The following is a 180,071-nucleotide window of genomic DNA, read 5'->3' as shown; positions in this document are numbered from 1 at the left end:
TTCTCAAGGTGCGGACGCTTCCTTTGTACTCACCCTCGCGGGCTTTCCTCCGGGCGCTTCCTTCGTTCTTGCGTTTCCGACTCTATCAGATCTTTTCGATCCGATTTCCTCGGTGCTTTCCGGTCCCTTTCGCTTTCGCTCCGGGCCCTTCCGGCGTGTCCACTACTTTAGCGGATTTCCCTGGCGACTCATAATCGAGCCATTTGGAACAGATTTCGGCATGCCGAAATAGGCCCCGTTGGGATCGCTGTCAGTAGTGTGGTTGGCCGCCTCCAGGAGGCTTCGGTGAGCACTTCCCGTCTCAAGCGGCTCGGGCTACATTACGCACCCCTGTGACCCGAGTCAAGCCGAGCGCTTGCGTGGCGCGTGGGCGCGGTACGGGCTCACGGTGTGGTCTCCGTCGATCCAGAAGCGCCAGGGGTGCGGGGCGCCTTCGCCGCCCACTCCCGTGCGGGGACCGGTGCGGACCAGTTCGGGTGCGGGCGGGGTGCCGGTGAGCACCGCGAGCGGGGCGTCGGGGCCTGCGCAGGCGTCGGTGCCGTTCATCGTGCGGGCCACGTCCAGGGCCGTGGCGAGGCGGGCGGGCCCCTTGGCGAGCTCGGAGTCGTAGCGGGCGGAGAGCCGGCGCTTTCGGGCCTGCTCGGCTCCCGTGAGGATCTCCCCCGCTCGGAGCAGCACTCCGCTCGCCTCGCCCTCGGGGCCGCACACCAGGTTGAGGCAGTGCCACATGCCGTAGGTGAAGTAGACGTACGCGTGTCCGGGCGGTCCGAACATGACGGCGTTCCTGGGGGTGCGACCGCGGAAGGCGTGGGAGCCCGGGTCGATCGCGCCGGCGTACGCCTCCACCTCCGTGAGGCGGAGCTCCATACGGCCGTCCGGGGAGTTCCGTACGAGCGTGCGGCCCAGCAGATCGGGGGCGACCTCCAGGACGGGGCGGTCGAAGAAGCTCCGCGGGAGCGGCGTACGGTCGGGGCTCTCGCTCATGGCGTCCGAGCGTACCGGGGGTCCTTCGGGGGACGGTCAGGAACCGGTTACGGTCGTCACGCGTATGTAGGGGTCAGGACAGCGCAGGACTGTAAGGAGTCGTCGATGGGGTTCAAGAAGCTGCTCGCGAGCCTGGGTGCGGGCGGGGCGTCGGTGGAGACCGTGCTCACCGAGGAGAACGTCGTCCCGGGTGGTGTCGTCCAGGGCGAGGTGCGGATCCAGGGCGGTTCGGTCGCCCAGCAGATCGAGGGTCTGTCCGTCGGGCTGCAGGCCCGGGTCGAGGTCGAGGGCAACGACCAGGAGTACAAGCAGGACATCGAGTTCGTGAAGGTGCGCCTCGGCGGGGCCTTCGAGGTGCAGGCCGGTGCGGTGCACGTGGTGCCGTTCGGTCTGGAGATCCCGTGGGAGACGCCGGTCACCGCGATCGGGGGCCAGCAGCTGCGGGGGATGCACATCGGTGTGACCACGGAGCTGGAGATCGCCCGTGCGGTGGACTCGGGCGACCTGGACCCGGTGAACGTGCACCCGCTGCCGGCGCAGCAGGCCATCCTCGACGCCTTCATCCAGCTGGGCTTCCGGTTCAAGAACGCGGACATGGAGCGCGGCCACATCCGGGGCACGCGGCAGAAGCTGCCGTTCTACCAGGAGATCGAGTTCTTCGCGCCGCCGCAGTACCGGGGTCTTAACCAGGTCGAGGTCAGCTTCGTCGCGGACGACCAGGAGATGGACGTCGTCCTGGAGATGGACAAGAAGCCGGGTCTGTTCGTCGAGGGCAGCGACTCGTACCGCGCGTTCAAGGTGGGGCTGCGCGACTTCCACACGACCGACTGGGCGGCGTATCTGAACCAGTGGCTCGCCGAGGTCGGCGGCCGTCGCAACTGGCTCTAGGCTCGGTCCGTAAGGCCGGTCAGCGACAGGGAGGTTCAGACGTGGCCGAGGGCAAGAGGGCACCGCTTCCTCATGACTTCCACCCGCCGGTGGCGTCGTTCACGGTGGTGAGCGACGACGTCGTCGAGGGCGGGGTGCTGAAGGACGCGCAGGTGTACGCGGCGGGGAACACCTCGCCGCAGCTGCGCTGGGAGGGGTTCCCGGCGGAAACGAAGAGCTTCGCCGTGACGTGCTTCGACCCGGACGCCCCGACCGGCAGCGGGTTCTGGCACTGGGTGCTGTTCGACATCCCGGCGTCGGTGACCGAGCTGCCCGTGGGTGCGGGGTCGGGCTCGTTCGAGGGACTGCCGGCGGGTGCCGTGCACGCGCGCAACGACTACGGGTCGAAGGACTTCGGCGGGGCCGCTCCGCCGAAGGGGGACGGGCCGCACCGTTACGTGTTCACGGTGTACGCGGTGGACCAGGAGAAGCTGGGTCCGGACGCGGACACCTCGCCCGCGGCGGTCGGCTTCAACCTGCGCTTCCACACGCTGGGGCGTGCTCAGCTGGTGGCGGAGTACGAGGACCCCGCGTAAGGCTGATCGTTCGCTTGTTGTTTGCCCGCTTCTGGTCTTGGAGAGATCAGAAGCGGGCATCTTTCTTTACGCGGATATTGCGTTGTCCTACCCGGCGCGCCCGGCCAGAGTTGATCCAAGCCCGCCACGGGGGTGGGCCGGCACACGGGAGGTGGGCAACATGCGGGACACGCTGGTACTGAACGCGAGCTTCGAGCCGCTTTCGACGGTCACACTCAACCGTGCGGTGGTGCTTGTCCTGCAGGACAAGGCCGTCGTGGAGCAGGAACACCCCGGTCTTCGCGTGCGTGCCGCGGCCGTGGACATGCCGGTGCCGAGGGTGATCAGGCTGTGCAGGTACGTACGGGTGCCGTTCCGAAGACAGGCTCCGTGGTCGAGGCGGGGTGTGCTGGTGCGGGACCAGCACCGGTGCGCGTACTGCGGGAAGCGCGCCACGACCGTGGATCACGTGGTGCCGCGGGCGCAGGGAGGCGGGGACCACTGGCTGAACACGGTGGCCTCGTGCGCTGAGGACAACCACCGCAAGGCGGACCGGACGCCGGAGCAGGCGGGTATGCCGCTGCTGCACCAGCCGTTCGTTCCGACGCCGCAGGACGCGATGCTGCTGGCGCTGAAGGCGGCCGAGCGGTCGGAGCTGCCGGACTGGCTGGCCGGGCAGGCCGCGTAGGTCTCCGGGTCGCGGCGTGAGGCCCGCCCCCTTTCCGGGGGGGCGGGCCCTTCGTCATGGTGTCGCCGTCAGTTCAGGGTGAGTTGGAGGATGGCGACGATGCCGACGGCGATGATCACTCCGCGCAGGACGGTGGGCGGGAGGCGCTTGCCGACCCTGGCGCCGATCTGGCCGCCGATGGTGGAGCCGACGGCGATGAGGAGGACGGCGGTCCAGTCGAAGTCGGCGACGAAGAGGAAGAAGACCGCGGCGACTCCGTTGACGACGGCGCCGAGGATGTTCTTGACGGCGTTGATGCGCTGGAGGCTGTCGTGGAGCAGCAGGCCCATCAGCGAGATGTAGAGGACGCCTTGGGCGGCACCGAAGTAGCCGCCGTAGATGCTGGCGAGGAAGAGTCCGACGAGGAGGGCGGCGCCTCCGTCGGGGTGGGCCTCGGTGCCGCTGGCCTCGCGGCGTCGCTGGACGGCGGCGGCGATACGGGGCTGGAAGAGGACGAGGACCAGGGCGATGCCGATGAGGACGGGGACGATCGCGTCGAAGGCCTCGGAGGGCAGGGCGAGGAGCAGGATCGCGCCGACGAGGCCGCCGAGGAGGGCGGCGGCGCCGAGGCGGAGGACGCGGGTGGTCTGGCCCTTGAGTTCGCTGCGGTAGCCGATGGCTCCGCTGATGGATCCGGGGACGAGGCCGAGGGCGTTGGAGACGTTCGCGGTGATGGGTGGCAGGCCGGTCGCGAGGAGGACCGGGAACGTGATGAGCGTTCCCGATCCGACGATGGTGTTGATGGTGCCTGCGGCGGTGCCGGCCGCGAAGACCGCGAGCATTTCCCAGATGGACAAAGCCATCTCCTTACGGGTTCGGTGAGTCGCCTCCCCGCTCCGGGTTCGCCGGGGTCGAGGGGCTCGCACCGATCATGCACGAGGTTACGTGTACGTGTCAGTCAACTGTGGGTTCTTCACGACGGGCGGGGATGTCGGCCGAGGTGGCGCCCTTGGTGTTGAAGCCGGGGACGCCGGGCGCGACGTTGCCGAAGGCGCCGGAGAGGCCCTTGAGCGCGTCGCCGATCTCGCTGGGCACGATCCAGAGCTTGTTGGCGTCGCCTTCGGCGATCTTCGGGAGCATCTGGAGGTACTGGTAGGAGAGCAGCTTCTGGTCGGGGTCGCCGGCGTGGATGGCCTCGAAGACGGTGCGGACGGCCTGGGCCTCGCCCTCGGCCTTGAGGGCGGCGGCCTTGGCCTCGCCCTCGGCGCGCAGGATGGCGGACTGCTTCTCGCCCTCCGCGGTGAGGATCTGCGACTGGCGGATGCCCTCGGCAGTGAGGATCGCGGCGCGCTTGTCGCGGTCGGCGCGCATCTGCTTCTCCATCGAGTCCTGGATGGAGGTGGGCGGTTCGATGGCCTTGAGCTCGACGCGGTTGACGCGGATGCCCCACTTGCCGGTGGCCTCGTCGAGGACTCCGCGGAGGGCGGCGTTGATCTCCTCGCGGGAGGTGAGGGTCCGCTCCAGGTCCATGCCGCCGATGATGTTGCGGAGGGTGGTGACGGTGAGCTGCTCGATGGCCTGGATGTAGCTGGCGACCTCGTAGGTCGCCGCGCGGGCGTCGGTCACCTGGTAGTAGATGACGGTGTCGATGTTGACGACCAGGTTGTCCTGGGTGATGACCGGCTGGGGCGGGAAGGGGACGACCTGTTCGCGCAGGTCGATCCTGTTGCGGATGCGGTCGATGAACGGGACCACGATGTTCAGTCCGGCGTTGAGCGTGCGGGTGTAGCGGCCGAAGCGCTCCACGATGGCGGCGCTCGCCTGTGGGATGACCTGGATCGTCTTGATCAGGGCGATGAAGACAAGCACCACCAGAATGATCAGGACGATGATGACTGCTGACATCGCGTTCCCTGTGCCCTTCGCTGCCGGTTGGTAGACCAGATGATGATCTCGATGATCGAGTTTCCCAGACCGCGGAGGGTCATGGGCGAGGTTCGGTCACATCACGACGGCGGTCGCTCCGTCGATGTCGACGACGTCGACCTGCTCTCCGGGTTCGAAGCTCAGTCCTGAGTCGAGGGTGCGGGCGGACCAGACCTCGCCTGCCAGCTTGATGCGGCCTCCGTTGCCGTCGACCCGTTCCAGGACGACGGCTTGACGGCCCTTCAGGGCGTCGATGCCGGTGGCGAGTCGGGGCCGGTCGTCGCGGTGCCGGGCGGCGATGGGGCGCATCACGGCGATGAGGGCGACGGAGACGACGGCGAAGACGACCACTTGGGAGACGACACCGAAGCCGAGGGCAGCGGTCACCGCTCCGGCGACCGCGCCGACGGACAGCATGCCGAACTCGGGCATGGCGGTCAGGACCAGGGGAATGCCGAGCCCCACCGCGCCGATCAGCCACCAGATCCATGCGTCGATGTCCACATGGTCATGGTAGGGCGGTGGGGTCTCCGGTGACAGGGCGCGACTCTGTGCGGTAGTTGCGCCGGGTTGGCCGGTTGGCTACTTGAGCGGCAGGCCCTGTGCGGTGTAGCGCTCGCCGACGTGCTCGACGACGAGCGGCAGGCCGAAGCAGCGGGAGAGGTTACGGGAGGTCAGCTCGGTCTCCATGGGTCCGGCGGCGAGGACCTTGCCCTGGCGGATCATCAGGACGTGGGTGAAGCCGGGCGCGATCTCCTCGACGTGGTGGGTCACCATGATCATGGAGGGCGCGTACTGGTCGCGGGCGAGCCGGCCGAGGCGGCGGACCAGGTCCTCGCGGCCGCCGAGGTCGAGGCCGGCGGCGGGCTCGTCGAGGAGCAGGAGTTCGGGGTCGGTCATCATCGCGCGGGCGATGAGGGTGCGCTTGCGCTCGCCCTCGGAGAGGGTGCCGAACCTGCGGTCCAGGTACTCGCTCATGCCGAGGCGGTCGAGGAAGGCCTTGGCGCGCTCCTCGTCGACCGGGTCGTAGTCCTCGTGCCAGGTGGCGGTCATGCCGTACGCGGCGGTGAGGACGGTCTCGAGGACGGTCTGGCGCTTGGGGAGCTTCTCGGCCATGGCGATGCCGGCCATGCCGATGCGGGGGCGGAGGTCGAACACGTCGGTGCCGACGCCCCCGAGGCGCTCGCCGAGGACGGTCGCGCTGCCCTTGGTGGGGAAGAGGTAGCTGGAGGCGATGTTGAGGAGGGTGGTCTTGCCCGCGCCGTTGGGGCCGAGGATGACCCAGCGCTCGCCCTCCTTGACCGACCAGGAGACCTCGTCCACCAGAGCGCGTCCGTCGCGGACCACGGATACGTCCACCAGCTCCAGTACATCGCTCATGAGCGCGTTGTCTCCCCTTGCGGTCGAGTGTCGTCGCCGTCGCCTGTGGGCGCGGCGTCCAGGGAAAACCTACGCCACCGGTGGGCCGGGCCGGTCCCTAGGGCCTTCCTTTTGTCCCTACGCTGGGGGGCATGCTTTCGGAACCACGCTCAGGACGTCTCGCCGCTTGGGGCAATGCCCTGCTGGCCGGGGCGGTGTCGCCGGACGATGCGGCGCAGGCCATTGTCGGACAGGACGCGGTGCACCGCGTGGAGGGACTGCCGGGCGAGGCGGGGCTGGTGGGGCTGACGCTGGCGCTGGGTCGGCTGCGGCGGCTCGGGGTGACCGGGTGGCGGGTGGCGCTGCCGGCGCCGGGGCATCCGCTGGGGCTGAGCGGTCCGCCGGAGTTCAACGCGCGGGCGGTCGATGCGGAGGAAGCGGTGGTCGGCTTCGGCGCGCCGTACGGTCTGGTGCCGGAGGTGTCGGAGGCGGGACCGGCGGGCGACGTGCACGTGGAGGTGGTCTGGCACTGCCTTCCGGTGCGGGAGGCGCCGCCGGCGGACGTGCCGTCGCTGGGTGAGGCGGAGCGGGAGCTGGCGGAGGCGCTGCGCGAGGCGACGACGGTGCTCACCCGGCTCGACGTCGCGGCCTCCGGCCCGGCGGCGGACGCGGCCCGCGACGCCTACCGGGCCCGTGCGGAGGCCGGCCGGGAGGTCCTGGCTCCCGGTTACCCGGCCCGCGCGGTCCGTGTCCTGGAGCTGGCCCAGCGCATCGGGATGCTGGTCGACCTCGCGTACGACGGTCACGGCGGTGCGGTGAGCGCGGCGGAGATGTCCGCGCGGGGTGCGGCCTTGCGGCCGGTGGAGCGGGTGGCCCGGCGGGCGCAGGTCGCCGCGTACAACGCGTACGTGGAGGAGCGGGAGCGGGATCGGGGCTTCTAGGCCGTTTCCTTCGGACCCGGCCAAGATCCGGAAGAGACGGCCTGGCGCCGGGCCCGGGCCGGGAAGCGCCCCGGACGCCGGGCGGCGCGAGCTCCGCACGAGTCATCGCGCCAGGCAGTCGCGTCAGACAAGCGTGTCAAGGACATGGAACGGGCCCGGCCCCCGGGGGATCGTCCGGGGGCCGGGAGTGTTGCGGGCGTCAGTGGTTGACGGCGCCGTTGCCGAAGGCCGGGTTGAGCAGGCCGATCACGTTGACCGTGTTGCCGGAGACGTTCACGGGGACGTGGACCGGGACCTGCACCAGGTTGCCGGAGGCGACGCCCGGCGAGTTGAGGGCCTGCCCGTGGGCGTGCGCACCTCCGTGGGCGGAGGCGACACCCGCACCGGCGGCGACGATGCCTCCGGCGACCATGGTGAGGGCGGCGGCCTTCTTCAGGTTGTTCACTTCAGGATCCTCCTGGTCATCGCTGCGGCCGGTCCGCCGCAGCACGCCATGAAGAACGCCGCCGCCCCCGCCGGGTTGCGCCGAACGGGGGACATACACACGACGGTATGAAAAAGGGAACGGCCGTGCCTACGAGGTCAGGCCGTGCCGTACGGCCCAGAGGGCGGCCTGCGTCCGGTCGGCGAGGTCCAGCTTCATGAGGATGTTGGAGACGTGCGTCTTGACCGTCTTCTCGGAGAGGACGAGCGCGCGGGCGATCTCCCGGTTGGACCGGCCGTCCGCGATCAGGCCGAGGACCTCCCGCTCCCGCTCGGTCAGCGTGGAGCCGCGGCCCGTGCTGCCGCCCTGGCCGTGCTCGTCCTGGCTGAGGAGGGCCTCGGCGACCTCGGCCTGGAGCAGGACGTGGCCGGCGTGGACGGAGCGGATGGCGGCCGCGAGGGCGTCGGGGTCGATGTCCTTGTGGACGTAGCCCCGCGCGCCGGCGCGGAGTGCGGGCACGACCGTGCGCTGCTCGGTGAAGCTCGTGACGACGAGGACGCGGGCCGGATTGCCCAGCTCGCGAAGCCGGCGCAGCGCCTCGATACCGTCGGTGCCCGGCATCTTCACGTCCATGAGGACGACGTCGGGCCGCAGCTCCTCGGCGCGGGCGACTCCCTCCTCTCCGTCGGAGCCCTCCCCCACGACCTCTATGTCCTCCTGCACCTCCAGGAAGGTGCGCAGACCGCGGCGGACGACCTGGTGGTCGTCCACGAGCAGCACGCGGATCTTCTCAGCCACCGGGGACCTCCATCTCGATCGTGGTGCCCCGCCCGGGGGCCGATGTCACGGTGAGGGTGCCGCCGACGCCGCCGGCCCGGTCGCGCATGGACACGAGGCCGAGGTGGCGGCCGGCGCTGCGGACGGTCGTCGGGTCGAAGCCCCTGCCGTCGTCGGCGACGGTGAGCCGGGCGCCCTGGCCGCTGCGGGTGAGGGCGACGGTGACGAGTCCGGCGCCGGAGTGGCGCAGCGCGTTGTGCAGGGCCTCCTGGGCGACCCGGAGCAGCGCCTCCTCCTGGGCGGCGGGCAGGGCGCGGACGCCGGCGCTCTCGAAGGTGACGCGGGCGCTGTGCGCGCGGTCGAGGACCTGGATCTGGGTGCGCAGGGTGTGGACGAGGCCGTCCTCGTCGAGGGCGGCGGGCCGCAGCTCGACGACGGCGGCGCGCAGCTCGTCGGCGGCCTCGGCGGCGAGCGCGGCGACCTGCTGGAGCTCGCCCTTGGCCCGGGCGGGGTCGCGGTCGACGAGGGCGGCGGCGGCCTGGGCGGTGAGCCGCAGGGAGAACAGCTTCTGGCTGACGGCGTCGTGCAGCTCGTGGGCGAGCCGGGAACGCTCCTCGGCGATGGTGAGCTCGCGGCTCCGCTCGTACAGCCGGGCGTTGGTGAGGGCGATGGCGGCGTGCTGGGCGAGGAGGGTGAGCAGTTCCTCGTCCTGTGCCGTGAAGCCGCAGCTGCCGGACTCCTTGGGGCAGCGCTTGTTGGCGAGGAAGAGGGCGGCGAGGATCTCGTCGCCGTCGCGGACGGGCAGGCCGATGAAGTCGGACATCTCCGGGTGGGCGGCGGGCCAGCCCTCGAAGCGGGGGTCCTTGCGGACGTCGGCGAGCCGCTCGGGCTCGGCCTTGTGCAGCATGGCGGCCAGGATGCCGTGCTGGCGGGGCAGCGGGCCGATGGCGCGCCACTGCTCGTCGGTGACGCCGTCGACGACGAACTGGGCGAAGCCCCCGTGGTCGTCGGGGACGCCGAGCGCCGCGTACTCGGCGTCGAGGAGCTCGCGCGCGGAGGCGACGATCGTCTTGAGGACGTCGCGGACCTCCATCTGGCGGTTCATCGCCAGCAGGGCGCTGCTCACGGCGGCGAGGCCGGAGCTCGGTCGATGGCTCATGTGCTTCACCGTACCGGTGGGCCGTGACGGTCCGTATCCGCCTGTGGACGGCGGAGGACCGGGACCGGGGGCCTAGGTCCAAGTTCCCGACGGGTCGGGGCCGCGGGACGAGGCGGTGCGGCGGGTCGGGTCACGAGGCTGGATCGCATCGGTTCGGAGCGGGAAGCAAAGGGGATGGACATGCCTGTCGCGATCGTCACGGGGGCCTCGAGGGGTCTGGGGCGCGCACTGGCGACGGGGCTCGCCGCACGGGGCTGGGACCTGGTGCTCGACGCCCGTGGTGCCGGGGTGCTGGAGGAGAGCGCGGAGGCGGCGCGCGCGCTCGGCGCGCGGGTGCTGGCCGTGCCCGGGGACGTGACGGATCCGGGGCACCGGGCGGAGCTGGTGGCGGCGGCGCGGCAGCTCGGGGGTCTCGATCTGCTGGTGAACAACGCCGCGGTCCTGGGTGCGGAGCCGCTGGTGCCGCTGGGCAGCCATTCCCTGGACGGTTTCCGCGCGGCCCTGGAGGTGAACGTGGTGGCGCCGCTGGGGCTGCTGCAGGAAGCGCTGCCGTTGCTGCGCGGGGCGCCTGCCGGGGCCGTGATCAACCTGAGCTCGGAGGCCGCGGCCGAGCCGTTCCGCACGTGGGGCGGGTACGGCGCGACGAAGGCGGCGCTCGACCAGCTGTCGGCGGTCCTGGCGGTGGAGGAGCCGGGGCTGCGGGTCTGGTGGGTGGACCCGGGCTCGATGCGGACGGCCATGCTGGCCGCGGCGGAGCCGGACGAGGACCTGTCGGGGACGCCGGCTCCGGCCGAGGTCGCTCCGGTCTTCCTGCGGCTGGTCGACGAGCGGCCCGCGAGCGGCCGGTACGCGGCCCCGGCCTTCCTGGAGTCGCGATGACGCTGATGACGCGGGTGCCCGCGGAGCTGTCGGCCCGGGTGCCGGCCGAGCAGCGCGGTCCGGGGCGCGGCCGGGACGACGTGCGGCTGCTGGTGTCGCGGGGCACGGAGGTGGCGCACCGGGCGTTCCGGGAGCTGCCGGGGCTGCTGCGGGCCGGGGACGTGCTGGTGGTGAACACGTCGACGACGCTGGCAGCGGCGGTGGACGGGCGGCTGGGGCCCGAGCCGGGTGGTGTGCCGGTGGTCGTGCACTTCTCGACGCGGGGTGACGACGGCCGGTGGGCGGTGGAGCTGCGGGAGCCGGACGGTGCGGGGACGACCCGGGCGCGGGCGGGCGGGCCCGCGGGGGCGGTGGTGCGGCTGCCGGGCGGCTCCCGGCTCGTGCTGGACGAGCCGCTCGTGGCCGGGGCGGCACGGCTGTGGTGGGCGCGGCCGGACACGGACGTGCCGGCGCTGCTGTCCGGGTACGGGCGGCCCATCCGCTACCGGTACACGGCGCGGGACCAGTCCCTGGCCGCCTATCAGACGGTGTTCGCGCTGCCGTCCCCCGACGGGTCGGGTTCGGCGGAGATGCCGAGCGCGGGCCGGCCGTTCACGGCCCGGCTCGTGGCGGAGCTGGTGAGCCGGGGGGTGCAGTTCGCTCCGGTCGTCCTCCATACGGGAGTGGCGTCGGCGGAGGCCCACGAGCCGCCGTACCCGGAGCGCTTCGAGGTGCCGGCGGCGACGGCGTGGCTGGTGAACGCCGCAAGGGCCGGCGGGGGCCGGGTCGTCGCGGTGGGCACCACGGCGGTCCGGGCGCTGGAGTCGGCCGTGGAGGAGGGCGTGGTGCGCGGCGCGGCGGGGTGGACGGATCTCGTCGTGACGCCCGGGCGCGGGGTGCGGGTCGTGGACGGGCTGCTGACCGGGCTGCACGAGCCGGAGGCCTCGCATCTGCTGATGCTGGAGGCGGTGGCGGGGCGGCCCGCGCTGCGGCGGGCGTACGCCGCCGCGGTGAGCGGGCGCTACCTGTGGCACGAGTTCGGGGACGTCCATCTCCTCCTCCCGCAGGAGGGTCCTCACCGTGTGCATTGCTGATGCAACGCGCGGTGAGGTTGTTACAGGACCGATGTGAGCCCGCGCATAGGACCCACATCACTTACGAATCACCCTAGTGGACACCTCAAGGCGAGATGAGCGCTGCCGGGACTGGTCCGGGACCGGTCCGGCGGCACGCGTGCGGGGCCCCTGATCCACTACCCGGGATCGTACGTCACACCTTTGCCACGAGATTTTGCTGCCGCTAAGAATTGCGTCCGTCGCCGCCGAGCAGGCGCAGCGCCGCCCCGGCCGAGCGACCCCCAGCGATTCGAAGAGGTAGTCCTGCATGTCTGCGAACACCCCTGGCCACAGTCGTGGTCTGAAGAAGACCCACAAGGCCGCGATCGCCGGCGTCGCCGCTCTGAGCGCCGCGGCGCTCGGCCTCTCCCTCGTCCAGGGCAACGGCGGTTCCACCGAGGTGGAGCCCCAGGCCCTCACCCACACCCAGCAGGTCGCCTGGTCGTACGACGCGACCAGCCCGCAGGCCAAGGCGCTGGCCGCCAGCCTCGACCAGCAGACCTCGGCCTTCGCCCTCAAGGCGAAGCAGGAGGCCGACGCCAAGGCCAAGGCCGCCGCCGAGGCCCAGAAGAAGGCCGCGGCCGCCAAGGCCGCCGCGAAGGCCGCCGCGAAGAAGAAGGCCGACGCCGAGGCGAAGAAGCGCGCCGCCGCCAAGGCCGCCGCCAGCCGTGCCGCCGCCCGTACGCCGGTCTTCGCGAACAACCTCGACGGCTGGATCCGCGAGGCGCTGTTCATCATGGACAAGCACAACATCCCGGGCACGTACAACGGCATCTACAAGAACGTGATGCGCGAGTCCAGCGGCAACCCGCGGGCCATCAACAACTGGGACATCAACGCCATCAACGGCGTGCCGTCCAAGGGTCTGCTGCAGGTCATCTACCCGACCTTCAAGGCGTACCACATCCCCGGCACCAAGTTCGACCAGTACGACCCGGTCGCCAACATCGTCGCCGCCTGCAACTACGCGGCCGACCGCTACGGCACCATCGACAACGTCAACAGCGCGTACTGAGCCGACGGCCACCGGTCCGGCGCAGACATGCCGAAGGGCGGCACCCCGTGCGGGTGCCGCCCTTCGGGCGTGGCCGGAAGGCCTTACTTGCGCATGACCTCGGGCTCGTGGCGGCGCAGCAGCCGTGCGACGAGGACGCAGCAGACGGTGGCCATCAGCAGCTGGATGCCCAGGTCGAGGCTCCACTGGCCGATCGTGTGCTCCCACAGCGGGTCGGTGTTCGTGGGGTCCTTGTGGTCCCACGGCGGCATCAGGTGCGCCAGGTCGAGCGTGGTGCCGGCGCCGGCGATGCCCCAGCGCGACGGCATCAGCCAGGCGAACTGCTCCAGGCCGGGCGAGCCGTAGACCTGGAAGAGGATGCCGGTGAAGACGACCTGGATGATCGCGAACATCACGAGCAGCGGCATGGTCTTCTCGGCGGTCTTCACCAGCGAGGAGATGACCAGGCCGACCATCATCGAGGTCAGGCCGAGCGCGATGACCTGGATGCAGAGCTCGACGGCCGGCGGCATGAACAGCCCCTCCTCCGGCAGCTCGCGGGTGGAGAAGCCGATGCCGCAGATGATCACGCCCTGGAAGGCGGTGATCAGGCCGAGCACGATGACCTTGGACATCAGGTACGCGGAGCGGGACAGGCCGGTGGCGCGCTCCCGCTCGTAGATGACCCGTTCCTTGATCAGTTCTCGTACGGAGTTGGCGGCGCCCGAGAAGCACATGCCCACCGCGAGGATCAGCATGATCGTGCCGGCGTCGCCGTTGAAGCGGGACGGCGGCTTGGGCCTGCCGAGGCCGAAGTCGGCCGGGATGACCACGGACACCGCGCCGAGCACGGCCGGCAGGATCACCATCAGGGCCAGGAAGCCCTTGTCGGAGGCGATCACCGACACGTACCGGCGGATCAGCGTCCACAGCTGGGAGCCCCAGCCCTGCGGCTTGGGCGGGCGGGCGAGCGCCTGCTGGGCCTGGTGCGGCAGCTGGACCGGCTGGGCGGCGACGGCGTCGATCTCCGCCGCGTACATCTGGTAGTGCTGCGAGCCCTTCCAGCGGCCCGCCCAGTCGTAGTCGCGGTAGTTCTCGAAGGCGGAGAAGACGTCGGCCCAGGTGGAGTAGCCGAAGAAGTTCAGCGCCTCCTCCGGCGGGCCGAAGTACGCCACCGAGCCGCCGGGCGCCATCACGAGCAGCTTGTCGCACAGGCCGAGCTCGGCCACCGAGTGGGTGACGACGAGGACCGTGCGGCCGTCGTCCGCGAGGCCGCGCAGCAGCTGCATGACGTCGCGGTCCATGCCCGGGTCGAGACCGGAGGTCGGCTCGTCCAGGAAGATCAGCGAGGGCTTGGTCAGGAGCTCCAGCGCGACGGAGACGCGCTTGCGCTGGCCACCGGAGAGGGAGGTGACCTTCTTCTCCTTGTGGATGTCGAGCTTGAGCTCGCGCAGCACCTCGCCGATCCGGGCCTCGCGCTCGGCCTCGGCGGTGTCGCCGGGGAAGCGGAGCTTGGCCGCGTAGCGCAGCGCCTTCTGGACCGTCAGCTCCTTGTGCAGGATGTCGTCCTGCGGGACCAGGCCGATGCGCTGGCGCAGTTCGGCGAACTGCTTGTAGAGGCTGCGGTTGTCGTAGAGGACGTCGCCCTGGTCGGCGGGCCGGTAGCCGGTGAGCGCCTTGAGGAGGGTCGACTTGCCGGAGCCGGACGGGCCGATGACGCCGATGAGCGACTTCTCCGGGACGCCGAAGGTGACGTCCTTGAGGATCTGCTTGCCGCCTTCGACCGTCACCGTGAGGTGGCGGGCCGAGAAGGAGACCTCGCCGGTGTCGACGAACTCCTCGAGCTGGTTGCCGACGATCCGGAAGGTCGAGTGACCGACGCCCACGATGTCGTTGGGGCCGATGAGGACGGTGCCGTTCTTGGCGATCGGCTGACCGTTGACGTACGTGCCGTTGTGCGAGCCGAGGTCGCGGATCTCGAAGCGTCCGTCGGGCGTCGCGTGGAACTCGGCGTGCAGGCGCGAGACCTGGAGGTCGGAGACGACCAGTTCGTTCTCCAGCGCACGACCGATGCGCATCACCCGGCCGAGGTTCAGCTGGTGGAAGGTCGTGGGGCTGCGGTCGCCGTGCATCGGCGACGCGCCCTGCGGGCCGGCCTGCGGCACGGCCTGCTGGTGCGGGACCTGCGGCGGCGCCTGGTGCGGCGGCTGCTGCTGCCACCCCTGCTGCGGGGCGTGCTGCTGCGGAGCCTGGTGCTGCGGCGGGGCCTGGTGGGTCATCTCCTGATGCAGCCCGTGGTGGGCGGGCTGCTGTGCTGCCTGCGGTGCCGGCTGCTGGTGCGGCACCTGCTGCTGGGCCGGCGCTCCGGCGGCGGCGAGGTTCAGCCGCGGCCCGTCGGTGGCGTTGCCGAGGTTGACGGCCGAGCCGGGGCCGATCTCCACCTGGTGGATCCGCTGGCCCTGTACGAACGTGCCGTTGGTGGAGCCGTGGTCCTCGATGACCCAACTCCGGCCGCCCCAGCTGATGGTGGCGTGTCGCCACGAGACCCTGGCGTCGTCGATCACCAGGTCGCCCTGGGGATCACGACCCAGGGTGTACGACCTGGACGGATCGAGGGTCCAGGTCCTTCCATTCAATTCCAGTACGAGTTCTGGCACTCCATGCCCCACTACTTGTCCCCCGATGCACCCCCGTCGTCGGGAGCCCAGGGATGGTGAACATCCTGGGGAACTATTTCAGGCCCCGGCCCGTATCCGAAAGTCGGGCCACGTGAAGAGCTTGCGCATGCCCGACAGATCACGTAAGCCCGACCACCGGACTCCTCCGGACGGCGCCGGTGGCGGCGTCCGTGGCGCTCCGCCCGCACCCCGGTGGCGCCGGCCGTGGCCGGTGTGCGGCCAGGTGGGTGTCCGGCAGGCGGGACGGGGGGTGGAGTGGCACCCGGTGCCCGATACGGTGGAAGCACCATGAGCGCATCGCAGACCCCAGACGTTCCCACCACGGGCGTTCCCGCCTCGGACGTTCCGACCCTCCTCGTCAAGATCTTCGGGAAGGACCGTCCCGGGATCACCGCCGGACTCTTCGACACCCTCGCCGCGTACTCCGTCGACGTCGTGGACATCGAACAGGTCGTGTCCCGCGGCCGGCTCGTCCTGTGCGCGCTCGTCACCGAGCCGACCGTCGCCGGCCAGGGCGAGCTGCGGGCGACCGTGCACAGCTGGGCCGAGTCCATGAAGCTGCAGGCCGAGATCATCTCGGGCACCGGTGACAACCGGCCGCGCGGCGAGGGCCGCTCGCACGTCACGGTGCTCGGCCATCCGCTGACCGCCGAGCAGACGGCGGCCATAGCGGCCAGGATCGCGGAGGCCGGCGGCAACATCGACCGCATCTTCCGGCTGGCCAAGTACCCGGTCACGGCCGTCGAGTTCGCCGTGTCCGGCTGCGAGACGGAGCCGCTGCGCACCGCGCTCGCCACGGAGGCGCACTCGGTCGGCGTCGACGTGGCGGTGGTCTCCGCCGGGCTGCACCGGCGGGCCCAGCGGCTCGTGGTCATGGACGTCGACTCGACGTTGATCCAGGACGAGGTCATCGAGCTGTTCGCGGCGCACGCCGGCTGCGAGGACAAGGTCGCCGAGGTGACGGCGGCGGCGATGCGCGGCGAGCTGGACTTCGAGCAGTCGCTGCACGCCCGCGTGGAACTGCTCGCCGGCCTCGACGCGTCCGTGGTGGACAAGGTCCGCGACGAGGTACGGCTGACGCCCGGGGCCCGGACCCTGATCCGCACCCTCAAGCGGCTCGGCTACCAGGTGGGCGTCGTCTCCGGCGGCTTCACCCAGGTCACCGACGACCTCAAGGAGAAGCTGGGGCTCGACTTCGCCCAGGCGAACACCCTGGAGATCGTGGACGGCAAGCTGACCGGCCGGGTGACCGGGATGATCGTGGACCGGGCGGGCAAGGCGCGGCTCCTGCGCCGGTTCGCCGAGGAGGCCGGGGTGCCGCTGGCGCAGACGGTCGCGATCGGTGACGGCGCGAACGACCTGGACATGCTGAACGCGGCCGGGCTCGGCGTGGCGTTCAACGCGAAGCCGGTGGTGCGCCGGGCGGCGGACACCGCCGTCAACGTGCCGTTCCTGGACACCGTGCTCTACCTGCTGGGCATCACCCGCGAGGAGGTCGAGGCGGCGGACGGCGGGACGGGCGAGCTGCTGCACTGAGCCGGACAGCCCGGTACGGAGAGGGGCCCGGTCGTCGCAGGACGGCCGGGCCCCTTCGCGTACGGGCGCACCCCTTCACGTACGGCGGACCCTTCGCGTACGGGCGCACCCCTTCACGTACGGCGGACCCTTCGCGTACGGGCGGACCCCTTCGCGTACGGGCGCGGGAGGCCGGTCAGTCGTGCGGCGTCCAGAAGTCGACCAGGGTGCCCACGCCGGGCTCGACGGACTTCCAGGAGCCGTTGAAGGACAGGACGGCGAAGGCGGAGGTCGGGAAGCCGGACCGGTTCATCCGGGTCTGGGTGTCGCCCTCGGCGCCGCCGGCGAGGATCTCCGCGAGGCCGTGCATCCCTGGGTTGTGGCCGATGAGCAGCAGGTCGTCGACGGTCTCCGGGGTCTCGTTGATCACGGCGATGAGCTCGCCGGGCGAAGCCTCGTAGATCCGCTCCTCGTACACCGTCTTCGGGCGCTCGGGCAGCTCCTGGACGGCGAGCTTCCAGGTCTCCCGGGTCCGGACGGCGGTCGAGCAGAGGGCGAGGTCGAAGCCGATGCCGGTGTCGGCGAGCCTGCGGCCCGCGACGGGGGCGTCGGTGCGGCCACGCTCGGCGAGCGGGCGCTCGTGGTCGGAGGTCTGGGGCCAGTCCGCCTTGGCGTGTCGGAGCAGCACGATCCTGCGGGGTGTGTCGACGCTCATGCTGGACAGCTTCGCACGAAACGGCCCGGGCCGACTCAGGGAGAGAGCGTCTGCCGGAGGTGCTGCAGGAGGCCGCCGACACCGGGGTCACCGCCCATCGCCTGGGCGTCTCCCGATCCCGTGACGAGGAGGAAGAGGGCGACGAACGCGGCGGCGGGAAGGGCGAGCGCCCACCAGGGCAGCCGGGTGTCGACGCCGGTCCGCCGGACCTGTGCACCGGTGTGGGTTCGCGCCGTCATGGCCGCCTCCGTGGGATGGGATCACCGCGTTCTCCGCGATGAGACCAACGTACGGAGCGGCGGGGCTCCGGCCCATCAGGTGATCCACCCACTTGACCCTGACACTCACCCCCTAGGGGATGGTGGGGACAGCCCCACCCCTCGGGTCAGGGCGGTGGACTCAGGGTGAGGCGATGGACGCGATGACGGCGATGACGACCGTGATGCCGATCATCGCGCCGAAGACGATGAGGAGCTTCTTCTGGCCGTTCGGGGGGTTGGGTTCGAGTACGGGCATGGGGTCAGTCTCGCATCTCAGCGTTCGTCCTCGACCGTCCGGTCCCTGCCCGCGAGGGAACCGACGATCATCTGCGGGACCATCAGGCCGCCCATGAGCGCGATGGGCAGGCCCCAGCCGCCGCTGTGCTGGTAGAGGACGCCGACGAGGAGCGGTCCGGGGATGGAGATGAGGTAGCCGACGCTCTGGGCGAAGGCGGAGAGCCTCACGACGCCCGCGCCGGTGCGCGAGCGCATGCCGATCATGGTGAGGGCCAGCGGGAAGGCGCAGTTGGAGACGCCGAGGAGCAGGGCCCAGAGCCAGGCGCCGTCGGCCGGGGCGAAGTAGAGGCCGGTGTAGCCGCTGAGGCCGCACAGGCCGAGGGCGACGACGATGGGGCCCTGGTTGCGCATCCGGGTCGCGAGTCCGGGGATGACGAAGGCGAGCGGCACGCCCATGACCATGGTGACCGCGAGGAGCACGCCAGCCGTGGAGGCGGGGACGCCCGCGTCGCGGAAGATCTGCGGCATCCAGCCCATGGTGATGTACGCGCCGGTGGCCTGGAGGCCGAAGAAGCAGGCGAGGGCCCAGGCGGTGCGGCTGCGGGTGACGCGGGGGGCGGGCGCGACGGCACCGCGTGCCGCACCCTCGCCGCGTGCCGGTCCCGTGCCGGAACCCTCCGCCCGGCCCGGCCCGCCGGATGCGGCAGCGCCCGTGGCACCGGCGGCCGGCGCCGCTCCGGCGGCGCCGCGGGCGCGCAGCAGCGGCAGCCAGGGCAGGACGGCGAACGCGGCGAGGACCGCCCAGACGCCCAGGCCGAGGCGCCAGTCGCCGCCGAGCAGGTCGGTCACCGGCACGGTCGCGGCGGCGGCGAGGGAGGTGCCCAGGGCGAGGGCCATGGAGTAGAGGCCGGTCATGCTGCCGATGCGGTCCGGGAAGTACGTCTTGACCAGGACCGGCATGAGGATGTTGCTGAGGGCGATGCCCATGAGCGCGAGGGCGCTGGCGGCGAGGAAGGCCGGGGTGCCGCCCGCGAGGGAGCGCAGGACCAGGCCCGCGAGGATCGCGGCCATGCCGGCGCAGACCACGGCCGTGGGCCCGAAGCGGCGGGCGAGGCGCGGGGCGGCGATGCCGAAGACGGCGAAGCACAGCGGCGGGACGGAGGTGAGGACGCCGGCCACGGTGCCGCTCATGTGGAGGCCCGCGCTGACCTCTTCGAGGAGGGCGCCCAGGCTGGTGATGGCCGGGCGCAGGTTGAGGGCGGCGAGGACGAGCCCGACGACGACCAGCCGGGTCACCCAGCGGGCGGGGCCTGCGGGTGCGGGAGAATCGGCGGCGCCCGTGGAGCGCGGCTGCTTCCCGGTGGCCGGGGTGAGTGTCTGGGGCTCGTCAGGCATGGGCCCATCATAGAATCATGGGATGATTGGTTGTCCAATCTCGAACGAATGGGTAGGTGCAGCATGGCCCTCGGCCATCCCCGGCGCAGCGGGCTCTCCGACCAGGTGATCACCCAGCTGCGGAACCAGATCACCTCCGGAGAGTGGCCGGTCGGCACCCGGATCCCGACCGAACCCGAGCTGGTGGAGCAGCTCGGGGTGGCCCGCAACACCGTCCGCGAGGCGGTGCGGGCGCTCGCGCACAACGGCCTGCTCGACATCCGGCAGGGCTCGGGCACCTATGTGGTGGCGACCAGCGAGCTGGCCGGGGTCATGCACCGCAGGTTCGCCGGCTCCGACCCCAGGGACGTGGCCGAGCTGCGCTCCACCCTGGAGTCCTCGGCCGCCCGGCTCGCCGCGCAGCGCCGCACCGACCGGGACCTGAAGCAGATCGACGCGCTGCTGCTGCGCCGCGAGGAAGTGTGGGAGACCGGCGACGCCGAGGAGTTCGTGACGGTGGACGCGGCGTTCCACCACGCCGTCGTGGTGGCCTCGCACAACGAGGTGCTGACCGCGATCTACGCGGACCTGGGGCACGTGCTGCGCGAGTGGCTGCGCGGCGACGTGGGCCGGGAGCTGCGGCCGGAGAACCACATGGACCACGCGCGCCTGGTGGAGGCGATCCGCGAGGGCGACGCGGAGCGCGCGGCGGCGGAGGCGGCGAGCTATCCGTTCCTGTGCCTCAGGAGCCCGGAGCCGGCCCAGCCTCAGGAGCCCTGAGCGGCCGGCTCGTGGGTGATCCAGGCCGAGCGGACCTCTTTCCAGCAGCGGCCGGTCACCTTGGCGTAGTCGGCCGGGCCGACCTCGACGGGCGCGCTGTCGGTGTCCACGTCCCACCAGCGGTCGCACTCCACGTGGAGCCGGACGCGGTCGGTGCGCGGGTACGGGTTCTGGCAGTGGGCGGTGACGGTCGAGCCCTGGACGAGGGTGCGGCAGGAGGCGCCGAAGTCCTCGGGTTCGGCGGCCGCGGGGGCGGTCACGGGGACGTCCTCGCCGGGAGCGGGTGCGGCACGGACCTCGGCGGCGACGCCGAGCCCGGTGAGGCCGGCGAGGAGCGCGGCGGCCGAGGCGACTGCGGCGAACGGGTGGCGCTGGGCAGGCATGTCCGCACCTCCTCCCCATCAGTGGCCGGAGCATCACGCTCTGACCAGTCTGATGCGATTCGCCCGACTTTTCGACTCGGGGCGCCGCAAGCCCCGTAGGAAGCCACGAGGGCCGTGCGCCCGCTCCCCCGAGGAGCGGGCACACGGCCCTCGCAAGCCTTGCCGAGACCGGGGCGTCAGGCGCCGATCGCGTGCAGACCGCCGTCCACGTGGACGATCTCGCCGGTCGTCTTCGGGAACCAGTCGGAGAGCAGGGCGACGATGGCGCGGCCCGCCGGCTCCGGGTCGGACAGGTCCCACGGCAGCGGGGAGCGGCTGTCCCAGACGCTCGCCAGCTCGCTGAAGCCCGGGATGGACTTCGCGGCCATCGAACCGAGCGGGCCGGCCGAGACCAGGTTGCAGCGGATGTTCTGCTTGCCCAGGTCACGGGCCATGTAGCGGCTGGTGGCCTCCAGGGCCGCCTTGGTCGGGCCCATCCAGTCGTACTGCGGCCACGCGAACTGCGCGTCGAAGGTGAGGCCGACGACCGAGCCGCCCTCGCTCATCAGCGGCAGCAGCGCCATCGTCAGGGACTTCAGGGAGAAGGCCGAGACGTGCATGGCGGTGGCCACCGACTCGAACGGCGTGTTCAGGAAGTTGCCGCCGAGCGCGTCCTGCGGGGCGAAGCCGATGGAGTGGACGACGCCGTCCAGACGGTCGCCGAGGTGCTCGCGGACCTGGCCCTCCAGGCGCGCCAGGTGCTCGTCGTTGGAGACGTCGAGCTCAAGGACCTTGACCTTGTCGGGCTGGGGCAGCTTCTTGGCGATGCGCTCGGTCAGCGTCGGCCGGGGCCAGGCGGTGAGGATGATCTCCGCGCCCTGCTCCTGGGCCAGCTTCGCGGCGTGGAAGGCGATGGAGGACTCCATCAGCACACCGGTGATCAGGATGCGCTTGCCCTCGAGAATTCCGCTCATGTGATCAGTGACCCATGCCCAATCCGCCGTCAACCGGGATGACGGCTCCAGTGATGTACGAGGCGTCGTCCGAGGCGAGGAACTTCACCGTGGCGGCGATCTCCTCCGGCTGCGCGTAACGGCCCAGCGGAACCTGCGAGACGATGCCGGCGCGCTGCTCGTCGGTGAGCACCGCGGTCATGTCGGTGTCGACGAAACCGGGCGCGACGACGTTGAAGGTGATGTTGCGCGAGCCGAGCTCCCGGGCCAGGGACCGCGCGAAACCGACCAGGCCGGCCTTGGAGGCGGCGTAGTTCGCCTGACCCGCCGAGCCGAGCAGACCGACGACGGAGGAGATCAGCACGACGCGGCCCTTCTTGGCGCGCAGCATGCCGCGGTTGGCGCGCTTCACGACCCGGAAGGTGCCGGTGAGGTTGGTGTCGAGGACGGACGTGAAGTCCTCCTCGGACATGCGCATGAGGAGCTGGTCCTTGGTCACGCCGGCGTTGGCCACGAGGACCTCGACCGGACCGTGCTTCTCCTCGATCTCCTTGTAGGCCTGCTCCACCTGCTCGGAGTCGGTGATGTCGCACTTGACGGCGAGGAAGCCGTGCTTCTCGAGCTCCGCCGGGTCGCCCGAGCGGTACGTGATCGCGACCTTGTCGCCGGCATCGGCGAACGCGCGGGCGATGGCGAGGCCGATGCCCCGGTTGCCTCCGGTGACGAGAACCGAGCGGCTCAACGGATCACCCTTTCGATAGCGGTCTGGTATGCCGAAAACCTATCGGTCCCTTCCGCGATACGGAGAATCGGGCCCTGACAGTGGCTTCCTGGTGTCGCTGTCGGGTCCCTACAGAAAGGTCTGGGCATCACGCCCGAAAGCACGACATGATCGGAGGCGACCGGTCTCACACGACAGGAGACAGCTGTGCAATCTGGGACCCATTCCCTCGACGAAGCCTTCACCCAGCTTCCGTTGCGGGCGCTGGCCGACGCGGCGCTCGCGCGGGCTCGGGCGCTCGGCGCGGAGCACGCCGACTTCCGCCTGGAGCGGGTGCGCAGTGCCGCGTGGCGGCTGCGGGACGCCAAACCCTCGGGCTCGTCGGACACCACGGACCTCGGCTACGCGGTGCGGGTGGTGCACGGCGGCGCGTGGGGCTTCGCGTCCGGGGTGGACCTGACCATGGACGGGGCCGCGCGGGTCGCCTCGCAGGCGGTGGCCATGGCGAAGCTGTCGGCGAAGGTGATCGCGGCGGCCGGGTCCGACGAGCGCGTGGAGCTGGCCGAGGAGCCGGTGCACGCGGACAAGGTGTGGATCTCCTCCTACGAGATCGACCCGTTCACCATCTCCGCCGAGGAGAAGAGCGGGCTGCTCGCCGAGTGGAGCGCCCGGCTGCTGCGCGCGGACGGGGTGGCGCACGTGGACGCGTCGCTGCTCACCGTCTTCGAGAACAAGTTCTACGCGGACACGGCGGGCACCGTCACCACCCAGCAGCGGGTCCGGCTGCACCCGCAGCTCACGGCCGTCGCCGTGGACGCGACCAGCGGCGAGTTCGACTCGATGCGGACGATCGCGCCGCCCGTGGGCCGGGGCTGGGAGTACCTGACGGGGACCGGCTGGGACTGGGACAAGGAGCTGGACGAGATCCCGGAGCTGCTCGCCGAGAAGATGCGGGCGCCGAGCGTCGAGGCCGGCCGCTACGACCTGGTCGTGGACCCGTCCAACCTGTGGCTGACCATCCACGAGTCGATCGGCCACGCCACCGAGCTGGACCGTGCCCTCGGCTACGAGGCGGCGTACGCGGGCACCTCCTTCGCCACCTTCGACCAGCTGGGCAAGCTGGCGTACGGCTCCTCGATCATGAACGTGACGGGCGACCGGACCGCCGAGCACGGGCTCGCGACCATCGGCTTCGACGACGAGGGCGTCGAGGCGCAGTCCTGGGACCTGGTGAAGGACGGCACGCTCGTCGGCTACCAGCTGGACCGCCGGATCGCGAAGCTGACCGGCCTCGGCCGCTCCAACGGCTGCGCCTTCGCCGACTCGCCCGGCCACGTGCCGGTGCAGCGGATGGCGAACGTGTCGCTCCAGCCGGACCCGGGGGGCCTGTCGACGGAGGACCTGATCGGCGGTGTGGAGCGCGGCATCTACGTGGTCGGCGACCGCTCCTGGTCGATCGACATGCAGCGCTACAACTTCCAGTTCACCGGGCAGCGCTTCTTCCGCATCGAGAACGGCCGCCTGGCGGGCCAGCTGCGGGACGTGGCGTACCAGGCGACGACCACCGACTTCTGGGGCTCCATGGAGCAGGTCGGCGGCCCCCAGACGTACGTCCTCGGCGGCGCGTTCAACTGCGGCAAGGCCCAGCCGGGCCAGGTCGCGGCGGTCTCCCACGGCTGCCCGTCCGCCCTTTTCCGGGGTGTGAACATCCTCAACACCACGCAGGAGGCCGGTCGATGAGCCGCGTCAGCAAGCCGTACGAGATCGTCGAGCGGGCCCTGGAGCTGTCCCGCGCGGACGGGTGTGTCGTCATCGCCGACGAGGAGTCCTCGGCGAACCTGCGCTGGGCCGGGAACGCGCTCACCACCAACGGCGTCACCCGGGGCCGCACCCTGACCGTGGTCGCCACCGTCGACGGCGCCCAGGGCACCGCGTCCGGTGTGGTCTCGCGCTCGGCGGTGACCGCCGAGGACCTGGAGCCGCTGGTACGGGCCGCCGAGGCGGCGGCGCGGGCGGCCGGTCCCGCCGAGGACGCGCAGCCGCTGGTCGGGGGCGTGCCCGCGTCGCCCGACTTCACCGACGACCCGGCCGAGACCGGCTCCGCGGTCTTCGACGCCTTCGCGCCGGCGCTTGGCGAGGCCTTCGCCCGGGCCCGGGCGGGCGGCCGGGAGCTGTACGGCTTCGCCAACCACGAGCTGACCAGCACCTACGTGGGCACCTCCACCGGCCTGCGGCTGCGCCACGACCAGCCGAACGGAACCCTCGAGCTCAACGCCAAGTCGGCAGCGACTGCCGGGGGCCCATCCCGCTCCGCGTGGGCCGGGCGCGCGACCCGGGACTTCACGGACGTCGACCCGGCCGCGCTCGACGCCGAGCTCGCCACCCGGCTCGGCTGGGCGGAGCGCCGGATCGACCTGCCGGCCGGGCGGTACGAGACGCTGCTGCCGCCGACCGCCGTGGCCGACCTGATGATCTACCAGCTGTGGTCCTCGGCGGCCCGGGACGCGGTGGAGGGCCGTACGGTCTTCTCCAAGCCGGGCGGCGGCACCCGGATCGGCGAGACGCTGTCGCCGCTTCCGCTGACCCTGCGCAGCGACCCGCACGCGCCGGGTCTGGAGTCGGCGCCGTTCGTGATCTCCCACGCCTCGGGCGACGACTCGTCCGTCTTCGACAACGGTCTGCCCGTCCCTCCGGTGGACTGGGTACGGGACGGGAAGCTGCACCGGCTGCTCACCACCCGGCACTCCGCGGAGCTCACGAAGCTGCCGATGGCGCCCACGGCCGGGAACCTGATCCTGGACGGCGGCGGCGAGCGCTCCCTCGACGAGATGGTCGCCGCCACCGGGCGCGGTCTGCTGCTCACCTGCCTCTGGTACATCCGCGAGGTCGACCCGGCGACGCTGCTGCTCACCGGCCTCACCCGGGACGGCGTCTACCTGGTCGAGGACGGCGAGGTGGTCGGCGAGGTGAACAACTTCCGGTTCAACGAGTCGCCGGTCGACCTGCTGTCGCGGGCCACCGAGGCGGGCCGTACGGAGAAGACCCTGCCGCGCGAGTGGAGCGACTGGTTCACCCGGGCCGCCATGCCCGCCCTGCGGGTGCCGGACTTCAACATGAGCTCGGTCAGCAAGGGCGTCTGACCCGCCTAGACTGACTGGTGAAATTGTCCCCATGAGCATGAGGAGACGGACGACGTGACCGACATCGTCGACGAGCTGAAGTGGCGCGGGCTCTTCGCCCAGTCCACCGACGAAGAGGCCCTGCGCAAGGCGCTCGCGGACGGTCCCGTCACGTTCTATTGCGGCTTCGACCCGACCGCGGCCAGTCTCCACGTCGGCCACCTGGTCCAGGTGCTCACCGTCCGCCGGCTCCAGCAGGCCGGGCACCGGCCGCTGGCGCTGGTCGGCGGGGCCACCGGTCAGATCGGCGACCCGCGTCCGACCGCCGAGCGCACCCTGAACGACCCGGAGACGGTCGCGAACTGGGTGACCCGGCTGCGTTCGCAGATCGAGCCGTTCCTGTCCTTCGAGGGCGAGAACGCCGCGATCATGGTGAACAACCTGGACTGGACCGCCGGCATGTCGGCGATCGAGTTCCTGCGGGACATCGGCAAGCACTTCCGGGTCAACAAGATGCTGACCAAGGACTCCGTCGCCCGCCGACTGGAGTCCGAGCAGGGCATCAGCTACACCGAGTTCAGCTACCAGCTGCTCCAGGGCATGGACTTCCTGGAGCTGTACCGGCGCTACGGCTGCACGCTGCAGCAGGGCGGCTCCGACCAGTGGGGCAACCTGGTGGCGGGTCTCGACCTGATCCACAAGCTGGAGCCGGAGGCGCACGTCCACGCGCTCGCGACGCCGCTGATGGTGAAGGCCGACGGCACCAAGTTCGGCAAGACCGAGGGCGGCGCCGTCTGGCTGGACCCGGAGATGACCACGCCGTACGCGTTCTACCAGTTCTGGCTGAACGTGGACGACCGTGACATCTCCACGTACATGCGGATCCTGTCCTTCAAGTCCCGCGAGGAGCTGGAGGAACTGGAGAAGCAGACGGCCGAGCGGCCGCAGGCCCGTGCGGCCCAGCGGGCGCTCGCCGAGGAGCTCACCACCCTGGTGCACGGCGCGGACCAGTGCCGGGCCGTGATCGACGCCTCCAAGGCGCTGTTCGGCCAGGGCGAGCTCGCCGGGCTCGACGGGGCGACGCTGGCGGCGGCGCTCTCCGAGCTGCCGCACGCGCGCGTGACGGAGCTGGGCCAGGTCGTGGACCTGTTCGCCGAGGTCGGCCTGGTGGCCAGCAAGTCGGCGGCCCGCCGCACCGTGAAGGAGGGCGGCGCCTACGTGAACAACGTCAAGGTGACCGCCGAGGACGCCGAGGTGTCGTCGGACGACCTGCTGCACGGGCGCTGGCTGGTGCTGCGCCGCGGCAAGAAGAACCTGGCGGCGATCGAGGTCGTCGCCGGCTGACCTCGTGGGCAGGCATGACCGGAGGCCCGGTACGCGCGCTCGGCGCCGTACCGGGCCTCCGGTGTGCCGGGTGTCGGAGGCGGGTGCCTAGGCCCGCTGTCTGTTGCCCTTGATCGAGGCCCAGAGCATGTCGCCGACGCCGACCACGGCGACCGCGCCGATGAGCTGGAAGAGGTGACGGGTCCAGTCGATGCCCTTGGTGTCGTTGACCCCGATCCAGGTCGCCACCGCGTTCCCGAGCACGCTGCCCAGAATGCCGAACACGGTCGTCAGCCAGAGTGGGATCTGCTGCTTGCCCGGAAGGATCGCCTTCGCGATCAGACCGAGGACCAAGCCCACAATGATCGCCCACAACCAACCCATCGTCGCCTCCTCGTGCGCGTGTGTGCCCAGTCTCGGCCTCTCGGCCATACGGCGCATGTCGGACGGTGCCGTACGTGCCCCGGCCTCCTCCGACCGGGACGGCGGGCGTACCGTGGAAGGAGGTCCGGACCGGGGAGGGTCCGGCATGGTTCCCGGGTGGTGGAATGTGATGCGGAAGCGTGGCGGCACCGAGGTCTTCCGGATCACCGGTGCCCGGCAGGGCCTCGCCGACGACGTGCGGGGCCGGCAGCGTCGTTACGTCGTCTCGATGTCGATCCGCACCCTGTCCGTGATCGCCGCTGCCTCGCTGTGGAACGTGGAGCGGCACGTCGCGATCGTGGCGCTGGTGCTCGGAGCTGTGCTCCCCTACATCGCCGTGGTGATCGCCAACGCCGGCCGGGAGAACGCGCCCTCGCTCCCGTCGACCTTCATCCCCACTCCGGTGCTGCCGGCGCTCGGCCCCGGTGATCAGGGCGCGGAGACCTCGGAGAAGGCGAAAACGCAGGCGAATACGACGACGGAAACGGAAGCGGGAGCGGAATCGCGGGCGGAAAGCCCGTACATCCGCAACGATCACGCAGGGTGAAGCAATAGCCAGCGGAATGCTCAGGAAAAGCTCAGATCAATCATGAAGTTCCGCTGCACCGCACCCCATTTCCCGTGACATACTGCCTACGCGCTCCGCATCCCCCGTCGGAGCGACGGACCGATGCCGGGCAGCTCCCCCCGTGGCTGCTCGGCATCGCCCTTGCTGGACAATGATCGGGTGATTCTGGGTCCAGTGAGCGAAGAGAAGCCGATCTGTTCCGCGAAGGGCTGCCGGGCGGACGCCGTCTGGGTCCTCGCCTGGAACAACCCCAAGCTGCACACGCCGGAGCGGCGCAAGACCTGGCTCGCGTGCGAGGAGCACCGCGAACACCTCTCCCAGTTCCTGGGCGTACGGGGCTTCCTGAAGGACGTCGTCCCGCTCGCCGACTGGGACGGGTCAGCCGCCGATCGCTGACATCGGGCGATCGGGCTGGAGGAAGCTCGGGTCGTCCAGGCCCGAGCCGGCCTTCTTGCCCCACATGGCCTTCTGCCAGATCTCGGCGATCACGGCGTCCGGCGCGTCCGAGCGCAGTGCCGCCCGCAGGTCCGTCTCCTCGGTGGCGAACAGGCAGGTGCGCACCTGGCCGTCGGCGGTGAGCCGGGTCCGGTCGCAGGCCCGGCAGAACGGGCGGGTGACGGAGGCGATGACGCCGACGGTGTGCGGGCCGCCGTCGACGACCCAGCGCTCGGCGGGTGCGGAGCCGCGCTCCTCGGAGCCCTCGGGGGTCAGCTCGAAGCGGGTGCGCAGCGACTCCAGGATGTCGCCGGCGGTGATCATCCCGTCGCGCTTCCAGCCGTGCTGGGCGTCCAGCGGCATCTGCTCGATGAAGCGGAGCTCGTAGTCCTGCTCGATCGCCCAGGCGAGGAGGTCGGGCGCCTCGTCGTCGTTGAGCCCGGGCATGAGGACCGCGTTGACCTTGACCGGGGTGAGGCCGGCGTCGCGGGCTGCGGCCATGCCGTCGATCACGTCGTGGTGGCGGTCGCGGCGGGTGAGGGTCTTGAAGACGTCGGGGCGCAGGGTGTCCAGGGAGACGTTCACCCGGTCGAGGCCGGCCGCCTTGAGGGCGGCGGCGGTGCGCTTGAGCCCGATGCCGTTGGTGGTCAGGGACATCTTGGGGCGGGGCTCCAGGGCGGCGCAGCGCTCGACGATGCCGACGAGGCCGGGGCGGAGCAGCGGCTCGCCGCCGGTGAAGCGGACCTCGGTGACGCCGAGGTCGGTGACGGCGATCCGGATCAGGCGGACGATCTCGTCGTCGGTGAGCAGGTCGGGCTTGGCCAGCCACTGCAGGCCCTCTTCCGGCATGCAGTACGTACAGCGCAGGTTGCACCGGTCGGTGAGGGAAACACGCAGGTCGGTGGCGACTCGGCCGTAGGTGTCGATGAGCACGGGGCCCCTCCCCCTTATTCCGGTGGGCATTCCGGTCCGCCGGTCGGCGCTCCGGTTCGCTTCTCGTTCGAGCCTACGTGACCCCTATGACATCGGGCACGGGCCGATTGTCACGAGGACCGGGGCGGGGGGGGGGGGGGGGGGGGGGGGGGGGGGGGGGGGGGCGGGGGGGGGGGGGGGGGGGGGGGGGGTGGGGGGGGGGGGGGGGGGGGGGGGGGGGGGGGGGGGGGGGGGGGGGGGGGGTGTTTTTGTGTGGGTCTGCCCCCTCCGCCCCCTCTTGCGGGGGGGGGGGTGTGTTGGCGCGGGGGGGGGGGGGGGGCGGGGGGGCCCCCCCCCCCCCCCCCCCCCCCCCGGCGGAAGCGGAACGTATACGACTCAGTGCGCTCCGACGCCGGTGAGGGACTTGACCTCCAGCTCCGCGTACTTGCCCTTGTCCGGCTCCTCCTTGGAGAGGACCGAGCCGAGCCAGCCGAGCAGGAAGCCGAGCGGGATGGAGACCAGGCCGGGGTTCTCCAGCGGGAACCAGTAGAAGTCGACGCCCTTGAACATGGAGGTCGGCTTGCCGGAGACGACCGGCGAGAACAGCACCAGGACGACCGCGGAGACCAGACCGCCGTAGATCGACCAGAGCGCTCCGGTGGTGGTGAACCGCTTCCAGAAGAGGCTGTAGAGGATCGTCGGCAGGTTGGCGGAGGCGGCGACGGCGAAGGCGAGCGCGACCAGGCCGGCGACGTTGAGGTCGCGGGCGAGGGCGCCGAGCGCGATCGAGACGACGCCGATGAGGACGGTGGCCCAGCGGGCGGCCCGCACCTCCTCCTTCTCGGTGGCCTTGCCGCGCCGGATGACGTTGGCATAGATGTCGTGCGCGAACGAGGAGGACGAGGCCAGGGTGAGGCCCGCGACGACGGCGAGGATGGTCGCGAAGGCCACGGCGGAGATGACGGCGAGCAGGATCGCGCCACCGGTCGAGCCGGCGCCGCCGCCGATCTCCAGGGCGGCGAGCGGGGCCGCGGTGTTGCCGGCCTTGTTGGAGGCGATGATGTCGCTGTTCTTGAGCAGGGCGGCGGCGCCGAAGCCGAGGACGATCGTCATCAGGTAGAAGGCGCCGATGATGCCGATGGCCCAGTTGACGGACTTACGGGCGGCCTTGGCGGTGGGCACCGTGTAGAAGCGGATGAGGATGTGCGGCAGGCCGGCCGTGCCGAGGACGAGCGCGATGCCGAGCGAGAGGAAGTCCAGCTTCGAGGTCGCGGTGGCGCCGTACTTGAGGCCGGGCTCCAGGAAGGCGTCGCCCTTGCCGCTGTTGGTGGCGGCCGCGCCGAGCAGCTCCGAGACGTTGAAGTGGAACTTCCACAGGATGAGGAAGGTGATCAGGAGCGTGCCGGCGATGAGCAGCACGGCCTTGACCATCTGGACCCACGTGGTGCCCTTCATGCCGCCGATCGTCACGTACACGATCATCAGGACGCCGACGAGGGCGACGATGGCGACCTTGCCGCCGTCGCTGGTGATGCCGAGCAGCAGCGAGACGAGGACGCCGGCGCCGGCCATCTGGGCGAGCAGGTAGAAGATCGAGACGACGATGGTCGAGGTGCCGGCGGCGGTGCGGACGGGCCGCTGGCGCATCCGGTACGCGAGGACGTCGCCCATGGTGAAACGGCCGGAGTTGCGCAGCGGTTCGGCGACCAGGAGCAGCGCGACCAGCCAGGCGACGAGGAAGCCGATCGAGTAGAGGAAGCCGTCGTAGCCGAAGAGGGCGATGGCGCCGGCGATGCCGAGGAAGGACGCGGCGGACATGTAGTCGCCGGAGATCGCCAGGCCGTTCTGGAAGCCGGTGAACTGCCGTCCGCCCGCGTAGAAGTCCGCGGCGCTGCGGGTCTGCCGGCCGGCCCAGACGGTGATGACGAGGGTGGCGACGACGAAGGCCGCGAAGAGCGTGATGATCAGCGGGCGGTGCTCGCTGGTGGCGTTGCCCGCGGCGAGGGGCACGGCCACCGCCTGGAGGGTGCTGCTCATGCGTCGGCCTCCGTACGGGACTCGGTGCGGGTCTCGGTGCCGGGGCGGCTGCCGGACTCCATGTGCTGCTTGATGGCCTCGGCCTGCGGGTCGAGGCGGTTCGCCGCGTGCCGCGAGTAGAGCCAGGCGATGAGGAAGGTGGTGGCGAACTGGCCGAGGCCCAGGATCAGGGCCATGTTGACGTTGCCGAACACCTTGGTGCCCATGAAGCCGCCGGCGTAGTTGGAGAGCAGCACGTAGAGCAGGTACCAGGCGATGAAGGCGATCGTCAGCGGGAAGGCGAAGGAGCGGTAGGTGCGGCGCAGTTCGCCGAACTCGGCGCTCTCCTGCACCTCGGTGAACTCCTCCGTGGTCGGGTGGGCGGGGGCGGCCGGATCCGTGCCGCTCCTGGGCGGCGGCGGTGCGTCGGTAGCCACGGAATCTCCTCGTGACGCGGGTGCGGTGGGCATGGACAAAAGGGGCCTCGCTGGGGTGGGGAGCCGGGGGCTCCGATCGGAGCTCCTCCCCTGCTCAACGGCACGGAACCCATCGCGAAGTGGTTCACGGGAGTGGATTTCTCTTCCTGATCTTCATGAAGTCTTCTCAACTCATTGATGGGCGGGGAAGATCGGCGATAACTTCACTCGTCATGCACCTGCCCGCGCGCAATCGGCGCCCGGGCAGTACATACGGATGATGTGGAGAACCCATGGCTCATCTGGGATCGAGGCGCGGCCGAGTACTCGCTCTGCCGGCCGGCCTCGCGCTCACGGCCTCCCTCGGCTTCCTGCCCGCCGGCGCCGCGTCGGCCGCGGAGCTGAGCGACCTCCCGACGGCCGCCGTCGCCACGAACGGCCCGAAGCTGTCGTACGTCGTCAACATCGACAACAGCCCCTGGACGGGCGCGTCGGTGAAGAAGGCGATAGCCGCCGCCGGCGGCGAGGTGGTCGTGTCCTACGACCGGATAGGCGTGATCGTCGTCCACTCGCAGAACCCGGAGTTCGCGCAGGCGATCCGCAAGGTGCGCGGCGTGGTGTCGGCCGGCGCGACCCGTACGGCGCCGCTGTCGGCCGCGACCGACACCTCCGTGGGCGAGGGTGCGCAGGAGCTCACCCCGGCCGAGGTGAAGGCCGCCGCGGCCGCCGCCACGGACGGGCAGGACCCGATGGAGCCGCTGCAGTGGGACCTGCCGGCCATCAAGGCCGACAAGGCCCACAAGAAGACCCTCGGCAGCAAGAACGTCACGGTCGGCGTCATCGACACCGGTGTCGACGACACCCACCCGGACCTGGCGCCGAACTTCGACGCCGCCGCCTCCGCCAACTGCGTGAGCGGCAAGGCCGACACGACGCCCGGCTCGTGGCGCCCCAACCCGGGCGAGAGCGACCACGGCACGCACGTGGCGGGCACCATCGGCGCCGCCAAGAACGGCATCGGCATCACCGGTGTCGCGCCGGGCGTGAAGCTGGCCGGCATCAAGGTGTCCACGCCCGACGGCTTCTTCTACACCGAGGCCGTGGTCTGCGGCTTCGTGTGGGCGGCCGAGCACGGCATCGACATCACGAACAACAGCTACTACACCGACCCGTGGATGTTCGCCTGCAAGAACGACGAGGACCAGAAGGCCCTCGTCGAGGCGGTCACCCGGGCGACCCGCTACGCGGAGAAGAAGGGCACCGTCAACGTGGCGGCGGCCGGCAACTCCAAGTTCGACCTGGCTGCCGACTCCATCCTGGACAACAGCAGCCCGAACGACACCACTCCGGGCGACCGCGTGATCGACCCGAGGCAGTGCTTCGACTACCCGGCGATGCTGCCGGGCGTCGTGACGGTCTCCGCGACCGGTGCCAAGGACCTGAAGGCGTCCTACTCCAACTACGGTGCCGACGTCATCGACATCGCGGCACCGGGCGGCGACCGCACCGAGTACCAGACCCCGGCGGCGCCGGCGGTCAACGGCCGCATCCTGTCGACCACGGTCAACGGCGGCTACAACTACAAGGCCGGCACGTCGATGGCCTCGCCGCACGCGGCGGGCGTCCTCGCACTGCTGAAGTCGACCCACCCGTACGCGAGCCCGGCGGCGCTGAAGGCGCTGCTGTACGCGCAGGCGGACGAGCACGCGTGCACCAACCCGTACGACATCAACGGCGACGGCACCGTCGACGCCGTGTGCGAGGAGGGCGCGGACAAGAAGAACGGCTTCTACGGGGCCGGCATCGTGGACGCCCTGGACGCGGTCCGCAGGTGACCGCGGCCCTGGTGGCCGAACACGCGTAGGTGAACCGCCCGTGGCACTGAGTGCCACGGGCGGTTCATAGTTCTCCCATGGACACCACAGTGCGTACGGGTACGGAGTTGTTGTGGTCGGCACTGGGCGGCGATCCCGCCCTGCTCGACCGGGTGGGCTACGGAGGCGTCTCCGGGCTGCTGCCGGCCCGGCTGCCGGTCATGGACCTGGCGCGGGCGACGGTCGCGGTCTGCTCGCTGGCCGCGGTCGAACGGGCCGGGCTGCCGGGGCGGGTGCGGGTGGACGACGGGGCGGTGGCGACGGCCTTCGTGAGCGAGCGGCACCTGCGGGTGGACGGGCGCGTGCCGGTGTCCTTCGCGCCGCTCTCGCGCTTCTGGCGGGCGGCCGACGGCTGGGTCCGTACGCACGCCAACTACCCGCACCACCGGGCGGCGCTGCTGAACGCCCTGGGCACGGCCGACTCCGTGGAGGCGGTGGCGGCGGCGATCGCCGAGCGGAAGGCGGTCGAGGTCGAGACGGCGGTGTACGCCGCCGGGGGCCTGGCGGTGGCCCTGCGCACGCCCGAGGAGTGGGCGGCGCACGAGCAGGGCCGGGCGGTGGCGGCGCGCCCGCCGTTGACCCGGGAACGGCTCGACGGGGCGGCGCCGAGGCGGCGTTCCGGCGGACCGCTGCGGGTGCTCGACCTCACGCGGGTCATCGCGGGCCCGGTGGCCACCCGGACGCTCGCGCTGCTGGGCGCGGACGTGCTGCGGATCGACCCGCCGGGCCGTCCCGAGCTGCCGGACGCGCACGCGGACACCGACTTCGGGAAGCGGACGGCGGCCCTCGACCTGGAGAGCCCGTCCGACCGGCGCACCTTCGGCGAACTCCTCGACGCGGCCGACGTCCTGGTGACCGGCTACCGGCCCGGCGCCCTGGACCGCTTCGAGCTCCACCGGCCCGGCCTGGTGGTCGCCCGGCTCTCGGCCTGGGGCGACTACGGCCCCTGGGGTGAGCGGCGCGGCTTCGACAGCCTGGTGCAGGTGGCGACGGGCATCGCGGCCGTGGAGGGATCGGCGACCGAGCCGGGCGCGCTGCCGGCCCAGGCCCTGGACCACGGCACCGGCTATCTGCTCGCGGCGGCGGTGCTCCGCTCGCTGACCGAGCAGGACCGGGACGGCGGCACCCGGCTCGTCCGCCTGGCGCTCGCGCAGACCGGGCACTGGCTGACGCACGGCCTGCCCCGGTACGAGCCGGAGCGGCACCTCAGGGAGTCCGACGGCCCGCTGGGCCGGCTGCGGTACGCGCTCTCCCCCGTGTCGTACGAGGGCGGCCCGGCGGACTGGTCGCGCCCGCCGGGCGTGCCGGGGGCCGACGCCGCGGAGTGGACCACGGCGTGATCCCGGTGGGGACTACGGCTTGACGAGGACCTTCAGGGCGGTGCGCTCGTCCATCGCCTTGTAGCCGCCGGGGACGCCGTCCAGGCCGACGGTGAGGTCGAACACCGGGGAGGGGTCGATCGTGCCGTCCAGGACGTCCGGGAGCAGCTCGGGGATGTAGGCGCGGACCGGGGCGACCCCGCCGTGCAGGGCGATGTTGCGGTCGAACATGACGGACAGGTCGAGGCCGGTGTGGCTGCCGTGCGGGACGCCGACGTAGCCGACGGAGCCGCCGTCGCGGGTGATGTTCACGGCGGTGCGCATGGACTGCTCGGTGCCGACGGCCTCGATCACGGCGTGGGCGCCCTGGCCGCCGGTGAGTTCGCGCACGGCGGCCTCGGCGGCCTCGCCGCGCTCGGCGACGACGTCGGTGGCGCCGAAGGTCCGGGCGATGTCGGTACGGGCGGCGTGGCGGCCGAGGGCGATGATCCGCTCGGCGCCGAGCCGCTTGGCGGCGAGGACGCCGCACAGGCCGACCGCGCCGTCACCGACGACGGCGACCGTGGTGCCCTCGCGTACGCCCGCGCCGAGGGCGGCGTGGTGGCCGGTGCCCATGACGTCGGAGAGCGCGAGCAGCGCGGTGAGCAGGTGGTCGTCGGAGGCGGCGTCGGCGGGCAGCTTGACGAGGGTGCCGTCGGCGAAGGGCACCCGTACGGCCTCGCCCTGGCCGCCGTCGGAGCCGACGGAGCCCCAGAAGCCGCCGTTGGGGCAGGAGGTCTGCAGGCCCTCGGCGCAGTAGTCGCAGGTGCCGTCGGACCAGACGAAGGGCGCGACGACGAGGTCGCCCTTGGCGAAGCCGCGGACGTCCGCGCCGGTCTCCTCGACGAGGCCGAGGAACTCGTGGCCGATGCGCTGTCCGGGCTTCCGGGCGGACTCGCCGCGGTAGGCCCAGAGGTCGCTGCCGCAGACGCAGGCGCGCACCACGCGGACGACGACGTCCGTGGCCTCGTGGATCACGGGGTCGGGCACGTCCTCCACGCGCATGTCGAAGGGGGCGTGGATGGTGGTGGCGCGCATGGGTCCTCGCTGGCTCAGCTGGTTGTACGACGTTCACCGTACATCGCGCGCAGGGCTCCCCCGGTCGGCAGGTACCGCGCCGCGACGTAGGTCAGCATGCCCCGGAATCCGGGCGCGGGCAGCTGGGGCAGGCCGGCGACGTCCGCGGCGATGCGGGTGTCGGATGGCGGGAGGCGGCCGCCGCCGGTGCCGGCGAGCGCGCCGGGCGAGCTCGACCGATAGGCCATCGCGGTGAGCGGCGGCGAGTGTCCGGCGGCCGGGACCGCAGGCCGGCGGGGAGGCCGGGCCGGAGCGCGGTGACGGTGCCCGCCTCCGACGAGCCCGTACGTCGCACCGCCGGCCGGAGCGGCGAGCCCGGGGGACGTGGAGCCGTTCGCACCCGGCCGCCCCACGCGGACCCGGGACGGGCCGAGACGACCCGCCCTAGATCCCCGCCGCCCCCAGCAGCGACCCCGCCCCGTACGTCACCGCCATCGCCAGGGCGCCGCCGCAGACGTTGCGCAGGACGGCGGGGGCGGCCGGGGCCGCGCCCAGGCGGGCGGACCACCAGCCGGTGAGGGTCAGGGCCGCCAGGACGGAGAGGACCGTGATCCAGAGGCGGTGGGAGGCCGGCGGCAGCACGATCGCCAGGAGCGGCAGCAGCGCGCCGACGGTGAAGGCGAGGAAGCTGGCGCCGGCGGCGTGCCAGGGGTTGGTGAGCTCGTCGGGGTCGATGCCCAGTTCGACGCGCGCGTGGGCGCGCAGGGCGTCGCGTTCGGTGAGCTGCTCGGCGGCCTCGCGGGCGACCTCCGGGGACAGGCCGCGGCGGGCGAGGAGCGCGGTGAGTTCGGCGAGTTCGGCCTCGGGCTGCTCGCGCAGCTCACGGCGTTCCTGGGCGAGCGCGGCCTTCTCGGAGTCGCGCTGGGTGGAGACGGAGACGTACTCCCCCGCGGCCATGGACATGGACCCGGCCAGCAGCCCGGCGAGGCCGGCCGTGAGCAGGGCGGCCTGGGATTCCGTGGCGCCCGCCACGCCGACGACGAGGCCCGCGGTGGAGACGACTCCGTCGTTGGCTCCGAGCACGGCGGCCCGGAGCCAGTTGAGCCGGGAGCCGAGGCCGCCGCCGTGGGCCTCGTCGTGTGCGGGGGCTTCAGTCACCCCTGGAGGGTCGCACCCGGTGCGTCACCAGACGCGGACCGACCCGCCCGGTGCGAAGGCGGGGCTGGTCGCGCCTTCGGGCACCTTCTCCAGGGGCCGGGCGACCTCCTCGACCGGTGGGCCGTGGACGGCGGCCAGGCCGTCGAGGAGGGCGAGGTCGAAGCCGTAGACGCGGGCCGCGTTGCCGCCGACCATGGCGGCGACCTCGTCGCGCGGCAGCCCCGCGTAGGCGATGCGCAGGCCCTCGCGGGAGTACGGGGTGGTGCCCTCGTCGTGCGGGTAGTCGCTGCCCCACATGATCTTGTCGAGGCCGATCCGCTCGCGCAGCGGCACCTCGTGCGGGCGCATGAAGCTCGCCCCGACGAAGCAGTTGTCCCGCCACACCTCGCCGGGGCCCTTGCCCATGGACTCGGCGAGCCCGGCGCCGAACTTGGACTCGGCGGTCGACGCCTTCGCCGACGCCGCGACCAGGCGTCCGTGGTAGTAGTCCAGCATGTCGAGCACGCCGGGGATCCAGCCCGAACCCTGCTCGGTCAGGACCAGCTTGAGTCCCGGGTGCCGCCGGAAGGCCCCGCCGAACATCAGGTGCCACAGCGCCCGGTGCGAGAACCAGGTGGTCTCCACCATGAACACCGCCCGCGCGGCCGGTTCGTCGCCGAGCGGCGGCGACGCGGAGCCCCCGTGGTGGTTGACCGGGACGTCGAGCTCCGCGCAGACCGCCCAGATCGGGTCGTACGCCTGCGAGTAGAGCTCCGGTACGGGCGAGCCGGGCGGCACGCCGGGCAGCAGGATGCCGCCGGTGAGCCCGGCCTCGCGGGCCCGGCGGATCTCGGCGACCGCAGCGTCGACGTCGTTGAGGAGGATCTGCGCCACGCCCGCCCGGCGCCCGGGGGCGTCCGCGCAGAAGTCGGCGAGCCAGCGGTTGTGCGCCTGGAGGCCGGCCCAGCGCTGCTCGTACTCGGCCCGGCCCGGCGGCTGGGCCATCAGCGAGGCCTTGGGGAAGAACGGCGGGATGGTGTTGGGGAAGACGACCTCGGCGACGATGCCGTCCGCCTCCAGTTCGCGCAGCCTGCGCCCCGAGTTCCAGTTGCGGTCGGCGGTGTCGGCGAGCAGGTCCTCGTACGGGTTGACGTAGGTCGCCGCCCACGCGTCGAAGTCGTCGTGGTGCTTCTTCGCCAGGTACGGCTTGTAGTCGAGCAGGTCCGCGCCGGCGTGGCAGTCGGCGGAGATGACGGTGTAGCGGTCGGTCATGAGGTGACCCCGATCGCCGGGAAGTCGTGGTCGGTGAGCCAGTGCCGGCCGACCTCGCGGGAGCGGGCCCAGGAGGCCTCGACGGCGGCCTGGTCGGCGCTCTGGCCGAGGTCGGCGGGCGTGGGGCCGATGCGCCGGGCGATCGGCTCCAGCTTCGCGACGTCGAAGCCGAAGACCTCGGCGGCGGCCAGACCGAGGATCCGGCGGGTCTCCGCCACCGGGATGTCGTGGAAGGTGTTCCGCAGCCATGCGCGCGTGTCGGGCCAGGTGCCCTCGGGGTGCGGGAAGTCGGAGCCCCACAGGATGTTGTCGACGCCGATCTCGTAGCGCTGGGCGAGCTCGCGCCGCTTGGTGTTGGTCGCGCAGATGAACACCTGGCGGTCGAGGTACTCGCTCGGCGGCCGCTTCAGTTCGGCGAACGGCGACAGCTTCTTGCCGCCGTGCGCGCCGAGGTAGAGCCGGTCCATGAACCACAGCAGGTTCGGCAGCCACCAGCAGCCGGACTCGGCGACGCCGAAGCGCAGCCCCGGGTGGCGCTCGAAGACGCCGGACCAGAGCAGGAACCACAGCGGCCGGGCTGGCCACCAGGTGACCTCGGAGACGTAGATGCCGAGGTGGTCGCCGTACTCCTCGCGCGGCGCCGCCCCCGAGTGGGTGACCAGCGGCATCCCGGTCTCCGCCGCGGCGGCCCACACCGGGTCGTAACGCCGGTCGTGGTAGGGCGCCTTGTCCACCCACATGGAGGGGATCATCAGTGCGCCGAGCCCGGACTCCCTGGCCCGGTGGATCTCGGCGACGACGACGGCCGGGTCGGCGGTGACCGGCAGCAGGGCGACGCCGCAGTGCCGCTCGGGGTGCCGGGAGACGAACTCGGCGAGCCAGCGGTTGTGCGCCCGGGCGCCCGCCATGCCGAGCTCCGGGTCCTGGTCGCCGGAGAGGCCGAGGCCGACGCCGAAGGGCGCGGCGGTCTGGCTGTCGACGGCGTCCGCGTCGGGGAAGACGACCTCGGCGGCCACTCCGTCGCCGTCGAGCTCCTTGATCCGCTGCGCGGCGTCCCAGCCGCCCCGCAGCCCTTCCTCGTTGTCGCTGAACCACTTGTTCGCGAAGGCCTCGTTGCGCACCCCGAGGCGGGTCATGGCCTCGCGGCGGGCGTCCCGGCCCGCGAGGAAGTCGTCGAAGGCGCGGTGGAAGCGGGAGTCGAGATAGGGCCGGTACTCCTCGGTGGGGAGCCCGGCGTGGCAGTCGGACGAGACGATCAGGTACGGGTCCTCATGGCTCATGGTGCGTACAGCCCCCTCAGGCCGGTCAGTCGAGAATGAAGCTCTCCAGATAGGACGGGTCGGCGCGGTCGAGCATCGACTGCGAACGCGCCCTGATCTGCCGGTCGCTGTGCTCGCTCGCCGGGAGCATCCAGAACCGGTCGGCCCTGATCCCGTCGACGACGTGCCCGGCGACCTCCTCGACCGGTGTGAAGGCGACCTCGTGCCCGGCCTCCTTCATCGCGGCCTCCCACTGGTCGAGGCTGCGGTACGGGGTCCTGCGCGGGCGCTCCTTGGCGAAGCGCTCGGGCCGGTTGCGGTGCGACTCCCACAGGCCGGTGCGCAGCATGTGCGGGCCGGGGAAGAGGACCGAGGCGCCGACGCGGGCCCGTTCCGCCTTCAGGTGCGCGTAGAGCGACTCGGTCATGGTGACCACGGCGGACTTGGTGACGGCGTAGACGGAGGCGGTGGGCAGCGGGGCGATGCCGCCGTCGCCGGAGGAGGTGTTGACGACGTGGCCCGGCTCGCCGCCGGCGATCATCCGGGGCACGAAGGCCTGGATGCCGTGGAAGACGCCCCACACGTTGACGGCGAAGGCCCACTTCCAGTCGTTCGGCTCGTGCTCCCACATGCGGCCTTCGGCACCGGAGCCGACGCCCGCGTTGTTGCACAGCACGTGGACGGCGCCGAAGGTCTCGTACGCGGCGTCGGCGAAGGCACGTACGGAGTCGGGCTCGCTGACGTCGACGGTACGGGCGAGGATCTGTGCCCCCTCCTCCATGAGCTCCTCGGCGGCCCTGGCGAGCGGCGCCTCCTCGACGTCGCCGAGGACCACCGCGAGGCCCTCGGCGGCGAAGCGGCGGGCCATGGCGAGGCCGATGCCGCTCGCCGCGCCGGTGACGACGGCGACCTGTCCCTCACGGAGTTCCATCAGCCGGCGCTCCCTTCCGGCGGCGCGTCCAGCGCCTGCTGCGGGTCGTCGTAGCGCTGGTGGAGGTAGGGCAGGAGGTCCTGGGCGCTGACGCGTTCGACGACCCTGCCCTTCTGGTCGGTGGTCTTCTCGCCGATGGTGATCTCGACCAGCCGGCGCACCGGGAGGTCGGCGACCGGGTCGTACATCGACTCGCGCAGCACGACGTCGCCGGTGACCCGCTCCAGCTTGCGCACCTTCTCGTTGCGCACGCAGTGGACGAGGACGGGGTCGCCGTCGAAGCCTGATCCGTCCACGGCGGGCAGGAACTTGAAGTAGAAGTCGGTCTTCTCGGCGGGCTCGGGCGGCGGCAGCTGCCCGGACACCGCGCCGCGCACCTCGACGAAGGCGATGCCGTGCCGGGCGAGCGAGGCGCGGACCACCAGGCCGTCGCGCTCGACGAGGACCTCGCCGAGCTTCTTCGGCTCGCCGAAGACCTCGCGCCCGCCGGTCAGGGCGCGCTCGTGGGTCATCGGCATGACCAGCGGGTACCAGCCCTCCTGGTCGCCGTGGGCGGCGGCGACGGCGACGGATCCGGCGCCGAGCGGATAGCCGGGCAGGTCGACCTTGCTGATGTTGGCGCGGACCAGCGGGCGCCCGGTCGGTTTGAGCGGCGGCGGCAGGACGGCCGCCACGACGTCCGGGTCGGTCTCCCAGACGGCGACGACCCCGGTGGACCAGATGTCGGGAAGCCCGGCGCTCCGCGCACGGGTCGCGGCGATCTCCGCCTCGGTGCGCGCCCCGTACCGTACTCGTGCCATGACGTACCACCCTTCGGGAAGGCATCGGCCTGTAACACAGTTACACCGGCGGTCCGGAAGGGTAAAGGCCCGTGCACACACGGGAGTTGGGGGATCGCATCCGATGGCACGCAGCGCGCTGACCCGCGACGAGGTCCTGGACGCCGCCGCCGCCCTGGTCAGGGAGCACGGCCCGGCCGCCCTCACCATGCGCCGTCTCGCCGCCGAGCTCGGCACCGCCGTCACGTCGATCTACTGGCACGTCGGCAACCGGGAGTCGCTGCTCGACGCCCTCGTCGAGCGCACCGTCGCCGACCTCGGCACCCTGCGCCCGCGCGGCGCCGACCCGGCCGAGCGGATCGTCTCGGTGGCCGTCCTGCTGCGCCGCGCGCTGCGCGAGCGGCCGCACCTGGTCGCGATGGTCCACGAACGCGGTCTGACGGAACGCATGTTCCTGCCCGCCCAGCGCGCCCTGGTCCACGAGGCCCACGCGGCCGGACTGCGCGGCGCCCGGGCCGCCGAACTGGTCCGCGCGGTCCAGTTCCAGGTCGTCGGCCACGTCCTGGTCGAGCGCAACCGCGAGCGCTCGCCCGCCCAGTCGCCCGCCGAGACGGACCTGTGGGCGGCGGAGACGGCCGCCGGCACCGCCGAGGCGGACCCGCCCCTCGCCCGCGCGCTCGCGGCCCCGATCGACACCGAGCGCCTGTTCCCGGTGGCGGTACGGGCACTGGTGACGGGTCTTCTGCGGGACGGGAGCGACCGGATCCGGTCATGAAACCGGACACCGGGGACCGCGCTGTCGGTCGCGGGCCGTATTCTCAGTGACCATGCTCGACGACCGTACGACAGCAGCGACGTGGCCGGCCGCGTACCCACAGGGGTACGCGGTCGTCGACGTGGAGACCACCGGCCTCGCCCGCGACGACCGGATAGTGTCGGCTGCCGTCTACCGGCTGGACGCCCAGGGGAACGTGGAGGACCACTGGTACACGCTGGTCAACCCCGAGCGCGATCCGGGGCCGGTGTGGATCCACGGGCTCACCAGCGACGTCCTCGAAGGCGCGCCGCTCTTTCCGGAGATCGCCGAGGAGTTCTCGGCCCGTCTGGACGGCCGGGTGCTCGTGGCCCACAACGCGATGTTCGACTGGCAGATGATCGCCCGCGAGTACGCGCGGGCGGAGAGCGCCGCGCCCGTGCGGCAGCGGCTGTGCACCATCGCGCTGTCCAAGGAACTGTCCCTGCCGCTGCCGAACCACAAGCTGGAGTCGCTGGCCGCGCACTTCGGCGTCGTGCAGCAGCGGGCGCACAACGCGCTCGACGACGCCCGGGTGCTCGCGGAGGCCTTCCGCCCGAGCCTGCACGCCGCCGCCGAGCGGAACGTGCGGCTGCCGCTGCTCGAGTGCCGGCCGCTGACCGAGTGGGCGCCGTCCCCCGAGCGGCCGCGGATCGGATACCAGGCCTCGTACCGGGCGAACACCTGGCGGCCCTCGCGGAAGCGGCCGCCGTGCCCGTATCCGAACCCCGGACGTTACGAGTCGGACAAACCGCTCAAGCAGGGCATGCGCGTGGCGTTCTCCGGCGACACCTCGATCGACCGCGAACTCCTGGAGGACCGCGCGGTCGAGGCGGGTCTGCACGTGGCGAGCAGTGTGTCGCGGCTCACCAGCCTCCTCGTCACCAACGACCCGGACTCGGCCACCGGCAAGACCCTGAAGGCGAAGTCGTACGGCACGCCGGTCGTCGACGAGGCCGCCTTCACCCAGCTGCTGCGCGACGTGGCACCGGCAGACGAGTGACGACGGCAGACGAGTGACGGAGCGGCGCGGGCCGGGCGCGTCGCCCGGCCTTCACCCTCCCCCGGCCCCACCCTGTGGCGCATGGCACGTTGTGAGGTCTGCGGAAACGATTACGGCATGTCCTTCGAGGTGCACGCGCAGGGCGCGGTGCACGTCTTCGACTGCTTCGCCTGCGCCATCCACCGCATGGCGCCCATCTGCGAGCACTGCCGGGTCCAGATCATCGGCCAGGGCGTCGAGGTCCAGGGCAGCTGGTTCTGCGGCGGCCACTGCGCCCGCGCGGAGGGGAGGGTGGGCATCGTCGACAAGGTGTGACGAAACGATCCTCTGCACGATCCTCCGGTCACCGGCCCGGTGACCGGAACCCCCGTGCGGTCACCCCGTGGCCCGAGTTGTACGGTCATGGGGTGTACCGCTTCCTGTTGTCCCGGCAGTGGGTGATCCTCACCCTCGTAGCCCTCGTCCTCATCCCCGTGATGATCGAGCTGGGCTTCTGGCAGTTCCACCGGCACGAGCGCCGGGTCGCCCAGAACGCCCTGATCGCGGACAACCTCGCGGCGAAGCCCGTCCCCGTCGAGGAGCTCACCTCCCCGGGGCACACCGTCCCGCGCGCCGACTACTGGCGGCACGTGACCGCCACCGGCACCTTCGACACCGCGCACGAGGTCGTCGTGCGCCGCCGCGTCTCGACGAGCGAGCGGGTCGGCTTCCACGTCCTGACCCCGCTGGTCCTCGCGGACGGCAAGGTCGTCATGGTCAACCGCGGCTGGATCCCGGCCGCGGACGACCAGCGGGCCTACCCGGAGGTGCCGCCCGCGCCGAAGGGCGAGGTCACCGTCACGGGCCGGCTGATGGCCGACGAGACCACCGGCGCCAGCGGCATCAAGGACCTGAAGGGCCTGCCGGACCGTCAGGTCATGCTCATCGACAGCAGGCAGCAGGCCGCACTGCTCGGCCGCAGCGTGGTCGGCGGCTACATCGAGCAGACCGCCCCGGCGCCGGCCGGAGACATCCCCGAGCAGATCCCCGACCCCGACCACGACTCGATCGGCGCGCACATGGCGTACGCGATCCAGTGGTGGCTGTTCACCGCCGGGGTCCCGGTCGGCTGGGTGATCCTGGTCCGCCGCGAGAAGCGGGACCGGGAGGCGGCGGCCCGCACGGCGGACGAGGCGGACGAGGCGGAGGGAACGCCCGAGCCCGCCGGGGCGAACGCCTAGGGCCCCTCCGGCGCCGCTCCGCCGGACGGCCCCGGGCCCGGCACCGCACTTCCCGGCAGGCGCCCGGGCTGATTGACCGTCGCCGCTTCCGGGAACAGCCCAAAGCGTGACGCAACGTATCGACGACTACGCCCTCATCGGCGATCTCCAGACCGCCGCGCTCGTCGGCCGCGACGGGTCGATCGACTGGCTGTGTCTGCCCCGCTTCGACTCCGCCGCCTGTTTCGCCGCCCTCCTCGGCGACGAGAACAACGGCCACTGGCGGGTCGCGCCCAAGGGCGCCACGACCTGTTCGAGCCGCCGGTACGCCGAGGACAGCCTGGTCCTGGAGACCGTCTGGGAGACCCGTACCGGGTCGGTCAAGGTCGTCGACTTCATGCCGCAGCGCGACAAGGCCCCCGACGTCGTGCGGATCGTGGAGGGCGTCAGCGGGACCGTCGAGATGAGCGCGGTGCTGCGGCTGCGCTTCGACTACGGCTCGATCGTCCCGTGGGTGCGCCGCGCCGACGGCCACCGGGTGGCCGTCGCCGGGCCGGACTCCGTGTGGCTGCGCAGCGAGCCGCCGGTGAAGACCTGGGGCCAGCAGTACGCGACCTGCTCCTCCTTCACGGTCGGCGCGGGCGACAAGGTGGCGTTCGTCCTCACCTGGCACCCCTCCCACGAACCGCGCCCGGAGCTCGTCGACCCGTTCGACGCCCTGGAGCAGTCGCTCGCCGACTGGCGCGCGTGGGCCGCCCGCTGCACGTACCAGGGCCCGTACCGGGACACCGTCGTCCGCTCCCTGATCACCCTCAAGGCGCTCACCTACGCCCCGACCGGCGGCATCGTCGCCGCGCCCACCACCTCCCTGCCGGAGGAGCTCGGCGGCGTGCGGAACTGGGACTACCGGGCCTGCTGGCTGCGGGACTCCTCGCTGACCCTCGGCGCCCTGCTGTCCGCCGGCTACGTCGACGAGGCGGCGGCCTGGCGCGACTGGCTGCTGCGCGCGGTGGCCGGCGACCCGGCCGACCTCCAGATCATGTACGGCCCGGCCGGCGAGCGCCGGCTGCCCGAGACGACGCTGCCCTGGCTGCGCGGCTACGCGGACTCGGCGCCCGTACGGATCGGGAACGCGGCCGTGGAGCAGCTCCAGCTCGACGTCTACGGCGAGGTCATGGACTCGCTGTACCGGGCGCGGAGGGCCGGCATCCCGGCGGAGCGGCACGCCTGGAACCTCCAGCTGAGCCTGCTGGGCTTCCTGGAGTCGACCTGGCGGGAGCCCGACGAGGGGCTGTGGGAGGTGCGCGGGCCGCGCCGGCACTTCGTGCACTCCAAGGTCATGGCCTGGGTGGCGGCCGACCGGGCGGTGCGCACCCTGGAGGAGGATCCCTCGCTGCCGGGGGACGCGGCACGCTGGCGGGCGATGCGGGACGAGATCCACGCGGAGGTGTGCGCGAAGGGCTACGACCCGGAGCGGAACACCTTCACGCAGGCGTACGGCTCGCGCGAGCTGGACGCGGCGACGCTGCTGATCCCGTTGGTGGGCTTCCTTCCGCCGGACGATCCGTGGGTGGTGGGGACGGTCGACGCGGTGCGGGCGGAGCTCATGCACGGCGGTTTCCTGCGCCGCTACTCGACGGACGGCGTCCCGGTCGACGGACTGCCGGGGACGGAGGGCACGTTCCTGGTGTGCTCGTTCTGGCTGGCGGACGCGCTGCGGCTGACCGGCCGGTCGAAGGAGGCGCGCGAGCTGTTCGACCGCCTCGCCGGGCTGTGCAGCGACGTGGGCCTGCTGGCCGAGGAGTACGACCCGGTGACGGGCCGCCAGCTGGGGAACTTCCCTCAGGCCTTCAGCCACATCGGGCTCGTGGGCACCGCCCTCGCGCTGGCCGCCGAGGACGACGACGCGGCAGGATAGGCCCATGGATCTTGGACTGAAGGACCGTGTGTACGTGGTGACCGGCGCGACCCGCGGGCTCGGCCGGGCCTCGGCGGAGGCGCTGCTCGCGGAGGGCGCGAAGGTGCTGCTGACCGGGCGCGAGGAGAAGACGGTCGCCGAGGCGGCGGACGGGCTCGGGCCGGGCGCGGCGGGCGTCGCCGCCGACAACGCCGACCCGGGGACCCCGGCCCGGCTGATCGCGGAGGCGCGGTCCCGGTTCGGCGGCTTCGACGGCATCCTGATCAGCGTGGGCGGCCCGGCGCCGGGCTTCGCCGCCGACAACACCGACGAGGAGTGGGCGGCCGCCTTCGACACGGTCTTCCTGGGCGCGGTGCGGCTGGCCAGGGCGGCGGCCGAGGCACTGCCGGAGGGCGGCGTCATCGGCTTCGTGCTGTCCGGTTCCGTGCACGAGCCGATCACGGGCCTGACCATCTCCAACGGTCTGCGGCCGGGTCTGGCCGGCTTCGCCAAGTCCCTCGCCAACGACCTGGGCCCGCGCGGCATCCGGGTCGTGGGCCTGCTGCCGAGCCGGATCGACACGGACCGGGTCCGCGCGCTCGACGCCCTGTCGGGTGACGCGGACGCCTCCCGCGCGGCCAACGAGGCGGCGATCCCGCTGCGTCGTTACGGCACTCCGGAGGAGTTCGGCCGCACGGCCGCGTTCCTGCTGTCCCCCGCCGCCTCCTACCTCACGGGCGTGATGCTCCCGGTGGACGGCGGCGCGCGCAGCGGCTTCTGAGCGGACGGGGGGTCACGTCACCCGGCGGGCGCGGTGCTTGACGGCGCGCAGCCGGGCCTCGGTGGGCAGGGAGGTCAGGCCCGCGGACGTACGGGCGTTGCCGAGGGCCTGGGTCGCCAGGGTCGTCAGCGCGTCGGCCGGGGAAGCGTACGGCTCCAGGAGCAGGGCGACGCGGGTCCGGGGCGCGGTGCGGCGGCCGGTGAGCGCGACGCGGGCCCGGGCCACGCCCTCCTGGGCCGTCGCGTCGGCCTCCAGGACGGTCTCCAGGGCCCGGCCGCGCAGGACGGCGTCCTCGCCGTCGCCGCTGTCGACCAGCACCTCGCGGAGCCGGGCTCGCCGGAACTGGGCGATCAGCCACCACAGGGCGAGCAGCACGACGACGCCGAGCACGGCGATGACGACCGGCCACCACCAGCTCTCGTCGCGCCAGTGCTGCCGCTGGGAGCGGGTGAGCAGCACGTCGTCGGGGCCCGACCAGGGCCACCACGACGGTACGGAGAGGTCGAGGCCGGCCGCGAGCACCGCACCGCCGCCGACGAGCAGCAGCAGTCCGGCGAGGGCCAGCACGATCCGGTTGACGCGCCGGAGCACCCGGGTCACCGCGTCACCCCTTCCTGGGCGGCCGGGCCACCCTCACCGTCAGGGCCGGCGGGTGCGCCAGCCCCAGTTCGTCGATGCCGCCCGCGAGGACGGTCTCCAGGTCCGCGCGGACCTCGTCGAGTTCGCGGAAGTGGGAGACGGCCCGGACGTTGACCTTGGACCGGCCGGTCCTGACCCGCACCGACTGGACGCCGGAGACCTCCATGGCGCGGTCGCGCAGCGCGAGCCCGGCGGCCTCGCGGTCGAGCCCGGCGCGGACGTCGGCGTGCTCGCGCCGCATGGGGAGCACGGCCCGCAGACCTGGGGTGAGCGCGAGGACCAGCAGCCAGATACCGAGCACCGCCGCGACGCCCGCCCCGATGAGCACCCAGACGTCGTCGAGCGGCCGGGTGGCCAGGTCGTCGGCGAGGGAGCGGCGCCAGGCCATGGCGCTGTGCTCGGCGCGTACGGCGGCCACGTCGTACAGGAGCAGTCCGGCGCCGCCGAGGACGACGGCGGCGAGGAGGGCGGCCGGGATGCGCCGCACGGCCCAGAAACGGCGCACGGTCGTCCCGGGTGCCGCCTCGCGGGGCCGGTCCTTCGCGAGCACGGGCACGTGCTCGGACCCGGATGTGGGCATGGGACCGGGCATGGCCCCGTGCGTGGCCCCCGGGTCGGGCTGGGTGCTCATTTCAGACGTCCCCGCTTCCGGTCGTGGGCCGTGTGCGCCGAGTGCAGCCGTTCGACGTGCACGGCGACCTCGTGGACCTCGATGCCGGCCAGCGTCTCCACCCGGTGGCGGACCCGGCCGCGCACCGCGCCGCACTGGCGGCCGACGTCGGTGGGATAGTCCAGCTCGACACTGACCGAGACCCGGGCGACGTCCCGGTGGACGACCACCGACGCCTGGGGTGGGCGACCGTCCTTCGGGACGGCGTCCACCGCCTCACGGGCCGCCCGGGCCGCGATCTTGGCGACGACCCGGTCGGCGATCGTCGTCGCTCCCCGGGCGGCCGCGCCCACCGGTTCCTCGCGCTGTGCCACCAGGTCCGGCACCCCCGGTCACCGCCTCCGGTCGCCGCGCTCGCGGCCCCGGAAGAGGTCGCCGGGTTCCAGGTCGCCGTCGAGGAACCGCCCGACGACGAACCCGACCGCGCCGAGCGCCGCGATCAACAGGAAGGCGCCGAAACCGCCGAAGTACCCGGCGAAGCCGAGCGCCATGCCGGCCAGCAGGCCGACCACCGCCATGCTCATGTTGAGCCCTTTCCGCCGGCCGGTCAGCGGCTACTGGAGCCGCGTCTCCGGCTCTTCTTCCTCGTCCTCCGGCAGCTTGACGTCGCTGACGGCGATGTTGACCTCGACGACCTCGAGGCTGGTCATCCGCTCGACGGCGGCGATGACGTTCTCACGGACCGCGCCGGCGACGTCGGAGATGGAGACGCCGTAGTCGACGACGATCTCCAGGTCGAGCGCGGTCTGCACCTCGCCGACCTCGGCCTTCACGCCCCTGGTGACGCCGGACTTCCCGCTGCCCCCACCGGGCACGCGGTCGCGGACCGCGCCCAGGGTGCGGGAGAGACCGCTGCCCATGGCGTGGACGCCGACGACGTCGCGGGCGGCCAGGCCCGCGATCTTCTCGACGACGCCGTCGGCGATCGTGGTACGGCCCCGGGACGCGGGATCGCCGCCGCCGCGCTTGGTCACCGGGTTCTGCTGGTCGGAGTGCGCGCTGTCAGCCATCGCCATCCGTCCTTCCGTGAGGCTTTTGCCCTTGTTCGACCCACCCTAAGGGCGCTTGCCCGGTCTCGCGCCAGAGATGCGGCAGGCTGGAGGAATGATGACGGACCGGTTGTTGCCGCTCGGCGAGGCGGCGGACGGCGCGTGGATCGCGGAGCGGACGGTACGGGCGACGCTGATGGCGGCGGCCCGTGGAGTGCGGGGCGTGGCGCCGGAGCGCCCGCGCTTCCGGCTCGCGGAAGGCCGCGCCCCGGACAGCGACGCAGGGGGCTCACCCGGCGGGGCCGCCCCGGACCCCTCGGGCGGAGAAGCCCCGGGTTCCCCGGGCGGAGACGCCCCCTTGCCCGTGCCGCCGGGCGGGCTGCCGCCCGCTCCGCTGCGGATCACGCTGGACTTCGCGGCCGTGGCGGGCCGCCCGCTGCGGGAGCTCGCGGACCGGCTGCGGACCGCGCTGCTCGAGACGGCGGAGGGCTCGCTGGGCCTGTCGGTGGCGGAGGTGGACCTGCGGGTGACGGACCTCCTCGACGCGCCCCCGGAATTCGCCGCCCCCACTGAGCCGCCCGGGGGAACCTCGCCGCCCGCACCCGACGATCCCGCCGCGCTCGCGGCCCTCGCGGTGCCGGGCGTGGCCGCCCTGACCGACGCCTTCGGCGGCCCGGTCACCCGGACGGCCGCGGGAGTGCGCGTCGAGGTGGCGGTGACGTCGGGCCACCGGCCCCTCGACGTGGCCCGGGCCCTCCGGACGGCCGTGACCGCCGCCGCCCCGGGGGCGACGACGGTCACGGTGGTGGTGTCGGACGTGCGGTGAGGTCGGCTCGCTCAGTCGCCGAGGCCCGCCAGGTCGCGCAGCCGGCGCGCCTGGGCGGCGCGCTCGGCGACGCGCTGCTCCTCGTACGACCGGCCGGAGACGCCCTGGAGCAGGGCCTTGGTCTCGATGACGGCGGAGCGCGGCGCGGCGAGCAGCGCGGTGCCGAGGTCCCGTACGGCACCGTCGAGTTCGGCCGCGGGCACGGCGAGGTTGGCGAGGCCGATGCGCTCGGCCTCCTCGGCGCGGACGAAGCGGCCGGTCACGCAGATCTCCAGGGCGCGGGCGTAGCCCACGAGGGAGACGAGCGGGTGCGTGCCGGTGAGGTCCGGCACGAGGCCCAGGCTGGTCTCGCGCATGGCGAACTGCACGTCGTCGGCGACGACCCGCAGGTCGCAGGCGAGGGCCAGCTGGAAGCCGGCGCCGATGGCGTGTCCCTGGACGGCCGCGATCGACACGATGTCGCTGCGGCGCCACCAGGTGAAAGCCTCCTGGTACTCGGCGATGAGCGCGTCGAGGTCCGCGTCGGGCCCGTGCGCCATCTCCAGGAAGGACGGCTCGCCGTCGAAGCCCTCGGGCGTGAACGCCTGCCGGTCGAGGCCGGCGGAGAAGGACTGGCCCTCACCGCGCAGGACCACGACCCGCACGCTGCCCGGCAGTGACCGGCCGGCCTCCGTCAACGCCCGCCACAGAGCGGGAGACTGGGCGTTGCGCTTCGCCGGGTTGGTCAGGGTCACCGTGGCAACGGCGTCCTCGACGGTGAGCCGTACACCGTCCTTGTCGAAAACGAGCTCTTCGTGCTCGGAGTCGTCGAGCGTAGTCATGGGGCGCCTCCCGGTTACGGTGCAGCACTGCAGCACTGGTGTGTCAGATGCTAAGTGACTGCACAGTAACCACCCGGTCGACCGCGCGGTCGACCGGGTGGCCACCGAAAGACCCGGTGGACCGGCCAAGCCGCCCCGATGTCAGGCCGAGGCCGCCTTCTTGCCCCGTGTCGCTCCGCCGCGTCCGCGCAGCGTGACTCCGGACTCGCTGAGCATCCGGTGGACGAATCCGTAGGAGCGGCCGGTTTCCTCGGCCAGCGCCCGGATGCTCGCACCGGAGTCGTACTTCTTCTTCAGGTCTGCCGCGAGCTTGTCGCGCGCGGCGCCGGTCACCCGGCTGCCCTTCTTCAGAGTCTCGGCCACCCGTGCCTCCTCATGGGAAGTGCGCTCTGGACTTCTCATGATCACCCCTCCCGGACGTCCTGGCCACCCATTCGACAAGGTCCGTGCCGACAGCTTGGCCCGGGCCGAAGCGACCGACACGACCGGAATTGATCGTTCCGCGGGCTCCGGAACCCGCTCCGGAGCCCCCTCAGCCGGGAAGTCCCAGGTCAGCGCCATCGCGGGCGTACGAGTACGGCGCGAGGCCTGCCGGAAGGATTCCGCAGGCCTCGCGCCGGGGGTACGAGATGCTCTCACTCAGATGAAGGATCACCCATGAGCCGAATGATCCAGCCCGGCATGATCGACCGGGCCGCCGTTCCGGGCCGGCCGGATCAGGCCAGGGCGACCAGGTCGGCGTAGTCCGCGCCCCACAGGTCCTCGACGCCGTCCGGGAGCAGGATGATCCGCTCCGGGTCGAGCGCCTCGACGGCGCCCTCGTCGTGGGTGACGAGCACGACCGCGCCCTTGTACGTGCGCAGCGCGCCGAGGATCTCCTCGCGGCTGGCCGGGTCGAGGTTGTTCGTGGGCTCGTCGAGCAGCAGCACGTTCGCCGAGGAGACCACCAGCGTCGCGAGCGCGAGCCGGGTCTTCTCGCCGCCGGAGAGCACCCCGGCCGGCTTGTCGACGTCGTCACCGGAGAAGAGGAAGGAGCCGAGCACCTTGCGGACCTCGACCAGGTCGAGGTCGGGCGCGGCGGAGCGCATGTTCTCCAGGACCGTGCGGTCCGGGTCGAGGGTCTCGTGCTCCTGGGCGTAGTAGCCGAGCTTGAGGCCGTGACCCGGGGTGACCTCGCCGGTGTCGGGCTGCTCGACGCCGCCGAGCAGCCGGAGCAGGGTGGTCTTGCCGGCGCCGTTGAGGCCGAGGATGACCACGCGCGAGCCCTTGTCGATCGCGAGGTTCACATCGGTGAAGATTTCGAGCGACCCATAGGACTTGGACAGGCCCTCCGCGGTGAGCGGGGTCTTGCCGCAGGGCGCGGGCTCGGGGAAGCGCAGCTTGGCGACCTTGTCGGAGACCCGGACCGCCTCGAGGCCGGAGAGCAGCCGCTCGGCGCGCTTGGCCATGTTCTGGGCGGCGACCGTCTTGGTGGCCTTGGCGCGCATCTTGTCCGCCTGCGAGTTGAGCGCGGCGGCCTTCTTCTCGGCGTTCTGGCGCTCGCGCCTGCGGCGCTTCTCGTCGGCCTCGCGCTGCTGCTGGTAGAGCTTCCAGCCCATGTTGTAGACGTCGATCGTCGAGCGGTTGGCGTCGAGGTAGAAGACCTTGTTGACGACGGTCTCGACCAGGTCGACGTCGTGGGAGATCACGATGAAGCCGCCGCGGTACGTCTTCAGGTAGTCGCGCAGCCAGACGATCGAGTCGGCGTCGAGGTGGTTGGTGGGCTCGTCGAGGAGCAGGGTGTCGGCGTCCGAGAACAGGATCCGGGCGAGCTCGATGCGGCGGCGCTGACCGCCGGAGAGGGTGTGCAGCGGCTGGCCGAGGACCCGGTCCGGCAGACCCAGGGCGGCGGCGATGGTGGAGGCCTCGGCCTCGGCCGCGTAACCGCCCTTGGTGAGGAACTCGGTCTCCTGGCGCTCGTACTGCTTGAGGGCCTTCTCCCGGGTCGCGCCGCTGCCGTTGGCGATGCGCTCCTCGTTCTGCCGCATCTTGCGGATGAGGACGTCGAGGCCGCGGGCGGAGAGGATGCGGTCGCGGGCGAGCACGTCGAGGTCGCCGGTGCGCGGGTCCTGCGGCAGGTAGCCGACCTCGCCGGAGCGGGTGATGGTGCCGCCGGCCGGCTGGCCCTCGCCCGCGAGGCACTTGGTGAGGGTGGTCTTGCCCGCTCCGTTGCGGCCGACGAGGCCGATGCGGTCGCCCTTGGCGACGCGGAACGAAGCGGACTCGATGAGGACGCGGGCGCCGGCGCGCAGCTCGATGCCGGAAGCGGTGATCACGGACAGACTCCAGGGCGGTGGGAAACGGCGGAAAGACGGCTGAAAAGGGCTTCGACGCCGCTAATGCACGGGGAGAATGGCCATGCGGCCAGTCTAACGGGCGCTTGCAACTGCTTTTAGGCCACAGATCACAGGTGACGTAATCCACACGGATCACCGCGATTCCATGGGGATCCGCGCAAGCCCCCGCACTCCACGCATGCCATGCAAAAGGGGTGGAGCACTCCGCGCTGCCCGATACTCGCCACAAACGCGGAGGGCGGTGGCCATGCAGTTCGACGACGACGCCAACCTGGACACCTCGGAGGTCAAGGACGTCCGCGGCAGCCGCGTCCCGGGCGGCAGGGCCACGGTCGGCGGGGGGATCATCGGGCTGATCGCCCTGGTCCTGGGCGTGCTCTTCGGGGTCGGCCCGGAGCAGCTGGGCCTGTCCTCCGGCGGCGACGAACCGGCCGCCACCTCCTCGTCGGCGGCCCAGGTGGCGCAGACGTGCAAGAAGGGCTCGGACGCCAACGCCCGTCAGGACTGCCGGATCGTCGCGGTGGTCAACAGCGTGCAGGACTACTGGCGCTCCGAGTACGCGCGGCGCGGTGGGCGGTACGGGGCCGCGTCGACCGTGATGTTCAGCCGGCGGGTGCCCACGGCCTGCGGCACGGCGAGCTCGGCGGTCGGCCCCTTCTACTGCCCCGGCGACCGGCAGGTCTATCTAGACCTCGGCTTCTTCGACGAGCTGCGCACCGAGTTCGGCGCGACCGGCGGGCCCTTCGCCCAGGCGTACGTGGTGGCGCACGAGTACGGGCACCATGTGCAGAACCTGATGGGCACCCTGGCCCGCGCCCAGGACGGGCGGACCGGGGCGAACTCCGACGCGGTGAGGGTGGAGCTCCAGGCAGACTGCTACGCGGGCGTGTGGGCGCGCCACGCCACGACCACGCCCGACGACAGGACCGGCCGGCCGCTGCTCACCCGGCTCACGGACGAGGACATCCGCGACGGCCTCGACGCGGCGGCCGCGGTGGGCGACGACCGCATCCAGGAGCGCTTCCAGGGCCGGGTCACCCCGGAGAACTGGACCCACGGCTCGGCGGCACAGCGCCGGCAGTGGTTCTCCACCGGCTACACGACGGGTGACATGGCGCGCTGCAACACCTTCCGGTGAGCCTTCCGTCGCCTCCCCCGGGATGTCGGCCCCGACTGCCAGACTGAGACCCAGGTCACACCGTCGACCCGGATCCCACGAGAGGAAGTGATCGGGATGGCCGAGGCCCCTGACATCTGTCCGGCACTGACGTACGACGACGCGAAGGCCGCGATCAGGCAGCTCACGGAGGCGTTCGGGTTCACCGTGGACGCCGTGTACGAGGGCGAGGACGGCCTGGTGGCGCACGCCGAGCTCTCGTACGGCAACGGGAAGGTGATGCTCGGCAGCAAGGGCACGGGCAGCGAGTTCGACAAGCTGATGGCCGGGGCGGGCCCCACCGGGGTGTACGTCCACGTGACCGACGTGGACGCACACCACGAGCGTGCCGTGGCGGCCGGCGCGGAGATCGTGATGCCGCCGACCGACCAGGACTACGGCTCGCGGGACTACATCGCCCGCGACGCCGAGGGCAACGTGTGGAGCTTCGGGACGTACGTCCCCGGCGTCACGGGCTGATCCCGTCCGGAGCTCAGGCCCCGCCCGTGTGGACCTGGAAGGCGGCCCGGCGGACCGCCTTCGCCAGGGCCGGGTCGGGGTGGGCGGCGGCCAGGGCGACCAGGACCTGGACGGTGCGCGGGTGGCCGACGGCCCGGACCTCGTCGAGCAGGGCCGGGACGGTGCCCTGGACGGCCGAGTCGAGGTGCCGTACGAGCAGCGCGCTCTCGCCGTGGTCGGCGACGGCGGCCGCGGTGTCCACCCAGAGCCAGGTCGCCTCCTCACGGGTCAGCACCTCGGGCGCCTCGTCCGGGTCGGCGCCCTCGTACTCGGCGAGCCAGAGCAGCGCGTACGGGCGGAGCGAGACCTCCGCGAGGGCGGCCCGGACCTCGGACTCGGCGGGCGCGCCGACCACCCGCAGGGCCTCGAAGGCGAGGCCGCGCAGCAGGGCGTCCTCGCCGCGGGCGACGGCGAGGAGCTCCGCGACGGCGCTGGAGAGGGTGCGGGCGGCGAGCCAGGCGCGGTACTCGTCGCGGGCCGGTCCCGGAGTGAGCCGGGCGCAGCCGCGCAGCATGTCCTCGGCGGACTGCTCGATGTTGCCGGCCGGGCTCTGGGCGGCCACGCAGATCTGCTCCAGCTTGACCCAGACCGCCCAGTTGCCGAGCGGGGTGAGGGTGGCGTGGCGGCCGTCGGCGCTCGCGCCGAGGGTGAGCGCGCCGACCGCGGCCAGGCCCTCCAGGGCCCAGTCGAGCAGCGCGGGCAGGCCCTCGGCCGCGGGGGCCGGCTCGGCGGGGGCGCCAGGCGCGGGAACCTCGCAGCGCTCCTCGCGGAGCTCCTCGACGCGCTGCTCGAGCAGGTCGAGCAGGCCGGTCACGGTGACGGGCCCGGCGGAGAGCTGGAGCAGCGAGAGGACCTGGGGGACGGCCTCGACGACCTCGGCGACGGCGCCGGGCGCGACGGCATCGGGCGCCGGGTGCACGAGCGACCAGGCGTCGAAGAGGGCGACCCAGCCGCGCAGCACCGCGGAGTCGTCGCGGTCCCAGGCGTGCAGCCGCCAGCCCGGGCGGGCGGAGTCGCCGTGCAGCTCGACGAGTCCGGCGAGCCGGGCCCGGTCCCAGCCGGCCCGGACCTGTCCGGGGGTCAGGTCGAGTGCGGCGGCGGCCGTTTCGCCGTCCGGTGGTGCCGTCTCGGCCCGCCGCTCGACGGCGGCCCAGCGGGCGATCCGTACCGCGTCGGCCAGCACGGCCCGCGCCTGGTGGGCGAGTTCCGCGCGGGGCGGTGTCCCCTCGGGCGGCCGCGGCGCCGGGCGGGTGCGCCGGGTCGTCACGGCCTTTCGTGCGGTGGCGAGGGCCCCCGGACGGACGAGTCGGAGTCTGGAGTTGCGCGCGAAGTGTTCATCGGGCTTTCGAGACGTCACGGAGGGCAGTCTTCCCGCTGACGGCCCGAAAGCCCAATCGGAATCGGCGACGCCGCCACGAGGCCCCCGGCTCCGGCGCCCGGGAGGCCGGACGGGCCCTGGGCCGTCTCTTCCGGATCTCGGCCGGGTCCGCGGCGTGTCCGGCCCGATCCGGAGGAAACGGCCTAGACGAGCGGGGTCAGGAAGCGGCGGAGGGCTTCCTCGTAGCGGAGCGGGTCGGCGTTCCACATGGCCGCGTGCGGGGCGTTGCGGACGGTCGTCAGGGTGACGAGGTCGGGGCGGAGCTCGGCGAGACGCCGGGAGCGGTCCGCGGGGGCGATGCTGTCGTCGGGGCCGTGGAAGAGCAGGACCGGGACGCGCAGGGCGTCGGGGTCGGCGGCCTCCTGGAGCCGGTCGCCGTGGAGGCCGGTCCTGCCCTGGGCGGCGCGGACGGTGAGCGGGAGCAGCGGGGCGGGGACCCGGCGGGCGGCGGCCAGGTTGCGCAGGGTGGCCTCCCAGTCGAGGACCGGGGAGTCGAGGACGAGGCCGCGGATGCGGTCGCGCATCCCGGAGCTCGCTGCGGCGTGCAGGGCCATGGCGGCGCCGGTGCCCCAGCCGTGCAGGACGACGTTCGCGGCGCCGCGGCGGATCGCGTAGCGGATGGCGGCGTCGACGTCGCGCCACTCGGAGTCGCCGAGGTGGGCGAGCCCGTCGGGGGCGTCGGGGGCGCCGGCGTCGCCGCGGTAGGCGGGGATCAGGACGGGGACCTGCCGGCGGTGGAGGAAGGGGAGCAGGTTGAGCGGGTGCTCGCGAGTGGTGCCGAGGCCGTGCAGGGCGATCACCCAGGTGGCGCGCGCTCCGGGGACGAACCAGGAGGGCAGGATGCCGAGCTCCCCGGGGATGTCGACGTCCTCGTAGGGCAGGCCGAGGGCGGTCTCGGGCGTGCCGCAGTGCAGCTGCGGCGTGAGCCGGACCTTGACGCCCGGGCCGAGGGTGCCGAGCTCGACCCGCTCGAGCCGGCGGACCACGGTGTCGGCGGTGTGCGGGACCCGGTCGAGGACGGGGCCGATCACCGCGTGCAGGCCACCGGCCTCGATCCCGTAGGTGCCGGGGCGCAGGGAGGCCAGGCTGCGGGTGAGGGTGATCCGGCCGGGGCCGGTGGCGTGCACGGTGAGCTTCGGATCACCGGGGAAGGGGCGTCCTGACGGCACCCCCAGGGCGGCATCGCTGGCGTAGCGGCCGGCCGCCACCGCGGCCGCGCCGAGGACTGTCACTGTGGTGACGGCCGCTGCCGTCGCTGTAGCCGGGCGCACGCTCCCAGTGTCGGCAGCCCGGCCCCGGCCTGCCACCGGGCGGGCCCCCCTTCGAGTGACGTGCGTCTCCTCGGCGGGTCCTCCGTGCGGCTGAGCCGCGCCCCGGGTTGTCCATGGGGTGATACGGGGTGAGTGTGGTGGAAGCGGCGGGAGTCGTACGCGCCCCGGAAGCGCCCGGATTACCCGGGGTCGCAGGCGACCACATCGTGGACACGCGTACGAATGAAAGTGGAAGCGGAACCTCCGAACCCTGCTTAGGGACACCACTGCGCCCGACCCAGTTCACCTTCCGTTCACTCAGGTTGCCTACGTTCGACGAGCCACTGACGTCAAACGATTGCCTGGGTAAATGGAACACATCACGCTGCTGCTCGCGATTGTGGTCGTGACAGCTCTCGTGTTCGATTTCACGAACGGTTTCCACGACACCGCCAACGCGATGGCGACGACCATCTCGACCGGTGCTCTCAAGCCCAAGACGGCGGTGGCCATGTCCGCCGTGCTGAACCTGGTCGGCGCTTTCCTGTCGGTGGAGGTCGCCAAGACGATCTCCAAGGGACTCGTCAACGAGGAGGGCATCCAACCGGAAGTCATCCTCGCGGCGCTCGTCGGCGCCATCCTCTGGAACCTGGTGACCTGGCTGGTCGGACTGCCGTCCAGTTCCTCCCACGCCCTCATGGGCGGTCTGATCGGCGCGACCGTCGCCTCGATCGGCCTCAGCGGTGTCAACGGTGACGTCGTCGTCACCAAGGTGCTCATCCCGGCGGTCGCCGCCCCGCTCGTCGCCGGCATCGCCGCGATGCTCTCGGCCCGCCTGACGTACCGCCTCGACAAGAAGGCCGACAAGAAGACGACCGACAAGGGCTACCGCGCCGGTCAGATCGCGTCCGCCGGTCTCGTCTCCCTCGCGCACGGCACCAACGACGCCCAGAAGACGATGGGCATCATCACCCTCGCCCTGGTCGCCGGCGGCGTCCTCGCCCCCGGCTCCAACCCGCCCGTCTGGGTCATCGTCTCCGCCGGTCTGGCGATCGCGCTCGGCACCTACCTCGGCGGCTGGCGCATCATCCGCACCATGGGCAAGGGCCTCACCGACCTCCAGCCGCAGCAGGGCTTCGCCGCCCAGACCAGCGCGGCCACCGTCATCCTGGCCTCGTCCCACCTCGGCTTCTCCCTCTCGACCACGCACTCCGTCTCCGGCGCCGTCATGGGCGCGGGCCTCGGCCGCAAGGGCGGCGTCGTCCGCTGGTCGACCGCCACCCGCATGTTCGTCGCCTGGGGTCTGACCCTGCCGGCCGCGGGCCTGGTCGGTGCCGGCTCCGAGTACGTCGCCCGCCAGGGCGACTGGGGCGTCTACGTCGTCGCGGCCTTCCTGGTCGCCTCCTGCATCGGCATCTGGCTCGTCTCCCGCCGCCAGGTCGTCGACCACACCAACGTCAACGACGTCGAGAGCGAGACCGCGTCCGGCACCGAGCCCGCGGGCGTCGTGACCACCGCCATGGCGGCCGTCACCCCGCCGCCGGCCGGCTCCGTCGCCGCCGTCACCGACGAGGACCTGAAGACCACCATCCCCGCCCCGAACCCCGCGGACCCCGCCGCTCCCCCGGCCCCCGCCGCCGCGGTCTGAGGAACTGGAACCAAGCATGAAGATCGACTGGGCAGCTCTCGGCTCCGTCTTCGGAGTCAGCCTCGTGGCGACCGTCGCCATCGTGGGCCTGTTCACCCTCGGCATCGTCGGCCTCTCCAAGCAGGAGCAGGCCGCCGCGCAGGGCGGCTCCGCCGCCCTGGCCCGCACCGGCGCCTACGCCTGCTTCGGCCTGTGCGTCGCGGCCGTGGCGTACGGCATCTACCTGATCGTCGCCTGACCGTCGTCCGACGGAGCACGGCAGACCCTTCCGGCCGGGCGGTCCGCACCTCGTGTGCGGGCCGCCCGGCCGTCGTGTTTGTGGTGCTCCGCACAGTGACCCGACGCAGGTCAAGGGTGAGTTGACGGCTGTTCGCGCAGCGTGGTGGACTGCCGGGGCCAATACGGCGGCAAGCAGAGGAAGTCCGGTGCGAATCCGGCACGGTCCCGCCACTGTGACCGGCCCCGAGGGGCCAGGAGTCAGGAACTCTCGCCGCCGGTCACGTCGACCCAGGGCGCGGACCCTGAGTGAGGACACAGCGCCATGCCCGGCCGCGGCCCCAGACCTTCCCGTGCCACCTCGACCTTCGCGTACGGAGCGGCCGTCGGCCTCGCCGTCGACCTGCTCGCGGGCGATCCCCGCCGCGGCCATCCCGTCGCCGCCTTCGGCCGCGCCGCCGGCGCCGTCGAACGCCGGCTGTGGCGCGACGACCGCGGCCGCGGCGCCCTGCACACGGCCCTCTGCGCCGGCGGGACGGTGGCGCTCGGCGCCCTCGCCGCCCGTGCGGTACGGGACAGCCGGCCCGCGTCCGTCGCGCTGACCGCCGCCTCCGTGTGGGCGGTCGTCGGCGGTACGACCCTGGGCCGGGAGGCGCGCGCCATCGGCGGGGCGCTGGAGGCCGGGGACCTGGAGGTGGCCCGGGAGCGGATGCCCCACCTGGTCGGCCGCGACCCGCAGGCCCTGGACGGGCCGGCGATGGCCCGTGCCGTGGTCGAGTCGGTCGCCGAGAACACCTCCGACGCCGTGGTGGGCGCCCTGTTCTGGGGCGCGGTCGCGGGCGTGCCCGGGCTGCTCGGCTTCCGGGCGGTCAACACCCTCGACGCGATGGTCGGCCACAGGTCCCCGCGCCACCGGCGGTTCGGCTGGGCCTCGGCCCGTCTCGACGACGTGGCCGGCTGGCCGGGCGCCCGGCTCACCGCCGTACTCGCCGCGGCGGCGGGCGGGAACCCGGGCGGAGCGGTGCGGGCCTGGCGGCAGGACGCCGGGAGGCACCCGAGCCCCAACGCCGGCCCGGTGGAGGCCTCCTTCGCGGGCGCCCTCGGCGTACGGCTCGGCGGCACCCTGTCGTACGGCGGGCGGGTGGAGCACCGGCCGGTGCTGAACGGGGCCGGGCGGGCCGTCGAGGTGGCCGACATCGACCGGGCGGTGCGGCTGTCCCGCCGGGTCACCGGACTGACCCTGGCCGTCTGTGTGGGCGGCAGGCTGATCGCGGACGCGGTGAGCGCGAGGAAGCGGAGGAGCGCATGAGGGGCGGGGGGCTGCTGGTCGCCGGGACCACGTCCGACGCGGGCAAGAGCGTCGTCACCGCCGGCATCTGCCGGTGGCTGGTCCGGCAGGGCGTGAAGGTGGCGCCGTTCAAGGGACAGAACATGTCCCTGAACTCCTTCGTGACCCGGGAGGGCGCGGAGATCGGCCGGGCGCAGGCCATGCAGGCGCAGGCCGCGCGGGTCGAGCCGAGCGCGCTGATGAACCCGGTGCTGCTGAAGCCCGGCAGCGACCGGTCGAGCCAGGTCGTGCTGATGGGGAAGCCGGTCGGCGAGATGAGCGCCCGCGGCTACCACGGCGGGCGTCAGCAGACGCTGTTCGAGCCGGTGATGGCGTGCCTGGAGGAGCTGCGGGGCACGTATGACGCCGTGATCTGCGAGGGGGCGGGCAGTCCGGCCGAGATCAACCTGCGCCGCACGGACATCGTGAACATGGGCATCGCGCGGGCCGCGAAGCTGCCCGTCGTGGTCGTCGGCGACATCGACAGGGGCGGGGTGTTCGCCCAGTTCTTCGGGACGACGGCGCTGCTCGCGCCCGAGGACCAGGAGCTCGTCGCCGGATATCTGGTGAACAAGTTCCGCGGCGACGTGACCCTGCTGGAGCCCGGGCTCGACATGCTGCACGGCCTCACCGGGCGCAGGACCTTCGGTGTCCTGCCGTACGCGCACGGCCTCGGCATCGACGAGGAGGACGGGCTGCGGGTCTCCCTGCGGGGCACCGTCCGCGAGTCGGTCGTGGCACCGCCGGTGGGCGAGGACGTGCTGCGGGTCGCCGTCTGCGCCGTCCCGCTGATGTCCAACTTCACCGACGTGGACGCGCTGGCCGCCGAGCCGGGCGTCGTCGTGCGGTTCGTGGACCGGCCCGAGGAGCTCGTCGACGCGGACCTGGTCGTCGTGCCCGGCACCCGCGGGACGGTCAAGGCGCTGGCCTGGCTGCGGGAGCGCGGTCTCGCCGACGCCCTCGCCCGCCGGGCGGCCGAGGGACGGCCGGTGCTCGGCATCTGCGGCGGCTTCCAGGCGCTGGGCGAGCGGATCGAGGACGAGGTCGAATCGAAGGCCGGCGTGGTGGACGGGCTCGGACTGCTGCCCGTCCGGATCCGCTTCGGGGTCGAGAAGACCCTGGCCCGGCCGGTCGGCGAGGCGCTCGGCGAGCGGGTCGAGGGCTACGAGATCCACCACGGCGTGGCGGAGGTCCTCGGCGGCACGCCGTTCCTGGACGGCTGCCGGGTCGGCGCGGTGTGGGGCACCCACTGGCACGGCTCGCTGGAGAGCGACGGCTTCCGCCGGGCGTTCCTGCGGGAGGTGGCGGCCGCGGCCGGACGCCGCTTCGTCCCGGCGCCCGACACGTCCTTCGGCACGCTCCGCGAGGAGCAGCTGGACCGCCTCGGCGACCTGATCGAGGAGCACGCCGACACGGACGCGCTGCTCCGGCTGATCGAGAAGGGCGTGCCGCAGGGCCTGCCGTTCGTGCCGCCGGGTGCGCCGTGACCGCCCGGCGCCGCCCCGCCCCGACTTCCGTACCTCTCGAAGGAGTGACCACCCGATGAGCACCCGCTATCCGTTCACCGCCGTCGTCGGCATGGACGACCTGCGGCTCGCGCTGCTGCTGAACGCCGTCAGCCCGGCGGTGGGCGGTGTGCTGGTCCGGGGCGAGAAGGGCACCGCCAAGTCCACGGCGGTCCGCGCGCTCGCGGAGCTGCTGCCTTCCGTGGCCGTCGTCGCGGGCTGCCGCTTCAGCTGCGACCCGGTCGCGCCCGACCCGGGCTGCCCGGACGGGCCCCACGAGAACGCCGGGGCCGACGCGCGGGCCGCGCGGATGGTCGAACTGCCCGTCGGCGCCTCCGAGGACCGGCTCGTCGGTGCGCTGGACATCGAGCGGGCGCTCGCGGAGGGCGTGAAGGCCTTCGAGCCGGGCCTCCTCGCCGACGCCCACCGGGGCATCCTCTACGTCGACGAGGTCAACCTCCTCCACGACCACCTGATCGACCTGCTGCTCGACGCCGCCGCCATGGGTTCCTCGTACGTCGAGCGTGAAGGCGTCTCGGTGCGGCACGCCGCCCGTTTCCTGCTCGTCGGGACCATGAACCCCGAGGAGGGCGAGCTGCGGCCGCAGCTGCTCGACCGGTTCGGGCTCACCGTCGAGGTCGCGGCCTCGCGCGAGCCCGGGCAGCGGGTGGAAGTGGTGCGGCGCAGGCTCGCGTTCGAGGACGACCCGGCCGCGTTCGCCGCGCGCTGGGCGGACGAGGAACGCGCCCTGCGGGAACGGATCGTCGCCGCACGGGCGTTGCTGCCGCGGGTGGTGCTCGGGGACGCGGCGCTGCTGCAGATCGCCGCGACCTGTGCCGCGTTCGAGGTGGACGGCATGCGCGCCGACATCGTGATGGCCCGTACGGCGACGGCGCTCGCCGCCTGGGCCGGACGGACCGAGGTGACGTCGGACGACGTGCGGCAGGCGGCGCTGCTCGCGCTCCCCCACCGGCGGCGGCGCAACCCCTTCGACGCGCCCGGCCTCGACGAGGACAAGCTCGACGAGACCCTGGAGCAGTTCAAGGGCGAGGAGCCGGACGACGACCCGGAGCCGGACGGTCCGGGCGACGGAGGTCCCGGCGGCCCGGGCGGTGGCGGCGGCGTTCCGCCGCAGGGCGAGGGGCCCGCGCCCGAGAGCGACCCGGCGCCCGAGGAGGCGCCGGCTCCCGCACCCCAGGAGGCCGGCCCGGGCGCCCGCCCCGGCGCCGGCCAGCGCGCCGCCGTCAAGGCCGGCGAGCCGTTCCGTACGAAGATGCTGAGCGTGCCCGGCCTCGGCGAGGGCGCGGCCGGGCGCCGTTCCCGGGCCCGTACCGAGCACGGCAGGACCACCGGCGCGACCCGGCCCAGAGGCGCGCTGACCAAGCTGCACCTGGCGGCGACGGTGCAGGCCGCCGCGCCGCACCAGAAGGCGCGCGGCCGGACCGGCCGGGGCCTGGTGGTGCGCAGGGACGACCTGCGGCAGGCGAGCCGTGAGGGCCGCGAGGGCAATCTGGTCCTGTTCGTGGTGGACGCCTCGGGCTCGATGGCGGCCCGGCAGCGGATGGGTGCGGTCAAGGGCGCGGTGCTCTCGCTGCTGCTCGACGCCTACCAGCGGCGCGACAAGGTCGGTCTGGTCACCTTCCGGGGCCGGGCGGCGGAGGTCGCGCTGCCGCCGACCTCGTCGGTGGACGCGGCCGCGGCCCGGCTCGAGCAGCTGCCGACCGGTGGCCGTACGCCGCTGTCGGCGGGTCTGCTGAAGGCGCACGACGTGCTGCGCGTGGAGCGGCTGCGGGACCCGTCCCGGCGGCCGCTGCTCGTGGTGGTGACGGACGGGCGCGCGACCGGCGGCGGCCCGGACCCGGTGGGGCTGGCGGCGCGCGCCGCGCGGCTGCACGCGGCCGAGGGCACGGCCGCTGTGGTCGTGGACTGCGAGACGGGACCGGTGCGGCTGGGCCTCGCCGGGAACCTCGCCCGTGATCTGGGCGGCACCGCCGTCACCCTGGACGAGCTGCGCGCCGACTCGATCGCCGGGCTCGTCAGAAACGTACAAGGCAACCACTCTGCCGCCAGGAGGGCCGCGTAATGCCTAAGGGACAGCCGACCGTCGTTCCGGACGACGGTCTGACCACCCGTCAGCGCCGCAACCGTGCGCTGGTGATGGTGCACACGGGCGTCGGCAAGGGGAAGTCGACCGCCGCGTTCGGCATGGCGCTGCGCGCCTGGAACCAGGGCTGGCCGATCGGGGTGTTCCAGTTCGTGAAGTCCGCCAAGTGGCGGGTCGGCGAGGAGAACGCCCTGAAGGCGCTCGGCGAGACCGGCAAGGGCGGCACGGTCGTCTGGAACAAGATGGGCGAGGGCTGGTCCTGGATCCAGCGCGAGGTCGCCGAGGGCGAGCAGTCGCACGAGGAGAAGGCGCGCGAGGGCTGGGAGCAGGTCAAGCGGGACCTGGCCGAGGAGAGGTACAAGTTCTACGTCCTCGACGAGTTCGCGTACCTGCTGCACTGGGGCTGGATCGACACGGCCGAGGTGGTGGAGGTGCTGCGGGACCGTCCCGGGCAGCAGCACGTCGTCATCACCGGCCGCAACGCGCCGCAGGAGCTGATGGACTTCGCGGACCTGGTGACCGACATGTCGAAGGTGAAGCACCCGATGGACGCGGGTCAGAAGGGCCAGCGGGGCATCGAGTGGTAGCACGTCTCGTCATCGCCGCCCCGTCCTCGGGCGCGGGCAAGACCACGGTCGCGACCGGCCTGATGGCCGCGTTCGCCGGCCGTGGTCTCGCGGTCTCGCCCCACAAGGTCGGGCCGGACTACATCGACCCGGGCTACCACGCCCTCGCGACCGGCCGCCCGGGCCGCAACCTCGACGCGTACATGTGCGGCACAGGGCTGGTCGCGCCGCTCTTCGCGCACGGCGCGCGGGGCTGCGACCTGGCGGTCGTCGAAGGCGTGATGGGCCTGTACGACGGGGCCGCGGGCCAGGGCGAACTGGCGTCCACCGCGCAGGTGGCGAAGCTGCTCAAGGCGCCGGTGGTGCTCGTCGTGGACGCCTCCTCGCAGTCCCGGTCGGTGGCCGCGCTCGTGCACGGCTTCGCGTCCTGGGACCCGGAGGTGCGGCTCGGCGGGGTGATCCTCAACAAGGTCGCCACCGACCGGCACGAAGCGCTGCTGCGCGAGGCCCTGGAGGAGTCCGGCGTCCCGGTGATGGGCGTGCTGCGGCGCGCCCCGGCGGTCGCGACGCCGTCGCGGCACCTGGGCCTGGTGCCGGTCGCCGAGCGGCAGGCACAGGCGGTGGAGGCGGTCGCGGCGCAGGCGGAACAGGTGCGCCGGGGCTGCGACCTGGAGGCGCTGCTGGCGCTGGCGCGGTCGGCGCCGGAGCTGCCCGACGAGGTGTGGTCGGCCGAGGTCGCGGAGTCGCCGCGGACCGGGCGACGGCCCGTCGTCGCCGTCGCGGGCGGAGCCGCGTTCACCTTCTCGTACGCCGAGCACACGGAACTCCTCACCGCAGCCGGCGCCGAGGTCGTCACCTTCGACCCCCTCCGTGACGAGGCCCTCCCCGAGGGCACGAGCGGCCTGGTGATAGGCGGCGGCTTCCCCGAGGTGTACGGGGAGGAGCTGTCCGCCAACGAGCCCCTGCGGAAGGCCGTGGCCGCACTCGCCGCGTCGGGGGCGCCCGTCGCCGCCGAGTGCGCCGGGCTGCTCTACCTCGCGCGGTCGCTGGACGGGCGGCCGATGTGCGGTGTGCTCGACGCGGACGCGCGGATGACGGAGCGGCTCACGCTCGGGTACCGGGACGCGGTGGCCGTGAGCGACAGCGTGCTCGCGGCGGCCGGGACGCGGATGCGCGGGCACGAGTTCCACCGGACCGTGATCGAGCCGGGCGCCGGGCCGCAGGCGGCCTGGGGGCTGCGGCAGCCCGAGCGGCGGGTGGAGGGCTTCGTCCAGGACGGCGTGCACGCCAGCTACGTGCACACGCACTGGGCGGGAGCCCCGGAGGCCGCCGTGCGTCTCGTCGGGCGCTGCGCGGCCGTCGGCGGGCCCGGCGCGTGAGTTCAGCCGCCGGAGAGTCCCACCACGAGCCAGATGAAGGCCACGCCGGCCACCGTGCACAGCAGGGTGGTGCGGGCGGGGTGTTCGTGGTGGGCCTCGGGCAGGATCTCGGCGGCGGCGAGGTAGAGCAGGGCGCCGCCGAAGAACCCGAGATAGCTGCCGAGGAGTTCCTCCGGAAGGGTGAACAGGGTGGCCAGGCCGGCGCCGACGATCGGGGCGACCGCGTCGGCGACGAGCATGGCGACGGCCTTGCGGCGGGCGTTCCCGTACAGGCTGGTGATCGTGTACGTGTTGAAGCCGTCGGCGAAGTCGTGGGTGATGACGGCGAGCGCGACGGTGGCGCCCATGCCGCCGCCGACCTGGAAGGCGGCGCCGAGCGCGACGCCGTCCATGAGGCTGTGCAGCACCATGGCAGCGGCGGCCGTCATCCCCACCTGGGGGACGCGCCCGCCCGTCTCCCGGCCGCCGGCCCTCGTCGAAGCGCCCGGCGCCGGCCCCCAGTACGCCTCGACGCCGTGGGCCGCGCGGCGGACGGCGAGGAGACGTTCCACCACGTGGGCGAGGAGGAAGCCGCCGACGAAGAGCAGCAGCGCCTGCGGGACGCCGAAGACCTTCTCGCCGGCCGCCTCCAACGCCTCGGGCAGCAGGTCGAGTCCGACCACCCCGAGCATGAGGCCGCCGGCGAGGCCGAGGACCAGGTGGCGCCGGTCGGTGACGCGCTGGGCCGTCCAGCCGCCGAACAGCGTCATGAGGAACGCGCCGAGCGCGACGACTACAGCCATGGGCCCTTGCTATCGGACGGCGCCTCCTCCGCGCACCTCCGACCCACGGTCGTGGTGGGTGTCGGGGCCCGGTCGGGCGTCGTGGTGGACGAGGTGCTCCGGCTCGTCGGCGCGGCGCTCGGCGAGGCGGGTCTCACGGCCGGGGACGTGACGGCGCTCGCGACGCTGGACGCCCGGGCGGCGGAGCCGGGGATCGCCGGGGCGGCGGTGCGGCTCGGGGTGCCGGTGCGGGCCTTCCGGAGCGGGGAGCTCGCGGAGGTGGCCGTACCGCATCCGTCGGCGGCTCCGCTGGCGGCGACCGGCACCGCGTCGGTGGCGGAGGCGGCGGCGCTGCGGGGGGCGGGGCCGGGTGCGGTGCTGCTGGTGCCGAAGCGGAAGAGCAGTCGTGTGACCTGCGCCATTGCCCGTTCCGTACCACTTCGTCCGAACGAAGACTCCCCAGGCGCACGGTTGTTGCCCGATACTCACGGGTACATCGCTGGCGAGCCCCACACTCCCCCCACAGGCACCATCCCCATCCCCACCCCCCACACGACGGCGGCCATGGACATCCACCCTCCTGCGGACACTTCCGCTGACGCGCACGACCTGAGACACCACGGCGACGCCGAGGTCCGGGACGAGAAGCTGATCGACCTCGCGGTCAACGTGCGGACGAACACGCCGCCGGCCTGGCTGCGGGAGCGGATCGCGGACTCGCTCACGGGGCTCGCCGCCTATCCGGACGGCCGGGCGGCGCGGGCCGCGGTCGCCGAGCGGCACGGTCTGCCGGCCCGCCGGGTGCTGCTCACGGCGGGCGCGGCGGAGGCCTTCGTGCTGCTCGCGCGGGCGCTGCCGGCGCGGCGGCCGGTCGTCGTCCACCCGCAGTTCACGGAGCCGGAGGCGGCGCTCCGCGACGCCGGGCACGAGGTGGAGCGGGTGCTGCTGCGCGAGGAGGACGGCTTCCGGCTGGATCCGGCAACGGTTCCGGAGGACGCGGACCTGGTCGTGATCGGCAATCCGACCAATCCCACGTCCGTGCTGCACCCGGCGGCGGCGATCGCGTCGCTCGCCCGCCCGGGGCGGACCCTGGTCGTGGACGAGGCGTTCATGGACGCGGTCCCTGGTGAGCGGGAGTCGCTGGCCTCGCGGACGGACGTGCCGGGTCTGGTGGTGCTGCGGAGCCTGACGAAGACCTGGGGCCTCGCGGGCCTGCGGATCGGCTACGTGCTCGCCGAGCCGGAGACGATCGCCGCGCTGGAGCGCGTCCAGCCGCTGTGGCCGGTGTCGACGCCGGCGCTGGTGGCGGCGGAGGCGTGCATGACGCCGATGGCGCTCCTGGAGGCGGAGGAGGCGGCCCACCGGATCGGCGTGGAGCGGGCGCACCTGCTCGCGGGGCTCGCCGAGTTCGACGAGGTGCGGGCGGTCGCGGCGGCGGAGGGCCCGTTCGTGCTCGTACGGATCGAGGGCGCGGACGCGGTGCGGGACCGGCTGCGGTCGCTGGGCTTCGCGGCCCGGCGCGGTGACACCTTCCCGGGGCTCGACCGGAACTGGCTGCGGCTCGCGGTGCGGGACCGGGTGACGACGAACCGGTTCCTGCAGGCCCTGGACCAGGCGCTGTTGATGCTGGGCTGAGCGGCACGGGGGTGGCGCCGGGTGCCGTCGCCTACGGCAGTCGGCTGGTTCCCGGCCGGCTCATCGGCGCGGGCCCGGCGGTTCCGAGGGTGAGCTGATAAGCCGTCACTTGTCACTCTCCGTCGCTCACCGCAAAGGGGCTGGTCCATGCCGGGCACGCCGACGATCCGACGACGTCTCGACCGCCTGCTCACCGCGTCCGTGGGTGCGCTCCTCGCGGTCACGATGCAGACCGCTCCCGCCAGGGCCGACGTGGGGGACGTGACGGAGTACCCGATCACGACCCCCGAGAGCTTCCCCGCCGGGATCACGGCGGGACCGGACCGGGCGCTGTGGTTCGCCGAGTCCGAGGCCAACAGGATCGGACGCATCACGACTGGTGGCACCGTCACCGAGTTCGCCGTACCCACCGCGTCGAGCTTCCCCTTCGACATCACGCGGGGCCCCGACCGGGCCCTGTGGTTCACCGAGGGCTTCGGCGACAAGATCGGGCGGATCACGACGGCGGGCACGGTCACGGAGTTCCCCCTGCCCGTGGCCGGCAGCTTCCCTCTCGGCATCACGCTCGGTGCCGACCGCGCCCTGTGGTTCACCGAGAACGGCACGAACAAGATCGGGCGGATGCGGGCCGACGGAACGGTCACCGAGTACGCCATCCCCACGCCGGACAGCTTCCCGTACCACATCGCGGCCGGCCCCGGCGGTGTGTGGTTCACGGAGACGATCGCGGGCAAGATCGGCCGTGTCGACTTCTCCGGCAACGTCACCGAGTACCCGCTGCCCACCGGGTTCGAGTTCCCGTCGGACATCGCGGCCGGCCCCGGCGGGATGTGGTTCACCGCGTCCGAGCACATCGGGCGGATCACCGAGTCGGGCACCCTCACGCTCTTCCCGCTGCCGACCCCCTTCAGCGGCGCCGACGGCATCACCCGTGGCCCCGACGGCAACATGTGGTTCGCCGAGCAGTCCGGCCTGATCGGTCGGATCACGCCGAGCGGGGAGATCACCGAGTTCGCGGTACCGCAAGGCGCGGCCAAGGTGCCCTTCAACATCGCGACCGGGCCCGACCAGGCCGTCTGGTTCACCGAACTCTTCGGCAACGCCATCGGCCGCGTCGAAGCCCTCCCGCGCCGCGGGTCCGGCCCGAGCGCCGCCGCTCAGCAGGCGGCCCCGACGGTTCCGCGCCACGAGCACCCCCGCCCCTTGATGCCCTGCCGCACCGGGACACCTCCGGGGGCGGCTTCGTTCTGCCGCTGACGGAGAGTCGGGGTGGTGCCGGTCAGGCACCACCCCTTCCCTCTCCCCGCTTTCTCCCCCTTCGGGCCGGTCAGCCGCGGGCGCGGGCACGCCCGCGGGCCAGGACGACGGCGCCGCCTCCGACGCCGAGCAGCAGGAGCGCGCCGCCGGCCAGGTACGGGGTCATGGAGCTGCCGCCGGTCTCGGCGAGGTTCCCGGTCGGGGTGGTGCCGCCGTTCTGGGTGCTGATGCCCGTGTCGTCACCGGGCTGCGCGGACGGCTGTCCGGAGGGCCGCTCGGACGGCTGCTGCGAGGGCTGCTCGCTGGGCTTCTCGGTCGGCTTGTCGGTCGGCCTGGTGCCGCGCGGGGTGGCGCAGGTGGCCTCGGCGAGGGTGACCTTGCCCTTGACCTCGGCGACGTTGAGCTTGAGCGGGTTGACCTCCACCGACAGTTCGAGGGCGGTGGCGGCGGCCGTGCGGGAGGTGGTGGAGGTGCGGGAGAGGTCGAGGACGACCTCTCCCACGCCGGGCACGGTCACCTTGGTCTGTCCGCCGGTCGACAGGGTGGTCTTCTTGCCGAGGACGGTGACGTGGCCCAGCAGGTTGGATTCGGCGACCGGGCGCTTGCCGGCCTCGCAGACGGCCTTGGAGGTGACCTTCTCGACCTCGACGAGGGAGAGCAGCGGCAGTCCGGGGACGTGCAGCCGGGCCTTGACCAGGTTGACGTAGCCCTTGGCCGTGCTCCCCTCCACGGTCGCCTCGGAGGTGGCGACGTCCGCCTTGAGCACATCGACCGGCTTGCCGCCCTCGGCGCCCGTCACGCGCACGCTGAGCGCGGTCTTCTCGGCGCTCGCAGGGGCCTCGACCTCGTTGAGGGAGGCGCGCAGCGGCACGCTCACCGCCTTGTTGAGCAGGTTGACGTCGAGCCCGGTGCGCAGCACGACGGCGGTGGCATGGCCTTCGCCGCCCTGCTCGCCGCTGCCGCCGGTGGCCTGGGCGGCGGGCGCCGCGAGGACCAGCGGTCCGACGGCGAGGGTGGCGACCGCGGCCGCGGCGGCGGTGCGGCGTGCGGGCAGGCGGAAGGTGTTGCTGTTCACGGCGGTGGAACCCCCACAGGAGACATGGCGTCGCCGGCCGCTCGCCACGGGGACTGCGGGTCACTGCGGCTCCGGCGACTTGAGACACCGGAATCTTTACGCACTGTGGGTGAACTGGCAGACACCTGGCGTGACTTCACTCCAAGGGGTGGTTTCCGTGCCCATATTCGAATCTTTCGACACAAGCGTTTCCGGGAGCCCCGTGCGTAGCGGCGCACGCGGGCGCGGAGGCGCCCGCGGATGAAGTGATTCAACGACGTGCGGCGGGCGGGAGTAACGGATCGTCAACCCGTCGCACGCGCGGAGTGCCGGCGGCGATGCCCCGCCGACCACGACCCGACGGACCCGCCGCGACCTGCCGCTCCGACGGTCCTGTAGATTAAATTAGGCCAGCCTTACCTAAGAAATGTTTGATCGGATCGGGGTCGTACGCGTGAGCATCGAGGTCTTCCGGGACGCCTGGGGCGTGCCGCATCTGCGAGCCGCCGATCCGCTCGAACTCGCCCACGCCCAGGGCCTGGTGACCGCGCGGGACCGGGCCTGGCAGCTGGAGGTCGAGCGGCACCGGGCGCAGGGCACCACCGCCGGGTTCCTGGGCGCGGCGGAGACCGGCTGGGACACCTTCGTACGGCAGGCGAGGCTGGCCGACACCGCCCGCCGCTGCCACGACCGCCTCGACGCGGAGACGGCGACGTGGGTCCGGGCGTACGTGGACGGGGTGAACGAGGGCCTGGCTGAGGGCGCGGGGCGAGCACCCGAGTTCGCGGAGACCGGGCTGCGGCCGGGCCGCTGGGAGCCCTGGACGCCGCTCGCCGTCTGGCTGTCCACACACATCCTTTTCGCCGGCTTCCCCACCAAGCTGTGGCGGGACCGGGTCGCGCGGCGGCTCGGGGAGGAGTGGACCGAGCTCTTCGCCACGGACGGCCCCGGGACCGCCGGTTCCAACGGCTGGGTGGTGGCCGGCGAGCGGACGGCGAGCGGCGCGGCGATCGTCGCGGGCGACCCGCACCGCTTCATCGAGGCGCCCGGCGTCTACCAGCAGATACGTCTGGCCTGCCCCGACTACGACGTCCTCGGCCTCGCCGTCCCCGGCGTCCCCGGCCTGGCCCACTTCGGCCACGCCGGGCGCGTCGCCTGGGCCATCACCAACGCCATGGCCGACTACCAGGACCTCTACCGCGAACGCCTCCGCCGCCTCCCGGACGGCCGCGTCGAGGCCCTCGGTCCGGACGGCTGGGAACCGGCCACCGCCCACACGGAGACGATCCGTGTGAAGGGCGCCCAGGACCCGGTCCGCGTCGAGGTCGTCGAGACGGCCCGCGGGCCGGTGATCATCGGCGCGGAGGACGGGACCGCCGGGGACGGGGACGGCACGTCCGCCGCCGAGGAGCCCGGCACCGCCGACGAGGCCGCCGCGACCGCCGACAGCGACCACAGCTCCGAGAGCGCCGACGCGGCAGAGGCCGTCGACACTGCCGGGGCAGTCGAGTGGGAGGCGATCAGTCTGCGTTATCCGCCCCGCGTCACCGGCGAGTTGGGATTCTCCGTGCTGCCCGCGCTGCTGCGGGCCCGGAACGTCGGGGACGTGGACCGGGCGCTCGACGGGTGGGTCGAGCCGGTGAACGTCGTGCAGGCCGCGGACGCCGACGGCGGGCTGCTGCACCGGGTCGCCGGGCACGTGCCGGTGCGTGACCGGGCCAACTCGCTGCGCGTGGTGCCCGCGTGGGAGGCCGGACACGCGTGGCGGGCGGAGCCCGCTCCGCTGCCCCGCGCGGAGGTCGACGGGTACGCCGTGATGGCGAACGCGCGCGGTCTCGCCGCGCCGCTGGGCGTCGAGTTCGCCCCGCCGCACCGCGCCGGGCGGATCGCCGCCCTGCTCGACGCCTCCCGGTCCTGGACGCCGGCCACGACGGCCGCCGTGCACACCGACACGGACAACCCGTCGGCCCGTCGGCTGCTCGACGCGGTCCGCGGCACCGCCGAGGACGACCTGTCGTCCGCCGCCCGCACGGTCCGCGCGACCCTGCTCGCCTGGGACCGGCGGATGGCCGCGGACAGCACGGACGCCGGGCTGTACACGGCGGTGCGCGGCGCCGTCGTACGGCGGCTCACGTCCCACGAGGCGTTCGCGGAGCTGCGCGAACCCGCCCCGTACCCCGAGCTGTTCCTGCCCTGGCTCGCACTCGGCGCGCGGGTCGGCTGCGCCGTGGAGACCCTGCTGGTCAGCGGTCCGGTACCGGCCGGCGACGTCGCACGGATCGTCCGAGAGGCCCTCGAGGAGGTCGCGGCCGGGGACCCGCCCCCGGCCTGGGGTCTGACCCACCGGCTCGCGCCCTGGCAGGCGCTCCCCGACGCCGACGACGCGCAGTGGCCCGGCCTCGCCGGCGACCACGACTGCGTGCTGTCCACGTCGAGCGTGCCGGGCTACACCGACCGCAGCGCCCGCGCGTCCGCCGCCCGCTACGTCTGGGACCTGGCGGACCGCGAACGGAGCCGGTGGATCGTGCCGTTCGGCGCCTCCGGCGTGCCCGGGGACCCGCACCACCGCGACCAGCTCCCCCTGTGGCTGCGCGGCGAACTCGCCCCCGTCACCACCGACTGGAACGTCCTCGTGAAGGAGCATGAAGGAGCAGCATGAGCAGAACCGAGCACACCCAGACCGTCGAGGGCTTCGGCACCGTCCGCGTCGACCGCATCGACCCCGAGGCCGACGCGCCGCTCATCCACGGCTGGGTGAACGAGGAGCGCGCCCGCTTCTGGGGCATGAACGGCACCACCGTCGAGCAGGTGCGGGAGATCTACGCCCACCTCGACTCGCTCACCACCCACCACGGCTTCCTGGTGCACCGTGACGGCGTGCCGGTCGCGGTCTTCCAGACGTACGACCCCGAGGCCGACCGGGTCTCGGAGTGCTACGAGGTGCTGCCGGGCGACATCGGCGTGCACCTCTTCGTCGCGCCCACGGTGGCTCCCGAGCGGGGCTTCACGGAAGGGCTGCTCACGGCGCTCGTCGACTTCGCGCTGACCGGGCGCACCCGGATCGTGGGCGAGCCGGACGCCGCCAACGAGAAGGTGATCGCCCGGCTCGTGCGCACCGGCTTCGAGCTCGGCCCCGAGGTCGTGCTCCCGGAGGTGGACCTGCCGGAGGTCTTCATCCCGGAGAAGAAGGCGCGGCTGGCGTTCCTGACCCGGGACACCCGGGACGCCCGGCCGGCCGGGGAGACCCCCACGGCGGTCCGCGGCTAGGACGCGTGTCTTTCGGATCAGGCCGGGCGTCGGGACGCCGGCAGGATCCGGAGGGCACGCCCTAGCCGATCACCCGGCCGTTGACGATCACCCTGCGCGGTGCCGCGAGGACGCGGACGTCCGCGCGCGGGTCCTCGCCGTAGACGACGAGGTCGGCCGGGGCGCCCTCCTCCAGGGACGGGCGGCCCAGCCAGCTGCGGGCGCGCCAGGTGGTGGCGGAGAGGGCGTCGAGGGCGGGGATGCCCGCCTTCGTCAGCTCCTCGACCTCGGCGGCGACCAGGCCGTGCGCGAGCGAGCCGCCCGCGTCGGTGCCGACGAAGACGGGGATGCCCGCGTCCCAGGCGGCGCGCACCGTGTCGTAGCGCCGCTCGTGCAGTCGGCGCATGTGCGCCGACCAGCGCGGGAACTTCTCCTGGCCGCCGTCCGCGAGGTGCGGGAAGGTCGCGATGTTGACGAGGGTGGGCACGATGGCGACGCCGCGCTCGGCGAAGAGCGGGATGGTGTCCTCGGTGAGGCCGGTGGCGTGCTCGATGCAGTCGATGCCCGCCTCGACCAGGTCGCGCAGCGAGTCCTCGGCGAAGCAGTGCGCGGTGACGCGCGCGCCGAGCCGGTGCGCCTCGGCGATCGCCGCCTCGACCTCGGCGCGCGGCCAGGACGGCGCCAGGTCGCCCACCTCGCGGTCGATCCAGTCGCCGACCAGCTTGACCCAGCCGTCGCCGCGGCGCGCCTCGCGCCCGACGTGGGCGACGAGCTCGTCGGGCTCGATCTCGTGGGCGTAGTTGCGGATGTAGCGGCGGGTGCGGGCGATGTGCCGGCCCGCGCGGATGATCTTCGGCAGGTCCTCGCGCTCGTCGATCCAGCGGGTGTCGGAGGGCGAGCCCGCGTCGCGGATGAGCAGCGTGCCGGCGTCGCGGTCGGTGAGGGCCTGCTTCTCGGCGGTGGCCTCGTCGACGGGGCCGTGCCTGTCCAGGCCGACATGGCAGTGGGCGTCGACCAGGCCGGGCAGCACCCAGCCCTCGACGGTCAGCGTCCCGCCGGCGGGACCGGCCGGCCGCTCGAAGGTGATCCGCCCGTCGACGCACCAGAGTTCGTCCCGTACGTCCTCCGGGCCGACGAGCACCCGCCCCTTCACATGCAGCACCACGTGATCGCTCATACCCGCACTCTACGAGGCCCCTCGGTACCCTGACCCAGGCTCCACCCGCAGATCCGATCCGAAGAAGGCACCGCCGTGACCGTGACACACCCGCTCCTGGACCTGGCCCCGCTGACCGCCGCGCAGTTCGCGTCGATCGAGCGCCGGGTCGCCGCGCTGCTCTCCACGGAGCAGGACGTGGTGATCACCCAGGGCGAGGCGCTGCTGCCGCTGGAGGGCTGCATCCGCAGCGGCGCCCGGGCGGGCTCGACGGCGCTGAACGTGGTCACCGGTCCGTACGGGCAGACCTTCGGCAACTGGCTGCGGGACTGCGGCGCGACGGTGGTCGACCTGGAGGTGCCGTTCCACACGGCGGTCACCGCCGAGCAGGTGGCGCGGGCCTTCGAGGCCCACCCGGAGATCGACTTCGTGTCGCTGGTGCACGCGGAGGCGGCCACCGGGAACACCAACCCGGTCGCGGAGATCGGCGAGGTCGTGCGGGCGCACGGTGCGCTCTTCTACCTGGACGCGGTGGCGTCGATCGGCGCCGAGCCGGTGCTGCCGGACGCGTGGGGCGTCGACATGTGCATCATCGGCGCGCAGAAGGCGATGGGCGGTCCGGCGGGCGTCTCGGCGGTGTCGGTGAGCGAGCGGGCCTGGGAGCGGTTCGCCGCCAACCCGGCCGCGCCGCGCCGCTCCTACCTCTCCCTCCTGGACTGGAAGGAGCGGTGGATCGACGGCGGCCGCAAGACGCTGCTCCACGCCCCGGCGCAGCTGGAGATGCTGGCCCTGGAGGCGTGCCTGGAGCGGATCGAGGCGGAGGGTCTGGACGCGCTGATGGCCCGGCACGCCTCGGCCGCGGCGGCGACCCGCGTGGGCGCCCTGGCACTGGGCGGCGGCCTGGAGCCGTACGTCAACGAGGCGGAGGACGCGGCGCCGGTCGCGACGACGCTGCGCGCGCCTGCCGGTGTCGACGCCTCGGAGCTGGTCGCGAAGGCGCTGGCGGCCGACCCCTCGCTGCCGCTGATCGCGGGCGGCGGGGCGCTGGCGAAGGAGATGGTCCGGGTGAACCACTACGGCGCGGACGCGACCCCGGACGCGGTGCGGTCCTCGCTGGCCGCCCTCGGCGCGGCCCTCGCGGAGACGGGCCGCGCCGTGGACCCGGAGGCCGCGCGCCGCGCGGTCACGGAGGCCTGGTAGCGGGCCCTGGCCTCCGTGCCGCCCCACCGGCGGGCTACAGCGCCGGGTAGTCGGTGTAGCCGCGGTGGTCGCCGCCGAAGAAGGTGGTGTTGTCGGGGGTGTTGTACGGGCCGCCGGCCTGGAGGCGGGCCGGCAGGTCCGGGTTGGCGAGGAAGAGGGCACCGTAGGCGAGGACGTCGGCGGTGCCGTCCTCGATCAGGGCCAGCGCCTCGGGGCCGGTCGGGCCGTCGGTGGACGGGTTGAGCACGAAGGTCCCGGAGAACTGCTTGCGGAGGGCGAGGGTCAGGTCGCGGAGGCCGGGCACGGCCTCGAGGACGTGCAGGTAGGCGATCCCGAGCGGTTCGACCGCGGTGACGAGGGCGGTGTACAGCTCCTCGGTGTCGCTCTCGCTGATGTCGTTGTAGGGGTTGGCCGGGGAGATCCGCAGTCCGGTGCGCTCGGGGCCGACGGCGTCGGCGACGGCCTTGACGACCTCGACGGCGAAGCGGATGCGGTTCTCGACCGTGCCGCCCCACTCGTCGGTGCGCTTGTTGGAGCCGTCGGCGAGGAACTGGTGGACCAGGTAGCCGTTGGCGCCGTGGATCTCGACGCCGTCGAACCCGGCCTCGACGGCGTTGCGGGCCGCGGTGGCGAAGCCCTCGACGCTCTCCCGCACCTCGTCGGCGGTGAGCTCGCGCGGCGCGACGAAGTCGGTGAGGCCGGTGCCGGTGAAGAGCTGGCCGGCCGGGGTGACGGCGGACGGGCCGACGGGGTGCAGGCCCTGTCCGAGGACGACGGGGTGGCTGATCCGGCCGGCGTGCATCAGCTGGGCGAAGATCTTCCCGCCGCGCTCGTGGACGGCGTCGGTGACCTCGCGCCAGGCGGCGACCTGCTCGGCGCTGTGCAGGCCGGGGGTGTTCGGGTAGCCCTGGCCCACGGCGGTCGGCTGGACGCCCTCGGTGATGATCAGGCCGGCGGTGGCGCGCTGCGCGTAGTACTCGGCGGTGAGCTGGGTGGGGATGCGGAGCTCGGCCTCGGCCCGGCTGCGGGTCATGGGGGCCATGGCGATGCGGTTGGCGAGACGGGTGCCGGCGAGGTCGATGGGGTCGAAGGCGGTGGTCATGGCGGTCCTCCCAGGGCAAAATGTGGTCGGCCAAGTATTTATGTGGTCGGCCAACCATTTCCTTACGCCGACCACTGTAACCCATTCATTGGCCGACCAAGCTAATCTGGAGGGAGACCGCACCAAGGAGCCCGCGATGCCCGGAAACGACCCTCTCTGTACCGCCCTGGTGGGCACGCTGCCGTCCGCCGCCCGCGGCGGCCCCGTCAGCCACGCCCTCGCCCGGGTCGCCCGGCTGCACCGGATCGCGGCCGGCCGGCGGCTGAAGGAGCTGGATCTCTACCCGGGCCAGGAATTCCTGATGATGGCGCTGTGGGACTGCGGTCCGGTGCGCCAGTCCGTACTGATCCAGGAACTCGGCCTCGACCCGTCCACGGTCACCAAGATGCTCCAGCGCCTGGAGCACAGCGGCCATGTCCGCCGCCGCCCCGACCCGGCCGACCGGCGGGCGGTGCTCGTCGAGGCGACGGAGGAGGGCGAGGTGCTGCGGGCGCGCGTCGAGGGCGTGTGGCGCGACCTGGAGGAGCACTCCCTGACCGGCCTCGCCCCGGCCGAACGCGCCGACCTCGCGCGGCTGCTCGGCCGCCTGGAGGAGAACCTGTGCCAGGAGGCGGCCGACGGCATCGCCGCCTGCCCGTCGGCCGCGGAACGGGCCTGATCGGGCCTGATCGGGCCTGATCGGGCCTGGTCGGCGGTTCCGCGGGGGTTCGTCCGTCGGCGGGCCCGGCCCGTTCCGGGGGTGCGGGCCCGGCCGGGGTTCGAGGGTGCGTGCCCGGCCGGGGGTCCTGTGGCGCAGACCCCGCCGGGGTTCGGTGGCGCGGCCCTGGCCGGGGTTCGGCGGCGCGGGGCCGACCGGGGCCCGAGGGTCCGGGCCCAGGCCTGGGCCCGAGGGTGGGGCCCGGCCGGGGTCAGGTGGCGCGGGCCCGGCCGGGCCCTTTCGGCCTTCCTTGGATCCGGCGTGTGCGGGCGGGCTCAGCCCGCCAGGACCTCCAGGGCCCGGTCCACGTCCGCCGAGGAGTTGTAGAGGTGGAAGGAGGCCCGCAGGTTCCCGGCGCGGGCCGAGAGGAGCACGCCCGCCCCGCGCAGCGCGTCGGCGCGGTCACCGAGGCCCGGGACGCCGACCACCGTCGAGTCGTCGGCGACCGCCGGGTGTCCGAGCGCGTCGAGCCCGGCGCGGAACCGGGCGGCCAGGGCCTTGTTGTGGGCCTCGATCCGCTCGATGCCGATCTCCTCCAGGAGTTCCAGGGAACGGGCCGCCCCGTGGTACGAGAGGAAGGCGGGAGGCTCGTCGAACCGGCGGGCCGAACGGGCCAGTTCGCGCACCGGGCCGTAGCTGTTGACCCACAGCTCCTCGCCCGTGACCCAGCCCGCGTGGATCGGCAGCAGCGCGTCCTGCGCCTCCTCCGTGACGGTGAGGAAGGACGCCCCGCGCGGGCAGAGCAGGTACTTGTAGCCGCCGGAGACGGTGAAGTCCCACTCCCCCGCGTACAGCGGCAGCCAGCCCGCCGACTGCGTCGCGTCCAGGAGGGTACGGGCGCCGTGCGCCGCCGCCGCGGCGCGGACCGCGGCGAAGTCGGCGGTGCGACCGTCCGCCGACTGCACGGCGGAGAAGGCGACGAGCGCGGTTTCCGGCCGCACGGACTCGGCGAGCCGCTCCAGCGGGACGAAGCGGACCTTGAGGTCGCCGCGGACGGTGAAGGGCGTGATGACGGAGGAGAAGTCGCCCTCGGGGAAGAGGATCTCGGACCCGGCCGGCATGGACTGCGCCACCATGCCGACGTGGACGGAGACGGAGCTGCCGACCGCGACCCGGTCGGGCGTGACGTGGGCGAGCCGGGCGAAGGCGGCCCGGGCCTCGTCGACGACGTCGAAGCTGCCGGCGCCGCCGGGCCGGCCGGCGGCGGTCTCCTCGGCGAGCAGGGTGACCGCGTCGATCGTGCGGCGGGGCAGCAGGCCGCACGCGGAGGTGTTGAGATAGGTCTGCTTCGGGGCGAACTCGTCGCCGCCCAGGGGCTCCAGGCGTTCCAGTGATTCCATGTACCCAGACTGGATTCCCCACGATCTCACGTCAATTGCGATAGATCACGGGGAATTCCCAAGGTCTTCTTATGGATGGGCGCCGGGTTGGCCGGCGCTCAGCAGTTGCCGCCGTCGACGTCGCACGCGGCCGCGTCGCCGCCGACCGGCTGCAGGGCGCGGCCCTGCCAGGCCTGCTCCAGGGCCTGGGTGAAGACCTCGGCGGGCTGGCCACCGGAGACCCCGTACTTGCGGTCGAGCACGAAGAACGGCACGCCGTTGGCGCCGAGCTCGGCGGCCTCGCGCTCGTCGGCGCGCACGGCGTCGGCGTACGCGGTCGGGTCGGCGAGCACCTCGCGCACCTCCGCCTCGTCGAGACCCGCCTCGACGGCGAGGGCCACCAGGGTCTCGTCGTCGAAGACCGAGCGCTCCTCGGCGAAGTTGGCACGGTAGGCGAGGTCCAGGAGCTCGTTCTGCCGGCCGCGGTCCTTCGCCAGGTGCAGCAGGCGGTGGATGTCGAAGGTGTTGCCGTGGTCGCGGCCCTCCGTGCGGTAGCCGAGGCCCTCCGAGTGGGCGTTGGAGGCGACGTGGGCCTCCATGGCGCGGGCCTCGTCGAGGCTGCGGCCGTACTTCGCGGCGAGCATCTCCAGGACCGGGCCGGTGTCGCCCTTGGCGCGGTTCGGGTCGAGCTCGAAGGAGCGGTGCACGACCTCGATCTCGTCGCGGTGGGCGAAGGCCGCGAGCCCCTTCTCGAAGCGGGCCTTGCCGATGTAGCACCAGGGGCAGGCGATGTCGCTCCAGATCTCGACGCGCATGGGTGGCTTCTCTCCTCGACGGGGGTCGGTGGTGCGGGGGCGTTCCGTGGCGGGAACGTCCCGGCCCGTCGGATTCATTCCGCCGCCGGGGCGGGTGTGAGCGGGAGCACCGGGTCCGCCGGACAGGCCCTGAGGCTGACGGACGAGCCGCCGCGCCGCCGGCCACGGCGGTGCTCCACGGCCGGTGGCGCGGGTGCCGCGCTGACGGACGGGCCGCGAGGCCGACGAGCCACCAGGCCGAAGGGCGCCCGGGACGACGGCCCCCGGACCACCAGACCGAAGGGCCACCAGGCCGACGACCCCCGGACCACCAGACCGAAGGGCCACCAGGCCGACGCCCCCCGGACCACCAGACCGAAGGGCCACCAGGCCGACGACCCCCGGACCACCAGGCCGCCGGGCCACCAGGACGACGGCCCCCCGGACCACCAGGCCGAAGGGCGCCGGGACGACGGCCGCCGGACCACCAGGCCGCCGGCTCCCGGGAATCCGGCGGCCGACGGCCCGGCCCGACGGTCAGCGCCTGGGCACGCCCAGCGGGTTGTCGTCGCGCAGCTCCGGCGGCAGCAGGTGCTCCGGCGTCGACTGGTAGGCGACCGGGCGCAGCCAGCGTTCGATCGCGGTGCCCCCGACGGAGGTGGACGGCGAGGTGGTGGCCGGGTAGGGGCCGCCGTGGTGCTGGGCGTCGGCCACCGCGACGCCGGTGGGCCAGCCGTTGACGAGGATCCGTCCGGCCAGCGGGGTGAGTTCGGCCAGGAGGGAGGCGGCCTCGGGGTCCTCGTCGGCCGCCTGGAGGGTCGCGGTCAGGTTGCCGGGGACCAGGGCGAGGACGGCGCTGATCTCCTCGCGCGAGGAGTAGCGGGCGACCAGGGTGACCGGGCCGAAGGTCTCCTGGAGGAGGACGTGCCGGTGACCGTCGAGCAGGACGGCGGCGTCGGTGAGCAGGAAGCCCGGCACGACGGCCTCCGGGCTCGCGGACCCGGGGTGGACGGGGGCGGTGACCCCTTCCACCTGGGCGTCCTCGTAGGTCGCGGTGAGGAAGTGGCCGCGCATCCGGCGCGACAGCATCACGCCCGGTTCGACGTCGCCGAGCGCCTCGGTCAGGGCGGCCGTGACGCGGTCGCCCGCGGCGCCCGCCGGGGCCAGGACGAAGCCGGGCTTGGTGCAGAACTGGCCCATGCCCATGGTCATGGAGGCGGCGAGCCCGGCGCCGATCTCCTCGGCCCGCTCCTCGGCTGCGGCCTCGGTGATCACCACGGGGTTGAGCGAGCCGAGTTCGCCGTGGAAGGGAATGGGGACGGGGCGCGCGGCGGCCGCGTCGAACAGCGCCCGGCCGCCCTGCACCGAGCCGGTGAAGCCGGCGGCGGCGACCAGCGGGTGGCGGACCAGTTCCACGCCCGCGTCGAAGCCGTGCACGAGGACGACGACGTCCTCCGGCAGCCCGGCCTCGACCGCGGCCCGGCGCAGCAGCGCGGCGCAGAGTTCGGAGGTGGCCGGGTGGAGGGGGTGCGCCTTGACGACGACGGGGCAGCCGGCGGCCAGCGCGCTCGCGGTGTCGCCGCCGGGCACGGAGAACGCGAGCGGGAAGTTGCTGGCGGCGTAGACGGCGACGACGCCGAGCGGGATCTTCATGCGCCGCAGGTCGGGCGTGGGCGGGGTGGTCGTGGGGTCGGGCCGGGAGATCCGTACGTCCAGGAAGGCGGCCTCGTCGACGATGTCGGCGAAGTAGCGCAACTGGGCGGTGGTGCGGGCGAGTTCGCCGGTGAGCCGGACCGGTCCGAGCGCGGTCTCCGCGTCGGCGGCCTCGACGACCTTGTCGCGGGCCGCGTCGAGCAGGTCGGCCGCGCCGCGCAGCAGGGCCGCGCGGGCCTTGCGGTCGGCGAGCGCCGTACGGGCCGCGTGCGCCGCGCGTACGGCCTGGTCGATCTCCTCGAGGGTGGCCTCCTCCGCGACCTGTTCCCGCTCCTTCCCCGTCCGGGGGTCGACACTCCACACTGGTTCTGCCACCACGACACGCCTCTCGCCCACGTCGTTCGGTATTCTGAACGCGGTCCCTGTAGGTGAATCCGACACGGGGACTCTATGGACGGCCGAGCCGTCTCCACAAGGGGCTTCCGGAAGAGGAGCGAGGGCGATGTCGACCAACGACGCGGGTGGGGCCCAGGTCAAGTCCGCCGTGCGGACAGTGGAGTTGCTGGAGTACTTCGCCGGCCGGCCCGGCATGCATTCGCTCGCGGCCGTCCAGGAGGCCGTCGGTTACCCCAAGTCCAGCCTCTACATGCTGCTGCGCACCCTCGTCGAGCTCGGCTGGGTGGAGACGGACGCGACCGGCACCCGCTACGGCATCGGCGTGCGGGCGCTGCTCGTCGGCACCTCGTACATCGACGGCGACGAGGTCGTGGCCACCGCCCGGCCCACCCTGGACCGGCTCTCGGACGACACCACCGAGACCATCCACCTGGCGCGCCTGGACGGCACCAACGTGGTCTACCTGGCGACCCGTCAGTCCCAGCACTACCTGCGGCCGTTCACCCGGGTGGGCCGTCGGCTCCAGGCCCACTCCACCTCGCTCGGCAAGGCGCTGCTCGCCACCCACAGCGACGAGCAGGTCCGCAAGCTGCTGCCGGAGACGCTGCCCGCGCTCACCGAGCACACCGTCACCGACCGCGAGCAGCTGATCGAGGAGCTGCACGCCATCCGCGAGCAGGGGTACGCGGTGGACCGCGAGGAGAACACCCTGGGCCTGCGCTGCTTCGGCATCGCGATCCCGTACCGCACGCCGGCGCGCGACGCGATCAGCTGCTCGGTGCCGGTGGCGCGCCTGACGCCGGGGCACGAACAGCTCATCAAGGACGCCCTGTTCGACGCCCGCGACCGGCTCGCCCTCGCGACCCGCAGGCTCTAGGCCGCCTCTCGGCCCGAAGGCCCGGCCGGACCTTCAGCCGAACCAGACCACGACGCGGACGTTCTCGTCCCCGTGCACGGCGGCCAGTTCGCGCATCGACGCCCACACCGGTGCCCAGCTGCCGTCCGGCGGGGCGTAGAGGCGCGCCGTGAGGACCACGGGCCGGTACACGGCCCCGTCGAGCGGGACCTCGCCGCCCGCCGGCCACTCGTGCGGCATCAGGTCCTCGCCGAAGATCTCCTCCGCCTCGTCGAGCACCTCGAGGGGCGTCCGGACGACGCCGTCCAGGACGAGTCCGCCGTCGGGTCCCGGCCGCCACACGCCCACCCGGTTCCCGTCGGGCCCGTCGCCGAGCGGCGCGTCCCAGTCGGCCGCCGCGACCTCGGCCCAGGTCGCGTACGCGTGGCCGTGGTTCAGCTCGTCGCACTCCTTCGGCACCTCCTCGCAGGAGTCCTCCGGCACGCCCCGCCGGTCGAACAGCGCCCGCAGTGTCCCGAGCCCGCCCGGGTAGCCGAACAGGCACTCCCAGGCGTCGCTCTCGCGCGCGTACCCGAAGTCGAACAGGCTGGCCGCCATCTCCCAGCGGCCGCCGGCCCCGCGTACCTCGATCACGCCCTCGATGTCCGCCCCCATGGCGAAGATCGTAAAGGGCGGGCGGACGCCGGAGGCCGCGGCTACTCGGGCAGCGGACGGTCGTCGACGACGTGCTTCATGACGAGGGTGGAGGTCAGCCGCTGGACTCCCGGCAGCCGGGACAGCTGCTGGTCGTACAGGCGCTGGTAGGCGGCCAGGTCGGTGGTGGCCACGCGCAGCAGGTAGTCGGGCTCGCCGAAGAGGCGCTGGGCCTGGAGGACGTGCGGGATGGCGGCCACGGCCTCCTCGAAGGCGGTGACGGTGTCGGGGGTCTCCCAGCGGAGGGTGGCGAAGACCAGGGCCTCGAAGTCCAGGCCGACGGCCGCCGGGTCGACGACGGCGCGGTAGCCGCGGATCGCGCCCGCGCGTTCCAGATCGCGCAGCCGGCGGTGGCAGGGCGAGACGCTGAGCTGCACGCGGGCCGCCAGTTCGGTGACGGTCAGCCGGCCGTCCAGCTGCAGCTCGGTAAGAATCTTCCGGTCCAGGGCATCCATGGAGAAGATTCTCCCCCGGAAGGGCCGATCACGGGGGAAAGACGCAAACACCTTCGGGTGGATCGTCCCTACTCTTCCTTCTCGTAGCAGGAACCGAGAGGGAACGAACGAACGATGGACACGACGACGCTGGCGGCCTTTCTCGCGGTGGACCTGCTGCTGGTGTTCACCCCGGGCGCGGACTGGGCCTACGCGATCTCCGCCGGGCTGCGCGAGCGGTCCGTCGTCCCGGCCGTCGCCGGTCTCGTCGCGGGGTACGCGGGCTACACCCTGCTCGCCGTCGCCGGTCTCGTGGTGATCGTGGCGAGCTCGCCCGCCGTGCTCACCGCTCTGACCGTGGCCGGGGCCGGCTACCTGGTGTGGCTGGGCTGGGGCGTGCTGCGACAGCCGGCCGTGCCCGGGGCCGCCGCGGAGGCGCTGGGTTCCTCCCGGCTGCGGATCATGGCCAGGGGCGCCGGGACCAGCGGGCTGAACCCGAAGGCACTGCTCCTGTACTTCTCGCTGTTCCCGCAGTTCGTCGACACCGCGGCCGGCTGGCCCGTCGCCGCGCAGACCGGCCTCCTCGGCACGCTCCACATGACGGTCTGCGCCCTGGTGTACCTCCTGGTCGGCGTGCTGGCCCGCACCGTCCTGAAGGCCCGGCCCTCGGCGGCCCGTGCGGTCACGCGGGTCTCCGGCGCCATGATGATCGCCATCGGCGGGCTCCTGCTGGTGGAACGCCTGGCCGTCGTCTGACGGTCCGCCTCACTCCGCGGGCGAACCGCCCGCGCCGCCCTCGACGCTCCCCACTCCCGCGCCGAGGCGGTGGCCCCGGCCCTCGGCCGCGTCGACGAGCACGCCCGCGAGTTCCCGCGGCACCGACAGCATCGGGTAGTGGCCGGTCGCCAGCTCGAAGAGGGTGACCTGCCGGTCGGCCAGCCCCCTGAGCCTCGGGTCGCCGGCGGCGTACAGCGCCTCCACACCCGCGATGCTCACGCCGTTGTCGGTGCAGAAGACCCCGCTGCTCGGCAGCGACCACACCGCGCCGTCGATGCGGACCGGTTCGGTGAAGCACGCGTACGGATGCGGGGCGGCCAGCCGCCGCATCCGGGCCAGCGCCTCCTCGTCCAGTCCGGAGACGCTGCCCCACTCCGCGAGCCGCTCGGCCGGCGGGAGCGGGAAGCGCCAGCCCTCGCCCTCGGCGTCGACCCGCTCGCGTACGGCCGCCCGGCGCGCGTCGTCCATGAACGTGCCGGCCACGGTGTCGCCGTCCTGCGGCACGCCCGTGTCCAGGTACACGATCCGGCTCACGGCCCGCGGGCGCCGGTCGACGGCGGCGACCACCGGGAAGATGCCGTAGCTGTGACCGACCACGACGGGATCCGTCAGCTCCGCGTGGTCCAGGACCTGCACGATGTCGTCGACGTGGGTCGACAGTCCCGTCTCCTTCGTCGCCAGGTGACGCCGGTCGCCCAGACCGGTCAGGGTCACCGGGACGGCCCGGTGGCCGCGCGCGGTGAGCTCCCGCGCGACCTCCCGCCATGCCCAGGCCCCCAGCCAGCCGCCGCCCACCAGCACGAACTCGGCCATCGCCACACTCCTTCCGTCTCCGCCCGCCGCCCCCGCGAGCCTCCCCCCGGGCAGAAGCCCCTACTCCTCGTGGGCAGGCCTCCTCCCCCGCGAGGCGGAGGCGGTTCGGTGTCCGGCAGGACGTGCGGGCAGCGGGCCGGCGAAAGGCTGGGGACATGACGACACCGACGCTCCCCGACGCTCCCGTCCCCGCCTCCGACGCTCCCGTCCCCGCCGCCGCCCCCGCGCCCGTCGGCTCCGGCCGCCGGTTCCTCCGCGTCCTCTCGATCCTCGCCTGCCTGCCGTACATCGTCCTCAAGGTCGCCTGGGTGGCCGGCAGCAGGATCGGGATCCCCGAGGGGAGCGTGCTCCTGGAGCACCCGGGGATGATGGCCGCGGTCAACGCCGTCTCGGTGCTGGCCGACGCCGTCGTCGTCCTGCTCGCCCTGCTGCTCACCCAGGGGTGGGGCCGCCGGGTGAAGGCCTGGCTCCTGGCCTTCCCCATGTGGGCGGCGACCGGTCTGATCGGCCCGATCATGATCGGGTACCCCGCCCAGCTCGCGGTCTCGCTCGCCACCGGCGACGCCTCCGCCGAAGCGGTCGTCGCGCACGAGCCGTTCGTCGACCCGTGGGTCTTCCCGGTGGTGTACGGCGGCTTCATCGTCCAAGGCCTCTGCCTTGGCACCCTGTTCGCGCTGTACGCCCGGGACCGCTGGGGACAGGTGTGGCGCGGGCGCCTCGGCGAGCTGCCCGCGGCCGTGGGCGGTCCCGTCCTCCGGGCCGTCGCCGTGGCCGCGGCGGCCGTGGCCCTCGTCCCGGTGGGGCTGCGGCTGCGCTGGGCGGCCGGGTCGGCCGACGGTCTCTCCGCCTCGTTCGCCGCGTCCTACGACTCCGACCGCGCCACCCTGGACGTGGTCATGGCGGCCCTGACGGTGCTCGCCGTGCTCGCCACGCTGCTGCTCCTGGTCCGCCGCCCGGCCCGGCTGCGGGTGCGCACCACGATGGCCCTGGCCTGGGTGGCGTCCGGGGCCGCGGGCTGCTGGGGCGCGTACATGTCGCTGGTCGCGCTGCTGCCGCAGACCGATGCCGCGAAAGAGCCGACGGCCCTGATGACCACCGCCTACGCTGGCGAGATGATCACCGGATTCCTGCTGGCCGGCTGCCTGGCCGTGGTCCTCGGCCGCCGCGCCCGCGGAAGCCGGACCGCATGACGCGCCGCGACGCTGCTCCGGTCGCGACCGGGAGTCCGGCAGGATCCGCGGGACACCGCCTCGGGCGCGCCCTGTTCGGGCAGCGGGCCCGGCGGCGGTGGCTCCATCTGATCCTGGGCGGCGCCCTGTTCATGCCGTACTGGCTGGTGGGCACCCTGGTCATGGGTCCGCTCATGGACGGCGGGTCGATGTTCGGGAGCAGCCTCGCGGTGCAGTTCGGGGCGTACGGGGCGGGACTGCCGCTGGCCGCGCTCACGGCGCTCTTCCCGCTGACCCGGCCGATGTCGGTGGCGGCGGCGCGGGCGCTGTGCGGGGTGGCGCCGGGGCGGTTCGCCGAGGGGCCGGCGCGCGGGCGGGACGCCCGGGCCCGGACGGCCGGCTGGTTCACGCTCCACCTGGGCGCGGGCGCGCTGGTCAGCGGGGCGAGCCTGGCGCTGCCGCCGTTCGCGCTCGCGGTGGCGGCGCTGCCGTTCTCGGCCGGGCTGCGGGAGTCGGAGGTCGGCCGGTTCTGGCATCTGGACGGGCCGTGGCTCGCCTGGGCGGGGCTGCCGCTCGGGATCCTGATGCTGCTGGGGCTCGCGGGGGCGGCCGCGGCGGCGGGCTCGCTGCTCGCCTCGGCGGCGCCGCGCCTCCTCGGGCCGAGCCCGGCCGACCGGCTCGCCGCGGCCGAGCGGCGGGCCGCCGACCTCGCGGTGCGCAACCGGCTCGCCCGCGAGCTGCACGACTCGGTCGGACACGCGCTGAGCGCCGTCACCCTCCAGGCGGGCGCCGCCCGGCGGGTCCTGGACGGGGGCACCCCCGACCTCGGGTTCGTACGGGAGGCGCTGACCGCGATCGAGGAGACCACCCGGCGTTCGGTCGGCGAACTGGACTCCGTGCTCGGCCTGTTGCGCAGCGGCGAGGACGACGGCGAGCTCGCGGCGCCCGGTCTCGACGCGCTCGCCGCGCTGGTGCGGGGTGCCGGGCCGCGGGTGGCGCTGACGGTGCGGGGCGATCTGGCGGGGCTGCCGGAGGCGGTGTCGCGGGAGGCGTACCGGATCGTGCAGGAGGGGCTCACGAACGCCGTGCGGTACGCGCGGGACGAGACGGTGACGGCGCGGATCGCGCTGTCGGGGGACGAACTGGAGATCACGATGGAGAATCCGCTGCCCGGCACGGCGCCGGTGGCCCGCCCCGACGGCGGGCGCGGACTGCGCGGCGTCGCCGAACGGGCCCGGCTGCTCGGCGGCACCGCGGAGGCGGGCCCGGTGGACGGCCGCTGGCGGCTGGCCGCCCGGCTGCCGGTGGGTCCGGCCGGAGGTGCGCGGTGATCAGGATCGTGCTCGCGGACGACGAGCGGATGGTGCGGACGGCCCTGCGGGTCATCCTGGACGCCGAGGACGGCCTGGAGGTCGTCGGTGAGGCGGCGACCGGTGCCGAGGCGGTGTCGGTGGTGCGGGAGCTGCGGCCCGACGTGGTCCTGATGGACGTCCGGATGCCGGAGATCGACGGCATCCAGGCCACCCGGCAGATCCTGTCCGGGTTCGCACAGGGACCTGACGCGCCGCGGATCGTGGTGGTCACCACCTTCGAGAACGACGCGTACGTGTACGACGCGCTGCGGGCGGGAGCGGCCGGTTTCCTGCTCAAGCGGGCCTCGCCGGAGGAACTGGTCAGCGCGGTGCGGCTGGTCGCCCGCAGCGACTCGCTGCTCTATCCGGCGGCCGTCCGCACCCTGGCCGCCGACCACGCCCGCCGCCACCCCCCGGCCGCGCCCGCCTGGGCGGCCCGGCTCACCGACCGCGAGGCGGAGGTGCTGCGGCGGATGGCGAAGGGCCTGACGAACGCGGAGATCGCCGAGGGCATGGGCGTGGGCCCGGCGACGGTGAAGTCCCACGTGGCGGCGGTGCTCGCGAAGACGGCCGCCCGGGACCGCACGCAGGCGGTGATCGCGGCGTACGAGTCGGGCTTCATCCGGCCGAACGCGTAGGGCATGTCTTCCGGATCCTGCCGGCGTCCCGACGCCCGGCCTGATCCGAAGGTCACGCTCTGGCGCGGTCCGACCCGGATCCGCCGGGCAGGCCCGCAGCAGTCCGTCCGATCCGGCCGGAAGGGCCCTACGGGTGGTCGGAGGCCCGCTCCTCGTGGACGAGCCGGCCGGTGGAGACGCGGAAGGAGACCGGCTCCGTGTAGTGCGCGGCCCAGGTGTCCACCAGCCAGGAGCCGTCGGCCATCCGGAAGACCGTGCGGCCCGGACGGCCGACGTGCTCCGCGACATGGCGGAAGGCCAGCGGTATGTGCTCCCGGGCCAGCCGCTCGGCCCGCTCCTCGGCCTCCCTGCCGCCCTCCACCCGTTCGTGGAACGCGATGGTCCAGCGGTGGTCGTCCTCGCCGTACCAGCCGCGGTTGCGGTCCTCCTCGACGATCACCACATGGGGGAGCGCGGCGACGGCGTCCTGCACGTCCTCGTTCGTCATGATCGCAAACTAGCGGCCCCGCCTGCGCACATGAAGGTTCCCTGAGAAACCGGACACATCCGGAACGTTCGCCGCCGGCCGGCTCGTCCCGCATATGGGATGAACAAGACGATCAGGCGCGCCTCGGTCTTCGCGCTGCTCCTGGTACTCGCCCTGCTCGGGCGGGCGACCTGGGTGCAGGCGTACGAAGGCAAGGCCCTCGCGAACGAGAAGAACAACCGGCGGAAGGTCATCGCGCAGTACGCGGAGCCGCTCGGGAACATCGTCGTGGCCGGTTCGCCGGTCACCGGATCGAAGGAGACGAAGGGCGGCGACCTCGCCTACAAGCGGACCTACACGGACGGCGAGCTGTACGCGGCCGTCACCGGCTACGGCTCGCAGGCCTACGGGGCCACCCAGCTGGAGGGCATCTACTCCGGCATCCTGGACGGCACCGACACGCGGCTGAAGAACCCGGTCGACGCGGTCACCGGAAAGCGGGCGAAGCCGGGCACCGTCGTGACGACCATCGACCCGGCCGTGCAGAAGGCCGGGTACGAGGCGCTCGGCAGCAAGAAGGGTGCCGCCGTCGCGATCGACCCGAAGACGGGCCGGATCCTCGGGATGGTGTCGACACCCTCGTACGACCCGTCGAAGATCGCCGGTCTGACGGACGGCAAGGAGTGGCAGCGGCTGACGGAGGACGAGGACAAGCCGCTGGTCAACCGGGCGCTGCGGCAGCCGCTGCCGCCGGGCTCGACGTTCAAGCTGGTCGTCGCGGCGGCGGCGCTCGAGGACGGGCTCTACGGCTCCGTGGACACGGCCACCGACAGCCCGAACCCGTACACGCTGCCCGGCACCCGGACCGTCCTGAAGAACGAGAACGCCTCCGCGCCCTGCGAGAACGCGACGATCCGGACCGCGCTGCGCTACTCCTGCAACAACGTCTTCGCGAAGATGGCCGTGGACCTCGGCCAGGACAAGGTGAAGGCGACGGCGGAGAAGTTCGGCTTCAACGACACGGAGCTGGACGTGCCCGTGCGGGCGTACGCGAGCGTGTACCCGTCCGGGATGGACAAGGCGCAGACGGCGCTGAGCGGCATCGGCCAGTTCGACGTGACGGCCACCCCGCTGCAGATGGCGATGGTGTCGGCGGCCATCGCCAACGACGGCCTCATGGCGAGCCCGCACATGGTCTCCCAGGTGGTCGACTCCGACGGCGACGCGCTGCAGTCGTACGACGACGGCGACACCGAGCGGATCGTCTCGTCCGAGACGGCGCGGCAGCTGCGCAGCGCGATGAAGACCGTGGTCGACGACGGCACCGGCAGCAACGCGGCGATCAGCGGCGTGGAGGTCGGCGGCAAGACGGGCACGGCGCAGCACGGCGAGAACAACAGCAAGACTCCGTACGCGTGGTTCACCTCCTACGCGAAGGACCCGGCCACCGGGAAGGAGGTCGCGGTCGCGGTGATGATCGAGGACTCGGGCGCGGCCCGCTCGGAGGTCAGCGGCAACGGCCTGGCGGCGCCGGTGGCGCAGAAGATGATGAAGGCGGCGCTGAAGTGAGCCGGGGCCGGGACGGGGACGGAGATGGGGCCGGTACGGGGCGCGGTGGGCCCGGGTGCGGTGGGCCCGGGTGCGGGTGAGCCGAGGCGGCTCGGGCCGGACCTCTCGGACCGGGGCCGCCGGGCCCCTCGGACCGCGGCCGGGTCCGCTGCCCTTGGGGCCGGGCCCCGCGGACCGGGGCCGGCGTCGCCTCCGGCCCGGCCCGGCCCATTGCCTCTGGCCGACCGAAGTGACGGGAAGCGGGGGCCGGTTGGTCTGTGGCCGTCGCCGCACGGTATGCAGGGTGCATGCTCTCGAACGCGCGTCTGCCCCGCTCCCCGTCCGGCTGGACCATGGCCGTCTTCGGCCTGCTCGCGGCGGTCCTCGGCCTGGTGGGCCTGGTCTCCCCCGACACGACGATCCGCCTCATGGGGCTCAGCCCCATATCCGAGGCGAGCCGCGCGGACGACGACCACACCCTGCTCTTCCTGACGGCCTCCTCCATGGCGGCCCTCAACATGGGCGTCTACTACGTCCTGGCGGCCCTCGCCGACTGGAGGGCCTTCTTCCGCTGGACGGTTCCCTTCCGCTTCCTCACCTTCTCGGTCTTCACCCTCGCCGTCCTGACCGACCGCGCCCCGTCCGGCTTCCTCGGCGTGGGCCTGTGGGAGGGCTTCGGCGCCCTGGCGACGGGTCTGGCGCTGCGCTACGAGTCGCGGCGGGCGGCGCGCGTCAGGGCCTGAGCAGCGCGGCCGTCACCGCGGCCAGATAGGCGGGGTCGGCCGGCACCGAGCCCGGGACGGCATGGGCGAGTTGGGCGTGGCCCAGGTAGCTGGTGTAGGCGAGGAGGCCGCGGCGCCGGGCCTCGGCGGGCGGGAAGCCGAGCAGTTCGAAGAGGTGGGCGAGGTAGCCGACGCGGCGTTCCGTGACGCGGGCGAGGGCCGCCGCGACCTCGGGGTGGTCGCTCGCGGCGAGCAGCCGTACCTCCAGCGGGTCGTCGGCGGCCGAGGCGGTCGCGCCGCGCAGCAGTGCGCCGAGCCGGGCCGCCGGGTCGGGTTCGGCGGCCTCCATGGCGCGGATGATCCGCTCGGTGGAGACCTCCTCCCAGCGGGCGAGTGCCGCGGCGACGAGCGCGTCCCGGTTGGCGAAGTGCCAGTAGAAGCTGCCCTTGGTGGTGCCGAGGCGGGCGGCGAGTGGTTCCACCGCGACCCCGGCGAGGCCGCGTTCGGCGAGGGCGGCCAGGGCCGCGTCCGCCCAGTCGTCGGCGCCGAGGCGCTTGCGGGCGCGTCGTTCCTTGGGGGCCGGGGGCTCGTGCATGTTTCCGTACGGTACCGTACGGTCGGAACATACGCTCCCGTATGGAGGTCCGGTCATGCCCGGAACGCGCACGGTACGCAACGTCCACCAGAGGGTCGTCGAGGCCCCGGCCGAGAGGGTCGGAGCCCTCCTCGACCGGCTCTCCGCGCCGGACGACCCGCTGTTCCCCACCCCGGTCTGGCCCGCGATGGTGCTCGACGGCCCGCTCGCCGTCGGCGCCGACGGCGGCCACGGCCGGGTCCGCTACCGGGTCGGCGCCCACGAGCCCGGGCGGTCCGTCCGCTTCGACACCACCGACGACGGCCTCGGCACCGGCTACCACCGCTTCGACGTCGAGCCCCTCGGGCCCGGCCGCTGCCGGATCTCCCACGTGCTCGAAGTGACCATGAGCCCGGGGTCGTTCGCCTTCTTCAAGCTCGCGATCGAGCCCGTGCACGACACCATGGTCGAGGAGAGCTTCGACAACGCCGAACGGGCCGTCCTCGGCGCCCTCCCCCGCCCTCCGGCCCGCCGTCCCGCCCGCGCACTGCTGGTCAACCGCCTCTTCTGGGCCCACCCGGCGGCCGCCCCGGTTCCCGACGCCGCCCGCCTCCTCCACGAGGCCGTTCCGCGCCCCGACTTCGCCGACGCCTGGCGGATGCCGCTCGCCCCCGGCATGCCCCGCGACCCGGGCGCCTGGCGCCAGGTGCTGCCCGCTTCGGTACGGGCCACCGGTGAGCACGAGCTCCTCCTCGGCGAGGACGCCTCACACCTGGACTACCGGGCCTCGGTCCTGCTCGACGCCGACTCCGTGACCCTGGTGAGCGCCGTGCGCCTGCACAACACGCGCGGCCGCCTCTACTTCGCGCTGGTGCGCCACGTCCACCCGTTCATGGCCCGGCTGATGCTGCGCCGGGCGCACCGGCGGATCGCCTTCGCGGCCCGGCCGGCAGGCGAGCGGAACGCGCGGGCCGTGCCGGAACACACGTAGGGCGACTGCCCGATCCGGACCGGCCACCTCACGCGCCAGCCTGCGGTCATGCGCGTACCTCTCTATCTGACCGCCGTGCTCGTGTCCGGCTTCGGCACGACGGCGATGTGGCTCGTCTCCGGGATCTGGGTCAAGTCCCTCACCGGCTCCGACGGTCTCGCCGCCCTGACCGCCTTCGCCCTGTGGGCGCCCGCGCTCCTCGGGCCGCTGCTCGGCGGCCTGGTGGACCGGGTGCGGCGGCGTCCGCTCCTCGTCGTGGCGAACACGGTCATGGCGCTGCTGCTGCCACTGCTGCTGTGGGTCGACCGGGCGGACCGGGTGTGGCTGCTGTTCGCCCTGCTCGTGGTGTACGGGGCGCAGGGCGCGGTCCACGACGCGGCGGAGGCCGCCCTGGCGGCCGGCGCCCTGGACCGGGACCGGCTCGGCGACCTCAACGGGCTGCGGATGACCGTCAACGAGGCCATGAAGCTGCTCGCCCCGTTGGTGGCGGCGGGGCTCTTCGCGCGCTACGGCGGCGGCCCGGTGGCCCTGCTCGACGCGGCCACCTTCGCCGTGGCGGCCGGGGTGTTCGCGCTGCTGCGGGTGCGGGAGGACCGGCCGGTGCCGGAGCGGCGGCCCCGCGCGGCCGAGGGCGCCCGGCTGCTGTGGGAGTCCGCGGCGCTGCGTCCGCTGGTGCTCGCGGGCGGCTTCACCATGCTGCTCGCGGGTCTCAACGGGGCGGCGGTCTACGCGGTGGTGGACCGCGGCCTCGGCCACTCACCCGCGTACGCGGGCGTCTTGTACGCGGCGCAGGGCGCGGGCTCGGTCGCGGCGGGCCTGCTCGCCGGGCCGCTGCTGCGGCGGGCGCCGGAGCGGGCGCTCGCCGCGGCCGGGCTCGTCGTGTTCGCGCTGGGCGCGGCAACCCGGGCGCTGCCGTACGACGCGGTCGCACTGGCCGCCAGCGCGCTCGTCGGCGTGGGCCTGCCGTGGGTGCTGATCGCCACGACGACGGCGGTGCAGCGCGAGGTCCCGGCCGAGGCCGGGGGCCGGGCGGCGGCGACCGCGAACACCCTGGTGTCCGTGCCGAACGCCGTGGCCCTCGCCCTGGGTGCCGCGCTGACGACCGTCCTCGACGTCCGGGCGCTGCTGCCGCTCCTGGGCGTGGCGGGCCTGACGGGCGCGGTGGCGCTGGCCGTGGGGCGTCGGCGCGACGAGACGGCCCGCGCGGAGGCGCCCCGGGAGCCGGACCCGGGGCCGGGCCGGTCTGCAGCACGCCCCTGAGCATTCTGCGCGGACCCGCCGCGCCGGCCGCACTGGCCCGGCGGCGGGACGGACACAGGCCCGGCCGGACAATGCGGGGGAGCCGGCCGGGCCCAGGGTCGACGCGAGCGACGCATGACGCTCACGGACGATCCGACGATACGTTTCGGTCAAGATCGCCGCGATCCGCGGAACGCGGCAACTGTCCGCAAAGCGCGACGGGTTCACGGCCGGCCCCGGAACCGGCGCCCGGTCAGCCGCGCAGGGTTCGCGAGGGCGTCTCGCCGAACCGGGCACGGTACTGGGCGGCGAACCGTCCCGGGTGCGTGAAGCCCCACCGCCAGGCCACGTCGCCGACGCTCAGCCCGTCCGGGTCGCCCGCCCGCAGCTCCTCGCGCACCCGGTCCAGGCGGACCTCCCGTAGGTACGCCATGGGCGACATCCCCACGTACTCCCTGAACGACTCCTGGAGGCGCCGCACGCTCACCCGGGCGAGGGCGGCGAGCTCGGTGGTGGTGAAGGGGTGCTCGGGGCGGGCCCGCACCGCGTCCATCGCGCGTTTCACCGGCGCCGGCCTGACCGGGCCGCCCGGGTGCGCCAGCTCGTCCCGCCACGGGTGCTCCGCCGCCAGGAGCAGACCGTTGAGCAGCGCCTCCTGGAGCGGGCGGGCCACCAACTCGTGGGTGGCGAGCCCCTCGCCCGCGAGCGCGCCCGCCGCCACCTGCCGGGCGAAGGTCACCCAGCTCAGACCGGGCCCGCGCGTGATGTCGAGGCGCGGGCCGAGGGTCAGCCGGCGGCCCGCCGAGCGGCCCAGGAGCTGCTCCAGGCGGTCCTGGAGCGCCGCCGCGTCGATCTTGACCGAAAGCGAGCGGCAGTCCCCGCTCCACCGGTCGAGGAAGGTGTCCCCCGACGGGTCGAGCAGCATGGCCTCCTCGGCGGTGGCGAGCAGCCGGCGCCCGCTGCCGCCCTGCCGCACCTCCATGGTCCCGCTCATCGGCGCGTTGACGTGGAACGCCCCCAGCTCGCCGAAGCGCATCCGCACGTCCGCGCCGCAGCTGAGGTCGCCGATCATCAGCGGCCCCAGGCCGACGGTGTCGAAGCGCGCGGCGAAGGGACGGTCCCGCGCGTCGATCACGTCCATGAAGTTGGCGTAATAGCGCGCGCTGATCTCCTCGCGCGCCTCGTCCACGTCCCGCGTCCGGAAAGAGCTCCCACCCACGGTCCGAAAGAATATTCATATGACGGACGTGACCGGGAACGGCAGGATGCCCGCCATGCCACAGCCTCGGGGATTCGTCTACGCACGGCGCGCGGACGGCACGGTCGTCGTCACCCACCACGGCCGCGCCGCCGCCACCCTGCGCGGCGGCCGCGCGGAGAAGTTCCTGGCCGAGGTCGCGTCCGGGGACCCGCAGCTGGTCATGGCCCGCTGGACCGGCGCGTACCGCTTCGGGAACGAGCGGACCGCCCGCGAGCACCCGCGTAACCGGAGTGGCCGAACCCGGGGAAGGTAAGGGAACGGCAAAGGGGTCTGGTTCGTTACCCCGGGCATGACCGCTATGACCCCCGGCTCGAACATCCCTCTCACCGCCGCGCGCGTGGCGGTGGACGTCGCCGCCCCGGTGCGGCTCGACGTCTCGGGCCTGCTGCTCGGCGCCAACGGCAAGGTGCGCTCCGACGACGACTTCATCTTCTACAACCAGCCCGCCGGGCCCGGCGTGACCTACCGGTCCGGCGGCGGCGCCGCGCCCGACGCCATCCTGGTGGACACCACCGCCGTGCCCGCCGGGATCGAGAAGATCGTGGTGACCGCGAGCCCGGACGCCGCCGGCCAGTCCTTCCAGGGCATCGAGCCCACCGCGACCCTGCGCAACGCCGACGACGGCAGCGTCCTCGCCACCTTCACGCCGCCGCGGCTCGGCACCGAGACGGCGCTCGTGGTCATGGAGATCTACCTGCGCAACGGCGCGTGGAAGGCCCGCGCCGTGGGCCAGGGGTACGCGAACGGGCTGGCCGGGATCGCGACCGACTTCGGCGTGAGCGTGGACGAGGAGCCCACGCCCGCACCGGCGGCCACGCCCGCGGCGGTCCCGGCGCCGCCCGCCGCTCCCCCGGTGGACCCGCGCGTCGCGGCGGGCCTGCCGTCGGCGCCGGCCGCCGCCCCGCCCGCTCCCCCGGCCCCGCCCGCCGCCGGCACCGGCAAGATCAACCTGGACAAGGGCCGGGTCAGCCTCCAGAAGAACCAGACCGTCTCCCTGGTCAAGGGCGGCCGGCCGCTGCTCTCCCAGGTCAAGATGGGCCTCGGCTGGGAGCCGGCCTTCCGCGGCAAGGACATCGACCTCGACGCCTCCGTCATCGCCTACGGCCCCCAGCGCAACCACATCGACAGCTGCTACTTCGGCAAGCTGTCGATCCTCAACGGCGCGATCAAGCACTCCGGGGACAACCTGACCGGCGAGGGCGCGGGCGACGACGAGGTCATCGTCGTCGACCTGGGCCGGCTGCCCGCGGACGTCACCGGCCTGGTCTTCACCGTCAACTCCTTCTCCGGCCAGAAGTTCACCGAGGTCGCCAAGGCCTACTGCCGGCTGCTCGACGCCGCGTCCGGCGAGGAGCTGGTCCGCTTCGACCTGACCACGGCCGAGCCCCAGACCGGCGTGATGATGGCCAAGCTCATCAAGCAGTTCTCGGGCGAGTGGGAGATGACCGGCATGGGCGAGTTCGTGAAGTCGCGGACCGTCCGGGGCATGGTGAAGCCGGCCGCCCAGGCGCTCTGAGCGGCCGGAGGGCCGGTCAGAACAGCGCGCTGTAGGCGTTGAGGGCCGGCTGGCCGCCGAGGTGGGCGTAGAGCACGGTCGAGTCCTGGCCGATCTCGCCGCGGTCCACCAGGTCGACCAGTCCGGCCATCGACTTCCCCTCGTACACGGGGTCGGTGACCATGCCCTCCGTACGGGCGGCCAGCCGCATCGCGTCCAGCGTGGCCTCGTCCGGGACGCCGTACACCCCCGCGTGGTAGCGCGCGTCCAGCTCGACGTCGGCGGCGGTGAGCGGGCGCTCGACGCCGATGAGCGCGGCGGTGCCCCGGGCGATCCGGGTGATCTGCTCGTGGGTCCTGGCGGGCTCGGCGGAGGCGTCGACGCCGATGATCCGCCGGGCCCGGCCGCCCTCCTCGGCGAGCGCGGCGAAGCCCGCGACCATGCCGGCCTGGGTGGAGCCGGTCACCGAGCAGACCACGACCGTGTCGAAGAAGACGCCCAGCTCACGCTCCTGCTCGGCCACCTCGTACGCCCAGTTGGCGAAGCCGAGCCCGCCGAGCGGGTGGTCGGAGGCGCCGGCCGGGATGGCGTACGGCCGGCCGCCGGCCTCCTCGACCTCGCGCAGCGCCTGCTCCCAGCTCTCCTTGAAGCCGATGCCGAACCCGGCCCGGACCAGCCTCACGTCGGCGCCGGCGAGCCGGCTGACCAGGATGTTGCCGACCTTGTCGTAGACCGGGTCGGGCCAGTCGACCCAGCTCTCCTGCACGAGGACGCACTTGAGGCCGGCGTGGGCGGCGACGGCGGCGACCTGCCGGGTGTGGTTGGACTGGACGCCGCCGATCGACACCAGGGTGTCGCAGCCCTGGGCGAGGGCGTCGGCGACCAGGTACTCCAGCTTGCGGGTCTTGTTCCCGCCGTACGCGATGCCGGAGTTGCAGTCCTCGCGCTTGGCCCACAGGGCGGCGCCGCCGAGATGGGCGGTGAGCCGTTGGAGCGGGTGGACGGGCGAGGGCCCGAAGAGCAGCGGGTAGCGGTCGTGATCGGCGATCGTCGGCATGCGGGCTCCCGGTGGTGACGGACGGCGGACGGCCCCCTGGGGGACTCCTGCCGGCCGGGCGGACGGCCCGGGGCCGGGACCGGACCGGCCTGGTGTCACCGCCCCGGCTCCCGGCCGGCAGGAGTCCCTCAGGAGTCCGTCACCTCGTCGGCGAGCTCCTCCAGGGCGCGCCATATCTCCGTCGTCACCCGCACCGCCTCCTCCGTGTCGCGCGCCTCGCAGGCCTCGATGAGGCGCGCGTGCAGGGCGGCCGAGCGGCAGGTGCCCGGGTCGCCGAAGAGATGGCGCTCGACGCGGCGGATCAGGGGGGTGTAGCGCTCGATGGTGGCGGCGAGGGCGTGGTTGCCGCTGGCGCCGACGAGCACGTCGTGGAGTTCGTCGTCGGCGCGCAGCGCGGCGTCGACGTCCGAGGCGCGCACGGCCGCGTCGAACCGCTCGTTGGCCTCGCGCATGGCGCGGATGCCCTCGGGGCCGAGCAGCGGCACGGCGGTGCGGGCGGCGAGTTCGTGCATGACCCGTACGACGGAGGCGGCGTCCCGTACGACGCGGCTGACCAGGCGGGTGACGCGGGTGTAGCTCTGCGGCTTGGTCTCGACGAGACCTTCGTCGCCGAGCCGGGCCAGGGCCTCGCGCACGGGGGCGCGCGAGAGGCCGAGCCGCTCGGCGATCTCGCTGTCCTTGACCACGGAACCGGGCGGGAGCTCGCCGCGCACGATGGCCTCGCGCAGCGTCTCGTACGCCCGGTCTCGCAGCAGGGTCCGGACCACCGGCCGTAACACGTCCACGTCCATGGACTGACATGTTAGATGTCAATCCGTGGACGGCACCAGGTTTCCGGGCGGGGTCAGCGGCGGGGCTGGCGGCGCCAGGGGCCGGTGATCGCGACCATGATGCCCGGCGACTGGATGCAGGCGAAGAGGGTGTCCCCGTCCGGCGAGAAGACGACGCCGGTGAACTCGCTGTCGTTCAGGTCGTTGCGGGCGATCGGGTAGGTGCGGCCGCTCTCGGTCGCGCCGAAGAGGTGCTGGACGCCCTCGCCGTCCTCGGCGATGACGAGCCCGCCGTACGGGGAGACGGTGATGTTGTCGGGGCCGTCGTAGGCGCCGTCCTGGTCCGGGGCGGTGTTGACGCCCAGCAGCACCTTGAGGGTGAGGGTGCGGCGCTTGGGGTCGTAGAACCAGACCTGGCCGTCGTGCGGGGCGCCGGGGCTCTCCTCCCGGGCGTACGAGGAGACGACGTAGGCGCCGCCGTCGGCCCACCACATGCCCTCCAGCTTGCGGGCTCGGGTGATCTCGCCGGCCGCGAACTGCTTGCGGACGGGCGTGGTGCGGGCGTCGCGGTCCGGGACGTCGACCCAGTCGACGCCGTACACGGTGCCGATCCTCGTCGCGCGCGAGAGGTCGTCGACGAACCGGCCCGCCGAGTCGTAGCACTTGGGCGCCTGGAGGCGGCCGGCGTCGTCGGCGAGGGTCGCGAGCCGGCCACGGCCGTGCTCGAAGCCCTGCGGCGGGACCCAGCGGAAGAGCAGGCCGTTGGGGCCGGAGGCGTCCTCGGTGAGGTAGGCGTGGCCGCGCTTCGGGTCGATGACGACGGCCTCGTGGTCGTAGCGGCCGAAGGCCTTGATCGGCCGGGGATCGCGGTTGGCGGCGCGGTCGTGCGGGTCGACCTCGAAGACGTAGCCGTGGTCCTTCGTCATGCCGTTGACACCGGCGCGGTCGGAGTTCTCCTCGCAGGTGAGCCAGGTGCCCCAGGAGGTGCGGCCGCCAGCGCAGTTGGTGGAGGTGCCGGCGATGCCGACCCACTCGGCGACGGTGCCGTCGCGGTGCACCTCGACGACCGTGCAGCCGCCCGAGGCCGCCGGGTCGTAGACCAGGCCCTCGGTGAGGGGCACCGGGTGGGTCCACTTGGAGCGGGGTCCCTTGAGCTCGTGGTTGTTCACCAGGTACGTGGTGCCGCGCGGGCCCGCGAAGGTGGCGGTGCCGTCGTGGTTGGACGGCGTGAACTCGCCGGACTCGAGGCGGGTGACGCCGCTGTGGGTGATGACGCGGTAGGTGAAGCCCTCGGGCAGGGCGAGGATTCCGTTCGGGTCGGCGAGGAGGGGCCCGTAGCCGAGGCGGTGTCCCTGGCCGTGGCCGGAGGCGTCGCCGTGGCCGTACGCCTCCTGGTGGTCGTCGGCGGCGAGCGCCTGCGGGGCGGTGGCGAGTGCGCCGACGGCGCCGGTGAGCGCGAGTCCGGCGCCGGTGGCGGCGGACTGCTTGGCGAACTCTCTGCGGTTGAGGGACATGACGGTCTTCTCCCTGTCGTCACCCGGTGTCGGCGCACACGGTGGCGCCCGCGTATAAACGGCGGTTGAACAGAAAGGCGATGCCCCATGAACCTGCCTGCCCGTGGCCGGAGTGTCCTCGTCAGCGGAGCCTCGCGCGGTCTGGGCCGCGCCGTGGCCCGGGCCTTCGCGGCCAACGGCGACCGGGTGGCCGTGCACTACGGCTCGCGCGCCGAGGAGGCCCGCGAGACCCTGGCCTCGCTCGACGGCGGCGGCCACGCCCTGGTCTCCGGCGACCTCGCCGATCCGGAGCAGGCCGCGCGGGTCGTGGCCGAGGCGGCGGAGGCCCTCGGCGGCGGCGCGGTGGACGTCCTGGTCAACAACGCGGCCGTGAACCTGCCGCACCCGCCGGCGACGACGCCGTACGAGGAGTGGGTGGAGCTGTGGCAGCGCCACGTCTCGGTGAACCTGCTGGGCACGGCGTACCTCAGCCGGCTGGTCGCGGGCCGGATGATCGAGGCGGGCACCCCGGGCCGGATCGTCAACATCGGCTCCCGCGGCGCCTTCCGCGGTGAGCCCGACCACCCGGCCTACGGTGCCACGAAGGCCGCCGTCCACGCCCTGGGCCAGTCCCTCGCCGTGGCCCTCGCGCCCCACGGCATCGCGGTCGCCTCCGTCGCGCCCGGCTTCTTCAGCACGGAGCGGGTCGCGCCCCGACTCACCGGCCCGGAAGCGGAATCCATCCGCGCCCAGAGCCCCTTCGGCCGGGTGGCGACGCCGGAGGAGATCGCGTCGGCCGTCCTCTGGCTCGCCTCCCCCGAGGCCGAATGGGCCTCGGGCACGGTCCTGGACCTCAACGGGGCGTCATACCTGCGGACGTGAGCCCGCACCCGGCGAGAGCAGGGCCGCGGCGAGGACGGGGCCGGGTCCCGCGTCAGGCGCGGGACCTCGCCTTGAAGGCGGCCTTGCGGGCCTCCTTCGCCGAGGGCTTGTCGCGGTGGAGGCGGCCCATGGCGTCGAGGACGTCGGCCGTGGCCGGGTGGTCGACGCGCCAGACGGCCTCGAAGAAGCCGCCGTGCCCGCCGGTCAGGCCCTCGATGAGGTCCTGGAGTTCCTCCAGGTCGCCGTCGGCGTCGAGGTGCGCGGCGATGGTGTCGACGGCCAGCCAGAAGATCATCGACTCGGGCGGCGCCGGGATGTCGTCCGCGCCCCGCTCGGCGAGCCACACGCGGGCCAGGCCGCCGAGCTCGCGGTCGTCCAGGACCTCCCGTACGGCCGGCTCGGCGTCCGCGCCGACGAGGGACAGGGCCTGCTGGGCGTGCAGGCGGCGCAGCGGCGCGCCGGCGTCGGTGCCGCGCGCGGCGGCGAGCAGTTCGCGCGCGGCGTCCTGGGCGGCGCGGCCGGCGATCCAGCCGGTGGTCTCGGCGCGCGCGGCGTCCTGCGGGTAGTGCGCGATGCCGTCGAGGAGCACGTCGGCGCCCTTGTCGGCGAGTTCGCCGACGGCGGGCACGGACAGCCCCGCCTCCAGCATGCGGACCCGGATCGCGTAGAGGCCGAGCGGCGTGAGCCGCACCATGCCGTAACGGCTGACGTCCTCCTCGTCGAAGGGCTCGGCGGCCGGCGTCCCGCCCTCCGCGCCCTCCTCGACCATCAGGGCCTCGTCGACGGGCTCGTACGCGACGAGTCCGACGGGTTCGAGGATCCGGAACTGCTCGTCGAGCCGCATCATCGCGTCGGAGACCTGCTCCAGGACGTCGTCGGTGGGCTCGCCCATGTCCTCGGGGACGACCATCGACGCGGCGAGCGCGGGCAGCGGCACCGGGCCCTCGCCCGCCCCGCCCTCGCTGACGGTCAGCAGGTAGAGGTTGCCGAGGACGCCCTCCAGGAACTCGGCCTCGCCCTCCGGGTCCCAGTCCAGGGCCTCGAAGTCGATCGTGCCGTCCTCGCCGACCAGCGCCTCGAGGTCGTCGACGTACGGCGCGGTGGCGTCGGCGAAGACCGTCTCGAAGGCGTCGAGCCAGATCGCGAGGACGTCCTGGGGCGAACCGCCGGTGAGCAGCGCCAGGTTCTCGCCGGGCCGCGCGGTACCGGTCCCGTCACCGGACCCGGCCGCCGGACCGGCCCCGTCGGCTGCCTCGGTCCCGTCGGGGCCCTCGGCCTCCTCCGGGTCCTCCACCTCCACCAGGCCCGTGTCGACGGCGACCCGCCAGGCCTCGCTCGCGTACGCCTCGCCGTCCTCGTCGTCCGCGAGGCCCAGGACCTCGGCGGCGGCGGGCAGCTGCTCGTCGACGAGTTCGCCGCCCGCGCCCACCCGGGTCTCGGGGCCGGCCCAGCGGGCCAGCCGCACGGCGCGGGTGAGGAGGGGGGCGGCCAGGGCGTCGCGCGCCAGCTCCGCGTCCGAGCGCAGCCGAACGGGGGGAAGGGTCGGACGGTCCGGTGCCATCTGGGGTGCTCTCCTCGGCGGGGCGACGGTTGACTGCTTGGGGCGGCCTTCAGCGTAGACGCAATCGCGGGGCCGTCTGTCGGTTCACACAGGCGTCAGCCTTCGTACACCCGTCAACCCTTGACAAGTGCACCCCTCGGCAACGAAATTGACGCGCGTAGATCGTTCGATCGAACATCCGAACCCTCACGGAGCTCCTTGATGTCTTCCTCCATACCGAGATCCGCGGCCGTCGCCGCCGTCGTCTCCGCCGCCCTCGCCGCCGGTCTGGTGAGCGGCACGTCCGCCTCCGCCGACGAGGCGACCGCTGCCGCGACCACCGCGGCGGCCTCCGTCCGGATCCACGACATCCAGGGCACCACCCGGGTCTCGCCGCTCGCCGGCAAGCAGGTCACCGGTGTCACGGGCATCGTGACGGCCGTGCGCACCTACGGCTCGCGGGGCTTCTGGATCCAGGACCCGCAGGCCGACGACAACCCGGCCACCAGCGAGGGAATCTTCGTCTTCACCAGCTCCGCCCCCACGGTCGCGGTCGGCGACTCGGTCAGCGTCAACGGCACGGTCACCGAGTACGTGCCGGGCGGCCTGAACTCCGGCAACCAGTCGCTGACCCAGATCTCCAAGCCGGCGGTCACCGTCCTGTCCAAGGGCAACCAGGTCCCGGAGGCCGTCACGATCTGGGCGGGTTCCGTCCCGGACGCGTACACCCCCGAGGGCGACCCGGCGGCCGGCGGCTCGATCAACGGCCTCACCCTGGACCCGGAGACGTACGCCCTGGACTACTACGAGTCCCTGGAGGGCACCAACGTCCGCATCGGCTCCTCGCGCGTGGTCGGCGCCACCGACCCGTACCACGAGCTGTGGGTGACGGTGAAGCCGTTCGAGAACGACAACAGCCGCGGCGGCACGGTCTACGGCTCGTACGGGTCCCAGAACACCGGGCGGCTCCAGATCCAGCAGCTCGCCCCGGTCGCCCAGCAGCCCTTCCCCAAGGCGAACGTCGGCGACTGGCTGGCCGGCACCACCGAGGGCCCGCTGGACTTCAACCAGTTCGGCGGCTACACCCTGGTCGCGAAGACGCTGGGCGAGCACGTGGACCTCGGCCTGGAGCGCGAGGTGACCGAGAAGCAGCACAAGAACGAGCTGGCGGTCGCCACGTACAACGTGGAGAACCTCGACCCGAGCGACCCGCAGGAGAAGTTCGACGCGCTCGCCAAGGCGGTCGTCGAGAACCTCGCCTCGCCCGACATCGTCGCCCTGGAGGAGATCCAGGACGACAACGGCGCCAAGAACGACGGCACGGTGACGGCCGGCGAGACGCTGAAGAAGTTCACCGCGGCGATCGTCGCGGCCGGCGGCCCGGCGTACGAGTGGCGCTCGATCGACCCGCAGAACGGCAAGGACGGCGGCGAGCCCGGCGGCAACATCCGTCAGGTCTTCCTCTTCAACCCCGCGCGGGTCTCCTTCGTCGACCGCACGGGCGGCGACGCGACCACCGCGACCGCAATCACCGGCACCAAGGGCGACGCCCACCTGACCCTCTCGCCCGGCCGGATCGACCCGGCGAACACCGCGTGGGAGAACAGCCGCAAGCCGCTCGCGGGCGAGTTCCGCTTCCGCGGCCGCACGGTCATCGTGGTCGCCAACCACTTCGGCTCCAAGGGCGGCGACGAGTCGATCGTCTCGCACCACCAGCCGCCGGTCCGTTCCTCCGAGGCCAAGCGACTGCTCCAGGCGCAGGCGGTCAACGCCTTCGTCAAGGACGCCATCGCCCTCGACAAGCAGGCCGACGTGATCGTCCTCGGCGACATCAACGACTTCGAGTTCTCCGGCACGACGCAGGCGCTGACCGACGGCGGTGCGCTGTACCCGGCCGTGAAGTCGCTGCCGGCCGCCGAGCGCTACTCGTACGTGTACCAGGGCAACAGCCAGGTCCTCGACCAGATCCTGACCAGCCCCGGCGTGCACCACTTCGAGTACGACAGCGTGCACGTGAACGCGGAGTTCGCGGACCAGAACAGCGACCACGACCCGCAGGTGCTGCGCTTCCGCCCGTGATCGACGGTGGGCACGGGTGTGCGAGACTGCGGCCGTGCTGCTGCGTCCCGCCACCCGTGCCGACCTCCCCGCCGTCCTCGCCCTCCTCGCCGACGAGGAGCGCGTGGTCGACCCGGCCTCGGTGACCGTGACCCCCGCCTACGAGCGGGCCTTCGCGGACATCGAGGCCGACGCGCGCAACGAGGTCCTCGTGCTCGTCGACGACACGGACGACGGGGACCCGGTCATCGGCTGCCTCCAGGCCACGTACATCCCGGGCCTCGGCAAGGGCGGCGCCGAGCGGGCCCTGATCGAGGCGGTACGGATCAGGGCCGACCGGCGCGGCGGCGGTCTCGGCCGGGAGCTGATGTCCCGGGCCGTCGAGCGGGCCCGCTCCCGCGGTTGCGCGCTCGTCCAGCTGACCAGCAACAAGTCCCGGACCGACGCCCACCGCTTCTACGCGTCCCTGGGCTTCGCCCGCAGCCACGACGGGTTCAAGCTGGCCCTGTAGGGCACGTCGTTCGGTCGGGCCGGGTGGAGGAGCGGCGTCACACGCCTTGGCCGCCGGCTCGTCCCCGCAGGTGCCCGCCGCCGTCCACGAGCAGCACCTCGCCCGTGCTGTACGAGGCGTTCGCCCGGTCGTGCACCGCCTCCGCGATGTCCTCGGGGCGGCCCGCCCGGCGCGGCGGCACGACCGTCCGTCGCGCAGGGCGATCACGCCGGGGACGCCGAACGGCCCGCCGTCCCTTCAGGGGACGGCGGGCCGTTCGCGGTGCACGGGGATCAGTTGTGGCTGTGCAGGATCTCGTTGAGACCGCCCCACGTCGCCTTGTACGGGCGGGCCTCGACGGCGCCGGTGATCGAGTTGCGGCGGAAGAGGATGTTGTCGGCGCCGGAGAGCTCCAGGGCCTTGACGATCTGGCCGTCGGGCAGGGTGACCCGGGTGCCGGCGGTGACGTAGAGGCCGGCCTCGACGACGCACTCGTCGCCCAGGGCGATGCCGATGCCCGCCTCGGCGCCGATCAGGGTGCGCTCGCCGATCGAGATGATCTGCTTGCCGCCGCCCGACAGGGTGCCCATGGTGGAGGCGCCGCCGCCGATGTCGGAGCCGTCGCCGACGACGACGCCCGCGGAGATGCGGCCCTCGACCATGGAGGCGCCGAGGGTGCCGGCGTTGAAGTTGACGAAGCCCTCGTGCATGACGGTGGTGCCGGCGGCGAGGTGGGCGCCGAGGCGGACGCGGTCGGCGTCGGCGATCCGGACGCCGGCGGGCACGACGTAGTCGGTCATGCGGGGGAACTTGTCGATCGAGGTGACCTGGAGGTGCAGGCCCTCGGCGCGGGCGTTGAGGCGCACCTTCTCGATGTCGTCGACGGCGACCGGGCCGAGCGAGGTCCAGGCCACGTTGGCGAGCAGGCCGAAGACGCCGTCCAGGCTCTGGCCGTGCGGCTTGACCAGGCGGTGGCTGAGCAGGTGGAGCCGCAGGTAGGCGTCGTGGGCGTCGAGCGGCTTGTCGTCGAGCGAGGCGATGACGGTGCGCACGGCGACCACCTCGACACCGCGGCGGGCGTCCACGCCGAGGGCCTTGGCGGCGCCCTCGCCGAGGGCGTTGACGGCCGCGTCGGCGTCGAGGCGCTCGGTGCCGGCGTGGCCGGGGGCGTCGGTCAGCTCGGGGGCGGGGAACCAGGTGTCGAGAACGGTGCCGTCGCCGGCGATGGTGGCGAGGCCGGCGGCGACGGCGCCGGTGGTGCGAGGAGCAGTGGTCATGACGGAAAACCTAACGGGCGGGCCCCCGCGCGGGCCAACCGGTCTCAGGTGCCGGTCCGCTCCCCTGGCGGTTCGGACGAGCCCGTGGCCCGGGGTTTCGGGCCTTCGTTCAGGACCCGGGCGAGCATCTCGCGCGCGTACTCCTCCTCGTACCGGCCACCGGTGAGCAGGACCTGGAGGCAGATGCCGTCCATCAGGGCGACGACGCCCCGGGCGGTGGCCGGGTCGGTGCGCGCGGCGAGCACGGCGCTGACGTCCTCGGCCCACTCGGCGGCGACGGGCCGCAGGGCTGGGCGGCGCAGGGCGGCGAGGTAGAGCTCGTACTCCAGCTCCACGCCGCTGCGTTCGCCGCCGATCCACGCGCCCATGAGCCGGGCGAGGACGGCGGCGAGGTCGGTGGCGGGGTCGGCGAGCTCGGGGCTCTCGCGCAGGGCGCGCCCGAGGTTGTCGTTGGCCCTGTGCAGGGCGGCGACGAGGAGTTCGTCGAGGGAGGCGAAGTGGTACGTGGTGGAGCCGAGCGGCACGTCGGCCTCGGCGGCGACGGTGCGGTGGCTCAGTCCGGCGATGCCGCTGCGGCCGACGACCCGGAGGGCGGCCTCGACGATCCGCTCGCGCCGCGCGGGGTCGTGGCGACGGGGCCTGGGACGGGGACCGGGGCCCGCGGAGGCGGGGTTCGCGGAGGCGGGGCCCGCGGAGGCGGGGTTCGCGGAGGCCGGGTTCGCGGAGGCGGGGGGCATCAGTGCGCGCCGCCGAGGTTGAGGACGGTGACGCCGGCGATGATCAGGACGATCCCGGCGATCTTGGCGGGGGTCATGGACTCTCCGAGGAAGAGGGCGCCGATGGCGGCGACGGCCGCGGTCCCGATGCCGGACCAGATGGCGTAGGCGGTGCCGACCTCGAGGGTCTTGAGCGCCTTGGCGAGCAGGGCGAAGGCGAGCAGATAGCCGGCGCCGGTGATCAGTGAGGGTCCGAGCCTGGAGAAGCCCTCGCTGTACTTCATCGAGGTGGTGGCGACGATCTCGGCCGCTATGGCCCCCGCGAGCAGTCCGTATCCCATGTGTACGACAGTACACATGGGACGTACGACCGTACACAACGGCAGCAGATACGGTGTGCGCATGACATATGCCTCGGGGCCGTACGGATACGGATACGGATACGCCCCTCCGCCCCCGCCGCCGAAGCCCGGCGTGATACCCCTGGCCCCGCTGGGCCTCGGCGACATCCTGACCGGCGCCTTCACCACATACGGGCGCTACTGGAAGTCGCTGGTCGGCATGGCGCTGGTGGCCTACGCGGGCGCGGCGGTGGTCGCGGCCGGAGCCTTCCTGGCGGGCTGGCTCGCCGTCGGCGACGACCTGGACCGGCTGGCCGACATGCCCGCCGCCCAGTCGCCCGACTTCGACGACGTACGGCCGCTGATCGTCGCGTTCGCCCTCGCCTGGCTGGTCGCCATGGCCGGTTGGATCGTCTCCAGCGGCCTCGTCTCCGCGGCGGTCCCGGCAGTGCTCCAGGAGGCCGTCCTCGGCCGGCCGCTCGGCTTCGGCGCCGTGTGGCGCCGCGCCTGGTCGCGCGTGGGCTCCGTGATCGGCTCGGTGTTCCTGTCGACGCTCGCCGCGGTGCTGCCGATGGTGCTCGTCTTCGTCGGCTTCGTCCTCGTCTTCGTGGGCATGATCGCGGGCATCGCCGCCGCCGAGCGCGGCTCGGGGGACGACGGCGCGGGCCTGGCCCTGACGGGCCTGCTGTTCTTCCTGCTCACCTTCGTGACCATGCCCCTCGTCGTGTGGCTCTGGGTCAAGTTCAGCCTGGCCACGACGGCGGCCGTCATCGAGCACCAGGGCCCGCTCGGCTCCCTGCGCCGCTCCTCGGCCCTGGTCCGCGGCTCCTGGTGGCGGGTCTTCGGCATCACGGCCCTCGTCGGCCTGATGGTGGGCGTGGTCAGCCTCGTGATCCAGCAGATCATCTCCTTCGCCGGGATGTTCCCGCTGTCCGTGTACTCCACGGGGGAGGACGCCACGCCGAGGGACGTGATCGGCGTCTTCGGCGGCATCACCCTGCTGCTCACCGCCGCCCAGCTGGTCACCCAGGCGGTCTTCGCCCCGATCCTGCCCCTGGTCTCCGGCCTCCTCTACGTCGACCAGCGCATCCGCCGGGAGAACCTGGCCCCCCTCCTGGCCCAGACGGCCGCCGCGCCCCACTGAGCGGACGCACGCGGACGCACGCGGACGCACGCAGACGCACGCAGACGCACGAAGGGCCGCACCCCCGAGGGGGTGCGGCCCTTCCGTGTGCCGTCAGGTCAGACGTTGAAGCCCAGCGCGCGCAGCTGCTCGCGGCCGTCGTCCGTGATCTTGTCCGGACCCCACGGCGGCATCCAGACCCAGTTGATCTTCAGCTCGTTGACGATGCCGTCGGTGGCGGCCTTCGCCTGGTCCTCGATCACGTCGGTCAGCGGACACGCCGCCGACGTCAGGGTCATGTCCAGCGTCGCGACGTTGGAGTCGTCGATGTGGATTCCGTAGATCAGGCCCAGGTTGACCACGTCGATGCCCAGCTCGGGGTCGACGACGTCGTACAGCGCCTCACGGATCTCTTCCTCGGAGGCCGGCTTCATCGTGGCCTCGGCGTTCTCGGTCATGCCGACTTCCTCTCAGCGCCGTCACCCAGGGCCTGGGCCGTCGCGTCCTTCCACGCCATCCAGCTGAGCAGCGCGCACTTCACCCGGGCCGGGTACTTCGAGACACCTGCGAACGCGACCGCGTCCTCCAGGATCTCCTCCATCGCGTCGTCCGGCTCGATCTGGCCCTTGGACTGCATCAGCTCCAGGAAGGTGCCCTGGATCTTCTGCGCGTCCGCCAGCTCCTTGCCGACGAGCAGCTCGTTGAGCACGGACGCCGAGGCCTGGCTGATGGAGCAGCCCTGGCCCTCGTACGACACGTCCTCGATGCGCGAGCCGTCGTACTTCACGCGGAGCGTGATCTCGTCACCACAGGTCGGGTTGACGTGGTGGACCTCGGCGTCGCCGGGCCGCAAGCCCCGCCCGTGCGGGTGCTTGTAGTGGTCCAGGATGACGTCCTGGTACATCGAATCCAGCTTCACGAGCCGTCCCCTAGCCGAAGAAGTTCCGTACGTGCTCCAGTCCCTCGACCAGGGCGTCGACCTCGGCCGGGGTGGAGTACAGATAGAACGACGCTCGCGTGGTCGCCGGAATTCCGTAGCGCAGGCAGACCGGACGCGCGCAGTGGTGGCCGACGCGGACGGCGATGCCCTGCTCGTCGAGGACCTGGCCCACGTCGTGCGGGTGGATGTCGCCGAGCGTGAAGGAGATCGCGGCGCCGCGGTCCTCGGCCGTGGTGGGGCCGATGATCCGCAGGTCCGGCACCTCCTGGAGGCGGCGGACGGCGTACTCGGTGATCGCGTGCTCATGGCGCCAGATGTTGTCCATGCCGATCGCCGAGAGGTAGTCCACGGCCGCGCCGAGGCCGACGGCCTGGGCGATCGGGGGCGTACCCGCCTCGAACTTGTGCGGGGCCGGCGCGTAGGTGGAGGAGTGCATCGAGACGGTCTCGATCATCTCGCCGCCACCGAGGAAGGGCGGCAGGTCCTCCAGGAGCTCCTGCCGTCCCCACAGCACGCCGATGCCGGTCGGGCCGCACATCTTGTGGCCGGTGAAGGCCACGAAGTCGGCCTGCAGCGCCTGCACGTCGAGCACCATGTGCGGGGCCGCCTGGGAGGCGTCGATGCAGACGAGCGCACCGACCTCCTGGGCACGACGGATGATCGTCTCCACCGGGTTGAACGTGCCGAGCAGGTTCGACACCAGGGTGAAGGAGACGATCTTCGTCTTCTCGGTGATGAGCTCCTCGATGTTGGACAGGTCGAGCCGGCCCTCGTCGGTGAGCCCGAACCACTTCAGCTTCGCGCCGGTGCGCTGCGCGAGCAGCTGCCACGGCACGATGTTGGAGTGGTGCTCCATCTCCGTGATGACGATCTCGGTCTCGTGGTCCACGCGGTAGGGCTCGTCGGCCCAGCCCAGCATGTTGGCCACGAGGTTGAGCGACTCGGAGGCGTTCTTGGTGAAGATGACCTCGTCGCGGCTCGGCGCGTTGATGAAGGCGGCGACCTTGTCGCGGGCGCCCTCGTACAGCGCGGTGGCCTCTTCGGCGACCGTGTAGACGCCGCGGTGGACGTTCGCGTTGTGCCGCTCGTAGTAGGCGTTGAGCGCGTCGAGGACCTGGCGCGGCTTCTGCGAGGTCGCCGCCGAGTCCAGGTACACGATCTTCTTGCCGTCGTGGACCACGCGATCCAGGAGCGGGAAGTCCTTGCGGATCGCCTCGGTGTCGAGGAGGCCGGTCAGCCCCTGATGGGCGGAAGTCACGCGGATGCGCCACCCTTCACGTACTTGTCGTAGCCCTCGTTCTCCAGCTGGTCGGCGAGCTCGGCGCCACCGGACTCGACGATGCGGCCGTTCGCGAAGACGTGCACGAAGTCGGGCTTGATGTAGCGGAGGATCCGCGTGTAGTGCGTGATCAGCAGGGTGCCGACCTCGCCGGTCTCACGGACGCGGTTGACGCCCTCGGAGACGATGCGAAGGGCGTCGACGTCGAGGCCGGAGTCGGTCTCGTCGAGGATGGCGATCTTCGGCTTGAGCAGCTCGAGCTGGAGGATCTCGTGGCGCTTCTTCTCACCGCCGGAGAAGCCCTCGTTGACGTTGCGCTCGGCGAAGGCCGGGTCCATCTGGAGCTGCTCCATGGCCTCCTTGACCTCCTTCACCCAGGTGCGCAGCTTGGGCGCCTCGCCGCGGACGGCGGTGGCGGAGGTGCGCAGGAAGTTGGAGACCGAGACGCCGGGGACCTCGACCGGGTACTGCATGGCCAGGAACACGCCGGCGCGGGCGCGCTCGTCGACCGACATCTCCAGGACGTCCTCACCGTCGAGGGTGACGGTGCCGCCGGTGACCGTGTACTTCGGGTGGCCGGCCAGCGAGTACGCCAGGGTCGACTTGCCGGAGCCGTTCGGGCCCATGACGGCGTGGGTCTCGCCCTGCTTGATGGTCAGGTCGACACCCTTGAGGATCTCACGCGGACCGTTCTCGGCCTCGACGGAGACGTGCAGGTCGTGGATTTCAAGCGTTGCCATGGGTGACTCAGGACTCCTGGGTGACGGAGACGAGCACATCGTCCCCTTCGATCTTTACGGGGTATACGGGGACGGGGCGCGTCGCGGGAAGGCCGGACGGCTTGCCGGTGCGGAGGTCGAACGCGGATCCGTGCAGCCAGCACTCGATCTGGCAGTCCTCGACCTCGCCCTCCGAGAGGGAGACGTTGGCGTGCGAGCAGATGTCGTGGATCGCGAACACCTCGCCCTCGGTGTGGACGACGGACACCGGCGTGCCGTCGAGCTCCACCCGCTTCGGGGTGTCCTCCTCCAGCTCGCTCAGCGCACAGGCGCGGACGAAGGCCATCAGACGGACGCCTCCAGCTCGGCCTCGATCTTGGCGATGAGGCGCTCCTCGACGTCCGGCAGACCGATCTGCTGGACCAGCTCGGCGAAGAAGCCGCGGACGACGAGGCGGCGGGCCTCGGCCTCCGGGATGCCGCGGGCCATCAGGTAGAAGAGCTGCTCGTCGTCGAAGCGGCCGGTGGCGGAGGCGTGGCCGGCGCCGGCGATCTCGCCGGTCTCGATCTCCAGGTTCGGCACCGAGTCGACCCGGGCACCGTCGGTGAGGACGAGGTTCCGGTTCAGCTCGTAGGTGTCGGTGCCCTCGGCCTTGGCCTCGATGAGGACGTCGCCGATCCAGACCGCGTGGGCGTCCTGACCCTGCAGCGCACCCTTGTAGGCCACGTTGGACTTGCAGTGCGGGACGTTGTGGGTGACCAGGAGGCGGTGCTCCTGGTGCTGGCCGGCGTCGGTGAAGTAGAGGCCGAAGAGCTCGGCCTCGCCGCCGGGGGCCGCGTACGTCACGCGCGGGTGGATGCGGACGACGTCGCCGCCGAAGGTCACGACGACCGACTTGAAGGAGGCGTCGCGGCCGACCAGCGCGTTGTGCTGGGCCACGTGGACGGCCTTCTCGTCCCAGTCCTGGACGGAGACGACGGTGAGCTTGGCACCGTCGCCGAGCACGTAGTCGACGTTGGCGGCGAGCACCGCGTCGCCGGTGTGGTCGAGGACGACGACGGCCTCGGCGAAGGCGCCGAGCTCGATCACCTGGTGGCCGAAGGCGACCCCGCCCTCGCCGTGCACGGTGATGCGGACCGGCTCGGTGAGCACGGCCTCCTTGGCGACGGTGACGACCGAGGCCTTCTCGAAGGAGGTGTACGCCTGGGCGGCGACCCGGTCGACCGGCGTGCCGGCCTTGCCGAGGCGCGCGTCGTCGCGGCCCACGGTCTCCACGGTGACGCCCTCGGGGGCCTCGATCTCCACGCGGACGCCCTCGCCGGTGGCGACGGCGGTGCCGTCGTGCAGGCCGCGGAGCCGCTCCAGCGGGGTGAAGCGCCACTCCTCCTCACGGCCGTGCGGGACGGGGAAGTCCGCGACGTCGAAGGACGGCGGGGCGCTCATGCGCGTGGCGACGGTGGACTCGGCGGCCACCGCGATCGAGCCGGCGGTGGTGGAGCCCGCCGGGATGTTCTGAGCCTCAGCCATGGCTGTCGTCTTGCTCTCTTCCTGCGTACGTAAGGAAATCGGTCGCTGCGGGGCGGTGCGGGCGGGGCTTTAGCCGACCGCGCCTTCCATCTGCAGCTCGATCAGCCGGTTGAGCTCCAGCGCGTACTCCATCGGCAGCTCCTTCGCGATGGGCTCGACGAAGCCGCGGACGATCATGGCCATCGCCTCGAACTCGGTGAGGCCACGGCTCATCAGGTAGAAGAGCTGGTCCTCGGAGACCTTGGAGACGGTGGCCTCGTGGCCCATGGACACGTCGTCCTCGCGGACGTCCACGTAGGGGTACGTGTCCGAGCGGGAGATCGTGTCGACGAGCAGCGCGTCGCACAGCACGTTCGACTTGGCGCCCGGGGCACCCTCGCCGATCTCGATGAGACCGCGGTAGGAGGTGCGGCCGCCGCCTCGCGCCACCGACTTGGAGACGATGTTGGAGGAGGTGTTCGGGGCCATGTGGACCATCTTGGCGCCGGCGTCCTGGTGCTGGCCCTCGCCCGCGAAGGCGATGGACAGGGTCTCGCCCTTGGCGTGCTCGCCCATCAGGTAGACGGCCGGGTACTTCATGGTGACCTTGGAGCCGATGTTGCCGTCGACCCACTCCATGGTGGCGCCCTCGTAGGCGACGGCGCGCTTGGTCACCAGGTTGTAGACGTTGTTCGACCAGTTCTGGATGGTCGTGTAGCGGCAGCGGCCGCCCTTCTTGACGATGATCTCGACCACGGCGCTGTGCAGCGAGTCCGAGGAGTAGATCGGGGCGGTGCAGCCCTCGACGTAGTGGACGTAGGCGTCCTCGTCGACGATGATCAGCGTCCGCTCGAACTGGCCCATGTTCTCCGTGTTGATGCGGAAGTAGGCCTGGAGCGGGATCTCGACGTGCACGCCCTTCGGCACGTAGATGAAGGAGCCACCGGACCACACGGCGGTGTTCAGGGAGGCGAACTTGTTGTCGCCGACCGGGATGACGGTGCCGAAGTACTCCTTGAAGAGCTCCTCGTGCTCCTTCAGCGCGGTGTCGGTGTCGACGAAGATGACGCCCTGCTCCTCCAGGTCCTCGCGGATCTGGTGGTAGACGACCTCGGACTCGTACTGGGCGGCGACACCGGCGACGAGGCGCTGCTTCTCCGCCTCCGGGATGCCGAGCTTGTCGTACGTGTTCTTGATGTCCTCCGGCAGGTCCTCCCAGGACTCGGCCTGCTTCTCGGTGGACCGCACGAAGTACTTGATGTTGTCGAAGTCGATGCCGGACAGGTCGGAGCCCCAGGTCGGCATGGGCTTCTTGTCGAAGAGGCGCAGACCCTTGAGGCGCAGCTTCAGCATCCACTCGGGCTCGTTCTTCTTCGAGGAGATGTCGCGGACGACGTCCTCGGAGAGTCCTCGCTTGGCGGTGGCACCCGCCGCGTCCGAGTCGGCCCAGCCGTACTCGTACCGACCCAGGCCCTCGAGCTCGGGGTGGCTGATCTCGGTGGTCATGCGGGGTTCCTCCCGGCCGTGCTTGCGGATGCTGTGGATGGAGTGGTCTGTGGGGAGCCGTGCGGGATGAACGTCGTGCAGACGCCGTCACCATGCGCGATGGTGGCCAGGCGCTGGACGTGGGTCCCGAGGAGGCGGGAGAAGATCTCCGTCTCCGCCTCGCACAGCTGCGGATACTGCTCGGCGACGTGGGCGACCGGGCAGTGGTGCTGGCAGAGCTGCTCGCCGACCGGCGCGTTGCGCGCAGTGGCAGCGTACCCGTCGGCGGTCAGCGCCTTGGCCAGAGCCTCGGTGCGCTGGTCGGGGTCGGCGGACTCGACGGCCGCCCGGTACGCCTCGGCCTGGGCCTCGACGCGGTCGCGGGCGAAGGCGGCGACGGCCGCCTCTCCCCCGGCGTTCCGCTCGATCCAGCGCAGCGCCTCGACGGCCAGTGCGTCGTACGACTGGTCGAAGGCGTCCCGGCCGCAGTCGGTCAGTGCGAAGACCTTTGCGGGCCGGCCGCGGGTGCGGGCGCCGTAGACCCGCTTCTCGCGCGCTTCCACCACGTTGTCGGTGACCAGCGAGTCGAGGTGCCGGCGGACGGCGGCCTGGGTGAGGCCGAGCCGCTGGGCCAGGTCGGCGACGGTCGAGGGCCCGTGGTCCAGGATGGACCGCGCGACCCGGTTGCGCGTGGACCGCTCACCGGTCGCGAGTTCCTCCGTGGGAGCCTCACCGACGTTTTTCACAACGCCATTGTTGCGTAATTAATCAGGGACTGACAAGCGAGGTCAGGGGGCACGACGGTGCCGTGCGTCACGCAGGTAAGGCTTACCTGACCTGCGGAAACGATCATTCGTAGGACGAATCATGAGGCCGTTGACCAGCGGATTCCGGCCGATCGGGGCGTCCTACGGCACCCGCACGGTCCGGCCGCGGGACTCCGCCACACGGAGAAAAGTTTCCGCGTTGCGGACCGCTGCCCCACCCGGGTCGTTGTTGAAGAAAACGAAGACGTCCGCCCGGTCCGGCCAGGCCCCGGCCAGCCGCTCCGCCCAGCCCACCAGCGCCTGACGGCCGTACGAAGGACGCGGCCGCGCCCGGCCCTCGTGCAGCCGCAGATAGCCCCAGTCCGCCGTGCGCCACAGCGGGGCCACCGGACGGGAGCCGCGGTCCGCCCAGCACAACGCGGCTCCCCGCTGCTCCAGGACGCCGCGGATCTCCTCCGTCCACCACGACGTGTGCCGCGGCTCGACCGCCACCCGCGTCCCCTCCGGGAAACGGGCCAGGGCCGCGTCGAGCAGCCCGGCGTCGGCGCGGAGCGTCGGCGGTAGCTGGAGCAGTACGGGCCCCAGCCGGTCGCCCAGCGCCTCCGCGCGGCCCATCAGCCGCGCCACCGGCTCCTCGGGGTCCTTCAGCCGCTTGATGTGCGTGAGGTAGCGGCTGGCCTTCACGGCCATGACGAAGCCCTCGGGCGTCCGCTCCCGCCAGGCGGCGAAGGTAGTCCTCTCGGGCAGCCGGTAGAAGGCGTTGTTGTTCTCGACGACCACGAAGTTCCGGGCGTACTCCTCCAGCCAGAGCCGCTGGGGCACGTCCTCGGCGTAGAGCACGCCCCGCCAGTCCCGGTACTGCCACCCGGAGGTGCCGACGAACACCGGCATACGGTGATCCTGCCCGATTCCGGACCGTTCACCCGGCCCCGCGCCGGAGGACCGTCGCGCACCTCTCTAGACTTCCCGGCATGCGAAACGAGTCCGTCGAGTCCGTGGTCCGGGTCCGGGGCCTGGTCAAGCGGTACGGGACGAAGACCGCCGTCGACGGCCTCGACCTCGACGTCCGGGCAGGCACCGTCACCGCCGTCCTCGGACCCAACGGGGCCGGCAAGACCACCACGGTCGAGAGCTGCGAGGGCTACCGGAGGCCGGACGCCGGCACCGTCCGCGTCCTCGGCCTCGACCCGGTCGCCGACGCGGCCGCCCTGCGGCCCCGGATCGGGGTGATGCTCCAGTCCGGCGGCGTCTACTCCGGCGCCCGCGCCGACGAGATGCTCCGCCACGTCGCGAAGCTGCACGCCCACCCGCTGGACGTGGACGCCCTCGTGGAACGCCTCGGCCTCGGCTCCTGCGGGCGCACGACGTACCGGCGGCTGTCCGGCGGCCAGCAGCAGCGGCTCTCGCTCGCCATGGCCGTCGTGGGCCGCCCCGAGCTGGTCTTCCTCGACGAGCCGACCGCCGGACTCGACCCGCAGGCCCGCCGCGCCACCTGGGACCTGGTCCGCGAGCTGCGCGCCGACGGCGTGACGGTCGTGCTGACCACCCACTTCATGAACGAGGCGGAGGAGCTCGCCGACGACGTCGCCATCGTCGACGGCGGCCGGGTCGTCGCCCAGGGCAGCCCCGAGGAGCTGTGCCGCGGCGGCGCCGAGAACACCCTGCGCTTCACCGGGCGCCCCGGCCTCGACCTCGGCTCGCTGCTCAAGGCCCTGCCCGACGGCAGCTCCGCGGCCGAGCCGCTCCCCGGCACGTACCGGATCACCGGCGAGGTCGGCCCCCAGCTGCTCGCCACCGTCACCAGCTGGTGCGCGCAGCACGGTGTGATGCCCGACCGGATCTCGGTCGAGCGCCACACCCTCGAAGACGTCTTTCTGGAGCTGACCGGCAAGGAGCTGCGCTCGTGAGCACGAACGGGACCGTGGGCACGGGTACGTACGCGCCGAGGCCGGGAGCGGCGCCCGTCGGGCGGATGATCGCCGCGCAGACCGCGCTCGAGACGCGGATGCTGCTGCGCAACGGCGAGCAGCTGCTGCTCACGGTGATCATCCCCTCCCTCCTGCTCGTGCTGTTCTCGACGGTCGACATCGTCGACACGAGCACGGCCACGGGCGCCGGCGAGGCCGTCGACTTCCTCGCCCCGGGCGTGCTCGCGCTCGCCGTGATGTCGACCGCCTTCACCGGGCAGGCCATCGCGACCGGCTTCGAGCGCCGTTACGGCGTGCTCAAGCGGCTCGGCGCCTCGCCGCTGCCGCGCTGGGCGCTGATGACCGCGAAGACGCTGTCGGTGCTCGTCACCGAGGTGCTCCAGGTGGTGCTGCTGACGGCGATCGCCCTGGCGCTCGGCTGGTCGCCGCAGGGCAACCCGCTCGCGGTCCTCGCACTGCTCGTCCTCGGCACCGCCGCCTTCTCCGGGCTCGGCCTGCTGATGGCCGGGACCCTGAAGGCGGAGGCCACGCTGGCCGCCGCGAACCTGGTGTTCCTGCTGCTCCTGGTCGGCGGCGGGGTGATCGTGCCGCTGGAGAAGTTCGGCGCCGCGGCCGACGTCCTCGCGCTGCTGCCGATCTCCGCGCTCTCCGACGGGCTGCGCGACGTCCTGCAGGGCGGTGCCGGGATGCCGTGGGGCGACGCCCTGATCCTGGCCGTCTGGGCGGTCGTGGGGCTCGGCGCGGCGGCCCGGTTCTTCCGCTGGGAGTGACGCGCGCCGTAGTCGCGAGGTGACGTTTCGGGGTGACTCGCCCCGTAACCACCCCCTCGTGAAAGCGTGCACAAGCCCCCGCCTACGATGGGGCCCGTGCAGACCCCCCTCGCCTTCATCGCCCGGCGCTGGACCCCGTCCCCCCGGACGCTCCGGCGCGCCGCGCTGTCCGCCGTCGTGATGAGCGTGCTCATCATCGTCACCGGCGGCGCGGTCCGGCTGACCGGTTCCGGACTCGGCTGCGACACGTGGCCCAAGTGCACGGAAGACAGCCTGATCGTCACGCCCGAGCAGGGCTACCGCGGCCTGATCGAGTTCGGCAACCGCATGCTGACGTACGTCCTGTCGGCGGCCGTCGGCTGGGCGATCATCGCCTCGCGCTCGGTGAAGCCGCGCCGCCGGGGGCTCTCCAGGCTCGCCTGGGCGCAGTTCTGGATCGTGATGAGCAACGCCGTCATCGGCGGCATCACCGTGTGGATGGGCCTCAACCCGTGGACGGTGGCGGGGCACTTCCTGGCCGCGAACTCGCTCCTGACGGTGGCCGTCATCACCTGGCACCGCACCGGCGAGGGCGACACCCCGGCCAAGCCGCGCGCCCCGCGTCCGGTGCGCAAGCTGTCCTGGGCGATCGTCGTCACCTCCGGGCTGCTCATCGTGCTCGGCACGACGGTGACCGGCGCCGGCAAGCACGCCGGTGACAGCAGCGACGTGCCGCGCATGCCGTGGGACTGGACGAACGCCGCGCACGTCCACGCGATCGCCGCCTGGGTGGTCTGCGCCCTCGCGCTCGCGATGTGGCTGGTCCTGCGCGTGGTCGACGCGCCGGACGACACCCGGGCGCGCGCCCGCGACCTGCTGGTCGTGCTCGCCCTCCAGGGCGGCATCGGCTACGTCCAGTACTTCACCGGAGTGCCGGAGGTCCTGGTCGCCGCCCACATGCTCGGCTCCTCGCTGATGTGGATCGCGGTGCTGCGGCTCGCCCTGAGCCTGCGCGAGCGTCCCACGGCCGCCCCGGAGATCCCGGCCCAGGCCGACCCGGAGCTCGCGACGGCCTGACCGTCGGACGACGGCCGCCGGCGGAAGCCGGGCCGTCCGGCAGCCGGAACGCACGCCCCGTGCCGGGCACCGTCGGCCCCGCCCCGGGTGCGGGCCACCGCTCCGGCGGCCTCGGTCCGCGCCGCGTCCGCCCACCGGCACGTCACCTCCCGCGCGGCTGCCGCCTCCCCCACGCGCGTCCGGCGGTTCCCGGCGCGGTCAGCGGGTACGGGCCGGCGGCTCCGAGCCGGTAGACCCGGCGCGCGTTGCCCTCGGCGATCAGGCCGGCGACCCGCTGCGCGTCCGTACGGGACCAGGCGCCGTCGCCGACCCACTCGCCGAGCACGCGGGCGAGCGCCCCGCGGAAGACGCTGGCGGCCACGACGTGCAGCTCCGGCAGTCCGCGGGCGCCGCTGGAGAACAGCAGCTTGCCGAACGGCGCGAGCTCGAGGAACTCGGCGAGCACGGCCGCGGCCCGCGCCCCGGTGCGCGCGACGACCGGCCCGAGGTCGGCGTAGACGTGCGGGAAGTGGCCGGCGAGCCGGGCCGCGTGACGGTGGTGCGGGTACTCGTGCAGCAGCACCAGGTCGGTGCCGAGTCCGCCCGTGGCGGCGGCGAAGCCCGCGAGCGCGCCGGGATCCCGGTCGCCGACGTGCAGCTGGAGCGGCCGGCCGGCGCCGACCGCGACCCACAGCAGATGGCGCAGCAGCACCGGGTCGTCGACGGCCGTGCCGGCCGCGCGCCGGGCCAGCCAGCGGCCCGCCGCACCGCGCACCTCGCCGGGCCCGGGCGGTTCCGGTACGGCGGCGAGCCCGCCGCGCACGCCGGCGACCGAGGTGAAGGCGACGGCGCCCGCCGCGGCCCCGTGGACGGCCTCGGCGAGGTTGGCCAGGAACGAGTCGACGGTGCCGGAGGTGTCGGCGACCTGCTGGGCGAGGAGTTCGAGCCGGACGATCTCGTGCGCCGCGGCGTTTCCGGTGGCGGCCAGCTCGGCGGGCCCGGTGAGGTCGCCGGGCAGCCCGGTGTCGACGAGGTACGTGGTGATGCCGGAGGCCCGCAGCAGACGCCGCCCGGTCTCCAGGACGCCGAGCTCACGGCGCCGGGCGAGGTAGCGGGCGGGCGGGCAGTGGGGTTCCAGACCGAGGAGCGGCGGGCACCAGCGGCGTACGGCGAAGCCGGTCTGCGTGTCGAAGAAGGTGGTGCCCGCGGCGGCCGGGGCGGAGCCGGGGGCGAGCTGACGCTCGAAGGTGCCGAGGCCGAGCTCCGCACGGAGCACCCCGTGGCAGTACTGGTCGACCAGGCTCGGGGTGTCGATCATTCCGGGGCTCCCACGTCGGACGGGCTTCCACCCCTCCTAACGGGTGAGTCCCGCGCGAGGTTGCCGCCTCCCGAGCCCGGAGCCCCGGTGGCCCCGGGCTCCCGGGGCCGGTGCGGTGGCGTCAGGCGTTGGCCGGGCCGCCGAGCTGGATGCCGGCCATGCGGGTCCACTCGTACGGGCCGGTGACGACCTTGGCGGCGAACTCGCCGTCGAACTCCTCGTGCAGCGTGAGACCGGCCTTCTCGGCCGCGGCCTCGGCGATCGCGTAGGTCGGGGCCACCAGGTCGCCCCAGCCGCCGTCCGTGCCGACGAGGACGATGCGGGTGCCCGCCTGGCCGATGTGGGCGAGCTGGCCCTCGGCGCCGCCGTGCTTGCCGGAGAAGGCCTTGATCTCCTTGGCCAGCCGGGCCGCCTTGCGCTCCGCGCCCTTGTCGGCGCCCTTGGTGTCCGCCTGCTTCGTTTCTGCCATGCCAAGGATGCTACTCGGGGGTAGATCACGTGGCGACGGCCGGGGCACGTGGCGTGGGCCACGCGCCCCGGCCGTCGACCGGGAGAGCACCGTGCGGAACGTCAGCGCAGGAAGGGGTCCACCGCGACCGCCACGAAGAGCAGCGAGACGTAGGTGATGGACCAGTGGAACAGGCGCATCTCCTTGAGCTTCGCGCCGGTCACCTCCGACTTGGCGCGGTTCAGGAGCGCGTGTGCCTCCCACAGCCACCAGCCGCCGGTGAGCAGCGCCACGGCGGTGTAGAACCAGCCGGTGTAGCCGAGCGGGGTGAGCAGCAGGGAGACCGCCACCATGACCCAGCTGTAGATCACGATCTGCTTGGCGACGACCTTGTTGGAGGCGAGCACCGGGAGCATGGGCACGCCCACGCGCGCGTAGTCCTCCTTCACCTTCATCGACAGCGGCCAGTAGTGCGGCGGCGTCCAGAAGAAGATGACCATGAAGAGGACGACGGCGGCCCAGGACATCGAGCCGGTGACGGAGGACCAGCCGATGAGCACCGGCATGCAGCCCGCGATGCCGCCCCAGACGATGTTCTGCGCGGTGCGCCGCTTGAGGATCATCGTGTAGACGACGACGTAGAAGAGCAGCGCGCCGAGGGAGAGCCAGGCGGACAGCCAGTTGACCAGCAGGCCGAACCAGAGGGTGGAGACCACCGCGAGGGTCAGGCCGAAGACCAGGCCCTCGCGCGGCGAGACCATGCCGGTGACGAGCGGGCGCTGGGAGGTGCGGTCCATCAGCGCGTCGATGTCGCGGTCGATGTACATGTTGAGAGCGTTCGCGCCGCCCGCGGACAGGTAGCCGCCGAAGCAGGTGGCGAGGACCAGCCACAGGTTGGGCACGCCCTGTTCGGCGAGGAACATCACCGGCACGGTGGTGATGAGCAGCAGCTCGATGATCCGCGGCTTGGTCAGCGCCACGAATGCCTTGACGCGGGCCCCGAACGGCCGATGGCCCCCCGGGCTGGGAGTCAAGACGACCCCTGCGGGTCGGGACTCGACGGCCGTCACGCACACCCCTGACAGAGAAATTCCCAGCAAGCTCCCCGGATGAAGACGGGGTGAAGACTTGCGCGTACCACGCCACTGTAGACGTTGCCCATACGCCGGTCTTCGCGGGGGTGGGGTCGTGTTGGCGGGCCTCACCCGAGGGTGCGTCCCAAGGGGTGGACACGAGCCGCGGACCGGCTCGGGAGGCGAAGTCCCACGGGCGGCGGCAGTCTTGCTGTGTGCGCTCATTTGAGGGGCGTGGGCCCGAAAAGAGGGGCGTTTTTCGGGGGTAGGCTCGACAACGCCGGAGACACCCTCAGTCACCGGCTACAGACATGCGGAGAGGAGCCCTGACTCAGGGTGAGCACTAAGCCGACGACCACAGACCTCGAGTGGACCGAACTGGACCAGCGGGCCGTGGACACCGCCCGCATCCTGGCCGCTGACGCCGTACAGAAGGTCGGCAACGGCCATCCCGGCACGGCCATGAGCCTGGCGCCCGCCGCGTACACCCTCTTCCAGAAGGTGATGCGCCACGACCCCGCCGACCCGGAGTGGGTGGGCCGCGACCGTTTCGTCCTCTCCGCCGGCCACTCGTCCCTGACCCTGTACACCCAGCTCTACCTGGGCGGCTTCGGTCTCGAGCTGGACGACCTGAAGTCCTTCCGCACGTGGGGCTCGAAGACCCCGGGTCACCCGGAGTACGGGCACACCAAGGGTGTGGAGACCACCACCGGCCCGCTCGGCCAGGGCGTCGCGAACGCGGTGGGCATGGCGATGGCCGCCCGCTTCGAGCGCGGCCTCTTCGACCCGGAGGCGCCGAAGGGCGGTTCTCCGTTCGACCACCACATCTACGTGATCGCCGGTGACGGCTGCCTCCAGGAGGGCATCTCCGCCGAGGCGTCCTCGCTCGCCGGTCACCAGAAGCTCGGCAACCTGATCCTGCTGTGGGACGACAACCACATCTCGATCGAGGGCGACACCGAGACCGCCGTGTCCGAGGACACGATGAAGCGGTACGAGGCATACGGCTGGCACGTCCAGCGCGTCGAGCCCAAGGCCGACGGCGACCTGGACCCGGCCGCCCTCTACGCGGCGATCAGGGCCGCCGAGGCCGAGACCGAGCGTCCCTCCTTCATCGCGATGCGCTCGATCATCGCCTGGCCGGCGCCGAACGCCCAGAACACCGAGGCCGCGCACGGCTCGGCGCTGGGCGACGACGAGGTGGCCGCCACCAAGCGCGTCCTGGGCTTCGACCCGGAGCAGACCTTCGAGGTCTCCGACGAGGTCATCGCGCACACCCGCGCGCTCGGCGACCGTGGCCGCGAGGCCCGCGCCGCGTGGGAGAAGAAGCTCGCCGAGTGGCGCACCGCCAACCCGGAGCGCGCGGCCGAGTTCGACCGCATCCAGGCCAACGAGCTGCCGGCCGGCTGGGCCGACAAGCTCCCGGTCTTCGAGGCGGGCAAGAGCGTCGCGACGCGTGCCGCGTCCGGCAAGGTGCTCCAGGCGCTCGGCGCGGTGATCCCGGAGCTGTGGGGCGGCTCGGCCGACCTCGCCGGCTCGAACAACACCACGATCGACAAGTCGTCCTCCTTCCTCCCGGAGGGCAACCCGCTGCCCGAGGCCGACCCGTACGGCCGCACGATCCACTTCGGCATCCGCGAGCACGCCATGGCCGCGGAGCTGAACGGCATCGCGCTGCACGGCAACACGCGCGTCTACGGCGGCACCTTCCTGGTGTTCTCCGACTACATGCGCAACGCCGTGCGCCTGTCCGCGCTGATGCACCTGCCGGTGACGTACGTGTGGACGCACGACTCGATCGGCCTCGGCGAGGACGGCCCGACCCACCAGCCGGTGGAGCACCTGGCCTCGCTTCGCGCGATCCCGGGCCTGGCGGTCGTCCGCCCGGCCGACGCCAACGAGACGGCGATCGCCTGGCGCGAGATCATGCAGCGCCACACCAAGGTCTACGGCAAGGGCACCCCGGTGGGCCTGGCCCTGACCCGTCAGGGCGTGCCGACCTACGAGGCGAACGAGGACGCGGTCAAGGGCGGCTACGTGCTGTTCGAGGCCGACGGCGGCGACGCCGAGGTGGTCCTCATCGCGACCGGTTCCGAGGTGCACCTGGCCGTCGAGGCCCGGGAGCAGCTCCAGGCCGCCGGCGTCCCGACCCGCGTGGTCTCGATGCTGTCGGTGGAGTGGTTCGAGGAGCAGAGCCAGGAGTACAAGGACTCCGTCCTGCCGCCGTCGGTGAAGGCGCGTGTCGCGGTCGAGGCCGGTGTCGGCCTGACCTGGCACAAGTACGTCGGCGACGCCGGCCGGATCGTCTCGCTCGAGCACTTCGGCGCCTCGGCCGACGCCAAGGTCCTGTTCCGTGAGTTCGGGTTCACGCCGGAGGCCGTCGTCGCCGCCGCGCGGGAATCCCTGGACGCCGCCGCGCGCTGACGCGAATACGCGCGCATACGTACGACTTAATGGAGATGCAACTCTCATGACAGACGCTCTCAAGCGCCTCTCCGACGAAGGCGTCGCGATCTGGCTGGACGACCTGTCGCGCAAGCGGATCACGTCCGGCAACCTGGCCGAGCTCATCGACCAGAGCCACGTGGTGGGTGTGACCACCAACCCGTCCATCTTCCAGAAGGCCATCTCCTCGGGCGACGGCTACGAGCAGCAGCTCGCCGACCTCGCCGCCCGCAAGGTGACCGTGGACGAGGCCATCCGCATGATCACGACGGCTGACGTGAGGGACGCCGCCGACATCCTGCGCCCGGTCTTCGACGCGACCCAGGGCCAGGACGGCCGGGTCTCGATCGAGGTCGACCCGCGGCTCGCCCACGAGACGGCGGCCACCATCGCCGAGGCCAAGCAGCTGGCCTGGCTGGTGGACCGGCCCAACACCCTCATCAAGATCCCGGCCACCAAGGCGGGTCTGCCGGCGATCACCGAGGTCATCGGCCTCGGCATCAGCGTCAACGTGACGCTGATCTTCTCGCTGGAGCGCTACCGCGCGGTCATGGACGCCTACCTGGCAGGTCTGGAGAAGGCCCGCGAGCGCGGCCTGGACCTGTCGAAGATCCACTCCGTGGCGTCCTTCTTCGTGTCCCGCGTGGACACCGAGATCGACAAGCGCCTGGACGTCCTCGGCACCGACGAGGCCAAGGGCCTCAAGGGCAAGGCGGCCCTGGCCAACGCGCGTCTGGCCTACCAGGCGTACGAGGAGGTCTTCGGCTCCGAGCGCTGGGCGGCCCTGGACAAGGCGCAGGCCAACAAGCAGCGGCCGCTGTGGGCCTCGACCGGTGTGAAGGACCCGGCGTACAAGGACACCCTGTACGTGGTGGACCTGGTCGCCCCTGGCACCGTCAACACCATGCCGGAGGCGACCCTGGAGGCCACCGCCGACCACGGCGAGGTCACCGGCGACACCATCCACGGCACGTACGACGAGGCCCGCTCGCTCCTCGACGACATCGCCGCGCTCGGCATCTCGTACGACGACGTCGTCCAGCTCCTGGAGGACGAGGGCGTCGACAAGTTCGAGGCGTCCTGGAACGACCTGCTCAAGTCGACCGAGGCGGAGCTCGCCCGCCGCGCACCCTCGGAGGCGTAATCACCTTGAGCGCAGTCACCGGAGCCAACCCGCTCCGTGACGCCGCAGACCGACGGCTCCCGCGCATCGCGGGGCCGTCGGGTCTGGTGATCTTCGGTGTCACGGGCGACCTGTCCCGTAAGAAGCTGATGCCCGCCGTGTACGACCTCGCGAACCGTGGTCTGCTGCCGCCGGGCTTCTCCCTCATCGGGTTCGCCCGCCGCGAATGGCAGGACGAGGACTTCGCCCAGGAGGTCCACGACGCGGTCAAGCAGCACGCCCGCACCCCGTTCCGCGAGGAGGTGTGGCAGCAGCTGATCCAGGGGATGCGATTCGTCCAGGGCGACTTCGACAGCGACGACGCGTTCGAGCAGCTGAAGGCCACCATCGAGGAGCTGGACAAGGCGCAGGGCACGGGCGGCAACTTCGCCTTCTACCTCTCCGTGCCGCCGAAGTTCTTCCCCCTGGTCGTCCAGCAGCTCAAGAAGCACGGTCTGGCCGACCAGAAGAACGGCTCGTGGCGCCGCGCGGTCATCGAGAAGCCCTTCGGGCACGACCTGGCCTCCGCCAAGGAGCTCAACGAGGTCGTCCACGAGGTCTTCCCGCCCGAGGCGGTCTTCCGCATCGACCACTACCTCGGCAAGGAGACCGTCCAGAACATCCTGGCGCTCCGCTTCGCCAACACCCTCTTCGAGCCGATCTGGAACCGGTCGTACGTCGACCACGTGCAGATCACCATGGCCGAGGACATCGGCATCGGCGGCCGGGCCGGCTACTACGACGGCATCGGCGCCGCCCGTGACGTCATCCAGAACCACCTGCTCCAGCTGCTCGCGCTGACCGCGATGGAGGAGCCCGCCTCCTTCGACGCCGACGCGCTGGCCGCCGAGAAGACCAAGGTGCTCGGCGCGGTGAAGCTGCCGAAGGACCTGGCCAAGTCCACCGTCCGCGGCCAGTACGGGGCCGGGTGGCAGGGCGGCGAGAAGGCCGTCGGCTACCTGGAGGAAGACGGGATCGACCCGCAGTCGAAGACCGACACCTACGCGGCGATCAAGCTGGAGATCGACAACCGCCGCTGGGCGGGCGTCCCCTTCTACCTGCGCACCGGCAAGCGGCTCGGCCGCCGGGTCACCGAGATCGCGGTGGTCTTCCAGCGCGCCCCGCACTCCCCCTTCGACCAGACGGCCACGGAGGAGCTCGGCCAGAACGCGCTCGTCATCCGCGTCCAGCCGGACGAGGGCGTCACCGTGCGCTTCGGCTCCAAGGTGCCGGGCACGCAGATGGAGGTCCGGGACGTGTCGATGGACTTCGCCTACGGCGAGTCCTTCACCGAGTCCAGCCCCGAGGCCTACGAGCGGCTCATCCTCGACGTCCTGCTCGGCGACTCCAACCTCTTCCCGCGGGTCGAGGAGGTCGAGCTGTCCTGGCAGATCCTCGACCCGATCGAGCGGTTCTGGGACGGGCACGGCAAGCCCGCGCAGTACCAGTCCGGGACCTGGGGTCCGGTCGAGGCGGACGAGATGCTCGCACGAGACGGCAGGAGCTGGCGCCGGCCATGAAGACCGACCTGACGGACACCACGTCCTCCAAGATCAACAAGGCGCTGGTGCTCGGGCGGCGGGCCATCGGCACCCCGGCCGTCGGCATGGTGCTCACCCTCGTCATCGTCACCGACGAGGAGAACGCCTACGACGCGCTGAAGGCGGCCAACGAGGCGTCCCGCGAGCACCCCTCGCGGACCCTCGTCGTCATCAAGCGGGTCTCGCGCTCCCCGCGGGACCGCGCCAAGGCGCGGCTCGACGCCGAGGTCCGCCTCGGCGCCGACGCCAGCACCGGCGAGACGGTGGTCCTCCGGCTGTACGGCGAGGTCGTCGACCACGCCCAGTCGGTGGTGCTGCCGCTGCTGCTGCCGGACGCGCCCGTCGTCGTCTGGTGGCCGGTGAACTCGCCGACCGACCCGGCGAACGACCCGCTGGGCGCGCTCGCCCAGCGCCGGGTCACCGACACGTACGCCGCCGAGCAGCCCATCCAGGAGCTGACCGACCGCGCGGACGCGTACACGCCGGGCGACACCGACCTGTCCTGGACCCGCATCACGCCGTGGCGTTCGATGCTGGCGGCCGCGCTCGACCAGGTGGCCTGCAAGGTCACCTCGGCCGAGGTCGAGGGCGAGGAGTTCAACCCGAGCGTCGAGCTGCTCGCCATGTGGCTGGCGGACCGGCTGAAGGTGCCGGTGCGGCGTTCCCGGTCGACGGGCCCCGGTCTCACGTCCGTACGGATGGAGACCGACGCGGGTCCGATCGTCCTCGACCGGCCCGACGGCTCGCTCGCCACGCTCTCCATCCAGGGCCAGCCCGACCGTGCGGTGGCGCTCAAGCGCCGGGAGACCGCCGAGCTGATCGCGGAGGAGCTGCGCCGGCTCGACCCGGACGACACCTACGCCTCGGCGCTGCGCTTCGGCCTGGAGCGGCTCGACGAGGAGGCGGCGACGACCGCGCCCGAGCCCGAGGCCGCGGAGGTCGTCGTGGTCGAGGAGGTCACCGAGGCCGAGGAGACCCCCAAGCGGGCCGCGAAGAAGGCTCCGGCCAAGAAGGCGGCGGCCAGGTGAGCACGCCCCAGCTGGTCGTCCACCGCGACAAGGAGCTGATGGCCGAGGCCGCCGCGGCCCGGCTGATCACGAAGATCGTGGACGCCCAGGCCGCCCGCGGCTCCGCCTCGGTGGTCCTCACCGGCGGCCGCAACGGCAACGGGCTGCTCGCGGCGCTGCGTTCGGCGCCCGCCCGGGACGCGATCGACTGGTCGCGGCTCGACCTGTGGTGGGGCGACGAGCGCTATCTGCCCGAGGGCGATCCGGAGCGCAACGTCACCCAGGCCCGCGAGGCGCTGCTCGACAGCGTTCCCGTGGACCCGGCCCGGGTGCACGCGATGCCGGCCTCGGACGGCCCGTACGGCTCCGACGTGGAGGCCGCCGCCGCGGCCTACGCGGCCGAGCTCGCCGCGGCGGCCGGTCCGGGCGACCACGGCGGGGTGCCGACCTTCGACGTGCTGATGCTGGGCGTCGGTCCGGACACGCACGTGGCCTCGCTGTTCCCGGAGCTGCCGGCGGTCCGCGAGACCGAGCGGACGGTGGTGGGTGTGCACGGCGCGCCGAAGCCGCCTCCGACCCGGGTGTCGCTGACGCTTCCGGCGATCCGGGCCGCGAAGGAGGTCTGGCTGCTCGCGGCCGGCGCGGACAAGGCGAAGGCCGCGGCCATCGCGCTGTCCGGCGCGGGCGAGGTGCAGGCCCCGGCGGCGGGCGCCTACGGGCGCTCGCGGACGCTGTGGCTGCTGGACGCGGCGGCCGCGTCCGAGCTGCCGCGCGACCTGTATCCGCCGGCCTCGGCCTGAGCCTGAGGACACGTCACCGGGGCCCCGCTCACCGTTCGGTGGGCGGGGCCCCGGCCGTTTCCAGGAAGGGTGCGAGCAGGCCGGGCACGGCCTCGGCCGCGAAGGTCAGGCCCTGGCTCTCGCCCGCGTCGTGGACGTCGTACGCGCCCTCGCCGGCGGCGGTCGTGGCGCTGAGCGTGAGCAGGCCGGCCCGCCGCTGGAACCAGGACTGCCTGACGGTCCAGCCGATGACCCCGGCGCGCTGGAGGGCGACCGTGGAGCGGCGGATGGTGCCCGAACGGGTGATCAGGTAGGCGCCGCTGACGCCGTGTCCGAGGTTGCGTTACGCGTCGAGCGCGAGGAGCACCGCGAGCGGGGTGAGGACGACGGCGACGCCGACCGCGAGGTACAGCAGGACGGGCGTGAGCCGGGCTCCCAGGACGGCGAGGACGGCCGCCGGGCCGAGCGCGGCCCACAGGGCCCGGCGCAACCGCCGGGTGCGGGCGGCGCGGGGATGGGCGTCCAGCGGTGCCCCGGTGGGCGGTTCGGCCTCGCGCAGTACGCGGGCGGCGACCCGGTCGGCCACGGCCCTGGGCGCGGGCGGCAGCAGGTTCTTGAGGTCGGCGTGCTTGTCGTCGTCGTCCTGGGCGAGGCCGGTGGCCACGGCGTCGACGCGGGCGGCGCGGAACAGCCGTACGCCGAGGGGCTCGACGAGTTCGACGCCGCGCAGCCGCCCTTCCTCCAGGGAGACCGAGCGGGCGGTGAGCAGACCGCGGCGGACCCGCAGGGTGCCGCCGGGCTCGCGCTCCAGGCGGTAGTGCGACCACATCTCGATCCACAGGCCGAGTGCGCCGATCACGCCGGCGACGGTCGCGAGCAGCACCAGGTCGGCGATCATCCAGGGCAGCGAGACGTCCTCGAAGCGGTCCCCTATCCAGTGGATGACCTTGTCCTGGGCGCCGAACCAGTCGCTGACCTGTATGACGGCGCCCGCCGCCGCGCCGCCGAGCAGCGGGGCGACGAAGGAGACCGGGGCGTAGCGGATCCAGCGCGGGTCGAGGGCGGCGAGGACGCCGTCGTGGGCGGTGTCCCCGGGCGTGCCCGCCGGGCGGGCGAGCAGGGTGCGGCGGAGGTGTTCGCCCTCGGGCCGGGTGACCAGGTCGAGTTCGAGGGTGGACTCGCCGTCGGTGTGCTCTCCGGTGCCGATCCTGACCTTGACCAGGCCGAGGAGGCGTTCGAGCGGGTTGGCGGTGAGGTCGACGCTGCGGATGCGTTCGCGGGCGAGCGACCGGCGTTTGACGACGAGCAGCCCGGTGTGGAGGTCGATCCGGTCGGTGCCGACGCGGTAGCGGGTGCGGCGCAGCCGGACCCAGTCGGCGGCGGTGCCGCCGCCGATGAGCAGGACGGCCCCGGCGAGCACCCAGGCGGCGGCCTGCCACAGCGGCCGTGAGCCGGAGGACAGGCTGAGGAAGGCGGGGAGCGCGGCTCCGCCGGCGACGCCGCACAGCACGGCGGCGCCGGCGAGCACCGTACGGGGCGCGAGCCGCCGCCAGTCCCCGTGCGGGCCGACGTCCTCGGGGGCGGTCATGTGGCGTCGCCGGGAGTGGCCCGGGTGATCGCGGTGAGCCGTTCGGCGAGCTCGGCGGCGAGCTCGTGGTCGAGGCCCTCGACGCGGATCGCGCCCTTGGAGGAGGCGGTGGTGACGGTCACGGTGGCGAGCCGGAAGGCCTGCTCCAGCGGGCCGCGGACGGTGTCGACGGTCTGGATCCGCGACATGGGGGCGATCCGCCACTCCTGCCACAGGGCGCCGGTACGGACGTACACGGCGTCCTCGGTGACCTCCCAGCGGTGCACCCGGAACCACCAGGCGGGGAGGAACGCGGTGCAGCCGAGCCCGAGGACGGCGACCGCACCGGCCGTCGCGAGGAGCCAGGTCCTGGCCGGCCCGACGAAGGCGCCGAGCGCGGCCAGGACGGCCACCGGGACGGCGGTGGCGATCAGGAGCCGCACCCGCCACCAGCCGAGCGCGCGCCGGTCGACGGCGTTCCTCGGCGGGCGCAGCCTCACCTCGTGCGGCTCGGACACCGCGTCCTCCCCCCGTGTCACCGGGTCAGTTCCGGCCGCGCAGCGAGCGGTAGACGGCGACGAGTCCCGCGGTGGAGCTGTCGAGCCGGTCGGCGCCCTCGCCGCCGGTGAGCACCGGCTCGATCTTCTTGGCGAGGACCTTGCCGAGCTCGACGCCCCACTGGTCGAACGAGTCGATGTTCCAGACGGCGCCCTGGACGAAGACCTTGTGCTCGTAGAGGGCGACGAGCTGGCCGAGCACGGACGGGGTGAGGCCGTCGGCGAGGATCGTCGTGGTGGGGTGGTTGCCCTGGAAGGTCTTGTGCGGGACGAGCTCCTCGGGCACGCCCTCGGCCCGTACCTCCTCTGGCGTCTTGCCGAAGGCGAGGGCCTGGGTCTGGGCGAGGAAGTTGGCCATCAGCAGGTCGTGCTGGGCCACCAGTCCGGGCAGCAGGTCGTCGACGGGCTTCGCGAAGCCGATGAAGTCGGCCGGGATGACCTTGGTGCCCTGGTGGATCAGCTGGTAGTAGGCGTGCTGCCCGTTGGTCCCGGGGGTGCCCCAGACGACCGGTCCGGTCTGCCAGTCGACGGGCTGTCCGTCACGGGTGACGGACTTGCCGTTGGACTCCATGTCGAGCTGCTGGAGGTAGGCGGTGAACTTCGACAGGTAGTGGGAGTACGGCAGGACGGCGTGCGACTGGGCGTCGAAGAAGGCGCCGTACCAGATGCCGAGGAGGCCGAGCAGGAGGGGCGCGTTCTCCTCGGGCGGCGCGGTGCGGAAGTGCTCGTCGACGAGGTGGAAACCGTCGAGCATCTCGCGGAAGCGGTCCGGGCCGATGGCGACCATCAGGGAGAGGCCGATGGCGGAGTCGTACGAGTAGCGGCCGCCGACCCAGTCCCAGAACCCGAACATGTTCGTGGTGTCGATGCCGAAGTCCTCGACCTTCTCGGCGTTGGTCGACAGGGCCACGAAGTGCTTGGCGACGGCCTCCTGGCCGGCCTTCAGCTCGCCGAGGAGCCAGTCACGGGCCGAGGTGGCGTTGGTGATCGTCTCGATGGTGGTGAAGGTCTTCGAGGCGACGACGAACAGGGTCTCCTCCGCGTCGAGGTCGCGGACGGCCTCGTGGAGGTCGGCCCCGTCGACGTTGGAGACGAAACGGAACGTCAGGTCGCGCCGCGTGTAGGAGCGCAGTACCTCGAAGGCCATCGCGGGGCCGAGGTCGGAGCCGCCGATGCCGATGTTGACGATGTTCTTGACCGGCTTGCCGGTGTGGCCGGTCCACTCGCCCGCGCGGACCTGGTCGGCGAAGGCGGCCATCTTGTCGAGGACGGCGTGGACCTCGGGGACGACATTCTCTCCGTCGACCTCGATCACCGCGTCGCGCGGGGCGCGCAGCGCGGTGTGCAGGACGGCGCGGTGCTCGGTGTTGTTGATCTTCTCGCCGCGGAACATGGCGTCGCGCAGTCCGGCGACGCCGGTGGCGGCGGCGAGGTCGCGCAGCAGCGCCAGCGTCTCGTCGGTCACCAGCTGCTTGGAGTAGTCCAGATACAGGTCGCCGACCCGCAGCGTGTACGCGCTGCCGCGCTCGGGGTCGGCGGCGAACAGTTCGCGCAGATGGGTGTCGCCCAGCTGCTCGCGGTGCTTGCCGAGGGCCGTCCACTCGGGCAGCTGGTTGAGCCTGCTTCGGCCTGCGTCATTCATCTCGGACATCGCCCATTCCTCGTCTTGCTGCGTGTGTGCCCCGCTGTCCTCCAACCTAATTGATCCGGTGTGCGAAACGCGTTCAGTGACCGCCGCGGTGCAGCCGTCCCGCGTAGCGGGCCTCCAGGAGCGCGTTGCGCTCGTGGCCGCCGGGGAGGTTGGCGGAGACGTAGACGGGCGGCTCGTGTCCCTCGGCGAGGAGCAGGGCGACGGCCTCTGCGACGGTCATCTGCACGAGGAGGGACGAGGTGAGGGTGGAGATCCCGCACAGCGCACCGCCGTCGGGCAGCGGCAGCACGGCGTCGCCCGCGGGGGCGCCGTTGTCGAGGACGGCGTCGGCGAGGTCGGCGAGCCGCTTGCCGCTCGCGTGCAGGGCGGGCACGGCGTGGGTGTGCTCCAGCGAGGTCAGGGCGACCAGCCGGTGGCCGGCGCCGGTGACCTTGAGGGCCAGGTCGACGATCGCGTTGTTGACGCCGGAGTTGGAGATGATGACGAACAGGTCCTGGGGCCGGGGCGTGGCGAGCGCGTAGAGCCGGTCGGCGAGTCCCGGCGAGCGTTCGAGCAGCGGGTCCCGGAGGATCGCCGGGTCCTCGCCGCCGCGCAGGACGAGGTCGGCGAGCGAGATCCGGCTGGTGGGCACGAACCCGCCGGCCCGTCCGGCCACTTCGAGCGCGGCGGCCTGCGAGTGACCGGTGCCGAAGGCGTGGATCACCCCGTCGGCGGCCACGCAGTCCGCGAACAGCCGCGCCGCGACGGCGACGGCGTCCTTGTTGGCGCCGACGACCCGCTCGACGGCGGTCCGGGCGACGTCGGCGAACCGGGCGGCTCCGAGGGCGACTTGGGCCATGACGGGGACTCCTCTGCGCGAGCTTGCGGGTGAGCCCTGGCCGGACTCTGGATGGATGAACCGAATGACATTGCCGTGATCGGTTCAATGAACCAGTACCTGTGAGGGCCCGTCAAGAGACCCTGGTTGATCGTCGGCGCCGTGGACTAGGTTGCTCGGCGTCCCACCCGCACCACCCGCACCACTCCTGTTCTTTACTCCCTGCTCACAGCTCTGGAGCTATCGACATGACCGTGCGCACATCAGCCCTTCGCCGTACCACGGCACTCTTACTCGCGTCCGCCGCCCTCACCGCCACGAGCGCGTGCGGCGACCAGCGGGACGACGCCGCAGCGGGCGGCGGCACACCGAAGAAATCCGCCGCCGCCCCGTTGGGCGACCGCCTCCCGGCGGACATCCGAGCCGCCGGCATCGTCAGGGTCGGCTCCGACATCGCCTACCCGCCGGTCGAGTTCAAGGACGGTTCGGGCGCCACCGTGGGCCTCGATCCGGACATCGCCGAGGCACTGGGCGAGCAGCTCGGCGTGGAGTTCCGTTTCGAGAACGGCACCTTCGACACCCTCGTCAGCGGGCTGCGCGCCGACCGCTACGACGTCATCATGTCGGCGATGAACGACACCAAGGCCCGCCAGGAGGGTGTCGACTCCGTCACCGGCAAGAAGATCGGCGAGGGCCTGGACTTCGTCGACTACTTCTCCGCCGGGGTCTCCCTCTACGCCCGCAAGGCGCACGCCGGGTCCGTCAAGGGCTGGGCGGACCTGTGCGGGAAGACCGTCGCCGTCCAGCGCGGCAGCGTCGCCCACGACCTGCTCAAGTCCGAGAACGGCAAGTGCGCCAAGGGCGGCGGGCCGGCCATCGCCATCGAGGCCTACGACACCGACGCGCAGGCCCAGACCCGGGTCCGCAGCAAGGGCGTGGACGTCGGCTGCTCCGACTTCCCGGCCGCCGCCTACGCCGTCAAGACCTCGGGCGGAGGACAGGACTTCGTCCTGGTCGGCGAGCAGACGGACGCCGCCCCGTACGGGATCGCCGTCGCGAAGAAGGACACGCGCCTGCGCGACGCGATCGCCGCCGCCCTCGACGCGATCATCGCCAACGGCCGGTACGCCGAGATCGTGGACAAGTGGGGCGGCCGGGACGGCGCCGTCACGAAGGCCGTCGTCAACGGCGGTGTCTGATGAAGGACTCCGGCATAGCCCACACGGAGGTGCGGGCCGTCCCGGTCCGCCACTACGGGCGGTACGCCGCCGCCGTCGTGGTCCTGGCCCTGTTCGGGGCGATCGTCTACGCCTTCGCGCGCGGCGAGATCAACTGGGGAGCGATCCCGGACTACCTCTTCGACGACCGCATCATGGAGGGCGTGCGCGAGACGCTCGTGCTGACCGTGCTCTCCATGCTCATCGGCGTGGGCGGCGGCACCGTCCTCGCCGTGATGCGCCTGTCGAGGAACCCGGTGACCTCGTCGGTCGCGTGGTTCTACATCTGGTTCTTCCGCGGCACCCCGGTCTACGTCCAGCTGCTCGTCTGGTTCAACCTGGGACTCGTCTTCGACTACATCAACCTCCCGCCGGTCTACCAGGACGAGTGGTCGGACTTCATGACGCCGTTCCTCACGGCGCTGCTCGGCCTCGGCCTCAACGAGGCCGCCTACATGGCGGAGATCTGCCGGGCCGGCCTGCTGGCGGTTGACGAGGGCCAGACCGAGGCCGCGCACGCGCTCGGCATGAGGCACGGCGCGACGCTGCGCCGGATCGTGATCCCGCAGGCCATGCGGGTCATCGTGCCGCCCACGGGCAACGAGGTCATCAACATGCTGAAGACGACCTCCCTGGTGGCGGCCGTGCAGTACTACGAACTCCTGCGGTACGCGCAGGACATCGGCCAGACCTCGGGCTCGCCCGTGGAGATGCTGTTCCTCGCGGCCGTCTGGTACCTGATCCTGACCTCGCTCCTCAGCGTCGGCCAGTTCTACCTGGAGCGGTACTACGCCCGCGGGGCGATCAGGAACCTGCCGCCCACGCCCTGGCAGAAGGTCAAGGCCACCCTGTCGACGCTCCGCCGCCCGGAGGTGCCCAGGTGACCGCCATGGTCAAGGCCGAAGGCGTCCACAAGTCCTACGGCGCGGCGCACATCCTCCGCGGCATCGACCTGGAGGTGCAGAACGGCGAGGTGTTCTGCCTGGTCGGCCCCTCCGGCTCCGGCAAGTCCACCTTCCTGCGCTGCATCAACCACCTGGAGCGCATCGACGGCGGACGCCTGTCCGTCGACGGCCGGCTGGTGGGCTACAAGCAGAAGGGCGACAAGCTCTACGAGCTGAAGGACAGCGAGGTCGCCGCCCAGCGCCGCGACATCGGCATGGTCTTCCAGCGCTTCAACCTCTTCCCCCACATGACGGCCCTGGCCAACGTCATGGAGGCACCCATCCAGGTCAAGGGCGAGTCCAAGGCCGTCGCCCGCGAACGGGCCGAGCGCCTGCTCGACCGGGTCGGCCTGCGCGACCGGATGGGCAACTACCCCTCCCAGCTCTCCGGCGGCCAGCAGCAGCGCGTCGCCATCGCCCGCGCACTGGCGATGGAACCCAAGCTCATGCTCTTCGACGAGCCCACCTCCGCCCTCGACCCCGAGCTCGTCGGCGACGTCCTCGACGTCATGCGCCAGCTCGCCGAGGACGGCATGACGATGATCGTCGTCACCCACGAGATGGGCTTCGCCCGCGAAGTGGGCGACTCCCTCGTCTTCATGGACGGCGGCGTCGTCGTCGAGTCGGGCAACCCGCGCGACGTCCTCACCAACCCGCAGCACGACCGCACCAAGGCCTTCCTGTCCAAGGTGCTGTAAGCCCGGCAAGGCGGTACGGAAAACGCGGGAGGGGCGGTACGGGCAGCAGGAGCCCGTAGCGCCCCTCCCGTCCCGTCCCGCCGCGTCCCGCCCTCTCCCGTCAGACGAGCAGCCGCGCCAGCGACACCGCGCCCGCCAGGCCGTCCGGCACGGAGGACGGTACGAGTCCCGATGCCCGCACCCGGGCGGACAGGCGCGCCAGGAGCGGTCCTCCGGGGGCCAGGAGGCCGCCGGTCACCACCAGCGGCTCGCCCGGGCGCGGCCCCAACGCTCGTACCGTCGCCGCGAGTTCGTCCGCCGCGCGGTCGAGCAGCTCGCCGGCGACGGCGTCCCCCGCGTCGGCGGCGGCCACCACCAGCGGGCTCAGCTCCGCTAGCCGCACCGGGTGGGCGGCGTACGCGAACCCGACCACGCGCTCCTTCGCGAGGCCTCCGCAGAGCTCCCCCACGGGGCCCGTGAGGGCTGTGGCCGGACCCCGGCCGTCGAGGGCCCGCAGCACCGCGCGCAGCGCCTCCCTGCCCAGCCAGAAGCCGCTGCCCGCGTCCCCGAGCAGCCAGCCGTCGCCGTCCACCGCGCGCACCATGCGGCGGTCCGCGACGCGCGCGCCCGCCGCCCCGGTGCCGGCGATGAGGACCAGGCCGTCGGCCGGGGTGCCGGGCCCGGCCGCGAAGGCCACCTCCGCGTCGCCGCGCACCTCGATCCGCGCCGGGGCCGCTCCGACCTCCGCGAGCGCCGCCGCGAGCGCCGCCTCGGCCCGCTCCCTGCCCCCGCCGGGCCCGCCGCCCGCGAAGCCCGCCACGACCGCGGCGACCGCTCCCCCGCCACCCGGCGGCACCGCCCCGCGCAGGGCCTCGGACAGATGCCGTACGAGCGCGTCCGCGGGCACGCTCAGCGCGTTGCCCGGGCCGCCCGTGCCCTCGCCCAGCGTCCGTCCGGTCGCGGCTTCGGCGAGACGCGCCCTGGTGCGCGTACCGCCCGCGTCGATGCCGACCACCCGTTGAATCCTGGATTCGTTCATCAGGCCGCATGCTGGTTGATAGATTCACCCGGTCACAAGACCCCGGAAGGCTCTCTCGCATGATCACCGCACTGATCCGCTCCGAACTTCCCCGGATGTCCGGCTCCTTGCGGAAGGTGGGCGACTGGGTGCTCGCCGATCCGGCCCGTGTGGCGGGGCTCTCCGCCGCCGAGCTCGGGCGTCGCACCGGCACCTCGCAGGCCACCGTGACCCGCTTCTGCCACGCCCTCGGCCTCGACTCGTACCAGCGGCTGCTGCTCGAACTCGCCAGGGAGCAGGGACAGGAGAGCGCCGAGCCGCGGGAACACCGGCCGCTCGGCCCGGAGATCGGGCCCGACGAGCCGCTGGAGCACGTCGTCGCCGCCGTCGCCCGCGCCGATCTCGCCGCCTTGCGCGCCACCAGCGAGCAGCTCGATCTGGACGCCCTGGAGCGGGCCGCCCGCGCGCTCGCCCGGGCCCGCCGGATCGACGTCTACGGGGTCGGCGCCTCCGGTGTGCTCGCCCTGGAGACGCAGGCCCGGCTGTTCGGCATCGGCTGCGAGGCCCGCGCCTGGACCGAGGTGCACGCGGCGGAGACCTCCGCCGCCCTCCTGGCGCCCGCGGACGCGGTCGTCGCGCTCTCCCACTCGGGCGCGACCCGCGAGGTCCTCGGACCGCTGCGGCTGGCCGGCGAGCGGGGCGCCTCGACCGTGGCCGTCACCGGCGACCCGCGCTCCCCGGTGGCCCGCGCGGCGGGCGTCCATCTCACCTCGACCGCCGCGCCCACGGGGTTCCGGCACGGCGGCTTCGGCACCCGGCACTCGGTGCTGCTGATCCTCGACTGCCTCTACGCGCGCGTGGCGCAGCTGACCTACGCGCGGGCCACGGCCGCCCTCGCGCTCACCGCGCACATCGCCGACGACCACCGGAGATGACGTACGGGACACGCACCCGGACATGACGAACGGGTCCTGTGTCCAGGACCCGTTCGTCATCGTGTCGTCGTGTCGCGCTCAGATCTCCCCACGGAGCTTGGCGAGCGCCTCGGCGAGGATCGCCTCGCCGTCCGCGTCGCTGCGCCGCTCCCGTACGTACGCGAGGTGCGTCTTGTACGGCTCGGTGCGCGGCGGGTCCGGCGGGTTGTCCCGGTCCTGGCCGGCCGGGAAGCCACAGCGCGGGCAGTCCCAGGTGTCCGGCACCTGTGCGTCGCTGGCGAAGCTCGGCTGGGTCTCGTGCCCGTTCGAGCACCAGAAGGAGATGCGGAGACGCGGTGCCGACTCGCCCCGCTCGGCCTCCCCCATCGGCCCCGCTCCGACCCGGCTTCCCCGGATCGCGTTGCCACTTGCCACGGTCGTAACTCCCTGCGTGATGGTGCTCGAAGATGCCCCAGTCTACGTAAGGCCCAACGCGCGTCCAGTGATTGGAGTTACCCGTCCATCTTCATCAGCAGACCAAGTACGACAATGCACGCGAACCACAGCAGACCGACCACCACGGTGATGCGGTCCAGGTTGCGCTCGGCGACCGAGGAGCCACCGACGGACGACTGCATGCCGCCACCGAACATGTCGGAGAGGCCGCCGCCCTTCCCCTTGTGCATCAGCACGAGCAGCATCAGCAGCGCACTGAAGACGATCAGGGCGATCGAGAACCCCATAACCACGGCTGGACCAACTTCCTCGGACTTATACGGACGGGGGCCGGGCATCGTACCTGCCCGACCCCCGCAAGGGTACGACGGATCTCCCCCGCCGCCTACATCATCACTGGTCGCGGAACCGGACGATCTTGACGAACTCGTCGGCGTCCAGCGAGGCGCCGCCGACCAGCGCGCCGTCGATGTCGGCCTGCGCCATGATCTCGGCCACGTTGCCGCTCTTCACGGAGCCGCCGTACTGGATGCGGACCTTGTCGGCCAGCTCCTGCGAGTACAGCTCGGCGAGCTTGCCGCGGATGGCCGCGCAGACCTCCTGCGCGTCCTCGGCGCCGCAGACCTTGCCGGTGCCGATGGCCCAGACGGGCTCGTAGGCGATCACGACGGACTCGGCCTGCTCGGCCGGCACGCCCTTCAGACCGCCCTCGACCTGGGCCAGGGTGTGCGGGACCGCGTTGCCGGCCTCGCGGACCTCCAGCTCCTCGCCGACGCAGAGGATCGGGGTGATCCCGTGCCGGTAGGCGGCCTTCACCTTGGCGTTGCAGACCTCGTCGTCCTCGGCGTGGTACTGGCGGCGCTCCGAGTGGCCGACGGCCACGAAGGCGCACTTCAGCTTGGCCAGCATCGGGCCGGAGATCTCACCGGTGTACGCGCCGGAGTCGTGTGCCGAGAGGTCCTGGGCGCCGTACTTGATCTTCAGCTTGTCGCCGTCGACCAGGGTCTGCACGGAGCGCAGGTCGGTGAAGGGGACCAGGACGGCGACCTCGACGGCGTCGTAGTCCTTGTCGGTCAGGGCGAAGGCGAGCTTCTGGACGTGGGCGATGGCCTCGAGGTGGTTGAGGTTCATCTTCCAGTTGCCCGCCATCAGCGGGGTGCGGCCAGAAGAAAGAGATGCGGTCAAGGTGTTCAGTCCTCCAGTGCGGCGAGGCCGGGAAGCGTCTTGCCCTCGAGGTATTCGAGGGAGGCGCCGCCGCCGGTCGAGATGTGTCCGAACGCATTCTCGTCGAAGCCGAGCGTGCGCACGGCGGCGGCCGAGTCACCGCCGCCGACGACGGTGAAGCCGGGCGAGTCGAGCAGGGCCTGCGCGACGGCCTTGGTGCCGTTCGCGTAGTCGGGGTGCTCGAAGACGCCCATGGGGCCGTTCCAGAAGACCGTGCCCGCGTCGGCGAGCTTCGCCGCGTAGAGCTCGCGGGTCTCCGGGCCGATGTCGAGGCCCTCCTTGTCCGCCGGGATGGCGTCCGAGGCGACGGTCTCGAAGGTGGCCGGGGCCTTGGTCTTCAGGTCCGGGAAGTCGGCGGAGACCAGGACGTCGACGGGGAGCACGAACTCGACGCCGCGCTTCTCCGCCTCCGCCAGGTACTCCAGGCACTTGTCCTTCTGGTCCGCCTGCAGAAGCGAGATGCCGACCTCGTGGCCCTTGGCGGCCAGGAAGGTGTAGGCCATGCCGCCGCCGATGAGGATGCGGTCGGCCTTCTTCAGCAGGTTGTCGATGACACCGAGCTTGTCGGAGACCTTGGCGCCGCCGAGGACGACCACGTAGGGCCGCTTGACCTCGTCGGTGAGCTTCTTCAGGACGCCGACCTCGGTGGCGATGAGGTAGCCGGCGTAGTGCGGCAGCCGGCCCGGGAGGTCGAAGACCGAGGCGTGCTTGCGGTGGACCGCGCCGAAGCCGTCGCCGACGTAGACGTCGGCGAGCTCGGCCAGCTCGCCGGCGAAGGCGGCGCGCTCGGCGTCGTCCTTCGAGGTCTCGCCCGCGTTGAAGCGGAGGTTCTCGATGACGGCCACCTGGCCGTCGGCGAGGCCCGCCACGGTCGCCTTGGCCGACTCGCCGACGGTGTCGGTCGCGAAGGCCACGCCGGCGCCCAGCAGTTCGCCGAGGCGCCCGGCGGCCGGGGCGAGCGAGAAGGCCGGGTCCGGGGCGCCCTTGGGGCGGCCGAGGTGGGAGGCCACCACGACGCGGGCGCCGGCGTCGGCCAGCGCCTTGACGGTCGGGACCACGGCGCGGATGCGGCCGTCATCGGTGATGGTGGTGCCGTCGAGGGGCACGTTGAGGTCGGCGCGGACGAACACCCGCTTGCCGGACACGCCCTCGGCGAGCAGCTCGTCGATCGTCTTCATCTGTATCTCTGACTCCTTGGTACACGCGGTGGAGCACACGACACAGGGCTCGCGCAGTGCGTCATCGCACTGCCCGAGCCCTGCTTCATATCGAAAGCCCGCCCTAGAGCTTAGAGCTGGCCGCCGACGAAGACGGTGAGGTCGACGAGACGGTTGGAGTAACCCCACTCGTTGTCGTACCAGCCGAGGACCTTGACCGAGTTGCCCTCCTGGACCATCGTCAGCGACGAGTCGAACGTGCAGGACGCCGGGTCGCTCACGATGTCCGAGGAGACGATCTCGTCCTCGGTGTAGAACAGGATGCCCTTGAGGTCGCCGTCCGCGGCCTTCTTGAACGCGGCGTTGACCTCGTCCTTGGTGACCTCACGGGAGAGCTCCACGACCAGGTCGGTGACCGAACCGGTCGGGACCGGGACGCGCATGGCCATGCCGTCGAGCTTGCCCTTGAGCTGCGGGAGGACCAGGGCGGTGGCCTTGGCGGCACCGGTCGTGGTCGGGATGATGTTCTCCGCGGCGGCACGGGCGCGGCGCAGGTCCTTGTGCGGGAAGTCCAGGATGCGCTGGTCGTTGGTGTACGCGTGGACCGTGGTCATCAGACCGCGGACGATGCCGAAGTTCTCGTCGAGGACCTTGGCCATCGGCGCGACACAGTTGGTGGTGCAGGAGGCGTTGGAGATGACGTCGTGCTGCGCCGGGTCGTACTTCTCCTGGTTGACGCCCATGACGATGGTGATGTCCTCGTCCTTGGCCGGAGCCGAGATGAGGACCTTCTTGGCGCCACCGGCGAGGTGCTTGGCGGCGTCCTCGCGCTTGGTGAAGATGCCGGTGGACTCGATGACGATGTCGACGCCCAGCTCGCCCCACGGGATGTCGGCCGGGTTGCGCTCGGACAGCACCTTGATGGTGTGGCCGTCGACGGTGATGGTGTCGGCGGTGTGGGTCACCTCGGCCTTGAGGCGGCCCAGAATGGTGTCGTACTTCAGCAGGTGCGCCGTGGTCGCGGTGTCACCCAGGTCGTTGACCGCCACGACCTCGATGTCGGCACCCTGCTCAAGGAGCGCGCGGAAGTAGTTGCGACCGATACGGCCAAAGCCGTTGATGCCTACGCGGATCGTCACGAACCGATCTCCTCGTTAGGTACGCCGGGTTTCGACGCCCGGCGAGCTTCTCTTTTTGGGATGTCCCCGACCGCTTACGACCCTACCTCTCCGGATGGCTCCGCGTGACATCCCGTGCAGCCGTATGCGCCCGGAAACTGCGGGTAAAAGGCCGACAGCCCTTACCTACCAACGGGTAAGGGCTGTCGAGGGACCTTGGTCCCCACTACGGAGAGTGACGAAAACGGGTGCTCGCCTGAGCGCCCGAATCAGCGTCGGAGCGAAGTAAGCGCCCTTCTGACCAGACTCGCCCTTTCCGCCGCATTCGGGACGTGCTCGAGACCGAAGCCGAAGAGCACGGTGTCACGGGTGGTGACCGCGGCCTGGGAGTGGAACAGGGCCTCGGAACGGGTCCAGTCGCTTCCGTTCCCGGGACTTCCGGCCGGCGGTCCCGGTACGGACCAGGCGCCCGTCCCGGTCTCGAAGCCCTCGGTGTCGCTCACGGACCCGGCGTTCAGCCGCAGGTCGTCGACGAAGGCGCCCATCTCGCCGGTGCCCGGGTCGGAGACGTACGAGATCGCCAGCTCGACCTGCCTGCCCGCGTAGCGGCTCAGGTCGACGCTCGCCTGCCGCCAGCCGTTGGACGGGCCGGTGAAGGCGTTCCAGGCGCCCGTGGTGCCGGTGGCGGCGCAGCCGTCCTGCCCGACCGTGAGGTAGTGGGCGAGGAAGGGGTGGTCACGGACGTAGTAGCCCTCGCCGCAGTCGGCGGGCGGCTCCGCCGAGGTGCCGCCGTTGGCGTCGGGCAGGGTGGTCCAGTCGTCCTGGCCGACGGTGTGGGCCTCCACGATCAGGTTGTCGTAGCCCGGCTCGGTGTCGTAGCTGACCTGGAAGGTCAGGTTCGGCTTCGAGGCGGCGTCCACGCCCGTGAGGTCGACGGTCCGGCTCAGCCGGCCCCAGGTGCCGTCGGTGTGGCGCAGCGCGGCGAAGCGGCTGCCCTCGTACGGCTCGAAGGGGGTGCGGATGCCCGGGTAGTCGCCCGCGGAGGCGCTGGACGCGAACTGCGGGAAGCGGTCGGGCGTGAGGCTGTCGGAGGTGACGGTGTACGCGCCGGCGTTGTCCAGCGGGTTGTCGGCGGCGGCACCGAGTGCCACACCGCTGCCGCCGAGCCGGCCGGAGCCGGCGAAGGACGGCGGGGCGTTCAGCCCGGACCGGTTGAAGGCGCCGAGGTAGTACTGGGCGAAGTCGTTGGACTCGGCGCGGCCGATCCGCGCGAGCCCGCCCGACTTCTCGCCCGCGTTGATCAGTTTGCCGCCCTCGTTGAGATAGGCCCGGACGGCGAGCAGGGTGGCCCCGGAGGGCTGCTCGGCGCCGGTGTACCAGACGACGGTGCCGAAGTGGCCCAGCACGCCGAGGGTGTCCGGCGTGCCCTGGGTGGCGACGTCCCAGACGGCCGCCCTTCGGCCGTTCGCGGCGAGCGCCTTCACATAGGCCTCGGTGTGCCGCGCGGCGCTCGTTCCGCCCTCCTCGGCGAGGACGAGGACGTCGGCGCGGGGCCGCTCGGCCACGGTGTACGTGAACGGGGCGGACGCGGTCGTCTTCCCCTCCCGGGTGCGGGCGGTGTACCAGACCTCCACCTTGTCGCCGGGCCGCGCGCCCTCGACCTCGGCGCGGTACTCGTCGAAGTAGAGGTTGTCCTCGCCGCCGAAGGTCTCGCCGCCCTTCCAGGGCTCCAGACCCTCGCGGTGGGTGCGGCCGCCGTTGATCCGGTAGTTGAGGGCCTTGGCGCGCAGCGACTTGCGGGCGGTGACGGCCACCTCCTGGGCGCCGCCGTTCGCGTACGAGGTGGCGAAGGCGTCCGGGGTGAAGTCGGGGGCCTCGATGCCGACCGGGGACACCGGCCGGTCCGGGTGCGCGGCGGTCTCGGCGACGGCGAGCGCGAAGGGGACGTTCTTGGCGAACTCGGCCTGGATCAGCTTCTCGTCGTCCGGGAAGGTGAACACGGAGGCACAGTCGGCCGGGTCCCAGGCGTCGTTCGGGTCGACGCGGGAGGCGGTGGCGCAGGTCGACATCTCCGGGGTGAACATCTGCATCCCGTTGACGTTGGCGGCGTGTCCGTCGGCCTCGCCGTTGGTGATGTAGAGCTCGGAGGAGACCTGCGGGCGGTAGCCGGGGACCGCGGACTTCTGCGGGGTGCCGGCGAGCGCCTTGAGGGCCACGTCGTCGGGCGTGTCGGTGGCGACCTGCCAGCCCACGCCGTAGAGCAGCAGCTGGGCTGCGGAGTGGTAGTTGATGCCGTACGCGAAGCCGATGCGCTTCTGGAAGGCGTCCAGGGCCCGGGTCTCGGGCTCGGACATGGGGCCGGTGCCGCGGAAGGTCTCGTCGGCGGGGTCGGGCGAGGAACCCTCGTCGTCGTAGCCCCACTTGTAGGCGAAGTTGCGGTTGAGGTCCACGCCGTCGCCGGACTCGATGCGCCCGTCGCCGTTGTTGTCGCGCAGGTTCTTGCGCCACTGGCGGTTGCCGGGGTCGGCGTGGGTGAAGTCGTAGCCGTCCGGGTTGGCGGAGAGCACGAACCACAGCTCGGTGGTGTCGACCAGCTTCGTGATCCGCGGGTCCTTGCCGTAGCCGTCCAGGTAGTGGTGCATCAGCCGCCGGGTCATCTCCGGCGTGATCCACTCGCGGGCGTGCTGGTTGGACAGGTACAGCGTGGCGGGCCTGGAGCCGTCCTTGGTCTTCGCGGCGCCCTTGCTCACCTTGAGGGCGAGGATGTCCTGGCCCCTGACGGTCCTGCCGATGGAGACGACCTTGGTGAGCCCCGGGTTGGCCCGGGCGGTGTCCAGGATCTCCTGCTTGAGGCCGCCCTTGCCGCCGTACGGGCGGAAGACGCCGTCCCCGGCGGCCGCCACCCGCTTCTCGGCCTGGGCGCCGATGGTGTGCTCGGCGATCTCGACGCCGCGCCGGCGCAGCTGTCCGGCCTGCGCGTCGGTGAGGTAGAGCTCCACGGTGGCGGCGCCCCTGTCGGGCACCTGCTCGGTCAGTTCGTGGGCGTCGGTGCCTGCGTCGAGGAGGAGCGGCACCTGCTCCTTGGTGACCTTCGCCCGCCACACGGAGACGTGTTCGAAGTCCCCGTCCTGTGCCGTGGGTTGCGCTCCGGCGACGGGTGCCGTCGCCAGACCCGCGATGACCAGAGATGCCACGGCGAGGATCGCTCTCGCTCTGCGCCTCATCAGCCCCCCTTGCTGTCGTCTGCCACGAATGTGAACAGACGCCAGGCTCGTGGTGGCTCATACCCCTGTCAAGGGTGCGTACGGCGCGTCGGAGAAGCCCGGAAAACGGAACTGCCGGTACCTCAGAAAGGCACCGGCAGCACGGAGTTGGGGCGTCAGCCGACGAGACTGTCGTCCAGCTCCTCCGTCAGGTTGGACTCGGTCCCGGGGATGCCCAGGTCCTGGGCCCGCTTGTCGGCCATGGCGAGCAGCCGGCGGATCCGGCCGGCCACCGCGTCCTTGGTGAGCGGCGGGTCGGCGAGCGCGCCCAGCTCCTCCAGCGAGGCCTGCTTGTGCTCCATCCGCAGCCGGCCGGCGGCGGCCAGGTGCTCGGGCACCTCCTCGCCGAGGATCTCCAGGGCCCGCTGCACCCGGGCGCCCGCGGCGACCGCGGCGCGGGCGGAGCGGCGCAGGTTGGCGTCGTCGAAGTTGGCCAGGCGGTTGGCGGTGGCGCGGACCTCGCGCCGCATCCGCCGCTCCTCCCAGGCCAGCACCGACTCGTGCGCGCCGAGCCGGGTCAGCAGCGCGCCGATGGCGTCGCCGTCGCGGACCACGACCCGGTCGACGCCGCGGACCTCACGGGCCTTCGCGGCGATGGAGAGCCGGCGGGCGGCGCCGACCAGGGCGAGCGCGGCCTCGGGGCCGGGGCAGGTGACCTCCAGGGAGGAGGAGCGGCCCGGCTCGGTCAGCGAGCCGTGCGCCAGGAAGGCGCCGCGCCAGGCCGCCTCCGCGTCACAGGTGGCCCCGGAGACGACCTGCGGGGGGAGACCCCGGATCGGCCGCCCACGGCCGTCCACGAGGCCGGTCTGGCGGGCCAGCTGGTCGCCGCCCGCGACCACCCGCACCACGAAGCGCGAGCCCCGGCGCAGTCCGCCGGGAGCCATCACGATCAGTTCGGAACTGTGTCCGAAGATCTCCAGGATGTCCCGCTTGAGCCGGCGGGCCGCCATCGCCGTGTCCAGCTCCGCCTCGATCACGATCCGGCCGCTCACCAGGTGCAGCCCGCCCGCGAACCGAAGGATCGACGAGACCTCGGCCTTCCTGCAGCAGGTCCGGGTGACGGGGAGCCGGGAGATCTCGTCCTTCACCGCTGCCGTCATCGCCATGGGCCGATCCTTCCATGCATCCGAAAAATACGGTCGTACGCGGCGGCCAACAGCTCCGGGTCGTGCTTCGGAGCACCGTCGGGCCTGGCCACCGGCGCCAGCTCGACCGCGGCGCCGAGCCGCTTGGCGGCTTCGGCGAGGGGCTCTCTTGCCGACGCGTCGGGCACGGCGGCCTCGTCGGCCAGCACCACGTCCAGGGCGAGTTTAGGGGCGTGTCGTGCCAAAACCTCCAAATGACGCTGCGGGGAGAAGCCCTCGGTTTCTCCGGGCTGCGGTGCGAGGTTCAGCGAGAGCACCCGGCGGGCCTTCGTCTCCACGAGGGCGTCGAGCAGCTCGGGCACCAGGAGGTGCGGGATCACCGAGGAGAACCAGGAGCCCGGGCCGAGCACCACCCAGTCCGCGTCCAGGACGGCCGCGACCGCCTCGGGCACGGCCGGCGGGTCGTGCGGCACCAGGTGCACGGACTGCACCTCGCCGGGGGTGAGCGCCACCGTGGCCTGGCCGCGCACCGTGTCCACGTCGTTCGGGCGCGCCGGGTCGTGGCCCTTGACCAGCGCCTGGAGCTCCAGCGGCACGGCGGACATGGGTAGCACCCGGCCCTGCGCGCCGAGCAGCTTGCCGACCAGGTCGAGGGCCTGCACCGGATCGCCGCCCAGCTGCTCCCAGAGGGCGACGATCAGCAGGTTGCCGACGGCGTGGCCGCCCATCTCGCCCTTGGACTGGAAGCGGTGCTGGATGACCCGGGCCCAGGTCTGGCCCCAGTCGTCGTCGCCGCAGAGCGCCGCGAGCGCCTTGCGGAGGTCTCCCGGGGGCAGCACGCCCAGCTCCTCGCGGAGCCGGCCGCTGGAGCCCCCGTCGTCGGCGACGGTGACCACGGCGGTCAGGTCGCCGGTGATGCGGCGCAGGGCGGCGAGGGAGGCCGAGAGGCCCATGCCGCCGCCCAGCGCGACGACCTTGGGCTGGGCGCCGCGCCTGCGGAGCGTACGGCGCACCGAGAGGGTGGACGTACGCCGGCGGTACGGCTTCACTCGCGCCCCATGTCCCGGTGGACGACGACGGTCTCCACGCCCTCGGAGGCGAGGCGGGCGGCCAGCTTCTCGGCGGTGGCGACGGAGCGGTGCTTGCCGCCCGTGCAGCCGACGGCGATGGTCACGTACCGCTTGCCCTCGCGGCGGTAGCCGGCGGCGATCAGCTGGAGCAGCTCGGTGTAGCGGTCCAGGAACTCCTTGGCACCGGGCTGGTTGTAGACGTAGTTGGCGACCTCCTCGTTGAGGCCGGTGAAGGGGCGCAGCTCGGGCACCCAGTGCGGGTTCGGCAGGAAGCGCATGTCGACGACGAGGTCCGCGTCGACCGGCAGTCCGTACTTGAAGCCGAACGACATCACCGTGGCCCGCAGCTCGGGCTCCTCCTCGCCGGCGAACTGGGCGTCCATCTTGGCGCGCAGCTCGTGCACGTTGAGGCTGGAGGTGTCGATCACCAGGTCGGCGTCGCCGCGAAGCTCGCGCAGCAGGTCGCGCTCGGCGGCGATGCCGTCGACGATGCGGCCGTCGCCCTGGAGCGGGTGGGGCCGGCGGACCGACTCGAAGCGCCGGACCAGGGCCTCGTCGGAGGACTCCAGGAAGACGATCCGGCGGGTGACCTGCTTGGAGTCGAGGTCGGCGAGGGAGTCGCGCAGGTTGTCGAAGAACTGGCGGCCGCGGACGTCGACGACGACCGCGATCCTGGCCACGTTGCCCTGGGAGCGGGCGCCGAGCTCCACCATGGTGGGGATCAGCGCGGGCGGCAGGTTGTCGACGACGAACCAGCCGAGGTCCTCCAGGCACTTCGCCGCGGTGGACCGGCCGGCGCCTGACATGCCGGAGATGATCACCAGCTCGGGGATGGCCGCGTCGCCGTTGTTCTCGGCCGCCGCGGGCTCCGGGGTGCCCGTACTCATGTCTGGTGCTCCGTCTTCGTGCGTGTTCTCGTGCTCGTCGTGCTGATCGTGCTCGTCGTGCTGATCGTGCGTGGTCATGCGGTGGTGCCCCCGTCGTCTTCCATGATCTCTCCTGTTGCCGTGTTCACGGCGGGCGCGGCCGGGGCCGCCTGCGCGAGGGCCACCGCCACGGCCTCGGCCGTCTTGCGGCCCATGCCGGGGACCTCGCAGATCTGCTCGATTGTCGCCTGCCGGAGCCGTTTGACCGAGCCGAAATGCTTGATGAGGGCTTGTTTCCGGGTTTCGCCGAGGCCCGGGATCTCGTCCAAGGGGCTGCTGCGGATGCGCTTGTTGCGCTTGGTCCGCTGGTAGCGGATGGCGAAGTCGTGAGCCGTGTCACGTACCCGCTGGAGGAGGTACAGGCCCTCGCTGGTGCGGGGCAGCACCACCGGGTCGTCCTCACCGGGCAGCCAGACCTCCTCCAGGCGCTTGGCGAGCCCGCAGACGGCGATGTCGTCGATGCCGAGCTCGTCCAGGGCCCGCCGGGCGGCGGCGACCTGCGGCTGCCCGCCGTCGACGACGACGAGCTGCGGCGGGTAGGCGAACCGCTTGGGCCGCCCGTCCTCGTCGCGGCCCTCGGCACCGGCGGCTTCCGCCGGCACCTCGCCGTCCACCCATTCGCCGGTCTTCTCCTTCTCGGCGAGGTACCGCCGGAAGCGCCGGCCGACGACCTCGTGCATGGACCGGACGTCGTCCTGTCCTTCGAAGCCCTTGATCTGGAAGCGGCGGTACTCGCTCTTGCGGGGCAGCCCGTCCTCGAAGACGACCATGGACGCCACGACGTCCTGGCCCTGGAGGTGCGAGATGTCGAAGCACTCGATCCGCAGCGGCGCCGAGTCCAGATCCAGGGCCTCCGCGATCTCCTCCAGGGCGCGGGAGCGGGTGGTCAGGTCGCTGGCCCGCTTGGTCTTGTGCAGCACCAGCGCCTGCTGCGCGTTGCGCGCGACCGTCTCCATCAGGTCCTTCTTGTCGCCGCGCTGCGGGATCCGGAGGGAGACCTGCGAGCCCCGGCGGCCGGAGAGCCACTGGGTGACGGCGGAGGTGTCCTCCGGCAGGGCGGGAACCAGCACTTCCTTGGGTACGGCGTCCCCGTTCTCCTCGCCGTACAGCTGCTGGAGCGCGTGCTCGACGAGCCCCGCGGTGTCGACCGCCTCCACCTTGTCGGTGACCCAGCCGCGCTGGCCGCGGACCCGGCCGCCACGGACGTGGAAGATCTGCACGGCCGCCTCCAGCTCGTCCTCGGCGAGGGCGATCAGGTCGGCGTCGGTGGCGTCGGCGAGCACCACCGCGTTCTTCTCCATGGCCTTGCGCAGCGCCTCTATGTCGTCGCGCAGCCGGGCGGCCTTCTCGTACTCCATGTCCTCGGCCGCGAGCATCATCTGCTTCTCCAGGCGGCGGATGTACGTGCCGGTGCGGCCGGCCATGAAGTCGCAGAACTCCTCGGCCAGATCCTGGTGTTCCTCGGGCGTCACCCGGCCGACGCAGGGCGCCGAGCACTTGCCGATGTAGCCGAGGAGACACGGCCGGCCGGCGGACGCGGCGTTGCGGAACACCCCGGCGGAGCAGGTCCGCACGGGAAAGACCCGCAGCATCAGGTCGACGGTCTCGCGGATGGCCCACGCGTGCGCGTACGGCCCGAAATAGCGCACGCCCTTCTTCTTGTGCCCGCGCATGACCTGGACGCGCGGGAACTCCTCGTTGAGCGTGACCGCGAGGTACGGATAGCTCTTGTCGTCCCGGTACTTCACGTTGAACCGGGGGTCGAACTCCTTGATCCAGGAGTACTCCAGCTGCAGCGCCTCGACCTCGGTCGACACGACGGTCCACTCGACGGAGGCGGCCGTGGTCACCATCGTGGCCGTGCGCGGGTGCAGGCCCGCCAGCGGCTGGAAGTAGTTCGCAAGGCGCTGGCGCAGGGACTTCGCCTTCCCGACGTAGATCACCCGGCGGTGCTCGTCGCGGAACTTGTAGACCCCCGGCGAGTCGGGGATCTGTCCCGGCCTGGGGCGGTAGCTGGAGGGGTCGGCCATGGTCCCCACCCTACTGGCGGGGACCGACACTCAGGCGGCGCGCGCTCGTTGCCCGGACATGACGAACGAGGCTTCAGGACGGCTGGCGGACCGGGTGTGCGTGGTCACGGGCGCGGCGAGCGGGATCGGCAGGGCGACGGCGCTGCGCTTCGCGGCGGAGGGTGCGCGGGTGGTCGCGACGGACCGGGACGCGGAGCGCCTCGCCACGCTCGGCGACGACGTGGTGACGGTCGTCGGCGACGTCTCGCGCGACGCCGACGCCCGCCGCATGATCACCACCGCCGTGGAGCGTTTCGGACGCCTCGACGTCCTGGTGGCGAACGCGGGAGTGATCCCGCTGCTCGACGTCACGGAGGCGAGCGCCGCCGACTTCGACGAGGTGATGGCGGTGGACGGCCGCGGCATGTTCCTGACCTGCAAGTACGCGATCCAGGCGATGCTCGGGACGGGCGGCGGCGCGATCGTGTGCACCTCGTCGGTCTCGGGCGTGGCGGGCCAGGCGCGGCAGGCGGTGTACGGCCCGGCGAAGTTCGTGGCGACGGGTCTGACCAAGCACCTGGCGGTGGAGTGGGCCCCGCGCGGCATCCGGGTGAACGCGGTCGCCCCCGGCACCATCGAGACCGAGCGCGTGGCCGCCGTCCGCCACGAGCCGGGCGGCCGGGAGTACCTGGACACCGTCGCCCGCGCCCACCCGATGGCCCGCTTCGGCCGCCCGGAGGAGGTGGCCGCGGCCGTCCTCTTCCTCGCCTCGGACGAGGCCTCGTTCGTGACGGGGGCGGTGCTCCCGGTGGACGGCGGGTACCTGGCGCAGTGAACGGGGGTGGTGTCCGGACGCGGCCCCGACACCACCCCCGCCGAGGCCCCGGCCCCTGGCGGGCCCGGGGTTACCGGGCGCGCCTCCGTATCGCCGCCGTGGCACCCAGGACGAGGGCGAGCACCGCGCCCGCGCCGGCCGCGGTGGAGGCGACGGTGACGGCGGGCTCGTCGTGGGCGGCCGGTGCGGCGGTCGCCGGGGCCGGGGACCCGGTGGCGTAGCCGCCGGCGGCGCCCTTCCTCGCGTAGGCGGAGCCCGGGAGCTTGTCGCCGTACGCGGTGGTCACCCGCTCGCGGTACGCGGCCAGGGTGGTGCCTTCGGCGCCCACGGCCCGCACCGCGTCCTCGTCGAGGGGCAGCACCTTCGTGCCCTTCTGCACGTACCACGCGTCGATCTGCGGCTCGCGGAACACCGTCCCGCCGGGCAGCAGCCGCCCGCCCCGCTCGGTGTAGCGCACCTCGTCGTCGCCGGTGGCGATGTTCACCACCTGCCAGCCGCCGCCCGCCGCGCGAACGGTCCAGAGGGAGGCCGTCCGGCCGTCCGCCGCGACCGCCTTGCTCGCGTGGAACTCGACCCGCGCCACCGGCGCACCCGGCTTCCCGGCCACGAAGTCGGGCGACAGGATCCGCACGGGCACCGAGGCGCCTTCGATGCGGGGCCGCTCCGCCGCCCGGGCGAGGGCACCGTCCCGGGCGAAGAAGCGGGCCACCGTGTCGAGGGTGCGGGGCGCGGCAGCCGCCTGTTCCGGCGTCGGCGCGGTCGGCAGCGGTGCGGCCGCGTCGGCGGGGACGGCGCCGAGGAGGACGAGGACGGTGACGGCCAGCAGACCGGCGCCGCCGGCGCCCAGGGCGCGTATGCGTGCGTTCATCGTCGTCACGCCCCGATCCGGTAGAGCGAGTGGGTCCAGGAGAACGAGCCGTTGTTCACGTACCAGGCGTGCGAGGCCCAGTTGTAGCGGTCGCTGGACGGCCATGGATCGCCCCAGTACACCCAGCTGTCGGCGTCGTCGTAGCCGTAGACGACGTGCATGTGCCCGCCGCCGCTCGACCACTGGATCCGGGTCTCGACCGGACGGTCGGCGTTGATCTCGGTCTGCACCGTCGAGTAGCGCAGCCAGCCGTTCACGTACGAACCGGGGTTGATGCCCGCCCAGCTCAGCCCGTCCTGGACGTTGCCCAGGGTGGCCTGCCAGTTGGGGCAGTCGTAGCCCTGCTGCCGTCCGAAGGCGGCGTTGCAGAACTGGTTCTGGCTGTAGTTGCGGCCGAACCAGGTGGCGATGGTGTTGCCGCCGGCCGCCCAGCACCAGTTGGTCTTCTGCTGGGCCTGCATGGTGATGTTCAGCCGCTTGTAGGCGAGGGCGGACACGCCTTCTCCGGCGGCGTCCGCGCCGGCCGGCGCGGCGGACACCGGGGCGGCGGGGACGAGGAAGAGGGCGGCGGCCGTGGCGAGTGCCGCGAGGACCTTTCTGCTGCGCATCGCGTTCCTCCCGTGGTGGGGATCGGAGGAGAGGTGGGGAGAGGAGCGCGTCCGGACGCTGGTCTGGAGCATCGGACGTTGTCCGGATCCGGTCAACACGCTTCAATGCGGGGTGACGGCGAGCTGTGAACGGTGTGACCCGGGTGTGAACGGCCGTCCCCGGCCCACCAGCCCGCCCGTCCCGGCGGCCGTGTGCTCCGCCTCCCCCTGCCGTGAACGTTCACTGAGGAGTCCTCGTGGGTCACACCGAGGCCGATCTGGCGCAGTTGCTGCACACGGGCCCGTTCCACCTGGCGCTGCGCACGGCACTCGCGGTGCGCGGACTGCCGCTCCAGCGGGTCCAGCACCATCTGGCGCACCGGGGCGTGAAGGTCGGTGTGACGTCGTTGAGTTACTGGCAGCAGGGCGCCCGGCGGCCGCAGCGGCCCGAGTCCATGAAGGCGGTGCGGGCCCTGGAGGAGGTGCTCCAGCTGCCCGACAACTCGCTGATCCGGCTGCTCCACGAGGACGCCGCCGCCCGGGACGGGGTGGAGCGCCCCGCGACCCGCTCGTACCGCTCGCTCGTCGAGGCCTCGGGCGTGGTCGAGCAGCTGCTCGCTGAGCTGGAGTGCCCGGCGGACGGCGGGGTGCACACCGTGGCCCATCAGGAGCGCGTGCGGATCGGGGCCGGGCGGGAGCTGACCGGCCGGGACTCGCAGCACGTGGTGCGGGCGCACCGGGACGGGATCGACCGCTATCTGGCGATCCACCGGGGCGACCCGGGCTGCGATCCGTCACGGGTCGAGGTACGGGCGACGGAGAACTGCCGGACGGGGCGGGTGCGACGGCACGCGGAGACCGGGGTCCTCGTCGCGGAGCTGCTCTTCGACACCCGGCTGCGGGCCGGGGACACCTATGTCTTCTCGTACGGCTTCGAGGACGGCACGGGCGGTGCGAGCCGGGAGTACGTGCGGGGCTTCAGCTTCGCGGGCGGGCAGTACGTGCTCCAGGTCCGCTTCGACGAGGCGGCGCTGCCGGTGCGCTGCCGGCGGTTCGCGCAGGCCTCGACGGGCGCGCCGCGCGGCGGCCGGACCGAGCTGACGCTGAGCGGCCGGCACCGCGCGGTGCACATCGTGGAGCAGGGTGTGCGGCCCGGGATCCTCGGGATCGAGTGGGACTGGGCCTGAGGCCGGAGCCGGGTCCAACCCGGGCGCGGCGCGTCAGGCCCTGGGGCCGGGTCCGGCCCGGGGCGCGGCGCGTCAGGCCTGGGGGCCGGGTCCGGCCCGGACGTGGCGGCTCGGGCTTCGGGGTCGGGCCCAACCCGGGCTTGGCGCGTCAGGCCCTGGAGGCCGGGTCCGGCCCGGACGTGACGCGTCAGGCCTTGGGGCCGGCGATCAGCCTGCCGTTCTCGACGCGGACCGGGACCTCGGGGAGCGGCACGGTCGCCGGGCCCTTGAGGGCCTTTCCGGTGGTCACGTCGAAGCGGCTGCCGTGGCAAGGGCAGTTGCCCTCGTTGTTCTCGATCTTGTCCAGGACGCAGCCCGCGTGGGTGCACTGGGCGCTGAAGGCCTTGTACTGGCCCTGGGCCGGGCAGTGCACCAGGAGCCGCTGCTCGCGGTAGAGCTTGGCGCCGCCGACCGGGACCTCGTCGGGCGCGCCGAGCGCGACCGGGGCGGTCGGCGTGGGGTTCTGGGCGTGGCCCAGCTTGGAGTCGGTGGAGCAGGCGGCGACACCCAGCCCGGCGGCCCCGGCGAGGGCGGCGCCTTTCAGTACGGTGCGGCGGGTGGACTGGCCGGACATGAGCGCTCCACGGTGTCGGATCGGGGACTGGGTGGCCCCAGAAGGGACCGAACCGACGATACCGGCGGGTTCGCGGACACCGGCGGCCGGGTCGGACGGGCGGTCCGGCCTGCCACCGGCTGTCGGCCCGTGCCGGTCATGGGTTACGTTCCGGTGCGTGATCGTCGTCGCCGGTGAGTCCCTTATCGACCTGGTCCCCGACGGGGCGCCGGGCCCCCTGGCGCCGCTGCTGCCCCGGCCGGGCGGCGGCCCGTTCAACACGGCCGTGGCCCTCGGGCGGCTCGGCGCGGACGTGGCCTTCTGTTCGCGCGTCTCGACGGACGCCTTCGGCGAGGTGCTGGTCGAGCGGCTGCGGACGGCGGGCGTGGCGACCGGACTCGTCCAGCGCGGACCCGAGCCGACCACCCTGGCGGTCGCCTCGGTGGGACCCGACGGCTCCGCGCGCTACGGCTTCTACGTGGAGGGCACGGCGGACCGGCTCTTCGCACTGCCCGAGCGGCTGCCGGACGGGGTGCGGGCGGTGGCCTTCGGGACCTGCTCGCTGGCCCTGGAGCCGGGCGCGAGCGCGTACGAGGCGCTGCTGCGGCGCTCGTCGCGCGCCGGCGCCTTCACCCTGCTCGACCCGAACGTCCGGCCGGGCCTGATCCCCGACGCGGACGCCTACCGGGAGCGCTTCGCGGGCTGGCTGCCGTACGTCTCGCTCCTGAAGCTCTCGGAGGAGGACGCGGCCTGGCTCGGCGGCTCCCCGGAGGAGTGGCTGGCCGCCGGTCCGGCGGCGGTGGTCCTGACGCGGGGCGCGGCGGGCCTGACGGTCCTCACGCCCGGGTACGAGGTGTCCGTCCCGGCCGTGCGGGTGCGGGTGGTGGACACGATCGGCGCGGGCGACACGGTGAACGCGGCGCTCCTGCACGGCCTCGCCGACCGCCCGGTGAGCGGCCTGTCGGCCACGGACTGGCGCGAGCTCCTCGCGTACGCGGCCCGGGCAGCGGCCGTCACCTGCTCCCGCGCGGGCGCGGAACCGCCGTACGCCCGGGAACTGCGGGAGCCGCGCGAGCCTGCCGAGCGCTGAGACCGCGCCGAGCACGTCGAACCGGACCGAGCCGAGCCACACCCCAGGCGAAAGCCGTGATCGACGGCCCCGGCCGGGGCGGGCGGGCGAGGCCGGGCGGGTCGAGGCCGCGCCGACGGCACGAGGCAGAGCGGGGCCGAGCCCCGCCGGACGGCGCCGAGCCGGACCGGGACGGGACACGCCGGGCCGACCGCGCCGGACCAGGGCACGCCGGGCCGACCGCGCCGCGTCTGGTCGTCGACCGCCGAGGGGGCCGCCCCCGGCCGGGTTCCGGCGGGGGCGGCCCCCTCGTGGGGCGGTGTCGGCGGCCGTCAGGCCTTGCGGGTTCGGGTCGTCGCCTTCTTGGCGGCGGCCTTCTTCGCCGGCGCGGCCTTCTTCGCCGCGGCGGTCTTGGTGGCCGCCGCCGTCTTCTTCGCCGGGGCCTTCTTGGCGCTCCGCGCGGCCGGGACCTTGGTCGGCGCGTCGCTGATGCGGTCGGCTCCCAGGATCTCGCGGAGGAACTTGCCGGTGTGGCTGGCCGGGACGGAGGCCACCTCCTCGGGCGTGCCCTCGGCGACGACGATGCCGCCGCCGCTGCCGCCCTCGGGACCCATGTCGATGATCCAGTCCGCGGTCTTGACGACGTCCAGGTTGTGCTCGATGACGATCACCGAGTTGCCCTTGTCGACCAGACCGGAGAGGACCTTGATCAGCTTCGAGATGTCCTCGAAGTGGAGACCCGTGGTCGGCTCGTCCAGGACGTAGACCGTGCGGCCCGTGGAGCGCTTCTGGAGCTCGGAGGCGAGCTTGACGCGCTGGGCCTCGCCGCCCGAGAGGGTCGGCGCGGACTGGCCGAGGCGGACGTAGCCCAGGCCGACCTCGGTGAGGGTGCGCAGATGGCGGGAGATCGTCGGGACGGCCTCGAAGAAGCCCAGGGCCTCCTCGATCGGCATGTCCAGGACCTCGGCGATCGACTTGCCCTTGTAGTGGACCTCCAGGGTCTCCCGGTTGTAGCGGGCGCCGTGGCAGACCTCGCACGGCACGTAGACGTCCGGGAGGAAGTTCATCTCGATCTTGATGGTGCCGTCGCCGGAGCAGTTCTCGCAGCGGCCGCCCTTGACGTTGAAGGAGAAGCGGCCGGGCAGGTAGCCGCGGACCTTCGCCTCCATCGTCTCCGCGAAGAGCTTGCGGACGTGGTCGAAGACGCCGGTGTAGGTCGCCGGGTTCGACCGCGGGGTGCGGCCGATGGGCGACTGGTCGACGTGCACGACCTTGTCGACCAGGTCGTCGCCGTCCACGCGCGTGTGCCGGCCGGGCACCGACTTGGCGCCGTTCAGCTCGCGCGCCAGGTGGGTGTAGAGGATGTCGTTGACCAGGGTCGACTTTCCGGATCCGGAGACGCCGGTGACGGCCGTGAGGACGCCCAGCGGGAAGGAGACGTCGATGTCCCGCAGGTTGTTCTCCCGGGCGCCGTGCACGGTGAGCCGGCGCGTCGGGTCGACGGGGCGCCGGATGTCCGGGGTGGTGATCTGCTTGCGGCCGGACAGGTACTGCCCGGTCATCGACTCCTTGTTGGCCAGGAGCTCCTTCAAGGGGCCGGAGTGGACGACCTTGCCGCCGTGCTCGCCGGCGCCGGGGCCGATGTCCACGACCCAGTCGGCCACCTTGATGGTGTCCTCGTCGTGCTCCACGACGATGAGCGTGTTGCCCATGTCGCGCAGCCGTACCAGGGTCTCGATGAGCCGGTGGTTGTCGCGCTGGTGGAGACCGATGGACGGCTCGTCGAGCACGTACAGCACGCCGACCAGGCCGGAGCCGATCTGGGTGGCGAGCCGGATGCGCTGGGCCTCGCCGCCGGACAGCGTGCCCGCCGCCCGGTTGAGCGAGAGGTAGTCGAGGCCGACGTCGACGAGGAAGCGCAGCCGCTCGTTGACCTCCTTGAGGACCCGCTCGGCGATCTTCTTGTCGCGGGCGCTCAGGGTGAGCCGGCCGAGGAACTCGGCGCAGTCGCTGATCGACATCGCGGAGACCTCGGCGATGGACTTCTCCATCACCGTGACCGCGAGCACGATCGGCTTCAGTCGCGTGCCCTCACAGGTGGGGCAGGGCACCTCGCGCATGTAGCCCTCGAAGCGCTCACGGCTGGAGTCACTCTCGGCCTCGCTGTGCCGCCGCTTCACGAAGGACACGGCGCCCTCGAAGGCGGGCGTGGTGTAGGAGCGCTCGCGGCCGTACCGGTTGCGGTAGCGGACCTCGACCTGGGTCTTGTGGCCGTACATGAGGGCCTTCTTGGCCCGTGCCGGCAGGCCCGCGTACGGGATGTCCGTACGGAAACCGAGGGCCTGGGAGAGGCCGCCGATGAGCCGGCCGAAGTACTCCTTGGTGTGGCCGTGCGACCAGGGGTGGATGGCGCCCTCGTCGAGCGACCGCTCCTCGTCGGGGACGACGAGCTCGGGGTCGACCTCCATGCGGGTGCCGATGCCGGTGCAGTCCGGGCAGGCGCCGAAGGGCGAGTTGAAGGAGAAGGAGCGCGGCTCCAGCTCCTCGAAGGACAGGTCGTCGTACGGGCAGTAGAGGTGCTCCGAGTACATCCGCTCGCGCTCGGGGTCGTCCTCGGGGAGGTCGACGAAGTCGAGCACGACCATGCCGCCGGAGAGGCCGAGCGCGGTCTCCACGGAGTCGGTGAGCCGCCGCTTGGCGCTGTCCTTCACGGTGAGGCGGTCGACGACCACCTCGATGGTGTGCTTCTCCTGCTTCTTCAGGGTCGGCGGCTCGCTGAGCTGGATCGTCTGCCCGTCGACCCGGGCGCGGCTGTAGCCCTTGGTCTGGAGGTCGGCGAAGAGGTCGACGAACTCGCCCTTGCGCTCGCGCACCAGCGGCGAGAGCACCTGGAAGCGGCTGCCCTCGGGCAGCTCGAGGACCTTGTCGACGATGGCCTGCGGCGACTGCCGGGAGATCGGCCTGCGGCACTCGGGACAGTGCGGCTTGCCGATGCGGGCGAAGAGCAGCCGGAGGTAGTCGTAGACCTCGGTGATGGTGCCGACCGTCGAGCGCGGGTTGCGCGAGGTCGACTTCTGGTCGATGGAGACGGCCGGGGACAGACCTTCGATGAAGTCGACGTCCGGCTTGTCCATCTGGCCGAGGAACTGCCGGGCGTAGGAGGAGAGCGACTCGACGTACCGGCGCTGCCCCTCGGCGAAGATCGTGTCGAACGCGAGGGAGGACTTGCCCGACCCCGAGAGCCCGGTGAAGACGATGAGGGAGTCACGCGGGAGGTCGAGCGAGACGTTCTTGAGGTTGTGCTCGCGAGCGCCACGGACGATGAGACGGTCGGCCACGCCGGTCCGCACCTTTCTTGAGAGAGCGGATGTGCCTGAACACCCAACAACCAAGGATGCCGGATGCTTCCACCGAGCTTATAGCACGCACATTCGATTTCCGCAGGGCTGCCACTCTCTTCACCCGAACGAGTGGCGGCTCCGGGGCTCCGCCGCAGGTCCAGCCGGTGCGGGCCTGGCCGGAAAGGCCCGGAACCGCCTAGGGTCGGCGCCATGATCGACCATGTGCGTGACATCGCCTCCGTGCGCGAGGCGACCGACCGGCTCATCGAGACCGTCTCCTCCTGGGACAACGCGGCACTCGCCGAACCGTCACTGCTTCCCGGCTGGACCCGCGGCCACGTCCTGGCCCACCTCTCCCGCAACGCCGACGCCCTCGTGAACGTTCTCCAGGGCCTGCCGATGTACAAGGACGCCGAGACCCGCGACGCCGACATCGAGCGCGACGCCGGCCGGCCCCTCGACGCCCAGCTCGCCGATCTGCGGGCCACCGCCGACCGCTTCGAGAAGGTCTGCGGCGAGCCCGCCGACTGGGAGCGCACGGTGGAGCTGCGCAACGGCGTCACCGACCGGGCGGCCAGGGTGCCCTTCCGGCGCTGGGTGGAGGTGGCCCTGCACCACGTGGACCTGGGCGTGGGCTACGAGCTCGGCGACCTGCCGGACGAGTTCACGGCCCGGGAGATCGAGTTCCTCGCCGACCGCTGGTCCGGCCGCCCCGACGTGCCGCCGGTGACCCTGCGCGCCCGGAACGGCGAGGACTCCCCCGTGTGGCACACCGGCGGCACCGAGGGCACGCCGGTCGTCCTGGAGGGCGGCGTCGCCGAGATCCTCGGCTGGCTGGCCGGCCGCGGCGACCGGGGCGCCCGCCTCGCCGTCGTCGAGGGCCCCGGACTCCCCGAGCTCCCGCCGCTGTAACAGCAGTTGCCGCCCCGGTCACCATCCCGCCCGCCGGTGGCCGGGGCTAGGCTGAGGCCATGACGTACAGCGGAGTGGTGAAGGTCGGCGGGCCTGCGGACGTGCACGAGCTGAGCGACCTGATGATCTCGAAGGTCGCGGTCGGCCCGATGGACAACAACGCGTATCTGCTGCGCTGCCGGGCCACCGGCGAGCAGCTGCTGATCGACGCGGCCAACGAGGCCGGCACCCTCCTCACGCTGATCGGTGACGACGGCATCGCGGGCGTCGTCACCACCCACCGGCACGGCGACCACTGGCAGGCGCTCGCCGAGGTCGTCGCGGCCACCGGTGCCCGTACGTACGCGGGCGCGTACGACGCGGAGGGCATCCCCGTGGGCACCGACGAGCTGCTGGACGACGGTGACACGATCCGGGTGGGCCGGGTCGAGCTGACCGCCCGGCACCTGGTCGGCCACACTCCCGGCTCGATCGCCCTGGTCTACGACGACCCGCACGGCCACCCGCACGTCTTCACCGGCGACTGCCTGTTCCCGGGCGGCGTCGGCAACACGTGGAAGGACCCGGAGGCCTTCGCGAGCCTGATCCACGACGTGCAGACCAAGCTCTTCGACGTGCTCCCGGACGAGACCTGGGTCTACCCGGGCCACGGCAGGGACACCACGCTCGGTGACGAGCGCCCGCACCTCGCGGAGTGGCGCGAACGCGGCTGGTGAGCGCCGTGCGCGGGCGGTGACCCGCTGCTCGCCTCCGCGCGCCCCCGTAACCGGTACGGCGCGCGGGTAGTTGGCGCGACATGCACCAGCACGAGCACGAGCACCACAGTCACCCTCCGTCGATGGCGAGGCTCGCCGCCGCCTCGCTCGTCGGCACCGCCATCGAGTTCTTCGACTTCTTCGTCTACGGGACGGCCGCCGCGCTCGTCCTCGGCCCGCTGTTCTTCCCGACCTTCTCGCCCGTCGCCGGCACCCTGGCCGCCTTCGGCACCTTCGCGATCGGCTTCCTGTCCCGGCCGCTCGGCTCGATCGTCTTCGGCCACGTCGGCGACCGCCACGGGCGGCGGCCGGTCCTGTTCGCCTCGCTGCTGCTGACCGGCTGCGCGACGGTCGCGGTCGGCTGCGTGCCGACCTACGAGTCCATCGGCGTCGCCGCTCCCGTGCTGCTGCTCGTGCTGCGCTTCCTGCAGGGCCTCGGTCTCGGCGGCGAGTGGGGCGGGGCGGTGCTGCTGACCGCCGAGCACGCCCCGGAGCGGCGGCGGGGCCTGTGGGCGAGCTTCCCGCAGATCGGCCCCGCGGTCGGCTTCCTGCTGGCGAACGGGGTGATGCTGGCGCTGACCGCCGGGCTGAGCGACGCGGACTTCCGCTCCTGGGGGTGGCGGGTGCCGTTCTGGGCCGCGGGGCTGCTCGCCGCCGCGGGACTCGCGCTGCGCTCGTCGCTCGCGGAGACCCCGCAGTTCGAGGAGCTGGCGGCCGAGGGCCGCCGGGCCACCGCGCCGCTGTCCGAGGTGGTGCGCGGCCACTGGCGCCTGGTGCTGCTCACGGCGGGCGCGCTGGCCGTCGGTTACGCCGTCTTCTACACCGTCTCGACCTGGGCGCTGGCCTACGGCACCGAGCGGCTCGGGGTGTCCAGCTCGGTGATGCTGACGTGCGTGATGGCGGCGGTGGCGATCAAGGGCGTGGCCACGCCCTTCCTGGCGATGCTGGGCGACCGCTACGGCCGCCGGACGCTGTGCCTGGCGGGCTGCGCGGCCTCGGCGCTGTGGATGTTCCCGATGGTGGCGCTGCTGCACACCGCGCGCCCGTTGCTGATGTTCCTGGGCTTCCTCGGCTCGCTGCTCGCCTTCATCACGATGTTCGCCGTCGTGGCCGCGTACCTGCCCGAGCTGTACGAGCCGCGGGTGCGCTGCACGGGCGCGGCCGTCGGCTACAACCTGGCGGGCGTGCTGGGCGGAGCCCTCACCCCGATCGTGGCGACGGCGGTCTCGGACGGCGGCTCGGGCCCGCCGTGGGGCGTGGCGGCCTATCTGACGGTGGTGGCCCTGGTGAGCCTGGGCTGCTTCGCGCTGCTTCCGGAGACGCTGCCGGCGCGGGCGACGGTGCCGGAGCCGGAGCGCGCGCCCGCATAGCCGCCTTCCGATTGCGACCACGATCCGTGCTTTCTATGTTGCGGAAAGTAGCCGCACACCAATCGGAGGCCGTGTTGTCCAGACTCGCTGTTCTCGCCGTCGCGACCGGAGCGGTCGCGGCGGTCGTCGCCGTCCCGACGACGGCACAGGCCCAGGAGTTCGTGCCGTGCAGCGCGACCGCGCTGCGGAACGCCATCACCCGGGCGAACACGACCCCGGGGCCCGCCACGCTCTATCTGTCGTACGGCTGCACCTACCAGCTCACCGTGGAGGACAGCCCCGGCAACGGCCTGCCGAGCGTGACCAGCGAGATCGACGTCATCGGCAACAGAAGCACCATCCGACGGGCCTCGACGACGGTCAACTTCCGGATCTTCGAGGTCAGCGGCCCGGGCGGGAACCTCACCTTGCGCAATCTGACGGTACGCGACGGGCGGTCGACGTCCGGTGGCGCGGGCGGCGGCGGAATCGCGGTCTACCTCGGCGCCCGCGCCACCCTCGACACCGTCGAGGTCACCCGCAACCAGGCGCTGGTCACCGGCCCCGGCGGCGGCATCGCCGCCGGGGGCGCGCTGACGCTGCGCAACAGCACGGTGAGCTACAACATCGCCCAGGACAACGGCGGCGGCGTGTCCGCGGGCGGCCCGCTGACCCTCTCGAACACCACGATCACGGGCAACAGCGCACGGGCCGAAGCCGGTGGAATCGACGTGGGCGCAGCCCTGACCGCCACGAACAGCCAGGTGACCGACAACGCCGACGGGGAGGCGACGGGCGGCATCAGGGTCCGCTCCGGCGCGACGGCGACCCTCACGGACACGCTGGTCCGCGGCAACACCACCGCCAGACAGAGCAGCGGCGGCAGTGCCGCCGGCGGCATCAACAACAACGGCTCGCTGACCCTCGACCGGACGACGGTCCTCGCGAACAGGGCGCTCGGTACTGCGGACCAGGGCGGTGGCATCGCGAACTACGGTGCCGCCGCCACCGCGACCATCCGGAACAGTTCGGTGACGCACAACCTGGCACGCGGGAGCGCCACCAGCGCCGGCGGGATCCTGAACAGCGGAGGCGCGGTGTCCCTCACCGCGACTCCGGTGACGGACAACCTCGCCTCCAACTGCGCCCACAGCAGCCCCGCCGTCGCCGGCTGCACGGGCTGACGGCGGGCCTCAGGCCTCGACGCTCTCCCGCTCCGGCCCCTCGGCCGCCTCGGCCGCCTCGCGCTGCGCCTGCTTCTTCGAGGCGATCAGGCTGGTGATCGTGGTGATGACCAGCACGCCGCCGATGACGGCGAGGGAGACCGGGATGGAGATCTCCGGCACGTGCACGCCGGACTCGTGCAGCGCGTGCAGGACCAGCTTCACACCGATGAAGCCGAGGATCACCGACAGGCCGTAGCTGAGGTGGACCAGCTTCTTCAGCAGGCCGCCGATCAGGAAGTACAGCTGACGCAGGCCCATCAGGGCGAAGGCGTTGGCGGTGAAGACGATGTACGGGTCCTGGGTGAGGCCGAAGATCGCGGGGATCGAGTCCATCGCGAACAGCACGTCGGTCATGCCGATGGCGAGCATGACGACCAGGAGCGGCGTCATGACCTTCTTGCCGGCCTCCACGATGAAGAGCTTGGTGCCGTGGTAGCGGTCCGCGACGCCGAACTTCTTCTCGATGGACTTCAGGAGACGGTTCTCGTCCCACTCGTCCTCCTCCTCGTCCGCCATGGCCTCCTTGACGAGCTTCCAGGCCGTGTAGATGAGGAAGGCGCCGAAGAGGTAGAAGACCCAGGAGAAGCTCGCGATGATCGCGGCGCCCGCCGCGATGAAGACGGCCCGCAGGACCAGGGCGATGAGCACACCGACCAGCAGCACCCGCTGCTGCAGGTGGGTCGGCACGGAGAACTTCGCCATGATCAGGATGAAGACGAAGAGGTTGTCGACACTGAGCGACTTCTCCGTGATGAAGCCCGCGAAGAACTCGCCGCCCGCCTGTCCGCCGCCCCAGACGGTGACGCCGACACCGAAGAGGACCGCGAGGACGATCCAGACGACGGTCCAGATTCCGGCTTCCTTGACCGACACGTCATGGGGCTTGCGCCCGATGAAGAAGTCGACCGCGATCAGGGCGCCCAGACCGAGAATGGTCAGCACCCACAGGGTCATAGAAACGTCCACTGCGCCTCCGGCTCGTACGGCTGCCGAAGCAGCCTTGTCGTTTGCCGGAGGTCTCTTCCACCCGGGAGGAACCGGGCCGGCGCCCCGGGATCAGGTGTACGACCTGTCCGTATTGACGGGTACGCCGCGCATAGGGAGTACTCCCCTCCGCACCAAGAACAGTACCCGAAGAACCAAAGGAAGGTAAAGAGAAGGGTAAAGCGGACCCAAGAGCGCTGGTCAGTGGCTTCCCGGCCCCCACTGCCCGCGGGCGTCGGCCAGCTGGCCGAGCACCTGCCGCAGCACCGCGCTCCCCGCCGGGAAGGCCGACGGCTCGTACGTCCAGGCGTGGCCCACCCAGGGGTCGGCGAGGTGGTCGTCCGGGACCGGGGTGAGCCGCATGAGGGAGCGCCACAGCGGGTCGAGCACCGGCCCGTACGCCGCCGCGTCCGCCCGGTCCGCGACCATCAGCAGCTGGGTGCCGACCGCCGGGCCCTCGTCGGCCAGATAGCGCAGCTGGTTGACCGCCCGGTCGTCGAAGCCGTGCGGGAAGTCGTGCACGACGAGCAGTTCCTCGGCCGTGTCCAGGCCGGGCGGCAGGTCCTCGGAGGCACCGGCCCGCGCCGCCATCTGCAGCAGGTCGACCCGCTCGGTGAGCTGGGTCAGGACGGCCGAGACCCCGGCCGCGCCGGCGGCCGGCGGGCCCGCGAGCACACCGGCCTCGACGAGCGGGGCGAAGGAGGCCGCGCCCGCGCCCGCCGCGTCGATCACCCGGACCCGGAAGGATCCCGCCGGGTGCACGGCGAGCAGCCGCGCCACGTGGGCGACGGCGCTGTCCAGGGCGAGCCGGCGCAGCTCGGCCTCGTCGAGCAGCCCCGCCGCCGCGGACTGACCGCGGCCCGAGTCCACCCAGAGCCCGCGGGCGAGCGGCAGCCGGGCCAGGAACGGGATGCGCAGGTCGGTGCGCTCGGGGAGGTGGAGGTCGCCCAGGCGGACGGCCATCGGAGGTTCCATGGGCACCCGGTAGGCCTGCCAGACCGGGCTGTCCCAGCGGGCGTAGGCGGCGGGCAGTGCCGGCTCGACCACCTCGGACTCGGCGACGAGCTGCGCGAGGTCGCGGTCCAGGGCCTCCTGGGCGCGGGCGGTGAGCTCGTCGTGCTTGGCCCTGGCTGCGGCCCTGGCGGTGTCGCCCGCCCCGCCGATCCGGCTGCGCGGGTCCGACAGGACCCGGTCGAGCTCCTGGTCGAGCCGGTTCTCGGCGAAGCGGCAGGCGCTGCGGTACGCGGCGGTGGCGCGGGCCAGGTCCTCGAACATGCCCCACACCTGGTTGTAGAGCCGCTCGTCCATGGACCAGCCGGCGGCGTCGCCGGCGACCGGGGTCGGGAAGCCGGAAGGGGCGGAGGCCGGCTGCGTCGCGGGGCTCTGCGGGGAGCCCGGGGCGGGATCGGGCGCGGGACGACGGCTCGGGTGGGTGTAGTCGATGGGCCCGCCGGCGGCGGGCTGGACCGGCGGCTGGGCCGGGGGCTGGGCGGGAGACTGCGCCGAGGTCTGCGCGGCCTGGTGGGCCCGCTCGCCCTCGGGGATCCGGTCGGCGTCCGGGACGCGCGGCGGCGGAGCCGCGACCGAGCGGGCCAGGCCCTGGGCGACCGCCTCGAGGACGGAACCGGCGAGCTCGGCGGGGCGGTCGAGGCCCTGGTCGGCGAGGAGCGCGGCGAGCCCTCCCTCGTAGCCCTGGCCGACGGCCCGCACCTTCCAGGCGCCCTGGCGGCGGTAGAGCTCCAGGGCGACCAGCGCGGACTCCCGGTCGAGGCCACTGATCGTGTAGTCGGCGACGGGGGTGCCGTCGGATCCTGTCACGGTGACGACGGGTGCGGCCGAGGCGCCGAAGCGCGTGGGGCCGCCCGCGCCGACCGGCAGGGCGAGGAGCACGGAGACCCGGTGCACGGTGTCGCGCACCGCCTCCAGGTCGACCGCGAGCCGGTGCGCGGTGGCGGCCTGCCGGGGCACCTCGATCCCGGGCAGTGCGGCGGACCCGGGGTGGGCGAGGGCCTCGGGGCCGGCGATCCGGCCCTCCTCGTCGCCGAGGGTGGCCGCGGCGAGGACCGGATGACCGGCCGAGACCCGGATCTCCAGGCGGGTGTGGGGCAGGGGGCGGTTCTGCCCCCGGACCAGCTCGGCGGTCATCTGCTCCGTCTCTCCGTACGAACGTGGGCGCGGCGGCGCCGGGTTACAGGACCGGGAAGATGGCCGGCATCAGGTCCTGGAAGGTGCGGCCGTTGGCCGGGTTGCCCAGGGCGGTCATCTGCCAGCCGGAACCGGCCCGGTGCACCTTGGCCATGATCTGGGCGGTGTAGTCGCCGCCACCGTTGAGCGTGTAGCGGGCGAGCTCCTGGCCGTTGGTCTCGTCCACGAGGCGGCAGAACGCGTTCTGCACCTCCTGGAAGGTCTGGCCGGTGAAGGAGTTCACCGTGAACACGATCGAGTCGATGTGGACGGGGATCCGCTGGAGGTCCACCAGGATCGCCTCGTCGTCGCCGCCCTGGCCGACACCGCCCACCAGGTTGTCGCCGGTGTGACGGACGGAGCCGTCGTCGCTCACCAGGTGGCGGAAGAACACCACGTCCACCGGCTGCTTGTCGGCGAAGAGGACGGCGGAGGCGTCCAGGTCGATCTCGCGGGTGCGCGAGCCGAACAGGCCGCGGCGGGGCGCCGCCTGCCAGCCCAGTCCCATACGCACGGACGTGAGACTGCCTCCGCCCTGCTTCTCCAGGCTGATGGCCTGTCCCTTGGTCATGTTGACCGTCACGCGCTGCCCCTCTCATCGGTGTGAGCAGCACCCTACGCAGGGGCACTGACAACGTGCCCGGAGCGGCCCGGTTTTGTGTCGGTCTTGCAACACACCGGGCCGCTTGCGGGCCTTCGTCGGCGAGTGTCCGCCACCGGCCGTCAGGTGCGGCGCCCGGCCGTCAGGACAGCCCGGCCTCCTTCATCTGGCGCAGCTCCTTCTTGAGTTCCGACACCTCGTCGCGGAGCCTGGCCGCGACCTCGAACTGCAGCTCGGCGGCGGCCGCCCTCATCCGGTCGGTCATCTCCTCGATGATCCCGGCCAGTTCGGTCGCCGGACGGTCGCCGAGCTCGACGGTCGAGCCGGCCTTGGCGCCCTTGCCCTTCGGCGCGTGGGCGGCGAGCGACGGCACGGGGGACTTGGCGCCCTTGCCGTCCTTCCCGCCCTTGCGGTAGCCGGTGCCGAGCAGCTCCTCGGTGTCGATCTCCTCGCGGGCGATGGTCGCCACGATGTCGTTGATCTTCTTGCGGAGCGGCTGGGGGTCGATCCCGTTGGCCTTGTTGTACGCGATCTGCTTCTCGCGGCGCCGGTTGGTCTCGTCGATGGCCTGGGCCATCGCCGGGGTGACCTTGTCGGCGTACATGTGGACCTGGCCGGAGACGTTACGGGCGGCGCGGCCGATGGTCTGGATGAGCGAGGTGCCGGAGCGCAGGAATCCCTGCTTGTCGGCGTCGAGGATGGCGACCAGGGAGACCTCGGGCAGGTCGAGGCCCTCACGGAGCAGGTTGATGCCGACCAGCACGTCGTACTCGCCGGAGCGCAGCTCTCGCAGCAGCTCGATGCGGCGCAGCGTGTCCACGTCGCTGTGCAGATAGCGGACCTGGATGCCCAGCTCCAGGAAGTAGTCCGTGAGGTCCTCGGCCATCTTCTTGGTGAGGGTGGTGACCAGGACCCGCTCGTCGCGCTCGGTGCGCAGCCGGATCTCGTGCACCAGGTCGTCGATCTGTCCCTCGGTGGGCTTGACGACGACCTCGGGGTCGACGAGACCGGTGGGGCGGATGATCTGCTCGACGAAGCCGTCGGAGCGGGACAGCTCGTAGGTGCCGGGAGTGGCGGAGAGGTAGACGGTCTGGCCGATCCGCTCCTGGAACTCCTCCCACTTCAGCGGCCGGTTGTCGAGCGCCGAGGGCAGCCGGAAGCCGTGGTCGACGAGGGTGCGCTTGCGGGAGGCGTCGCCCTCGTACATGGCGCCGATCTGCGGGACGGTGACGTGCGACTCGTCGATGACGAGCAGGAAGTCCTCGGGGAAGTAGTCGAGGAGGGTGTTGGGCGGCGAGCCGGGCTCGCGGCCGTCGAAGTGCATCGAGTAGTTCTCGATGCCGGAGCAGGAGCCGATCTGGCGCATCATCTCGATGTCGTACGTGGTGCGCATGCGCAGCCGCTGGGCCTCCAGCAGCTTGCCCTGCTTCTCGAGCTCCTTGAGCCGCTGCTCCAGCTCGCGCTCGATGTCGTTGACCGCGCGCTCCATGCGCTCGGGGCCCGCGACGTAGTGGCTGGCGGGGAAGACGTACAGCTGGCGGTCGTCGCTGATGACCTCGCCGGTGAGCGGGTGGAGCGTGGACAGCGCCTCGATCTCGTCGCCGAACATCTCGATGCGGACGGCGAGCTCCTCGTAGACCGGGAAGATCTCGATGGTGTCGCCGCGGACCCGGAAGGTGCCGCGGGTGAACGCCAGGTCGTTGCGGGTGTACTGGATGTCGACGAAGCGGCGCAGCAGCTGGTCGCGGTCGATCTCGTCGCCCACCTTGAGCGAGACCATGCGGTCCACGTACTCCTGCGGGGTGCCGAGGCCGTAGATGCAGGAGACGGAGGCGACCACGACCACGTCGCGGCGGGTCAGCAGCGAGTTGGTCGCGGAGTGGCGCAGCCGCTCGACCTCCTCGTTGATGGAGGAGTCCTTCTCGATGTAGGTGTCCGACTGCGGGACGTACGCCTCGGGCTGGTAGTAGTCGTAGTACGAGACGAAGTACTCGACCGCGTTGTTCGGCAGGAGCTCGCGGAACTCGTTCGCCAGCTGGGCGGCCAGCGTCTTGTTCGGCGCCATCACGAGGGTGGGACGCTGGAGCTTCTCGATCATCCAGGCGGTGGTCGCCGACTTGCCGGTGCCGGTGGCGCCGAGCAGCACGACGTCCTTCTCGCCCGCGCCGACGCGCCGCTCGAGCTCGGCGATGGCCGCGGGCTGGTCGCCGCTGGGCTGGTAGGGGCTGACGACCTCGAAGGGCGCCACCGTACGTTCGATCTTGGAAACGGGCCGCATGCAACCACCGTACGACCCACCACTGACAGGCGGGGTGCGATCGGCCCGGCGGCGGGCCGGTCGGCGCCGCCGGTCCGCCGCTACCAGTCCTGGGAGCGGTACGTGCCGCGCTGGGCGCCCCGGCGGCCGGAGCGGGCGGCGGGCCGCTCGGAGGACCAGTTCGCGGGCTCCCCGTAGGCGGGGGCGCGGCGCGGGGCGGGCACTCCGGGCGCGCCGTGGCGGTAGCCGCCGCGGGCGGTGGGCCGCTGCCAGTCGGGCTCGCCCATGACGAGCAGCGGGTCGAACATGACGACGACTGCGGCGAGCAGCAGGAAGACGCCGGGGCCGATCATCATCGGCAGCAGGAGCGAGGTGGCGGTGTCCCCGGTGCCGGATGCCGGGGTGCCGTGCAGGTTGACGTCGACGGCCGCCATGGCGGTGTAGTGCATGCCGCTGACGGCGAGGCCCATGACGAGGCTCGCGCCGAGGCTGGCCAGGAAGCCGTGGACGGAGACGGCGGCCCACAGGGAGGCGGTGGCGGCCACGACGGCGATGACCACGGACAGGGCGACGGTGAGGGTGTCGTAGGTGATCTGCCCGTGCAGCCTGATGCCGGCCATGCCCAGGTAGTGCATGGTGGCGACGCCCAGCCCGGTGATCGTGCCGCCGGTGACCAGGGTGAGGGCGGTCGCGCCGCGGTAGCCGACGATGAAGATGCCGATGCCCACCATGAGGATGGCGACGCCGAGGCTGGCGAAGGTGATGGGCCGGTCGTAGCTGATCGGGGCCTGCTGGACCGAGAAGCCCATCATGGCGATGAAGTGCATGGTCCAGATGCCGGTGCCTATGGAGGTGGCGCCGAGGGCGAGCCAGCCGGCCTTGAAGGTGTCGCGGTGCCGCAGCGATCTGGTGGTGCAGCGCAGACCCAGGGCGCCTCCGAGGCAGGCCATGAGGAAGGCCGCCACCGGCGTGACCAGTCCGTAGCTGAATCCGTCGACCGTGCCCTGCATGAGCGTCCGTCCTCCACCCGTGGTGCAACGTCGTCCGAAAACAGTCGGTACCGCTGAGTAGTGCTACCGGATTATGGCGCCCACCGCGGCCCTCCGGCCACGGGGTCCGCGAATTGGGCGGACCGCTGTCGGTGCCGGGTCGTACCGTGGGCGGCATGGAAGACGAGAAGGCGCGGACGGGCCGCGTCACCGGGCGGGTGGAGTGGGCCATGCTGCCCAGTGCCATCGGTCCCCTGCTGCTCGCCGCGACGGACCGCGGGTTGGTGAACGTGACGTTCCACGCCGAGGGGCGGGTGCGCGAGCGGTCCCTGGAGCGGCTGGCCGGAGTGCTCCGCGCGGAGCTCGTGGCGGACGGATCCGGTCGGCTCGCCGAGCCGATACGGCAGCTCGCGGCCTACTTCGACGGGGAGCTGCGAAGCTTCGACGTCAAGCTGGACTGGTCGCTGGTGACCGGATTCAACCGCCAGGTGCTGCGCGAGCTCGAGGACTCCGTCCCGTACGGGACGGTGGTGGGGTACGGGGAGCTGGCCCGCCGGGTGGGGCAGCCGACGGCCGCCCAGGCCGTCGGGTCGGCGATGGGCGCCAATCCGCTGCCACTGGTGGTGCCGTGCCACCGGGTGGTGGAGAGCGACGGCGGGATCGGCGGCTTCGGCGGCAGCGTGGAGACCAAGCGCCGGCTGCTGGCCCTGGAGGGCGTGCTGCCGGAGCCGCTGTTCTGAGCTGGTGACGGCGGAGGCGGAGGCCGGAGGCGGCGGGAGACGGAGGCCGGAGGCGGCGGGAGACGGAGGCCGGGGCGGCCGAGGGCGGGGGGCGGAGGCCGGTGGCGGCAGATGGGGAGGCCGGGGGCGGCGGGCGTGGAGGCACGGGGTGGCCGGCGAAGGCCGCGGGGATGGCCTGGGGTGGCCGGCTGCCGCCTGGGCGTTCCCACGTTGTGGGACGACTGGCACTATGCGTAAGTGACCAACAGCTCGGACGCTCCTGACGCCCTGCGCTCCCCCGCCTCGCCCGCCTCGTCCTCCTCCCCCTCCTCGCCCGCCTTGCCCTCCTCGCCCGCGATATCCGCCCCGCTCTCCGCCGCCCGGCTCCCCGCCCTCCGGCGCCGGATACAGGCGGTGCTGATCGCCACCCAGATCCTCGGCGGGCTCGGCATCGCCATCGGCGTCGCGCTCGCCGCCGTGCTCGCCAAGGACGTCAGCGGCACGGAGGCGCTGTCGGGCCTCGCGTCGACGGCCACGGTCTCGGGACCCGCGCTGCTCGCGATGCCGCTCGCCTCGCTGATGGCCCGCCGCGGGCGGCGCGCCGGGCTGGTCCTCGCGTACCTGGTCGGCGCGTTCGGCGCGGGAGTCGTGGTCCTCGGCGCCGTCCTCGGCAGCTTCCCGCTGCTCCTGGCCGGGCTGGTCGGCTTCGGCGCCGGCTCCTCGGCCAACCTGGCCGCCCGGTTCGCCGCGGCGGACCTCGCCGAGCCCGACCGGCGGGCCCGGGCCATCTCGACCGTGGTGTGGGCCACCACCATCGGCGCCGTCCTCGGCCCCAACGTCGCCGCCCCGGCCGGCCAGAGCGTCTCCGGCCTCGGCATCCCCGCCGCGGCCGGGCCCTTCGTATGGGCGTCCGGCGTCTTCGTCGTCTCCGCCGTCGTGGTGGCGCTCCTGCTGCGCCCGGACCCGCTGCTGACCGCTCGGGAGCTCGCGGGCCCCGAGGAGGCCGACGGCGCCGACGGCCGCTCCCTGAAGGCCGGCCTGCGGGCCGTGCGGGCGTCCTCACGGGCCCGGCTCGCCCTGGTGACCGTGGCCGGCTCGCACACCGCGATGGTGTCGATCATGTCGATGACGCCGGTCGCGCTCAGCCACCACGGCGCCGACATCCGGCTCATCGGCCTGGTGATCAGTGGTCACATCGCCGGCATGTACGCGTTCTCCCCCGCGATGGGCTGGCTGTCCGACCGGCTCGGGCGGCTCTCGGTGATCGGCCTCGCCGTCGCGCTGATCGCCACGGCGGCGCTGCTCGCGGGCACGGCCGGGGCCGACCACGGGCAGGTCGCGCTCGGCCTGTTCGTCCTGGGCCTCGGCTGGTCGGCGGGCCTGGTCTCCGGCTCGGCGCTGCTGACCGACTCCGTCCCGCAGGCGGCCAGGGCCGCCGTCCAGGGTCTCTCCGACTTCATCATGAACACCTCGGCCGGTCTCGGCGGTCTCGCCGCCGGCCTGATCGTCTCCCAGGTGGGATACGGCTGGCTGAACGCGGTCGGCGCGTGTCTGCTGCTGCCGATGACGCTGCTCGTGCTGCGCGGCGCGGTCCGGCGGGCCTGACAGGTCCGCACGGTCGGATCAGGCGGTCGGATCCGCCGGGCCCGACCGGCCGGTCACCGGCTTGACCGGCCTTCATCGCGGTACGACCGGCGACGTCGCCCCTGCTGCCGACCGGCGCGGCGAGCCGGTGCCGTCGGCGGGCACCTTCCACACCGCGCCCCCGTGGGCGTAGGCGATCGTGTCGGGGCCGGTCCAGGACGCCTGGTCGTCGACGGAACGCGGCTCGGCCAGCGGGTGCTCGCGGAGCGTGGCCAGGTCCAGGACGAACAGCCGCCATGGTGCGCGGACGTCGTCGGACACCTTCTTCTTGTAGGCGATCCGGGTGCCGTCCGGGGACAGCGAGGGGCACTCGACGTTCTCCTTAAGCGCCCGCGCGGACCACTTCCTCAGGTCGCCCTCGACGAGGTACGTGTGCCCGCCGGTGCCGACGGTGGCGTAGAAGCGGTTGTCGTCGCGCGCGAAGCTGACGCCCCAGTAGTTGACGTCGGGTGCGTGGTGCCGCCGCCCGTCGAGGGTGAGCGGGATCTGCTCGATGTTCTTGATCAGGTAGCCGGTGCGCAGGTCGAGGATCGAGGTGCGGGTGGAGAAGGCCGAGGTGGCGTAGGAGTCGCCGGTCGCGAAGGTGGTCCAGGCGAGCACCCGGCCGGAGGCGGAGACCCGAGCCCGGTTGGGGATGCCGGGCAGGCTCATCCGCCGCTGCTCGCGCAGCCGCCGGTCGAGCACGAGGACGTACGAGCGGGCCGGCACCCCGGGACGCCGCTGGAGGCAGAGCGCGGTGCCCCCGGCGGCGTGGAAGCGGTCGCAGCGGGGCCCGAGCGCCGTCCGGCCGCCGGGCGCGGAAGCGTCCAGGCGGGCGACGCGCCCGCTCGCGGTGTCGCGGAACCAGAGCGCGCCCGGGGAACCGTCGTCGAGCGTGAAGCCCGCGCCGGCGCCCGTCTCGGCGGCGCTCGCGGCGCGGCCGGCGGCATGCCAGGTGTACGCGCCGGCCCCGCCGGCGAGGAGCAGGAAGCCGAGGACGAGCGCCCACAGGCTGCGGTGCCGGGTCATGACGTCTCCTTCCGGTGGAGCGGGCCGGACGTGCCGGACGTGCCGAGGGGATCGACGGGACCGAGCGGGCCGAGGCGATCGAGCGGGCCGGACGACGACGGCTCGTGGGGCTCTGACCTCTCGTCAGGCTCTTGCTTGTCATGGGGCTGTTGCTTGTCATGGGGCTTCTGCGGCTCGTCGGGCTCTTGCCTCTCATGGAGCTTCTGCGGCTCGTGGGCCTCTCGCGGCTCGGGCCGGTCGGGCCTCTCGAACCGCTCGGTCGGCAGCAGCCTGGCCGCGCAGCACAGGGCGAGCGCGAGGCCGCCGAGTGTGAGGAGGAGTGCGGCGCGCGGCCCCCACAGCGTCCACGCGGCCCCGAAGCCGGCCGCCGCGACCACCTTGGCGAGGGCCTGGGCGGTCTGGACGAGGGCGAGTCCGCTCGCCCGGCGCCCGGCCGGGAGCAGCGGTCCGGTGAGCGCCATCAGAACGCCGTCGGTAGCGGCGTAGAAGACGCCGAGCAGTAACGGGACCCCCACGAGGAGCAGTGGGCCGGGCACGGGGGCCAGGAGCAGGCCGAGGGCGAGGAGCAGGGCCACGTGCCCGTACAGGAAGGGGCGTCTGCGGCCGGTCCGGTCGGCGAGCCGCCCGGCCGGTACGGCGAGCAGCAGATAGGCGGCCGAGGCGCCGAGCGGCAGGAACGGGAACCAGGTCGCCGCGAGTTCGGTCCGCCGCTGGAGCAGCAGGTAGAGGAACCCGTCGCCGACGGTGGCCGCGCCGAGCAGCGCGGCGGCGAGCACGACCCGGCGCACGGCGGGCAGCCGGAGCGGGGCCGCGAGGTCGCGGGCGCCGCGGGACGCGCCCGTGGTCTCCCGTCGCCCGCCGGGGACGAGCACGACGAGCAGCAGCACTCCGAGCAGGCCGGTGCAGAAGCTGACGACGAACACGGCGTCGTACGCGTCGGCGGTGGCCCACAGGATCGCGAAGGCGGCGAGCGGGCCGAGGAGGGCGCCGGTGGTGTCCATGGCGCGGTGCACGCCGAAGGCACGGCCGAGACCGTCGGGCGGGCTGTCGAGCGTGATGAGGGCGTCGCGCGGCGCGGTACGGATGCCCTTGCCCAGCCGGTCGGCGGCGAGCGCGGCGGCGATCAGGCCGGTCGCGCCGCCCGCGAGCAGCAGGCCGAGCCGGGAGCAGGCGGAGAGGGCGTAGCCGATGCCGGCGACGCGCTTGTGCCGGCCGCCGCGGTCGGCGGCGTGACCGCCGACGAGCCGTACGAGGGCGGTGGCGCCGGTGAACAGTCCGTCGAGGAAGCCGAACTGGAGCGGGGTGAGGCCGAGGCCGAGGACCAGGTAGAGCGGCAGGACGGCGGTGACCATCTCGGAGGAGACGTCGGTGACCAGGCTGACCGTGCCCAGGGCGAGGACGGTGGCGGAGACGCGCCGCCGCGCCCCGGTGGGGGCGGGCGGCACGTCCCGGCGACCCGTGGTCGCGAGGTACATCAGTGGCAGTTGTAGGTCGGGCCGGTGTCCTTGACCTGGCCGTCGGTGCCGACGTACTGCCAGGTGTAGGTGGTGTCGGTGAAGTCCAGCTTCAGCACCCCGTACGGACCGCTGATCCGCTTCTGGCTGTTGGGCTGGACCGTCTCGATCGGGTACGGCTCGGCGCCGCCCATGCCTCCGACGATCTCGACGATGCCGTCGGCGGTGGCCCGGCCGTCCGGGTCCTGCGGGGCGAAGCGCTCGTAGTGGTGGTCGTGCCCGTTGAGGACGAGGTCGGCCTTGGCGGCGTAGAGGATCCGCCAGACCGGCTTGGAGACGGGGTCGTTGCCGTGGCCGCCTGAGGAGTAGAGCGGGTGGTGGAAGTAGGCGGCGACGCAGCCCTTGGTGTTGCGGGCGAGGTCGTCCTTGAGCCACTGGATCTGGGCGGGGTCGTCGAAGGAGTTGGAGTCGAGGGCGAGGAAGTGCCAGTTGCCCTGGTCGTAGCTGTAGTAGGGCTTGCCCTGGGGGTAGGCGATGGCGCCGAAGTACGACTTGTAGCCGGCGAGCGGGCCTGCCGGGTCGTAGGTCTCGTGGTTGCCGGGCACGGGGCGGGTCTTCGCCTTGAACGCGCCCCAGGTCTTGTCGTAGTAGTTGCGGTAGTCGGACAGCCGGGCGTCGTCGTACTGGTTGTCACCCATCGTCAGGTAGAACGCCGGGTTGATCCGCTGGGCCTGGGCGGCGGTCTTGGGGTGGGCGCAGGAGCTGCTGGAGGCGGTGCACTGCGCGGCGATGTCGCCCGCCGCGACGACCGTGAAGGCGCCGGTGGGGGGCGGGGTCGTGGGCGGCGGGGTGGTGCCGTCGGGCGTTCCGTACACCTCTACTTCATAGAGGGAGTAGCCGTACGAGGTGCCGCGGGCGGTGCCGTAGACGCGGACGTGGCGTCCCTTGCCGCCGAGCCCGGTCCAGTCGTCGGTGCCGCCGTTGCCCGCGGTCTCGGCGGCGAGGGTGGTCCAGGTGGTGCCGTCGGCGGAGATCTCGACGCGGTAGGCCTTGGCGTAGGCCACCTCCCAGTTGAGGCGGACGCGGGTGACGGCGGCCGTGGTGCCGAGGTCGACGCGGAGCCACTGGGGATCGGAGCCCTCGGCGCTGGCCCAGCGGGTGGCCGGGTCGCCGTCGAAGGCCTTGGCGGGTTCGAAGCCGGTGTCCTCGACGGAGGACGAGGTGGCGGGCTTGCCACGGGAGAGCAGCGGGTCGGCGGCGGCGGCCCGGTCGGGCGCGAGGACCAGCAGGCCGCCGACGAGGAGCAGCGCGGCGGCGAGCGCGGCGACGAGGAGGGACGGGGTGGTGCGGCGAGGTGGGGCGGAGGCGTTCAGGCGCATACCTGGGACTCCCTGGCCTGGGGACGGCGAGAGCTGGACTTCGGTGCGGACATCGCGGCCCGGCCCGCGTGGCGCGGGGCGCCCCGGGGCGTGCGGCGGTGCACGGCGGCCGGGTCAGAGCTCTCGCTGAGCGCGTCACGCCCGCGCCCGGTGGTCCCGGGACGGGCGCCGCGCCAAGCCGCCGCGGCGAGAGTAGCGGATAGGAAAGTTTCCTACCAGACCTGGAACAGGGCTCTGCGGGGGCGGAGTTCGGGGCGCCGGAGGGGGAGGTTGCGGGGCTTCGCGGAGGGAGGCTCCGCGGGGGCAGGGGCACGGCTCCGGTGGGTTGGGGGAGGCTCCGGTGGGCGGGGGTGAGGCGGAGGCGAGGCTTCGCGAGGGCTCGGCGGGAGGGGCGGGGCGATGCTCCGCGAGGGCGCAGGCGGGGCGGAGGCGAGGCTTCCGTACGGCGCCCGGGAGGGGCGCGGGTGAGGCTCCGTTCCCGAGTCCGGTCCGGTCCCGTCCGGTCCGGTCCCGTCCGGTCCCGTCTCGTCCGGTCCCGTGCGGTCCGCTCCGGTGCCGGAGCCTCAGGCCCACGGGCGTCAGAGGCTGATGTGGTACGCCTTGCGCAGGGTCTCGTGCACGGTCCAGGTGGTGCGGTCGCCCTCGCGGAGCACACAGGCGTCGCCGGGGCCGATCTCCAGGGTCTCGCCGCCCTCGACCTCGACCGTGGCGCGGCCGCTCACGACGACGAACAGCTCGTTCGCCTCGGTGTCGGTGACCACGCCCGGCGTGATCTGCCAGATGCCGCGGATCTGCTTGCCGTCGACGGACTCCCACAGGACCTTGCCGGTCACCTCCGGGGTGCCGGAGACGATCTGGCCGGGGTCGAGCGGCTCGGGCTCGAGCTCGGCGTCGGGGATGTGGACGGCGAAGGAAGGCTGCGTGCGAGTGGTCGCGTGAGTGGTCATGGGCGGTGACTGTAGCGGGGCCCGAGAGGCCCGTACGGGGCCGGTACCCGGTGGAGGATTTCCCTCCGTTTCCCGTTCCGACCAGCCGCTTCGCCCGTACGGAATCCGCATGTACGGCGTCACGGAATCCGCAGGAGGCGCATTCGGCCGGAGCACGGCGCCATCTGCGCGCGGACGGTGCTCCGGCGGCCGCCGGGGCACCGATTCCGTAGCACCCGGGCCATGAAAACCGCCCCTCGAACAACTTTCGCCCGCAGCCGTCACCGCTGGTCGGCGCAGGCGCCTTTGGTGAGCCCAATGTTGGTACCGGAGATTGCGCCGCGCCCCCTGACAGCCGGGCCGAGAGGGCGCCACACTCCCCCCGAGCCCGTCTCACGGGCCCGTCTCCGGAGACCGCTCTGCAGTCCGGCTCTGATGTCCGCTCTGGGTCCGGCCATGGAGTCCGCTCCAGGGTCCGGCTCCCGATCCACTCCCCCGGGCCCGTCCGTTCCCGCTCCTTCTCTCTTCCGTTCCCCCTCTCTTCCCTCCTCCTCCCCCTCCTCCCCCTCCTCCCTTCCTCCCCCACCCCGGACAGGAGAGTGCGATGACCTCCACCCGTGCCCGCGCCGCCGTCCTCGGCGCCGCGGCCCTGCTGACCGCCGCCATGACCGCCCCCACTGCCACCGCGGACCCCGCGGCCTCCGCCGTCCCGAGCGGGGAACCCGCGCCCGGCGCCTCGTACAAGGCCGTCCACGACACCCTCGGCCCGCAGCGCCTGACGCCCGCCCAGCGCGCGCTCGCCGCTGCCAAGCAGGCCGAGGCGGAGAGATCGTACGAGCGGGCCCGTACCTTCGGGACCACGGGCGCCCTCGCCGGTTACAAGCTCTCCGGCGGCATCCACCAGTCCCAGCAGACCTCCTACTGGTGCGGCCCTGCCACCCTCGTGATCACCCAGTCCGCCCGCGACGAGGTCGGCGGGCGCTCGCAGCAGGAAGCGGCGACCCTGCTCAAGACGAACACGAGCGGCACCGCCTGGTACGGCATCAACATCAACGTGTCGAACCCCACCGGCTATCCGATGGCGGACGCGCTCAACTACCGCCTCCCCGGCGCGGGTTACGTCCCCAAGGCGCTGCCCTACACCCCGACCGCCACCGACAAGGCGAACTTCAAGCAGCACATCACCCACAACACCGACAACGACTACGCCATCGCGGGCAACGCCTGGGAGGTGCCCGGCGGTCCGCACCTCGTGGGCCACCCCAACATCGAGATCTTCCACTGGGTCTCGATCGACGGCTACAACACGGACACGGCCGCCGGCCAGGTCAACTACCTCGACCCGGTGGGCGGCGTGAGCACCAGCGTCATCTCCTGGGCCGGCCCCGTGCCCAAGTCCGCGCACATCTCGTCCGACACGATCACCACCATCATGGGCGGCCGTGGGTACGTCTGGTAGGCGGCCGTCTCCGGTGTCCGTCCGGGCGTGCGTCCTGACGTGCGCCCTGGCGGGCTCCCTGACGGGCCTCCTGCTCGCGGGATGCTCGCCCGGACGGACCGGGCCCGGCCCGCTGTCCACCACCGCACCGCCGACGGCGCGGGCGGAGCGGGCTGCGGCCTGCGAGGTGCCGCTGCCGACGGCATGGGACACGGCCTTCGCCGCGGGCGAGTACCGGCCGCCCGGCGGACGACGCGCGGCCCTCGCGGACGCCGGTCCCGGCTGGACGGCACTGCAGCTCACCGGCGGCGACGGGCGCCGGGCCGTCCTCGTACGTGAGGGAGAAACGTCTCCGCAGACCCTGCTGCGGTTCGCCGACCCGGTCGGACACCAGCTGCTCGCGGCCGACTTCGACGGACGCCGGTGGGCCGCGTTCGCCGTCCTGGAGGGCCGGACCCTGGACAGCCCGTGGAGCCTCTACGTGTGGGACGCGGCCACCGGCACGACCCGGCGCCTCGCCCGCACCGACCGGCCGGGCCCGCTCCCCCGCCCTGTCGTGCACGACGGCACCGTGGTGTGGGCCCAGGGCACCGGCCCTGGAAAGGCCGCGATCTTCGCTGCCCCCGCGGGCGGTGGGCACGCGCGCGCGTGGCACACGGGAGTCCTGGACACGCCGTTCGCCGCGGGCGGGCTGCTGGTGTGGCGGGAGGCCGCGGGAGGCCACACCCGGCCGGCGGCCCTCTCGCTGCGCGACGGGCGCCCGGCCGC

At 72.7% G+C, this 180,071-nt stretch carries 174 protein-coding genes, 1 pseudogene and 1 riboswitch (1 of these 176 only partly in view); of the genes and pseudogenes, 77 read left to right on the top strand and 98 right to left on the bottom strand.

The genetic code is table 11. The features are described 5' to 3' along the window. On the top strand, positions 1-232 hold a 232-nt coding region (locus ACFY8W_RS16980), incomplete at its 5' end, for a hypothetical protein (protein WP_391105502.1). 110 nt (positions 233-342) lie between these two features. On the opposite strand, the gene ACFY8W_RS16975 is transcribed toward ACFY8W_RS16980, so the two are convergent. Then, complete coding sequence (locus tag ACFY8W_RS16975) at positions 343-984, bottom strand: DNA-3-methyladenine glycosylase (RefSeq protein WP_391105500.1); 642 nt, start codon at positions 982-984, stop codon at positions 343-345. A gap of 105 nt (positions 985-1,089) precedes the next feature. Here ACFY8W_RS16975 and ACFY8W_RS16970 point away from each other — a divergent pair, with 105 nt between their 5' ends. The 3 genes from ACFY8W_RS16970 (at position 1,090) to ACFY8W_RS16960 (ending at position 3,114) form a co-directional block, all read left to right on the top strand. Beyond that, positions 1,090-1,872, top strand: coding sequence for a sporulation protein (locus tag ACFY8W_RS16970; protein WP_391105498.1), 783 nt, complete (start codon positions 1,090-1,092; stop codon positions 1,870-1,872). 41 nt (positions 1,873-1,913) lie between these two features. Next, on the top strand, positions 1,914-2,447 hold the full coding sequence (locus ACFY8W_RS16965) for a YbhB/YbcL family Raf kinase inhibitor-like protein (RefSeq protein WP_391105496.1): 534 nt from the start codon (positions 1,914-1,916) through the stop codon (positions 2,445-2,447). Between the two features lie 160 nt (positions 2,448-2,607). After that, positions 2,608-3,114: an HNH endonuclease gene (locus ACFY8W_RS16960; RefSeq protein WP_128976739.1), complete on the top strand. Its 507-nt coding sequence runs from the start codon at positions 2,608-2,610 to the stop codon at positions 3,112-3,114. A gap of 68 nt (positions 3,115-3,182) precedes the next feature. Here the strand turns inward: ACFY8W_RS16960 and ACFY8W_RS16955 are convergent, their stop codons facing one another. From ACFY8W_RS16955 to ACFY8W_RS16940, 4 genes are all read right to left on the bottom strand, one after another. Then, a complete protein-coding gene (locus tag ACFY8W_RS16955; protein ID WP_391105494.1) occupies positions 3,183-3,956 on the bottom strand; it encodes a TSUP family transporter in 774 nt (257 codons plus the stop codon). A 91-nt stretch (positions 3,957-4,047) separates the two neighbouring features. Continuing rightward, complete coding sequence (locus tag ACFY8W_RS16950) at positions 4,048-4,998, bottom strand: SPFH domain-containing protein (protein ID WP_391105492.1); 951 nt, start codon at positions 4,996-4,998, stop codon at positions 4,048-4,050. A 96-nt stretch (positions 4,999-5,094) separates the two neighbouring features. Further along, the gene (locus ACFY8W_RS16945) at positions 5,095-5,523 is read right to left on the bottom strand and encodes an NfeD family protein (protein WP_391105490.1); all 429 of its coding nucleotides are present in this window, start codon (positions 5,521-5,523) and stop codon (positions 5,095-5,097) included. Positions 5,524-5,601: 78 nt separating this feature from the next. Then, positions 5,602-6,399 (bottom strand): ATP-binding cassette domain-containing protein, encoded by a 798-nt coding sequence (locus ACFY8W_RS16940; RefSeq protein WP_391105488.1) that lies wholly within the window; start codon positions 6,397-6,399, stop codon positions 5,602-5,604. A gap of 131 nt (positions 6,400-6,530) precedes the next feature. On the opposite strand from ACFY8W_RS16940, the gene ACFY8W_RS16935 reads away from it, so the two are divergent. Then, positions 6,531-7,319 carry a hypothetical protein gene (locus tag ACFY8W_RS16935; protein ID WP_391105486.1) on the top strand — a complete coding sequence of 263 codons (789 nt, stop codon included), beginning with the start codon at positions 6,531-6,533 and terminating at the stop codon, positions 7,317-7,319. A 199-nt stretch (positions 7,320-7,518) separates the two neighbouring features. Here the strand turns inward: ACFY8W_RS16935 and ACFY8W_RS16930 are convergent, their stop codons facing one another. From ACFY8W_RS16930 to ACFY8W_RS16920, 3 genes are all read right to left on the bottom strand, one after another. Further along, positions 7,519-7,764 (bottom strand): chaplin, encoded by a 246-nt coding sequence (locus ACFY8W_RS16930; protein WP_384413315.1) that lies wholly within the window; start codon positions 7,762-7,764, stop codon positions 7,519-7,521. Positions 7,765-7,893: 129 nt separating this feature from the next. Further along, positions 7,894-8,541, bottom strand: a complete 648-nt coding sequence (locus tag ACFY8W_RS16925) for a response regulator (RefSeq protein ID WP_391105484.1) — start codon at positions 8,539-8,541, stop codon at positions 7,894-7,896. Continuing rightward, positions 8,534-9,679, bottom strand: coding sequence for a GAF domain-containing protein (locus ACFY8W_RS16920; protein WP_391105482.1), 1,146 nt, complete (start codon positions 9,677-9,679; stop codon positions 8,534-8,536). The genes ACFY8W_RS16925 and ACFY8W_RS16920 overlap by 8 nt, the downstream gene beginning before the upstream one ends. 180 nt (positions 9,680-9,859) lie before the next feature. Here ACFY8W_RS16920 and ACFY8W_RS16915 point away from each other — a divergent pair, with 180 nt between their 5' ends. From ACFY8W_RS16915 to ACFY8W_RS16905, 3 genes are all read left to right on the top strand, one after another. Further along, a complete protein-coding gene (locus ACFY8W_RS16915) occupies positions 9,860-10,558 on the top strand; it encodes an SDR family NAD(P)-dependent oxidoreductase (RefSeq protein WP_391105480.1) in 699 nt (232 codons plus the stop codon). Continuing rightward, positions 10,555-11,631: an S-adenosylmethionine:tRNA ribosyltransferase-isomerase gene (locus tag ACFY8W_RS16910; RefSeq protein ID WP_391105478.1), complete on the top strand. Its 1,077-nt coding sequence runs from the start codon at positions 10,555-10,557 to the stop codon at positions 11,629-11,631. Before ACFY8W_RS16915 ends, ACFY8W_RS16910 begins: the two co-directional genes overlap by 4 nt. A gap of 289 nt (positions 11,632-11,920) precedes the next feature. Beyond that, on the top strand, positions 11,921-12,667 hold the full coding sequence (locus tag ACFY8W_RS16905; protein WP_391105476.1) for a transglycosylase SLT domain-containing protein: 747 nt from the start codon (positions 11,921-11,923) through the stop codon (positions 12,665-12,667). 83 nt (positions 12,668-12,750) lie between these two features. On the opposite strand, the gene ACFY8W_RS16900 is transcribed toward ACFY8W_RS16905, so the two are convergent. After that, positions 12,751-15,315, bottom strand: a complete 2,565-nt coding sequence (locus tag ACFY8W_RS16900; RefSeq protein ID WP_391105474.1) for an FHA domain-containing protein — start codon at positions 15,313-15,315, stop codon at positions 12,751-12,753. Positions 15,316-15,612: 297 nt separating this feature from the next. Between ACFY8W_RS16900 and serB the strand changes: the two genes are divergently transcribed. Continuing rightward, the gene (gene serB / locus ACFY8W_RS16895) at positions 15,613-16,860 is read left to right on the top strand and encodes a phosphoserine phosphatase SerB (RefSeq protein ID WP_391105472.1); all 1,248 of its coding nucleotides are present in this window, start codon (positions 15,613-15,615) and stop codon (positions 16,858-16,860) included. Positions 16,861-17,035: 175 nt separating this feature from the next. Here the strand turns inward: serB and ACFY8W_RS16890 are convergent, their stop codons facing one another. The 4 genes from ACFY8W_RS16890 to ACFY8W_RS16875 form a co-directional block, all read right to left on the bottom strand. Continuing rightward, the gene (locus ACFY8W_RS16890; RefSeq protein WP_391105470.1) at positions 17,036-17,554 is read right to left on the bottom strand and encodes a histidine phosphatase family protein; all 519 of its coding nucleotides are present in this window, start codon (positions 17,552-17,554) and stop codon (positions 17,036-17,038) included. 35 nt (positions 17,555-17,589) lie between these two features. Then, positions 17,590-17,793, bottom strand: coding sequence for a hypothetical protein (locus tag ACFY8W_RS16885; RefSeq protein ID WP_391105468.1), 204 nt, complete (start codon positions 17,791-17,793; stop codon positions 17,590-17,592). Positions 17,794-17,953: 160 nt separating this feature from the next. Next, positions 17,954-18,070 carry an SGM_5486 family transporter-associated protein gene (locus tag ACFY8W_RS16880; protein ID WP_391105466.1) on the bottom strand — a complete coding sequence of 39 codons (117 nt, stop codon included), beginning with the start codon at positions 18,068-18,070 and terminating at the stop codon, positions 17,954-17,956. Positions 18,071-18,087: 17 nt separating this feature from the next. After that, positions 18,088-19,446, bottom strand: a complete 1,359-nt coding sequence (locus tag ACFY8W_RS16875; RefSeq protein ID WP_391105464.1) for a CynX/NimT family MFS transporter — start codon at positions 19,444-19,446, stop codon at positions 18,088-18,090. 63 nt (positions 19,447-19,509) lie between these two features. Between ACFY8W_RS16875 and ACFY8W_RS16870 the strand changes: the two genes are divergently transcribed. Beyond that, positions 19,510-20,205 carry an FCD domain-containing protein gene (locus ACFY8W_RS16870; protein WP_391105579.1) on the top strand — a complete coding sequence of 232 codons (696 nt, stop codon included), beginning with the start codon at positions 19,510-19,512 and terminating at the stop codon, positions 20,203-20,205. Here the strand turns inward: ACFY8W_RS16870 and ACFY8W_RS16865 are convergent. From ACFY8W_RS16865 to fabG, 3 genes are all read right to left on the bottom strand, one after another. Next, positions 20,193-20,588 (bottom strand): hypothetical protein, encoded by a 396-nt coding sequence (locus tag ACFY8W_RS16865; RefSeq protein WP_391105462.1) that lies wholly within the window; start codon positions 20,586-20,588, stop codon positions 20,193-20,195. The two genes, ACFY8W_RS16870 and ACFY8W_RS16865, sit on opposite strands and share 13 nt — an antisense overlap. Positions 20,589-20,764: 176 nt before the next feature. Continuing rightward, on the bottom strand, positions 20,765-21,541 hold the full coding sequence (gene fabI / locus ACFY8W_RS16860; RefSeq protein ID WP_391105460.1) for an enoyl-ACP reductase FabI: 777 nt from the start codon (positions 21,539-21,541) through the stop codon (positions 20,765-20,767). A 4-nt stretch (positions 21,542-21,545) separates the two neighbouring features. Next, the gene (fabG, locus tag ACFY8W_RS16855; protein WP_391105458.1) at positions 21,546-22,262 is read right to left on the bottom strand and encodes a 3-oxoacyl-[acyl-carrier-protein] reductase; all 717 of its coding nucleotides are present in this window, start codon (positions 22,260-22,262) and stop codon (positions 21,546-21,548) included. Between the two features lie 186 nt (positions 22,263-22,448). Here fabG and ACFY8W_RS16850 point away from each other — a divergent pair, with 186 nt between their 5' ends. The 3 genes from ACFY8W_RS16850 to tyrS are packed head-to-tail and all read left to right on the top strand — an operon-like array spanning position 22,449 to position 26,704. Continuing rightward, complete coding sequence (locus tag ACFY8W_RS16850) at positions 22,449-23,981, top strand: metallopeptidase TldD-related protein (RefSeq protein ID WP_391105456.1); 1,533 nt, start codon at positions 22,449-22,451, stop codon at positions 23,979-23,981. Continuing rightward, positions 23,978-25,381 (top strand): metallopeptidase TldD-related protein, encoded by a 1,404-nt coding sequence (locus tag ACFY8W_RS16845; RefSeq protein ID WP_391105454.1) that lies wholly within the window; start codon positions 23,978-23,980, stop codon positions 25,379-25,381. The genes ACFY8W_RS16850 and ACFY8W_RS16845 overlap by 4 nt, the downstream gene beginning before the upstream one ends. 54 nt (positions 25,382-25,435) lie before the next feature. Beyond that, complete coding sequence (gene tyrS / locus ACFY8W_RS16840; RefSeq protein WP_391105452.1) at positions 25,436-26,704, top strand: tyrosine--tRNA ligase; 1,269 nt, start codon at positions 25,436-25,438, stop codon at positions 26,702-26,704. Positions 26,705-26,791: 87 nt separating this feature from the next. On the opposite strand, the gene ACFY8W_RS16835 is transcribed toward tyrS, so the two are convergent. Beyond that, positions 26,792-27,067 (bottom strand): GlsB/YeaQ/YmgE family stress response membrane protein, encoded by a 276-nt coding sequence (locus ACFY8W_RS16835; RefSeq protein WP_391105450.1) that lies wholly within the window; start codon positions 27,065-27,067, stop codon positions 26,792-26,794. Positions 27,068-27,236: 169 nt separating this feature from the next. Between ACFY8W_RS16835 and ACFY8W_RS16830 the strand changes: the two genes are divergently transcribed. Together ACFY8W_RS16830 and ACFY8W_RS16825 are read left to right on the top strand one after the other, a co-directional pair. Then, complete coding sequence (locus ACFY8W_RS16830; RefSeq protein ID WP_391105448.1) at positions 27,237-27,653, top strand: DUF3099 domain-containing protein; 417 nt, start codon at positions 27,237-27,239, stop codon at positions 27,651-27,653. Between the two features lie 195 nt (positions 27,654-27,848). Beyond that, positions 27,849-28,070, top strand: a complete 222-nt coding sequence (locus tag ACFY8W_RS16825; RefSeq protein ID WP_391105446.1) for a hypothetical protein — start codon at positions 27,849-27,851, stop codon at positions 28,068-28,070. On the opposite strand, the gene moaA is transcribed toward ACFY8W_RS16825, so the two are convergent. From moaA to ACFY8W_RS16810, 3 genes are all read right to left on the bottom strand, one after another. Continuing rightward, positions 28,053-29,042 carry a GTP 3',8-cyclase MoaA gene (moaA, locus tag ACFY8W_RS16820; RefSeq protein WP_391105444.1) on the bottom strand — a complete coding sequence of 330 codons (990 nt, stop codon included), beginning with the start codon at positions 29,040-29,042 and terminating at the stop codon, positions 28,053-28,055. The two genes, ACFY8W_RS16825 and moaA, sit on opposite strands and share 18 nt — an antisense overlap. Positions 29,043-29,417: 375 nt before the next feature. Beyond that, positions 29,418-31,058 carry a sodium/solute symporter gene (locus ACFY8W_RS16815; protein WP_391105442.1) on the bottom strand — a complete coding sequence of 547 codons (1,641 nt, stop codon included), beginning with the start codon at positions 31,056-31,058 and terminating at the stop codon, positions 29,418-29,420. Continuing rightward, complete coding sequence (locus tag ACFY8W_RS16810; RefSeq protein WP_391105440.1) at positions 31,055-31,474, bottom strand: DUF485 domain-containing protein; 420 nt, start codon at positions 31,472-31,474, stop codon at positions 31,055-31,057. The genes ACFY8W_RS16815 and ACFY8W_RS16810 overlap by 4 nt, the downstream gene beginning before the upstream one ends. A 272-nt stretch (positions 31,475-31,746) precedes the next feature. Here ACFY8W_RS16810 and ACFY8W_RS16805 point away from each other — a divergent pair, with 272 nt between their 5' ends. Both ACFY8W_RS16805 and ACFY8W_RS16800 read left to right on the top strand, forming a co-directional pair. Then, complete coding sequence (locus ACFY8W_RS16805) at positions 31,747-33,288, top strand: S8 family serine peptidase (protein WP_391105438.1); 1,542 nt, start codon at positions 31,747-31,749, stop codon at positions 33,286-33,288. A 77-nt stretch (positions 33,289-33,365) separates the two neighbouring features. After that, a complete protein-coding gene (locus tag ACFY8W_RS16800; protein WP_391105436.1) occupies positions 33,366-34,667 on the top strand; it encodes a CoA transferase in 1,302 nt (433 codons plus the stop codon). A gap of 12 nt (positions 34,668-34,679) precedes the next feature. Here the strand turns inward: ACFY8W_RS16800 and ACFY8W_RS16795 are convergent, their stop codons facing one another. The 7 genes from ACFY8W_RS16795 to ACFY8W_RS16765 all read right to left on the bottom strand — a co-directional run bounded on the left by ACFY8W_RS16795 (position 34,680) and on the right by ACFY8W_RS16765 (position 41,101). Next, positions 34,680-35,723: a zinc-binding dehydrogenase gene (locus tag ACFY8W_RS16795; protein ID WP_391105434.1), complete on the bottom strand. Its 1,044-nt coding sequence runs from the start codon at positions 35,721-35,723 to the stop codon at positions 34,680-34,682. 14 nt (positions 35,724-35,737) lie between these two features. Next, the gene (locus ACFY8W_RS16790) at positions 35,738-35,950 is read right to left on the bottom strand and encodes a hypothetical protein (RefSeq protein ID WP_391105432.1); all 213 of its coding nucleotides are present in this window, start codon (positions 35,948-35,950) and stop codon (positions 35,738-35,740) included. Positions 35,951-36,146: 196 nt separating this feature from the next. Continuing rightward, the gene (locus ACFY8W_RS16785) at positions 36,147-36,860 is read right to left on the bottom strand and encodes a VIT1/CCC1 transporter family protein (protein WP_391105430.1); all 714 of its coding nucleotides are present in this window, start codon (positions 36,858-36,860) and stop codon (positions 36,147-36,149) included. Between the two features lie 24 nt (positions 36,861-36,884). Then, a complete protein-coding gene (locus tag ACFY8W_RS16780) occupies positions 36,885-38,111 on the bottom strand; it encodes an amidohydrolase family protein (protein WP_391105428.1) in 1,227 nt (408 codons plus the stop codon). Further along, positions 38,108-39,391 (bottom strand): amidohydrolase family protein, encoded by a 1,284-nt coding sequence (locus tag ACFY8W_RS16775; RefSeq protein ID WP_391105426.1) that lies wholly within the window; start codon positions 39,389-39,391, stop codon positions 38,108-38,110. The genes ACFY8W_RS16780 and ACFY8W_RS16775 overlap by 4 nt, the downstream gene beginning before the upstream one ends. 25 nt (positions 39,392-39,416) lie before the next feature. Further along, on the bottom strand, positions 39,417-40,301 hold the full coding sequence (locus tag ACFY8W_RS16770; RefSeq protein WP_391105424.1) for an SDR family NAD(P)-dependent oxidoreductase: 885 nt from the start codon (positions 40,299-40,301) through the stop codon (positions 39,417-39,419). Next, positions 40,301-41,101, bottom strand: coding sequence for an acetoacetate decarboxylase family protein (locus ACFY8W_RS16765; protein ID WP_391105422.1), 801 nt, complete (start codon positions 41,099-41,101; stop codon positions 40,301-40,303). The genes ACFY8W_RS16770 and ACFY8W_RS16765 overlap by 1 nt, the downstream gene beginning before the upstream one ends. Positions 41,102-41,204: 103 nt before the next feature. Between ACFY8W_RS16765 and ACFY8W_RS16760 the strand changes: the two genes are divergently transcribed. From ACFY8W_RS16760 to ACFY8W_RS16735, 6 genes are all read left to right on the top strand, one after another. After that, on the top strand, positions 41,205-41,855 hold the full coding sequence (locus tag ACFY8W_RS16760) for a TetR family transcriptional regulator (protein ID WP_391105420.1): 651 nt from the start codon (positions 41,205-41,207) through the stop codon (positions 41,853-41,855). A 46-nt stretch (positions 41,856-41,901) separates the two neighbouring features. Beyond that, entirely contained in the window at positions 41,902-42,876 is a 975-nt protein-coding gene (locus tag ACFY8W_RS16755; RefSeq protein WP_391105418.1) for a DEDDh family exonuclease, read from the top strand. 81 nt (positions 42,877-42,957) lie between these two features. Beyond that, positions 42,958-43,191: a hypothetical protein gene (locus tag ACFY8W_RS16750; protein ID WP_391105416.1), complete on the top strand. Its 234-nt coding sequence runs from the start codon at positions 42,958-42,960 to the stop codon at positions 43,189-43,191. A gap of 92 nt (positions 43,192-43,283) precedes the next feature. Beyond that, positions 43,284-44,096, top strand: a complete 813-nt coding sequence (locus tag ACFY8W_RS16745; protein WP_391105415.1) for an SURF1 family cytochrome oxidase biogenesis protein — start codon at positions 43,284-43,286, stop codon at positions 44,094-44,096. Positions 44,097-44,202: 106 nt separating this feature from the next. Further along, complete coding sequence (locus ACFY8W_RS16740; protein WP_391105413.1) at positions 44,203-45,993, top strand: glycoside hydrolase family 15 protein; 1,791 nt, start codon at positions 44,203-44,205, stop codon at positions 45,991-45,993. Between the two features lie 4 nt (positions 45,994-45,997). Further along, positions 45,998-46,753: an SDR family oxidoreductase gene (locus tag ACFY8W_RS16735; RefSeq protein WP_391105411.1), complete on the top strand. Its 756-nt coding sequence runs from the start codon at positions 45,998-46,000 to the stop codon at positions 46,751-46,753. A gap of 12 nt (positions 46,754-46,765) precedes the next feature. Here ACFY8W_RS16735 and amaP read toward each other — a convergent pair whose 3' ends face one another. From amaP to ACFY8W_RS16710, 5 genes are read right to left on the bottom strand one after another with little or no spacing between them, the layout of a single operon-like run. After that, complete coding sequence (gene amaP, locus ACFY8W_RS16730; RefSeq protein ID WP_391105577.1) at positions 46,766-47,344, bottom strand: alkaline shock response membrane anchor protein AmaP; 579 nt, start codon at positions 47,342-47,344, stop codon at positions 46,766-46,768. A gap of 13 nt (positions 47,345-47,357) precedes the next feature. Next, positions 47,358-47,972, bottom strand: coding sequence for a DUF6286 domain-containing protein (locus ACFY8W_RS16725; protein ID WP_391105409.1), 615 nt, complete (start codon positions 47,970-47,972; stop codon positions 47,358-47,360). Positions 47,973-48,019: 47 nt separating this feature from the next. Then, the gene (locus ACFY8W_RS16720; RefSeq protein WP_391105575.1) at positions 48,020-48,379 is read right to left on the bottom strand and encodes an Asp23/Gls24 family envelope stress response protein; all 360 of its coding nucleotides are present in this window, start codon (positions 48,377-48,379) and stop codon (positions 48,020-48,022) included. Between the two features lie 15 nt (positions 48,380-48,394). Then, positions 48,395-48,586, bottom strand: a complete 192-nt coding sequence (locus ACFY8W_RS16715) for a hypothetical protein (RefSeq protein ID WP_384413197.1) — start codon at positions 48,584-48,586, stop codon at positions 48,395-48,397. Between the two features lie 30 nt (positions 48,587-48,616). Then, complete coding sequence (locus tag ACFY8W_RS16710) at positions 48,617-49,078, bottom strand: Asp23/Gls24 family envelope stress response protein (protein WP_391105407.1); 462 nt, start codon at positions 49,076-49,078, stop codon at positions 48,617-48,619. A gap of 88 nt (positions 49,079-49,166) precedes the next feature. Here ACFY8W_RS16710 and ACFY8W_RS16705 point away from each other — a divergent pair, with 88 nt between their 5' ends. Continuing rightward, positions 49,167-49,877 carry a hypothetical protein gene (locus ACFY8W_RS16705; protein ID WP_391105405.1) on the top strand — a complete coding sequence of 237 codons (711 nt, stop codon included), beginning with the start codon at positions 49,167-49,169 and terminating at the stop codon, positions 49,875-49,877. A gap of 11 nt (positions 49,878-49,888) precedes the next feature. Here the strand turns inward: ACFY8W_RS16705 and ACFY8W_RS16700 are convergent, their stop codons facing one another. The 3 genes from ACFY8W_RS16700 to ACFY8W_RS16690 form a co-directional block, all read right to left on the bottom strand. After that, positions 49,889-50,698 carry an enoyl-CoA hydratase-related protein gene (locus tag ACFY8W_RS16700; protein ID WP_391105403.1) on the bottom strand — a complete coding sequence of 270 codons (810 nt, stop codon included), beginning with the start codon at positions 50,696-50,698 and terminating at the stop codon, positions 49,889-49,891. Positions 50,699-50,839: 141 nt separating this feature from the next. Next, on the bottom strand, positions 50,840-51,061 hold the full coding sequence (locus ACFY8W_RS16695; RefSeq protein WP_006123601.1) for a helix-turn-helix domain-containing protein: 222 nt from the start codon (positions 51,059-51,061) through the stop codon (positions 50,840-50,842). A gap of 353 nt (positions 51,062-51,414) precedes the next feature. Then, positions 51,415-53,013: an ATP-binding cassette domain-containing protein gene (locus tag ACFY8W_RS16690; RefSeq protein WP_391105401.1), complete on the bottom strand. Its 1,599-nt coding sequence runs from the start codon at positions 53,011-53,013 to the stop codon at positions 51,415-51,417. A 268-nt stretch (positions 53,014-53,281) separates the two neighbouring features. Here ACFY8W_RS16690 and ACFY8W_RS16685 point away from each other — a divergent pair, with 268 nt between their 5' ends. Together ACFY8W_RS16685 and ACFY8W_RS16680 are read left to right on the top strand one after the other, a co-directional pair. Beyond that, entirely contained in the window at positions 53,282-54,172 is an 891-nt protein-coding gene (locus ACFY8W_RS16685) for a neutral zinc metallopeptidase (RefSeq protein ID WP_391105399.1), read from the top strand. Positions 54,173-54,268: 96 nt separating this feature from the next. Beyond that, entirely contained in the window at positions 54,269-54,670 is a 402-nt protein-coding gene (locus ACFY8W_RS16680; protein ID WP_391105397.1) for a VOC family protein, read from the top strand. A gap of 13 nt (positions 54,671-54,683) precedes the next feature. Here the strand turns inward: ACFY8W_RS16680 and ACFY8W_RS16675 are convergent, their stop codons facing one another. Together ACFY8W_RS16675 and ACFY8W_RS16670 are read right to left on the bottom strand one after the other, a co-directional pair. Beyond that, positions 54,684-56,066, bottom strand: coding sequence for a hypothetical protein (locus ACFY8W_RS16675; RefSeq protein ID WP_391105395.1), 1,383 nt, complete (start codon positions 56,064-56,066; stop codon positions 54,684-54,686). A 164-nt stretch (positions 56,067-56,230) separates the two neighbouring features. Then, positions 56,231-57,358 (bottom strand): alpha/beta hydrolase, encoded by a 1,128-nt coding sequence (locus ACFY8W_RS16670; protein WP_391105393.1) that lies wholly within the window; start codon positions 57,356-57,358, stop codon positions 56,231-56,233. Between the two features lie 349 nt (positions 57,359-57,707). Between ACFY8W_RS16670 and ACFY8W_RS16665 the strand changes: the two genes are divergently transcribed. The 7 genes from ACFY8W_RS16665 to ACFY8W_RS16635 all read left to right on the top strand — a co-directional run bounded on the left by ACFY8W_RS16665 (position 57,708) and on the right by ACFY8W_RS16635 (position 66,082). Next, positions 57,708-58,985, top strand: coding sequence for an inorganic phosphate transporter (locus ACFY8W_RS16665; RefSeq protein ID WP_391105391.1), 1,278 nt, complete (start codon positions 57,708-57,710; stop codon positions 58,983-58,985). 16 nt (positions 58,986-59,001) lie between these two features. Next, on the top strand, positions 59,002-59,223 hold the full coding sequence (locus ACFY8W_RS16660) for a hypothetical protein (protein WP_391105389.1): 222 nt from the start codon (positions 59,002-59,004) through the stop codon (positions 59,221-59,223). A 175-nt stretch (positions 59,224-59,398) separates the two neighbouring features. Next, positions 59,399-59,473, top strand: a riboswitch (adenosylcobalamin (AdoCbl) riboswitch). Positions 59,474-59,526: 53 nt separating this feature from the next. After that, positions 59,527-60,510 (top strand): cobalamin biosynthesis protein, encoded by a 984-nt coding sequence (locus ACFY8W_RS16655; RefSeq protein ID WP_391105387.1) that lies wholly within the window; start codon positions 59,527-59,529, stop codon positions 60,508-60,510. Further along, positions 60,507-62,015 carry a cobyric acid synthase gene (locus ACFY8W_RS16650; RefSeq protein ID WP_391105385.1) on the top strand — a complete coding sequence of 503 codons (1,509 nt, stop codon included), beginning with the start codon at positions 60,507-60,509 and terminating at the stop codon, positions 62,013-62,015. Before ACFY8W_RS16655 ends, ACFY8W_RS16650 begins: the two co-directional genes overlap by 4 nt. Positions 62,016-62,070: 55 nt before the next feature. After that, positions 62,071-64,116: a putative cobaltochelatase gene (locus ACFY8W_RS16645; protein ID WP_391105383.1), complete on the top strand. Its 2,046-nt coding sequence runs from the start codon at positions 62,071-62,073 to the stop codon at positions 64,114-64,116. Next, the gene (gene cobO, locus ACFY8W_RS16640) at positions 64,116-64,724 is read left to right on the top strand and encodes a cob(I)yrinic acid a,c-diamide adenosyltransferase (protein ID WP_391105381.1); all 609 of its coding nucleotides are present in this window, start codon (positions 64,116-64,118) and stop codon (positions 64,722-64,724) included. The genes ACFY8W_RS16645 and cobO overlap by 1 nt, the downstream gene beginning before the upstream one ends. After that, entirely contained in the window at positions 64,718-66,082 is a 1,365-nt protein-coding gene (locus ACFY8W_RS16635) for a cobyrinate a,c-diamide synthase (RefSeq protein WP_391105379.1), read from the top strand. The genes cobO and ACFY8W_RS16635 overlap by 7 nt, the downstream gene beginning before the upstream one ends. 2 nt (positions 66,083-66,084) lie before the next feature. Here ACFY8W_RS16635 and ACFY8W_RS16630 read toward each other — a convergent pair whose 3' ends face one another. Continuing rightward, positions 66,085-66,864, bottom strand: a complete 780-nt coding sequence (locus ACFY8W_RS16630) for a ZIP family metal transporter (RefSeq protein ID WP_391105377.1) — start codon at positions 66,862-66,864, stop codon at positions 66,085-66,087. A 51-nt stretch (positions 66,865-66,915) separates the two neighbouring features. Between ACFY8W_RS16630 and cobC the strand changes: the two genes are divergently transcribed. Beyond that, positions 66,916-68,478, top strand: coding sequence for an Rv2231c family pyridoxal phosphate-dependent protein CobC (gene cobC / locus ACFY8W_RS16625; protein WP_391105375.1), 1,563 nt, complete (start codon positions 66,916-66,918; stop codon positions 68,476-68,478). Positions 68,479-68,625: 147 nt separating this feature from the next. Next, positions 68,626-69,735, top strand: a complete 1,110-nt coding sequence (locus tag ACFY8W_RS16620) for a hypothetical protein (RefSeq protein WP_391105373.1) — start codon at positions 68,626-68,628, stop codon at positions 69,733-69,735. A gap of 70 nt (positions 69,736-69,805) precedes the next feature. On the opposite strand, the gene ACFY8W_RS16615 is transcribed toward ACFY8W_RS16620, so the two are convergent. Then, positions 69,806-70,810 (bottom strand): SCO1860 family LAETG-anchored protein, encoded by a 1,005-nt coding sequence (locus ACFY8W_RS16615; protein ID WP_391105371.1) that lies wholly within the window; start codon positions 70,808-70,810, stop codon positions 69,806-69,808. A gap of 433 nt (positions 70,811-71,243) precedes the next feature. Between ACFY8W_RS16615 and ACFY8W_RS16610 the strand changes: the two genes are divergently transcribed. Continuing rightward, the gene (locus ACFY8W_RS16610) at positions 71,244-73,448 is read left to right on the top strand and encodes a penicillin acylase family protein (RefSeq protein WP_391105369.1); all 2,205 of its coding nucleotides are present in this window, start codon (positions 71,244-71,246) and stop codon (positions 73,446-73,448) included. Further along, positions 73,445-74,056 carry a GNAT family N-acetyltransferase gene (locus ACFY8W_RS16605; RefSeq protein ID WP_391105367.1) on the top strand — a complete coding sequence of 204 codons (612 nt, stop codon included), beginning with the start codon at positions 73,445-73,447 and terminating at the stop codon, positions 74,054-74,056. Before ACFY8W_RS16610 ends, ACFY8W_RS16605 begins: the two co-directional genes overlap by 4 nt. Positions 74,057-74,117: 61 nt before the next feature. On the opposite strand, the gene ACFY8W_RS16600 is transcribed toward ACFY8W_RS16605, so the two are convergent. Then, positions 74,118-75,212 carry an amidohydrolase family protein gene (locus tag ACFY8W_RS16600; protein WP_391105365.1) on the bottom strand — a complete coding sequence of 365 codons (1,095 nt, stop codon included), beginning with the start codon at positions 75,210-75,212 and terminating at the stop codon, positions 74,118-74,120. Between the two features lie 81 nt (positions 75,213-75,293). Here ACFY8W_RS16600 and ACFY8W_RS16595 point away from each other — a divergent pair, with 81 nt between their 5' ends. Continuing rightward, positions 75,294-76,391: an aminotransferase class V-fold PLP-dependent enzyme gene (locus ACFY8W_RS16595; RefSeq protein WP_391105573.1), complete on the top strand. Its 1,098-nt coding sequence runs from the start codon at positions 75,294-75,296 to the stop codon at positions 76,389-76,391. A gap of 34 nt (positions 76,392-76,425) precedes the next feature. Here ACFY8W_RS16595 and ACFY8W_RS16590 read toward each other — a convergent pair whose 3' ends face one another. Continuing rightward, entirely contained in the window at positions 76,426-77,493 is a 1,068-nt protein-coding gene (locus ACFY8W_RS16590) for an alkene reductase (protein ID WP_391105363.1), read from the bottom strand. A 136-nt stretch (positions 77,494-77,629) separates the two neighbouring features. Here ACFY8W_RS16590 and ACFY8W_RS16585 point away from each other — a divergent pair, with 136 nt between their 5' ends. After that, positions 77,630-78,151 carry a MarR family transcriptional regulator gene (locus ACFY8W_RS16585; RefSeq protein ID WP_391105361.1) on the top strand — a complete coding sequence of 174 codons (522 nt, stop codon included), beginning with the start codon at positions 77,630-77,632 and terminating at the stop codon, positions 78,149-78,151. A 314-nt stretch (positions 78,152-78,465) separates the two neighbouring features. Here ACFY8W_RS16585 and ACFY8W_RS16580 read toward each other — a convergent pair whose 3' ends face one another. The 3 genes from ACFY8W_RS16580 to ACFY8W_RS16570 all read right to left on the bottom strand — a co-directional run bounded on the left by ACFY8W_RS16580 (position 78,466) and on the right by ACFY8W_RS16570 (position 82,334). Further along, positions 78,466-79,530: an aminotransferase class V-fold PLP-dependent enzyme gene (locus ACFY8W_RS16580; protein WP_391105359.1), complete on the bottom strand. Its 1,065-nt coding sequence runs from the start codon at positions 79,528-79,530 to the stop codon at positions 78,466-78,468. Between the two features lie 98 nt (positions 79,531-79,628). Continuing rightward, positions 79,629-80,324, bottom strand: a complete 696-nt coding sequence (locus ACFY8W_RS16575; RefSeq protein WP_391105358.1) for a DsbA family protein — start codon at positions 80,322-80,324, stop codon at positions 79,629-79,631. Between the two features lie 516 nt (positions 80,325-80,840). Further along, positions 80,841-82,334, bottom strand: coding sequence for an aldehyde dehydrogenase family protein (locus ACFY8W_RS16570; RefSeq protein ID WP_391105356.1), 1,494 nt, complete (start codon positions 82,332-82,334; stop codon positions 80,841-80,843). Positions 82,335-82,458: 124 nt separating this feature from the next. On the opposite strand from ACFY8W_RS16570, the gene ACFY8W_RS16565 reads away from it, so the two are divergent. Further along, on the top strand, positions 82,459-83,229 hold the full coding sequence (locus ACFY8W_RS16565) for an IclR family transcriptional regulator C-terminal domain-containing protein (RefSeq protein WP_391105354.1): 771 nt from the start codon (positions 82,459-82,461) through the stop codon (positions 83,227-83,229). A gap of 33 nt (positions 83,230-83,262) precedes the next feature. Here the strand turns inward: ACFY8W_RS16565 and ACFY8W_RS16560 are convergent, their stop codons facing one another. After that, positions 83,263-83,862, bottom strand: a complete 600-nt coding sequence (locus ACFY8W_RS16560; RefSeq protein WP_391105352.1) for a hypothetical protein — start codon at positions 83,860-83,862, stop codon at positions 83,263-83,265. A gap of 41 nt (positions 83,863-83,903) precedes the next feature. Then, positions 83,904-84,356, bottom strand: coding sequence for an Lrp/AsnC ligand binding domain-containing protein (locus ACFY8W_RS16555; protein WP_391105350.1), 453 nt, complete (start codon positions 84,354-84,356; stop codon positions 83,904-83,906). 114 nt (positions 84,357-84,470) lie between these two features. Between ACFY8W_RS16555 and ACFY8W_RS16550 the strand changes: the two genes are divergently transcribed. Next, entirely contained in the window at positions 84,471-85,091 is a 621-nt protein-coding gene (locus ACFY8W_RS16550) for a LysE family transporter (RefSeq protein ID WP_391105348.1), read from the top strand. Positions 85,092-85,100: 9 nt separating this feature from the next. Here the strand turns inward: ACFY8W_RS16550 and ACFY8W_RS16545 are convergent, their stop codons facing one another. Further along, positions 85,101-85,925: an alpha/beta fold hydrolase gene (locus tag ACFY8W_RS16545; RefSeq protein WP_391105346.1), complete on the bottom strand. Its 825-nt coding sequence runs from the start codon at positions 85,923-85,925 to the stop codon at positions 85,101-85,103. 155 nt (positions 85,926-86,080) lie between these two features. Here ACFY8W_RS16545 and ACFY8W_RS16540 point away from each other — a divergent pair, with 155 nt between their 5' ends. Genes ACFY8W_RS16540 through ACFY8W_RS16530 form a run of 3 tightly spaced genes read left to right on the top strand, consistent with a single transcriptional unit; the run spans position 86,081 to position 89,084 of the window. Beyond that, positions 86,081-87,115 carry a hypothetical protein gene (locus ACFY8W_RS16540; RefSeq protein ID WP_391105344.1) on the top strand — a complete coding sequence of 345 codons (1,035 nt, stop codon included), beginning with the start codon at positions 86,081-86,083 and terminating at the stop codon, positions 87,113-87,115. Then, the gene (locus ACFY8W_RS16535; protein WP_391105342.1) at positions 87,112-88,425 is read left to right on the top strand and encodes a histidine kinase; all 1,314 of its coding nucleotides are present in this window, start codon (positions 87,112-87,114) and stop codon (positions 88,423-88,425) included. The genes ACFY8W_RS16540 and ACFY8W_RS16535 overlap by 4 nt, the downstream gene beginning before the upstream one ends. Before the next feature lie 29 nt (positions 88,426-88,454). After that, positions 88,455-89,084: a response regulator gene (locus ACFY8W_RS16530; protein WP_391105571.1), complete on the top strand. Its 630-nt coding sequence runs from the start codon at positions 88,455-88,457 to the stop codon at positions 89,082-89,084. Positions 89,085-89,211: 127 nt separating this feature from the next. Here the strand turns inward: ACFY8W_RS16530 and ACFY8W_RS16525 are convergent, their stop codons facing one another. Further along, positions 89,212-89,571 carry a hypothetical protein gene (locus ACFY8W_RS16525; RefSeq protein WP_391105340.1) on the bottom strand — a complete coding sequence of 120 codons (360 nt, stop codon included), beginning with the start codon at positions 89,569-89,571 and terminating at the stop codon, positions 89,212-89,214. Positions 89,572-89,670: 99 nt separating this feature from the next. Here ACFY8W_RS16525 and ACFY8W_RS16520 point away from each other — a divergent pair, with 99 nt between their 5' ends. Together ACFY8W_RS16520 and ACFY8W_RS16515 are read left to right on the top strand one after the other, a co-directional pair. Then, positions 89,671-91,119, top strand: coding sequence for a penicillin-binding transpeptidase domain-containing protein (locus ACFY8W_RS16520; RefSeq protein WP_391105338.1), 1,449 nt, complete (start codon positions 89,671-89,673; stop codon positions 91,117-91,119). A 287-nt stretch (positions 91,120-91,406) separates the two neighbouring features. Beyond that, the gene (locus ACFY8W_RS16515; RefSeq protein ID WP_391105337.1) at positions 91,407-91,841 is read left to right on the top strand and encodes a hypothetical protein; all 435 of its coding nucleotides are present in this window, start codon (positions 91,407-91,409) and stop codon (positions 91,839-91,841) included. On the opposite strand, the gene ACFY8W_RS16510 is transcribed toward ACFY8W_RS16515, so the two are convergent. Further along, a complete protein-coding gene (locus ACFY8W_RS16510) occupies positions 91,831-92,415 on the bottom strand; it encodes a TetR family transcriptional regulator (RefSeq protein ID WP_391105336.1) in 585 nt (194 codons plus the stop codon). The two genes, ACFY8W_RS16515 and ACFY8W_RS16510, sit on opposite strands and share 11 nt — an antisense overlap. A gap of 55 nt (positions 92,416-92,470) precedes the next feature. Between ACFY8W_RS16510 and ACFY8W_RS16505 the strand changes: the two genes are divergently transcribed. Both ACFY8W_RS16505 and ACFY8W_RS16500 read left to right on the top strand, forming a co-directional pair. After that, complete coding sequence (locus tag ACFY8W_RS16505) at positions 92,471-93,385, top strand: DUF2867 domain-containing protein (protein WP_391105335.1); 915 nt, start codon at positions 92,471-92,473, stop codon at positions 93,383-93,385. Positions 93,386-93,433: 48 nt separating this feature from the next. After that, positions 93,434-94,645, top strand: a complete 1,212-nt coding sequence (locus tag ACFY8W_RS16500; protein ID WP_391105334.1) for an MFS transporter — start codon at positions 93,434-93,436, stop codon at positions 94,643-94,645. Between the two features lie 232 nt (positions 94,646-94,877). On the opposite strand, the gene ACFY8W_RS16495 is transcribed toward ACFY8W_RS16500, so the two are convergent. Next, positions 94,878-95,843: a helix-turn-helix domain-containing protein gene (locus ACFY8W_RS16495; RefSeq protein WP_391105332.1), complete on the bottom strand. Its 966-nt coding sequence runs from the start codon at positions 95,841-95,843 to the stop codon at positions 94,878-94,880. Positions 95,844-95,898: 55 nt separating this feature from the next. Here ACFY8W_RS16495 and ACFY8W_RS16490 point away from each other — a divergent pair, with 55 nt between their 5' ends. Together ACFY8W_RS16490 and ACFY8W_RS16485 are read left to right on the top strand one after the other, a co-directional pair. Beyond that, a complete protein-coding gene (locus tag ACFY8W_RS16490) occupies positions 95,899-96,138 on the top strand; it encodes a hypothetical protein (RefSeq protein WP_391105330.1) in 240 nt (79 codons plus the stop codon). Positions 96,139-96,174: 36 nt separating this feature from the next. Beyond that, entirely contained in the window at positions 96,175-97,401 is a 1,227-nt protein-coding gene (locus ACFY8W_RS16485) for a TerD family protein (RefSeq protein ID WP_391105328.1), read from the top strand. 16 nt (positions 97,402-97,417) lie between these two features. On the opposite strand, the gene ACFY8W_RS16480 is transcribed toward ACFY8W_RS16485, so the two are convergent. From ACFY8W_RS16480 to ACFY8W_RS16470, 3 genes are all read right to left on the bottom strand, one after another. Continuing rightward, positions 97,418-98,437, bottom strand: a complete 1,020-nt coding sequence (locus ACFY8W_RS16480; protein WP_391105326.1) for a 1-aminocyclopropane-1-carboxylate deaminase — start codon at positions 98,435-98,437, stop codon at positions 97,418-97,420. A 128-nt stretch (positions 98,438-98,565) separates the two neighbouring features. Next, positions 98,566-99,222, bottom strand: coding sequence for an FCD domain-containing protein (locus tag ACFY8W_RS16475; RefSeq protein WP_391105569.1), 657 nt, complete (start codon positions 99,220-99,222; stop codon positions 98,566-98,568). Positions 99,223-99,281: 59 nt separating this feature from the next. After that, on the bottom strand, positions 99,282-100,721 hold the full coding sequence (locus ACFY8W_RS16470; RefSeq protein WP_391105324.1) for an alkaline phosphatase PhoX: 1,440 nt from the start codon (positions 100,719-100,721) through the stop codon (positions 99,282-99,284). A gap of 87 nt (positions 100,722-100,808) precedes the next feature. On the opposite strand from ACFY8W_RS16470, the gene ACFY8W_RS16465 reads away from it, so the two are divergent. Beyond that, entirely contained in the window at positions 100,809-101,582 is a 774-nt protein-coding gene (locus ACFY8W_RS16465) for an SDR family oxidoreductase (protein ID WP_391105323.1), read from the top strand. A gap of 52 nt (positions 101,583-101,634) precedes the next feature. Here the strand turns inward: ACFY8W_RS16465 and ACFY8W_RS16460 are convergent, their stop codons facing one another. Continuing rightward, entirely contained in the window at positions 101,635-103,143 is a 1,509-nt protein-coding gene (locus ACFY8W_RS16460; RefSeq protein WP_391105321.1) for a hypothetical protein, read from the bottom strand. Between the two features lie 201 nt (positions 103,144-103,344). On the opposite strand from ACFY8W_RS16460, the gene ACFY8W_RS16455 reads away from it, so the two are divergent. Together ACFY8W_RS16455 and ACFY8W_RS16450 are read left to right on the top strand one after the other, a co-directional pair. Further along, positions 103,345-105,201: an endonuclease/exonuclease/phosphatase family protein gene (locus tag ACFY8W_RS16455; protein ID WP_391105319.1), complete on the top strand. Its 1,857-nt coding sequence runs from the start codon at positions 103,345-103,347 to the stop codon at positions 105,199-105,201. A 34-nt stretch (positions 105,202-105,235) separates the two neighbouring features. Beyond that, positions 105,236-105,691 carry a GNAT family N-acetyltransferase gene (locus tag ACFY8W_RS16450; protein WP_391105567.1) on the top strand — a complete coding sequence of 152 codons (456 nt, stop codon included), beginning with the start codon at positions 105,236-105,238 and terminating at the stop codon, positions 105,689-105,691. 37 nt (positions 105,692-105,728) lie between these two features. Here the strand turns inward: ACFY8W_RS16450 and ACFY8W_RS16445 are convergent, their stop codons facing one another. The 4 genes from ACFY8W_RS16445 to ACFY8W_RS16430 all read right to left on the bottom strand — a co-directional run bounded on the left by ACFY8W_RS16445 (position 105,729) and on the right by ACFY8W_RS16430 (position 108,004). After that, entirely contained in the window at positions 105,729-105,872 is a 144-nt protein-coding gene (locus ACFY8W_RS16445; RefSeq protein ID WP_391105317.1) for a hypothetical protein, read from the bottom strand. Positions 105,873-105,963: 91 nt separating this feature from the next. Beyond that, positions 105,964-106,947: a 2,3,4,5-tetrahydropyridine-2,6-dicarboxylate N-succinyltransferase gene (gene dapD, locus ACFY8W_RS16440; protein ID WP_391105315.1), complete on the bottom strand. Its 984-nt coding sequence runs from the start codon at positions 106,945-106,947 to the stop codon at positions 105,964-105,966. Between the two features lie 44 nt (positions 106,948-106,991). After that, positions 106,992-107,684, bottom strand: coding sequence for a TetR family transcriptional regulator (locus ACFY8W_RS16435; protein ID WP_391105313.1), 693 nt, complete (start codon positions 107,682-107,684; stop codon positions 106,992-106,994). Further along, entirely contained in the window at positions 107,684-108,004 is a 321-nt protein-coding gene (locus tag ACFY8W_RS16430) for an SMR family transporter (protein WP_391105565.1), read from the bottom strand. The genes ACFY8W_RS16435 and ACFY8W_RS16430 overlap by 1 nt, the downstream gene beginning before the upstream one ends. Before the next feature lie 61 nt (positions 108,005-108,065). On the opposite strand from ACFY8W_RS16430, the gene ACFY8W_RS16425 reads away from it, so the two are divergent. Continuing rightward, complete coding sequence (locus ACFY8W_RS16425; RefSeq protein WP_391105311.1) at positions 108,066-109,148, top strand: oxidoreductase; 1,083 nt, start codon at positions 108,066-108,068, stop codon at positions 109,146-109,148. Positions 109,149-109,246: 98 nt separating this feature from the next. On the opposite strand, the gene ACFY8W_RS16420 is transcribed toward ACFY8W_RS16425, so the two are convergent. From ACFY8W_RS16420 to ACFY8W_RS16380, 9 genes are all read right to left on the bottom strand, one after another. After that, entirely contained in the window at positions 109,247-109,585 is a 339-nt protein-coding gene (locus ACFY8W_RS16420) for a metal-sulfur cluster assembly factor (RefSeq protein WP_384413075.1), read from the bottom strand. Continuing rightward, on the bottom strand, positions 109,582-110,046 hold the full coding sequence (gene sufU / locus ACFY8W_RS16415) for a Fe-S cluster assembly sulfur transfer protein SufU (RefSeq protein ID WP_391105309.1): 465 nt from the start codon (positions 110,044-110,046) through the stop codon (positions 109,582-109,584). The genes ACFY8W_RS16420 and sufU overlap by 4 nt, the downstream gene beginning before the upstream one ends. 10 nt (positions 110,047-110,056) lie before the next feature. Next, positions 110,057-111,325 (bottom strand): cysteine desulfurase, encoded by a 1,269-nt coding sequence (locus ACFY8W_RS16410; protein ID WP_384413070.1) that lies wholly within the window; start codon positions 111,323-111,325, stop codon positions 110,057-110,059. Next, on the bottom strand, positions 111,322-112,086 hold the full coding sequence (gene sufC, locus ACFY8W_RS16405; protein ID WP_391105307.1) for a Fe-S cluster assembly ATPase SufC: 765 nt from the start codon (positions 112,084-112,086) through the stop codon (positions 111,322-111,324). Before sufC ends, ACFY8W_RS16410 begins: the two co-directional genes overlap by 4 nt. A gap of 7 nt (positions 112,087-112,093) precedes the next feature. Beyond that, a complete protein-coding gene (locus tag ACFY8W_RS16400) occupies positions 112,094-112,411 on the bottom strand; it encodes a bifunctional 3-phenylpropionate/cinnamic acid dioxygenase ferredoxin subunit (RefSeq protein WP_391105305.1) in 318 nt (105 codons plus the stop codon). Beyond that, complete coding sequence (gene sufD / locus ACFY8W_RS16395) at positions 112,411-113,592, bottom strand: Fe-S cluster assembly protein SufD (protein WP_391105303.1); 1,182 nt, start codon at positions 113,590-113,592, stop codon at positions 112,411-112,413. Before sufD ends, ACFY8W_RS16400 begins: the two co-directional genes overlap by 1 nt. A gap of 69 nt (positions 113,593-113,661) precedes the next feature. Next, positions 113,662-115,077: a Fe-S cluster assembly protein SufB gene (gene sufB / locus ACFY8W_RS16390; protein WP_391105301.1), complete on the bottom strand. Its 1,416-nt coding sequence runs from the start codon at positions 115,075-115,077 to the stop codon at positions 113,662-113,664. Further along, the gene (locus ACFY8W_RS16385; RefSeq protein ID WP_391105299.1) at positions 115,074-115,802 is read right to left on the bottom strand and encodes a MarR family transcriptional regulator; all 729 of its coding nucleotides are present in this window, start codon (positions 115,800-115,802) and stop codon (positions 115,074-115,076) included. The genes sufB and ACFY8W_RS16385 overlap by 4 nt, the downstream gene beginning before the upstream one ends. Before the next feature lie 162 nt (positions 115,803-115,964). Then, a complete protein-coding gene (locus ACFY8W_RS16380) occupies positions 115,965-116,714 on the bottom strand; it encodes a DUF72 domain-containing protein (RefSeq protein ID WP_391105297.1) in 750 nt (249 codons plus the stop codon). Positions 116,715-116,794: 80 nt separating this feature from the next. Between ACFY8W_RS16380 and ACFY8W_RS16375 the strand changes: the two genes are divergently transcribed. From ACFY8W_RS16375 to ACFY8W_RS16365, 3 genes are all read left to right on the top strand, one after another. Beyond that, positions 116,795-117,730 (top strand): ATP-binding cassette domain-containing protein, encoded by a 936-nt coding sequence (locus tag ACFY8W_RS16375; RefSeq protein ID WP_391105295.1) that lies wholly within the window; start codon positions 116,795-116,797, stop codon positions 117,728-117,730. Positions 117,731-117,744: 14 nt separating this feature from the next. Beyond that, entirely contained in the window at positions 117,745-118,521 is a 777-nt protein-coding gene (locus tag ACFY8W_RS16370; protein WP_391105563.1) for an ABC transporter permease, read from the top strand. A gap of 87 nt (positions 118,522-118,608) precedes the next feature. Then, positions 118,609-119,577 (top strand): COX15/CtaA family protein, encoded by a 969-nt coding sequence (locus tag ACFY8W_RS16365; RefSeq protein WP_391105293.1) that lies wholly within the window; start codon positions 118,609-118,611, stop codon positions 119,575-119,577. Between the two features lie 142 nt (positions 119,578-119,719). Here the strand turns inward: ACFY8W_RS16365 and ACFY8W_RS16360 are convergent, their stop codons facing one another. The 3 genes from ACFY8W_RS16360 to ACFY8W_RS16350 all read right to left on the bottom strand — a co-directional run bounded on the left by ACFY8W_RS16360 (position 119,720) and on the right by ACFY8W_RS16350 (position 122,398). After that, positions 119,720-120,874: an amidohydrolase gene (locus ACFY8W_RS16360; protein ID WP_391105291.1), complete on the bottom strand. Its 1,155-nt coding sequence runs from the start codon at positions 120,872-120,874 to the stop codon at positions 119,720-119,722. Positions 120,875-120,995: 121 nt separating this feature from the next. Continuing rightward, positions 120,996-121,343: a hypothetical protein gene (locus ACFY8W_RS16355; RefSeq protein WP_391105289.1), complete on the bottom strand. Its 348-nt coding sequence runs from the start codon at positions 121,341-121,343 to the stop codon at positions 120,996-120,998. 101 nt (positions 121,344-121,444) lie between these two features. After that, a complete protein-coding gene (locus ACFY8W_RS16350; RefSeq protein WP_391105561.1) occupies positions 121,445-122,398 on the bottom strand; it encodes a heme o synthase in 954 nt (317 codons plus the stop codon). A gap of 333 nt (positions 122,399-122,731) precedes the next feature. Here ACFY8W_RS16350 and tkt point away from each other — a divergent pair, with 333 nt between their 5' ends. From tkt to pgl, 5 genes are read left to right on the top strand one after another with little or no spacing between them, the layout of a single operon-like run. Next, positions 122,732-124,819 carry a transketolase gene (gene tkt / locus ACFY8W_RS16345; protein ID WP_391105287.1) on the top strand — a complete coding sequence of 696 codons (2,088 nt, stop codon included), beginning with the start codon at positions 122,732-122,734 and terminating at the stop codon, positions 124,817-124,819. A gap of 46 nt (positions 124,820-124,865) precedes the next feature. Further along, on the top strand, positions 124,866-125,984 hold the full coding sequence (tal, locus tag ACFY8W_RS16340) for a transaldolase (RefSeq protein WP_391105285.1): 1,119 nt from the start codon (positions 124,866-124,868) through the stop codon (positions 125,982-125,984). 5 nt (positions 125,985-125,989) lie between these two features. After that, on the top strand, positions 125,990-127,522 hold the full coding sequence (zwf, locus tag ACFY8W_RS16335; protein ID WP_391105283.1) for a glucose-6-phosphate dehydrogenase: 1,533 nt from the start codon (positions 125,990-125,992) through the stop codon (positions 127,520-127,522). Next, the gene (gene opcA / locus ACFY8W_RS16330; RefSeq protein WP_391105281.1) at positions 127,519-128,571 is read left to right on the top strand and encodes a glucose-6-phosphate dehydrogenase assembly protein OpcA; all 1,053 of its coding nucleotides are present in this window, start codon (positions 127,519-127,521) and stop codon (positions 128,569-128,571) included. The genes zwf and opcA overlap by 4 nt, the downstream gene beginning before the upstream one ends. After that, on the top strand, positions 128,568-129,350 hold the full coding sequence (gene pgl / locus ACFY8W_RS16325) for a 6-phosphogluconolactonase (RefSeq protein ID WP_391105279.1): 783 nt from the start codon (positions 128,568-128,570) through the stop codon (positions 129,348-129,350). Before opcA ends, pgl begins: the two co-directional genes overlap by 4 nt. A gap of 28 nt (positions 129,351-129,378) precedes the next feature. Here the strand turns inward: pgl and ACFY8W_RS16320 are convergent. The 4 genes and pseudogenes from ACFY8W_RS16320 to ACFY8W_RS16305 form a co-directional block, all read right to left on the bottom strand. Further along, a pseudogene (locus ACFY8W_RS16320) lies at positions 129,379-130,917 on the bottom strand (PH domain-containing protein). Then, a complete protein-coding gene (locus tag ACFY8W_RS16315; RefSeq protein WP_391105277.1) occupies positions 130,914-131,414 on the bottom strand; it encodes a PH domain-containing protein in 501 nt (166 codons plus the stop codon). Before ACFY8W_RS16315 ends, ACFY8W_RS16320 begins: the two are co-directional and overlap by 4 nt. 25 nt (positions 131,415-131,439) lie before the next feature. Next, a complete protein-coding gene (pgi, locus tag ACFY8W_RS16310) occupies positions 131,440-133,095 on the bottom strand; it encodes a glucose-6-phosphate isomerase (protein ID WP_391105559.1) in 1,656 nt (551 codons plus the stop codon). An 82-nt stretch (positions 133,096-133,177) separates the two neighbouring features. Next, complete coding sequence (locus ACFY8W_RS16305) at positions 133,178-133,942, bottom strand: sugar isomerase domain-containing protein (RefSeq protein ID WP_391105275.1); 765 nt, start codon at positions 133,940-133,942, stop codon at positions 133,178-133,180. A 227-nt stretch (positions 133,943-134,169) separates the two neighbouring features. Between ACFY8W_RS16305 and ACFY8W_RS16300 the strand changes: the two genes are divergently transcribed. The 3 genes from ACFY8W_RS16300 to ACFY8W_RS16290 are packed head-to-tail and all read left to right on the top strand — an operon-like array spanning position 134,170 to position 136,780. Continuing rightward, entirely contained in the window at positions 134,170-135,120 is a 951-nt protein-coding gene (locus ACFY8W_RS16300; protein WP_391105273.1) for a transporter substrate-binding domain-containing protein, read from the top strand. Further along, entirely contained in the window at positions 135,120-136,022 is a 903-nt protein-coding gene (locus ACFY8W_RS16295) for an ABC transporter permease subunit (RefSeq protein ID WP_391105271.1), read from the top strand. Before ACFY8W_RS16300 ends, ACFY8W_RS16295 begins: the two co-directional genes overlap by 1 nt. Further along, complete coding sequence (locus tag ACFY8W_RS16290; protein WP_391105269.1) at positions 136,019-136,780, top strand: ATP-binding cassette domain-containing protein; 762 nt, start codon at positions 136,019-136,021, stop codon at positions 136,778-136,780. The genes ACFY8W_RS16295 and ACFY8W_RS16290 overlap by 4 nt, the downstream gene beginning before the upstream one ends. Positions 136,781-136,880: 100 nt before the next feature. Here ACFY8W_RS16290 and ACFY8W_RS16285 read toward each other — a convergent pair whose 3' ends face one another. Next, entirely contained in the window at positions 136,881-137,798 is a 918-nt protein-coding gene (locus ACFY8W_RS16285) for a BadF/BadG/BcrA/BcrD ATPase family protein (protein WP_391105267.1), read from the bottom strand. Positions 137,799-137,857: 59 nt separating this feature from the next. On the opposite strand from ACFY8W_RS16285, the gene ACFY8W_RS16280 reads away from it, so the two are divergent. Beyond that, complete coding sequence (locus ACFY8W_RS16280; RefSeq protein WP_391105265.1) at positions 137,858-138,712, top strand: SIS domain-containing protein; 855 nt, start codon at positions 137,858-137,860, stop codon at positions 138,710-138,712. A 78-nt stretch (positions 138,713-138,790) separates the two neighbouring features. On the opposite strand, the gene ACFY8W_RS16275 is transcribed toward ACFY8W_RS16280, so the two are convergent. The 10 genes from ACFY8W_RS16275 to uvrC form a co-directional block, all read right to left on the bottom strand. Further along, entirely contained in the window at positions 138,791-139,126 is a 336-nt protein-coding gene (locus ACFY8W_RS16275; protein WP_003957010.1) for an RNA polymerase-binding protein RbpA, read from the bottom strand. Between the two features lie 77 nt (positions 139,127-139,203). Then, entirely contained in the window at positions 139,204-139,434 is a 231-nt protein-coding gene (secG, locus tag ACFY8W_RS16270; protein ID WP_265866124.1) for a preprotein translocase subunit SecG, read from the bottom strand. Positions 139,435-139,540: 106 nt separating this feature from the next. Beyond that, positions 139,541-140,296, bottom strand: a complete 756-nt coding sequence (tpiA, locus tag ACFY8W_RS16265) for a triose-phosphate isomerase (protein WP_391105557.1) — start codon at positions 140,294-140,296, stop codon at positions 139,541-139,543. 41 nt (positions 140,297-140,337) lie between these two features. Further along, a complete protein-coding gene (locus ACFY8W_RS16260) occupies positions 140,338-141,549 on the bottom strand; it encodes a phosphoglycerate kinase (RefSeq protein ID WP_391105263.1) in 1,212 nt (403 codons plus the stop codon). 110 nt (positions 141,550-141,659) lie between these two features. Continuing rightward, on the bottom strand, positions 141,660-142,667 hold the full coding sequence (gap, locus tag ACFY8W_RS16255) for a type I glyceraldehyde-3-phosphate dehydrogenase (RefSeq protein ID WP_391105261.1): 1,008 nt from the start codon (positions 142,665-142,667) through the stop codon (positions 141,660-141,662). 248 nt (positions 142,668-142,915) lie between these two features. Further along, entirely contained in the window at positions 142,916-145,870 is a 2,955-nt protein-coding gene (locus ACFY8W_RS16250) for a M14 family zinc carboxypeptidase (RefSeq protein ID WP_391105260.1), read from the bottom strand. Between the two features lie 155 nt (positions 145,871-146,025). After that, a complete protein-coding gene (whiA, locus tag ACFY8W_RS16245; RefSeq protein WP_030205188.1) occupies positions 146,026-147,015 on the bottom strand; it encodes a DNA-binding protein WhiA in 990 nt (329 codons plus the stop codon). Next, the gene (yvcK, locus tag ACFY8W_RS16240) at positions 147,006-148,043 is read right to left on the bottom strand and encodes a uridine diphosphate-N-acetylglucosamine-binding protein YvcK (protein ID WP_391105258.1); all 1,038 of its coding nucleotides are present in this window, start codon (positions 148,041-148,043) and stop codon (positions 147,006-147,008) included. The genes whiA and yvcK overlap by 10 nt, the downstream gene beginning before the upstream one ends. After that, positions 148,040-149,029 (bottom strand): RNase adapter RapZ, encoded by a 990-nt coding sequence (rapZ, locus tag ACFY8W_RS16235; RefSeq protein WP_391105256.1) that lies wholly within the window; start codon positions 149,027-149,029, stop codon positions 148,040-148,042. The genes yvcK and rapZ overlap by 4 nt, the downstream gene beginning before the upstream one ends. Beyond that, positions 149,026-151,020: an excinuclease ABC subunit UvrC gene (gene uvrC, locus ACFY8W_RS16230; RefSeq protein WP_391105254.1), complete on the bottom strand. Its 1,995-nt coding sequence runs from the start codon at positions 151,018-151,020 to the stop codon at positions 149,026-149,028. Before uvrC ends, rapZ begins: the two co-directional genes overlap by 4 nt. Before the next feature lie 58 nt (positions 151,021-151,078). Between uvrC and ACFY8W_RS16225 the strand changes: the two genes are divergently transcribed. Further along, positions 151,079-151,834, top strand: coding sequence for a glucose 1-dehydrogenase (locus tag ACFY8W_RS16225; RefSeq protein ID WP_391105252.1), 756 nt, complete (start codon positions 151,079-151,081; stop codon positions 151,832-151,834). Positions 151,835-151,904: 70 nt separating this feature from the next. Here the strand turns inward: ACFY8W_RS16225 and ACFY8W_RS16220 are convergent, their stop codons facing one another. Together ACFY8W_RS16220 and ACFY8W_RS16215 are read right to left on the bottom strand one after the other, a co-directional pair. After that, positions 151,905-152,702 carry a hypothetical protein gene (locus ACFY8W_RS16220; protein WP_391105250.1) on the bottom strand — a complete coding sequence of 266 codons (798 nt, stop codon included), beginning with the start codon at positions 152,700-152,702 and terminating at the stop codon, positions 151,905-151,907. A gap of 5 nt (positions 152,703-152,707) precedes the next feature. Beyond that, complete coding sequence (locus ACFY8W_RS16215) at positions 152,708-153,310, bottom strand: papain-like cysteine protease family protein (RefSeq protein WP_391105248.1); 603 nt, start codon at positions 153,308-153,310, stop codon at positions 152,708-152,710. A gap of 236 nt (positions 153,311-153,546) precedes the next feature. On the opposite strand from ACFY8W_RS16215, the gene ACFY8W_RS16210 reads away from it, so the two are divergent. Next, the gene (locus tag ACFY8W_RS16210; RefSeq protein ID WP_391105246.1) at positions 153,547-154,476 is read left to right on the top strand and encodes a hypothetical protein; all 930 of its coding nucleotides are present in this window, start codon (positions 153,547-153,549) and stop codon (positions 154,474-154,476) included. Between the two features lie 187 nt (positions 154,477-154,663). Here ACFY8W_RS16210 and ACFY8W_RS16205 read toward each other — a convergent pair whose 3' ends face one another. Then, the gene (locus ACFY8W_RS16205; RefSeq protein WP_391105244.1) at positions 154,664-155,089 is read right to left on the bottom strand and encodes a Rieske 2Fe-2S domain-containing protein; all 426 of its coding nucleotides are present in this window, start codon (positions 155,087-155,089) and stop codon (positions 154,664-154,666) included. 157 nt (positions 155,090-155,246) lie between these two features. Here ACFY8W_RS16205 and ACFY8W_RS16200 point away from each other — a divergent pair, with 157 nt between their 5' ends. Next, positions 155,247-156,158, top strand: coding sequence for a PfkB family carbohydrate kinase (locus tag ACFY8W_RS16200; protein WP_391105242.1), 912 nt, complete (start codon positions 155,247-155,249; stop codon positions 156,156-156,158). 311 nt (positions 156,159-156,469) lie between these two features. Here ACFY8W_RS16200 and uvrA read toward each other — a convergent pair whose 3' ends face one another. Further along, the gene (gene uvrA, locus ACFY8W_RS16195; protein ID WP_391105240.1) at positions 156,470-159,475 is read right to left on the bottom strand and encodes an excinuclease ABC subunit UvrA; all 3,006 of its coding nucleotides are present in this window, start codon (positions 159,473-159,475) and stop codon (positions 156,470-156,472) included. 213 nt (positions 159,476-159,688) lie between these two features. Here uvrA and ACFY8W_RS16190 point away from each other — a divergent pair, with 213 nt between their 5' ends. The 4 genes from ACFY8W_RS16190 (at position 159,689) to ACFY8W_RS16175 (ending at position 163,678) form a co-directional block, all read left to right on the top strand. Further along, positions 159,689-160,390, top strand: a complete 702-nt coding sequence (locus tag ACFY8W_RS16190) for a maleylpyruvate isomerase family mycothiol-dependent enzyme (protein ID WP_391105238.1) — start codon at positions 159,689-159,691, stop codon at positions 160,388-160,390. Between the two features lie 59 nt (positions 160,391-160,449). Further along, entirely contained in the window at positions 160,450-161,106 is a 657-nt protein-coding gene (locus tag ACFY8W_RS16185; protein WP_391105236.1) for an MBL fold metallo-hydrolase, read from the top strand. A gap of 122 nt (positions 161,107-161,228) precedes the next feature. Further along, positions 161,229-162,515, top strand: a complete 1,287-nt coding sequence (locus ACFY8W_RS16180; RefSeq protein WP_391105234.1) for an MFS transporter — start codon at positions 161,229-161,231, stop codon at positions 162,513-162,515. Between the two features lie 74 nt (positions 162,516-162,589). Beyond that, on the top strand, positions 162,590-163,678 hold the full coding sequence (locus ACFY8W_RS16175) for a hypothetical protein (RefSeq protein WP_391105232.1): 1,089 nt from the start codon (positions 162,590-162,592) through the stop codon (positions 163,676-163,678). A gap of 9 nt (positions 163,679-163,687) precedes the next feature. Here the strand turns inward: ACFY8W_RS16175 and ACFY8W_RS16170 are convergent, their stop codons facing one another. From ACFY8W_RS16170 to ACFY8W_RS16150, 5 genes are all read right to left on the bottom strand, one after another. After that, positions 163,688-164,674, bottom strand: a complete 987-nt coding sequence (locus ACFY8W_RS16170) for a TerC/Alx family metal homeostasis membrane protein (protein WP_391105230.1) — start codon at positions 164,672-164,674, stop codon at positions 163,688-163,690. A gap of 231 nt (positions 164,675-164,905) precedes the next feature. Further along, positions 164,906-166,849, bottom strand: a complete 1,944-nt coding sequence (locus ACFY8W_RS16165) for a TerD family protein (protein ID WP_391105228.1) — start codon at positions 166,847-166,849, stop codon at positions 164,906-164,908. A gap of 43 nt (positions 166,850-166,892) precedes the next feature. Beyond that, positions 166,893-167,471, bottom strand: coding sequence for a TerD family protein (locus tag ACFY8W_RS16160; protein ID WP_391105226.1), 579 nt, complete (start codon positions 167,469-167,471; stop codon positions 166,893-166,895). 160 nt (positions 167,472-167,631) lie between these two features. Continuing rightward, entirely contained in the window at positions 167,632-169,767 is a 2,136-nt protein-coding gene (gene uvrB / locus ACFY8W_RS16155; RefSeq protein ID WP_391105224.1) for an excinuclease ABC subunit UvrB, read from the bottom strand. 80 nt (positions 169,768-169,847) lie between these two features. Next, complete coding sequence (locus ACFY8W_RS16150) at positions 169,848-170,756, bottom strand: MHYT domain-containing protein (protein WP_391105222.1); 909 nt, start codon at positions 170,754-170,756, stop codon at positions 169,848-169,850. A 155-nt stretch (positions 170,757-170,911) separates the two neighbouring features. On the opposite strand from ACFY8W_RS16150, the gene ACFY8W_RS16145 reads away from it, so the two are divergent. Continuing rightward, positions 170,912-171,475, top strand: a complete 564-nt coding sequence (locus tag ACFY8W_RS16145; protein ID WP_391105220.1) for a methylated-DNA--[protein]-cysteine S-methyltransferase — start codon at positions 170,912-170,914, stop codon at positions 171,473-171,475. A gap of 318 nt (positions 171,476-171,793) precedes the next feature. Continuing rightward, positions 171,794-173,059, top strand: coding sequence for an MFS transporter (locus ACFY8W_RS16140; protein WP_391105555.1), 1,266 nt, complete (start codon positions 171,794-171,796; stop codon positions 173,057-173,059). A gap of 72 nt (positions 173,060-173,131) precedes the next feature. Here the strand turns inward: ACFY8W_RS16140 and ACFY8W_RS16135 are convergent, their stop codons facing one another. From ACFY8W_RS16135 to ACFY8W_RS16120, 4 genes are all read right to left on the bottom strand, one after another. Then, the gene (locus tag ACFY8W_RS16135) at positions 173,132-174,106 is read right to left on the bottom strand and encodes a hypothetical protein (protein ID WP_391105218.1); all 975 of its coding nucleotides are present in this window, start codon (positions 174,104-174,106) and stop codon (positions 173,132-173,134) included. Continuing rightward, positions 174,103-175,581: an MFS transporter gene (locus ACFY8W_RS16130; RefSeq protein WP_391105216.1), complete on the bottom strand. Its 1,479-nt coding sequence runs from the start codon at positions 175,579-175,581 to the stop codon at positions 174,103-174,105. Before ACFY8W_RS16130 ends, ACFY8W_RS16135 begins: the two co-directional genes overlap by 4 nt. Then, a complete protein-coding gene (locus ACFY8W_RS16125) occupies positions 175,581-176,939 on the bottom strand; it encodes a discoidin domain-containing protein (RefSeq protein ID WP_391105214.1) in 1,359 nt (452 codons plus the stop codon). Before ACFY8W_RS16125 ends, ACFY8W_RS16130 begins: the two co-directional genes overlap by 1 nt. Before the next feature lie 578 nt (positions 176,940-177,517). Further along, entirely contained in the window at positions 177,518-177,886 is a 369-nt protein-coding gene (locus tag ACFY8W_RS16120) for a cupin domain-containing protein (RefSeq protein WP_391105212.1), read from the bottom strand. A gap of 583 nt (positions 177,887-178,469) precedes the next feature. Between ACFY8W_RS16120 and ACFY8W_RS16115 the strand changes: the two genes are divergently transcribed. Then, positions 178,470-179,324: a hypothetical protein gene (locus ACFY8W_RS16115; protein ID WP_391105210.1), complete on the top strand. Its 855-nt coding sequence runs from the start codon at positions 178,470-178,472 to the stop codon at positions 179,322-179,324. 13 nt (positions 179,325-179,337) lie between these two features. Further along, on the top strand, positions 179,338-180,071 hold the 5' portion of the coding sequence (locus ACFY8W_RS16110) for a hypothetical protein (protein WP_391105208.1). 403 nt of this gene lie beyond the right edge of the window; only the first 734 of its 1,137 coding nucleotides appear in the window; its start codon is at positions 179,338-179,340; its stop codon lies off the right edge, out of view.

Origin of the sequence: Streptomyces sp. NPDC012637 (genome assembly GCF_042954805.1) — a bacterium.
Classification (GTDB): domain Bacteria; phylum Actinomycetota; class Actinomycetes; order Streptomycetales; family Streptomycetaceae; genus Streptomyces.
The sequence above is the reverse complement of the archived record's forward strand: the minus strand, read 5'-3'. Positions and strand labels throughout refer to the sequence as shown.

Bases quoted from the DNA above. Each gene is read 5' to 3' on its own strand.
- ACFY8W_RS16775 (WP_391105426.1), bottom strand. From the start codon at position 39,391: ATGAGCCATGAGGACCCGTACCTGATCGTCTCGTCCGACTGCCACGCC.
- secG (WP_265866124.1), bottom strand. From the start codon at position 139,434: ATGGGGTTCTCGATCGCCCTGATCGTCTTCAGTGCGCTGCTGATGCTG.
- ACFY8W_RS16770 (WP_391105424.1), bottom strand. From the start codon at position 40,301: ATGGAACTCCGTGAGGGACAGGTCGCCGTCGTCACCGGCGCGGCGAGC.
- ACFY8W_RS16530 (WP_391105571.1), top strand. From the start codon at position 88,455: ATGGTGCGGACGGCCCTGCGGGTCATCCTGGACGCCGAGGACGGCCTG.
- tpiA (WP_391105557.1), bottom strand. From the start codon at position 140,296: ATGGCGGGCAACTGGAAGATGAACCTCAACCACCTCGAGGCCATCGCC.
- ACFY8W_RS16215 (WP_391105248.1), bottom strand. From the start codon at position 153,310: ATGCGCAGCAGAAAGGTCCTCGCGGCACTCGCCACGGCCGCCGCCCTC.
- ACFY8W_RS16940 (WP_391105488.1), bottom strand. From the start codon at position 6,399: ATGAGCGATGTACTGGAGCTGGTGGACGTATCCGTGGTCCGCGACGGA.
- ACFY8W_RS16510 (WP_391105336.1), bottom strand. From the start codon at position 92,415: ATGCACGAGCCCCCGGCCCCCAAGGAACGACGCGCCCGCAAGCGCCTC.
- ACFY8W_RS16500 (WP_391105334.1), top strand. From the start codon at position 93,434: ATGCGCGTACCTCTCTATCTGACCGCCGTGCTCGTGTCCGGCTTCGGC.
- ACFY8W_RS16660 (WP_391105389.1), top strand. From the start codon at position 59,002: ATGAAGATCGACTGGGCAGCTCTCGGCTCCGTCTTCGGAGTCAGCCTC.
- rapZ (WP_391105256.1), bottom strand. From the start codon at position 149,029: ATGACCACGCACGATCAGCACGACGAGCACGATCAGCACGACGAGCAC.
- ACFY8W_RS16645 (WP_391105383.1), top strand. From the start codon at position 62,071: ATGAGCACCCGCTATCCGTTCACCGCCGTCGTCGGCATGGACGACCTG.
- ACFY8W_RS16360 (WP_391105291.1), bottom strand. From the start codon at position 120,874: ATGATCGACACCCCGAGCCTGGTCGACCAGTACTGCCACGGGGTGCTC.
- ACFY8W_RS16225 (WP_391105252.1), top strand. From the start codon at position 151,079: ATGACGAACGAGGCTTCAGGACGGCTGGCGGACCGGGTGTGCGTGGTC.
- ACFY8W_RS16555 (WP_391105350.1), bottom strand. From the start codon at position 84,356: ATGGATGCCCTGGACCGGAAGATTCTTACCGAGCTGCAGCTGGACGGC.
- sufD (WP_391105303.1), bottom strand. From the start codon at position 113,592: ATGGCTGAGGCTCAGAACATCCCGGCGGGCTCCACCACCGCCGGCTCG.
- ACFY8W_RS16605 (WP_391105367.1), top strand. From the start codon at position 73,445: ATGAGCAGAACCGAGCACACCCAGACCGTCGAGGGCTTCGGCACCGTC.
- ACFY8W_RS16905 (WP_391105476.1), top strand. From the start codon at position 11,921: ATGTCTGCGAACACCCCTGGCCACAGTCGTGGTCTGAAGAAGACCCAC.
- ACFY8W_RS16400 (WP_391105305.1), bottom strand. From the start codon at position 112,411: ATGGCCTTCGTCCGCGCCTGTGCGCTGAGCGAGCTGGAGGAGGACACC.
- ACFY8W_RS16540 (WP_391105344.1), top strand. From the start codon at position 86,081: ATGACGACACCGACGCTCCCCGACGCTCCCGTCCCCGCCTCCGACGCT.
- ACFY8W_RS16465 (WP_391105323.1), top strand. From the start codon at position 100,809: ATGAACCTGCCTGCCCGTGGCCGGAGTGTCCTCGTCAGCGGAGCCTCG.
- ACFY8W_RS16710 (WP_391105407.1), bottom strand. From the start codon at position 49,078: ATGGCGATGGCTGACAGCGCGCACTCCGACCAGCAGAACCCGGTGACC.
- ACFY8W_RS16490 (WP_391105330.1), top strand. From the start codon at position 95,899: ATGCCACAGCCTCGGGGATTCGTCTACGCACGGCGCGCGGACGGCACG.
- sufC (WP_391105307.1), bottom strand. From the start codon at position 112,086: ATGGCAACGCTTGAAATCCACGACCTGCACGTCTCCGTCGAGGCCGAG.
- ACFY8W_RS16685 (WP_391105399.1), top strand. From the start codon at position 53,282: ATGCAGTTCGACGACGACGCCAACCTGGACACCTCGGAGGTCAAGGAC.
- ACFY8W_RS16435 (WP_391105313.1), bottom strand. From the start codon at position 107,684: ATGCCCCCCGCCTCCGCGAACCCGGCCTCCGCGAACCCCGCCTCCGCG.
- serB (WP_391105472.1), top strand. From the start codon at position 15,613: ATGAGCGCATCGCAGACCCCAGACGTTCCCACCACGGGCGTTCCCGCC.
- ACFY8W_RS16420 (WP_384413075.1), bottom strand. From the start codon at position 109,585: ATGACCGAGAACGCCGAGGCCACGATGAAGCCGGCCTCCGAGGAAGAG.
- ACFY8W_RS16970 (WP_391105498.1), top strand. From the start codon at position 1,090: ATGGGGTTCAAGAAGCTGCTCGCGAGCCTGGGTGCGGGCGGGGCGTCG.
- ACFY8W_RS16875 (WP_391105464.1), bottom strand. From the start codon at position 19,446: ATGCCTGACGAGCCCCAGACACTCACCCCGGCCACCGGGAAGCAGCCG.
- ACFY8W_RS16115 (WP_391105210.1), top strand. From the start codon at position 178,470: ATGACCTCCACCCGTGCCCGCGCCGCCGTCCTCGGCGCCGCGGCCCTG.
- ACFY8W_RS16535 (WP_391105342.1), top strand. From the start codon at position 87,112: ATGACGCGCCGCGACGCTGCTCCGGTCGCGACCGGGAGTCCGGCAGGA.
- ACFY8W_RS16880 (WP_391105466.1), bottom strand. From the start codon at position 18,070: ATGCCCGTACTCGAACCCAACCCCCCGAACGGCCAGAAGAAGCTCCTC.
- ACFY8W_RS16250 (WP_391105260.1), bottom strand. From the start codon at position 145,870: ATGAGGCGCAGAGCGAGAGCGATCCTCGCCGTGGCATCTCTGGTCATC.
- ACFY8W_RS16960 (WP_128976739.1), top strand. From the start codon at position 2,608: ATGCGGGACACGCTGGTACTGAACGCGAGCTTCGAGCCGCTTTCGACG.
- ACFY8W_RS16130 (WP_391105216.1), bottom strand. From the start codon at position 175,581: ATGTACCTCGCGACCACGGGTCGCCGGGACGTGCCGCCCGCCCCCACC.
- ACFY8W_RS16600 (WP_391105365.1), bottom strand. From the start codon at position 75,212: ATGAGCGATCACGTGGTGCTGCATGTGAAGGGGCGGGTGCTCGTCGGC.
- ACFY8W_RS16790 (WP_391105432.1), bottom strand. From the start codon at position 35,950: ATGGCCTATCGGTCGAGCTCGCCCGGCGCGCTCGCCGGCACCGGCGGC.
- ACFY8W_RS16890 (WP_391105470.1), bottom strand. From the start codon at position 17,554: ATGAGCGTCGACACACCCCGCAGGATCGTGCTGCTCCGACACGCCAAG.
- ACFY8W_RS16580 (WP_391105359.1), bottom strand. From the start codon at position 79,530: ATGGAATCACTGGAACGCCTGGAGCCCCTGGGCGGCGACGAGTTCGCC.
- sufB (WP_391105301.1), bottom strand. From the start codon at position 115,077: ATGACCACCGAGATCAGCCACCCCGAGCTCGAGGGCCTGGGTCGGTAC.
- ACFY8W_RS16870 (WP_391105579.1), top strand. From the start codon at position 19,510: ATGGCCCTCGGCCATCCCCGGCGCAGCGGGCTCTCCGACCAGGTGATC.
- ACFY8W_RS16355 (WP_391105289.1), bottom strand. From the start codon at position 121,343: ATGGCAGAAACGAAGCAGGCGGACACCAAGGGCGCCGACAAGGGCGCG.
- ACFY8W_RS16815 (WP_391105442.1), bottom strand. From the start codon at position 31,058: ATGAGCAGCACCCTCCAGGCGGTGGCCGTGCCCCTCGCCGCGGGCAAC.
- ACFY8W_RS16375 (WP_391105295.1), top strand. From the start codon at position 116,795: ATGCGAAACGAGTCCGTCGAGTCCGTGGTCCGGGTCCGGGGCCTGGTC.
- opcA (WP_391105281.1), top strand. From the start codon at position 127,519: ATGAAGACCGACCTGACGGACACCACGTCCTCCAAGATCAACAAGGCG.
- ACFY8W_RS16760 (WP_391105420.1), top strand. From the start codon at position 41,205: ATGGCACGCAGCGCGCTGACCCGCGACGAGGTCCTGGACGCCGCCGCC.
- ACFY8W_RS16705 (WP_391105405.1), top strand. From the start codon at position 49,167: ATGATGACGGACCGGTTGTTGCCGCTCGGCGAGGCGGCGGACGGCGCG.
- ACFY8W_RS16655 (WP_391105387.1), top strand. From the start codon at position 59,527: ATGCCCGGCCGCGGCCCCAGACCTTCCCGTGCCACCTCGACCTTCGCG.
- ACFY8W_RS16190 (WP_391105238.1), top strand. From the start codon at position 159,689: ATGATCGACCATGTGCGTGACATCGCCTCCGTGCGCGAGGCGACCGAC.
- ACFY8W_RS16795 (WP_391105434.1), bottom strand. From the start codon at position 35,723: ATGCGCGCCACCACCATCCACGCCCCCTTCGACATGCGCGTGGAGGAC.
- ACFY8W_RS16575 (WP_391105358.1), bottom strand. From the start codon at position 80,324: ATGCGCGTCGAGATCTGGAGCGACATCGCCTGCCCCTGGTGCTACATC.
- ACFY8W_RS16120 (WP_391105212.1), bottom strand. From the start codon at position 177,886: ATGACCACTCACGCGACCACTCGCACGCAGCCTTCCTTCGCCGTCCAC.
- ACFY8W_RS16145 (WP_391105220.1), top strand. From the start codon at position 170,912: ATGGAAGACGAGAAGGCGCGGACGGGCCGCGTCACCGGGCGGGTGGAG.
- whiA (WP_030205188.1), bottom strand. From the start codon at position 147,015: ATGGCGATGACGGCAGCGGTGAAGGACGAGATCTCCCGGCTCCCCGTC.
- ACFY8W_RS16935 (WP_391105486.1), top strand. From the start codon at position 6,531: ATGCTTTCGGAACCACGCTCAGGACGTCTCGCCGCTTGGGGCAATGCC.
- ACFY8W_RS16955 (WP_391105494.1), bottom strand. From the start codon at position 3,956: ATGGCTTTGTCCATCTGGGAAATGCTCGCGGTCTTCGCGGCCGGCACC.
- uvrB (WP_391105224.1), bottom strand. From the start codon at position 169,767: ATGCGGCCCGTTTCCAAGATCGAACGTACGGTGGCGCCCTTCGAGGTC.
- ACFY8W_RS16805 (WP_391105438.1), top strand. From the start codon at position 31,747: ATGGCTCATCTGGGATCGAGGCGCGGCCGAGTACTCGCTCTGCCGGCC.
- ACFY8W_RS16920 (WP_391105482.1), bottom strand. From the start codon at position 9,679: ATGAGCCATCGACCGAGCTCCGGCCTCGCCGCCGTGAGCAGCGCCCTG.
- fabI (WP_391105460.1), bottom strand. From the start codon at position 21,541: ATGAGCGGAATTCTCGAGGGCAAGCGCATCCTGATCACCGGTGTGCTG.
- ACFY8W_RS16910 (WP_391105478.1), top strand. From the start codon at position 10,555: ATGACGCTGATGACGCGGGTGCCCGCGGAGCTGTCGGCCCGGGTGCCG.
- ACFY8W_RS16480 (WP_391105326.1), bottom strand. From the start codon at position 98,437: ATGCCGACGATCGCCGATCACGACCGCTACCCGCTGCTCTTCGGGCCC.
- ACFY8W_RS16485 (WP_391105328.1), top strand. From the start codon at position 96,175: ATGACCGCTATGACCCCCGGCTCGAACATCCCTCTCACCGCCGCGCGC.
- ACFY8W_RS16380 (WP_391105297.1), bottom strand. From the start codon at position 116,714: ATGCCGGTGTTCGTCGGCACCTCCGGGTGGCAGTACCGGGACTGGCGG.
- ACFY8W_RS16665 (WP_391105391.1), top strand. From the start codon at position 57,708: ATGGAACACATCACGCTGCTGCTCGCGATTGTGGTCGTGACAGCTCTC.
- ACFY8W_RS16170 (WP_391105230.1), bottom strand. From the start codon at position 164,674: ATGACCCTGTGGGTGCTGACCATTCTCGGTCTGGGCGCCCTGATCGCG.
- ACFY8W_RS16915 (WP_391105480.1), top strand. From the start codon at position 9,860: ATGCCTGTCGCGATCGTCACGGGGGCCTCGAGGGGTCTGGGGCGCGCA.
- uvrC (WP_391105254.1), bottom strand. From the start codon at position 151,020: ATGGCCGACCCCTCCAGCTACCGCCCCAGGCCGGGACAGATCCCCGAC.
- ACFY8W_RS16620 (WP_391105373.1), top strand. From the start codon at position 68,626: ATGCCGGGCACGCCGACGATCCGACGACGTCTCGACCGCCTGCTCACC.
- ACFY8W_RS16565 (WP_391105354.1), top strand. From the start codon at position 82,459: ATGTCGACCAACGACGCGGGTGGGGCCCAGGTCAAGTCCGCCGTGCGG.
- ACFY8W_RS16180 (WP_391105234.1), top strand. From the start codon at position 161,229: ATGGCGAGGCTCGCCGCCGCCTCGCTCGTCGGCACCGCCATCGAGTTC.
- ACFY8W_RS16715 (WP_384413197.1), bottom strand. From the start codon at position 48,586: ATGAGCATGGCGGTGGTCGGCCTGCTGGCCGGCATGGCGCTCGGCTTC.
- ACFY8W_RS16865 (WP_391105462.1), bottom strand. From the start codon at position 20,588: ATGCCTGCCCAGCGCCACCCGTTCGCCGCAGTCGCCTCGGCCGCCGCG.
- dapD (WP_391105315.1), bottom strand. From the start codon at position 106,947: ATGACCACTGCTCCTCGCACCACCGGCGCCGTCGCCGCCGGCCTCGCC.
- ACFY8W_RS16750 (WP_391105416.1), top strand. From the start codon at position 42,958: ATGGCACGTTGTGAGGTCTGCGGAAACGATTACGGCATGTCCTTCGAG.
- ACFY8W_RS16220 (WP_391105250.1), bottom strand. From the start codon at position 152,702: ATGAACGCACGCATACGCGCCCTGGGCGCCGGCGGCGCCGGTCTGCTG.
- ACFY8W_RS16725 (WP_391105409.1), bottom strand. From the start codon at position 47,972: ATGCCCACATCCGGGTCCGAGCACGTGCCCGTGCTCGCGAAGGACCGG.
- ACFY8W_RS16700 (WP_391105403.1), bottom strand. From the start codon at position 50,698: ATGACTACGCTCGACGACTCCGAGCACGAAGAGCTCGTTTTCGACAAG.
- pgi (WP_391105559.1), bottom strand. From the start codon at position 133,095: ATGAATGACGCAGGCCGAAGCAGGCTCAACCAGCTGCCCGAGTGGACG.
- ACFY8W_RS16460 (WP_391105321.1), bottom strand. From the start codon at position 103,143: ATGGCACCGGACCGTCCGACCCTTCCCCCCGTTCGGCTGCGCTCGGAC.
- ACFY8W_RS16365 (WP_391105293.1), top strand. From the start codon at position 118,609: ATGGGGCCCGTGCAGACCCCCCTCGCCTTCATCGCCCGGCGCTGGACC.
- ACFY8W_RS16845 (WP_391105454.1), top strand. From the start codon at position 23,978: ATGAGCCGCGTCAGCAAGCCGTACGAGATCGTCGAGCGGGCCCTGGAG.
- ACFY8W_RS16430 (WP_391105565.1), bottom strand. From the start codon at position 108,004: ATGGGATACGGACTGCTCGCGGGGGCCATAGCGGCCGAGATCGTCGCC.
- ACFY8W_RS16205 (WP_391105244.1), bottom strand. From the start codon at position 155,089: ATGTCCGGCCAGTCCACCCGCCGCACCGTACTGAAAGGCGCCGCCCTC.
- ACFY8W_RS16470 (WP_391105324.1), bottom strand. From the start codon at position 100,721: ATGTCCCTCAACCGCAGAGAGTTCGCCAAGCAGTCCGCCGCCACCGGC.
- ACFY8W_RS16800 (WP_391105436.1), top strand. From the start codon at position 33,366: ATGGACACCACAGTGCGTACGGGTACGGAGTTGTTGTGGTCGGCACTG.
- ACFY8W_RS16950 (WP_391105492.1), bottom strand. From the start codon at position 4,998: ATGTCAGCAGTCATCATCGTCCTGATCATTCTGGTGGTGCTTGTCTTC.
- ACFY8W_RS16150 (WP_391105222.1), bottom strand. From the start codon at position 170,756: ATGCAGGGCACGGTCGACGGATTCAGCTACGGACTGGTCACGCCGGTG.
- ACFY8W_RS16975 (WP_391105500.1), bottom strand. From the start codon at position 984: ATGAGCGAGAGCCCCGACCGTACGCCGCTCCCGCGGAGCTTCTTCGAC.
- ACFY8W_RS16835 (WP_391105450.1), bottom strand. From the start codon at position 27,067: ATGGGTTGGTTGTGGGCGATCATTGTGGGCTTGGTCCTCGGTCTGATC.
- ACFY8W_RS16765 (WP_391105422.1), bottom strand. From the start codon at position 41,101: ATGGCACGAGTACGGTACGGGGCGCGCACCGAGGCGGAGATCGCCGCG.
- ACFY8W_RS16885 (WP_391105468.1), bottom strand. From the start codon at position 17,793: ATGACGGCGCGAACCCACACCGGTGCACAGGTCCGGCGGACCGGCGTC.
- ACFY8W_RS16550 (WP_391105348.1), top strand. From the start codon at position 84,471: ATGGACACGACGACGCTGGCGGCCTTTCTCGCGGTGGACCTGCTGCTG.
- ACFY8W_RS16680 (WP_391105397.1), top strand. From the start codon at position 54,269: ATGGCCGAGGCCCCTGACATCTGTCCGGCACTGACGTACGACGACGCG.
- ACFY8W_RS16520 (WP_391105338.1), top strand. From the start codon at position 89,671: ATGAACAAGACGATCAGGCGCGCCTCGGTCTTCGCGCTGCTCCTGGTA.
- ACFY8W_RS16780 (WP_391105428.1), bottom strand. From the start codon at position 38,111: ATGACCGACCGCTACACCGTCATCTCCGCCGACTGCCACGCCGGCGCG.
- ACFY8W_RS16560 (WP_391105352.1), bottom strand. From the start codon at position 83,862: ATGGGGGCGGACATCGAGGGCGTGATCGAGGTACGCGGGGCCGGCGGC.
- ACFY8W_RS16455 (WP_391105319.1), top strand. From the start codon at position 103,345: ATGTCTTCCTCCATACCGAGATCCGCGGCCGTCGCCGCCGTCGTCTCC.
- ACFY8W_RS16630 (WP_391105377.1), bottom strand. From the start codon at position 66,864: ATGGCTGTAGTCGTCGCGCTCGGCGCGTTCCTCATGACGCTGTTCGGC.
- ACFY8W_RS16515 (WP_391105337.1), top strand. From the start codon at position 91,407: ATGCTCTCGAACGCGCGTCTGCCCCGCTCCCCGTCCGGCTGGACCATG.
- tal (WP_391105285.1), top strand. From the start codon at position 124,866: ATGACAGACGCTCTCAAGCGCCTCTCCGACGAAGGCGTCGCGATCTGG.
- ACFY8W_RS16585 (WP_391105361.1), top strand. From the start codon at position 77,630: ATGCCCGGAAACGACCCTCTCTGTACCGCCCTGGTGGGCACGCTGCCG.
- ACFY8W_RS16735 (WP_391105411.1), top strand. From the start codon at position 45,998: ATGGATCTTGGACTGAAGGACCGTGTGTACGTGGTGACCGGCGCGACC.
- ACFY8W_RS16505 (WP_391105335.1), top strand. From the start codon at position 92,471: ATGCCCGGAACGCGCACGGTACGCAACGTCCACCAGAGGGTCGTCGAG.
- ACFY8W_RS16125 (WP_391105214.1), bottom strand. From the start codon at position 176,939: ATGCGCCTGAACGCCTCCGCCCCACCTCGCCGCACCACCCCGTCCCTC.
- ACFY8W_RS16185 (WP_391105236.1), top strand. From the start codon at position 160,450: ATGACGTACAGCGGAGTGGTGAAGGTCGGCGGGCCTGCGGACGTGCAC.
- ACFY8W_RS16545 (WP_391105346.1), bottom strand. From the start codon at position 85,925: ATGGCCGAGTTCGTGCTGGTGGGCGGCGGCTGGCTGGGGGCCTGGGCA.
- cobO (WP_391105381.1), top strand. From the start codon at position 64,116: ATGCCTAAGGGACAGCCGACCGTCGTTCCGGACGACGGTCTGACCACC.
- ACFY8W_RS16280 (WP_391105265.1), top strand. From the start codon at position 137,858: ATGATCACCGCACTGATCCGCTCCGAACTTCCCCGGATGTCCGGCTCC.
- ACFY8W_RS16425 (WP_391105311.1), top strand. From the start codon at position 108,066: ATGACATATGCCTCGGGGCCGTACGGATACGGATACGGATACGCCCCT.
- ACFY8W_RS16650 (WP_391105385.1), top strand. From the start codon at position 60,507: ATGAGGGGCGGGGGGCTGCTGGTCGCCGGGACCACGTCCGACGCGGGC.
- ACFY8W_RS16260 (WP_391105263.1), bottom strand. From the start codon at position 141,549: ATGAAGACGATCGACGAGCTGCTCGCCGAGGGCGTGTCCGGCAAGCGG.
- ACFY8W_RS16165 (WP_391105228.1), bottom strand. From the start codon at position 166,849: ATGACCGCCGAGCTGGTCCGGGGGCAGAACCGCCCCCTGCCCCACACC.
- ACFY8W_RS16295 (WP_391105271.1), top strand. From the start codon at position 135,120: ATGAAGGACTCCGGCATAGCCCACACGGAGGTGCGGGCCGTCCCGGTC.
- ACFY8W_RS16590 (WP_391105363.1), bottom strand. From the start codon at position 77,493: ATGACCACCGCCTTCGACCCCATCGACCTCGCCGGCACCCGTCTCGCC.
- ACFY8W_RS16830 (WP_391105448.1), top strand. From the start codon at position 27,237: ATGCGGAAGCGTGGCGGCACCGAGGTCTTCCGGATCACCGGTGCCCGG.
- ACFY8W_RS16285 (WP_391105267.1), bottom strand. From the start codon at position 137,798: ATGAACGAATCCAGGATTCAACGGGTGGTCGGCATCGACGCGGGCGGT.
- ACFY8W_RS16305 (WP_391105275.1), bottom strand. From the start codon at position 133,942: ATGGCCCAAGTCGCCCTCGGAGCCGCCCGGTTCGCCGACGTCGCCCGG.
- ACFY8W_RS16135 (WP_391105218.1), bottom strand. From the start codon at position 174,106: ATGACCCGGCACCGCAGCCTGTGGGCGCTCGTCCTCGGCTTCCTGCTC.
- ACFY8W_RS16300 (WP_391105273.1), top strand. From the start codon at position 134,170: ATGACCGTGCGCACATCAGCCCTTCGCCGTACCACGGCACTCTTACTC.
- ACFY8W_RS16525 (WP_391105340.1), bottom strand. From the start codon at position 89,571: ATGACGAACGAGGACGTGCAGGACGCCGTCGCCGCGCTCCCCCATGTG.